Origin of the sequence: Paenibacillus graminis, from assembly GCF_000758705.1 — a bacterium.
Classification (GTDB): domain Bacteria; phylum Bacillota; class Bacilli; order Paenibacillales; family Paenibacillaceae; genus Paenibacillus_AQ; species Paenibacillus_AQ graminis.
The window spans coordinates 4,208,817-4,436,034 of record NZ_CP009287.1; the positions used below are offsets into that span (position 1 = coordinate 4,208,817).

At 47.9% G+C, this 227,218-nt stretch carries 246 protein-coding genes, 3 tRNA genes and 6 pseudogenes (1 of these 255 running past the window's edge); 46 read left to right on the plus strand and 209 right to left on the minus strand.

All coding sequences use genetic code 11. The features are described 5' to 3' along the window. Window positions 1–20 precede the first annotated feature (20 nt). The 10 genes from flgC to PGRAT_RS17825 form a co-directional block, all read right to left on the minus strand. Window positions 21–470: a flagellar basal body rod protein FlgC gene (flgC, locus tag PGRAT_RS17780; protein ID WP_025706267.1), complete on the minus strand. Its 450-nt coding sequence runs from the start codon at window positions 468–470 to the stop codon at window positions 21–23. A gap of 6 nt (window positions 471–476) precedes the next feature. Further along, window positions 477–884 (minus strand): flagellar basal body rod protein FlgB, encoded by a 408-nt coding sequence (gene flgB, locus PGRAT_RS17785; protein WP_025706266.1) that lies wholly within the window; start codon window positions 882–884, stop codon window positions 477–479. 378 nt (window positions 885–1,262) lie between these two features. Further along, window positions 1,263–2,663: an ATP-dependent protease ATPase subunit HslU gene (gene hslU / locus PGRAT_RS17790; protein WP_025706265.1), complete on the minus strand. Its 1,401-nt coding sequence runs from the start codon at window positions 2,661–2,663 to the stop codon at window positions 1,263–1,265. A gap of 33 nt (window positions 2,664–2,696) precedes the next feature. Continuing rightward, window positions 2,697–3,239, minus strand: a complete 543-nt coding sequence (gene hslV / locus PGRAT_RS17795) for an ATP-dependent protease subunit HslV (RefSeq protein WP_025706264.1) — start codon at window positions 3,237–3,239, stop codon at window positions 2,697–2,699. Window positions 3,240–3,434: 195 nt separating this feature from the next. Further along, the gene (trmFO, locus tag PGRAT_RS17800) at window positions 3,435–4,793 is read right to left on the minus strand and encodes an FADH(2)-oxidizing methylenetetrahydrofolate--tRNA-(uracil(54)-C(5))-methyltransferase TrmFO (protein ID WP_025706263.1); all 1,359 of its coding nucleotides are present in this window, start codon (window positions 4,791–4,793) and stop codon (window positions 3,435–3,437) included. Between the two features lie 24 nt (window positions 4,794–4,817). Beyond that, the gene (gene topA, locus PGRAT_RS17805) at window positions 4,818–6,914 is read right to left on the minus strand and encodes a type I DNA topoisomerase (RefSeq protein ID WP_025706262.1); all 2,097 of its coding nucleotides are present in this window, start codon (window positions 6,912–6,914) and stop codon (window positions 4,818–4,820) included. Window positions 6,915–6,946: 32 nt separating this feature from the next. Further along, window positions 6,947–8,065 (minus strand): DNA-processing protein DprA, encoded by a 1,119-nt coding sequence (gene dprA / locus PGRAT_RS17810; protein WP_042266964.1) that lies wholly within the window; start codon window positions 8,063–8,065, stop codon window positions 6,947–6,949. A 132-nt stretch (window positions 8,066–8,197) separates the two neighbouring features. Then, window positions 8,198–9,127, minus strand: a complete 930-nt coding sequence (gene sucD / locus PGRAT_RS17815; RefSeq protein WP_025703068.1) for a succinate--CoA ligase subunit alpha — start codon at window positions 9,125–9,127, stop codon at window positions 8,198–8,200. A gap of 31 nt (window positions 9,128–9,158) precedes the next feature. Beyond that, entirely contained in the window at window positions 9,159–10,316 is a 1,158-nt protein-coding gene (gene sucC / locus PGRAT_RS17820) for an ADP-forming succinate--CoA ligase subunit beta (RefSeq protein ID WP_025703066.1), read from the minus strand. A gap of 351 nt (window positions 10,317–10,667) precedes the next feature. Further along, the gene (locus tag PGRAT_RS17825; RefSeq protein WP_025703065.1) at window positions 10,668–11,132 is read right to left on the minus strand and encodes a MarR family winged helix-turn-helix transcriptional regulator; all 465 of its coding nucleotides are present in this window, start codon (window positions 11,130–11,132) and stop codon (window positions 10,668–10,670) included. A gap of 147 nt (window positions 11,133–11,279) precedes the next feature. Between PGRAT_RS17825 and PGRAT_RS17830 the strand changes: the two genes are divergently transcribed. Then, window positions 11,280–11,708, plus strand: coding sequence for an organic hydroperoxide resistance protein (locus PGRAT_RS17830; RefSeq protein ID WP_025703064.1), 429 nt, complete (start codon window positions 11,280–11,282; stop codon window positions 11,706–11,708). 249 nt (window positions 11,709–11,957) lie between these two features. Here PGRAT_RS17830 and PGRAT_RS17835 read toward each other — a convergent pair whose 3' ends face one another. The 11 genes from PGRAT_RS17835 to PGRAT_RS17885 form a co-directional block, all read right to left on the minus strand. Then, a complete protein-coding gene (locus PGRAT_RS17835; RefSeq protein ID WP_042266967.1) occupies window positions 11,958–13,727 on the minus strand; it encodes a YifB family Mg chelatase-like AAA ATPase in 1,770 nt (589 codons plus the stop codon). Window positions 13,728–13,930: 203 nt separating this feature from the next. Further along, entirely contained in the window at window positions 13,931–14,440 is a 510-nt protein-coding gene (locus tag PGRAT_RS17840) for a phosphoesterase (RefSeq protein ID WP_025705502.1), read from the minus strand. 16 nt (window positions 14,441–14,456) lie between these two features. Continuing rightward, window positions 14,457–14,873, minus strand: a complete 417-nt coding sequence (locus PGRAT_RS17845; RefSeq protein WP_025705501.1) for a hypothetical protein — start codon at window positions 14,871–14,873, stop codon at window positions 14,457–14,459. A 134-nt stretch (window positions 14,874–15,007) separates the two neighbouring features. Continuing rightward, a complete protein-coding gene (locus tag PGRAT_RS17850) occupies window positions 15,008–15,394 on the minus strand; it encodes a YraN family protein (RefSeq protein WP_025705500.1) in 387 nt (128 codons plus the stop codon). Next, the gene (locus tag PGRAT_RS17855; RefSeq protein WP_020434147.1) at window positions 15,391–15,693 is read right to left on the minus strand and encodes an EscU/YscU/HrcU family type III secretion system export apparatus switch protein; all 303 of its coding nucleotides are present in this window, start codon (window positions 15,691–15,693) and stop codon (window positions 15,391–15,393) included. Before PGRAT_RS17855 ends, PGRAT_RS17850 begins: the two co-directional genes overlap by 4 nt. Continuing rightward, a complete protein-coding gene (locus PGRAT_RS17860) occupies window positions 15,690–17,840 on the minus strand; it encodes a hypothetical protein (RefSeq protein WP_042266972.1) in 2,151 nt (716 codons plus the stop codon). The genes PGRAT_RS17855 and PGRAT_RS17860 overlap by 4 nt, the downstream gene beginning before the upstream one ends. A gap of 192 nt (window positions 17,841–18,032) precedes the next feature. After that, window positions 18,033–18,650 (minus strand): ribonuclease HII, encoded by a 618-nt coding sequence (locus tag PGRAT_RS17865; RefSeq protein ID WP_025705423.1) that lies wholly within the window; start codon window positions 18,648–18,650, stop codon window positions 18,033–18,035. A gap of 196 nt (window positions 18,651–18,846) precedes the next feature. Then, the gene (ylqF, locus tag PGRAT_RS17870; protein ID WP_025705424.1) at window positions 18,847–19,707 is read right to left on the minus strand and encodes a ribosome biogenesis GTPase YlqF; all 861 of its coding nucleotides are present in this window, start codon (window positions 19,705–19,707) and stop codon (window positions 18,847–18,849) included. Between the two features lie 29 nt (window positions 19,708–19,736). Beyond that, window positions 19,737–20,357 (minus strand): signal peptidase I, encoded by a 621-nt coding sequence (gene lepB / locus PGRAT_RS17875; RefSeq protein ID WP_025705425.1) that lies wholly within the window; start codon window positions 20,355–20,357, stop codon window positions 19,737–19,739. 194 nt (window positions 20,358–20,551) lie between these two features. Continuing rightward, entirely contained in the window at window positions 20,552–20,896 is a 345-nt protein-coding gene (rplS, locus tag PGRAT_RS17880; RefSeq protein ID WP_019910375.1) for a 50S ribosomal protein L19, read from the minus strand. Window positions 20,897–21,044: 148 nt separating this feature from the next. Beyond that, complete coding sequence (locus PGRAT_RS17885) at window positions 21,045–21,344, minus strand: hypothetical protein (RefSeq protein WP_154966527.1); 300 nt, start codon at window positions 21,342–21,344, stop codon at window positions 21,045–21,047. A 284-nt stretch (window positions 21,345–21,628) separates the two neighbouring features. Here PGRAT_RS17885 and PGRAT_RS17895 point away from each other — a divergent pair, with 284 nt between their 5' ends. Next, a complete protein-coding gene (locus tag PGRAT_RS17895; RefSeq protein ID WP_025705428.1) occupies window positions 21,629–22,576 on the plus strand; it encodes a hypothetical protein in 948 nt (315 codons plus the stop codon). A 91-nt stretch (window positions 22,577–22,667) separates the two neighbouring features. Here PGRAT_RS17895 and PGRAT_RS17900 read toward each other — a convergent pair whose 3' ends face one another. Continuing rightward, window positions 22,668–22,919: an LSm family protein gene (locus PGRAT_RS17900; RefSeq protein ID WP_025705429.1), complete on the minus strand. Its 252-nt coding sequence runs from the start codon at window positions 22,917–22,919 to the stop codon at window positions 22,668–22,670. Between the two features lie 229 nt (window positions 22,920–23,148). On the opposite strand from PGRAT_RS17900, the gene PGRAT_RS17905 reads away from it, so the two are divergent. After that, window positions 23,149–23,346 carry a hypothetical protein gene (locus tag PGRAT_RS17905; RefSeq protein ID WP_025705430.1) on the plus strand — a complete coding sequence of 66 codons (198 nt, stop codon included), beginning with the start codon at window positions 23,149–23,151 and terminating at the stop codon, window positions 23,344–23,346. 167 nt (window positions 23,347–23,513) lie between these two features. On the opposite strand, the gene PGRAT_RS17910 is transcribed toward PGRAT_RS17905, so the two are convergent. Continuing rightward, window positions 23,514–23,587 (minus strand) — tRNA-Pro (locus PGRAT_RS17910). 215 nt (window positions 23,588–23,802) lie between these two features. Between PGRAT_RS17910 and PGRAT_RS17915 the strand changes: the two genes are divergently transcribed. Continuing rightward, complete coding sequence (locus PGRAT_RS17915; protein WP_025705431.1) at window positions 23,803–24,690, plus strand: helix-turn-helix domain-containing protein; 888 nt, start codon at window positions 23,803–23,805, stop codon at window positions 24,688–24,690. Window positions 24,691–24,726: 36 nt separating this feature from the next. Then, window positions 24,727–25,302: a DUF5823 family protein gene (locus PGRAT_RS17920; protein ID WP_025705432.1), complete on the plus strand. Its 576-nt coding sequence runs from the start codon at window positions 24,727–24,729 to the stop codon at window positions 25,300–25,302. A 701-nt stretch (window positions 25,303–26,003) separates the two neighbouring features. Here PGRAT_RS17920 and trmD read toward each other — a convergent pair. From trmD to PGRAT_RS17960, 8 genes are all read right to left on the minus strand, one after another. Then, the gene (trmD, locus tag PGRAT_RS17925) at window positions 26,004–26,861 is read right to left on the minus strand and encodes a tRNA (guanosine(37)-N1)-methyltransferase TrmD (RefSeq protein WP_025705433.1); all 858 of its coding nucleotides are present in this window, start codon (window positions 26,859–26,861) and stop codon (window positions 26,004–26,006) included. After that, on the minus strand, window positions 26,861–27,385 hold the full coding sequence (rimM, locus tag PGRAT_RS17930) for a ribosome maturation factor RimM (protein WP_025705434.1): 525 nt from the start codon (window positions 27,383–27,385) through the stop codon (window positions 26,861–26,863). The genes trmD and rimM overlap by 1 nt, the downstream gene beginning before the upstream one ends. 110 nt (window positions 27,386–27,495) lie before the next feature. Then, window positions 27,496–27,726, minus strand: coding sequence for a KH domain-containing protein (locus PGRAT_RS17935; RefSeq protein WP_025705435.1), 231 nt, complete (start codon window positions 27,724–27,726; stop codon window positions 27,496–27,498). A 22-nt stretch (window positions 27,727–27,748) separates the two neighbouring features. Continuing rightward, a complete protein-coding gene (gene rpsP / locus PGRAT_RS17940; protein WP_019910363.1) occupies window positions 27,749–28,021 on the minus strand; it encodes a 30S ribosomal protein S16 in 273 nt (90 codons plus the stop codon). 441 nt (window positions 28,022–28,462) lie between these two features. Further along, complete coding sequence (ffh, locus tag PGRAT_RS17945; RefSeq protein WP_025705436.1) at window positions 28,463–29,848, minus strand: signal recognition particle protein; 1,386 nt, start codon at window positions 29,846–29,848, stop codon at window positions 28,463–28,465. A 21-nt stretch (window positions 29,849–29,869) separates the two neighbouring features. Continuing rightward, window positions 29,870–30,226 carry a putative DNA-binding protein gene (locus PGRAT_RS17950; protein ID WP_025705437.1) on the minus strand — a complete coding sequence of 119 codons (357 nt, stop codon included), beginning with the start codon at window positions 30,224–30,226 and terminating at the stop codon, window positions 29,870–29,872. A 161-nt stretch (window positions 30,227–30,387) separates the two neighbouring features. Next, window positions 30,388–31,035, minus strand: coding sequence for a PAQR family membrane homeostasis protein TrhA (gene trhA, locus PGRAT_RS17955; RefSeq protein ID WP_025705438.1), 648 nt, complete (start codon window positions 31,033–31,035; stop codon window positions 30,388–30,390). A gap of 92 nt (window positions 31,036–31,127) precedes the next feature. Continuing rightward, window positions 31,128–32,645, minus strand: a complete 1,518-nt coding sequence (locus PGRAT_RS17960) for a carboxypeptidase M32 (RefSeq protein ID WP_025705439.1) — start codon at window positions 32,643–32,645, stop codon at window positions 31,128–31,130. Window positions 32,646–32,970: 325 nt separating this feature from the next. Here PGRAT_RS17960 and PGRAT_RS17965 point away from each other — a divergent pair, with 325 nt between their 5' ends. The 4 genes from PGRAT_RS17965 (at window position 32,971) to PGRAT_RS17980 (ending at window position 35,851) form a co-directional block, all read left to right on the plus strand. Then, window positions 32,971–33,417 (plus strand): hypothetical protein, encoded by a 447-nt coding sequence (locus PGRAT_RS17965; RefSeq protein ID WP_155990381.1) that lies wholly within the window; start codon window positions 32,971–32,973, stop codon window positions 33,415–33,417. A gap of 957 nt (window positions 33,418–34,374) precedes the next feature. After that, on the plus strand, window positions 34,375–34,953 hold the full coding sequence (locus PGRAT_RS17970; RefSeq protein ID WP_025705441.1) for a beta-class carbonic anhydrase: 579 nt from the start codon (window positions 34,375–34,377) through the stop codon (window positions 34,951–34,953). A gap of 171 nt (window positions 34,954–35,124) precedes the next feature. Then, window positions 35,125–35,562 carry a hypothetical protein gene (locus PGRAT_RS17975; protein WP_174469030.1) on the plus strand — a complete coding sequence of 146 codons (438 nt, stop codon included), beginning with the start codon at window positions 35,125–35,127 and terminating at the stop codon, window positions 35,560–35,562. A 1-nt stretch (window position 35,563) separates the two neighbouring features. Further along, the gene (locus PGRAT_RS17980; protein WP_025705443.1) at window positions 35,564–35,851 is read left to right on the plus strand and encodes a YxcD family protein; all 288 of its coding nucleotides are present in this window, start codon (window positions 35,564–35,566) and stop codon (window positions 35,849–35,851) included. A 242-nt stretch (window positions 35,852–36,093) separates the two neighbouring features. Here the strand turns inward: PGRAT_RS17980 and PGRAT_RS17985 are convergent, their stop codons facing one another. The 7 genes from PGRAT_RS17985 to PGRAT_RS18015 form a co-directional block, all read right to left on the minus strand. Next, the gene (locus PGRAT_RS17985) at window positions 36,094–37,047 is read right to left on the minus strand and encodes a S66 family peptidase (protein ID WP_025705444.1); all 954 of its coding nucleotides are present in this window, start codon (window positions 37,045–37,047) and stop codon (window positions 36,094–36,096) included. Between the two features lie 148 nt (window positions 37,048–37,195). Next, window positions 37,196–37,555 carry an LSm family protein gene (locus PGRAT_RS17990; RefSeq protein WP_025705445.1) on the minus strand — a complete coding sequence of 120 codons (360 nt, stop codon included), beginning with the start codon at window positions 37,553–37,555 and terminating at the stop codon, window positions 37,196–37,198. Between the two features lie 80 nt (window positions 37,556–37,635). After that, the gene (locus tag PGRAT_RS17995) at window positions 37,636–37,983 is read right to left on the minus strand and encodes an Asp23/Gls24 family envelope stress response protein (protein WP_025705446.1); all 348 of its coding nucleotides are present in this window, start codon (window positions 37,981–37,983) and stop codon (window positions 37,636–37,638) included. A 45-nt stretch (window positions 37,984–38,028) separates the two neighbouring features. Next, a complete protein-coding gene (locus PGRAT_RS18000; protein ID WP_025705447.1) occupies window positions 38,029–39,135 on the minus strand; it encodes an AI-2E family transporter in 1,107 nt (368 codons plus the stop codon). A gap of 34 nt (window positions 39,136–39,169) precedes the next feature. Further along, window positions 39,170–40,591 (minus strand): sensor histidine kinase, encoded by a 1,422-nt coding sequence (locus PGRAT_RS18005; RefSeq protein ID WP_025705448.1) that lies wholly within the window; start codon window positions 40,589–40,591, stop codon window positions 39,170–39,172. Next, window positions 40,569–41,273, minus strand: a complete 705-nt coding sequence (locus tag PGRAT_RS18010) for a response regulator transcription factor (RefSeq protein ID WP_036704794.1) — start codon at window positions 41,271–41,273, stop codon at window positions 40,569–40,571. Before PGRAT_RS18010 ends, PGRAT_RS18005 begins: the two co-directional genes overlap by 23 nt. A 173-nt stretch (window positions 41,274–41,446) precedes the next feature. Next, window positions 41,447–42,286, minus strand: coding sequence for a DegV family protein (locus tag PGRAT_RS18015; RefSeq protein WP_025705451.1), 840 nt, complete (start codon window positions 42,284–42,286; stop codon window positions 41,447–41,449). Between the two features lie 165 nt (window positions 42,287–42,451). Between PGRAT_RS18015 and PGRAT_RS33310 the strand changes: the two genes are divergently transcribed. Then, window positions 42,452–42,667 (plus strand): hypothetical protein, encoded by a 216-nt coding sequence (locus tag PGRAT_RS33310; RefSeq protein WP_025705452.1) that lies wholly within the window; start codon window positions 42,452–42,454, stop codon window positions 42,665–42,667. 320 nt (window positions 42,668–42,987) lie between these two features. Here the strand turns inward: PGRAT_RS33310 and PGRAT_RS18025 are convergent, their stop codons facing one another. The 16 genes from PGRAT_RS18025 to PGRAT_RS34670 all read right to left on the minus strand — a co-directional run bounded on the left by PGRAT_RS18025 (window position 42,988) and on the right by PGRAT_RS34670 (window position 52,001). After that, window positions 42,988–43,677 (minus strand): metal-dependent hydrolase, encoded by a 690-nt coding sequence (locus tag PGRAT_RS18025; RefSeq protein ID WP_025705453.1) that lies wholly within the window; start codon window positions 43,675–43,677, stop codon window positions 42,988–42,990. Between the two features lie 140 nt (window positions 43,678–43,817). Next, window positions 43,818–44,993 (minus strand): MFS transporter, encoded by a 1,176-nt coding sequence (locus tag PGRAT_RS18030; RefSeq protein ID WP_025705454.1) that lies wholly within the window; start codon window positions 44,991–44,993, stop codon window positions 43,818–43,820. 148 nt (window positions 44,994–45,141) lie between these two features. After that, window positions 45,142–45,444: an ArsR/SmtB family transcription factor gene (locus PGRAT_RS18035; RefSeq protein WP_025705455.1), complete on the minus strand. Its 303-nt coding sequence runs from the start codon at window positions 45,442–45,444 to the stop codon at window positions 45,142–45,144. Window positions 45,445–45,596: 152 nt separating this feature from the next. Continuing rightward, a complete protein-coding gene (locus tag PGRAT_RS18040; RefSeq protein WP_036704797.1) occupies window positions 45,597–47,525 on the minus strand; it encodes a thioredoxin domain-containing protein in 1,929 nt (642 codons plus the stop codon). 37 nt (window positions 47,526–47,562) lie between these two features. Next, entirely contained in the window at window positions 47,563–47,730 is a 168-nt protein-coding gene (locus tag PGRAT_RS34065) for a DUF255 domain-containing protein (protein WP_155990383.1), read from the minus strand. A 71-nt stretch (window positions 47,731–47,801) separates the two neighbouring features. Then, window positions 47,802–48,008 carry a hypothetical protein gene (locus PGRAT_RS18045; RefSeq protein WP_025705456.1) on the minus strand — a complete coding sequence of 69 codons (207 nt, stop codon included), beginning with the start codon at window positions 48,006–48,008 and terminating at the stop codon, window positions 47,802–47,804. Continuing rightward, the gene (locus tag PGRAT_RS18050) at window positions 47,989–48,465 is read right to left on the minus strand and encodes an ArpU family phage packaging/lysis transcriptional regulator (RefSeq protein WP_025705457.1); all 477 of its coding nucleotides are present in this window, start codon (window positions 48,463–48,465) and stop codon (window positions 47,989–47,991) included. The genes PGRAT_RS18045 and PGRAT_RS18050 overlap by 20 nt, the downstream gene beginning before the upstream one ends. A gap of 58 nt (window positions 48,466–48,523) precedes the next feature. After that, window positions 48,524–49,063, minus strand: a complete 540-nt coding sequence (locus PGRAT_RS18055; protein WP_025705458.1) for a hypothetical protein — start codon at window positions 49,061–49,063, stop codon at window positions 48,524–48,526. Between the two features lie 150 nt (window positions 49,064–49,213). Further along, on the minus strand, window positions 49,214–49,528 hold the full coding sequence (locus PGRAT_RS18060) for a hypothetical protein (RefSeq protein WP_025708724.1): 315 nt from the start codon (window positions 49,526–49,528) through the stop codon (window positions 49,214–49,216). Beyond that, window positions 49,525–49,896, minus strand: a complete 372-nt coding sequence (locus tag PGRAT_RS18065; protein WP_042266981.1) for a hypothetical protein — start codon at window positions 49,894–49,896, stop codon at window positions 49,525–49,527. Before PGRAT_RS18065 ends, PGRAT_RS18060 begins: the two co-directional genes overlap by 4 nt. Continuing rightward, window positions 49,893–50,270 carry a hypothetical protein gene (locus PGRAT_RS18070; protein ID WP_042266983.1) on the minus strand — a complete coding sequence of 126 codons (378 nt, stop codon included), beginning with the start codon at window positions 50,268–50,270 and terminating at the stop codon, window positions 49,893–49,895. The genes PGRAT_RS18065 and PGRAT_RS18070 overlap by 4 nt, the downstream gene beginning before the upstream one ends. Then, window positions 50,267–50,722, minus strand: coding sequence for an ASCH domain-containing protein (locus PGRAT_RS18075; protein ID WP_042266985.1), 456 nt, complete (start codon window positions 50,720–50,722; stop codon window positions 50,267–50,269). The genes PGRAT_RS18070 and PGRAT_RS18075 overlap by 4 nt, the downstream gene beginning before the upstream one ends. Then, entirely contained in the window at window positions 50,704–51,015 is a 312-nt protein-coding gene (locus tag PGRAT_RS18080; protein ID WP_025706248.1) for a hypothetical protein, read from the minus strand. Before PGRAT_RS18080 ends, PGRAT_RS18075 begins: the two co-directional genes overlap by 19 nt. After that, on the minus strand, window positions 51,012–51,485 hold the full coding sequence (locus tag PGRAT_RS18085; RefSeq protein WP_025706247.1) for a YopX family protein: 474 nt from the start codon (window positions 51,483–51,485) through the stop codon (window positions 51,012–51,014). Before PGRAT_RS18085 ends, PGRAT_RS18080 begins: the two co-directional genes overlap by 4 nt. 5 nt (window positions 51,486–51,490) lie before the next feature. Beyond that, window positions 51,491–51,838: an alpha/beta fold hydrolase gene (locus PGRAT_RS18090; protein ID WP_025706246.1), complete on the minus strand. Its 348-nt coding sequence runs from the start codon at window positions 51,836–51,838 to the stop codon at window positions 51,491–51,493. Between the two features lie 34 nt (window positions 51,839–51,872). Next, complete coding sequence (locus PGRAT_RS34670) at window positions 51,873–52,001, minus strand: hypothetical protein (protein WP_272945713.1); 129 nt, start codon at window positions 51,999–52,001, stop codon at window positions 51,873–51,875. Between the two features lie 114 nt (window positions 52,002–52,115). Here PGRAT_RS34670 and PGRAT_RS18095 point away from each other — a divergent pair, with 114 nt between their 5' ends. After that, the gene (locus tag PGRAT_RS18095; protein WP_155990422.1) at window positions 52,116–52,373 is read left to right on the plus strand and encodes a hypothetical protein; all 258 of its coding nucleotides are present in this window, start codon (window positions 52,116–52,118) and stop codon (window positions 52,371–52,373) included. Here PGRAT_RS18095 and PGRAT_RS18100 read toward each other — a convergent pair. From PGRAT_RS18100 to PGRAT_RS18200, 23 genes are all read right to left on the minus strand, one after another. Continuing rightward, window positions 52,366–53,190 (minus strand): hypothetical protein, encoded by an 825-nt coding sequence (locus tag PGRAT_RS18100; RefSeq protein ID WP_025706244.1) that lies wholly within the window; start codon window positions 53,188–53,190, stop codon window positions 52,366–52,368. The two genes, PGRAT_RS18095 and PGRAT_RS18100, sit on opposite strands and share 8 nt — an antisense overlap. A gap of 50 nt (window positions 53,191–53,240) precedes the next feature. Beyond that, a complete protein-coding gene (locus PGRAT_RS18105) occupies window positions 53,241–54,743 on the minus strand; it encodes a DNA cytosine methyltransferase (protein WP_025706243.1) in 1,503 nt (500 codons plus the stop codon). Next, window positions 54,740–54,880, minus strand: coding sequence for a hypothetical protein (locus PGRAT_RS33320; protein ID WP_155990421.1), 141 nt, complete (start codon window positions 54,878–54,880; stop codon window positions 54,740–54,742). The genes PGRAT_RS18105 and PGRAT_RS33320 overlap by 4 nt, the downstream gene beginning before the upstream one ends. Further along, the gene (locus PGRAT_RS33325; protein ID WP_155990420.1) at window positions 54,877–55,041 is read right to left on the minus strand and encodes a hypothetical protein; all 165 of its coding nucleotides are present in this window, start codon (window positions 55,039–55,041) and stop codon (window positions 54,877–54,879) included. The genes PGRAT_RS33320 and PGRAT_RS33325 overlap by 4 nt, the downstream gene beginning before the upstream one ends. Before the next feature lie 14 nt (window positions 55,042–55,055). Continuing rightward, window positions 55,056–55,685, minus strand: a complete 630-nt coding sequence (locus PGRAT_RS18110; protein WP_025706242.1) for a hypothetical protein — start codon at window positions 55,683–55,685, stop codon at window positions 55,056–55,058. A 4-nt stretch (window positions 55,686–55,689) separates the two neighbouring features. Next, window positions 55,690–55,881 (minus strand): hypothetical protein, encoded by a 192-nt coding sequence (locus PGRAT_RS18115; RefSeq protein WP_025706241.1) that lies wholly within the window; start codon window positions 55,879–55,881, stop codon window positions 55,690–55,692. Then, window positions 55,882–56,142: a hypothetical protein gene (locus tag PGRAT_RS18120; protein WP_025706240.1), complete on the minus strand. Its 261-nt coding sequence runs from the start codon at window positions 56,140–56,142 to the stop codon at window positions 55,882–55,884. It lies immediately after the preceding gene. Next, entirely contained in the window at window positions 56,114–57,463 is a 1,350-nt protein-coding gene (locus PGRAT_RS18125; RefSeq protein WP_025706239.1) for a replicative DNA helicase, read from the minus strand. The genes PGRAT_RS18120 and PGRAT_RS18125 overlap by 29 nt, the downstream gene beginning before the upstream one ends. Further along, on the minus strand, window positions 57,453–57,842 hold the full coding sequence (locus PGRAT_RS18130; RefSeq protein WP_162165085.1) for a replicative helicase loader/inhibitor: 390 nt from the start codon (window positions 57,840–57,842) through the stop codon (window positions 57,453–57,455). The genes PGRAT_RS18125 and PGRAT_RS18130 overlap by 11 nt, the downstream gene beginning before the upstream one ends. After that, window positions 57,775–58,698 (minus strand): replication protein, encoded by a 924-nt coding sequence (locus PGRAT_RS31720; RefSeq protein WP_025706237.1) that lies wholly within the window; start codon window positions 58,696–58,698, stop codon window positions 57,775–57,777. The genes PGRAT_RS18130 and PGRAT_RS31720 overlap by 68 nt, the downstream gene beginning before the upstream one ends. Window positions 58,699–58,716: 18 nt before the next feature. Next, complete coding sequence (locus tag PGRAT_RS18140) at window positions 58,717–58,923, minus strand: hypothetical protein (protein WP_025706236.1); 207 nt, start codon at window positions 58,921–58,923, stop codon at window positions 58,717–58,719. 116 nt (window positions 58,924–59,039) lie between these two features. After that, entirely contained in the window at window positions 59,040–59,168 is a 129-nt protein-coding gene (locus tag PGRAT_RS34675) for a hypothetical protein (RefSeq protein WP_272945712.1), read from the minus strand. A 200-nt stretch (window positions 59,169–59,368) separates the two neighbouring features. Next, window positions 59,369–60,196, minus strand: a complete 828-nt coding sequence (locus PGRAT_RS18150; RefSeq protein ID WP_081758860.1) for a PD-(D/E)XK nuclease-like domain-containing protein — start codon at window positions 60,194–60,196, stop codon at window positions 59,369–59,371. Continuing rightward, window positions 60,165–60,926, minus strand: a complete 762-nt coding sequence (locus PGRAT_RS18155) for a RecT family recombinase (protein WP_025706233.1) — start codon at window positions 60,924–60,926, stop codon at window positions 60,165–60,167. The genes PGRAT_RS18150 and PGRAT_RS18155 overlap by 32 nt, the downstream gene beginning before the upstream one ends. A 3-nt stretch (window positions 60,927–60,929) precedes the next feature. Beyond that, window positions 60,930–62,561 carry an ATP-binding protein gene (locus PGRAT_RS18160; protein ID WP_025706231.1) on the minus strand — a complete coding sequence of 544 codons (1,632 nt, stop codon included), beginning with the start codon at window positions 62,559–62,561 and terminating at the stop codon, window positions 60,930–60,932. Between the two features lie 87 nt (window positions 62,562–62,648). Further along, window positions 62,649–62,831: a hypothetical protein gene (locus PGRAT_RS18165; RefSeq protein ID WP_025706230.1), complete on the minus strand. Its 183-nt coding sequence runs from the start codon at window positions 62,829–62,831 to the stop codon at window positions 62,649–62,651. Window positions 62,832–62,911: 80 nt separating this feature from the next. After that, on the minus strand, window positions 62,912–63,076 hold the full coding sequence (locus PGRAT_RS33330; RefSeq protein ID WP_155990419.1) for a hypothetical protein: 165 nt from the start codon (window positions 63,074–63,076) through the stop codon (window positions 62,912–62,914). Between the two features lie 380 nt (window positions 63,077–63,456). Beyond that, window positions 63,457–63,654, minus strand: coding sequence for a helix-turn-helix domain-containing protein (locus tag PGRAT_RS34925; protein WP_025706227.1), 198 nt, complete (start codon window positions 63,652–63,654; stop codon window positions 63,457–63,459). Further along, window positions 63,651–63,842 carry a hypothetical protein gene (locus PGRAT_RS18180; protein ID WP_025706226.1) on the minus strand — a complete coding sequence of 64 codons (192 nt, stop codon included), beginning with the start codon at window positions 63,840–63,842 and terminating at the stop codon, window positions 63,651–63,653. Before PGRAT_RS18180 ends, PGRAT_RS34925 begins: the two co-directional genes overlap by 4 nt. Beyond that, complete coding sequence (locus PGRAT_RS18185; RefSeq protein WP_025706225.1) at window positions 63,839–64,018, minus strand: hypothetical protein; 180 nt, start codon at window positions 64,016–64,018, stop codon at window positions 63,839–63,841. The genes PGRAT_RS18180 and PGRAT_RS18185 overlap by 4 nt, the downstream gene beginning before the upstream one ends. After that, a complete protein-coding gene (locus PGRAT_RS18190; protein ID WP_025706224.1) occupies window positions 64,015–64,452 on the minus strand; it encodes a hypothetical protein in 438 nt (145 codons plus the stop codon). The genes PGRAT_RS18185 and PGRAT_RS18190 overlap by 4 nt, the downstream gene beginning before the upstream one ends. Window position 64,453: 1 nt before the next feature. Continuing rightward, window positions 64,454–65,404 (minus strand): ParB N-terminal domain-containing protein, encoded by a 951-nt coding sequence (locus PGRAT_RS31725; RefSeq protein WP_025706223.1) that lies wholly within the window; start codon window positions 65,402–65,404, stop codon window positions 64,454–64,456. Between the two features lie 57 nt (window positions 65,405–65,461). Beyond that, the gene (locus PGRAT_RS18200; RefSeq protein WP_025706222.1) at window positions 65,462–65,707 is read right to left on the minus strand and encodes a helix-turn-helix domain-containing protein; all 246 of its coding nucleotides are present in this window, start codon (window positions 65,705–65,707) and stop codon (window positions 65,462–65,464) included. A 160-nt stretch (window positions 65,708–65,867) separates the two neighbouring features. Here PGRAT_RS18200 and PGRAT_RS18205 point away from each other — a divergent pair, with 160 nt between their 5' ends. Beyond that, window positions 65,868–66,287, plus strand: coding sequence for a helix-turn-helix domain-containing protein (locus PGRAT_RS18205; protein WP_025706221.1), 420 nt, complete (start codon window positions 65,868–65,870; stop codon window positions 66,285–66,287). A 197-nt stretch (window positions 66,288–66,484) separates the two neighbouring features. Next, window positions 66,485–66,712, plus strand: coding sequence for a helix-turn-helix domain-containing protein (locus tag PGRAT_RS34930; protein WP_025706220.1), 228 nt, complete (start codon window positions 66,485–66,487; stop codon window positions 66,710–66,712). A 270-nt stretch (window positions 66,713–66,982) separates the two neighbouring features. Here PGRAT_RS34930 and PGRAT_RS18210 read toward each other — a convergent pair whose 3' ends face one another. From PGRAT_RS18210 to PGRAT_RS18220, 4 genes are read right to left on the minus strand one after another with little or no spacing between them, the layout of a single operon-like run. Next, complete coding sequence (locus PGRAT_RS18210) at window positions 66,983–67,348, minus strand: LytTR family DNA-binding domain-containing protein (protein WP_025706219.1); 366 nt, start codon at window positions 67,346–67,348, stop codon at window positions 66,983–66,985. A gap of 17 nt (window positions 67,349–67,365) precedes the next feature. Continuing rightward, a complete protein-coding gene (locus PGRAT_RS32465) occupies window positions 67,366–67,491 on the minus strand; it encodes a cyclic lactone autoinducer peptide (RefSeq protein ID WP_081758858.1) in 126 nt (41 codons plus the stop codon). Next, a complete protein-coding gene (locus PGRAT_RS18215; protein ID WP_025706218.1) occupies window positions 67,484–68,014 on the minus strand; it encodes an accessory gene regulator ArgB-like protein in 531 nt (176 codons plus the stop codon). The genes PGRAT_RS32465 and PGRAT_RS18215 overlap by 8 nt, the downstream gene beginning before the upstream one ends. Continuing rightward, complete coding sequence (locus PGRAT_RS18220) at window positions 68,007–68,663, minus strand: hypothetical protein (protein ID WP_025706217.1); 657 nt, start codon at window positions 68,661–68,663, stop codon at window positions 68,007–68,009. The genes PGRAT_RS18215 and PGRAT_RS18220 overlap by 8 nt, the downstream gene beginning before the upstream one ends. A gap of 98 nt (window positions 68,664–68,761) precedes the next feature. On the opposite strand from PGRAT_RS18220, the gene PGRAT_RS18225 reads away from it, so the two are divergent. Continuing rightward, window positions 68,762–69,037, plus strand: coding sequence for a hypothetical protein (locus PGRAT_RS18225; RefSeq protein ID WP_025706216.1), 276 nt, complete (start codon window positions 68,762–68,764; stop codon window positions 69,035–69,037). Between the two features lie 91 nt (window positions 69,038–69,128). Here PGRAT_RS18225 and PGRAT_RS18230 read toward each other — a convergent pair whose 3' ends face one another. Continuing rightward, the gene (locus PGRAT_RS18230; protein WP_042266990.1) at window positions 69,129–69,602 is read right to left on the minus strand and encodes a YhjD family protein; all 474 of its coding nucleotides are present in this window, start codon (window positions 69,600–69,602) and stop codon (window positions 69,129–69,131) included. A gap of 304 nt (window positions 69,603–69,906) precedes the next feature. After that, window positions 69,907–70,098: a hypothetical protein gene (locus PGRAT_RS18240; protein WP_244884027.1), complete on the minus strand. Its 192-nt coding sequence runs from the start codon at window positions 70,096–70,098 to the stop codon at window positions 69,907–69,909. Window positions 70,099–70,309: 211 nt separating this feature from the next. Between PGRAT_RS18240 and PGRAT_RS32470 the strand changes: the two genes are divergently transcribed. After that, entirely contained in the window at window positions 70,310–71,593 is a 1,284-nt protein-coding gene (locus PGRAT_RS32470; RefSeq protein WP_081954754.1) for a cohesin domain-containing protein, read from the plus strand. A 43-nt stretch (window positions 71,594–71,636) separates the two neighbouring features. Here PGRAT_RS32470 and PGRAT_RS18250 read toward each other — a convergent pair whose 3' ends face one another. The 4 genes from PGRAT_RS18250 to PGRAT_RS34405 form a co-directional block, all read right to left on the minus strand. Beyond that, window positions 71,637–71,855 carry a hypothetical protein gene (locus tag PGRAT_RS18250; protein ID WP_025704596.1) on the minus strand — a complete coding sequence of 73 codons (219 nt, stop codon included), beginning with the start codon at window positions 71,853–71,855 and terminating at the stop codon, window positions 71,637–71,639. Window positions 71,856–71,953: 98 nt separating this feature from the next. Continuing rightward, on the minus strand, window positions 71,954–72,814 hold the full coding sequence (locus tag PGRAT_RS34390; RefSeq protein ID WP_244884028.1) for a hypothetical protein: 861 nt from the start codon (window positions 72,812–72,814) through the stop codon (window positions 71,954–71,956). Window positions 72,815–73,550: 736 nt separating this feature from the next. Beyond that, window positions 73,551–74,393, minus strand: coding sequence for a hypothetical protein (locus PGRAT_RS34395; RefSeq protein ID WP_025706468.1), 843 nt, complete (start codon window positions 74,391–74,393; stop codon window positions 73,551–73,553). A gap of 487 nt (window positions 74,394–74,880) precedes the next feature. Further along, entirely contained in the window at window positions 74,881–75,879 is a 999-nt protein-coding gene (locus PGRAT_RS34405; RefSeq protein WP_244884029.1) for a PT domain-containing protein, read from the minus strand. A gap of 249 nt (window positions 75,880–76,128) precedes the next feature. Between PGRAT_RS34405 and PGRAT_RS18280 the strand changes: the two genes are divergently transcribed. The 3 genes from PGRAT_RS18280 (at window position 76,129) to PGRAT_RS18290 (ending at window position 77,244) form a co-directional block, all read left to right on the plus strand. After that, window positions 76,129–76,317 (plus strand): type II toxin-antitoxin system HicA family toxin, encoded by a 189-nt coding sequence (locus PGRAT_RS18280; protein ID WP_025708625.1) that lies wholly within the window; start codon window positions 76,129–76,131, stop codon window positions 76,315–76,317. Between the two features lie 39 nt (window positions 76,318–76,356). Further along, window positions 76,357–76,779 (plus strand): type II toxin-antitoxin system HicB family antitoxin, encoded by a 423-nt coding sequence (locus PGRAT_RS18285; RefSeq protein ID WP_025708627.1) that lies wholly within the window; start codon window positions 76,357–76,359, stop codon window positions 76,777–76,779. A gap of 219 nt (window positions 76,780–76,998) precedes the next feature. Further along, a complete protein-coding gene (locus tag PGRAT_RS18290; protein WP_025708629.1) occupies window positions 76,999–77,244 on the plus strand; it encodes a hypothetical protein in 246 nt (81 codons plus the stop codon). Here the strand turns inward: PGRAT_RS18290 and PGRAT_RS18295 are convergent. Next, a complete protein-coding gene (locus PGRAT_RS18295; protein WP_025708631.1) occupies window positions 77,241–77,723 on the minus strand; it encodes a hypothetical protein in 483 nt (160 codons plus the stop codon). The genes PGRAT_RS18290 and PGRAT_RS18295 overlap by 4 nt on opposite strands. A gap of 74 nt (window positions 77,724–77,797) precedes the next feature. Here PGRAT_RS18295 and PGRAT_RS18300 point away from each other — a divergent pair, with 74 nt between their 5' ends. Then, entirely contained in the window at window positions 77,798–78,343 is a 546-nt protein-coding gene (locus PGRAT_RS18300) for a stalk domain-containing protein (protein WP_025708634.1), read from the plus strand. On the opposite strand, the gene PGRAT_RS18305 is transcribed toward PGRAT_RS18300, so the two are convergent. The 34 genes from PGRAT_RS18305 to PGRAT_RS18480 all read right to left on the minus strand — a co-directional run bounded on the left by PGRAT_RS18305 (window position 78,340) and on the right by PGRAT_RS18480 (window position 104,973). Continuing rightward, window positions 78,340–80,337, minus strand: a complete 1,998-nt coding sequence (locus PGRAT_RS18305; protein ID WP_244884030.1) for a phage tail spike protein — start codon at window positions 80,335–80,337, stop codon at window positions 78,340–78,342. The two genes, PGRAT_RS18300 and PGRAT_RS18305, sit on opposite strands and share 4 nt — an antisense overlap. A gap of 28 nt (window positions 80,338–80,365) precedes the next feature. After that, complete coding sequence (locus PGRAT_RS18310) at window positions 80,366–80,977, minus strand: macro domain-containing protein (RefSeq protein ID WP_025708638.1); 612 nt, start codon at window positions 80,975–80,977, stop codon at window positions 80,366–80,368. An 11-nt stretch (window positions 80,978–80,988) separates the two neighbouring features. Further along, window positions 80,989–81,507 (minus strand): phage distal tail protein, encoded by a 519-nt coding sequence (locus tag PGRAT_RS18315; RefSeq protein WP_025708639.1) that lies wholly within the window; start codon window positions 81,505–81,507, stop codon window positions 80,989–80,991. 75 nt (window positions 81,508–81,582) lie between these two features. Next, on the minus strand, window positions 81,583–81,798 hold the full coding sequence (locus PGRAT_RS18320) for a phage holin (RefSeq protein ID WP_025708641.1): 216 nt from the start codon (window positions 81,796–81,798) through the stop codon (window positions 81,583–81,585). A 2-nt stretch (window positions 81,799–81,800) separates the two neighbouring features. Further along, window positions 81,801–82,568, minus strand: coding sequence for a M15 family metallopeptidase (locus tag PGRAT_RS18325; RefSeq protein ID WP_025708643.1), 768 nt, complete (start codon window positions 82,566–82,568; stop codon window positions 81,801–81,803). Then, window positions 82,555–82,917: a hypothetical protein gene (locus tag PGRAT_RS18330; protein ID WP_156124072.1), complete on the minus strand. Its 363-nt coding sequence runs from the start codon at window positions 82,915–82,917 to the stop codon at window positions 82,555–82,557. Before PGRAT_RS18330 ends, PGRAT_RS18325 begins: the two co-directional genes overlap by 14 nt. A 204-nt stretch (window positions 82,918–83,121) precedes the next feature. Beyond that, on the minus strand, window positions 83,122–83,421 hold the full coding sequence (locus PGRAT_RS18340; RefSeq protein ID WP_025708649.1) for a hypothetical protein: 300 nt from the start codon (window positions 83,419–83,421) through the stop codon (window positions 83,122–83,124). Window positions 83,422–83,514: 93 nt separating this feature from the next. Further along, entirely contained in the window at window positions 83,515–87,069 is a 3,555-nt protein-coding gene (locus PGRAT_RS18345) for a hypothetical protein (protein WP_155990542.1), read from the minus strand. Window positions 87,070–87,175: 106 nt separating this feature from the next. Then, window positions 87,176–87,571 (minus strand): phage tail fiber protein, encoded by a 396-nt coding sequence (locus PGRAT_RS18350; protein WP_025708653.1) that lies wholly within the window; start codon window positions 87,569–87,571, stop codon window positions 87,176–87,178. A 12-nt stretch (window positions 87,572–87,583) separates the two neighbouring features. Next, window positions 87,584–88,177: a phage tail domain-containing protein gene (locus PGRAT_RS18355; protein ID WP_025708655.1), complete on the minus strand. Its 594-nt coding sequence runs from the start codon at window positions 88,175–88,177 to the stop codon at window positions 87,584–87,586. Then, entirely contained in the window at window positions 88,174–92,631 is a 4,458-nt protein-coding gene (locus PGRAT_RS31730) for a phage tail tape measure protein (protein ID WP_025708657.1), read from the minus strand. Before PGRAT_RS31730 ends, PGRAT_RS18355 begins: the two co-directional genes overlap by 4 nt. Beyond that, window positions 92,628–92,900, minus strand: coding sequence for a hypothetical protein (locus tag PGRAT_RS18365; protein WP_155990543.1), 273 nt, complete (start codon window positions 92,898–92,900; stop codon window positions 92,628–92,630). Before PGRAT_RS18365 ends, PGRAT_RS31730 begins: the two co-directional genes overlap by 4 nt. A gap of 23 nt (window positions 92,901–92,923) precedes the next feature. Further along, window positions 92,924–93,271 (minus strand): hypothetical protein, encoded by a 348-nt coding sequence (locus PGRAT_RS18370; protein WP_025708661.1) that lies wholly within the window; start codon window positions 93,269–93,271, stop codon window positions 92,924–92,926. Window positions 93,272–93,276: 5 nt separating this feature from the next. Further along, window positions 93,277–94,071, minus strand: a complete 795-nt coding sequence (locus tag PGRAT_RS18375) for a hypothetical protein (protein WP_025708662.1) — start codon at window positions 94,069–94,071, stop codon at window positions 93,277–93,279. 5 nt (window positions 94,072–94,076) lie between these two features. Beyond that, a complete protein-coding gene (locus tag PGRAT_RS18380) occupies window positions 94,077–94,457 on the minus strand; it encodes a DUF3168 domain-containing protein (protein WP_025708664.1) in 381 nt (126 codons plus the stop codon). Then, complete coding sequence (locus tag PGRAT_RS18385; RefSeq protein WP_025708665.1) at window positions 94,457–94,882, minus strand: HK97-gp10 family putative phage morphogenesis protein; 426 nt, start codon at window positions 94,880–94,882, stop codon at window positions 94,457–94,459. Before PGRAT_RS18385 ends, PGRAT_RS18380 begins: the two co-directional genes overlap by 1 nt. Next, entirely contained in the window at window positions 94,882–95,205 is a 324-nt protein-coding gene (locus PGRAT_RS18390) for a phage head closure protein (RefSeq protein WP_425311799.1), read from the minus strand. Before PGRAT_RS18390 ends, PGRAT_RS18385 begins: the two co-directional genes overlap by 1 nt. 2 nt (window positions 95,206–95,207) lie before the next feature. Beyond that, a complete protein-coding gene (locus tag PGRAT_RS18395; RefSeq protein ID WP_025708668.1) occupies window positions 95,208–95,417 on the minus strand; it encodes a hypothetical protein in 210 nt (69 codons plus the stop codon). 6 nt (window positions 95,418–95,423) lie between these two features. Next, a complete protein-coding gene (locus PGRAT_RS18400; RefSeq protein ID WP_025708669.1) occupies window positions 95,424–95,690 on the minus strand; it encodes a head-tail connector protein in 267 nt (88 codons plus the stop codon). 18 nt (window positions 95,691–95,708) lie between these two features. After that, on the minus strand, window positions 95,709–95,933 hold the full coding sequence (locus PGRAT_RS18405) for a hypothetical protein (protein WP_025708671.1): 225 nt from the start codon (window positions 95,931–95,933) through the stop codon (window positions 95,709–95,711). A gap of 53 nt (window positions 95,934–95,986) precedes the next feature. After that, complete coding sequence (locus tag PGRAT_RS18410) at window positions 95,987–97,132, minus strand: phage major capsid protein (protein ID WP_025708673.1); 1,146 nt, start codon at window positions 97,130–97,132, stop codon at window positions 95,987–95,989. Next, a complete protein-coding gene (locus tag PGRAT_RS18415) occupies window positions 97,125–97,871 on the minus strand; it encodes a head maturation protease, ClpP-related (RefSeq protein WP_025708675.1) in 747 nt (248 codons plus the stop codon). The genes PGRAT_RS18410 and PGRAT_RS18415 overlap by 8 nt, the downstream gene beginning before the upstream one ends. After that, the gene (locus PGRAT_RS18420; RefSeq protein WP_025708677.1) at window positions 97,864–99,081 is read right to left on the minus strand and encodes a phage portal protein; all 1,218 of its coding nucleotides are present in this window, start codon (window positions 99,079–99,081) and stop codon (window positions 97,864–97,866) included. The genes PGRAT_RS18415 and PGRAT_RS18420 overlap by 8 nt, the downstream gene beginning before the upstream one ends. A gap of 9 nt (window positions 99,082–99,090) precedes the next feature. After that, a complete protein-coding gene (locus PGRAT_RS18425) occupies window positions 99,091–100,797 on the minus strand; it encodes a terminase large subunit (protein WP_036706964.1) in 1,707 nt (568 codons plus the stop codon). Beyond that, a complete protein-coding gene (locus PGRAT_RS18430; RefSeq protein WP_025708679.1) occupies window positions 100,775–101,155 on the minus strand; it encodes a P27 family phage terminase small subunit in 381 nt (126 codons plus the stop codon). Before PGRAT_RS18430 ends, PGRAT_RS18425 begins: the two co-directional genes overlap by 23 nt. Window positions 101,156–101,434: 279 nt before the next feature. Further along, the gene (locus PGRAT_RS34935; RefSeq protein ID WP_425311854.1) at window positions 101,435–101,650 is read right to left on the minus strand and encodes an HNH endonuclease; all 216 of its coding nucleotides are present in this window, start codon (window positions 101,648–101,650) and stop codon (window positions 101,435–101,437) included. Window positions 101,651–101,774: 124 nt separating this feature from the next. Continuing rightward, window positions 101,775–102,128 (minus strand): hypothetical protein, encoded by a 354-nt coding sequence (locus tag PGRAT_RS18440; protein WP_025708682.1) that lies wholly within the window; start codon window positions 102,126–102,128, stop codon window positions 101,775–101,777. Between the two features lie 5 nt (window positions 102,129–102,133). Further along, window positions 102,134–102,463 (minus strand): hypothetical protein, encoded by a 330-nt coding sequence (locus tag PGRAT_RS31735; RefSeq protein WP_025708683.1) that lies wholly within the window; start codon window positions 102,461–102,463, stop codon window positions 102,134–102,136. Between the two features lie 210 nt (window positions 102,464–102,673). Further along, complete coding sequence (locus PGRAT_RS18450) at window positions 102,674–103,255, minus strand: hypothetical protein (protein ID WP_025708685.1); 582 nt, start codon at window positions 103,253–103,255, stop codon at window positions 102,674–102,676. 90 nt (window positions 103,256–103,345) lie between these two features. After that, the gene (locus PGRAT_RS18455) at window positions 103,346–103,690 is read right to left on the minus strand and encodes a hypothetical protein (RefSeq protein ID WP_025708687.1); all 345 of its coding nucleotides are present in this window, start codon (window positions 103,688–103,690) and stop codon (window positions 103,346–103,348) included. Window positions 103,691–103,696: 6 nt separating this feature from the next. After that, window positions 103,697–103,951 carry a hypothetical protein gene (locus PGRAT_RS18460; RefSeq protein ID WP_025708689.1) on the minus strand — a complete coding sequence of 85 codons (255 nt, stop codon included), beginning with the start codon at window positions 103,949–103,951 and terminating at the stop codon, window positions 103,697–103,699. A 70-nt stretch (window positions 103,952–104,021) separates the two neighbouring features. Further along, window positions 104,022–104,267 carry a sporulation protein Cse60 gene (locus tag PGRAT_RS18465; protein ID WP_081759020.1) on the minus strand — a complete coding sequence of 82 codons (246 nt, stop codon included), beginning with the start codon at window positions 104,265–104,267 and terminating at the stop codon, window positions 104,022–104,024. 253 nt (window positions 104,268–104,520) lie between these two features. Then, window positions 104,521–104,591 (minus strand) — tRNA-Gly (locus PGRAT_RS18475). Between the two features lie 311 nt (window positions 104,592–104,902). Further along, window positions 104,903–104,973: transfer RNA gene (locus PGRAT_RS18480), tRNA-Trp, on the minus strand. Window positions 104,974–105,389: 416 nt separating this feature from the next. Between PGRAT_RS18480 and PGRAT_RS18485 the strand changes: the two genes are divergently transcribed. After that, window positions 105,390–106,898: a recombinase family protein gene (locus PGRAT_RS18485; protein ID WP_025708694.1), complete on the plus strand. Its 1,509-nt coding sequence runs from the start codon at window positions 105,390–105,392 to the stop codon at window positions 106,896–106,898. Between the two features lie 80 nt (window positions 106,899–106,978). Here the strand turns inward: PGRAT_RS18485 and PGRAT_RS31230 are convergent. The 7 genes and pseudogenes from PGRAT_RS31230 to PGRAT_RS18515 form a co-directional block, all read right to left on the minus strand. After that, a pseudogene (locus PGRAT_RS31230) lies at window positions 106,979–107,137 on the minus strand (DUF255 domain-containing protein); the annotation flags it as partial. 257 nt (window positions 107,138–107,394) lie between these two features. Beyond that, window positions 107,395–108,309 (minus strand): restriction endonuclease, encoded by a 915-nt coding sequence (locus tag PGRAT_RS18495; protein ID WP_025708695.1) that lies wholly within the window; start codon window positions 108,307–108,309, stop codon window positions 107,395–107,397. A 1,156-nt stretch (window positions 108,310–109,465) separates the two neighbouring features. Then, window positions 109,466–109,623: pseudogene (locus tag PGRAT_RS34795) on the minus strand (DUF255 domain-containing protein); the annotation flags it as partial. Between the two features lie 136 nt (window positions 109,624–109,759). Beyond that, window positions 109,760–110,065 (minus strand): helix-turn-helix domain-containing protein, encoded by a 306-nt coding sequence (locus PGRAT_RS34940; protein WP_420329541.1) that lies wholly within the window; start codon window positions 110,063–110,065, stop codon window positions 109,760–109,762. Between the two features lie 229 nt (window positions 110,066–110,294). Further along, window positions 110,295–110,861 carry an IS630 family transposase gene (locus PGRAT_RS18505; protein ID WP_272945724.1) on the minus strand — a complete coding sequence of 189 codons (567 nt, stop codon included), beginning with the start codon at window positions 110,859–110,861 and terminating at the stop codon, window positions 110,295–110,297. Window positions 110,862–110,876: 15 nt separating this feature from the next. Beyond that, on the minus strand, window positions 110,877–111,140 hold the full coding sequence (locus tag PGRAT_RS18510) for a helix-turn-helix domain-containing protein (protein WP_051424789.1): 264 nt from the start codon (window positions 111,138–111,140) through the stop codon (window positions 110,877–110,879). Beyond that, complete coding sequence (locus PGRAT_RS18515; RefSeq protein ID WP_036706167.1) at window positions 111,137–111,355, minus strand: hypothetical protein; 219 nt, start codon at window positions 111,353–111,355, stop codon at window positions 111,137–111,139. Before PGRAT_RS18515 ends, PGRAT_RS18510 begins: the two co-directional genes overlap by 4 nt. 446 nt (window positions 111,356–111,801) lie before the next feature. Between PGRAT_RS18515 and PGRAT_RS18520 the strand changes: the two genes are divergently transcribed. The 3 genes from PGRAT_RS18520 to PGRAT_RS18530 all read left to right on the plus strand — a co-directional run bounded on the left by PGRAT_RS18520 (window position 111,802) and on the right by PGRAT_RS18530 (window position 113,959). After that, window positions 111,802–112,560, plus strand: coding sequence for a hypothetical protein (locus PGRAT_RS18520; protein ID WP_025707841.1), 759 nt, complete (start codon window positions 111,802–111,804; stop codon window positions 112,558–112,560). Between the two features lie 76 nt (window positions 112,561–112,636). Next, window positions 112,637–113,008 carry a hypothetical protein gene (locus PGRAT_RS18525; protein ID WP_025707842.1) on the plus strand — a complete coding sequence of 124 codons (372 nt, stop codon included), beginning with the start codon at window positions 112,637–112,639 and terminating at the stop codon, window positions 113,006–113,008. A gap of 492 nt (window positions 113,009–113,500) precedes the next feature. Continuing rightward, complete coding sequence (locus tag PGRAT_RS18530) at window positions 113,501–113,959, plus strand: hypothetical protein (protein ID WP_025707843.1); 459 nt, start codon at window positions 113,501–113,503, stop codon at window positions 113,957–113,959. 75 nt (window positions 113,960–114,034) lie between these two features. Here PGRAT_RS18530 and PGRAT_RS18535 read toward each other — a convergent pair whose 3' ends face one another. From PGRAT_RS18535 to PGRAT_RS18550, 4 genes are all read right to left on the minus strand, one after another. Continuing rightward, window positions 114,035–114,940, minus strand: coding sequence for a hypothetical protein (locus PGRAT_RS18535; RefSeq protein ID WP_025707844.1), 906 nt, complete (start codon window positions 114,938–114,940; stop codon window positions 114,035–114,037). A gap of 262 nt (window positions 114,941–115,202) precedes the next feature. Beyond that, window positions 115,203–116,021, minus strand: coding sequence for a hypothetical protein (locus PGRAT_RS18540; protein WP_036706169.1), 819 nt, complete (start codon window positions 116,019–116,021; stop codon window positions 115,203–115,205). A gap of 162 nt (window positions 116,022–116,183) precedes the next feature. After that, window positions 116,184–116,588, minus strand: a complete 405-nt coding sequence (locus PGRAT_RS18545) for a DUF2500 domain-containing protein (protein ID WP_025707846.1) — start codon at window positions 116,586–116,588, stop codon at window positions 116,184–116,186. Window positions 116,589–116,651: 63 nt separating this feature from the next. Beyond that, entirely contained in the window at window positions 116,652–117,230 is a 579-nt protein-coding gene (locus PGRAT_RS18550) for a GNAT family N-acetyltransferase (RefSeq protein ID WP_042267005.1), read from the minus strand. Between the two features lie 243 nt (window positions 117,231–117,473). Here PGRAT_RS18550 and PGRAT_RS18555 point away from each other — a divergent pair, with 243 nt between their 5' ends. Continuing rightward, window positions 117,474–118,562, plus strand: a complete 1,089-nt coding sequence (locus PGRAT_RS18555) for a nucleotidyltransferase domain-containing protein (protein WP_025707848.1) — start codon at window positions 117,474–117,476, stop codon at window positions 118,560–118,562. Between the two features lie 38 nt (window positions 118,563–118,600). Here PGRAT_RS18555 and PGRAT_RS18560 read toward each other — a convergent pair whose 3' ends face one another. The 11 genes and pseudogenes from PGRAT_RS18560 to PGRAT_RS18615 all read right to left on the minus strand — a co-directional run bounded on the left by PGRAT_RS18560 (window position 118,601) and on the right by PGRAT_RS18615 (window position 131,534). Then, window positions 118,601–118,981, minus strand: coding sequence for a VOC family protein (locus PGRAT_RS18560; RefSeq protein ID WP_025707849.1), 381 nt, complete (start codon window positions 118,979–118,981; stop codon window positions 118,601–118,603). A 30-nt stretch (window positions 118,982–119,011) separates the two neighbouring features. Further along, complete coding sequence (locus tag PGRAT_RS18565; protein ID WP_025707850.1) at window positions 119,012–119,629, minus strand: HAD family hydrolase; 618 nt, start codon at window positions 119,627–119,629, stop codon at window positions 119,012–119,014. A gap of 17 nt (window positions 119,630–119,646) precedes the next feature. Beyond that, a complete protein-coding gene (locus PGRAT_RS18570) occupies window positions 119,647–120,258 on the minus strand; it encodes a class I SAM-dependent methyltransferase (RefSeq protein ID WP_025707851.1) in 612 nt (203 codons plus the stop codon). 195 nt (window positions 120,259–120,453) lie between these two features. Then, complete coding sequence (locus PGRAT_RS34800) at window positions 120,454–120,666, minus strand: DUF6809 family protein (RefSeq protein ID WP_025707852.1); 213 nt, start codon at window positions 120,664–120,666, stop codon at window positions 120,454–120,456. Window positions 120,667–120,876: 210 nt separating this feature from the next. After that, complete coding sequence (locus tag PGRAT_RS34410; protein WP_025707853.1) at window positions 120,877–125,631, minus strand: carbohydrate binding domain-containing protein; 4,755 nt, start codon at window positions 125,629–125,631, stop codon at window positions 120,877–120,879. 207 nt (window positions 125,632–125,838) lie between these two features. Beyond that, the gene (locus PGRAT_RS18585) at window positions 125,839–126,549 is read right to left on the minus strand and encodes a response regulator transcription factor (RefSeq protein WP_025707854.1); all 711 of its coding nucleotides are present in this window, start codon (window positions 126,547–126,549) and stop codon (window positions 125,839–125,841) included. A gap of 516 nt (window positions 126,550–127,065) precedes the next feature. Next, window positions 127,066–127,194, minus strand: a pseudogene (locus PGRAT_RS35060) (helix-hairpin-helix domain-containing protein); the annotation flags it as partial. Between the two features lie 96 nt (window positions 127,195–127,290). Continuing rightward, on the minus strand, window positions 127,291–129,336 hold the full coding sequence (locus PGRAT_RS18600) for a serine hydrolase domain-containing protein (RefSeq protein ID WP_025707857.1): 2,046 nt from the start codon (window positions 129,334–129,336) through the stop codon (window positions 127,291–127,293). A gap of 266 nt (window positions 129,337–129,602) precedes the next feature. Beyond that, a complete protein-coding gene (locus PGRAT_RS18605) occupies window positions 129,603–130,289 on the minus strand; it encodes a hypothetical protein (RefSeq protein WP_025707858.1) in 687 nt (228 codons plus the stop codon). Continuing rightward, window positions 130,282–131,160, minus strand: coding sequence for an ABC transporter ATP-binding protein (locus PGRAT_RS18610; protein WP_025707859.1), 879 nt, complete (start codon window positions 131,158–131,160; stop codon window positions 130,282–130,284). The genes PGRAT_RS18605 and PGRAT_RS18610 overlap by 8 nt, the downstream gene beginning before the upstream one ends. Further along, window positions 131,157–131,534 carry a GntR family transcriptional regulator gene (locus PGRAT_RS18615; RefSeq protein ID WP_025707860.1) on the minus strand — a complete coding sequence of 126 codons (378 nt, stop codon included), beginning with the start codon at window positions 131,532–131,534 and terminating at the stop codon, window positions 131,157–131,159. The genes PGRAT_RS18610 and PGRAT_RS18615 overlap by 4 nt, the downstream gene beginning before the upstream one ends. Before the next feature lie 402 nt (window positions 131,535–131,936). Here PGRAT_RS18615 and PGRAT_RS18620 point away from each other — a divergent pair, with 402 nt between their 5' ends. Next, window positions 131,937–132,941: a hypothetical protein gene (locus tag PGRAT_RS18620; protein WP_025707861.1), complete on the plus strand. Its 1,005-nt coding sequence runs from the start codon at window positions 131,937–131,939 to the stop codon at window positions 132,939–132,941. A 90-nt stretch (window positions 132,942–133,031) separates the two neighbouring features. On the opposite strand, the gene PGRAT_RS18625 is transcribed toward PGRAT_RS18620, so the two are convergent. The 8 genes from PGRAT_RS18625 to PGRAT_RS18665 all read right to left on the minus strand — a co-directional run bounded on the left by PGRAT_RS18625 (window position 133,032) and on the right by PGRAT_RS18665 (window position 145,174). Further along, window positions 133,032–133,610: a hypothetical protein gene (locus PGRAT_RS18625; RefSeq protein ID WP_025707862.1), complete on the minus strand. Its 579-nt coding sequence runs from the start codon at window positions 133,608–133,610 to the stop codon at window positions 133,032–133,034. Window positions 133,611–134,228: 618 nt separating this feature from the next. Continuing rightward, window positions 134,229–135,218, minus strand: coding sequence for an aldo/keto reductase (locus PGRAT_RS18630; protein WP_025707863.1), 990 nt, complete (start codon window positions 135,216–135,218; stop codon window positions 134,229–134,231). A 524-nt stretch (window positions 135,219–135,742) separates the two neighbouring features. Next, entirely contained in the window at window positions 135,743–136,867 is a 1,125-nt protein-coding gene (locus PGRAT_RS18640) for a PTS transporter subunit EIIC (protein WP_025707865.1), read from the minus strand. Between the two features lie 251 nt (window positions 136,868–137,118). Further along, complete coding sequence (locus tag PGRAT_RS18645) at window positions 137,119–138,675, minus strand: ABC-F family ATP-binding cassette domain-containing protein (RefSeq protein WP_025707866.1); 1,557 nt, start codon at window positions 138,673–138,675, stop codon at window positions 137,119–137,121. 312 nt (window positions 138,676–138,987) lie between these two features. After that, window positions 138,988–140,448: a protein adenylyltransferase SelO gene (locus tag PGRAT_RS18650; RefSeq protein ID WP_025707867.1), complete on the minus strand. Its 1,461-nt coding sequence runs from the start codon at window positions 140,446–140,448 to the stop codon at window positions 138,988–138,990. Window positions 140,449–140,650: 202 nt separating this feature from the next. Continuing rightward, entirely contained in the window at window positions 140,651–141,535 is an 885-nt protein-coding gene (locus PGRAT_RS18655) for an amidohydrolase family protein (RefSeq protein WP_025707868.1), read from the minus strand. Further along, window positions 141,522–144,692: a GNAT family N-acetyltransferase gene (locus PGRAT_RS18660; RefSeq protein ID WP_025707869.1), complete on the minus strand. Its 3,171-nt coding sequence runs from the start codon at window positions 144,690–144,692 to the stop codon at window positions 141,522–141,524. The genes PGRAT_RS18655 and PGRAT_RS18660 overlap by 14 nt, the downstream gene beginning before the upstream one ends. Window positions 144,693–144,829: 137 nt before the next feature. Further along, window positions 144,830–145,174 carry a winged helix-turn-helix transcriptional regulator gene (locus PGRAT_RS18665; protein ID WP_025707870.1) on the minus strand — a complete coding sequence of 115 codons (345 nt, stop codon included), beginning with the start codon at window positions 145,172–145,174 and terminating at the stop codon, window positions 144,830–144,832. 105 nt (window positions 145,175–145,279) lie between these two features. Between PGRAT_RS18665 and PGRAT_RS18670 the strand changes: the two genes are divergently transcribed. Then, on the plus strand, window positions 145,280–146,194 hold the full coding sequence (locus PGRAT_RS18670) for an arginase family protein (protein ID WP_025707871.1): 915 nt from the start codon (window positions 145,280–145,282) through the stop codon (window positions 146,192–146,194). Window positions 146,195–146,304: 110 nt separating this feature from the next. Here the strand turns inward: PGRAT_RS18670 and PGRAT_RS18675 are convergent, their stop codons facing one another. The 16 genes and pseudogenes from PGRAT_RS18675 to PGRAT_RS18745 form a co-directional block, all read right to left on the minus strand. Continuing rightward, window positions 146,305–147,078, minus strand: a complete 774-nt coding sequence (locus tag PGRAT_RS18675; RefSeq protein ID WP_025707872.1) for a VOC family protein — start codon at window positions 147,076–147,078, stop codon at window positions 146,305–146,307. A 3-nt stretch (window positions 147,079–147,081) separates the two neighbouring features. Continuing rightward, window positions 147,082–147,888 carry a pyrroline-5-carboxylate reductase gene (proC, locus tag PGRAT_RS18680; RefSeq protein WP_337588176.1) on the minus strand — a complete coding sequence of 269 codons (807 nt, stop codon included), beginning with the start codon at window positions 147,886–147,888 and terminating at the stop codon, window positions 147,082–147,084. A gap of 17 nt (window positions 147,889–147,905) precedes the next feature. Further along, window positions 147,906–148,754: a MetQ/NlpA family ABC transporter substrate-binding protein gene (locus tag PGRAT_RS18685; protein WP_025707874.1), complete on the minus strand. Its 849-nt coding sequence runs from the start codon at window positions 148,752–148,754 to the stop codon at window positions 147,906–147,908. Further along, window positions 148,751–149,785, minus strand: a complete 1,035-nt coding sequence (locus PGRAT_RS18690) for a uroporphyrinogen decarboxylase family protein (protein WP_025707875.1) — start codon at window positions 149,783–149,785, stop codon at window positions 148,751–148,753. The genes PGRAT_RS18685 and PGRAT_RS18690 overlap by 4 nt, the downstream gene beginning before the upstream one ends. Window positions 149,786–149,814: 29 nt before the next feature. After that, window positions 149,815–150,474, minus strand: coding sequence for a methionine ABC transporter permease (locus PGRAT_RS18695; protein ID WP_025707876.1), 660 nt, complete (start codon window positions 150,472–150,474; stop codon window positions 149,815–149,817). Then, a complete protein-coding gene (locus PGRAT_RS18700) occupies window positions 150,449–151,492 on the minus strand; it encodes a methionine ABC transporter ATP-binding protein (protein ID WP_025707877.1) in 1,044 nt (347 codons plus the stop codon). Before PGRAT_RS18700 ends, PGRAT_RS18695 begins: the two co-directional genes overlap by 26 nt. A gap of 34 nt (window positions 151,493–151,526) precedes the next feature. Further along, entirely contained in the window at window positions 151,527–152,669 is a 1,143-nt protein-coding gene (locus PGRAT_RS18705; protein WP_025707878.1) for an amidohydrolase, read from the minus strand. Window positions 152,670–152,720: 51 nt separating this feature from the next. After that, window positions 152,721–153,935 carry a trans-sulfuration enzyme family protein gene (locus tag PGRAT_RS18710; protein WP_025707879.1) on the minus strand — a complete coding sequence of 405 codons (1,215 nt, stop codon included), beginning with the start codon at window positions 153,933–153,935 and terminating at the stop codon, window positions 152,721–152,723. A 5-nt stretch (window positions 153,936–153,940) separates the two neighbouring features. Further along, on the minus strand, window positions 153,941–154,621 hold the full coding sequence (locus PGRAT_RS18715) for a GntR family transcriptional regulator (RefSeq protein ID WP_025707880.1): 681 nt from the start codon (window positions 154,619–154,621) through the stop codon (window positions 153,941–153,943). Window positions 154,622–155,036: 415 nt separating this feature from the next. After that, window positions 155,037–155,198 (minus strand): annotated as a pseudogene (locus PGRAT_RS32505) (DUF2975 domain-containing protein); the annotation flags it as partial. 164 nt (window positions 155,199–155,362) lie between these two features. Next, entirely contained in the window at window positions 155,363–156,289 is a 927-nt protein-coding gene (locus PGRAT_RS18725; RefSeq protein ID WP_025707882.1) for an NAD(P)-dependent alcohol dehydrogenase, read from the minus strand. Between the two features lie 111 nt (window positions 156,290–156,400). Continuing rightward, window positions 156,401–159,124, minus strand: coding sequence for a winged helix-turn-helix domain-containing protein (locus PGRAT_RS18730; protein ID WP_483310415.1), 2,724 nt, complete (start codon window positions 159,122–159,124; stop codon window positions 156,401–156,403). Between the two features lie 117 nt (window positions 159,125–159,241). Beyond that, complete coding sequence (locus PGRAT_RS18735) at window positions 159,242–161,290, minus strand: methyl-accepting chemotaxis protein (protein WP_025704391.1); 2,049 nt, start codon at window positions 161,288–161,290, stop codon at window positions 159,242–159,244. 37 nt (window positions 161,291–161,327) lie between these two features. Next, window positions 161,328–162,245 carry a M56 family metallopeptidase gene (locus tag PGRAT_RS31745; protein WP_081758651.1) on the minus strand — a complete coding sequence of 306 codons (918 nt, stop codon included), beginning with the start codon at window positions 162,243–162,245 and terminating at the stop codon, window positions 161,328–161,330. Continuing rightward, window positions 162,163–162,594 carry a hypothetical protein gene (locus PGRAT_RS33765; RefSeq protein WP_025704393.1) on the minus strand — a complete coding sequence of 144 codons (432 nt, stop codon included), beginning with the start codon at window positions 162,592–162,594 and terminating at the stop codon, window positions 162,163–162,165. Before PGRAT_RS33765 ends, PGRAT_RS31745 begins: the two co-directional genes overlap by 83 nt. Before the next feature lie 153 nt (window positions 162,595–162,747). Beyond that, window positions 162,748–163,305, minus strand: a complete 558-nt coding sequence (locus tag PGRAT_RS18745; RefSeq protein ID WP_025704394.1) for a cysteine hydrolase family protein — start codon at window positions 163,303–163,305, stop codon at window positions 162,748–162,750. A gap of 171 nt (window positions 163,306–163,476) precedes the next feature. Here PGRAT_RS18745 and PGRAT_RS18750 point away from each other — a divergent pair, with 171 nt between their 5' ends. Next, a complete protein-coding gene (locus PGRAT_RS18750) occupies window positions 163,477–163,917 on the plus strand; it encodes a DUF6376 family protein (protein WP_042267014.1) in 441 nt (146 codons plus the stop codon). 66 nt (window positions 163,918–163,983) lie between these two features. Here the strand turns inward: PGRAT_RS18750 and PGRAT_RS18755 are convergent, their stop codons facing one another. Both PGRAT_RS18755 and PGRAT_RS18760 read right to left on the minus strand, forming a co-directional pair. Beyond that, on the minus strand, window positions 163,984–165,102 hold the full coding sequence (locus tag PGRAT_RS18755) for a copper amine oxidase N-terminal domain-containing protein (RefSeq protein ID WP_025708769.1): 1,119 nt from the start codon (window positions 165,100–165,102) through the stop codon (window positions 163,984–163,986). Between the two features lie 114 nt (window positions 165,103–165,216). After that, window positions 165,217–165,750, minus strand: a complete 534-nt coding sequence (locus PGRAT_RS18760) for a DinB family protein (RefSeq protein WP_025708770.1) — start codon at window positions 165,748–165,750, stop codon at window positions 165,217–165,219. Between the two features lie 204 nt (window positions 165,751–165,954). Here PGRAT_RS18760 and PGRAT_RS18765 point away from each other — a divergent pair, with 204 nt between their 5' ends. The 7 genes and pseudogenes from PGRAT_RS18765 (at window position 165,955) to PGRAT_RS18790 (ending at window position 175,052) form a co-directional block, all read left to right on the plus strand. Continuing rightward, window positions 165,955–166,776: a lipase family protein gene (locus tag PGRAT_RS18765; RefSeq protein ID WP_036707024.1), complete on the plus strand. Its 822-nt coding sequence runs from the start codon at window positions 165,955–165,957 to the stop codon at window positions 166,774–166,776. An 80-nt stretch (window positions 166,777–166,856) separates the two neighbouring features. Continuing rightward, window positions 166,857–167,093: pseudogene (locus tag PGRAT_RS34415) on the plus strand (glutamine amidotransferase); the annotation flags it as partial. A gap of 168 nt (window positions 167,094–167,261) precedes the next feature. Then, window positions 167,262–169,223 carry a serine hydrolase domain-containing protein gene (locus tag PGRAT_RS18770; RefSeq protein ID WP_025708773.1) on the plus strand — a complete coding sequence of 654 codons (1,962 nt, stop codon included), beginning with the start codon at window positions 167,262–167,264 and terminating at the stop codon, window positions 169,221–169,223. 105 nt (window positions 169,224–169,328) lie between these two features. Then, window positions 169,329–171,647: an ATP-binding protein gene (locus PGRAT_RS18775; protein WP_025708775.1), complete on the plus strand. Its 2,319-nt coding sequence runs from the start codon at window positions 169,329–169,331 to the stop codon at window positions 171,645–171,647. Continuing rightward, window positions 171,640–172,269, plus strand: a complete 630-nt coding sequence (locus PGRAT_RS18780) for a response regulator transcription factor (RefSeq protein WP_025708777.1) — start codon at window positions 171,640–171,642, stop codon at window positions 172,267–172,269. The genes PGRAT_RS18775 and PGRAT_RS18780 overlap by 8 nt, the downstream gene beginning before the upstream one ends. A gap of 92 nt (window positions 172,270–172,361) precedes the next feature. Beyond that, window positions 172,362–173,981, plus strand: coding sequence for an AraC family transcriptional regulator (locus PGRAT_RS18785; protein WP_042267017.1), 1,620 nt, complete (start codon window positions 172,362–172,364; stop codon window positions 173,979–173,981). Between the two features lie 78 nt (window positions 173,982–174,059). Next, window positions 174,060–175,052, plus strand: a complete 993-nt coding sequence (locus tag PGRAT_RS18790; RefSeq protein ID WP_036707037.1) for an ABC transporter substrate-binding protein — start codon at window positions 174,060–174,062, stop codon at window positions 175,050–175,052. Window positions 175,053–175,130: 78 nt separating this feature from the next. On the opposite strand, the gene PGRAT_RS18795 is transcribed toward PGRAT_RS18790, so the two are convergent. From PGRAT_RS18795 to PGRAT_RS18805, 4 genes are all read right to left on the minus strand, one after another. Further along, window positions 175,131–175,898: a carbohydrate-binding protein gene (locus PGRAT_RS18795; RefSeq protein WP_025708782.1), complete on the minus strand. Its 768-nt coding sequence runs from the start codon at window positions 175,896–175,898 to the stop codon at window positions 175,131–175,133. Between the two features lie 341 nt (window positions 175,899–176,239). After that, the gene (locus PGRAT_RS34805; protein ID WP_337588181.1) at window positions 176,240–176,407 is read right to left on the minus strand and encodes a DUF6809 family protein; all 168 of its coding nucleotides are present in this window, start codon (window positions 176,405–176,407) and stop codon (window positions 176,240–176,242) included. A gap of 167 nt (window positions 176,408–176,574) precedes the next feature. After that, window positions 176,575–177,387 carry an ABC transporter permease gene (locus PGRAT_RS18800; protein ID WP_025708784.1) on the minus strand — a complete coding sequence of 271 codons (813 nt, stop codon included), beginning with the start codon at window positions 177,385–177,387 and terminating at the stop codon, window positions 176,575–176,577. Further along, a complete protein-coding gene (locus PGRAT_RS18805; RefSeq protein WP_025708785.1) occupies window positions 177,384–178,409 on the minus strand; it encodes a daunorubicin resistance protein DrrA family ABC transporter ATP-binding protein in 1,026 nt (341 codons plus the stop codon). The genes PGRAT_RS18800 and PGRAT_RS18805 overlap by 4 nt, the downstream gene beginning before the upstream one ends. 334 nt (window positions 178,410–178,743) lie before the next feature. Here PGRAT_RS18805 and PGRAT_RS18810 point away from each other — a divergent pair, with 334 nt between their 5' ends. Next, a complete protein-coding gene (locus PGRAT_RS18810; RefSeq protein ID WP_025708787.1) occupies window positions 178,744–179,208 on the plus strand; it encodes a helix-turn-helix domain-containing protein in 465 nt (154 codons plus the stop codon). A 7-nt stretch (window positions 179,209–179,215) separates the two neighbouring features. Then, window positions 179,216–180,067, plus strand: a complete 852-nt coding sequence (locus tag PGRAT_RS18815; RefSeq protein WP_025708788.1) for a DUF6544 family protein — start codon at window positions 179,216–179,218, stop codon at window positions 180,065–180,067. Here the strand turns inward: PGRAT_RS18815 and PGRAT_RS18820 are convergent. The 12 genes from PGRAT_RS18820 to PGRAT_RS18875 form a co-directional block, all read right to left on the minus strand. Next, the gene (locus tag PGRAT_RS18820) at window positions 180,046–180,849 is read right to left on the minus strand and encodes an undecaprenyl-diphosphate phosphatase (RefSeq protein WP_025708790.1); all 804 of its coding nucleotides are present in this window, start codon (window positions 180,847–180,849) and stop codon (window positions 180,046–180,048) included. The two genes, PGRAT_RS18815 and PGRAT_RS18820, sit on opposite strands and share 22 nt — an antisense overlap. A 448-nt stretch (window positions 180,850–181,297) precedes the next feature. After that, window positions 181,298–184,552 (minus strand): PQQ-binding-like beta-propeller repeat protein, encoded by a 3,255-nt coding sequence (locus PGRAT_RS34420; protein WP_025707666.1) that lies wholly within the window; start codon window positions 184,550–184,552, stop codon window positions 181,298–181,300. 25 nt (window positions 184,553–184,577) lie between these two features. Continuing rightward, window positions 184,578–185,585 carry a zinc-dependent alcohol dehydrogenase gene (locus PGRAT_RS18830; RefSeq protein WP_025707667.1) on the minus strand — a complete coding sequence of 336 codons (1,008 nt, stop codon included), beginning with the start codon at window positions 185,583–185,585 and terminating at the stop codon, window positions 184,578–184,580. A 26-nt stretch (window positions 185,586–185,611) separates the two neighbouring features. Beyond that, complete coding sequence (locus PGRAT_RS18835; RefSeq protein ID WP_025707668.1) at window positions 185,612–186,475, minus strand: carbohydrate ABC transporter permease; 864 nt, start codon at window positions 186,473–186,475, stop codon at window positions 185,612–185,614. Next, a complete protein-coding gene (locus tag PGRAT_RS18840) occupies window positions 186,469–187,431 on the minus strand; it encodes an ABC transporter permease (protein ID WP_025707669.1) in 963 nt (320 codons plus the stop codon). Before PGRAT_RS18840 ends, PGRAT_RS18835 begins: the two co-directional genes overlap by 7 nt. Window positions 187,432–187,460: 29 nt before the next feature. Further along, complete coding sequence (locus PGRAT_RS18845; protein WP_238326880.1) at window positions 187,461–189,059, minus strand: extracellular solute-binding protein; 1,599 nt, start codon at window positions 189,057–189,059, stop codon at window positions 187,461–187,463. A 267-nt stretch (window positions 189,060–189,326) separates the two neighbouring features. Next, on the minus strand, window positions 189,327–190,700 hold the full coding sequence (locus PGRAT_RS18850) for an extracellular solute-binding protein (RefSeq protein ID WP_025707671.1): 1,374 nt from the start codon (window positions 190,698–190,700) through the stop codon (window positions 189,327–189,329). A 213-nt stretch (window positions 190,701–190,913) separates the two neighbouring features. Next, window positions 190,914–192,848, minus strand: coding sequence for an FtsX-like permease family protein (locus PGRAT_RS18855; protein WP_025707672.1), 1,935 nt, complete (start codon window positions 192,846–192,848; stop codon window positions 190,914–190,916). Next, complete coding sequence (locus tag PGRAT_RS18860; protein WP_025707673.1) at window positions 192,845–193,597, minus strand: ABC transporter ATP-binding protein; 753 nt, start codon at window positions 193,595–193,597, stop codon at window positions 192,845–192,847. Before PGRAT_RS18860 ends, PGRAT_RS18855 begins: the two co-directional genes overlap by 4 nt. A gap of 466 nt (window positions 193,598–194,063) precedes the next feature. Next, window positions 194,064–195,068, minus strand: coding sequence for a sensor histidine kinase (locus tag PGRAT_RS18865; protein WP_025707674.1), 1,005 nt, complete (start codon window positions 195,066–195,068; stop codon window positions 194,064–194,066). Continuing rightward, window positions 195,065–195,754 carry a response regulator transcription factor gene (locus PGRAT_RS18870; protein WP_025707675.1) on the minus strand — a complete coding sequence of 230 codons (690 nt, stop codon included), beginning with the start codon at window positions 195,752–195,754 and terminating at the stop codon, window positions 195,065–195,067. Before PGRAT_RS18870 ends, PGRAT_RS18865 begins: the two co-directional genes overlap by 4 nt. Before the next feature lie 160 nt (window positions 195,755–195,914). Then, entirely contained in the window at window positions 195,915–196,253 is a 339-nt protein-coding gene (locus tag PGRAT_RS18875) for a hypothetical protein (protein WP_025707676.1), read from the minus strand. A gap of 190 nt (window positions 196,254–196,443) precedes the next feature. Between PGRAT_RS18875 and PGRAT_RS18880 the strand changes: the two genes are divergently transcribed. The 3 genes from PGRAT_RS18880 (at window position 196,444) to PGRAT_RS18890 (ending at window position 200,881) form a co-directional block, all read left to right on the plus strand. After that, on the plus strand, window positions 196,444–198,318 hold the full coding sequence (locus PGRAT_RS18880; RefSeq protein ID WP_025707677.1) for an LTA synthase family protein: 1,875 nt from the start codon (window positions 196,444–196,446) through the stop codon (window positions 198,316–198,318). 210 nt (window positions 198,319–198,528) lie between these two features. Next, window positions 198,529–199,860, plus strand: coding sequence for a hypothetical protein (locus tag PGRAT_RS18885; protein WP_025707678.1), 1,332 nt, complete (start codon window positions 198,529–198,531; stop codon window positions 199,858–199,860). Window positions 199,861–200,071: 211 nt separating this feature from the next. Continuing rightward, window positions 200,072–200,881 (plus strand): alpha/beta fold hydrolase, encoded by an 810-nt coding sequence (locus tag PGRAT_RS18890; protein WP_042267024.1) that lies wholly within the window; start codon window positions 200,072–200,074, stop codon window positions 200,879–200,881. A 1-nt stretch (window position 200,882) separates the two neighbouring features. Here the strand turns inward: PGRAT_RS18890 and PGRAT_RS18895 are convergent, their stop codons facing one another. Further along, window positions 200,883–201,623 (minus strand): SDR family oxidoreductase, encoded by a 741-nt coding sequence (locus PGRAT_RS18895; protein WP_025704130.1) that lies wholly within the window; start codon window positions 201,621–201,623, stop codon window positions 200,883–200,885. Between the two features lie 183 nt (window positions 201,624–201,806). On the opposite strand from PGRAT_RS18895, the gene PGRAT_RS18900 reads away from it, so the two are divergent. Next, on the plus strand, window positions 201,807–202,382 hold the full coding sequence (locus PGRAT_RS18900; protein WP_081758623.1) for a TetR/AcrR family transcriptional regulator: 576 nt from the start codon (window positions 201,807–201,809) through the stop codon (window positions 202,380–202,382). 3 nt (window positions 202,383–202,385) lie between these two features. On the opposite strand, the gene PGRAT_RS18905 is transcribed toward PGRAT_RS18900, so the two are convergent. The 11 genes and pseudogenes from PGRAT_RS18905 to PGRAT_RS18950 form a co-directional block, all read right to left on the minus strand. Then, the gene (locus PGRAT_RS18905) at window positions 202,386–203,279 is read right to left on the minus strand and encodes a WD40/YVTN/BNR-like repeat-containing protein (RefSeq protein WP_025704132.1); all 894 of its coding nucleotides are present in this window, start codon (window positions 203,277–203,279) and stop codon (window positions 202,386–202,388) included. 21 nt (window positions 203,280–203,300) lie between these two features. Beyond that, window positions 203,301–203,753 (minus strand): hypothetical protein, encoded by a 453-nt coding sequence (locus PGRAT_RS18910; protein WP_025704133.1) that lies wholly within the window; start codon window positions 203,751–203,753, stop codon window positions 203,301–203,303. 32 nt (window positions 203,754–203,785) lie between these two features. Next, window positions 203,786–204,340, minus strand: a complete 555-nt coding sequence (locus tag PGRAT_RS18915; RefSeq protein WP_155990319.1) for a hypothetical protein — start codon at window positions 204,338–204,340, stop codon at window positions 203,786–203,788. A gap of 429 nt (window positions 204,341–204,769) precedes the next feature. After that, complete coding sequence (locus PGRAT_RS18920) at window positions 204,770–205,534, minus strand: SDR family NAD(P)-dependent oxidoreductase (protein ID WP_025704135.1); 765 nt, start codon at window positions 205,532–205,534, stop codon at window positions 204,770–204,772. A 234-nt stretch (window positions 205,535–205,768) separates the two neighbouring features. Beyond that, a pseudogene (locus tag PGRAT_RS34085) lies at window positions 205,769–206,095 on the minus strand (isochorismatase family protein); the annotation flags it as partial. A 121-nt stretch (window positions 206,096–206,216) separates the two neighbouring features. Next, complete coding sequence (locus PGRAT_RS34090) at window positions 206,217–206,543, minus strand: MFS transporter (RefSeq protein ID WP_025704136.1); 327 nt, start codon at window positions 206,541–206,543, stop codon at window positions 206,217–206,219. 134 nt (window positions 206,544–206,677) lie between these two features. After that, complete coding sequence (locus PGRAT_RS34945; RefSeq protein ID WP_420329491.1) at window positions 206,678–206,782, minus strand: helix-turn-helix transcriptional regulator; 105 nt, start codon at window positions 206,780–206,782, stop codon at window positions 206,678–206,680. Continuing rightward, window positions 206,769–207,452, minus strand: a complete 684-nt coding sequence (locus tag PGRAT_RS31235) for an AraC family ligand binding domain-containing protein (protein WP_238326753.1) — start codon at window positions 207,450–207,452, stop codon at window positions 206,769–206,771. The genes PGRAT_RS34945 and PGRAT_RS31235 overlap by 14 nt, the downstream gene beginning before the upstream one ends. 193 nt (window positions 207,453–207,645) lie before the next feature. Continuing rightward, window positions 207,646–208,317 (minus strand): stalk domain-containing protein, encoded by a 672-nt coding sequence (locus tag PGRAT_RS18940; RefSeq protein WP_025704137.1) that lies wholly within the window; start codon window positions 208,315–208,317, stop codon window positions 207,646–207,648. A gap of 290 nt (window positions 208,318–208,607) precedes the next feature. Continuing rightward, the gene (locus PGRAT_RS18945; RefSeq protein ID WP_025704138.1) at window positions 208,608–209,087 is read right to left on the minus strand and encodes a DinB family protein; all 480 of its coding nucleotides are present in this window, start codon (window positions 209,085–209,087) and stop codon (window positions 208,608–208,610) included. A gap of 169 nt (window positions 209,088–209,256) precedes the next feature. Further along, window positions 209,257–210,132 carry an AraC family transcriptional regulator gene (locus PGRAT_RS18950; protein ID WP_025704139.1) on the minus strand — a complete coding sequence of 292 codons (876 nt, stop codon included), beginning with the start codon at window positions 210,130–210,132 and terminating at the stop codon, window positions 209,257–209,259. Between the two features lie 169 nt (window positions 210,133–210,301). On the opposite strand from PGRAT_RS18950, the gene PGRAT_RS18955 reads away from it, so the two are divergent. Then, window positions 210,302–210,883, plus strand: coding sequence for a LysE family translocator (locus tag PGRAT_RS18955; protein ID WP_025704140.1), 582 nt, complete (start codon window positions 210,302–210,304; stop codon window positions 210,881–210,883). 19 nt (window positions 210,884–210,902) lie between these two features. Further along, window positions 210,903–211,676 (plus strand): AraC family transcriptional regulator, encoded by a 774-nt coding sequence (locus PGRAT_RS18960; RefSeq protein WP_025704141.1) that lies wholly within the window; start codon window positions 210,903–210,905, stop codon window positions 211,674–211,676. A 505-nt stretch (window positions 211,677–212,181) separates the two neighbouring features. Here PGRAT_RS18960 and PGRAT_RS18965 read toward each other — a convergent pair. From PGRAT_RS18965 to PGRAT_RS18990, 6 genes are all read right to left on the minus strand, one after another. Further along, window positions 212,182–212,742, minus strand: coding sequence for a polymer-forming cytoskeletal protein (locus PGRAT_RS18965; RefSeq protein ID WP_025704142.1), 561 nt, complete (start codon window positions 212,740–212,742; stop codon window positions 212,182–212,184). A gap of 207 nt (window positions 212,743–212,949) precedes the next feature. Beyond that, window positions 212,950–213,648, minus strand: coding sequence for a polysaccharide deacetylase family protein (locus PGRAT_RS18970; protein ID WP_025704143.1), 699 nt, complete (start codon window positions 213,646–213,648; stop codon window positions 212,950–212,952). 10 nt (window positions 213,649–213,658) lie between these two features. Beyond that, the gene (locus PGRAT_RS18975) at window positions 213,659–214,276 is read right to left on the minus strand and encodes a YkoP family protein (RefSeq protein WP_411830779.1); all 618 of its coding nucleotides are present in this window, start codon (window positions 214,274–214,276) and stop codon (window positions 213,659–213,661) included. Between the two features lie 199 nt (window positions 214,277–214,475). Beyond that, a complete protein-coding gene (locus PGRAT_RS18980; RefSeq protein ID WP_042267028.1) occupies window positions 214,476–215,390 on the minus strand; it encodes an ABC transporter ATP-binding protein in 915 nt (304 codons plus the stop codon). Between the two features lie 294 nt (window positions 215,391–215,684). Continuing rightward, complete coding sequence (locus PGRAT_RS18985; protein ID WP_025703552.1) at window positions 215,685–217,151, minus strand: DHA2 family efflux MFS transporter permease subunit; 1,467 nt, start codon at window positions 217,149–217,151, stop codon at window positions 215,685–215,687. Between the two features lie 166 nt (window positions 217,152–217,317). Then, window positions 217,318–217,926 carry a TetR/AcrR family transcriptional regulator gene (locus tag PGRAT_RS18990; protein WP_025703553.1) on the minus strand — a complete coding sequence of 203 codons (609 nt, stop codon included), beginning with the start codon at window positions 217,924–217,926 and terminating at the stop codon, window positions 217,318–217,320. Window positions 217,927–218,067: 141 nt separating this feature from the next. On the opposite strand from PGRAT_RS18990, the gene PGRAT_RS18995 reads away from it, so the two are divergent. Beyond that, entirely contained in the window at window positions 218,068–218,895 is an 828-nt protein-coding gene (locus tag PGRAT_RS18995) for an SDR family oxidoreductase (RefSeq protein WP_025703554.1), read from the plus strand. A 74-nt stretch (window positions 218,896–218,969) separates the two neighbouring features. Here the strand turns inward: PGRAT_RS18995 and PGRAT_RS19000 are convergent, their stop codons facing one another. Next, window positions 218,970–219,215, minus strand: coding sequence for a hypothetical protein (locus PGRAT_RS19000; protein WP_025703555.1), 246 nt, complete (start codon window positions 219,213–219,215; stop codon window positions 218,970–218,972). 404 nt (window positions 219,216–219,619) lie between these two features. On the opposite strand from PGRAT_RS19000, the gene PGRAT_RS19005 reads away from it, so the two are divergent. Further along, a complete protein-coding gene (locus tag PGRAT_RS19005) occupies window positions 219,620–220,579 on the plus strand; it encodes a serine hydrolase domain-containing protein (protein WP_025703556.1) in 960 nt (319 codons plus the stop codon). A gap of 889 nt (window positions 220,580–221,468) precedes the next feature. On the opposite strand, the gene PGRAT_RS19010 is transcribed toward PGRAT_RS19005, so the two are convergent. Then, the gene (locus tag PGRAT_RS19010; RefSeq protein ID WP_025703557.1) at window positions 221,469–222,230 is read right to left on the minus strand and encodes a CPBP family intramembrane glutamic endopeptidase; all 762 of its coding nucleotides are present in this window, start codon (window positions 222,228–222,230) and stop codon (window positions 221,469–221,471) included. Window positions 222,231–222,623: 393 nt separating this feature from the next. Between PGRAT_RS19010 and PGRAT_RS19015 the strand changes: the two genes are divergently transcribed. Next, window positions 222,624–223,229 (plus strand): hypothetical protein, encoded by a 606-nt coding sequence (locus PGRAT_RS19015; RefSeq protein WP_025703558.1) that lies wholly within the window; start codon window positions 222,624–222,626, stop codon window positions 223,227–223,229. A 129-nt stretch (window positions 223,230–223,358) separates the two neighbouring features. Further along, a complete protein-coding gene (locus PGRAT_RS19020) occupies window positions 223,359–224,282 on the plus strand; it encodes a copper amine oxidase N-terminal domain-containing protein (protein WP_025703559.1) in 924 nt (307 codons plus the stop codon). Between the two features lie 249 nt (window positions 224,283–224,531). On the opposite strand, the gene PGRAT_RS19025 is transcribed toward PGRAT_RS19020, so the two are convergent. The 3 genes in view from PGRAT_RS19025 to PGRAT_RS19035 are tightly spaced (at most 19 nt apart) and all read right to left on the minus strand, a layout consistent with a single transcriptional unit that may run on beyond the window. Then, window positions 224,532–226,523, minus strand: a complete 1,992-nt coding sequence (locus tag PGRAT_RS19025) for a chemotaxis protein CheA (protein ID WP_238326734.1) — start codon at window positions 226,521–226,523, stop codon at window positions 224,532–224,534. Window positions 226,524–226,538: 15 nt separating this feature from the next. Continuing rightward, window positions 226,539–226,967: a chemotaxis protein CheW gene (locus tag PGRAT_RS19030; RefSeq protein ID WP_238326735.1), complete on the minus strand. Its 429-nt coding sequence runs from the start codon at window positions 226,965–226,967 to the stop codon at window positions 226,539–226,541. Between the two features lie 19 nt (window positions 226,968–226,986). Continuing rightward, a protein-coding gene (locus tag PGRAT_RS19035; protein ID WP_025703562.1) for a methyl-accepting chemotaxis protein crosses the window boundary here: on the minus strand, window positions 226,987–227,218 show its final stretch. Its footprint extends 1,355 nt past the window's final position; only the last 232 of its 1,587 coding nucleotides appear in the window; its start codon lies beyond the right edge, outside the window; it ends in the stop codon at window positions 226,987–226,989.

Here is a 227,218-nt window from a genome sequence, read left to right on the forward strand (position 1 = left end):
CTCCCGGTTTGCACTAGATTTTACCGCCCGATTTCGAGCGCTTTGGTTACCATACCCTTTGATGCATTAAGCATCGTGACATTGGCGTCATAAGATCGGGACGAAGACAGCATGTCCACCATTTCTTTGGTTATGTCCACATTCGGCATATATACATAACCATCAGCATCCGCATCCGGATGGCTTGGGTTGTATACAGGTTTCAGAGGAGAAGAATCTTCGATGATCGACTGCACCTTCACACCCTGACTGCCGCCGCTGTTCATCTTGGAATTCAGGATGTTGGAAAAGCTGTCGTTCTGGGCTGTTCCCAGTACAACCAGTTTCCGCTTGTAAGGTACTGCCTTGCCATCAACCACTGAAGCTCTTGTAGTCTCTGCATTGGCAATATTGGAGGAAATCACATCCATTCTCAGCCGCTGGGCGGTTAATGCTGAAGCACTGATCCCAAAACTGCTGCCAAAATTCATTTTTTGCTACCTCCCTTCAACTACAGTTCGCATCATTCTAATCTGGCTGTTCAATTGCTCTACATATGAATTGTACCGGAGCTGATTCTCTGCGCTTAACGCCTGCTCCCGGTCCATATCCACATTATTGTCGTTATTGTTCATAGAAGTTGTTTCATCGGTACTGACTGTTGCTGTTGGTACAATAGTACCTGTACCGAACTGGAAGTGCCGGGAATCTGTCACCTTCGCATTTAGTGTGGACTTAAGACCGTTCTCCTGCTGCTGTAAATAACTCTCAAAGTTAACATCAGAGCGTTTGAAATTCGGAGTGTCGGCGTTGGCTACGTTATTTGCCAGCACACTTTGTCGTTTGGTGGCGGCATCAAGGCCTCCCTGTAATCTTTGAAAACTCACGCTGTTCAATAAACCCAATGGAAATCCCCCTTCCAAAGCTTTTGTTCTGAAATGAATTCCACAAACCTCTTAAGAATTCCTGCTTGATTCGACAAAAAAGGATAAAATTCTTCCTAACTTACCGAATTAAGGTCGAAAGATGTCGATGGACGAAATAAATGTCAATCTCACATACATTGATTCTCTTAGAATTTGTATATTATTACAATAAGAAATAAGCCCTATCTTTTCTGAAAAGAGAGGGCTTAAAGCATGTTTTTTCAATTATTTGACATTTTGGTCCCAAATTCTTCTGAAAAATAACATTTTATAACACGAAATCCCCCGGAATGGGGGATTTTTTGTATAGGACTAATTCCAAATGCCTAAATTTTAATTATTCAGAAACTTGTCGCATCAGAGAATATATTGACTTAAATCGCGATCCTGTGCGATTCCTGCCAATTTTTCACGCACATACTCCGGAGTGATGACCATCGTATCTAAAGTCAGCTCTGGTGCTTCGAAAGATAGGTCTTCTAGCAGTTTCTCTAGAATAGTATGCAGTCTACGCGCACCGATGTTCTCCATATTTTGGTTCACTGAGGCTGCTATCCGTGCAATTTCGTATATCGCTTCTTTTTGGAATTGAACTTCAATATTTTCGGTTTGCAGCAAATTGACATATTGCTTCGTTAGTGCGTTTTCCGGCTCCGTCAGAATAGACACGAAATCCTCGAGGGTGAGGCTGCTCAGTTCTACGCGGATCGGAAAGCGGCCTTGGAGCTCAGGGATCAGATCGGATGGCTTTGCCACATGAAATGCCCCAGCGGCCATAAACAGCACGTAGTCCGTCTTTACAGGGCCGTATTTGGTCATTACCGTAGAACCTTCGACAATTGGCAGAATATCACGCTGTACCCCTTCCCGGGATACATCCGGTCCGGAGCCCTTGCCTTGACTGGCTACCTTGTCGATCTCATCGATAAAAATAATCCCAGACTGCTCAGCACGTGCCACCGACTCCTGAATGACATCATCCATATCGATCAGCTTCGCCGCTTCATCCTGAATCAGCACTTTCCGGGCTTCTCTGATCGGAAGCTTGCGTTTCTTGGTCCGTTTGGGCAGCAGGCTGCCAAACATCTCCTGCATATTCATCCCCATCTGATCATTGCCTTGCCCTGCGAACATATCCAGCATAGTAGGCGCAGTGTCTTCTACGTCAACCTCGATGATGTCATCCTCCAGCTGGCCAGCCAGCAGCTTGAACTTGACTCCGCGGCGTCGTTCGCTGAGGCTTCCATCTTCGGCATCTTCCTTGGTATCCTCAGCAGCATTGTTGTTTCCGCCGAAAATCATTTCAAAAGGATTCCGCTGCGACTTATTTTTCGATCCTCCAGGAACCAAAATAGAGACGATACGTTCATTTGCCAGTTCCTCTGCACGATCTTTAACCCTTTCGGTCCGTTCCAGCTTCACCATACGAATGGAGGTTTCAACCAGATCGCGGACCATGGACTCCACATCCCGGCCCACATAGCCAACCTCAGTAAACTTGGTCGCCTCCACCTTAATGAACGGAGCATTCACCAGCTTGGCCAGACGGCGGGCAATCTCGGTTTTGCCGACACCGGTCGGTCCGATCATCAGAATGTTCTTCGGAACAACCTCATCCCGCAGCTCCTCAGACAGCAGACTGCGGCGGTACCGGTTGCGGAGTGCGACAGCGACCGATTTCTTGGCCTGCTTCTGTCCTACAATATACTTGTCGAGCTCTGCTACGATTTGCCGGGGTGTAAGCGATTGATTGACCATTGTGACTTCCTCCCTTTTTCTTGGGCACCGTGCCTATAGTTGTTCAACAATAATATTGGAATTGGTGTATACGCATATTTCGGAGGCAATCTGCAGCGCTTCTTTGGCAATCTCCGGTGCGCTCAGATTAGGCGCATGGCGCTTCAGCGCCCGTCCCGAGGCAAGCGCAAAATTACCGCCGGAACCGATGGCAAGCACATCATCATCCGGCTCAATAATTTCCCCGTTGCCGGATATCAGCAGCATGCCCTCTTTATCCATCACAATCATCAAGGCTTCCAGCTTGCGCAGGATGCGGTCCTGGCGCCAATCCTTGGCCAGCTCAACTGCTGCTCGCTGCAAGTTGCCATGATGCTCTTCCAGCTTGCCCTCAAACTTTTCGAACAACGTAATCGCGTCAGCTACCGAGCCCGCAAAACCGGCGATAACCTGTCCCCTATACAGCCGGCGGACTTTTCTTGCTGTCGTCTTCATGATGACACTCTCACCGAATGTCACCTGCCCATCCCCGGCTATTGCCGCTTGGCCATTATGTCTCACCGCACAAATCGTAGTCGCATGAAAACTAGGTAACATAATTTACGCAACCTCCTAAAAGTTTGTAGCGCAACTCCTTGTAATATCTTCTTACAAAACCCTACCCGAAAGCAAATTCTTAAGTTTTGCGAGCGCTGCTACCTTGAAATATCTACGTACTAAGCTCCGTTTGGAAGCCTATTTCCAGTTTCTGTGAGGGTTGCACACCATTATGGCGGTTTGCACTAGACCCGCTTATCCTGTCGTCTGTCCAGCATCCTCCGGTTCTTTATACGCAAGGCCGGTGCGCGCAGCAAAACCGGCGAGACTGTCCAGAGCACGGTGGGCGAGCAGCTCATTTTTTTCTTTTTTACTGCGGATTCTTTGCTCCGGCTTCGGCAGCAGGCCAAAATTGGCATTCATCGGCTGGAAATGTTCCGGGTCAGCAGATGTGATGTAAGCAGGCATGCTGCCCAGCACCGTATCCTGCGGAAAGATAAGCCCCTCTTCTCCTAGTGCTGCTCTCGCGGCGTTCATGCCCGCAATCAGTCCGGATGCTGCGGACTCGACGTAACCTTCAACCCCGGTCATCTGACCGGCAAAAAACAGTCTTTCCCGGCCCTTCATTTGGTAGGTGGGATGCAGAAGCTTCGGAGAATTAATAAATGTATTGCGGTGCATTACCCCATAGCGGACATACTCGGCATTCTCCAGTCCTGGAATCAGTGAAAATACCCGTTTCTGTTCGCCCCATTTCAGATGTGTCTGAAAGCCTACCAGATTATACAGCGTTCCCGCGGCATTATCCTGCCGCAACTGCACAACCGCGTAGGGCAGCTTGCCGGTATGAGGATTCATCAGCCCCACGGGTTTCATCGGTCCGAACAAAGCGGTCTGCTTGCCCCGCTTCATCATAATTTCAATGGGCATGCAGCCCTCAAAGTAAATCTCTTTCTCAAAATCTTTGAGTGCAGCCGTCTCGGCCGAGATCAGCGCGTCATAAAAACGGTCAAACTCCTCTTCTGTCATCGGACAGTTCAGGTAGGCGGCTTCGCCCTTATCATACCGGGAGGCCAGATATACTTTGTTCATGTCAATGCTGTCCTTCTCCACGATGGGAGCGGCAGCATCGTAGAAGTAAAAGTACTCCTCACCAAGCAGCCCCTTGATCTCAGCGGATAACGAGGGGGATGTCAGCGGACCGGTGGCAATGACAACGATCCCTTCCTCCGGTATATGCGTGAGTTCTTCATTTATGACTTCCACCAGCGGATGATTATGCAGGGTAGAGGTAATTTCACCGGAGAACCCGTCACGGTCTACGGCAAGCGCACCACCTGCGGGAACCGCATGGCGGTCAGCTGCACCGAGCACCAGTGAATTCAAACGCCGCATCTCTTCCTTTAGCACACCTACCGCATTGCCCAGACCGTTGGCGCGCAGCGAATTGCTGCACACCAGCTCGGCAAATTGATCGGTATGGTGCGCCGGTGTCTTCACGACCGGTCTCATTTCATAGAGTCTGACCGGGACTCCGCGCGAAGCAATCTGCCAGGCCGCTTCACTGCCTGCGAGCCCGGCCCCAATTACTGTAACCTTAGCTGTATCAGTCAATTTCCTTTCCTCCTGTAGCGACATTTATTCTGCCAGTTCTTCGCCCTCTAGCACAGCCTCTGTGTGATCGCAAGAGGTGCACTGCAGCTTGGTTCCCTGCTTGCTGCGCTTCTCTATCATCCAGGAGCCGCAGACCGGACATGGTTTAATGGATGGTCTGTCCCATGATACAAAATCACAGCCAGGATACTGGTCACATCCGTAAAAAACACGGCCTTTCTTGCTGCGGCGCTCCACAACTTTGCCTTCATGGCATTTCGGACAGCTTACGCCAATATCCTTGACAATCGGCTTGGTATTCCGGCAATCGGGAAATCCGGAGCATGCCAGGAATTTACCGAACCTTCCCAGCTTATATACCATAGGCTTGCCGCATTTCTCGCACATTTCATCCGAAACTTCATCTTCAATTTCGATTTCTTTCATTTCTTCTTCAGCAAAGACCAGCCGTTTCTCAAAGGATGTATAAAATTCGGCTAATACTTTCACCCAATCTTCTTCGCCATCCTCCACATGGTCCAGATCGCCTTCCATATGCGCAGTAAACTCTACATCCAGAATCTCCGGGAAAAACTGCTCCATCTGCTCAATGATCAGTTCTCCAAGCTCAGTCGGCATAAATTTCTTTTCTTCAATAGCGACATACCCGCGTTTCTGGATGGTTTCGAGTGTCGGGGCATACGTACTTGGACGTCCTATGCCGAGCTCCTCCAGCGTCTTCACCAGACGCGCTTCTGTATAACGCGGAGGCGGCTGTGTGAAGTGCTGCTTCGGCTCAATTTCCTGCTTGGTCAGATCATCGCCCGCTTTGAGCGGCGGCAGGAACTTTTCTTCATCCGTTGTACCGTCATCATTGCCTTCAACATACACCTTCATAAAGCCCGGAAAAGAGACTTTGGAGCCCACGGCTCTGAAGACAGCTGTGCCTGCGGTAATATCTACCGAGAGCGTATCAAGAACTGCTGAGGACATCTGGCTGGATACGAACCGTTCCCAGATCAGTTTATACAGCCTGAATTGGTCACGGCTCATGTATTCTTTGACCATGTCGGGTTCACGAAGTGCGGAAGTAGGACGGATGGCTTCATGCGCATCCTGCGCGCCGGCGGCCTTCTTGGAATACTGACGCGGCGTCTCGGGGACAAACTTCTCACCGTATTTAGCCAGAATCAATTCCTTGGCTTCTTCCTGCGCAGTTGCGGACAGCCGGGTTGAGTCTGTACGCATATAAGTGATCAAACCTACGGTTCCCTCTTTGCCCAGTTCAACGCCCTCATAGAGCTGCTGTGCGACAGACATGGTTTTGGCGGCACGGAAGCCCAGCTTGCGCGCAGCCTCCTGCTGCAGGGAGCTGGTTGTGAAGGGAGCCGAAGGATGGCGCTGTCTTTCTTTCTCTTTAACTTCACTTACCTTGAAAGCAGCATCTTTAATAGCCTCCAGCACTTCTTTAACGTCATTTTCGTTTCCGAGTTCTTTCTTCTCACCATTCAGTTTGTGGAACTTAGCTTCGAACAGTGCATCCCGGATACCCAGCTTTGCAGTAATGCTCCAATATTCCGTTGGAACAAAAGCAGAAATTTCATTCTCACGGTCCATTATAATCTTCACGGCAACAGACTGCACACGCCCGGCTGACAATCCTTTTTTGACTTTCTTCCATAATAGCGGGCTGATCTTGTAGCCGACCAGACGATCCAGAATCCGCCGCGCCTGCTGCGCGTTCACCAGATCCATATTAATCTTCCGCGGGGTCTTGAAGGCATCCTTCACAGCCTGCTTCGTGATCTCATTAAAAACGACCCGGCATTCCTCTGAGTTGTCCAGATCCAGCGCATGCGCCAGATGCCAGGCAATGGCTTCACCTTCGCGGTCCGGGTCAGCCGCCAGATAGACTTTTTTCACTTTTTTGCTGGCGTCTTTGAGTTCTTTCAGAATAGAGCCCTTGCCGCGGATCGTGATATACTTGGGATTGAAATCATTCTCTACTTCTACCCCGATCTGACTTTTCGGCAAATCTCTGATATGCCCCATTGAAGCCTTTACGATATATTTACTGCCTAAATATTTGCCAATTGTCTTCGCTTTTGCCGGCGATTCGACAATAACCAACGCATCCGCCATAGGTTGTTCCTCCTAAAAGTGATCCTTCTATATTAAATTACCTTATAAATTGCCCCTGGTAATTGTGATACCGCTTTTTTTATGATTAAAGATAACAGAACTGAATGCAAATGTCCAAAATCCCATCCCGTCCTGAGCAGCAGCTCATCCAGTGTAAAAGGGCCTTGATGCAGTATATGGTATAGGTGAGACTCCTCACTTGTCAATTTCTTTTCCCTAAACCTGTCCTCTTTCCGGGTGACTTCAGAGGCATTTTGCCCTTGGATTGCAGCCTTTGCAGGCAGATATGACTGATATTCTTCAATAATATCCGCAGCTCCGGTTACAAGCTTTGCTCCTTGTTTTATCAGGTCGAGCGCTCCCCGGCTTTTGGGCGAAGTAATCGGTCCCGGTATGGCGAACACATCCCTTCCTGCCTCTAATGCGGCATCGGCGGTGATGAGAGACCCGCTACGGGTATCCGCCTCAACAACAAGCGTGCCCAAGGTGAGGCCAGCAATGATCCGGTTGCGCCGGGGGAACAGCCCCGGATGGCTTGTAGTGCCCAGAGGGTACTCGCTAATGACCAGCCCTTGACGTGAAATCTGCTGCTCCAGCTCCCTGTTCTCAGGCGGGTATACCCTGTCGAGACCTGTCGCAACGACGGCAATGGTGCTGCCGGCATTTCCGAGAGCAGCTTCATGGCAGACACTGTCAATTCCCCTGGCCAGCCCGCTCACTACCGTGAGACCCGCCGTACTCAGCTCCAAGGCCAGCATTCCCCCTACCTTGCGTCCATAAGCTGTCGGCACCCGGGTGCCAACCATAGCGATGGCTGGGCGGCTCGCCCGCTCCAGACGGCCCCTGTAATACAATACCCACGGGGGCTCTGGTGATTCTTTTAATAATTCAGGATAATCTTCATCGAGCAAAGTTACCGCCGCTACACCGCTTTCCTTCATTAAATTGCTGCGTGCATAAATCCACGCCTGGTTAAAATCAGAAGCGAGCCAATGAGCAGTTTTCGCATTTATTCCCAATCTTCCCCAATCCTCAGCACTACAGAAAAATGCATTTTCCGTCAAAAGTCCCTCCCGGCATATTCTGTCGATAGTTTTCCAGCCAATGCCCTCTACTTCATTGAATCCGATCAACAGTTCCCGTGTTTCCATATGTACTCTCTCTCCCTTCTAAAAATGGCTGAACGCCAAAAAAGCAACCTATTATTCCCATAAAGAGAACAAAAGGTTGCTTACCTTATAAGCTGATTATACCTAATCTGGACGCAATTGTATTGTGAATGTTCAGTGAGTCGTAAAAGCGTTCAGAATACCGCGTTCTTCGAGCACCTTGACAAGGGTTGAGCCCATTTCGGCAGGAGTAGGCGCCACTTTGATTCCGCAGGATTCCAGCACCGCGATCTTCTCACTCGCTGTCCCTTTTCCTCCGGATATGATGGCCCCGGCATGACCCATCCGCTTGCCCGGAGGTGCGGTTACTCCGCCGATAAAGCCCACAACCGGCTTTGTCATATTTTCCTTGATCCATTCAGCCGCTTCTTCTTCCGCAGTACCGCCAATTTCCCCGATCATAATCACGGCTTTGGTTCCCGGATCTTCATTAAACAGCTTCAGGATATCGATAAACTCCGAGCCTTTTACCGGGTCACCGCCGATACCGACTGCTGAAGACTGCCCGATTCCTCGCTCAGTGAGCTGATGAACCGCCTCATAGGTCAGCGTTCCGCTGCGGGATACGACGCCCACATAACCAGGCATATGAATGTATCCCGGCATGATGCCTATTTTGCACTCGCCAGGGGTAATGACACCAGGACAGTTAGGACCGATCAGTACGGTAGAACGCCCTTCCATAAAGCGGGAAACCTTCACCATATCCAATACAGGGATTCCTTCAGTGATACATATAACCAGTTCAAGACCGGCATCCACTGCCTCCATGATGGAGTCTGCGGCAAAAGCCGGCGGGACATAAATTACGCTTGCTGTCGCGCCCGTAGCCGCTTTGGCCGCAACCACAGTATCAAATACAGGCAGACTGACCTCACTGCCATTCTCCAAAGTGATGTTTACAGCAGTTCCGCCTTTGCCGGGGGTAACCCCGCCTACCATCTGCGTACCGTAATCCAAGGCTCCTTTGGTATGGAACAAGCCGGTAGAGCCCGTGATTCCTTGCGTGATTACCTTCGTATTTTTATCTACAAGAATGCTCATGCTATAGTCACATCCCTACTTAATTTGGTAGTTACACAAGAGCTACAATCTTACGGGCCCCGTCCGCCATTGAGTCTGCTGCCACAATATTCAGCCCCGAACCGGCAAGAATCTCTTTGCCCAGCGCAACATTGGTGCCTTCAAGGCGCACAACAAGCGGTTTGGTCAGGCCGAGCTGTCTGGCAGCCTCCACTACGCCGCTCGCAATGACATCACAGCGCATGATCCCGCCGAAAATATTGACGAATATTCCATTCACCTTGTCATCGGACAAAATAATTTTGAAAGCCTCGGTAACCTTCTCAGTAGTGGCACCGCCCCCTACATCCAGGAAGTTGGCCGGCTCGCCTCCATAATATTTGATAATATCCATTGTAGCCATGGCCAGACCGGCACCGTTCACCATGCAGCCGATATTCCCGTCAAGTGCGATGTAGCTGAGATCGAATTTGGATGCTTCAATCTCCTTTGCATCCTCTTCATCAAGGTCGCGCAGCTCAAGAATATCCTTGTGCCGGAACAATGCATTGGAGTCAAAGTTCAGCTTGGCATCCAGTGCCATGACATTTCCATCCCCGGTCACAACCAGAGGGTTAATTTCGGCAATGGAGCAATCCTTATCCACAAAAGCTAAATAGAGCGCTTGCATGAACTTAACCGCTTTATTGACCAGCTCCGTGGGAATCGCAATGCTGTACGCCAGTTTACGGGCTTGAAAAGTCTGCAGCCCTACTGCAGGATCAATAATTTCCTTAAAAATCTTCTCCGGATGCGTTGCCGCAACCTCTTCAATCTCTGTTCCGCCTTCCTCCGAAGCCATCATCACCACACGCCCGGAGCCACGGTCGACTACAAGTCCGATGTAGTATTCCTTAACAATCTGGCAGCCTTCTTCAATGAGAAGCCGTTTGACTACCTTCCCTTCCGGACCGGTCTGATGGGTAATCAGCGTCTTTCCGAGAATCTCTTCAGCATACGCCCGTACCTCTTCGCTTGATTTGGCGACCTTCACGCCTCCGGCCTTACCGCGCCCGCCAGCATGAATCTGCGCTTTTACCACTACCACCGGGGTCCCCAGCGATGCTGCGGCTTCCACCGCTTCCTCCACTGTATAAGCTACTTTTCCGTTCGGTACGGCGACGCCGTACTTCTTAAGTACTTCTTTTCCCTGATACTCGTGGATATTCATACCGGAAGCCTCCTAAAGTATTGCGGTGGCTATGCAGGCAGCCTGCTGCCATTCCGCTTTCCGTTTTGATTGTCCAAAGCCGGGTCCAGACCGGTGAAAACTTACAATATCCCGGTACATACAGAATACCCATGCCGCATCATCCTGACAACGGCACAGGTTTCTGTCCATGGCTTCCGGGGACGAATAACCAGTGTGATCCGATTTTCACCCAGAGCCATAATATGAAACCCAGAATATTGTAACATGTTTTAAAAACGCTTTCCTTAAAAACTTTCACGATTTATACATACATTTTCGCTCGATTTCATGCCGAAATGCGAACGATTGCATTGACTTTAGTCAAACAAGCTATTTTACAGCGTGGGTATTGGCTTCATGAACACGGGCAAGCAGGTCCTTAAATTGGCCCAGCAGACCCGCAAATTCATCTGCCGTCAGCATGGTTCCTTCCGCCATTTTGCCTGGGATGCACGCCGCTTCACTGCGGAGAGCCCTTCCCTGTTCGGTTAGTGAGATCAATACCTTACGCTCATCCTGAAGCGACCGTTCACGAAGAATCAGACCGGCAGCCTGCAGCCTCTTCAGCAGCGGTGTTAATGTACCCGAGTCTAAAAAAAGCGCTTCGCCCAGCTCTTTTACCGTACATTGGTTTCTTTCCCAAAGCACAAGCATCACTAGGTATTGGGAATACGTGAGGCCAATCTTGTCCAGATGCGGCTGGTACAGCTTCGTAAATTCACGGGAACAGGCATAAATCGTAAAACACAATTGATTTTCAAGCAGCAGTTCAGGGGTTGTATTTGTCTCTTGCATATCATATTCACCTGCCTTTATGACATTATTTTATCACAATTCCTGTTTAATATCATGTTAATAGCGGAAAATATATTGACAATTATTTTAATTGTGTTAAATTAAATTGTGTAAAATACATTAACGAATGAACGGGAGCGATTAATTATGATGACTATTCAACAGAAAATGTACGAAACCACAGTAAAAGCAGTAGGCGGCAGAAGCGGCTATATCGAATCCGAGAGCCCTAAACTGAATCTTACCATCAGTACTCCACGGGAAATGGGCGGTGCTGGCGGAGAAGGCACTAACCCTGAACAGCTGTTTGCAGCCGGTTATTCCGCTTGCTTCGACAGCGCGCTGAACATGGTTGCCCGTATGGGTAAAGTAAAAATTGAAGGCAGTGAAGTAACGGCTACTGTAAGCTTCGGTAAAGTTGAGGATGGCGGATTCGGCATCGCCGTGAAGCTTGATGTCCTGGTCAAAGGCGTTGATAAGGAAACCGCGGCCCAGTTGGTGGAAGCTGCTCACGGGGCATGTCCTTACTCCCGCGCAACCCGCGGAAATATCGTGGTCGAGTTGAATGTGCTGTAAGAAAGCCTGCTGCACATCTCGTTAATATAGCGCAAGCCATCCAGTTTTGAAGGGTGGCTTGTTTGGCTATATAAATATGTGTTATGGAATATAAAAAAATGAAGAAGGAGACTGAATTCCATGGAATAGGTAATTTTGAGCCGAAACCCAGAAATCTATCCTCTAAATTCATCCTCACCTTATAGCATCTTAAAGGGAGCAGCTCTCAATGCGGACATGCGAGCTGAAATCCTGTTTACACAGAGTTGGTCACTCATCCATTACGACCTGCCGGTCCAGATTACGGTATTGGACAGCCTCGGCAAGATGCGCAGAGCTAATATCCGCAGCACCTTCAAGATCGGCAATCGTACGGGCCAGCTTAATGATCCGGTCATGAGCACGCATGCTTAAACCCAGATTGTCCAGAATATCATTGAGCAGCTCTCTGCCGTCCTTCTGCAGCCTTGCATAATGGCGCAAAGCCGCCCCTGAAAGCTCACTGTTCCAGGAGATTGGAAGATTTCTGTAACGCTCCGCCTGAATAGCTTGCACTTTAAGCACTTCAGAACGCATCTCTGCCGAAGACAATGAAGGTCCCCGCCCCTCCCAGTCCGTTGGACGGGGAACATCTACCTGCATATCCATCCGGTCCAGCAGCGGACCGGAAATTTTGCCGCGGTATTGTGCGATCTTCGCCGGACTGCAGGTGCATCTCAGATGTGTTCCTCCGCTTCCCAAATACCCGCAGCTGCATGGATTCATCGAACAAGCAAGTAAAAGCTGCGCGGGAAATGTAAACGACGCCCGGGCGCGGCTGATCGTGACTACCCCATCCTCCAGAGGCTGGCGCAGCACTTCAAGCACATTGCGGGAGAACTCAGGCAGCTCATCCAAAAAGAGGACACCGCGGTGCGCCAGGCTAACTTCCCCCGGTTTCGGGACCCCGCCGCCCCCAATCAAACCTGCCGCCGAGATCGTATGGTGCGGGGACCGGAACGGGCGGCTGCGCATGAGTCCGCTGTGGGCATCCTTCAGCTTGCCTGCGGCACTGAAGATTTTGGTCACCTCCAGCGACTCCCTCTCGCTAAGTTCCGGAAGTATGCCTGGCAAGCGTTTGATCAGCATTGTTTTGCCCGTTCCGGGCGGACCGATCAGGATAATATTATGCATCCCGGCAGCTGCTATAATCAGTGCCCGCTTCACATGATTTTGTCCAAGCACATCCCTGTAGTCTTCCATCATTATGTTCACCCCGGTGCTGCCTGGATCTGTCCGCTTATATTCAACGGTATACTTCAAATGCTCTAAGGTTAGCACATTAACCAAAGACTGCTCCGGCACAGCTGGGCCTGAACTAACCGTAACAGGAAAAGGGAGTTCGCTTAACAGCACAGGAGGAGATGGCATCGCCGAAGACTCCGATTCTGCTGGTGATAGTATTTCCGGTAAGCCGTCAAAACCTGCAGCGGATGCATCCTTAGACTCCGGCTTATGCTGTTTTGTTTTGCGGGGCACACCCAAGGGTTCACCCTCTGCCTGCGGCTGCGGCAGCTGCCGCAAATGTTCTGCAGCATATATGGTCATTCCGCTGATCAGCGCCGCTTCAGCGGCATTGCCTGCAGGTACAAGCACAGCCGTAAGGCCAGCGCGCCTGGCGGCTTCGACCATGGGCAGCACTCCGGTAACCGGCCGCAGACTGCCATCCAGCGCCAGCTCGCCGATGAGCAGCAAATTTTCCGCTTCGGGCATAACCAGCTGGCCGCTTGTGGTCAGGATGCCGAGCGCAATGGCCAGATCAAAGGCGGACCCCTCTTTGCGGAGGTCAGCCGGAGCCAGATTGATTGTGACGCGCTGCTGAGGGTAACGGTAGCCGCAATTTTTGACGGCGGCGCGCACTCTTTCTACGGCTTCTCTAATGGCTGAATCCGGCAATCCGATAATACTCGTCTGCGGCAGACCATTCGCCAGGTCAATTTCCACACCAATCATCACTCCTTCAATGCCGTACAGGCATGCGCTGTGCATTTTTCCATACATAACAAAAAACACCTCTTCCCCTGAAATACGCCCACATGCAGGCGGACTAGATTCAAGAAAAAGGGTGCTTCCTCTATTTTCCGGCGATTCTATTATCCTCAGTATACTTAGCTTTCCATGCTATAATCAATAGCCTGGGTTCAAGCGAAGGGGAATTTCAAACATTTACATAAATATGCAAGCTATTTGAGATGAAAAATCCATCACCCTTCCTCTTTCACTACAACTCTATCTGTGATTTGGGAAAAAGACAAAGGTGTATAGTCCCAGTGTTCTACGCAAATGTTAAAATGATTGTTTCCCTCATATCTCTGGCCATGGATATGCCCATGCACATTCACGTAAGGCATATGCTTGTTCATGTACATCGGTTCATGCGAGAGAAAGAAGAAATCCTTATACACTAGAGGGTATTCACTCACCTCATTAAACCCGGCGTTCAGCCACCAGTTCCGGCCACGGCTGCGGTCGTGATTGCCAAGAATCAGAATTTTATAACCATTCAGGTCAGAGACGATATCCCGCGTGCGTTCCAGGTTCAAGAAAGAGAAATCCCCTAAATGAAATACCGTGTCTTCTGCACCGACAACAGCATTCCACTTCCCGATCATTACCTGATCCATTTCTTCGACACTGCCGAAGGGCCGGGACTCAAAATCAATAATCAGTTTGTGCCCAAAATGCTGGTCTGAAGTAAAAAATACATCCGGCAATCTGCTCCCCTACCTTTCAATCGCTCCAGTTCCGTTTGGCAGAGCGCTGGCTGTTCGTATCCAGCTTAATCAGCTCGGCTAATGGAGGTACTTCCTCATGTTCAATCAGCCACTGGCGCATCTCCTTGATCGCTTCCACTTGTCCATTGCCTTTGTCGCGCCAGGTCAACAGCTCTATTACCCGAATCACAAGCGACAGCAGGCTGCTATTGCTGCTCTGGGTCTTTTCGGCACGGATTTTTTGAAATAATGCTTCATTTTCCCAATCAATCAATATCTCCTCCGCTATGGCGGGCCGCATAACGGTAAAAGTCTTATTACATTTGCTGCAGCATACAACGGATACAGGCTCTCCGTCCAGCTCTACTGCGATTTTGTTGTCACAATATTGGCAAGTAAAACTTACCTGTATATTAAATGGTTGATTTTTCACTCGGACAGCCCTCCTCATGGTGGCATTAAAAAGTTACAATAATGTTTACCCATTTCCTCGAAGAAATGACCCATAGTGCGGAGGTTAAGTCAAGACTGAATGCTTGGAAAGACAAAACAAATGAATATTATAGCTTAAAAAGCCTCCCGGATGTGGTGAAGGGACGTGATTCCCAAGTCCTCGTTCAGCATCACCGTGATGACGTCAAAAGAAACCCGGCGCTCCTCCTGGCCCTTCATATGCAGATATACCCGGGCGGTGGCCCGAACCTGGCGGATTTTCCGTTCATCCACAGATTCCTCCGGTGTCCCCTGAAGCGGACTCCCGCCACGGCTGCGTACTTCAACAAAAATAAGCACCTCACCGTATTCAGCAATAATGTCCAGTTCCCCGCTGCGGCAGCGCCAATTGCTGTCAATAATGTTGTAGCCTTGGGCAGACAAATATCGGACAGCGGCTTTTTCGCCGGCTGCCCCTTTTTGCTTGCGGGAATAAAACTCTTCAGGCGGCCCCCCGCTCACTTCTGCCTCCGCTCTCCGGCAGAGCGGTCGCTCTGGTACACATAACTCAGGATTTCTGCCACCAGCTGATACAGCTGCGGAGGAATCTGCTGGTCAAGATCAAGCTTGGACAACACTTCTACCAGGGCGGCATCCTCTTGAACGGCCACCCCGCTGTCTTTGGCCATCTGCAGGATCTTGTCCGCTACTGCACCTTGTCCTTTGGCTACAACGACTGGAGCTTCACTCTGGCCAGGCGAATATTTCAGGGCTACCGCTTTTTTGAGGTTTGGAGAAATTTCATCAGCAGGCTCACTCATATGCGGTAATCCACTCCTTTATAAGAATCCGGCACATAATCTGCCAGTTTGCCAACGCTGCCCGCAACTGAAGCAGACACTGCGCTTGGCTGGGGCAGAGGCTCCGTCCGCAGACTCAACAGCTGATAGCCTATCGATTCCACAGCTGCTTCAATCTCATCCTTGCGTTCTTCCAGCAGCTCCAGTACCCAGGGCGTATCATTATGCAGCTTCAGACTGACGATCCTGTCGACCACCTGCACATCTACCAGCGTCTGTCCCAGCTGCTTCATATCCAGGTCAAACCACAGGCGGCAGTTCGCTGCATCAAGCTCGCCTTTGCGGCCCCGTCTCGACTGGATATGGACGGAAGCCGTTTCCTGGCCGTCCGGCCCCCGCAGCGGCAGGAACATCGTTACTTGCGCGAACGGAGCCGTACGGTCGGTATTCAGGAGCAGCTGCTGCCCTGTAAGCTGCTGCACCAGCTGGCCCGCGGCTTCCTTGACCGCGGGCGGCACCTCGCTGCTGCCCAGCACCTGCAGCAGCACGCCCTTCAGCGTATCGGCGGCTGCATCCCCGCCGTCAGCCGCACTGGCCAGCGCAGCCTGCGGCAGCGCCGCCCCAGGGGCATGCCCCGCTCCCGCCGCGCCGGCGGGCGGGGCCACGGCGAGCTGCTGCTGCGCACCGCCGCGAACAGCGTGCTGCTCGTGCTCCGCACCGAGCAGCTTCAGCACCCGCCCCACCCACGACTCCGTGTCGCGGGTGGCGGCGGTGCCCGTCGGCTGCGCCCCGGCCGCAGCCGCAGACGGGCCGTCCCCGCGCTGCCCGGCAGGCGCGGGGGCCGGCTCTTGCCCCGCTGCCGCTGGCGGGGCTGTGGTGCCCTGCTGCGGCTGTGCGGCCGCAGGGGCAGGGGTTTGCCCCGCAGCGTCAGCGGGCGGGGCTGCGGCGAGCTGCGGCAGCGTGCCGCGCAGCTCGGTGAGCACGCCCTGCAGCTTCGCGAGCAGGGCGGGACCCTTGCCGGCAGCAGAAGCTTCTGCTGCCGGCACTGCACTTCGTTCCGGCTGCGGAACGGAACGCGGTTCCAGGCCTTCTGCCGGTTCCGCAGAAGGCATACCACCGTTCGCTGCAGCAGCTAATCCTGCAGCGGACGGCTGGGCATTGCCCGCCTTCGGAGCCGCCGCTGCTTCCGCAGCATCTCCATCCACAGGCGGCTGGGCCGGAGCTATTCCCGTCCGGTTAGCTGAAGCGGTAACCGGCGGCTCTGCATCGGCAGTTGGATTGCCGGCCGGAGCTGAAGCAGCGCTCCCGGCAGGCGGCTCCGTTTTTAGAGCGCCTGCCGGTGTCTTTCCCGGAATTTGAGCCGCCTCATCAGCAGACCCGGACTCAGCTGGAGCTACTGGTGCACGTAACGCATCCATACCCTCTGCTTGACTAGCTGACGGAGGAACTGGTGACGCAGGCATTCCGCCTACAGACACCGCTTCGGCAGGAGCAGCCGTTCCAGCAGTAATCGATGATACAGGCTGGTTAAAACCGCTCGGCGCAGGACTTCCGCCTGCCGTATCGTTCTCCTGCTGTGCCCACAGGCCAATCGCCGTTTCAAGCTGAGCCACAAGCTGATGCAGCTTGGGTCCAAACACCGCTTGCTGCAGCCCTCTCACACTTTCTGCTGTGACCGGAAGTCCGCGTTTTACCGAAATTACTGCCGCCTCCAGCCATTCCGATACCGGAACATTCGGCGGTTTGGCCTGCATTACAGCCTCCAGATTGGCTGCAGTTTCCTTGGTCAGCGCAATGCCGCCAGAGACCATAGCCTGTATAATTTCCTTGCCTGCCTTGGAATCCGTAAGCCCCAGCGATTCCAGCGCTTCCCCCATACTTTGTGGAGATGCCAATATCGCCTCACCCGGCGAAGCAGGCTTTAAAACAGGCAGCCCTCCGTCTCCCGGGGGAGCAACTTGCAGATTCAGTGTTTGTCCAGGCTGCAGCGGAGTCTCCAGCTCCGCACGGACAGGTGTGCCCTGAATCTGAACGACCGCTTCTCTGCCGGATTCCGACACACTGAGCACCACACCCCGGACTACCTGGCCTTCTTTGAGCTCTACCGACTTGGGCTCGCCCGTTTTATTGTCTCCGAGCAATCCGCGAATCAGAGATCCGATGTTCATGCCGTTCCCCCTCCCTACGATGCATCTTTCTATTTTATATCGGCAATTTCAAGGGATTCTTAAGAACCTCCCTTACTAGCGCTCCAGCACACCCAAGCTTTTAATTGAACTCATATAGAACAACTTCCAATAGGCCAAAGTCCGGTCTTTTACATTCACATCGCTTTATTCGGCTCCGCCAATCCGCCCAACCTAAAACAAAACCGGTTCATCCGAGAGTATTTTCCCCAGGAAGCTGCGGCGGTGCATGGGAGTTGGCCCCAGCGCCAGGAGCTGCTCCCTGTGCAGTTTAGTTGCATAACCTTTATGTATTTTAATTCCGTAGTCCGGGTATAATTCCTCCCAGAGGCCTTCACACAGACGGTCGCGTGTAACTTTGGCCACGATAGAAGCAGCGGCAATGGACTGGCTGTTGGCATCCCCTTTAATAATCGCCTGCTGCGGCAGCGGAAGATCTACCTTTTCTGCATCAATCAGCATATAGTCAGGATGGCATTCCAAGCCTTCTACCGCTTTTTTCATCGCCAGTCTGGAGGCCTGCTTGATGTTGATCTCATCAATTACGGCCGAGTCAACATGACCCACACTCACAGCCAGCGCCTGGTCCATAATCAGCTCGAACAGCATCTCCCGCTTCTTCGCGGTCAGCTTCTTGGAATCATCCACACCCTCTATGATCAGACCCTCCGGCAAAATAACCGCAGCGGCCACCACGTCGCCGAACAGACAGCCTCTTCCTACTTCGTCAACACCGGCAATACGGCGGTAATCCTGTTCCCAGCATCCTTTTTCATAGATTAACATATCCATTGAACTCACCGTTCATCCACCACCAATTCTAATCTCCCAGTTCCCTGTACCAGCCAGCTTATCATAAGAACACTCCGCGGTCATCCCACTTTATGCTCAAAATCCCCCTTCCAAATTCAGGCACCCCCTTCAGCCAGCACAACAAAAAACCACCCCAGATGCCCGGATGGTTTTTCCACTCCATATCAATCTCTGATTAAGGTGTCTCCAGCGTAAAACGTCCCAGTTTGCCTGCCCGCAGGTCATGCAGCAGGATCCGCGAAGCCTTTTCCAGATCCACCCGTCCGCCGCTGATCAGGCAACCGCGTTTACGCCCTACAGCTTCCATAACCGCTACAATTTCATCCGGATTTTTCAAATCTTCAGGAAGCTTCTCGATTCCAAACCGTTCCTGGAAACTTGCGCCATAATCCTTAACCAAGTACTTCACCGCAAAAAAAGCGATATCCTCAATGTTCAGGATTTCCTCTTTGATTGCACCGGTTACCGCCAGACGGTAGCCGACTTCCTGGTCCTCGAATTTGGGCCACAGAATCCCGGGAGTATCGAGAAGCTCCAGATTTCCGCCGGTCTTAATCCATTGCTGTCCTTTGGTCACACCCGGACGGTCACCGGTTGCAGCGATATTTTTGCCCGCCATGCGGTTGATGAGCGTAGATTTGCCCACATTGGGAATTCCAACGATCAGCGCCCGGCTGGGCCGCGGGTTCATCCCTTTAGCAATCTGCCGGTCGATTTTGTCCTTAAGCAGCAGCTTCACCTGTTCGGGAATGTCTTTGATGCCTGTGCCTGTAGCCGCATCCACCGGATGGGCAACATGGCCTTCCGCTTTGAAAAAGGCCAGCCATTTCCGTGTAGCCTCAGGGTCTGCCAAGTCCGCCTTATTCAGAATAATCAGCCTTGGCTTGTCCCGCAAAATATCGTCAATCATCGGATTGCGGCTGGAAAGCGGCAGACGGGAATCGAGCAGTTCTATACACACATCAATCAGCTTCAGCTTATCCTCGATTTGCCGCCTAGCCTTCGTCATATGACCAGGAAACCATTGAATGGCCATTGCCGTCACCTCCTTTGACTTCCGTCAACTTAATGGTTAATCACTGAAATATCCTTTACCGGCCAAAAGATCAGGTCCGCACGGCCGACAATATCACCCAGCGGCACATAACCGATCATGCGGCTGTCGGTACTGTCCGAACGGTTGTCTCCCATTACAAAGACATGCCCTTCCGGAACGGTTCCATCCGTAAATTCTTCATTGGGGAAATTCTTGTTGTTATACAGTGCGTTGTTATTGTGCGCCTCGTCAATCGCGCCTTGAATATAACTTTCATTCACCGGCTTGCCGTTCACAGTAACGACATCGCCTTCAACCTTCACCGTATCCCCGGCTACACCGATTACACGCTTAATGAAATCTCTTCCTTCAGAAGGCACATGGAACACAATGACCTCACCCCGCTGAGGCGAACGGATGTCGTATAAGATTTCATTGACGATCACACGCTCACCGGTATGAAAATTCGGCTGCATGGAAGGCCCATCCACAATAAACGGCTTGAACAAAAGCCAACGAATCAGAATCACCAGAACCAAAGCAATGGCAATGGCCTTCACCCATTCCAATACTTCATTTTTGGGCTTGCGGGGATTCTTGCCGTCAGGCTCAACAACCTCACCTTGTCCCTGCTGCAAATCCTGCTGCATAGTTCACCGTCCTCTCTATATGCTACCCTCACTATACAACAAAAAAACTCCTGCCAAAAACTCCTCCACGATTACTCCGTCAGGAGGCCTTTTCGGAGAAGCTGATCCTAAGGCATATATTATAATGAATCTTAGCTCTCTTCAAGAATAAACGAAAGGGGCTTGAAATCAAGCCCCTTTCACTTGCCGCAATACTAGCGACGGATTTCTTTGATTCTTGCAGCTTTACCGCGCAGGTCACGAAGGTAATAGAGCTTCGCACGACGCACTTTACCACGGCGAGCCACTTCAATTTTCTCGATCTTAGGCGAGTTGATTGGGAAAGTTCTTTCCACACCAACACCGTAAGAGATTTTACGAACCGTAAAAGTCTCACTGATTCCACCGCCGCGGCGCTTGATTACAACGCCTTCGAACAACTGGATCCGTTCACGAGTTCCTTCAATAACTTTTACATGCACTTTCAAAGTGTCACCCGGGCGAAAACTCGGGATATCTTTGCGAAGCTGCTCTTGCGTAATTGCTTGTAGGATATTCATTTAGGACTTCCTCCTTCCGTACAGGTGTTCATGCCTCTTCCGGAGAGATCATCGCTCTCCCTCATTATCCGCAGAGGACCACCGTATTCCACACAACAGAAATAATATTACCATAAACGCCCTGTAAAGACAACCTATTTTTTTAGATTCACAGGGGCAGCATATCGCGTTTTTTGGCCTTCGCTTTGCAGTCTTTGCATAAGCCTACTACCGTTCCATTATCCTGGGCATAGAAGATCAGCTTGCCGTTTTTCTTCTTGCACGATGAGCAAGGCTGTTCGACCGCACTCTGCTTAGCCTTCCGGTGCCGGTCCATAGAAATCACATTACTGGCAGTGGTGCGCTTCGGTTCTGCGGGCTGCCCTTTCCGGCTCCGGTAACCAAAATATACAATCACACCAACTAACAAGACCACTGCAATCGTCGCCGCATACTGCATCTGCATCATCCGCTCCCCTGACTGGTATCAGTCTAATAGTAAACAGACTTTCCTTCATTCAAAGTATATATTAGCCGCTGCTCCTGCTGTGCCGCAAACCATAACTTCTTCTTCAAAACATCGGTTTCACCGTTTATTCTAGCATACCTCTTCATTGAAATGTAGCTGATTGCACCATCCTGGACTTTAGTCCAGTACAGCAACCCGCCTCCAGCCTGTTTGTCAATTTTTTTCCATAATATATAGTATGGATAATACATAAGACTAATCAAACTCTTAGGAGGATCTGAACATTGAGCAAAAATCATAATATAGCAAAGCTTGCGGCCGTCGCCGTACTCTCTATTGCAATGCTGTCCGGGTGCCGTGAACTGCCGGGGAAGGAAGCTGCAGACAATCAGCTTGAACAGCGCTTAACCGGAAATACTCAGCAGGAAACTGCAGAGACTTTCAAACAAGGATTAAGTGAGATTACTTCTAACGTAGAGCAGGCTGTTCAGAATACTGCGGCGAAGGTGTCTGAAGAAATAAACTCTGACAGTATGAGCAAAGAGCTCGTAATTTCCCGCAAAGCTGATTCTTCCTCGGCAATCATTCTGGAGAACAGCGTCGGAGAAGTGAAAGTCACCTCTGGCGGCAGTGATTCCATCACAGTAAAAGCAACGGTCATCACACACCTCGGCCTCAATAAAGAGACTGAACGCAAAATCCTCGACAACGCAGAGGTTACGGTCCAAGCGGACGGCGATGAGCTTAAGGTGTCCACCCATGCCAAGAATGAACCTAAAAAAGATCTATGGGCCTGGGCACAGAAAAAGTACGGGGTCTCCAATTTTACGATCGATTATGAGATAGTGGTACCCGCTACTATTGGTGAATATAATATCAGCAACAATGTTGGAGCGATTCAGCTTCATGGCCTGCAAGGCACCTTCCATATTGCCAGCGATGTTGGCACCATTGTTATGGACAATACCCGGTTCAGCGGAGAATCAACAGTGGAATCGAATACGGGAAGCATCAAACTGGACATCCGCGGCATGAAAACCGGCAGCACCCTTAAAGCACGCAGCGATATTGGCAAAGTTACGGCCGAACTTCAGGACAGCCTTAAGTGCACCGTATCCGCAAAAACCGAGCTCGGCCATATCACCGGAACTGAATCCGGCAATACAGATATTAATGGCGGCGGGCCTCTGGTGTCATTGTCCACACAAATCGGTTCGATTACAGTACGGTAGGAACCGGAATCTGAAAGATGCACCCGCTTATTGCAAACGCACAAAAGCAGCCAGTCTCGGGTTGAGATTGGCTGCTTTTGTGCGTCTGAATTTAGATCAGCGCGATGGCGAGCAGTGTGAACAAGCTTAATGTCAGGATCTCGCTTCCGTACCCGTAAAATCCGCCGTAATAATTTCCGTAAGGATTAAATGCTGAAGTCTTCATTTTTCCGTTGCCCTTTGTTTTCAAATACACGTTGTTTCTGTCCACATCCACAATGATTCCTTCATGCCGTTTACCGTCGTTAGTTAAGATCCGGACTTTTTTATTCATACAATGCAGACAATTATAATAGGCTTCCACCTGAGAACCCCTCCCCCATTCGTGATGGTGTATGGTATGCGGAGGGGGATAAGCCGGACACGGCGGTTGCCGTACCACAGATAGCAATAAATAAAATAGCTGTGAAACAAAGAACTTGTGAACATTGTGTATCAATTTAGATCAAAAAGGGTTATTATTAATATAATATTCATAATTAGAACGCTTACGTACTATAGACAATTTCAATTCCGTAAAGGAGGCAGCTCTCATGAGTGCAGCTGGTAAAAGATTTATCAATGAAGGAATTCTCCGTATCGCCTGGTTTATTATTTTCGCATCACTTACCTATACTGTGCGCAACTACACATGGGTAGTGGTATTATTCTCGGCTGTGGCCCTTTATGCGCTTGGCTCAGGTATTGTAATGCTGGCCCGTGATCACCGCGAACAACGGGGCAGGGCTTAACAACCTCAACTCCTGTACTCTCATAACACTTCCTCTGAACCTTTGGTTCTGAGGGAGTGTTTTTTATTGTAATCACGGGCAGCTGTACGCCCACAACAAAAAGAACCCCTTCGCTTCCGGACACTTGCCGGGCCGAACGTGGTTCTCTTTGACTTGATTACGTATAATCGGAGTAACAGGATTTGAACCTGCGACCTCACCCACCCCAAGGGTGCGCGCTACCAGGCTGCGCTATACCCCGACACTTATGTACGACTGCTCATTTTTCAATATACGCCCTGTACTCAGAAATAGAACCGCCGCACAGGTGATGTTTTTACCTTCATTTAATATATACCGCAGATTAGTATTAGATTCAAGTAAAAATTATGCGAAGCAGATCGTTCGAAACAGAATAGCAAGAAAAATCAAACCTGCGATGAATAGGTACAGTATATTTATGCCAGAGAAAAGGAGGTGCCCAGGCTGTATTACGAAGTAATTCACAAAAGTATTGATTTTATTGAGCAGCATTTGGATGAGGAATTAAACTTGGACCGAATCGCGAGAGAAGCTGGCTTCTCTAAATTCCACTTCCACCGGATCTTTCAGAAATATGTGGGGAAAAGTCCGGCGGAATATATCCGCACCCGGAAGTTAAGCTCTGCCGCCCGTCTTCTGCTCTATTCCGAGGAACGGATTTTGGATATAGCAGTACATTACGGCTTTGAAAGCCAGGAGGCTTTTACAAGAGCGTTTAAAAGGCTTTATGCCCTCCCCCCTGCTGAGTATAGGGCACAAATGAAACTATTCATTCAAGAAAGAGAGGAATTCACTATGTCCGAAATTAAAGGTTGGCTCATCACCGGAACAGCCCCCGGCAATTACAAAGCATCGTTAGATATGCAAATTTATCACGGAGGCAGAAACTCCGTATCTTTGGAGCGAACAGCCGCTGATTCGCCGGACGGGGCTGAATTCGGCACCTTAATGCAGCAGTTTGACGCTAAAAATTATTTGGGAAAACGGATGCGGTTTGCAGGTTTTATACGTACTTGCGAGGTCAGCGGCTGGTGCGGTTTATGGATGCGCATTGATGATAAGCTGCAAAATTTGCTCGGCTTTGACAATATGCAATACAGAAACATTAAAGGAACAAATGACTGGAATTATTACGCTTGTGTCCTGGATATCCCGGAGGAGGCGGCTTGCATCAATATCGGCATTCTCCTTACGGGAAGCGGTAAAGTGTGGCTTGATGATTGTACCTTTGAAGAGGTAGGGACGGACATTGCGGTTACCGACATCCGCACACGGACAGAAAACTTCCCACTGGAGCCCCAGAATCTCAAGTTTGAAGCTTAATTTCAAGCACTGAACGAAGCTTTGGAGAGTGATCTATTGTTTGTATTCATCGTAGAAATCATTAAAATATCCATTCAATTTATCGCCGATTTAATATCCGGGGAGCTGCCTGGATATTTCTACATCTGGTGCGGTGTGTTTCTGGTCTATTCGTTCATCTATGCCTGCCTGGAGATGCGGACAAGGCTGACTGCTGCAGAATTGGCAGAAAGCTTCTTCCTTGAGTGTGCTTCACATCTTGCTGGCTGGATCATCGGTATCCTGGCGGCACGAGCATCCGTATACCTCATTGAGGATGGAATTTCTCAACACCACAAGCTTGCTCTCTATAAAATAGGCTTGCTGCTGCTGATTTCGTATGACTTTTCTGCGATCTTTTCGAGCGTTACTAACAAAGCTTTTGCCCAGCGAAATATTGCTGAAATATGCGCCTTTATTGTAGGTATGACTGCGACATATTTATTATTTATATTGTGCAGAGATTCCATTCTGCAAGGGCTCATCCTATCACAGACTTATGTCGTTACATTGTCCATCCTCAGCGGTGTTTTTGCACTTTTATACAAAATTTCATTGAGAACAGCTGGGGCACCAAAAAATTCCCAACTCTAAAAAACTATTTTCTCTTAAAAATTATGGTTTTTTCGCTGAAGCTATGCTATACTCTTGGCACAAGGAAAGGAGGTGCGTTCACATCAATCATGACATGTTGAACGTATCCCTTACCCGGACCAACGGCTGATTTATTGGCCCTGGTGGCGCGGGATACGGATCAAATTTTTAATTAGCGCCTCGGGTAGAGAGACCGTCTTCGGACGGTCTTTTTTCATTTTCCATTTATACAGGACTGCCTAACAAAAAACCACTACGCCAGCTTCCGGGTCAGCTGAGGCAGTGGTTTTTCGTTCATACTATATCGGTCTTATGATTTACGATTGGTATAAAAATCAATAATATCATTTACAGTGCGGAGCGGCTCCGCTTCCTTGTGGACAGTGTCCACGTCTGGCTTGAGTTCTTCACGCGTATTCGTAGTCACTATTGTTCATTCCTTTCGATAGTTGAAATAGCTGTATCTGGGCTGCAAGTATTTTTCGGCACCTCTAATATATACCCCAAAATCAGGATAGTAACGCACATCTGCTCGCATTTTTCAAAGTATTCTGTTTTTCTCATGTTCCTTTCAGCATTCGCTTAGATTTTTTGTTCACTTTCTTTTCCCGTAAAAAGGATATATTCACAAGAAAAAGCGCCCCATCAACATAGTATACGTTAACAGGACGCCAAATATTCCATTTTATAGTAAATTTCCACTAATTCTTATTGCTGCCTTGTTCTTTCAGGCGTTTGAGCGTCGCCTTGTCCTTTGCCGTTAGTTCAACTGTCTCCAGCAGATCCGGCCGGCGCTCCAACGTCCGCTGCAGGGCCTGCTCCCGCCGCCACACTTCAATGTTGGCATGATGCCCGCTGAGCAGAATATCCGGCACCTTCCAGCCGCGGAACTCCGCCGGACGGGTATAATGCGGATACTCCAGCAGACCTGTGCTGAACGAATCTGTCACCGCTGAAGTCTCATTTCCCAGCGCCCCGGGCTGCAGCCGCACAATCGAGTCAATTACCGTCAGCGCAGGCAGCTCGCCCCCGGTCAGGACATAGTCCCCAATAGAGAGCTCATCGGTCACCAAATGTTCCCGGATCCGCTCATCATAACCTTCATAATGGCCACAGATAAAAATCAGATGCTCTTCCCGTGCCAATTCCTCGGCAATCTGCTGATTATAGGTCCGGCCTTGCGGACACATCAGAATGATGCGCGGCTGCGCCCGGGTGGTACTTCCCCCGTTAACAACAGCAGATTCTCCATTACCATGCGGGAGATGCACATTATTCGCTTCACCAACTTGTTCGCCTTCCCATCCAGACAGCTCCAGATTGCCGGAAGCGGCTAGCACATGCTCCACTGCGGCAAATATAGGGTCAGGCTTCAGCACCATTCCCCCGCCGCCGCCATAAGGCGTATCATCAACACTGTTGTGTTTGTTCCCCGAGTAGTCACGGAAATTGACCGCATTCAGCGAGACGATGCCTTTTTCACGGGCCTTGCCAAGAATACTAGTGCTGAATACGCCCTCACACATTTCCGGAAAAAGCGTCAGCACATCGATCCGCATCATGGCAGCAGCCCTTCCATCAGATGCACCGTGATTTTTTTGGCCTGAATATCTACGTCGAGCACAACGTCGTTAATGACCGGAATCAGAATATCCTGACCTTTAGCCGGCTTCACCACCCATACATCATTGGCCCCGGGCTGCAGAATTTCTTTTATGGTGCCCAGCGGCTGACTGTCATCCTCATCAGTATACACCTCACAGCCAACGATCTGGTGGAAATAATATTCATTTTCCGGCAGCTCCACCAAATCCCCGCTGGGGACCTTCAGGAGACTTCCTTTATATTTCTCGATCTGATTGATGTTGGTATATCCCATTAATCTGACAATATACATCCCTTTATGCTCGCGGGAGGATTCCACCGTCACCTCGAATTTCGGGCTTCCATCGGCGGGAACCACGAGCAGCTTTTTGCCCGGTGCAAAACGGACCTCCGGAAAATCGGTGGAGGACAATATTTTGATCTCCCCGCGGATTCCATGTGTATTGACCAGCCTGCCTACGTTCAGCTCTTCCGTCATCTGATCCTCTCCTTCGTCTGTTCCTGTACAGCGTAAACTTAGCTCTTCTATATATTTCAACAAAAAGGAGCCGGGATATACTATCCCTAGCCCCTCATTGAACGCATTCTTTAAGATAAGATATCCACGGTAACGCGTTTATCGCTCTTGACTGCTGCAGATGTGACCACGGTACGAAGCGCTTTGGCGATTCTACCCTGTTTGCCAATGACCTTGCCGACATCCTCTGGATGTACCGACAGTTCATATACAATCAGGTGATCCTTCTCCACGGTCCGTACAGCCACATCTTCTGGATGATCCACTAAAGCCTTAGCAATAACTCCAACTAATTCTTCCATAGAGGACCCTCGCAATCAGTCATTATTTCTGTTGCTTCAGCTCATGGAACTTCTTCATCACGCCTGCTTTGGAAAGCAGATTGCGGACGGTGTCAGATGCCTGCGCACCTGTTTGAAGCCATTTAAGAGCTTTTTCCTCATCGATCTTAACTACTGCCGGTACTTCAATCGGATTATAATAACCGATTTCCTCGATAAAACGGCCGTCACGAGGGGACCGGGAATCGGAAACCACTACACGATAGAAAGGCGCTTTATGTGCACCCATTCTTTTCAGACGAATACGTACTGCCACGAAATTCACCTCCTTAAAATAGTTTCGATCCCTCCCAAACCCTCCCTTAGCCAAGGGAGGGCCCCAAGGGCTCTGCCCTCTGGACACCCGATTAAGTGCAACTGGCGTGGGCGTTCAGGCTGGCGGGACTTGGGTTATTGGGAGTAAGGACCGCTTGACGTCCCTGCGGGACACGCTTAACTGCGGCGGCACCTTGGGACGGGTAAAGATTTAAAAATTGAGATCAAAAGACTAAAGATCAAAACCCTCTTGATCATCTGATGTTGTACTATGTCTGATCTTTATAAAGACTAAGATCAAAAGACTAAGATCAAAAGACTAAGATCAAAAGACTAAGATCAAAAGACTAAGATCAAAAGACTAAGATCAAGAGACTAAAATCAAAACCGTCTGATCATCTGATGTTGTACTATGTCTGATCTATGGTAAAGCTTATTAAGATCAGCGGAAAGGAAACTTCATGCCTTTGCCGCCAAGACCCTTGAGCTGCTTCATGGCGTTTTTCTTGCCGCCCTTCCCTCCGCCGCCCATCATGCCGGAGAACTGCTTCATCATCTTACGCATTTCATCGAACTGTTTGATGAGTCGGTTGACCTCCGCCACGTTGGTACCGCTGCCGGCAGCGATGCGCTTACGGCGGTTGTGGTTGATGATCTCAGGCTGGGCTTTTTCAGCCTTGGTCATGGAATGAACAATGGCTTCGACGCGGCCCATCTGCTTGTCATCGACCTTGAGATCCTTCATGCCCTTGGCTTTGTTCATGCCAGGCAGCATGTCGAGAATCTGGTCGATCGGACCAAGTTTCTTGACCTGATCCATCTGTTCCAGGAAGTCGTCGAACGTAAATTCCGCATTGCGCATCTTACGTTCCATTTCCTTCGCTTTTTCGGTATCGATATTGGCCTGGGCCTTCTCGATCAGCGACAGCATATCGCCCATTCCGAGAATCCGCGATGCCATACGCTCCGGATGGAAAGGCTCCAGTGCATCAATCTTTTCGCCTAGTGCAGCGAATTTGATTGGGCAGCCCGTGACGGCCTTGACAGACAGCGCAGCACCGCCGCGGGTGTCGCCATCAAGCTTCGTCAGCACTACGCCGGTAAGCTCCAGCTGCTTGTTGAAGCTGTCCGCAACGTTGACGGCATCCTGACCGGTCATAGCATCTACGACCAACAGCACTTCGTCAGGATTGGTAACAGTGTGGATCTGCTTCAGTTCGTCCATCAGCTCTTCATCAATATGCAGGCGGCCTGCCGTATCGATAATTACGTAGTCCAGGTTGTTGTCCTTGGCATGCTGAACAGCTTGTCTGGCGATTTCCACCGGACTGGTCTGATCACCCAGCGTAAATACAGGAACCTTGATCTGTTCTCCCAGTATCTGCAGCTGCTTAATCGCAGCCGGGCGGTAAATATCCCCCGCTACGAGCAGCGGGCGGTGGTTGCCCTTCTGCAGCAGCTTAGCCAGCTTGCCTGAAGTGGTCGTCTTTCCGGCCCCTTGCAGACCAGCCATCATAATTACTGTTGGCGGCTTGTTCGACTTGGCCAGCTTGGCCTGGCTTCCGCCCATCAGCTCGGTCAGTTCCTTGTTAACGATATCAATGATCACCATGCCGGGAGTAAAGCTGTCCATTACTTCCTTGCCGATGGACTTCTCCTTCACCTTGGACACGAAGTCCTTGACTACTTTGAAGTTAACATCGGCTTCCAGAAGCGCCAGCCGTACTTCACGCATGGCCTCGTTCACGTCATCTTCGGATACTTTACCTTTGCCGCGCAGCTTGCTGAACACATTCTGCAATCTTCCGGTTAATCCTTCAAACGCCATATGCAGCTTTCTCCCTTCATGCTACTCTAACCTCTGCAAACGGTCCACGAGCTCCGCGAACCGCAGTGTATATTGCTCAGGCAGCATCCCATTCTCCGGCAGTCTGCGCAGTTCTTCTAAGTATTTGTTGCGGCTCTCATGCTTCTTAAGCAATCCCAGCTTCTCTTCATAATTCTCCAGCACCTGTTCGGCACGCTTGATGTGCTCATATACGGCCTGGCGGCTGATCTCAAATTCAGCGGCGATTTCTCCCAGGGAGAAGTCATCGTGAAAATAATATTTAAGAAACGTTTGCTGCTTATCCGTAAGCAGCCGTTCATAAAAAGCAAATAACAAGTTAATCCGGTTGGTTTTCTCGAGCCTATTCTCCTGACTCATTAAGGGCACTCCCTTCGTCAAGGAAAAACACTTTACAGCTTCACAACGTCCCTTATGATACCTAAAACAAAGAAAGATGTCAAGCCTTTTTGCTTGTCATCTTTTCCTTTGTCAAACAGCAGCGGTTTTATCGTCCAAATCCCTTGAGACAAAGCGCTATTTCAGTGAATAGGCAGCACGTAAAGAAGGACTACAAAAAAGTGGACGACCGTCCCTCCGAGCACAAACAAATGCCAGATGGCATGATGATAAGGAAATCCCCGCCACACATAAAAAACCGTTCCCAGGGTATACAGCAGACCGCCAACCAGCAGCAGGGTCATGCCCCCATCCGCCATCACCGCAGACAGCGGGTTCCAGGCGATCACAATCATCCAGCCCATGGCGATATAGAAAATAGTGGACATGAACAGGAATTTCTTGACGAAAAAGGCTTTGAAGAACACCCCGAACACTGCTACGCCCCAGGCAATGCCGAACAGGGTCCAGCCGAGTGTCCCCCGGATTGCCACCAGCATAAAGGGGGTGTAAGTACCGGCTATGAACAAGTAGATGGAGGAATGGTCCAGAAATTCAAAAAAATCCTTTGCTTTTCCTTCCCTAAGACTATGCACCATTGTTGAATTAATATACAGCAACAGCATCGTGGCACCGTAAATGGAGAAGCTGACTACATGCCAGGCTGTACCGTTCTGTACAGCGAAGACAACCAACAGCACTAGCGCAGCTATGCTTAAGAGTACTCCAATCCCATGTGTTACCGCATTTGCAACCTCTTCCTTGCGGCTGTATGTGTGTGTATTAGCCATCTCACTAATCCTTCCATTGTACGCTTTCCTTCTATTATATTCCTTTTGGCGAATACCTTCCACCTTGCTCTGGTTAGCGTGTCTTTAGCCGGCTATAGTTGATAAAGCTCTGTATATTTGGTTTCCAGATAATCGGCCAGATAATCGGGATTCAGCGGCTCACCTGTTACCTGTTCAATAATTTGCGATGGGGTCAGGCTTTGACCATAACGGTAGATTTTCTCTGTAAGCCATTCCTTGACCGGCAGCAGATTCCCGGCGGCAATCAAATTTTCGAACTCCGGCAGCTCTTGGCGCAGCGTATTCAAAATTTGCGCGGCATACATATTGCCCAGGGAGTAGGAGGCAAAGTAACCGAAGTCCCCGCCGGACCAGTGAACATCCTGCAGCACGCCCAGCGCATTGCTTGGAGGTGTAATCCCAAGGTACTCCTGATACTTGGCATTCCATACCCCAGGCAGATCTTTAACCTCCAGTCCTTCATTAAAAATCAGCTTCTCAATCTCATAACGGATAATGATATGCAGATTATAGGTCAGCTCGTCGGCTTCAATGCGGATGAAGGAATTCGCCACACTGTTGATCGCACGGTAGAAGTCCTCCATGTCCACACCGGCAAGCTGCTCGGGAAAATGCTGCTGCAGATCGCCATAGTAGCGGTGCCAGAAGGCGCGGCTGCGGCCGATCATATTTTCCCATAGTCTGGACTGGGATTCGTGGATGCCCATAGAAGCGCCCTGAGCCAGCGGTGTGCCGACAAGCTCCTTGCTGATGTTCTGTTCATAGAGTGCATGTCCGCCTTCGTGCAGCGAGCTGAATACAGCACTTGTAACATTGTCCGGCAAGTAGTTCGTCGTGATGCGGACATCCCCCGGATTGAGTCCGGTAGCGAACGGATGAACACTCTCGTCCAGGCGTCCGGCTTCAAAATCAAAACCCATTTGCTCAAGAATGAACAAACCGAACTTCTCCTGCTGCTCCTTCGGAAAAATCTGGGCAAGAAACTCCGTATCGGGCTTGTTCGGCGCAGCCGAAATAGCCTCCACAAGCGGAACGAGGCGGCTGCGCAGTCGGCCGAATATGTCGTCCAGCTTCTCTACCGTCAGGTCAGGCTCGTACATGTCAAGCAGGGTGTCATAACGGGAGTCTTTTACCCCCCAATGATCGATGAACTCCTGTGTAAAGGCTACGATTTTGCTCAAATAAGGCTCAAAGGAATTAAAATCGCCGCTCTCCTTGGCTTCCTCCCAAATGGTCTGCGCATGAGCGGTGAGTACGGAATACTCCTCATAGCTTTTGGCAGGAATGCTCTGGCTGCGCTCATACTCCTTGCGGCAATCCTTGACGATTTTATTCTGGACGTCGCTCAACTGACTCATGACCTCCGGGCGGCTGAAAAATTGTGTGAACTCGCCCATTTCAGTTGAAGTCTGCAGTCTGAAGATTTCCCCGCTGATGAGCCCAATAGAATTGGAACGGGTCTCTACACCTTTGCGCGGCGCACCCGTCCGCAAATCCCAATGCATCAGGCTTATTGCCTCTGTGTACCCGCTAAGCTTAGATAACAGCCCGCTGAATTTCTCCCACTCTTCCTTGACCAGTTGTTCCATGGCCTAACACCCGCTTTCTCTATTTTTACCAGCTCCTCTTGATGATACTTTTTTAAATCTATATAATCAACAACACCTGCAAGAAATAGCTAACACGAGTCCAGGCCGTCAATTGCGGGTAGCACGATTCATCAAAAGCCCCCGAGGTCATCCCTGACTAGGCTCTTCTGCATACTCAATCAATTCAGAAATGCCTTTCAATTCTAAAGCAAACATAATATTTTCGGAGGACCCAGCTTTCGATCTATTATCAGCCATATGCACAATCATTCAATCCTTCCCTCTCATAAAGTATAGCATCTACTAAGAGTGAGGCTAGGTGAATATGATGAGTATTCAGTTTTTGGATATGCGCATCTCACAGGATAGTGCAGTGGATATACCAGGTATTAATTTGGTCCGTTCGGGTGCGATTTTCGGTGACATTGGACTACAAACCTCAAATGTCACACCTGCAAATGCAAGCCTGGTAAGAGTCACATTAAATGCTTATGTAAGGCTTAGTGTTGATGTTAGTGTTATAGTACAGAATGATGTTACTTTTAGCATTTACCGCAATAATACATTAATCTTTAGTACAACGTACCCGGGAAACATCAATAATACAGTGACCCAATACGAAATGGTAGGAATAACCGCTGTTGACTTCCCCCCGGCTAGTGATGTGCTCACAGGCCAAATTCAATATACCATTTTAGCATCGGCCATTAGGACTGCAACTCTAGGAGCAAGAAGTTTCAGCGGAATTGCAGTAGCAGGTAATGGACAATGATCGTACAGAGTGTATTTCCCCGGAGGTTTCGGGATAAAACGGAAAAGTTTTAAATTAGTTGCAGCAAAAGCACGTATTACACAGAACCTTGGGAATGGCTTTCGACGTTTCGTATTTACTAGAAAGGTGATCGCACCAGGAGGTTCTGTAGAAATTAGTATGTTAGCTGGAGGAAATAGGAAGGTAATCTCTGGCGGTTGGTCAATTAGACCTGGTGATCCAAAAACTAAAGACGTGTTCTCAACAGAATCTTATCCTAGAACTGATAACGAATGGGTGATAACTGTCTGGAATAATAGTACTGATTTTCAAATAGTCATCCCTTACTTAATTGATAAGAGAGGGTAAGGAGTTTGTTCCCTGGAGCCGCCCCGGATCATTTCTGTGGCGGCTTTGCTACGTGCTCAAATATCCCCTTCCAGAATCCACACTTTGACCCGTCAGGGCCGGAGGCCGCTGAACAAAATGGCCTTTAAATCGAAACATTGTGGGTAAAGTGCGGGAAACGTTTTCGAAAAAACTAAGAATACCGCGGGTCCTTGACGCCTGTTCATTATAATCCGTATAATCAACTTCAGAAGAATTTATTTTCAATTTGAAATACTGAAAGTTATACTATATAGAAGGAGTGTGAGCAGCCCATGACCATTCAGATAACACCTCCTGCCGAGAGCACGCTAAGGGCAAATTCTGAAGGAGCAACCGGCGATATTCAAGCTTTTTAATTATGGAACGTGTCCCAGCATGCTGCCGGAACGCTGTCTAGCGTGTCCACCAGCAACTTGTAAACATCTTGTTTCGTGACTAAATGTTTCGAAATGAGTCTTAAGGGAGTATATTAAGAGTTAGCAATTACGGAGCAGGATGCTCCCACAACTAGGCGTATACGTTTGAAGCAAGTTTTCCGAAGTAAATCCGGGAATCTATGCTATCAAAACTTTAAGGAGGCCGCAGGTCATGAGTCAAATCACAGATATTATGGAGTTTAACAAGAAATTCGTCGAACAAAAAGAATACGAAGCCTATCTGACCAGCCGCTTTCCTGACAAAAAGATGCTGATCATCACCTGCATGGACACACGGCTCGTTGAGCTTTTGCCCAAGGCTATGAATTTCAAGAACGGGGACGTCAAAATCATCAAAAATGCCGGTGCGATCATTTCCCAGCCTTTTGGAAGCGTAATGCGCAGCGTTATGGTAGCCCTGTATGAGCTGGATGCGGATGAGGTCATTGTCGTCGGCCACTATGAATGCGGGATGGCATCGCTGAATGCTGACAGAATGATCAACTCGATTAAAGAACGCGGGGTTTCCGAGGAGGTTCTCTCCACTTTGGAGAATTCGGGCATTAAGCTGACCAAGTGGCTGCGCGGGTTTGACAATGTGGAAGAAGGGGTAATTCAGACTGTGGAGCTGATTAAGCGCCATCCTTTACTCCCCCCAAACGTACCTGTTCACGGCATGATCATCGATCCGGCCACCGGAGCGCTTGAGCTGGTGTCTGACGGGTATGTGGAGAACAAGGCAACTCTCTGAAAAACTGCTGTGGCGCGGATCTTGGATCCGCGTATTTTTTTTGCCCTCATCCTCATCCTCTTCCACTTCCTGTATACCAGCAATTGTGATATTTCAAATTGAAACTTTCTACCGTGTGCTGCGTATTACCGGGCAGATACACAAATACTTATAGGAGGGTACTTGTACTCAATGAAACCAATGAAACGTGTAATGATGATTCTCATGGCCTTTACCCTATTCTTCGCTGTCACTGCTCCTGACTTTGCGGATGCGAGACGTGGAGGGGGCGGCTTCAAATCCGGTACCCGCGGATACACCACTACGCCGAAGAAATCAACCACAGATAACGTGAAACAAAGCGATAGCAGCACAGGAACAAAAGCCGGCACCGCGTCCAAAGCAAACCGTGGATTTTTCAGCGGCGGCAGCTTAATGAAAGGCCTGATGATCGGCGGGATTGCCGGCTTCCTCTTCGGCGGCATGTTCGCCGGGATGGGCGCCTTCGGGAATCTGCTTGGCTTCGCCGTCAACATGCTGGCCATCTACCTCGTCGTAATGCTGATAATGTCCTTCTTCCGCCGCAGAAAGGAACGCCGCAGACTTCAGGAACGGGATGGTCGATACTAATATGGCATTGACTGTTCTAAGCATGGATGAAATCATTAACGCTATCTGCCTGCATATGGCTGAACGCAAGGGCGTCCGGGTGCAGGAGGTACAGGTGGAGCTTAGCTGGGAGGAAGACACAGGCTATTCCGCAGAGGTGTGGGTCCAGGGCCGGAGCCAGTATCTGGTCGAGTCCAATATGATCGAAGCCGTCCTCCGCTATTTGCACAGTGAGTATGGCATCCGTGCTTACCGTGAGGATGTGCGGCTGGAACTGGACGAGGAGATTACGGCGGTTGTGGATACGTAAATAGTTCTGTAGACTGCTCATGAAAAAACAAAGGGTGTTCCAAGCCATTTCCGGCTTGAAACGCCCTTTTATTTTGGAAACTAATGATTTCCCCTTCATAAGGCAGAAAAAATCGGCATAGCTTCCGGCAAATTTTCCTACGTTATGGGCGCAATCCCAATAAAATTACCGGTGAAGCCTCCAGAGTATATCCTAGCTTCTGCAGTGCATACAGCCCCGGTTATACCTTTAAATATAACCTCCTATTCATTAAAATACTGTGTTATTGTTCCTTCGCCGCCGGCCACATGCACTTCAGCGTATGCTCCATTGATCAATGTCATTTGCGGAGGAACATGGCCGTAGTCCAAATCATATACAACCGGCACTTGGAGTTCTTCGGACAGCTCTCTGTATACATCCTCCGCCGTATAATTTTCCATGGGCGTATTGGACCCGCTTCTGCCGAACATGACACCGGAGCAGTTCTCGAACCAGCCCGCCAGCTTCATCTGCACCAGGGACCGCCGCAAGTCTGCTGTGTTCAGTTCACAATTCTCTAAATACCACAGGATGGGTTCCTGATGAATGAAGTTTTCTTGAAAATGCCGCACATCGCCGTAGGGTGTACCTATAATATGCCGGATGATATCAATGCAGCCGCCAAGCAGCCGGCCTTTAAGCGTGACCGAATTGCCGGATACCGTCTTCCAGTCTGTGGGTGAGGAGCGCTGGATGACGGAATCTCCGCTTACTGTGGATAAAACCCTCTCCCACATCGCCGTAGTCTCATCTGCAACTTCCGCACGCAAATCCCCCAGACTGGGTCCATGCGCTGTCGCGTTTCCCGTCCGGAGTGTGATCACCAGCAGCAGCAGGCTGATATCGGAAAAGCCCATAATCCACTTGCTCTTCACCTGGCTGAAATCGATATGCTCCAGCATCTCGATCAGCAGCTCCCCGCCCCAGGGCGGAATGATCAGATCAACCTTATCATTGCTCATCATCTGATTAAATTCTTTGCCGCGCACTAGACCGGAGGCTGATTTCGCCTTGTCATGCCGGAAGACGGTATCTCCACAAAGAATATGATAACCTTTTTCCTCCAAGCGGGTGCAGGCTTGTCCGAATACCCCCACAGATTGGGGGCCAACCCCTGCAGAGGCAGCAGTTACGCCTATGGTCGCCTCTTTTTTAGTAACCGGGTATGTAATCATCTTAAGCCTCCTGTAACTTACTAATCTTTCTTCATAGTTTATCATTCTTCCCTGGCCCGGGAAAAGAAAAACCGTTTCCACCAAGCGCTCTGCCTGAATGGAGACGGTCTATTGCGGTTACAGCACCGGCCAGTACCATAACACATGATCAGATCAAGGAAATGGCCAGCAGCTCGAACAAGACCAGAGGCAGGATCGCATTGCCCGGGTATGGATACGGATAGGGATAAGGATAACCCGGGCCTGGATAAGGCTTGTAATAGGGATTGTAGTAACCCCGCACCATATCCGTGGAACCTGCAACCATAAGATACATATGCTTGTTGTCCATTCCGGCAATGGTTCCTTCATGCACCTGACCGTCAATCGTCTGAACGCTGACTTTGTGGTTTAAGTATGGCTTACACGAGTGATGCAGCGATTCGCGGACTCCGTGCAGATGCTGTACAACGGCCGGATCGGCCTGATAGATAACCGTCGCAGGCTGGCCTGACTGATAGAATGACATCGCTTGATGACCTCCGTAATTGGATTTGCTCCATTCTATGCGGATGCCCAGAGCACGGTGCCTGATTCAGGGCAGCAGATTTACGGAAGAACCAGCTTCTCGACCCGGATGTTCACTACGCCAAGCGTCAGGCCGAGCATATTCTCTACTGCACTGCGGACGTTCTGCTGCACGCTTTTGCATACCTCTTGGATCGCGTATCCGTAGTTGACAATGATTTGCAGATGAATGGCAACATCCTCTTCCGTAACTTCCACAGACAATCCTTTTTTGCTGATTTTTCCGCCCAGGCGTTTGGCCAGATTTCCGGTAACCGTACTGCCGGACATGCCTGCAATTCCCGGAGTATCCATCACCGCATAGCCAATAATAGCCGATATCACCCGATCGGAAATATTCACCAGGCCTTTGTGAGAACCTTGTTCCATTCCTATTCCTCCTTAAGTAGGGTTAGGCATTGCCCCTGCCCCGTTTTAATCCCCTGAATCCGCAGACAGCTGCGGTTCCTCCGGCCAGCGCTGGCGCATATACAGCTGATGCAGCTTGACCGTTATAATCTTGAGCATCATATAGACCGGAATAATCAGCAGTATCCCGATAATACCGCCAAAATCTCCTCCGGCCAGCACCAGAATGATCGTAGTCAGCGGATGGATATCCAGGCTTTTCCCAAAAATATAGGGTGCCACCAGATTATCCTGAATCTGCTGTGCGACAAGCACAACCACGATGGACCAGACCGCAGTCGAAGGCGACTCGATTAGTCCGATAATGAAGATGGGCACGGCGGACAGAATAGCTCCGATAAAAGGGATAAAGTTCATCAGTACAGCCACCACTGTCAACAGCAGGGCATATGGAAGACCAATGAGCAGAAAACCGAGATACATCAAAACACCGAGCGCCAGATTCACCAGTACTCTGCCTACGATGAAATTGCTCATCGCCTCATCAATGTCAGCAACGACTCCCTCACCTTCCTTATGGAAGCGTTTGGGGAAGAAGCTCACCACCTTTACGCCGAACTTTCCGCCTTCCTTAAGCATATAGAATAACAGAATCGGGAAGGTAAAGAGCACTACTGCGAAACTGGATACAAAAGAGAACAGCTCAGACATAGAATTCGACAATAGCGAAAACCCTTTATTTAAGTAGTTCATCAGTTGTCCTGCCGGATTCATATCCGCCGGAATCAGTGAAGACAGCATCTTGCTGTCCTCCAGCTTCGTGAGCTGTTCACCCAGCGCATTGAACACACTTGGCATATTGTTGCCGAGATTCACCAATTGGCTTTTTAATGAAGGCCAGACCCCTACACTGAAAGCCAGGAGCAGAACTGCAATGCTCAGATAGACCAGCAGGATGGCTACCGTCCGGTTCAGCTTGCGTGACTCCAGCCAGTTGATCAGCGGCCGCAGCAGATAAAAAAAGAACACCGCCAGCATCAGCGGCACGATGACCACACGGAACAAAGACAGAATGGGTGTAAAAATGAATTTTACCTGAGTGCCTAAGTAGACAATGCCCAGCACCAGCAGAACGGCAATACAAATGCGGATAAACAAATTTAATTTGGCCATGATCCTCTCCCGTTTCTAAATTCATCCGTCCGCACTACTTCGGAACCCGGATGGTAAATACCGTCGGTTCTCCCTCCCTGCTCGCAAGCTCCAGTGAACCGCCCATCTTCTCGGCGTTTTTCTTCGCGATGGATAACCCCAGCCCGGTTCCGCCGCTTGCTGTACTGCGGGCTTCGTCTCCCCGGACGAACGGGTCAAAAATCGTCGACCAGAGCTCCTTCGGAATGCCCACGCCATTGTCGGCAATCTCAATACGAATCTCTGTGTCCTCCGGGAAGACGCTTACCCGCAGGTGTGTGCCATTGGGATTGTAAGCCAGCGCATTTGAGATCAGATTATTGACAACACTTGCGAACAGCTCCGGATCATAATGGGCATACATTTCCTCATCTGGAACCTGAAGCTGAAGCTGGAAGTCTTTTTGCTCGATTTCGCCGTAGGTGTCGGCAACAATCTCCCGCAGGTGATCCCCGAGCTCAAGCCGTTCCGTGCGGAGAATGAAATCCGGTGAGTCCAGCTTCAGCAGCTCCAGCATATGCTGGATCAGCTTCGTCACCTGCACGGATTTGTTGTAAATATAATTCAGGTATTTTGTCTGCCGTTCAGGGTCGGTCCCCCGCCCCTCCATTAAGGCCTGTGCATAACCCTGGATACTCGTAATCGGTGTTTTCAGATCATGGGACAGGTCTACCATCAGCCGCTGTTTGCTTTTCTCGGCCCGCCGCTTCTCTTCTGTAGTCTTCTCAATCACATCCGCCATGTAATTGAAGCTTTCCCCGATCCTCAGGAATTCCGTCTCCGCGTACAAGGCAATCCGCGTGCTGTAATGCCCCTCCATCATCTGCTTCAGTCCGAGATTCAGAACCCGCAGCGGCTTCTTGATACGTCTGGTGACCCAATAGCTATATACAAAGATCAGCATCAGTATGAGCCCGCTGACCAAAAATACGTAGAAAAATACAGAATGGTTCAAATAGGAGACCAGCATTGCATTATCAATGGACACTTTGACCACATCGCGGGGGATTTTGAGCAGCAGCCAGGCCGCCTGCCCGTCTCCGTCTATTTTGGCAATCGAATAATAGTAAGGCTGATCCGTGCGGTTCTCCAGCTCCAGAAATAAACGGTCTTCATCATAGGACTGGATCTGGTCCTCCTTGTTTCCAATGACCCGAATCACTTGCTTATTGGAATCAAGCAGCTCCAGCCAGCCTCCGCTGTGCAGCAGCTGGGTGCTTCGCGGGCCGTCGCCCAGCTCTTCGAGATAATGACCAGCTTCGACCGAAAGATTGGGGTCCGTAAGCCGCTTGTCAAGGATCATGTGGGTAATATCCTTCTGGATAAAAAGATAGACTCCAAGCACGAGCAGCAGCAGCATGCAGTTGAACAGCAAAAAATCCAGGGTGAGTGATGTCTGCAGCGGGCGGTTGTCTCTACTTTTCCACGGGTGCTTCAATTTTGTACCCCAATCCCCTGATCGTCTTCAGGTATTCCGGCTTCTTGGAATCGCGCTCGATCTTGTCGCGGATATTGCTGATATGCACCATAATACTGTTGTCTTCATAGACATAGAAGTCTTCCCAGACGGCTTCATAAATTTTTTTGCGGGTGAACACCCGGCCCGGCTGCTCCATTAGAAGCTCCAGAATTTTGTACTCCGTAGAGGTCAGTGCAACCGGTTCTCCGGCCACTTCAACCTGACAGCTGCTCCGGTCAAGCAGCAACCGTCCGAGCACAATCTGCTCCTTCTTCTTCTCTTGGACTGCCGGAGCATCGAACTCATGAACCCGCCGCAGCATGGAACCTACACGGGCAACGATTTCCAGCGGATTGAACGGTTTGGAGATATAATCATCCGCTCCCAGCTCAAGGCCCAGAATTTTATCATGGTATTGGCTTTTGGCCGATAGAAACAGCACTGGAAAATGATCGTTTTCACGGATTCGCTTGAGCAGCTGCAGCCCGTCCATACCCGGCATCATAATATCAAGAATCGCCAGGTCCACGGTGTGGCTCTGCATCAGCTTTAAGGCCTCGTTCCCGTTCTGCGCTTGCAAAATGTTGTATTCCTTCTCCAGATACAGCTGCAGAAGTTCAACAATTTCCAATTCATCGTCGGCAATCAGAATGGTATACATTATGAATCCCCCTCTATCTTCTCCCGCAAGGCGCGTTAATTGTAACTATAGCCTGCCATTCTTAATCCAGTCTAAACCAAATCTAAAGAATAGATAAAGTTTTGTGATGCAAAAAAACCGCACACCGGGCGGGTCTCCGGGTACGGCCTTCCTGACAGCGTTGAAAGCGGATGTTAAAAAGCCACGCCGATTCCGCCTTCGCCCGCATAGGTGCCCATAACAGGTCCCATACTGGAAAATAGGATCTCTTTGAAGGGATGCTTTTCCAGAATCCGCTCCTTGATTTCCAGCGCAAGCTTCTCGCAATTGCTGTGCACAATGGCAATCACCGCTTTTTCGTAATCATGCTGCTTACTCTCCAGCTTCGCCAGCAGGTGACTCAACGCTTTGGGAAGCCCGCGTGTTTTTTCTACTACCTCTACAGTCCCTTCGTCGCTGATTTTCAGCAGCAGCTTGATGTTCAGCACGGAAGCCACTGCGCCGGACAGCCGGTTCAGCCGCCCGCCCTTGATCACATTCTCCAGCGTATCCAGCGTAAAGTATGCGTTCACTTCCCCGATCTTATCCAGAACCATCTGCTTGAGCTCCGCCAGACTGGAGCAGGTCAGCGACCATTTGGCCGTTAGAGCAACAATGAGGGACAGGCCCCCGGAAAAGTTCTTCGAATCTATAATCTCAATTGCACCCGGATGGCCTTCTTCTTCGTACATTTCCTTGGCAATCACTGCAGTCTGATATGTGCTGCTTATATTGGAGGACATACAGACGACCATAATATCGGTGCCTGGTTCCACTTGTTTGAATTTGTTCAGGAACACCTGCGGACTGGGGCTGGCTGTCTTGGGCAGCTCCTTGGATTCACGCATTTTGGCATAAAAAGCCCGGGTATCCATACCTTCCGGCATCAGCTCATGCTCAAAGTGAACCGGCAAATGAACGATGTCAACGTTATATTTATCTGCATACTCCTGGGGTAAATCCGAACCGCTATCGGTAATAATCTTGATGGGCATCAGAGTGCTCTCCTTTCAATTCTATTTCATTATAGTTACCCTAAAGGGCGATCAATAGTACATTTTATAACTTGTCAAACTGTCTGTTTTATGCTACCAGATCTTTCTTAACGTATCCTGATGTGATAAGGTGGAAGCATAAGCCTACAGAAATGGAGTGTAATCATGAGCAAGGGAAGAGTATGGAACAAAGGCAAGCATAACGGGCGGGGGCTGTTGAAGAAAAATACAGAGGTGCCGGAAAGCGGGGATCAGCACCAGCCGGATCAGGCCGCCGAGGAAAGCTTCATTCCGCGCATCGATACGGTTAAGCCGATGAACCGCAGCAACTGGGTAACCCGGCCGTCACGGGTGGTGCCGAAGGAACCGGAGAAGAAATAAGGGTCCTATGCGGACTAACATTTACAAATGAAGAACAAAGCGGCTATATAGATTGAACCTGAAGTCGGCAGTCTGCAGATTGGTTAACAATTGTGGATTTTTCACCTGACTGTACTTAGTGCAGTAGAATATGGTAAGACCTGATGTGAAAGTATTCGTCCCCCCATATCCGTTCGGTCAGTTTTTTCGCAAAATAGGATATTCTCTGTCCGTTTCACACTGAACTCAGCCAATATAACCCCAAAAAAAGAACACCACCGAAGTGATGTTCTTTTTCCTTAATCATTCACTTGTGCCGTCACAGATCAATCGACTATCGTCTACAGCTCCAGTGACTCTCCATAGGCAAGCACCGTGCCTTGAATTCCTTCTTCCCCAAGCGCCCGCACAAATGCATCCGCATCCTGCACGATAGGCGGGAAGGTGTTGTAGTGAATCGGAAGCACCTGCTTGGCTCCCAGCCATTTGGCGGCGATCAGCGCATGCTCCGGTCCCATGGTGTAATGCCCCCCGATAGGCAGAATCGCCAGATCGATGTCATACAGCTCGCCGAACATTTTCAGATCCCCGAACAGTCCGGTGTCTCCCGTATGCACAACGGTGCGTCCCTCCGCCTGAATAATGAACCCCGCAGGCATGCCTCCATAAATCGCTTTCTGCCCATCCTCCAGCGTAATGCCGGAGCTGTGAAACGCATGAATCATCGTCGCCTTGGCAAAACCAAGATCAACCGTCCCCCCGATGTTCATCCCGATGGTCTGGACGCCTTGTCCCTCCATATAGCCAGCCAATTCCACGTTCGCCACAACTGGTACATTATTCTGCAGCGCAATCGGAGCGGCATCCAGAATATGATCCACGTGGGCATGCGTCAGCAGCACCATATCTGTCTTGACATCCTCCGGTTTGGTGACTGCTGCGGGGTTGCCTCTAAGGAACGGATCGATAATCAGCGACTTGCCGTTCACCTCAATCTGAATGCAGGAATGGCCGTGGTAAATGATTTTCATAGGTTATCTCTCCTTTTCCTGTATACTCATTTCACTTACGAACGTATGAATTAATAATATATTTCAACTTCATCACCTGTCAAAAAACGTAAGGCAAGCGGCGCCGGAACCCGTGCTCACATATGGAATTTCTCAGCGCATTACAGCTTGTGTTCGACCGCAGTTTTTCTTACGGCTCCAAGACGATATAAAATCAGCGTTATACTAATCGCCAAAAACACACCAGCCGCACCGATCCACGTAACCGAAGACAGCGCAATCTGTTGGACCGCAAGTCCTCCAATCCCAGCTCCAGCGGCCATTGCCAGCTGCATCACCGACTGGTTCAGGCCGAGCATCACCCCCGACGCTTCCGGTTTCAAGGTAGTGATATGGTACTGTTGGGTCGGTCCGGTTGACCAGGCAGCAAAAGACCAGAGCAGCAGCACTGCCAGTACACCGACAACAGTATGGGTGACAAGAGATAGGAGGATAAGCATCACTATATGCAGCAGCATTCCGCCAAATAACGTAGGATACACTCCCCAGCGATCCGCACTGAAGCCGCCAATTTTCGAACCAACCATGCTGGCGATACCGAAGATCAACAGCGCACCGCTGATGTAGCTGTCGTTAATTCCCGAAATCGAAATCAGGTAAGGAGATAAATAGGTGTACGCGATAGAATATCCTCCGAGCCAGAAGAACGAAATAGCTAATCCCAATGCCACTTTCGGTTCCTTCAGCAAAGCAAGCTGCTGCGGCAACGGAATGGGCTCATCTCCCTTGATACGTGGAATCGTAAGGAAAATGATCAGCATGGCAATCAGCCCCAGCAACGCAATTCCGATGAAAATAAACTTCCATCCGACGGCATCCGCTGTCATTCTTCCCAGAGGAACGCCAATAATCAAAGAAGCTGTGAATCCCATGACCACCGTTGCGATAGAGCTCGCCTGCCGGCCTTCCCGGGCGATTTTGGCTGCAATATTCAGTGCCGTAACAACGACTATTCCCGCTCCAAGCGCCATAATAATACGTGCGGCCACGAATAACCCATACCCGGGCAGAACAAAGGATAGAAGGTTGGCAGCAACAAACAGGCCCAGACCATATAAAATCAAGCTGCGTCTGTCCATGCTTGCCGTCAATGCCATAAGAATGGGTGTACAGATGGCATATACGAGCGAGAAGATCGTGATTAATTGCCCGGCAGAAGCCAGTGAAACGCCGAATGAAAAGGAAATGCGATCTAAAATTCCGGACACAATATACTCAGACGTCCCCACCAAAAAACTAATAATAGCCAAAATATAAACTTTCCAGCTAACCGGCATGAATCGTTCAACCCCTTATTTTACTTTTATATAAAGATATATCGCGAATTGTTAATGTGTTAGAGTATAACATAAACAAATCGCGAATTATCGAATTGTTGTGGCGAAAAAGAAACTGAATCCTCCGAACAAGAATTCAGTTTATAGGCTATACCTCATCCTTCATAAAAGCAGCCAATTGACGAATTGCTTCCTCGTCTCTTTGGTAATACGTAAATTTGCCAATCCGTTTCGTTGTAATCAGCCCGGCCCGCTGCAGCATCGCAAGATACTGGGAAGCCGTCGACTGCGTCATGTTCAGCTTGTTCGTAATCTGGCTTACACATACCCCAACTTCAGTCATATCAATCCCTTCATGGGGTGTAAAATGGAGGTTCGGTTCTTTGAGCCACTGCAGGATCTGATAACGGGATTCATTCGACAAAGCCTTAAATACTTCGATAGGGTTCATAACCATCATTATATCGATAATTCCCGATATGTCAAACTCAAAGTTAGAGATCCTTCGCAAGACTGGATATTCCGGTGAAGATGCATGAAGCCTGCCCGATTGGTAAAAGCAAAAAGCAGCCCTGGTGACAGGCTGCTTTTTGACGTTCCTTTCTAAGCCTCACGCGAACTGGAGGCTAAAAGCTCCCTGACCGCCTCCATGCTCGTGACCGGCGCGCGGCAGGCGAAGTTCCGGCAGACATAAGCTGTAGCTCCACCGTTAATCGCCGGTTTGTCCGCGAGGTGGGGAAGCAGACGGAGAATCCCTTCTGCATCTCCTTCCCAGTGGACAATCAGCGCAGCGTCCGGCAGATACGCCTGCTGCACCTGGGCCAGCATACCATGCAGCGCGGAATCGTCCCGCTTCCCGGACAGCACCCATTCCCGGCCGCCTGAAGCCATCGCCAGATGGGCCTGCAAATACATCGCATATCCCGGAGGGTACTCCGATGCTGCTGTAGCCATTACCGCTGCCGTACGCTCAGCGGCCGTCTTCAGCTCCACATCCTGAGTCATCACCGACAGCTTCCACAGCAGCTTCGCTGCCACCGAGTTCCCCGAAGGAAGCGCACCGTCATACAGCTCCTTGGAACGGATCGGCAGCTCTTCCCCGTCATGACCGGTGAAAAAGAACCCGCCGCCTTCCCGATCGGCGAACAGCTCCAGCAGTCCATCCTTAAGCGTCAACGCCCGCTCCAAATGAACGGCTTGGCCTGTAGCTTCGTACAGCTCGGTCAGTCCCCAGAGCAGGAACGTGTAGTCGTCCAGATAAGCAGGAATCGCGGCATCGCCATCCCGGTAGCGGGCCAGCAGCCTGCCGTCCTCACGGCGGCGCAGCTTATGCCAGATAAAGTCCGCCGCCGCGGCTGCGGCTCCAGCGTACTCCGGCTTTTGCAGCGCTTTGGCTCCCTTTGCCAGCGCGGCGATCATCAGCCCGTTCCAGGCCGTAAGCACCTTATCATCCTTCGACGGATGAATGCGCTGCTCCCGGTAGGCGAACAGCTTCTCGCGCCATTCCTCCATCCGGGTCCGCAGTCCCAGCGGATTCATGCCCATCCGTTCCGCCATGTCGTCCGGCAATCCTTGCAGCAGATTCGGGATATTGGCACCTTCAAAATTCCCCTCAGGTGTAATTCCGTACACATGGCAATAGGAGTGCATATCCTCCAGGCCAAGCGCCTCCTCGATCTCCTCACGGGAGAAGACGTAGAACTTCCCTTCCACCCCTTCGGAATCGGCATCCTCCGCAGAGTAAAAGGCCCCTTCCGGCGAAGTCATATCCCGTTGCACATACGTGAAGATTTGCTCCGCGATCTCCGCATAGAGTAGTTTCCCCGTGATCTGGTACGCCTCTAAATAAGCAATAGCCAGCAGCGCATTGTCGTAGAGCATTTTCTCAAAATGCGGCACCAGCCACTCCCGGTCCGTGGAATAACGCGAGAACCCGTAGCCCACATGGTCGTACATGCCGCCCCGGTACATCGACTCCAGCGTCTTCTCTACCATACGCAGCGCTTCCGGCTGGTTATACATCTGGCTGTACGCCAGCAGAAAAGACAGATTATGCGGCGAAGGAAACTTCGGCGCATTGCCGAACCCGCCGTATTCTTCATCGAACTGGCGGCGGTACAGCGCATACGCTTCATGCAGCAGCTCCTCTCCGGGAACTCCTGCCCCGCCTTCTCCGGCACGTCCGGAATTCTTACGGTCCAGCGATTGAAGATCCGCCAGCAGTTCGTCCCCGAGCTGGTCCAGCGCTTCGCAGTCCTGCTCCCATTTACGGTGAATCTGCTCCAGTACATCCATCAGCCCAATCCGCCCGAACATCTGCCGCTTGGGAAAATACGTCCCCGCATAAAACGGCTTCTTCTCCGGCGTCAGCAGCACCGTTAACGGCCACCCCCCGCTCCACGTCAGCGCCTGACACACCGACATATACAGCGCATCAATATCCGGCCGCTCTTCACGGTCTACCTTGATCGCGACATAGTTATCGTTAAGGAGCTGTGCTACTTCTTGGTCTTCGAAGCTTTCGCGCTCCATTACATGACACCAATGACAAGTTGACTTAAGCCTCAGACTAGGAATAACCTACTGACAGGAACACAGGCTTGCTTTCTCTCTTTGCTTTTGCAAAGGCTTCTTCTCCCCAAGTCATCCAATTCACAGGATTGTGGGCATGCTGAAGTAAATAAGGTGATTTTTCATGAATTAGACTGTTTGTATGCTTTACTGTTTTATCTCGCATAAGAACAACTCCTTTTGGTTTGATACAGTTAATATACCCCAATCCAAACATAATAAAAAAAAGGACCTCATTTAGAGATCCTCTTGTGGATTGAATTTATAGAACATTTCGTTATAAAGTTTATTCGCTGCTTCGATTGCTTCATCAGAGGGTTGATTAATGATTACACCTGTTATCTTTAATCCCCAGCGTTGGTATTTTACGACCTTTTGCCCCTTATCATTAAAGCTGATGATCGGAGGGGTATCATTTAAATTTTCAATCTTTTTCTCTCCCATCCCCTCCATCTCCTTTCGTTACAATAAGCCTTAAATCAGAGGCTAGTTTATAAAAAGCTCGCCATCTAATTTTACTGTACGTTGGCTCACTGATTGGTGGGTCAAAGATAAAACTGTAAACCCTTTGATCAGTAATATAGTCGTATTCAATGGTCATGTATCTCTCTTTAATCAATAGAGCTTCTTTTTTCGGCATGCGTCCGACTACTCTTTCAATACGTTCACAATACTCCTTACGTGCTGCCTGGCTATCCACATTATAAATCGCTATATTTGCGGTTTGATCCGATATTACTCCCGTGAATCCTTTTGGAGTGTTGGACCATGCTGTCGTTGTCGTCGCCTCACGATCCTCATAGGTCAAAAACTTATTAATCCTATATTTCTCAAGGGCTGCCTCAACCGCTGCCTGCGTCTTTTTTCGGTCTATCTCTGGCAGAAAGCTTTGTTGACCCACCTGATAATCACCTCATTTTGCAAAAGGTTCCCCGACCGAAGCCGGGGAGTGTGCTTATTTAGAACGGCAGATCGTCCGCATCATCTGGCATTGGCGGGCCGTTCTTATCGTCCGGATATTCCTTGGCTGGGTCTTCCTGTTCATCTTCTTCAGATTCATTGTCTGCTGCTGCTTCTTCCATGGTGACCTGATTCGGATCGTCCACATCAACTGTGCCGTCCCCATTGATCTTCCCGCGAACGCCTTCCCGGGGCTCGTTAAACTCCTCAATGCTCATTTGGCTGGGGGCGACGCCGAGCGTTACATTTCGGCCTGCGAATTTATAGAGCTGCTGCGCTTTGTCGTCTCTGTCGCCTTTGATGCCGAATTTCATAACTGTTTTCTTGCTGTCGCGTTGCATGGAGACGAATTCTGCTGACAAATCGCCGCACACATCATTGCCGCCGGATTCCAGGGAAAGAACAACAATGCTGCCGGACAATTCAAACAAATCAATTTCATCGCCTGCATCTTCCGTTCCCTTGATCTCAAATTTCAAAATCTCCTTTTTGTCGTCCTTCTGCATCGACTTAAACAGCACGTTCATTGTGGTTTTCATTTATAATTGCTCCTCTCGGAATATAATTTGGAATAATTCCTGCTCGTTTTCCTGTATATCCTCCCTTAGTGGGAGAGTAGGGTTACTCCTACTCCCTTAATGATCTGGTTCGGCCCCCGCGTTGCTGGGTTATTTAGTCGAATTGGTGGCCTATCGGCCTGTACCAAGCACTCCAGCAATCGCCTCAAGCGCCCTCTTTTCAGCATGGTTGCGTTCCTCATTCGCCAGATGTTCAAAATTTGGATGGAAATATACCTCCGGCTTATGTCCTTCTCTTTTTTTGTGACCAAGTTCGCCAGCCTTAACAGCTGCATTAAGCACGGTTCGAACATTGGCGTCTAACTTAGTCACCACCGCAAATCGAGCCATCCTTACCTTCAGCACATTCGCTTCGTCGGCTGTTATCTCTCTACGCTGGACTAAATCTATTAAGTGTTCCATATCGTTCTGCGATAGCTTATTCATGTCCGTTCCCCCTGCATCGTGATATATGCCGCCTCTGCCCTCTCTCGGGGTGTGGCGGTGGCTATCCGTACGCCTTCTTTTCGACTAATAATTTTGCCGCCTACCCAGCCCTGAATAATTGCTAATTCCCAAATGTAGCGCTCTCCGTCCACTTTGCATGCTGCTGTCTGTACCTCTAGAGAGGCAGCAGGGTCGTTGCAGTAGTCTGGAGCGTCTGCCCACGCGTACGACTCATCAGCCTGCCATTGTCCATATGAGGGACCTTTTATGATCTGATAGCAATTCGCCGATTTTCTTACGCTGTACCCCATCAACTCCGCAAGCTTACGGTTAAGCTCCTGGTTGCTCCATTCCTTTACCTGTGTCATGGCTGTGTCTCCCCTTCCCCACTTCCAATTGCATTGACGGCCCATTCAGGCAATCCAGTAGCAATCAGTGCCTCCCTTTGTCGGGCTATGGTCTGTTGTGCCTCCTGGTGTGCTCTGGCTAGTACGCTGTGTTTATTAAGAAGGAAATCATACTCTCTACGGCTTACACAGTAACCCTGAAGATCCTCATACGCCGCATACGCTAACTGCGCTTGTTGTTGTGCCTCTTCTAGAGCAGCCAGCAACCCGCCTATCACTTTCTGGGGAGCAAACCTTCCGATCTCCGTGCTAAATGTGTAACCCTCTTCCCAAAGCAAACGTATCTCTTCAATTTGGCCTGGAGTAGGTAAGGAAACTTTTCCTGCTTCACTCATAACTGTTCCCCTTCCCAGTTCCATAAACCTTGCTGTCCCTTCGCGGGTACCGGCTCCGGCAGCCGCTTAACGTCTCCCAACTCCCAGGCGTAACGGCCGTCATCATACCAGCCGAAAGCTTCTTCCTTTTTACTGATGGGGTCCTCTCGCATCGTATTGCCGCCGTCCTTTTCAAGCACTACATCCCCGCGTAAGCAGCGGCTGACCTCCCAGCATTCCTCAAGCTTTGTGACGGCCACAACCGCCCCGGTCGGCAGGTTATCTGCTGTGTACCCGTGCCGAGCCAGCGCTGCTTTTATATCCGGCTGCTGGCAGGCTTTTCGGTTCACATTCTTCCCAGCATGGATCGCCAATTCGCCCCGGTGCTTGGTTGCCCAACCTCTGGTTTCAAAATGTTTCTCTCCGATGGCTATCAGTTGGGCCCAAGGTTGAATCACTGTAATGGCTCGCATTTCGCATCATCCCATCCGAGCTTAAAGCTCTTTAATGTGTATCCGATTTTGACCCAGCCTGCATGCCGCTTTCGCTTCTGCCGGACCAGGACCTCCCAGCATTCAATGTTTTTATATCTTGGGAGATTGACGGGGTACAGCCCCCATCCTCCCAGCTCTTCGTAATATCCATGGTGCCGGGTCTCGCCCATCGTGGTAGCCTGGACCTGCAAGGGCTGTCCGAAATATCCCTCGACTGTCATGGTGATTCGGGTCCCAGCAGGTAATTCCTTAATTGCCTCGGCGGGCTTCATGCCTTCGCCGCCTCTCCCCCGAGCAGTGCCGGGTTCTCGTAGATGTTGTCGATTACCTCAGCTCTCTTGCCAGAAACCTTTTTGTACATTTTGGTAGGCTCCGTTTCATCTGTTTCAAGCGAGTATCTTATAGGGTGCTTCATAACTATTCCGGCGCCGGGCGTGAGCATCACCGGGCCAATATGCCATCCATCGAAGGATACCAACTCATGGTTTTCGTCTCTTCCCTCTGCATGGTATGTCTGCTTGGTGATATCACCCTCGAAAATTTCCCGGCCGTGAAGATCGCAACGGCCAGTATATTGCATCAATTCAAAATCGGACATCCGGAGCTCATGGTAACCCTTGCCGTCCATTTCCAAGTACACGCCCAGTACCTTAGTGTCAAAGTTGATCATGACCAGATTTTCCGGCTCAATCATCACGCCCAGCGGCTTATACCAGGCGCGGTATTTCGGTATTCTGCTCATACTGGTTATGCCTCCCTTGCAGTGGATTTCCTAAAGCGATCCACTCCGGCCAAATTCCCAAAAATCAACTCTTGGTCGAGTGGGGGCGTATATGGATTATTTCCATCCTGTGAGTGATGCAGATAGGCCGCAACACTGGATGCCTTGTATCTCTCCATAGCCAGTTTGTAATCAAGGATCATGTTGGCAATCTCTTGTGGACTCTCCTTAACCAACGCATGCCCGGCTCCGGGAATCGTAACATCGGTAAATACTTTGTATGTTCTGAACACTACATCTACCGGAATGAATACGGAATTTTCACTTGCAATTTCTCCATTTCCATTCAGAAGAATCTCTGTTAGTTTCAGCATGCTTATCAGCTCCTCTTTATAGGGGAGAGGGTGGTTAACCCTCTGGATACATTTCGTTTGCTTCCAGGTGCTCTGTGCACTCATTGTCAGTCAAACCGGCAAGAACCTGTTCCTCGTAGCCATAAACTTCCCGCAGTATCTCGCGGCTGCTTTTTTCGCTCATCGCTCGTTCTCTCCTTATAGGGGCTATGCCCCGATTAATTAATGAAGGTGATTTGGAATATAATGTCGAACCCTTATTATGGAACTACTCATAATTAGAAAGGGAATGATTTATATGACAAGCGCTGATCTCGTATATCAGATTCTTAAAGTTATTGAGCAAGGAAAGGAACCTAAGTTTCAAGAAATGGGCATTAACAAAAATGATTTTCACGCTGTTATTGAACAAATTGACGAAGCAGGATTGGCCTCTAATCTCGTCATCCGCAGAGGTGGACAGGGAAATCCAATATTAATGGTTCAAGCAAATGGGAGTAGATTAACCCCTGCTGGTCGTAACTTCATTGCTGAGTATGAAAGTAGAGTTAAATAGCAGAACATCCGCTAATATCTTCTAATGGACGAGTACCAAGTAATTTCTTAGCCTGCGCCCAAAAGGTCGCGGGCTTTGTTTTTTCATCAGCCTGGATGCCGAGCTTCTGCATGGCTGCAAATTTCGGCTCCAGCTCCCGCAGAAACATCGGCTTGTTATTGACCCGCAGGATGCTGTACCCGATTACATCCTCAGCATGTTTTGCCTTGACCCAGACATCCGGCCTCCGGCAGTACACTACATACCAGTGCTGCTGCCCCGCCCGCAGGCATCCGGCGCAGTTCGCATGTTTCCAAATCTCATAAGTCACCGGCGGCTCTATGCCGACATCCATGGTGCTGCTGATCAGGTCCGGCCACTCCGCCAGAGGGAAGCAGGTCTGATATCCCTTTGCCCGCAGAATGATACGGCGCCGCTCTACGCGGGCAGTCTCTCCAGCTTCAAAACCGTAATAGATCGTCACATCGTCTCGGCAGCTCCCTGGCTCCACAGGATAAGTCTCAGCCAGCCACTTGTGAAACGGCGCTGTCTTGAGCCGGTTGGTACAAAGGGGATGCACGCCCACTTTGAAGGCCTTGGCCTCCATGCAAACGTCAAATTGATCCTTTTGATCCCATCCGGCCATATTTGCATATGTGATGGGTATGCCCAGATAATCCGCAACCTCGGCCTTGAATCGCTTGATATCCCAATGCTCGACCCAGGGGTTTATATCATGGTTAATTAGGATTACATTCTCCGGTCCGTATCTGGCAGCGACCTCGACTGCCACGATGCCCGATGTTTCCCCGCCGCTGTAGCAGACGATATGCTGCATGTCTGTTCCCTCCCTGGGGCTATGACAGCCCCTTTATTTATAGTTACATCCTATAGGCTGAATTCCATCTGCCCCGCAGCAGGCTTGTATCTCTCCAGGGACAGCGCCCGACCAGAGCCAACACACAATTCCGGCACGCTTGCCTGAACCATAGCTCTCGCCATTTGAGGCGAAACAGAATTGCCGCATTTGGCTACTTGCTGATGTTTCTGAACAGGGCGACCATTTGCCCGGTAGCCATCAATGATATAGGTACTGGGGAATCCTTGAGCCGCATAAAGCTCCCCAGGAGTCAACATTCGGAACCCGATATCTACCACCACATACGGTTGACCATGTAAATGCACAATTACCAATCCAAAACGGTCATGTGTCGGTATTGTATGCAGTGGGCTATTTAAGCTCTGACCGATACTCGCCCCGTAATACTCCACCAGAAACGCATATACCAGGCCGTGGTGATTGCCACCGGCTGTTATGGTATGGAGGGGTTCGTTTACAGACTGACCAATGTTTGTGCCTCGGAACTTGATGATATTCGCAGTGACCAGCCCGAACCGATTGGAGGTATCCAGCGTAAGCAGAGGACTATCAAGTGTCTGTCCGCGAGCCTCTTGTCCTTTAATCTCCCCGTGATATTTCGTAAGGAAGGGGAGCACTAGGCCATACCCGTTTTTCGATGTCACTGTTCCGAGCGGTTGGTCAATACCCTGGCCTCTAAATCCATCACCGGAATGATTAACTGTTACGATAAATGGATTAGGGTTATCGAAACCGAACTTCACAAGACCATGAGCGATACGCCGTTGCGTGCTATCTGCCAATGGGCGCTTCACTTTCAATCCGTAATTCCGTTCGATCTCTTTGTCTGAATCAAAGATGCTAGGGCATGGAAGGGACCAGTCAATAATTTCAGCAGCGGTCCGCCATGGCTTCCGTTTACCAGCCTGCACCTCCAGGCTGTCAGGCGCTCCGTGTGTGGGTTCCGGCCAGACAATGGGTTTGCCATCACGCCGCATTTCCATGCATAGCCGCTTGCGGGAAGTAGGGGCGCCATAATCACACGCCACCAGTTCGCGCCATTCAACCACATAACCAAGCTGCCGCAGGCACTCAACAAACGATTCAAAGGTACGCCCTTTCTCTCCTGGGATCGGCTGCCCCTCCTCATCCAACGGGCCCCAGTCTTGAAATTCCTCTACGTTTTCAAGAATGATAACCCTCGGCTGCACTGCAATAGCCCATCGGATTACTACCCAGGCAAGGCCACGTATTTTCTTCTCACGTGGCTTCCCGCCTCGTGCTTTACTGTGATGTGTGCAGTCTGGAGAGAACCAGGCCAGACCAACCGGACGCCCGCGCGTTGCCTTTACGGGGTCAACATCCCAAACATCCTCACAGTAATGTTCAGTTTCTGGGTGATTTGCCTTGTGCATAGCAATAGCTTCCGGGTCATGGTTGATTGCGATGTCTGGGCTGTAGCCTAACGCAAGTTCCATCCCAGTACTTGCCCCGCCGCCCCCGGCGAAGGAATCGACTATGATCTCTCTCATATCCATAAGAGCACCAACCCGAGCAGCAGCGCCAGGCTAAAATCCCAGAGTACTTCGATGGCCTCCGGCTGCCGTTCCGCCCGCGCCGTGCCGATAATGCGCCCATTGTCGTCCCGTAGGCGAATGACTGTTTTCATTTGGGGTACACCGCCTTAATTTTGTGATTCACCCTGCCCCAGCGTCTCTGCCGTCTCCGCTCAATTTCCGCCTGGGCATTACGCTTGTAGATCGCTGCTGCTCCTTCGTCGTTATAGGCAATCTCATAGAGCTGACCTAGAGTCGCTTTTTTCCAGTGCAATGCGTCCACCTCGCTTAAAATAAGAGCGTCTGTTCTGTATTTTGGGTGTGACTTCCCGCCGCCGCAGGCTTCCCGGGGCGTTTGCTTGGTTTAGATTTCGTTTTAGGTTCGGGTTCAAGAATGGCCTTGATTACTTCGTACTGGAACAAAGGCGTTTTCTTGATGTATCCTGTCCTTCGCGCTTCCTCCAACTCCATAGCGATCCGAGCGAGGATATAAGCATCAGTCACGTTGTCGCTGCTGTGCTGGTATCCGTAGTGCTCCAGGACGCCTGCGGCAATGTGCTTCTTTTTCTCCGATGTCGGTACCCGCTGATTCCGATTGACAAACTTCTTTGTCCGCTGCGGGTTGACGTCTATATATTCAAGCCCCTTTCGGTAAATCATTGACCTCAGCCCGCCGTGAATCATACCAGTCGTCACTGCCATCTGGGTGCCAACTGCTGGCTGCTCTATTGTGATAATGTCACCTGGCTTGAGTAGTGAGTAAACCTTGTTCTCCAGCGATACCAGCATGCTTGTGCTGATCCCTCCGGGCACTCGCTTCCCTTCGCCTCTGACATCAGTAGCCACAAGGACGTTTCCATCCTCGTCCAGTGCGACAAAGCCGGTGGTCGTGGCGGGATCAATACCCACAAATCTCATGCCCTCACTCCTTCCGGCTCCAAGGGATCAGCGGCATGATGCCCATGTAAAAATGACGCATATGATAAGTGATTTTCCGGTTGTAGTATTGTGCAGTTTCGGCTCGTACCGCTTCCCTGTGGTGTTCACACAACGGTACTAGAGCCCATGTCTCCGTAGCTGCTGCTTTGCAATCGGGATATTGGCAGTCTCCCATCTATAGCCCCTCCCTTTTGAATTCCTGATACTCAACCCCTGCTGCCTTATACACCTTTTTGAGGCTTGGATACAGCAGCACCATCTGGCCGCGCTTGTATTCATGGATACGTTGCTCTGTGACCGCGTATATTCTCTTGATTTTTTCTATGTCATGCTTCGGATCTGGCAATGGATCATCAAGGATAGGTCCATGTTCAGTCAAATAATCAATCGCAGTCTTATAACCATCCTCATCTTCGATGCGTTTTTTGCTGCTCATGTTCTCTCACCTTCTCGGCAAGCTTGTATTTCTCGTCTTTGGTCAAATTGATGAACCTACTGATACCCGGCGTGAATCCCATATCAAACGTGCCTGTTCCGATCTTCCTCCCTTTGGCGACAATGATTTCAGCGAATCCCTTTTTGGGGCTATCCGGGTAGTAGTAATCATCTCGGTAGATAAAGGTCACGATATCCGCATCTGATTCGATATCCCCGGAATCACGCAAATCAGACATCAGCGGACGTTTATCCGGGCGCTGCTCGCAGTTCCGGCCCACCGCCGATAAGCAGACGACACACACTTGCAATTCCTTTGCCATGCGTTTGAGGTACTTTGTGATGTAGCCGATCCGCTCTTTGGTGGTGCTGAAATTTTTCTCCGTTTGGATGAATTGCAAGAAGTCGATATGGATAACCCAGCGCTTTCCAGGGTGCTTCTTCTTCAACTTTTTCACTTGCCGTCGGATGTACTCCACCGTCGCGCCAGCTTTATCATCGATGTATAAGGTTCGGCCAGCTATGATTTCCAAAGCATCTCCGTATCGTATCCAGTCGTTATCCGACATCTGACCAGAAGCTATGCGGTCCCTCTTAATGCCTCCGATGCAAGAAGCCATCTGTTCGACGATTTCCAACGCACCCATCTCCAAGGAGAATATTGCATCTCCCCAGCCGCACGCAGTCACAGCGTCCACATCATTAGACATGTAGAGTGTTTTCCCCATGGAAGGTCTGCCAGCCAGGATCTCCAAATCGCCTTCCTGATGACCTTTACTCAACTGAGTGAATTCTTCACTTGCTGCCCTTGCCCCGGTGATTCCCCCGCTGTTGGCCCGTTTTGCAATGACTCTCTCATGCCCTTCAAGCAGCTGGGCCATGTGGATGGGGCCTCCGCTCTCTCCTTGCAGCAGTTCTTCCAATTGCTCCATCTTAGCTTTTAGCTCAGCGATGTCTCCGCCGCCATTCGTGGCGATCTGACGGCCCAACTGAACCAGGTCATTCTGTATTCGATCTGTCCGAACTGCTCGCTGGTAGTAAAGGAAGCTGTCGGAGCTAGGGACGGCGTCCCGCAAGGCCATGAGCCTTGTTAAACCACCAATCCGTTGCAGCCTGGCTCCCCATCTTGATACCAGCACAATTGGGTCGAAAGGATCGGCTGCGCCTTCAGCATTTTCTTTCGCGTACTGCAGCACCTTGTAAATCAGCCGATTGTCTTCTTCGTTTTCTGTAAAGTCATCTGGGCTGAGGAAGCAGTCATCCATCAGCGAGTGATCTTTAAGCAGTGACCCGAGCACCGCCCTTTCAGCATCAAGATTCATCCTCAGTCACCCGCACTTTCTGGAAGATGGCATCGAGTTTCTGTCGTACATGTTCCGGCGGTGGTCCGACCTGCTCATTCTCGTGATATTCCTTCAGCTCTAGCATGCGCTGCTCATGCTCCTGCTGCTGGATCTGGTAGACGGTCAGTTCCGTCTCACGCTCAATGCATGCTAGATATATATCTGCTGGGTCTGGAGCAAACTTTGGTCTTACCCTGCAAAGTTCTCTCACGGCTTTATAAGCCACCTCATTTGGAATATCCTGAAGGATGTCCTGCCAAGTGGTTATGACCGCATCTATCTCATTGCCATCAATCACAAAGCTGCGGTATGCCGAGCGGAGATACTTCAGAATAGCCGTCACGCCGATCCGATCCACTATTGTTCAACTCCCTCTGCATAGCGCGGTCAATCACATCGCCTGTGTTTTTGGTTTCCAGTATAGCGGGCTTCAGCAAGCCTTCCGGGTCCACCACTGTATAATCCTCATAACGCTTCTGGTTTAAAAAGGTGGAAGGGTGTGGGATGTACTTCTTTTCCGTTTGAAGCAGCTTGCAGGTCTCCGTGAAATTGGCGGTATTCTGTATGACCATATCCGTATCAAGACCTTCGATTTTGCACAGCTTCTCCCATGCCTTTTTTGCAGCATCCTTTGATACCTTGCGAGGGTAGTTTTGATAGAAATCATCAAACCTCGCTATTTTTTCTTTAAAGCTTTTCTTTAAGATCTTTATTTCTTTTAATGGGGGTCGGATCTGATACCTCGAAACGTCTACTTGGGGGCTCAAATCTGATACCTCGGGGGTATCAAATCTGATACCTCGGATTTCAGAATCTTCGGATTCTGGAGGGTTCAAATCTGATACCTCGGATGACGTAAACAAGTCATGTTCCTGTTCCATCTCATCACCGCTTTTCTGTATAATCCATTGCTCATAATGTTTATTGAATGATAGCCTTCGGGGCAGCACGCTCGTTTCTTTCTGGGTGACTATGAGAACTGCCGATTTAATCAGCAGCCCCACCTCCCTCTTAACAGTACTGGCAGGGAGGCTGGTGAGCTGCTGCAGGAACGTTAGAGCAAAGTCGTGATCTTTCCGGCGGTAACCATAGGTGTACCGCCAGATAATCATGATGATTCGTAACTGAGTGGCGTTGAACTTCCTTCTTGCCACCTGCTCCAAAATTTCATTAGCTACCCTGGTGTAACCATCCTCTAGTTGTGGCCCTTCCATAACCTCACCTGCTTTGCATTAAGAAGACTGAACCAAATCCCCATTAATCAATGTTGCTACAGCTTGGCGCAACTTTTCGTTGTATTCTTTCAGCCGTGCAATTTCTTTGTCTTTTTCCACTATGACGCGACCAGATTCGGCCAATGCTTCGATCAACTTCCCATTTAAGTCCAATCCAATCCCCTCACTTCCGGCGTTTTCTCTTGGTCTTATTAAGTTGTTCATAGCAGCGAGGACATACCCGCGTCCGGCCTATATACTCCTCCCGGTCTGGATTGATCTCGCTACCGCATACCTGGCAGTCCAGCAGCCGGAGGTGGATTTCTACGGACAGTGCCTTGTTATCGTCCATACAGGCGCTCCCGGAAGTCGTAGCCCCATTGCTTCCCTTCCTTTGTGTAATCCACGTAATGGTGACAGGTGCCGCTGTTAACGCTGGGACCGCATAGCATCGCCACATCATTCACCATGGTTTCTCCCTCGATCTGCCAGCGCCGGAGAAGGTGAGCACACTGTAACTCCCCTGCCTTTCCGCAACGTTCACAGCGACCGCCTGAACGTTCCATAGCCGCAGCATATACATCTTTTGATATCAGGCCCCGCTGCTTGGCTGTGGGCTTGTTGCGCTTGTGCTTTGGCTTCTGCACTGGATGAAAGCCGAAGGCGCTCATTAGTAAAGACTCAATTCAGAGAAGTGTTTAATCCGGGTGATCTTCTTTGTCTGCCTGCAGTACTCACACGTACCGCACGGTACCGGTTCGACCTCCCCAGCCTTGACCTGCTTCACCCGTTCGATATGATTGCCCACAACGCGAAGGCTTGCTGCAATGGCGTCAAAATCGAAGAATAGGATTTCATGGTCCGGCGGGTCTTGCTTTGTAACAACAACCATATGCGGGAGCAGCCATTCCTCCGGTTTACGCCCCTTCGCCTTCCGTTCAACTTCGGCATAGACTGCCATCTGTAAGCCATACCCATAGTGCTCTATAAAATTTTCATAGGCCTGAGCCTCTTTATTCCAGTGCTTGCTGTCCATGTCTTTCATAGCCTTCAGGTCAGCAAATACTATCCCTGGCTGATAACTGTCCAGCATCACTTTCCACTGGATACCGAATAACTCTGCCGTCAGGATGACCTCTTTCTGCCCGGCAAGCACCTTGAGGACCATTGGATCGGATTCAAGCACCTCGATCATAGTAAGGCATCTCTTGAAATTGGATTTGAGTTCCCCTTTAGTAGCACCACGGCTGCTGTACATCTGCGGGTTATTCGCTTTGAATTCCTCAAGAGCGCCTTCGTTCCATGCGTGAATGAATTTACCTTCTTCCAGCGCATCCTTATCGGGTTCTTCCCACTCTCCGGCCAGCTTCGCCATAGCAGCAGCCTCGCAGCCGCCGTAGGCTGGGACGAATCCTTTGAACTGGCTGACGCTCATATATGCCCTACTGGCTTCCAGCGAAAAGTAATTATCCTTGGTCAGTTTCAGCAGCTCGGTCATTCTGGATCACCTCGCTTTCCTCTGGAGGATTGAACGGGCTCTGCTGCCGGGATCGTGTCGGCTGCTTGGTGAATTCAAATGCCCCGCCCATTTCATAGATAAGGCGCTGCTCTGCATCAAAGTCCGTTTCAATCGTCTTGCACAACCGGCGGAGCACCGTCCGTTTGTACATTTCACCTTGGCTCTTTTCCCAGGCGTCCCCGAGGGATTTGCCGTAGTTCTTGCGAATCTCCTCAATTTCCCCTGCCGGAATTGATTCATAGACCATGCCGCCGTCCTGGAAGAGGGCAATTGCAAAACTACCAATGATCTTGCTGGCGTTGAACGGCAGTGGATCGAAATGAATTGCCGGGCGACCTTCAATGATCTGTTCCCGAAATATGTCGCCTTCCCGTACGTTTTTGGCGTATACGTCCAGCATTGGGCGGACACTGTATTTCTTGGTGAGCTTCATTTCGCCTTTGTAGTCCGTCTGAAATTTGAGGTCGACGCCTCCCGTAATCAGGTGGCACTCTTTAGCCAGGAAGTCCAGCCCCAATACCGCGCCTTTGAACAGATTAGCTACAATATCATCGATGGTGTATTTATGAAGGTCCTTTTCCTCGGCCACATACACCTTGCAGTTTTCCGAAAACCGTTTCTTTTTGAAGTCACTCGGAAGCGCGTCGTGCTTGGAATCAAGTATTCTATCCAAGGTCTCTTGGACTTGGGTTTCAATAGCTACGGTCACGGTTTATCCCTCCAAGGTTTCAATTTCCAGGTCTTTGCCCTTTACAGTAGAGAGCAAGAAATACTGATAATCATCGTGCTGTGCAGACTCCAGGATCTCCTGCTGCTTGCTGCCGAGGTTCTGGTATCCATCAATGCAGATCACCTTCAATGGTCCTGACTGAGCCTTGGCAAGCTTGAACGCGAAGTCCAGCGCCTCACCTTCAGACAAACCGTCTATAAGCGTGTCATTAATTCGGATACGGCCTTTGTCATCTACCGTCAGCCCATCTACCGGCAGTGCGGCGGTCTTAAGCAGTTCCTTTGGCAGCTCGCGCGCCTTTTCAATCTTCGCGGTCAGGTCCGCAGCCCGCGCTTCCTTCGGAGCCAACTTCTCCCGGATGATGTCGTTCATCCGTTCCCACTCTCTCAGAAACTCTTTCATCTGTGTGGCTTCATCCGCTGCCGCCTTCAGAGGAGCCGGATCAGACCATTCTGTTTCAGCTACTACCTGCTGAGCATTACCAGTCTTCGTCTGCTCCAGTTCGATCTGCTGCTGCTCGTATTCGTCGATACGCTCAATATCCTTGCGTTCCAGAGCTTCTACATTGCCCAGCTTGGTGCCGGCCTCTGAAAGCTGGCTTTGATATTCAGAAATGAAGGCTCGGGACTGGTCGGCTTCCTGCTGGATGGTATCCTTCGCCACTTGCTTTTTCGCGGTAAACTGAGCTTTAAGACGCTCAATCTCCTGTTGCAGCTGATTATCTAGCCGGATATGCTCGTCACTGATCCGGCGGTCTACAGCGTCAATTTTGGCCTGCTCATCCTCAATGGTGCGGATGATTACAGAGATTGATGTGTGCAAGCTATCCCGCTGCCGTTTGTACTCCAAGCGCTTGCCTTCCCGCACTGTAGCCGCCCGCTGCCGGATGTCGTCCATACGCAGAGCCAGGCTATCCACAAGACGCTGAGCTTCTTCCAGCCGCTTATTGGCATCCTCTGCATTAGACAGCTTCCGATAGAGCTCCTGCAGGTTAACCCCACGCCATATTTCACCGTCATAGTTCGGGGGAAGGTCGCGCTTAATCCCTTCGATATTCGCCCGCAGCAGGTTGATTTCGCGGTTGATGCTGGACCGCTCTTCGAAATATGCTGATTCGATCTGCTGCAAAATCTGAAGGATATGCAATTGGTAGTCAGCCTCCGGCATCTCCCCAAACCATGACTTGATATCCTCAACCGTCCAGTCAATCTGCAGCATGTTCAGGATGATTTTCGTTTGCTCCTTTACATCCTTCTGCACAAACTCAATCGGCCGGAAAATTTCGCCGTTAATCAGTTTCCGCAAGAAGCCCTCCGTGCTGTTCACAGCTTTGCTATCGTGCTTAACCTTGAGATAGTCAGCCTTTTCAGCCCGGACCTTCCGGGTAATCTGCAAGCCGTCTGTCAGTTCAACGAACAGTTCAGCCTCTTCCTGCCCGTGGCTGATGACCTCCGTGCGCCGGCTGTTATTCGTCAGGGCCTTCTCCAGTCCCTCAATGAGGCTGGTCTTGCCTGCGCCGGAATCACCATCCACTTTATTGATCTTGCCTGGGGATACGTTCAGCTCTTTGATCCCCAGCCAATCCTTGATTTCAATGCGCTTAATATGGAGCATCTTTACAGCCTCCTAATATTTGTGTTATATTGACCGTGAATTTTTGAATAAGGGTTTGCTTAACGCTCCTGGTTGCAGCCAGGGGCGTTATTCGTCTATTACATCTACTAAGTCAGGCTTTACAGGTTCGGCCTCCCAGGGGTCCAGCGTGCGGACCAGAACCGGGATTGGAACGTCCACCGCCTCCAACATGCAAAGCAGGCACTTGGGCTGGGCATCATCGTGAACTGCGTAATCTGCTTTGTTGCCGCAGCTGCATTTTTTACTCATTGGATCAACTTCTCCCTACGTTTTTGGGCTCAAAACCCCGATTTTGGCAAAAAAATAATAGCGGTTATGAAATCCGCGTTTTAAAACAGTGATACATTGCCATCCTTTTCGACCCAAAACTCATTCCCATGGTCATCCTTTACCAGGACATCAATTGTGCCGTCTTCCGCTTCCACGGCTCCCATTACTGTGATGGACTGTATGAGTGTTCCTGTTTTACCGATCAGTTCAGTGACTTCCTTCATCGTGTTCACCCCCTTTCAAGTAGGAAATTCATTTCCGCTTACTCCTGGATGACCTCATATCCTTCGCCTGACTTGAATCGCTAGGGTATCCAGTATTCAGAGGCGGGGCTGCCACATGGCCCTCAAGGTTCTTCTTAGCGGCTGTGGTATCGAATCCGACTCCTTGCGGCTTGCCGTACCGCCCAAACAGTTCCTTACGCTCCATAGCGTGAGCTCTGCGGCAATGCAAATTTGTGATTACATCGCCTGTGTGACCGCAATTAGGATAAGGACATTTGACTGTGCTGCGGATTATGATTGTCATGGCTTTCCTCCGTCATTGATGCCATGTTCGCGCCGGAAGGTGAGGACTTCTTGTTCTGTGATGTATCCAGCTTTGATCATGAGGCCGGGTGAGTAACGCCTAATGATTCGGATAACTTTCTAATCATCTGGGGACTTGTTCCAATTTCGCCGGATTCGATCCTGCTAATGGTCGCATTTGATATGCCTACTTTTCTGGCGAACATTCTGGCAGTTTTGAATCCTTTGGCCTTCCTGAGTTGCTTAAGATATTCACCGAATGACAGAGCACTCATACACACACCGCCAGTTGTTCAGCAGGCGAGGCCCATAGTGCGAGAACAGCATCTGTGTGTTTCCGGCGCTCTCTGATAGCTTGCTGTTCCATGTTCTGGTCACCAGCTTCCTTGGCTGCATGTAATACTTTCAACCAGTTAGCCATCTGCTCACGGTGGTAACGGATTTCCGCTTGCTCTACGTTCACGCCATTCCCTCCAGTTCCAGTTGCAGCGACTCTACCACTACAAGCATTCCTGTGTTACCAGACCAGTACGCCCGAGCCCGATCTATAAATTCTTGAATTTGGTCTTTGCTGCATTTGCGCCTTTTGCAATCCTGCATAATGTTTGATAAATCCGATGAAGCATTCATTGTACTCATTGGGATTCTCCTTTCTCCAGATCTTCAAAGTCGAAGAAATTGAACAGGTTAGGATCATTAATAAGCTTCTCTTTTCTGGCCTTTGCCTTTTGGATCAGCTTATCTGCACCATCACGATTTCTTACCATGTTAAAAATCTGCCTATCAAGAATCTTAGTGTCGTTACAACTGTCAATTACCTGGTAGACCATCCGCCGCGGTTCATTATCTGCGGCCTCATCATATGCAGCAATTAATCGAACACCATCACCGTCTTTGAAGCTACCGATCAACTGCCGCGCCTTCGCCCTGATTGCATCCCTACGCATCTTTTCCTCGTCAAGTGTTATTCTCTCTTCGAGAAAAGAGACAACCTCGTCTATGGTGAACTTCCTGCTCATGAATCCGAGAATGAATTCCGTCCGGTCCTCCCGATCAAGATTATGTTTTTCCATGTTATTTCCCCACCCTTCGAGGGCCTTTTAGTGCCGCCTTCATTTGATCTTTCAATCTTTGAAATTCGTCGATTCCACCTTGAACCTGGCTCATGCTAAGCTCAATTTCACTACGATCACGCCTAGTCTCCATCCAATTCATCATTCGTTCTTCTGTCACCGTTCCGCGAATTCTCACGGCAGCGTCAATTAAGTTGTTTATGATCTTAGCGTCCCTGTATTGCTCATCAATCAACTGCTTGCGAAGCTCAAACTTCTTCTCGTCGGCGGTCAATTTATCCAGTCTTTCCTTTGCCATCTCCGGCGGTGCCTGGCGAAGCTTTTCAGCTCCACTGATAGCTAAGTCAACTGGAACCTTCGCTTCTGCAAGCTGCGGGAAGTCTTCAATTGCCTTCTGATACTGCTCTGCCTTTTCAGGATCACGCGCTGTAATGATGGCTTCGATCTTGTTTAGGTTCTCAAGCGCTGGGTATTTTTCGACTGCATTTACATGCTGTTTTGCATCATTGATAGTTTGGCGGGGCACGCCCAGCCTTTCAGCAACCTTCGCTTCAGAATCAGGTTTTGCTGGCCTACCTCCCTCTGGGGGGTTATTGCCGATCTTCGGCAAAAACTCTTCTCTCAGTACATCCTTTGCCGCTTCAGCTAATTCTGTAAGATTCTTTGATGCCTCAAACTCTGTCAACGCCTTGCGCTTCGTGTTCTCCTCCAGTTCGATCAGACGCTTTTCCCTCTCTGTTAAATCAGCCAGAGTGCGGGTCTCAACTTCCTCCCGGCCCAGCAGCTTGTGAGCTTCCAGTCTGCGGTGTCCGGCGATTAGATTCCCAGCCTCATCAATGATGATGGGGTGCAGCAGCCCACGGGCTTGAATGCTCTCTGCCAATCCGGCGATGTCGCCCATATCTTCCCGGATGCGAGTACCGATATTGATGCTCTTTATTGGTGTGAGCAAGGTTGTTCACCATCCTTTCTGATAATTTGAATTCAGTTTTCAAGGAACGGTATGGCACTACACAGTCTTTCTTTGATAAAGACGTTTTCTAAATCCGGTTTTTACGGATTCTTTACCCAAAAAAATATGCTCATCCGGCACATCATAAAGATCCAGTAATTCAAGGAGGAATGCGTGTGGTATGTTAGTAGAGTCTTCTTCGTATTTTTGAACAGTATCAACGCTCTTGTTAACTTCCACCGCCACTTCACCTTGACTCATCCCCTTATTGACTCTTGCCGCTCGAAGTGTAATCTTGAACATTTCGTCCCTCCTTCCTCTTGGTGTAACCCTATATTATTCCCCTAAAACCGGATTGTCAACCGGATAAACCGGATTTTTTTAGTTGTTTTTTTGGAAAATTGCGCTATAATGAAGTAGAAAATCCTGTTAAAGCGGACGAGGAAAGGAATGGATAAATAAAGTGCGTAGAAAACTCACGGATGTAGATAAAAAACTTATGGAGAAAATGGCTAGTAACTTAAAGGCGGTTCTCGAGAAACAGGGAATAACTCAAAAAGAGCTATCTGAAAAGTCTGGAATTTCAACAAGTGCGATATCTGAATATGCAAACGGGAAAACACTAATGACTCCCAGTACAGTTTTTCTCTTCGCCGAGAAACTCGGAGTAGCCAATGGGGATATTGACCCAAGATTTAGAGACACGGAGAAAATAAAAAAAGACCTCCCCATTAACTTAACTGGGGCGGCCTTAGACGAACTACCAATCGAAACTTTAGACATACATAATCTGACAAAAAACGGAATTCCGCTTACTGAGAAACAGAAGAAGAACCTTGTGAAAATTTTGAATTCTGCTCTTGATCTGATGGACCTGGAATAGAATTTAAGTATTTTTCCGCTTCGGTTATGTCGATACCACGGGCACTAAGGCGTTGTAAAAGTTCTTCGGTACTGATGGTGTAGATTATTGTGATAAGTCATCACTCCCTGTTATGGAAATTTCCGCCGCGATAATATAAGACGAGCATACCATAAATGCGAACAGAATACGAACGATTTTCAAGAAAGGAGAACAGCATGGCATACCTGCTCGGGGAATGCCTGCTACCAGACCGTTTAAAAGAAAAAGGTATTAAACCAGTCGATTTTGCTCGGCACATGAAATGTTCCCGCTCCTTTGTGAGCCAATTGATTTCTGGAGAATCCAAAATGTCACTAGAATTTGCGATCAATGCGGCCCATTATCTTAATTGCCGGGTAACTGACTTATATGTATTGAATTGGTCTGGTAACAGGTCAGAGTAGTTTTTCTACTCTCCCTTGAACAGGACGTTAAGTAACACTTAACATTCTGTCTTATAAATTAAGGCAACTTCCTGTATTACCACAGGTCTTATTATTAGTCAATACTTTTTCACCGTGTGAACTCCTTTACAATTACTATTAAATCCCATTACAAGATTTATGTAAATGTTTAGTCGTCATATGAATTCTATGACAGTCCTTTCAAATTTCGACAGACTTTGCGTCATCCACATGTTATAATCCTCAAAAAAATAAACCGCCTTTGGCGGTCTAGGAAAATATACAGTTTAACTGTAATGCCAATATTTCCTTCATCAGAGTCTTATACCCCTTCTCCGATAACATGCATTTTTCATCTCCATCAAAAAAAGCCGTTTTGGAAAAACGATCCACTTGAACGACTTTCATCAAGTTAATAGATGCTGTCCGGTCCGCAAGAGAAAATCTAAAACCACTATTGTTGATGACCTCAGTCCAATAATTCAATGTACCTGTTGTATAATACTCCCGTACCGCTGTAGTGACAACCACACACCTGTATTTGCTACTAAATCTCAAATAAAGAATGTCCTCGACAGGCAAAGGATATAATCCACGTTTTCCGGCATGGTCTTTAGTAACACTTAAAATGACCATTGATACCAACTCCCGATTTATTTCAATAACTCTTCTGGCACTTCAGGTTGATGGATATACAATATACTTGCAGTATTCACAAATGCAAATGCAACCAGGGAAAGAACAGTTGCCAGACTATGGGCAATTCGTTTTTTAATCATGAATGTCACCTCCTTTCAAGCGAATAAGCGTCAATGACTGAACAAAAAAACTTAATGATAATGCGGAATAGTCAACAAAAAAAGCCACACTCACCACCAAAACACCGGCTAATTTTAGTATCGGATAATACCTTTTTGGAATCCTGCTTTGTCGCTCAATTCTAGATGGAGCAAAAATAACTACGCAAAATATGCTTATAATCGACATGTAAAAATTCATTTTCCGACTCATTTCGACAAAAGAAAACAATGTGAACATTGTTGTCGTTGTTAATACACAGAGAACTCCGGATCTTAAATGAACTCCTCCAGTAATTTGACGAAGAACAGCGAATGATAAGAGCATTACAGAAACTTCTGAAATCTTTCTTGTTAGAAGTGATATAGTCAAGGTTAAAACTAGAATAAAGACTACGTTATATACACCTTCTAAGGCAAACTTCAAAACTGCCTCACTTGCTCGATGATCGGGTGCGGCTCTCTTAATGGCTCTGGCCGTTACAATGGATAACCTTTCAATCATTCTCTCGATCCTTCCGTGTTGCATAATAGAGCAAATAAGCCGATATAGCGGTGAAGAATAAAATATTTATGTATATCTCGTTGTAAAACATAAGCAACGAAATTCCTATGAAAAAGAGTATGATAAGCAGTACAACCATAATATCTTCAAATTTAAATCGAAGTCTATGGAGTTCAAATGTGAATCCATGGCCTGTACGATAAAATAACCATGACAGAATCATAATCACTGAACCACTTGCCAACTGCAATACATATCCATTCGAATCAGTAGCCTGAGCCTCACCAATTGATCCAAAAAATAAAATGGCTAATCCAGTTTGAACAACACCAAAAATCACGTAACCACTAATGGTTAAAATAATCGAAAACCCCAAAGGAATCCTTACAAAAATTGCGAAAAACAGTATAAAGTAAAATATTGTTACTATAGGCATTATGCCTCCAAGCTGAAATTCATTTCTTAAAATAAAGCTCTGAAGATTGATAAGAAGAACCAGAACCAACGCTTGCCAGGCATGTTCTTCCCATCTGAACCTGAAAAGACACATAATCAAAAAGTAAAGCGAAAAAGCTTCAACCGTGGAAAAAAACAAAAACAAGATTGAATCCCACATTACAACACCGCCCACTTCATAATCTTTCGACATAATTATATATCCGAAGACCTATTAGCGTATAGTAATATTTCCCTGCATCTGATAGACTGATTTTGTTAATTATTATCAGATTTAGGGGATGAGATGTCATGGTTAAAGCTTTAAAGTGGGTGGGCTATATCGTGCTAGGATTAGCTATTATCGGTGGAATTGTTGCGGGAAAAACTTATGGACCTGAACCGGAGTATTCATTCGAGGATAAAAAATTCGCTTGGAGCTATATGCTAATGTTTTGGGCTGCTGGAGGGGTTTCGGCAATCTTCACTCTTGCCTTTGCTGCTTTACTTGATCATGTAAAAGAAATTTCAGACAGAATGGAAAAAGTTGAACGAACAACAGAGAGATTATATAATAAAACTTCCTAAGCAAATATTACGAACAACCTAGGAATCAGATGAAGAAGCATCAACAAAAAAAGCCCTGCAGACCACTTCACTACGTCCAGCAGGGCATTATTTATGTTGTAGGCTCTTTTAATATGGCACCGATCTCCGCTGTGTACTTGGTCAGCCGCAGGCTAATCTCGGTACGCATAACATCCCTCGTCAATCCAAACCGTTCCTGATATCCTCTGCAAAAGATTTTGTGATATAGGATAAATTCGTCCTGCTCATCCGCCAGCACCTTGATATTCCGCTGCTTCAGCTCTTTTTGCAACCGATAAGTATCTTGCATAATCCGGCGCTGGATAGCTTGGCCGGCCATTGAATAAGCGCGTTTCAGAATGTTGCCGGAGTGTTCAAGCTCCTTCAGGCTCTTGCCAACCATCGTATCTATGTAAGGGAGCAAGATGAAGTCTCGGACCATCGTCCTCTCGTCAATCGTTATCATATTACTTCCGGCATTACGCTGCTGCTCCTCGAACTGCTCCACATGCTCAGTCATGATCATTTTTGTTTTCCACCGCTCGTTGCCCTCCAATTTGGACACGGTGACCCCTCCTTAATGATACAGCCAGTAATCTATGTTAGTGCCACCTCTAGCGTTCTGAGCGCCTCCCTGCGGCGCTGTATCGCATGGAATGTTGCGTTCCCACGCTTCTAGTATAACCGCCTTCTGGATAGGTTCAGACACGCTCCATTGTATGTAATTTTCGGCGGCCAACACTTTTAATCCCTTGAATATCTCCGCTGGTCGCCGCCCGCTTAACCGCCTCAACTCTGGAAGAGTCGGCATCCGTTTGAAGTGATAACGAAACTGTACGATGATCCGCAGCAGCTTACGCGGGGTATCGTCAAGCATATCTACGCTCCTGCACTGACTGCCAAGCGAGGATGTTGGCGACCAGAAATACCCGGGGCGCACCGGTGGAAAGGCAGGTCGCGCGTATACGGCCATTACGGATGCCGTGTACTTCAATCTTCCTCTGCGTGATCTTCCCCGCTTTGTCCATATATACGATTTCAACGGTTTGACCAATGTGCATTTGATCGCCTCCCATTAAATAAGAACATTTGTTTGTATTATAACCAAACGTACGTTCTATATACAATATGTAAGATACTCTTTTACTAGGATAAAAAAGATTTTCATCATATTTACTCACTTTATTACATATATAGGCATATTTGTTTAGACAATCTTTCTTTGTTTTTGTAAAGTCAGGTAGCATTAATACATAATAAGGAGTGTACCGAATGAAGAAAATCAAAATAATATTAATGTTTTTGCTTATTTTCGCAGCTTTTCCTATTTCCAACATCTTAGCCGCAAATGAAGATTTATTGTCGGGCAAGTTATTTGTTTCACCTAATAATAAAGTTAGCAATCTAGCTTATATCACTGACAATAAAGACAGTACAACATCATGGTGGACTGGAATTGAAACTATTTATTATGAATTCTCTGAGCCAGTTAACATTTCTAGTGGTAGATTTATACTTAATACTTCAAACTCTAAAGCTGGAGTTAAATTATATGATGATACGGGAGCACAAATATATTATTCAAACTCTTCGGCTGGTACATATACCATTGGGGCGCTATCTAATGTAAAACGTATTGAGGTTATAGGTACATATTCCAACGACTTCGGTGGATCAAGCATTGCGGATTTTAAACTTTATGGATCTGTGACTGTTCCAACACCGACGCCAACAGTAACGCCTACACCTACAGCAACACCTACTGCAACACCAACACCAACACCAACACCAACACCGACAGCAACACCAACAGCAACACCAACACCTACTGCAACACCAACACCGACAGCAACACCGACAGCAACACCAACACCTACTGCAACACCAACACCGACAGCAACACCGACAGCAACACCAACACCGACAGCAACGGCAACAGCAACACCTACACCAGCGCTTGATCCTACTCTTGATGTAGCCATCGCTCCCGAAAAAATCGGTGTAGGCAAAGAGTTTACTGCTGATATTTCACTTAAGAACGTGAAGGATATTTATGCTGAAGACTTCGAAATCAGATATGACAATAAGCTTCTCCAATACCTAGGCTTTGAAGAAGTAACTGGCTATAAGGTATATAACAATCCAACCGATCAAAACGGTTCCGTTCGCTTTGTAGTAGCCAGCCAAGGCGAAGAATATGGTATTAACAAAGACACTGTAGTTATAAAACTTAAGTTTAAGGCTAAGGCTATAGGCACGGCGGTGATCGATTCTACGAAGGCAAGGATCGCAGACACAAAGGAAGAATATGATCTAAAAAAAGACAACTGCTTAGAGGACAGCATTATTATTGAGGCGGCTGACGTCAACAAATCAGGACAGTACACCCTACTCGATCTCTCAATTGATGCTAGATATTTCAAGTATTTCGCGGCTGATGTTGACCCTGTGAAGTACAACGCACAGCAAGCCGGTGATGAATACGTTAATGATGACGATCTACTCTTCATTGTGGATCAAATGTTAAACAATCCAGACTACCAGCCTAATACTTAAATACAACGTTAGCAAGAAACCCGTCAAGCTCAGGCTTGACGGGTTATTTTATATATACTCTAAATTCAAAGCGTTCCCGGATAAACCGGCCACTAGCAATCTTCACACTTTCTGGAGAGTATCCCTCTACTATGCCGCCGTAATCCATGATATGCCCTTCAGGATCATCTTCTGGGCGGAACCATACAGATACCTTAGATTGCGCCAGCGCTGCCGCCAGGAAGTCTGTATCACTCTCTAGAACCTTATAAGTATTATTCAAAGCGCTCACTCCTATGTAACAAAATACCCCACCAATAATGGCAGGGTACGGTGCTTCCGTTACATTTATTTTATCTTGGCAGGAACAATGTGTAAATGCTATTTTGCAGAATATTCATCTACGCTGAACGTAAGAATCTTATCGAAGATCACATAGTCCTTCCGGCTGGTGAATGGGCCTTTGTTATTATCGTGCTTATTGATTGCAAACGATGCAGTTCCTGTACCGCCCTGCTTATTCTCATACCAGGTGATAAAGGAATTCACTTCCTCCATGCTTAAATCAAATTCTTTTTCAAGGCCGGTGTTCATCGTTACTACCAGGATAGCACGGTTACCGGTAGATTGATCCGGAGTAGGACTAGGTGTCGCAGTTGGTTCCGGAGTTGCTGTTGGTTCGGTAGTCGGTGTAACTGTCGGTTCTGGTGTAGCCGTAGGCTCAACGGTTGGTGTAGGTGTTGGAACAGTATCCTCATAAAGTTCCCATTCAAGCACCTTTATATCGTATTTATTATTATTCCAAATGAAAACCTTACTTACGTTGTTTACTCTAGCAGGCAACTCATATATTCCATCGTCACCGGGAACACTACTTATAACCGTTAACGATGTTACCTTTGAATCGTAAAAAGCAAAGTAAAGAGGCTGATCATCCGCATTTTCAATATGCAGCTTATACCTGTCGATAGTCTGAGGCGTAGAAAAATCATAAATCAGGAAGTCGTTGATCGTGGTTGATTTCGTATCTGCTTTTACAACGAAACCAGTATTAGTGTTATTATCGGTAACCGAAGTCGTTGTTCCGATCGGATTGTTTTGATTAGTTCCTGTTTTAACCACTTTCCCAGATAATAATGCTACAGATTCCGCATTTACATTTGACGGTAATGCAACTAAATTCAAAATAAGGGTTACAGCTATTAAAACGATCGCTACTCCTGCTTTGTGTTTCCACTTCATCTTCATCTACTCCTTTAATATGTATGCATCAAGCCTACACTAAATAAAGGCGAACAAACAGTCTGTTATTCGACAGAAATTTACAATACACTTAAGGGTTGTTGAGGGAATATGTGGATTAAAGTCAATGAACAGAAATAAAGCCTATCGACCATTTTAGGTTGACGGGCTTACTTTATGTATACTCTAAATTCAAATCGTTCGCGGATAAATCGGCCACCGGCAATCTTAACGGACTCTGGCGAGTATCCCTCTACTATACCCCCGTAATCCATAATATGCCCTTCTGGATCATCTTCTGGCCGGAACCATACTGATACCTTAGTCTGTGATAAAGCAGCCGTCAGAAAGTCTGTATCGCTCTCAAGGACTTTGTATGTAGTGCTCAAATTAACCACTCTATAAACCATATGTAAATAAAGCTAATCCTAAAACAACAACCCCTACTGCCATCATCACATTTACCTTTTTGTTTTTTAAATAGAGATACCCCCAACAGATACGAGCGCTCCACACATCGTTACCATAATTAATGATCGTTGTCCCCGATCTACACCGTCATAATGGATGAATAAGGACATGCCTAGAAGAATAGTTGCCGTAATAAAGTGAACACCAAGCGCTCTTAAGGTCTTTTTCATTCAAACACTCCCTATATAAAATACCCCACCAATACTGGCAGGGTACGGTACTTCCGTTACATTTATTTTATCTTGGCAGGAACAATGTGTAAATGCTATTTCGCAGAATATTCGTCTACGCTGAAGGTAAGGATTTTATCGAAGATCACATAGTCCTTCCGGCTGGTGAATGGGCCTTTGTTATTATCGTGCTTATTGATTGCAAACGATGCAGTTCCTGTACCGCCCTGCTTATTCTCATACCAGGTGATAAAGGAATTCACTTCCTCCATGCTTAAATCAAATTCTTTTTCAAGGCCGGTGTTCATTGTCACAACCAGGATTGCCCGATCGCCTGTCGGCTGCTCTGGTGTTGGAGACGGGGTTACAGTTGGTGTTGGCTCAATGGTTGGTTCTGGTGTAGCAGTAGGTTCAACCGTGGCAGTGGGTGTTGGTTCTGGAGTTGCTGATGGGGCTGAGTACAAATTGAACTCTGCAATATTCAAAGATATCGTTCCACGTTGGCAAACGTATACTTTCTTTACATTAGGAACAGGAATAGATAGGTTATATATTCCATTATCGGCGGGTATAATCCCACCAATGCTTCCACTTAATTCATTTCCGTTAGCATCCATAAATACAATGGACACTGGAGCATTATTATAGTTAGGTATAAGCATTTTGTATGCACTTATAGTAAGTGGACTATTGAAAGTATAGACTAAAGTATCAACTACAGTACTATCGCTTCTTTCAGTTATTAAAGTAAAATATGTAGACTCATTGTTATCGGTTACTGCTGCAGTTGATCCCTTAATATTTGTAATACTTGTTGAAGTGCTTATTGCAACTCCATCCAGCAATCCCACTGGACTCTCTGCAGCTTTAGTTAAATTAGGCGTAACGATCAGGATAAGTAAACATAGAACGATAAAACCAATTACTTTCTTCTTCAAAACATCCATCTCCTTTAATATGTATGCATCAAGCCTACACTAAATAAAGGCGAACAAACAGTCTGTTTCTCGACAGAAATTTACAATACACTTAAGGGTTATTGAGGGAATATGTGGATTAAAGTCAATGAACAGAAATAAAGCCCATCGACCATTTTAGGTTGACGGGCTTACTTTATGTATACTCTAAATTCAAATTGTTCCCGGATAAAACGCCCACCGGCAATCTTAACGGACTCTGGCGAGTATCCCTCAACTATACCACCGTAATCCATCATGTGGCCTATTGGGTCCGGTTCTAACCGAAACCACACTGACACCTTAGACTGAGCCAGCGCCGCAGCCAGGAATTCCGTATCACTCTCCAGAACCTTATAAGTATTATTCAAAGCGTTCACTCCTATGTAACAAAATACCCCACCATTACTGGCAGGGTACGGTACTTCCGTTACATTTATTTTATTGTGCCTGGCACAAGTTGTAAATGCTATTTCGCAGAATATTCATCTACGCTGAACGTAAGAATCTTATCGAAGATCACATAGTCCTTCCGGCTGGTGAATGGGCCTTTGTTATTATCGTGCTTATTGATTGCAAACGATGCAGTTCCTGTACCGGACTGTTTGTTTTCATACCAAGCAATGAAGGAATTGACTTCATCCATGCTGAGGTCAAACTCTTTTTCAAGGCCGGTGTTCATCGTCACAACCAGGATTGCCCGGTCACCTGTAGGTTGCTCTGGAGTTGGAGACGGGGTTACAGTTGGTGTCGGTGTAACCGTTGGTGTCGGTGTAACCGTTGGTGTCGGTGTAACCGTTGGTGTCGGTGTTGGCTCTACCGTTGGTGTCACTGTTGGAGTTGGTATTGCTGTTGCTGTTGGTACTGGTGTTGGAGTTGCTGTTGGCTCAATGGTTGGTTCAGAAGTAGCTGTAGGTACTACGGTTGGGGTAGCTACCGGCTCTGCAGTTGGTGTTATAGTCGGTGTCGGTTCTATATTATACAGATTAAACTCAGCAACATTTAGTGTTCCACTACCTTTTTGTATTACCCATATTTTCTTCACATTAGTCAAAGGCTTAGCAAAGGAATGTATTCCATTATCACCTGGAATCACTTCATTAACGATACTACCTTCAATCGCTACACCTTTACTATCTTCGAAAACTATATACATTTTTTCCCTATTATAATTTGTTATGAACATTTTGTATGAATTAATGGTAACAGGACTGTCGAATATAATGAGAAAGGAATCTTGCTTTGATTTTGAACTATCACTTCTTTCGTATATCAAAGGGTAACTAGTTAATTCATTATTATCGGTTACTTGTAACGTTGATCCCATTACAGTCGTATTATTTGTACTTGTTCCAATTGCTTTACCATCCATTAAACCTACAGGACTTTCAGCAGCTTTAGTTAAATTAGGTGCGGCGATCAAGATAAGTAAACATAGAATCATAAAACTAATTACTTTCTTCTTCAAAACATCCATCTCCTTTAATATGTATGCATCAAGCCTACACTAAATAAAGGCGAACAAACAGTCTGTTATTCGACAGAAATTTACAATACACTTATGGGTTATTGAGGAGGGAATATGCAGGTTGAATCGAGGATACGAACTCTAAATCACTGGTATGGGGAACTTTCCTGGGCAGTATCTATACGTATAATTCATACGTTGACACGTATTATTAATACGTATATAATAGGAGTGTGAGGAGGGCTGAGATTGAAGGCTTACAGTTCAAGAGAAATCATAAAAATTCTTGAAGAGGACGGATGGTACATAATCGGAGCAAATGGGAGCCACCATTACTTCAAACATTCGACAAAGCTCGGTAAAGTTACCGTGCCACATCCTAGAAAAAGCTTTCCTCCCAAGACACAAGCAAATATCCTTAAATCAGCAGGGTTGTAGGGGCGCAAGCTCCTCTCCCTCAAGGAGGCTAAACTATATATGAGTAAAAAAGATGTATACCGCTTTTGGGCGCTGCTCGATACGGCAGACGAAGGAATCTCTGTTCGCTTTCCCGATCTTCCCGGATGCCTGACTTCCGGAGACAGCGCGGAAGAAGCCTATGCTGCAGCCCGTGAAGCGCTGGAGGGATTTCTGTACGTCATGGAGCAAGATGGTGACTCTATTCCCGCACCTTCCCCATTGGATGTGATACTGGCACAAGCAGATGTCGGAGAAGCCGCATGTGACGTTCAGGTGTATATGCCTGTTGTTCGGGAGGCTATGGAGAACAAGGCTGTAAAGAAGACGCTGAGCGTACCCAAGTGGTTAAATGATGCAGCGGAGAGTCAGCACCTTAATTTTAGCCAGGTCCTTCAGGAAGGATTGAAACGGAATTTAGGTATTGATAATCAGCGCGTTTAAGTGGCAATTGCTTGGCCTATTCACCCGCCTGACGATGGCCGGAAGGGAAACGGCCGAAACTCACTCCCCAATCTTGGAGGGTGAGTCGCGGGAACCCGCAACTGTTCTTCATAAAATAAAAAAGCCCCCGCGCTGGGCAGAGGCATACATAAAGGAAAATACTCCCTTATTGGCGAATGACTAATAGTTTGTCATCTGACCAAGAAGGGAGGTATTACAGTGGATGAATTGGCGAAGAGTATTTTATCTTTCCTGATAAAAGAAAACGAAAAGGGAGAGTCGTGGTCTCCCTTGAATGACGAAGCTTCAGAGAAAAGATTTGAAGCTCCATGGACAAGAATAATGGTGCGGCTCCGCATGATGCAAGCCGGTGGTTTGATCACTATTCAAGCTTTAAACTCGGACGACGAACCGTCCGATGTTGGGATCAAATTAACCGAAAAAGGCAAGAACTTTTCAATTTAAACTTTGATGTCATGGAAGGTCTGGATAGATTCGCGAATAATCTCCCGGACCTTTCCTAAATTATCTTCGTTCAGCAAAGAGATTTTTATGAGAACACTAAACGCGCTGCAGAAACCCGTGATGCTTGTTGCCTCTTCCGGATTTTCTTCATAGAATTTCTTCACAAATTTCATGGCACTTTTAATGGATGCCAGGTTCCATTCTTCATTAGTCATATATTTTTCTCCTTCCTTATTTGATCCTATGTAGGAACTCTTGATAAAACCTCCGTCTATAAGCTCAGTTTGTCCGTGATTATGATCCGTTTTAATCGGAGGAACGAGAGAAAAGTCATAACCATTCTTGTTAACCTTAAAGTAGTCGCTATCTTTCGGAATCCCAAAATTATGAGCTCCTGTAGATACCGGATTTGCTTCCTTTTCTGCTTCTCGCTTATCAAGTTCTTCACGTACAATTCTCCGGATCATTTCCTCATTCATTTACATTTCCTCCCTAAAACTTCTGGCAAATTATACCGTATAATATGGTAATATGAAACCAAGGAGTGATTCTCTTGAAAAAAGCAATTATAGGACTTGTAGCCGGTATGTTAATCGGATCGGCAGGAATGGCCGCAGCTGCGACCACCCCAACCGTCCAGGCTGTACTTGCAAAATTCACAATTTCCATCGACGGACAAAAGCAGACGCTTAAGAATGATCCGCTTGTTTATAAAGGCACTACATACCTGCCAGTCCGCGAAGTGGCCGAAATGACAGGGTACGCATTGGAGTTTGATAATTCGAAAAAATTCATTGATTTCAAATCGAAGGGAGGAACTAACGTGACCACATCACAAGTTGAAAACGAAATTAATTTAAGTGAATGGATTTCTGCTAAAAAATTAGTTGAGGATTACGCCGTGGACATATCAGCAGCTTCTGGAAAAATTAGAGATATCAGTTTTGAGCTGGGCGATAAAAAGATAGTTTTCTCAATGCCTGGGCAATTGGTAAATGACGAATATACAAGCGTTGATGGTATGCATACCGCCATTGTTAAGGATGGGACTATCTATCTCTCGAAAGAAGCAGCTTCTTATTTAGGAGTTAATTTCTAATAGTTCCCACCCCCTCTGCTTTGAACGAACAATTGAGAAACAACTGTGGCCGCTATACGCCCGAGTTTATCGGGCGTTATGCGGATCTCGTGAAAAACCCCCCTATTAACCTTTCCACTTTCATCCTTGCTCAAATAAGGAATGATGTCTATATCCGTCCCACTTGTCTCGTTAAACGGGACCACATTACCATCCACTGTTATGTTTAAAGCCGTTGGTGATGGCCCTGAATAAATTCCGTACTCGATCCCGTGTGTATGAGCTGGGATCTGATGTGTATGTTCCATGTTGTGTGTATGCTCCATGTCGTGCGTATGATCCATGTCATGTGTGTGCTCCATATTGTGCGTATGTGAATCAATGTTGTGAGTATGATCCATATCATGTATATGATCAGGCAAATCTATTAAATGTGAGTGCATAGCCGGGTTGTGAGTGTGCCCCGCATGGGTAACCCAAGTCACAAACCCCCCGCCTGGTGTCGCTAATTGAGTTCCATTAGCCACACCATGATTATGGGCACCTTCATATGTTGTGGGATCTGGTGCAAAACCCGGATCTAGTTTATAAGCTCCGGTTCTGGTATTGACCACTCCTCCACCAGCTGCTGTTGTTGATCTGCTGCTTGGACCTGATGTTGTTTGCCCCCCTGCCGCCGTGGTTTCTGTACTACTAGGCCCTGCTGTCTGCCTTGTGCTAGGCCCTGCTGTGTCTCTTGTGCTCGGTCCAGCCGTTTGTGTGCTGCTCGGACCGGATGAAACTGCTGGAGCCGAAGCAATCGCCTTACTATAAGCCCGGAACGCCTCTACCTGGAACGACAGCATGACTTTATTGATCCGCGCCGTCTCCTCCGGTACGTAGAACTTGAGGATGGCTGGATGTGTTGGGTCTGCATTGTCTGCAAAATCCCTGGTATCTAAGTTGGTTGCCCCCTGCGCATATGAATCGTTAATGTGCTGCCGGTTCTGCAGGTCCGCTATGCTTCCCGCGATATCCTCTGTCCGGTTTGCGATTTCAATCTGTACGTCTCCAGGTGCGCCGAGCATGTCATCCTTGCCCACGTTGACCACCCGCACAATAACATCCTCGCCCATCTCATCATCTTGTACCCTTACACGCGCTCCGGTCTTGAACTTATATATCTGCTGTCCAGTCAGGCGGTGAATTTCAGAGCCTCCGACGCGGTAGGATATGCGAGGCACCTTTAGCTCATTAAACAGTGTCTGGCAGCGAGCCAGCAGTGTCTCAGGGTATTCGAAACGTCGGTCCACAAAGATAGATGAAAGTATACCGTACTTAGCCTGCGCTGCTGCATCCTCGATGTATGGCAGGCCGCCGTTAATTCCCGCGAATGTCAGTTGATTAACCCCTTCTCCAAATCCAAGACCATACAGCCGCGTGCATAGGTTTGTCGGGTCCACTACCTTCTCAATCTCCGTCATGTTCACGCCATACCGGATATAAGCCGTAACCGCTTCATCGGGTGGCACAAGGTTCAGCGTCCAAGGATAGGATGTGGTGTCCCATGTCCACTGATATTCGGAGTCAAAAGGCTTTGGCACCGAAAAAAGCGCCCCGAGCAGCGTCTCATTTTCCCAGTTGTATTCGAATTGTCGCGTGAAGCCCACTGTTCCCAGCTTCCAACGAGGCATAACTTGCTTGGATAGGATATACTGAATCACTTGAGCGGTGTACACACCCAAATTACCAACCGTATGAGATTGGAACAGTACGTCATTCAGCAGCGTAGCCAGGACATGCTCACATTCATATTTGATAATCGGCCCGCTCTGGCTCCGGTTCATGGTGTTCGGTACAATTCGAAAGAGTTCCACCCGTTCGTCATCATCGTACAGCTCTACAAAATAGAACGGCCGGCACTCTACATTCTTGGGATCATCCCCCGGCAGGCTGAAGCCCGCGGTCCATAATGAATTGAGTGGCATACTATATTCGATGTCAAACGCATTCTCCAACAGCGCCACACGCCGCATCTGAGCATCATAAATTGTGACTGGTGCTTTAGGCATAATAACCACCTCTGAGCCTTCCCTCAATCTCCCTGACGACTTCCCAATTCATTCGTCGCGGGGAATCAAATACTATATCGTAGGCGGCTCTCATTTGATCAGCAGCCACGTTGAAGGTTACACCGCCCGTTGCCGTTCCGAGACCCGGACAGATGACCCGCTCAATGTACTTCCGGTGTTCTCCGCCGCCGTTGTCATTATGATTAAGAATGGCTTGAAGCGCCGCTTTCATCGCTAGGAAAACATTGATTGTCCCTGCAATGATCATGGGAAACCTCATTGTCGGTGTATGCGCGACAAATGGATGCTTTGTGTTTTCCGTCTCAATAATCAGCGATGTGCCAACAGCCTGCATTCTGGCATGATACACGAAAATACTCGCTTGGACAGATCGCTGCAGCTCTGGTCCGAAGAACTCCGCCACTCTGAGATCAAAACCGCCGTCCATGATGCCGTAACTATTCGCAGGAGTGATTATGCAATCCCACTCCTCTATTTCTTGGAATGGACTATTCATGACCTTGACGTCCTCCAGCCCTGCAAAGGCTTGTTCAAATTCACAACAAAGATCAGGATTTATATCCGCTAATATCAGTTCAATCATGGTGGCCCTCCTTATATGAATTTATCCCGGTACGTGATCCGGAGTAAAACACTGCGTCCTGTTGCAGGGTCTGTGTAAACGATGTTGTTATCTCCGAGATTCAAATCAAAAAAATCGCCCTGCATCATGTGAAGAGCATTTTGGCTGTTCTTGGTGAAGGTCAGGTTCTTGCTGTCGATTATGATCCGGTCACCTGGAGCAAAGGTTCCTGAAAAATTGATTTCATCGATGTGGAATCTGCTGCCATTACCTAGCAGCTTTCCAATCCCATGCAAAACGGCCTGCTGTGATAGCTCTCGGATAAATGATCCTTTTAAATCGCCTGCTCCGCTAAGAGCAGCAGCGAACATAATCTCACGTATAAATGTTGCCTTGAGTCCGCCTTGGCCTTGTATACCTGCCGATCCGGTAGCAATGACGTTAGCTCCTGCCTTTAGTACCCCTTCTCCTTGCAGAACCGCGCTGCCAAATACAAAAACCGAAAACTCCCGATTAAACGCTATTCGGTTAAACGATCCTCTATTAAACATGGACAGGTCTCCTATCCTAAAAATGAAATAAGCCCCGCCTTGAAGGGCAGGGCATAATCCCAAGCGCTTGGGAATTTACTTTATATCAGTGTATCCTTTGCCTGCTTCCGGGTTGCTTACAATCCCTAGTACCACCAGGATACCCAAGACAGCATTTACCGCCGCTGTAACCTCTTCGTATTTCTCCGGGGCCAACTGAAACCCGAAGATTGCCCCAATGGTCTGTACACCCAGTAGCACAGCCGCTGTCAAGGATACCCATAAGCCATAATTACGCCATTTGCTATTCATGATTATTTAGCCCCCTTTGTAAAAAGACCAAGATTAAAGAGTATTTGAATCATATTAAGTTCCAGCTTTGACTTGTCCGCCGATGTGGTTACCGCTCCCGCTGCCTTAGCAGCTTCTAGTGCGTCTTTGTAACCAGTGGCATATGTTTCCTTGCCTGAGATATTCAAACGTTTCTCCAAGGCCGCTATGCGTCCCTCTTGTTCCTCAACTACTTGCTCCAACTCCGCGATTTTACTCATATCCTCACTTGCCTCCTCTTGTAATTTATCAATGACGGCAAATGCCGCTTTTACCTGTGCTGCTGTTGGCTGATAACCTTGTCGCAACGCGGACAGTGCCAGACCAAAGCTCATTTGAAAATGCGGATAATCCTTTATACTGGTCCAGTCCCCGCCCCACTCAAAGCCCAGCGCCTTAGCCTCCTGTACAACCTCCTGCCAGTCAGCCACCCTATCACTGTCACCGTCCCGCGTCGTGTCCCAGGAGACGTTACGACCATCCAGCTGCAGCAGCCCAAAGTCTATAGCCAGACCGTAATTGTGATAACTGTGTCCACCTTTGGCGTTGGTTACGATCTGGCCGGGCTTCGTGCGACCCTTCGCGTAGAGAGAATCTTGCTCTGCGATTGTCCGCAGTCCCTGGGTAATAACGATTGGCACACCCCGCGCATAGCAGCGCTCAATGAGCGCCACCGTAGCCGCCACCAGGACCGGGTGTAGCCCAACAAGGCGAGCCTGAGATTTAAGCTTTACTTGGTCAAGCGTCAGCATCTTCCTTCTCCTCCTCTCTCTTAACAGCCGGGAAGGACAGAAACAGATCCTGCCTCCGGGTATACATGAGCACGGTCAGGATCACCAGTCCCAATGTCGTGCCGGTCTGTGCTACGGTCCAGGCTTGAGACTTAAGCGCTGCATAGACTGCATCCCCGCCGGTAGCAGTGCTGAAGCGAATCCAGAAGGCCACAGCCATTTTGACCGTGTATGCCCCGAGGAAGAAGAACGCCGCCAGCATAAATAGGCTAACCACCCTGGCCCGGAATCTCTTCCGAAAGTACAAAAAAAGCGCGGCTATCAGCAGCAACGCACAGACAAACGAAATACCGTATGCAATCAATAACAAAATATCAATGCCCCCCATGATTAACACCCCGATCATATATTAAAAATTCAGCAAAGCCGTTATTCCTGATTTCCTCCTGAATCTCCTTGGAGGCATCTTTGTAACGGCGAATGGAGACAGTCACCCGCCCGGACGCTTGGTGTAGCTCTCTCTCTTTATCGCGGTACCGGGGGAATACTCGTCTTAACCACTTCATAAGCACGGTTATCCTCCCCTATCCTCATCATTGCCGTTAACAGCAGCATGATCTATTTTGAGTCTCTGCAGCACTTCAAGTGTTGGAGCCATAAAGTCGGCCCGCTCTTTATCCAATATCGCCTGTAGCCGGTCCCGGTCTTCCTCCGCGCGGTCCAGCAGTTCACGCGGTACCAGGTTACCCTTAACGATGGACCTGACCAGCGTGATAACGATGATCAGCAATATCAGCGCGACGATGTAGGCCAGGCCATATTTATCTGCGAGCGGCAGCAGCTTTTCAAGATTTGATACGTCATTGCTATCCATTCCCCCCGCTCCCTTCTCTCTCTAATGTAAAAAAGACAGCCCCCGGGACAACCGAGAGCAAAATAAAAACGCCTGCTATGGCGTTAACGTAAATTAGTTATATGCTAGTTTCCCCGAAGCTGCACAAGAGGTATAGCCTCCGCCCATAGAAGCCTCCACTTTAAAATAAAGAATAACCCGATTGTCAAGATTGAAGGGTTTTGTGAATGTGCCATTGGCTCCTATGTCAGTGTTACCATACCATCCACCCTGATTATTAGATCCACCTTGCGTATTGGTTGAAGTTATCTGCCTATTAACCCTGTCAATAAACAGACCGCTTTGCTGAGAATACCAGCTTCCGCCATTGCTCTCATATCCGGCTAACAATAATTCGTTTCCATGGATATCTTGCAGAATAATGCCTTGCTTTTGAAAGATATTAGTGGAAGATTGGTCCTGATTAATGTATCCAGCATATGATATGTTTGTCCAACCGGCTGGCACTCTAAAGATTTCGTGATAACCTGTCGGGGGTGGTGAACCCGGTCCTGGGCTACCGAAGTTTACACCAAAAGCCCCACCGTAGTATTCACGCATTGTTCCAACTACCCCAAGAGCAGACTTGCCCAAACGCAAATCCCCTGCGGCAATACCGATCGCATTTGCAACTCTTGCTTGGGGGATTAAGATTTCAGGGTAGCCTGAACCTCCGTTTGTCTGATACGCTCCCTGTGGAATGCCTACATATAACTTTCCGTCGCTGTTTGTCACATACAGGTCCGCATCAGTGTAAGCACCCTTTACAGGCACACCCCCCTGCACCCCTGCAATGATTGTGTCTGACAATATCTTATTAGCCGGTGCGTTTACCGCAGATACGGTAATGGGCGTATCATAAATCCCCGCCGCCTTGGTCTGTACCGATGTTGTGGGCGTGACTGTGCCGCCAGTTTGCACCGGTAGGCTACCTGTCACCGTCCCGGCGATAGTCTCTGCCGTTTTGCCTGCTCGGATGTCTCCGGCTACTGCTGTTCCCTCACCTCCTTCACCCTGTAAGATAAAAGCCGTTCCGTTATACCGGACCGTGTAAATGATTCCGGCCTTCAGACTGCCTGCTGCTGGGGCACTACCATTTGCCTTAAGGATGGGTTTTGCCCCAAGTCCGTTGACGTTTATCGTCACAGCCCCGGTGTTCGTCTCCAAATTTTTGAAGACTACTCCGACACCGTCCAGGTATTCCCTGAAGGCTGGCGACAATGTGATTGTCTTGGCATTGACTCCGGTTGCCAAACCATATCCTGGATGCCGTACGAAATCGGACTCATGTGCTGTAAAGTCCAGCCGTAGGTTATCGGCCTTGGCCTCGATATAGTCATCCGCAAAGTCCTGTCGGTCATCCGCCTGTCGCAGCTCCGCGACACTCTGGACCACATCGGACACCACACCGCTAAGTCCTGTCCGCCATGTGGCCGCTGTCTCCGTGACATTGGCTGTTAGTCCGTATTTGTCCAGAGCAATATAGGTGACGTAATAATCCTTGGTTGAATCAAAGTTCGCGACACTTATACCCAGCGCTACAGAACCAAAAACCACCTCACCAACAGCGTTATGGGGGGTAATTCCCCAGGCACTATCAACCTCCGCTCCTTTATATATAGATAAAAATCGCTGCACTCTATACTTAGGTTTGCTGCTCGTACTAACGGCGTTGATATAGTATTTATTGTCAGGGGCATAGAGTACCGGAGTTACCTTTTCCCGCTGAATCAATCCTGTATCCACGCTAATTTGATTGCCTCCCGGATGTAGCGTTATGCTACCCTCTGCGTTGGTTACTGCCACCGGCACGGCTGCGGAGGCCAGCGCGTAATCCAGTGTAGCCCAGCCCGTCCAGCCTGAAGCTTTATTGGCGGATACCCACGCCTCTGTATTCGTTGCTGGGGCCGATCCGTCTAGGATTGACACCCAAGATGTATAGACGGTGCCGTTGTTGGCTGCGGCTTTCCACCCGTTGAACAATGCCTTAATCGCGTTGATATTAGGATTGATTGTCTCAGCCCATCCAGCATCAATGTCAGCGATGGATAGTTGGATAAACGTACCCGCTCCACCACCGTCAAACCCATCAGCGGTTGATGTATCAAAGCTCTTCATTAACTTTCCATCGTATCTAAGCATTGCACCAACAAACGGACCTGAAGCAATCATGCTCGATGGTCTTGTAGTATAGACTTTTTTCAGCCCAGTACCGTCAGAGCCAAAAGACCAGGATAACGATCCATCAAGCACATATCCCTTTTTGACTCTCTCCATATACATCCACTCGCTGCCCTTCGAGTACACGCTATCCCTTATACCACCTACCTCTCCAAGAGTGACCGGGAGGATAACGGATTGCGGTTCGGCTGGGGTAAATGGCGTGGCAGCGCTGCCTAGTTCAAGCTGCGGATTGGAAAAGGTGAAAGTTCCGGCAGCACTGTTCGTGCATCTAACTATGATAGAGGCTACCGCCGCATTGGTTGTAATGGTAGCCGTTTGTGCAGTGAATGCTTGGTTTAGAATTGACGTACCATTGGCATCGTACTGCTGTATCTCCAATCTACCGTTATGTGTCGCTGACAGCGTATAAGCCTGATTGGGCAAGGCGTTTAGCTTATACATTGGGCCTTGGTATTGTCCTGCCGCAGTCAAGGTCAAACTGTAAGGCCCACTGAGTGCCGAGTTTGTGAGCTGCGTCCACTCGGCAAACGGCCCCAGCAGGTTGCGCCCCTGTTTGGTAATAGCTACACCCTGTACGTGCTGCTTGCCGTCTACATGGGGCAGGTAATCCCGGATGTTAGACTCCGTGATATCTACGCCAATACGAGCATACAGAGCATCGTCCACCGCATATACTCCAGCGCCGTCATACTGTGCCCAGCCTACGGTCCCTGCGGGAGCTTGGTTGTATAGGTGTATCGCTAGACTGGTTGTGTCAGTGGCAAGCGTAAACCTAACAAAAATGGTTTTCCACGTTGTGGATGCCGATGTACCTGATCCAGTGACATACCCATTGTTATTGTATACAGACATACCCATTAATCCGTTTGTGCCGTCCGTCATAGCATCGGCTATAAACACGTACTTCCCGGCACTTGCGGATAGAGAGGTCTTGGATACTCGCCGGTCTACGCTGGTGTCCGTTGTTCCACTGGTAATCCTCTGCGCGTTTGTACCATATCTGCCCGGCACAAGGGAATATGTCGCTGGAGAACCACCAGTCAACCCATCTGCTAATCCATTAGAATTACTATCCACTTCAAAATTTCCGTCCTTGCCAAGCAGATTTACCAGCGTCCGCCCGTTAACCACCAGATCCAGCTCCGAGCCGTTTTGGTCTGCCGTGACCAACGACAAGCCGGGTCCCAGGGTTTGGGTAAGGTCTACACGGCCAGTACGTGCGTCCAGGTCTTCAATGTTCGCTTTAAATGCGTTATGGTCGGCGGCTGTGTAGTACCTAGCCACCTTGGACCCAATAACCCACGCCTTTGCTGTCGTACCATCAAAGCCACGTGTGCAGCCCGTGAGGTTGTTCCCTGTTTTCCCAGTATAAAGAATGGTTTCGCAGCCTTCGTCTGTTCCGATCGTGAAGAGGTTCGGAGCCGGAGGAAGCTTAGATGCATCCAATACCGATACTGTTGTTGCTGCTGCGGTAAGGGCTGCTGACAATTCTGTGGTTGGGCTATTTGTGATTGCTTGATACATTGTCTGTTGTGCCAATATTTACGCCCCCTTAGCTGAGTGTTGCCTGCAATTGACTAGCAAGGAATTTAAACACATCACTGGTCAGGATTGTTCGGGCATTATCTAATTCACCGAAATATAGTAAATTGCCACCCGTTGCAGCATCCCTAATCCCTACATGGGTCACAAGCCCCCAGTTTGCAGTCGCAATAGGGAAAACAATATCAGCGCTGTTTTTCACCGTCTGCACGCCACCCACTGCCGCAGGTGCTGCAAAAGCCACGCTTTGCCGAACATAAGCCCCTCCTGTAACTTCTTGGCCTGTGTCTGCTGCTGTTGGATTACTGGTATAGAGTGCCACGTAAACGGTTGTTGGCCGTGTGTAAGCCGTGTTTCTAAAAACCATGTTCAGCAGTGCGGTTGATAAATAGTTTGATACTCCCAAATGTGCCGCCTCCTATTCAATCTGATATTCGTTCGTTATCTTAAAACTGTTGAGTGTTGTAGAGCCGATATTGGTCAAGGTGATAAGCGCATCTGACCGGATAGTTCCCTCCGACTCAATCACGAGCTTTGTTGGTGAGGATGTAATCGTCTGCTCAGTGATATGCTCTTGAACCGAATAAGCGAACGGGTCAAAAGCAACTAACTCCAACTCAAACAACCCTATGCTGTTATAGATCAATCGCTCTAGTGATGCCGATCCGGCATACCGGACAAGGTAGAACTTATCCGGTTCAAAAGCGCGAATTAATTGCACAATTCGCGGCCTACCATAGGAGTCCGTCAGGTGTCTAGCCAAAGTGCGTACCCGCTGCTGCAACCCTGCTGGACTGGGAACATCGTAATTCGTTCCATCTGAGACAAAGGCGCAAGAATAAGAAAAAGCGCGTTCCGTAAGGTCCGCGCCAAAGTCATATTGTCCATGTTTTCCGGGGATGGTTACCCCAATATCCCGGGTACTGGGAAGCAGGGGCTCCTTGCTCTCTTCGAGGACACGGAACCCCAGATCAACATCCCGGATTCCTCCAAGAGTTATACTACTTGTCATACTAGACCCATCCCCCTTGTTGCCTTAGTCAGCGAACTCCACTGCCGGCGGGAGACATTAGTCTCAATCTGCTTGCCGTCCAGGTAGATGTTCTGATTGAGGACCAATTCTCCATCCCCCATCAGCCCCGTTGCTGTCCCAGCAGAACTTCCACTAGCGACGGGCAATTGTACTCGGCTGTCAATGGCGTTCATCCCTGGTGTGTTCAACTCCACAGCCGCAGCGTCAGCCATATCTTGCGCGGCACCCTCCACCGCTGATAGTTGTCGCTCCATACCCAGGGCCAATCCTTTACCAATAAACTCACCGATGGCAATCATAACCCGGCTGGGTGACTTGATTTTGAGTGTATCCTTGATGCTGTCAGTCGCCGCCTGCGCTGTCGCTGCAGCTGCATTTGTGATTGCAGTTGTACCTGACGTCATTCCCTTAATTACTCCGTTGACGATTTGCAGACCATATTCCTTGGCTTGTGCTTCAGCCCACTTCTTCTGTGCCGCAGTCCCATTTGCCAGAAGATTATTGAGATAGGCAATCTCATTTGCCATATTTCCCGCATTTGCTGCTGAAGCTGTTTTACCGATCATCCCAAGAATCTCGTTAACTGCCGCCTGTATGCTGGTTTTGGTGCTGTTCAGACCCTTGAGCAACGATTCTCCGAAGGTCTGCCCGGCGTCCTGCCACTGCGGGTTATACTGCGTCAGTAGGTCTATGAGTTCTTTGTTGTTGCTATCCAACGCCAGACGCCGTACCTCTGCTTGTAAGGCCTCTTCGGTGTTGAGGTTAGCATAATGCGTCTTGGTTGCTTCCATCTGCGCCGTAAGGCTGTCAGTTGTCGCTTGAGCGTTCTTTTCCTCAGTAGCCTTTTTGTTTTCATATTCCAGCCGCAGGGCTTCAGCTTTTTGATCGGATTGGCTTTTGATTTGAGTCATTTCAGCTTTCAAAGCGTCGATCTGTACCTGTCGCTGTTCAAGCAAGTATTTCCGCTGCCGTTCGGCAAGCATGTCATCAAGCTCTTGCTGTATCTTTGCTCGGGATTCGGCAGTGTCAGCATCGGTCAGTTCTTTCTGCTTGTCGGCCAGTTTCTTCTGATAGGCGGCTTCCTCAGCGGCAATGTCCTCTGCCTTGGTCAGGCCTTCAATGCCGTCGATCTGATCTTGCAGCCCCAGCAGTTTAGCCTGTGTTTCAGCATCTAGCGTTTTGAGTGACGCCTGATACTCCGCATCATACCCAGCGATAATAGCGTCAGACGCTGCCTTGTGCTCATCAATGCGTTTCTGCAATGCTTCAGTTGCCGCCTTCTCCTCGGCGGCATATCGTGCTTTCAACGCCGTGGTGACTGCGGTATTGAGCTTATCCAAGGAGGCTATTTGTGCATCCAAAGCTTTTTTAGCAGCATCCGCAGCTTCTTTAGCTAGGTCCGCACGGATCTTATTCACCTGTTTATCGATGGCGATACGTTCTGTAGAGCCGACTTTATAACGAGTCTGCAGTTTTTCCCAGGCTGTCAATTCCTGTTGCAAAGATATTTCATTCGCTTGTTTCTTAGCCTCAATATAAGTTTTGGAAGCTTCGAACTGCTCTTTGGCCTTAGCTGCTGCTTCCTTCGCAGCGTCGTCATTTGCCTTCTTTATTGCTAGATTAATTTTTTGGACTTGCTCAGTTGTTTTAGCGTAAGCTTGCTTCACTTTTTCTAGCGAAGCAATGTAGGCAGCCTCGTCAATGGTACCCATCTTGTATTTGTACTGGGCAGTGCCGAGCGCATCATTGAAAGCTTTATTCGCTGCTGTCGCGGCTTTTTTAGCTGCAGCAGCAGCTTCCCTGTGCGCCTTTTCCGCTGCTTTCTCCGCTGCCTTCTGGGCCTTATCTGCAGCCTGTGCTGCTGCCTTAGCCGCCTTTTCAGCAGCCTCACCTGTTAGACTCTCGATAGCTGCCTTTGCTTTATCCTTGGAGTTATTAATACCTACAGCCAAACCTTCAGAGATATTTTCACCATATCCGGTTGTTAACTTGGATGGCGAATGAATACCAAAGAAATTCTTGATGGTATCTCTAATCTTTGTTGATACTTCTTTGGTCTTTTCTGTAACCGCACTTGCCATGCTCCCGATGCCGTTAATCAGACCTTGAATGATGTTCTTTCCTATTCCAACCAGGTCAATCTTTTTAAAGAAATTAACAACACTAGTCCATATTTTCTCAATCACACCTTGAATCGTGCTAAAGATGTTCTTAATGGCTGTCAGCATGGTCTTGAAGTTTTCAACGGATTGAGTATATATTGACCGTGCAGCGCCGGTCACTGCTTGTGTCAAGGCATTCCATATCGAAGCTCCCAAGGTCCGTAACCGGGTGAATATGCCGATTCCTTCTGTGAACATATTTTTGAAGAAATTGATGACTCCATACACCATCTTTGATATTAGGCTTGTCGCCGAACCATGCAATCCTTTGAAAGCATTAACAATCCCTTCACCCATGCTCTTCATCAACCCAACACCGGATTTCAGTAAGTTGGTGAATAATGTTTTGAGCCCTCCCAGAAAGTTCAAGGTCATTAAACCCATAACAAAGTCAAGAGCTCCACTCAGCACTTGCTTGATACCTTCCCACATCTTTCCCCAGTCCCCTGTAAAGAGTCCCGAGAACACTTTGATCAAGCCCATTATGATATCTAAGGCGCCGCTGATCACATTTTTTATGGCCGTCCAAGCCATGTCGATTATGAACTTAACAGCAGGCATAATGAACTCAATGACCTTCTTGATCCCGTTAAACACATTGGTCACTGCCTGCAAAATTTGACTTCCGTTCTCGTCCCAGAACTTTTTGATCTTGTCGATCTGCCCCATGATAAAGGACCCAATGACTCCCCACGCAGCGAGTGCAACAGCTTTGATAGACTCCCAAGCGCTATTGAGGGCGTCGCGCACCGTATCGTTCGTTTTATATAAATAAACAAGCCCTGCAGTAAGCCCGGCTACCGCAGCAACTATTAAACCTACTGGACCTGTTAAGGCGGCGAATACTGGCATAAGCGAGGATATGGCGCTAACAATTTGACCCGCTATAACAAGCACAGGACCTAATGCGGCTGCTATTGCCGCGCCTACAATGATCATCTGTTGCTTCGCTGGCTCCAAGGTGCTAAATGTCGCGGCAAGAGATGTGATTTTATCAATGAGTGGCTGTAGAGCATCTACCGCCTGGAGCACCACCGGCATAATGGCATCACCAATAGTTATCCCAATGTCAGTTAGCTTGTTCTTAAATATCTGCATTTGGCTGGCGAATGTTTTGTAACGTTCCTCTGCCTCATGAGTCAACGCTGCGTTCTCATCCCAAGCCTCATTTGACAACTTAGTTGCATTGGTAACCAAATCGCCTGCATTACCGAGCCGCAGCAAGCTGTCCCTGAGTCTGATTTCTGTGATACCCATTTCCTCCAGCATATTGATGGCGGATGTTCCGGCCTGATCTGCATTGCCGAGACCATTAATAAAGGCAGTAAGAGCTCCTACGGCATCCGTTTCAAATGATTTCTTGAACTGATCCGATGTTACCCCTGCAATCTTGGAGAAATTCTGTAGGTCCACGCCGCCTTCTACGATGTTTCCCATCTGCGTCTGTGTCATGCCCAGAGCATCGGCAAGAGCTTTGAAGTCTTTGCTGTTATTGTCAGCGAGTAGTTGTAGCTCGCGGAGTGACATCCCTGTGGCTTTGGTTAAAGCATCGACTTTACCCATACTTGATGCCGCAACTTGCATTCGGACCATGACTCTGGAGATTGCCGAACCACCCATTTCCGCCTCAACCCCTACGGATGAGAGTGCTGCGGAAAGACCGAGTATGTCCGCCTCAGACATGCCCACCTGGTGCCCTGCTCCGGCAAGTCGAAGGGCCATATCCGTGATTTCTGATTCAGTCGTTGCAAAGTTATTACCAAGGGCAACAATGGAGGAACCAAGCCTGCCGAATTGATCTTGTGGCATTTGAGTGATGTTCGCGAGTCGGGCCAACGCGCTCGCTGCCTCGTCGCTTGTCATGTTGGTTGCAACGCCTAAATTGACCATCGTCTTCGTAAATCCCAAGATCGCCTCTGTCTTGATACCTAATTGCCCTGCTGCTTCCCCGACCTTGGCAATATCGGATGCTGATTGCGGCATTTCTTTCGCCATATCCCGGATACCTTGCCGCAGCTCTCCGAATTGTTCCTCAGTGGCATCTACGGTCTTCCGGACGCCAGCAAATGCAGATTCGAAATCAGAAGCCACTTTAAGCGATGCACCGCCGACCGCAACGAGGGGAACCGTCACCAGTGAAGTCAGAGACTTGCCTACGTCCGCCATGCCTTTGCCGAATTTATCAACCGACTTTTGTGCTTGCTTCATGGCGTCATCTAAGCCGGTATTGTTGCCTAGAATGTTTATGACAAGGTTACCAAGTAAACTCATGATCCCCCTCCTTCCGGTCGCTTGATGCGCTCACCATATTGCTTGTGGAATGCAGCCCGATCCGGCGTCTGATTACCATCTCCACGGACCCGTCGCTCTTTCTTCGGCTGTTCTTTCGCACCAAAAAGGCCGACCGCTAAGCGACCGACCAGAATGTTTGACTTATTCTCTTCATGTTCCAGACCGTAATCGTAGTACATCATGATCTGTGGAAAGGACATATGGTCCAGCATGTAGCTGGGTGTTGCCCAGGAGTACATCGCGCCCATTCGCGCAAAAATACGCCCCAACTCTATTGGCTGGGGCTCTCCTCGTTTTTTCCTGATTCCGTGCCTGCCCTTTCCTTGAGAGGAGCCAAGACAAATTCAATTAGTTGCATCAACTGTTCAAAATCTGCGTTGTCAGCTATCCAGTCTTCAGTAATTTCAGGAAAAGATGGCTTGCAGATGCTAATGATTTGCTTAAGCACGGCAGAAAAACTATCATCCCCACCATTCTTCAATTTGTCCTGATTCTTGGCAATATCCAACGTCACCCGGGAAGGGATGCGCGACACATCGATCCTTTTTCCGCTCAGAATAACAATACGCTCAGCAGGGACGACTTTATCCAGGTCAAGAATTGCTGGTTGTTTTGACATATTAATTAAACCCCCTGTTCATCATAAATCTCGAACAACTGTTCACCGACAACCCGGCTGGAATCTAGGGTACCGTTCATCCGAATCGGAGTAATTGCCGGATCTTCGGCGTCCGCTTCCGGGAATGTGATATTCAGCCCGTTTTCAGGCGTCGCCTTGTAAATCGTGATTCGGAATTCTTTTCCTGCATCATCATAGTTTGTGATTCGAGCTACACGGGGTTGAAAGGTTCCCAGACCACCGGAGAGGAACCGTTTTGCCGATAGTGGGGTGTATGTGTAGTTGACCGTAAGAGCATCCCCAGAAGTAATCCCTCCACCCTCTACTCTTGAGATGACGGTGAATCCGGCACTGTCTACAGCCAGGGTGAAATCTGTACCGGCTACCAATGTAGTTGCGCCTTTTTTTACTGTGACGGCTGTAACGACTGTCCCTGCACCATTCTTGTTTAAAAGACGTTTCTGCGTTTGTCCGGTTAGAGTCACGGACTCATTGGTCACAGTTTTTGGTGTGCCTGTGATGTTATCAATTTTATCGATCCCACCCCGAATCGTCGCCAAGGTCGCGAGGTTGATTTCCATCAGATCCCCCTCAATACCCGCAGCGTGGTTATTTATTCCGGTCTTGATGACACCGGCATTATCGCTGGTTACAGTCATTTCGTCCCAGGTTTCTTCAAACACAATACTTTTCATTGCCCCAAGGTCAATGAGACTGTTCACGTCCTCGCCAACCTCAAATTTCGCAGAACCAAACCGGATAGAGCTTGCCTTTTGGACAGTCGTCATATTACGTGCCATATGGGTTATTCCTCCCTGTAGATGATTTTAAAGTCTGTTGCAATGTGATAGAGCTTCGTGTCACTCTCGTACATGTCCCTGCTGCCCTCCCAGACGCCTTGAAGCACCTGAACCCCGCCCATACTGCCCTTGTACCTCTGAAGAGCATCACGAAGGGCCTCAGCTACTGCCTTGGCCTCCCCGTAGCGAGTTGAAAATACCGAGAACTGAAACCTTGGGTAGGCCACGGGAATGTTATGGTGGGCAACTCCTGATATCTCCAGATAGGCAATCGCTGGGTATGTTGGCTTTTCCGGCAACCACCCGGGGTAAATCCGACTGCCCACAACTCCCTGAATCTCTGGTATGGCTAGTAGGAATTCCCGTAGTTTTGTTTCAATCGCCATTAGACACCTACTCTCTCAACCACAGCCTTAACACCCTCTATAAGCAGCTTGCGGACTTTTGCCCGTGACTTATCCATAGAGGGCCGCATGAACGGCCGCGGCGGCTGGTGGCTACTCCCGTATTCGTAGAAAGTAACGTAAAAAGGAGCTGACGCTGAAACATCTCCACGCCGAGCCCCTACTGTTACATTCGCGTAAAAATTTCCTTTCTTTGATGTGCCGATGTTGATTTCCAGTGAGAACCGTGTCTTCCCTGTTTCACCAATAGGCACACGTGAATCGGCCTCACGGAAGACTATTTCAGCAGCTTGGGAGATAAGGTCCCGTATCTCTTTGGTAATCTCAGCATTTGCCCGTTTGATCTGCCTGATAATCTCCTCAGCCCCATCAACCCTAATGTTTGACCTTGTGGTGCGCCGGGCCATTATTGTTTCTCCTTACACATCAGCTGTAGTTCACTACGGTTGTACTCTGGATGAATGATGTACAGGATTTCAAACTCAATTCCCTTGAAGCGTACAACCATAGTCCGATCTATCCCTTCGCGGTACCTAATTCGGATACGGGTGGTCACATCAGCTGTAACCTGGGCAGCTGCGGCTCTGTCTTGGCCCCGGAGTGGTTCTATTGCAGCCCAAAGCTTCACCACTTCGATCCACTCGTCCGTTGGTTGTCCCCATTCATCCTGATCATCGGTACCAGGCGGGCGGAAGACTGCGGCACGTTTATCCAGACGATTGACGAGCACCGTCATGATTCATCTTCTGCCTTTGATATTACGGTTTTACTGGTGTTACCCCGGGGAGTGCGCTTGGTGGTTTGTTTGTCGTCAATCTGGCCTAGAAACCCAAGAGCCTGCAATCCGGCTGCCCTCTCTGTATCCGCAGGGTATTCAGAGCCGATCTCATAAATTTCTCCAGAACCTCTATCCCTGAATTTCTTCAATACGGGATATTTCATGTCAAATCACCCCGTTTTCATTTGTAAAATCAAGCTTTCCAGTGAGAAATTGAACTTCTCAATTTTTTCAGAAGGGTCTCTATGTTCATAGTGGATTGCACAGTAGAGCAGTACGGCCAGTTTATATCTGGCCGTACCCTGCTTTTCCACTGGAACACCTGCTTCAGCAAGATATTCCTCAGCTGCGGAAACAAAAAGAGCGAGTGTGACATCCTCCTCGCTCCCATCTATTCGTAAATACTCTTTCAGTTCATCAAGCGGTAATTTGAGCATATGAGGCTCCTTTCCGCCCTACACCGTAGGTACCCAATCCAGCACGGCAGTATACACCTTTCCAGCAATGGTTTTTACTTCGAAGTCGTACTTTCCGGCCACATTGCTGTCGCCAAACCATAACGTTTCTTGGTCATCCGGGATTAAGTCCACACCGTTTTTCTTGATGTACGTCACTGCCCCGGATGCGAGGGATACTCTCACTCCTGCACCATCCAACAGTTCAAACTCGGTATGATTCACACCGTTGTGTTCGCCCTCTCGACCTGTTGGATTAAATGTCGCTGGCGAAGGAGCTAGGACTTTTTTGCGATACGGAATGCGGACTTCAGTTTAATTTGATGATCAATCCATGCCGTCAGCACAAAATCCCAGATCCCTGTGCGGACGTTTTTATCCCGGTCATATAGAATTTGCGGGTCATAGTTGAAATGCGAATACCGGAAGTCGCCCACAATTGGGAATACTGCCAAGTCACTGAATTCAACAGGCTTTCCAAGAACTTGTTCAGGCTGAGCATTGTACAACGTTGTGCTGCCGTTAGCCAGCGCCTCGATGATATCCAAGTAGTCAGTGTATCGCATAACGATTGAGGCAGTTTCGCGGTAATCTTCATGGAGGTCTGCAATTGCCGCCTTAATTGCCTTATAGAAATCTGTACCCGCCGAAGTAACAACCTTGAGTGCATTTTGTGTGGAATAGAACGACATGTGTTCTTCCCCAACCTTTGGAGTTGTAGCGAATGCGACCTTCTTCTCCTTCGCAGCCAGACCACTCTCTAAAGCCTGCTCAACGGTTTGGACAAGGTTTGTATCAGTAGCCGCGAGAATGGTTTCAGAGATTGGCGCAAATACCTTGAATTTATGACGTCCGAACGTTACCACATCGCCATCAACCTTTAGTTCATTAGCCGTTTCTGTATCCGCAATAAAATCATCATCATCAAGGGTGAACGTTACTTTAGGAATCTCAAGGTTGGTCACACTGGTAACCGTGGACAATTCCCGGAGTGGATTTTTAACAAACGGTTCATGAAGCAACTCATTGGTCATCGTGGACGGTAGGATCTTCTCACCGCCAGTTGAGTTCCCATCACCGAGAGCAGCTTTGATTTCAGGAGAAACATTCTCTCCGCTGATAACAGCCCGAACCAAACCAGCTTTAGCAGCAGTAATCTTGGCTTTAGGATCAGAGAGGTTTGCCCCTGGTGCCGGTGTCTTGGCGGCAAGGGCAGCTGCTTGAGCCGCCTCCATCTCATCATGTTCTTTCTGGAGGATGTCAAAACGAGCTTTCAAGTTCGCTTCTTTCGTCTCTAGTGCTTTGATATTTTCAATGCTCGCTTCAGGCTTAGAAGCCTCCACGATCTTTTCTTGTTTCGCTGCAGCGTAAGCTGCGCCGATAGTTACCAAATCATTTTTTACATCAAACAGTGTTTTAGCCATTAATGATTCCTCCCAGGTATGATTGCAGATTTTGTAATTCAAGACTTGCATTTCTTGCGATTTCAGATCTTTTTTCCTCTGTTAGCCCATTTTCAGGCGTATGAGGTTGTAATGCACTTAGGGCAGCAGGGACATTCCGGTATTTTGCAAGCAACTCCTTGCCTGCCAGTGCAGCTATTTGTTTTGCCTGTCCAACAACATCACAAAGGCCATAATCAAATGCCTCTTGCGCAGTCAACCAAGTCTCTGCCTCCATGAGGGCAATCAAGTCAGCTTCAGCCAGTTTGTCGCCTGCCTTAGCAAGGTACGCCTGCCGGATCGGCCCATCATCAACCTTATCCAACATGTCAGCAGTCTCTCTAAGGTCCTTTGCGTTGCCTGCTGTATAAACCCACGCATTGTGGATCATCAGCATTGCGTTGCTTGGGATAGTAATTGTGTCCCCGGCCATAGCAATTACTGATGCAATGGAGGCGGCGAGGCCATCCACATGCACGTTTACTGTGGCCTTATGACGCTTCAGCATGTTGTAGATAGCCACGCCCTCGAAGACATCACCGCCAGGGGAGTTGATATATACATTGAGCGTATTGATATCGCCTAGGGCATCAAGTTCCGCCTTAAAGCTTTTTGCTGAGTGAGCGTAGTAACCACCGCCCCACGATGCGATTTCAAGGTAAAGATACAGGTCGGCCTCATCAGCAGCTTGGTTTTTGAATTCCCAAAACTTCTTACTCATTCTTTGTACTCACCCCCTTCCGGTGCTCAACTGGTGTATCGATTGGGTACAGATCACCGCTGATGTGCAGCTTTTCCCCGCCAGATTCGGGCGGCAACTCTTCCCAGGCTCGAACCTCATTGGGTTTAAACACACCGGACCGGATCATTTTGAAGTAGAAATCACCCCGGGTTTGCATATCCCCACGCAAAAGAGCGCCAACAGTGAACTTAAAGTACAGTCCCTGTTTGCGCTGCTGTGCTGTAAGCAGCTTCCGGTTAAATTCCTGTTCATACTGTCGGATAATCGGCAACAACGTGTATGTCACAAACTCAAGGCTCATCTGCTCCATACTGCTGTAACTCGCACCGTCCGTTTCACCCACCATAGTTACCGGCATATTGAATACAGTTGCGACCCGGGAACGGGTTATCTTCTCAACCTCGAACACTTTGGAGTCGATGAAATTACGGTTGATTTCCTTAACTTCTACCCCGGACTCCTGGATAATCACTCCGCCGTTTTCTTGGTAGAATTCCTTGAAGTTACTAAGGATTTCTTTTTTCTTTTCGGTTCCGATATGTGTGGCCATCTTAAGGATGAAAGATGCTTTAATCGAAGAATCCAATTGATCCAAAGTGAACTTCCGAACGGCAGCATCGAAATCAATCGTTCCCTTCAAAACATCTATCGGACTGATACCCTTATAGCCATTTTGGACGGTGTGAATATGGCTGATATGGATCATGTCCATGTTGTGGACATAGTAGGTACCTTTATCCCCTCTGACCATATACCAGAGCTCTTCAGTATCCAGCTCAAGAACAGGATCAACGCGGGTTGGGTCAAGGATTAAAAGCGACTCAACATTGTAGAATCGGTCATACATCTTCAATGCATATCCATTGCCGTGAGCGTTCCTCAATGTTTCTAACAGCCGAATGAAGCCGAAAGAGGTCATATTCCGGTTTGGAGCGTTGGCTACCAGATCATTTAGCTCTGAATTAACAGGGCTATAATCCTTGTATAATTTGATAGGTAGCACCGCCAATGAGTTCGAGAGGCGGGAGACAGCCGCAAATATCGTTTCGTTCGACGCAAGCTCGCCGCCGGCTTTACCTCTAAAGATGGATAAGCCATTCCTGAACCAATTAGTGAAATTTTCTGCACCCACAGGAGCTTTGTTTCGCACAACATTCCAGGCCAATTTTGTTCTTTGCCATAAATTCATTTCTTGTCATCACCCCCTTAGCAGCTCACTGATTGATACGAACGATACTTCCCCTGAAGGTTGAGCTACAGCAAGCCGCTTCATTACCTCTACATGAGCATTCAAAAAGGCCGCAAACCCGTCAATTTTACGGTAGCGACCTTGTTTTGTTGGTATTTTGTTTCGGTTCCGGTCTTCAACCAGCTTCACGTTGTTGATATACCACCGGAATAACCGATTGTTGTTGTATATGACCTTGCCATCAAGGAAGAGTTCCTTCAGATCGTCCATTGCTGGCCCCAGTGTGAGGTGACCCTGTCGTACTACTTCACATTCGAATCCATAAGCCTTCAAAGATTCAATAAGACCGAAAGCTTTGGCAGGGTCGTACATGATTTTCTCAATCCCGTATTTCTCGGATTGTTCCACAAACCAGTCGAAAATGTACTCTTTTTTAACATATTCGCCCGGTACTATCGTTAAAAGGCCCATTTCTTCGTACTCTTTGTATGGGATTTTTTCGTTGTCCTGCTCGACCTTAGCAGATGGAATCCATGAATGGCTGATGGTAAACACCTCGCCACTCTCTGGTATGGGAAATTCCAAGCAGCCGCTAGTAAAGTCCTCACTGTCCGAAAGGTCGAAAGCTCCAATACAGCCCTTGCCTTCAAACTGCTTGGCGTCCAGTTCCTTCTTGTTGCGTTTCAGTACCTCGAATGAAAGGAATGATTCCTCGTCAGATTTCACAAAAATGTTCAATCGTTTAGTGATGAAATCATTTCGTTCAGCCGGGATATGCTTCCGGTCTTCCCATTCCTTAAGCATATCTTCCATTTTGATTGTCACGCCAAGGTTCGGATTTGCTTTCACCCAGTTGTTTGGGTTCTCGATGTCATCTCCAGGGTCTAACTCGGCCATGAAATAAAAGGCATGATCAGCCGGAATGACTCCATCCAGAACATCAGCAGCTTTGTCATAATAGTCCATCAATGGACCATCCAACTGATAGCCAGCTGTTGTGATGTATAGAATCATTGGCTGCGAACGAGCACCAGTAGAGTTCTTTATGACGTTGATCAGCTTGTATGTCTTGTACTCATGGATCTCATCGAAAGCCCCCATGCTGCAATTCTTACCATCCAGCTTTTTGCTGTCCGTTGCCAAGGGAAGAATCTTGGACATCGTCCGGCGAAAACGAATTTCATGAAGGGTTTCATCAAAGTGCTTCCGAAGCAACGGGGATGCCTTGATCATTGCTTTACATTCATCGAACATGTCTCGGGCTTGCTCTTTGGAGTTAGCAAGTTGATAGACTCTCGCCCCGTTCTCCCCGTCTTTTGAGGCTCCGTAGAGTGACAGGCCGGACACCAAAGCCGTCTTACCGTTCTTTCTGCCCATAAAAATAAGCCCCTCGCGAAAGCGACGAAGCCCGGTATCCTTATGAACCCAACCATATAACGAACCAACTATAAAATGCTGCCATGGCTGCAGTTCTAGCCGATCAAAGTCACCCATCGACGGCTTGCAGAATTTTTCAATGTATCCGACTGGCCGGTAACCTTTATCCTCGTCGAATACAAAGGGGAATCCTTTCGTGCCCTGCCGCTTGAGGTCATTCAGGTGACGCTGGCAGGCTTGATAAACCTTTTTTGATGTGACGATAAGATGCGCAACAACAGCTTCTGCATATTGAGTGGTTTTTAGCTTTGATGGATTAATACTTTGTAAAGTCGTCACCACTATCGCCACCCTCACCTTCCGGATTAACTACTCCGGAGACCTTCCTGTCTGAGGCAGGGGTAAGCTTCAACTCGGCCTGCAATTTTCTCTGGGACTCAATAATCTTCAGCACTGCATCCACTGATTTGTTTTGCCGATACATCTCTTGCGTCCCGTTTTTAAACAGCTCAACCGCTCCGCGCGACTTGATGTCCTTAATATGCTGCTGCTTCAGTTGTTCCAGCAGGGCCATATTGTCCGCCAGCATGATTGTCCGATCAGACAGGTTATCATCTATCTCAAGTTCTCGAATTATGATGTCAAATAATCGCCTTGCAGCTTGCAGTGTTATCTCCGGTTTTGGCTTGTGCTCCATAGCACCCCCCCCCCTCATATATGAAAGTGTCATGCGTTGTAAACGAATGTGGCGGACCGGTCCCCTGCGACTTGAATCCAAACCTCGAAGGGAGGGGGGCTGGTCGCTTTTCGCCCCATGTCTTCAGACGTTCAAGGAGGCCTCCTACGATTCGGTCCGTTTTCCCATAATAGGTGTGGAAGATTGAATTCAGGATGTCAGGATAGGCCTCTGGTTGGTTACTGACGTACGCTAGCTTTCAACAATGCCTCTCATCATCTTCTCCTCACCACTCCCCTATCAGATCACCTCACCATTAGCCTTGGACACTATGAATCTCGCCTTGCGGCTCGTTGGTGTTGGCTCTCTCTCCCCTTCACCCACACCATGCACTTTATTGTGGCAGCTGTTACAGAGACATAATAGATTCTCTAATACTAAAGCAAGGTCAGGGTACTCGCTGATAGGCTTGATATGATGCACCATGTCTGCCAGTGTCAGGCGATGGCGCATCATACAGTGCTGGCATAGATGGTTGTCCCTGATGAGCGCCTGCTCTCTTGCTCGCTCCCATGCTGTAGACTTATAGAATGATCGAGAGGTCTTGTCTCTCTTGTAACGATCATAGTAACGGTCCTGATCAAGCCTGTTTGTCACTGTCCTCACCGACCTGAACAGATATAAAATCAGATAGCGGTCGTTTAAGTAGTTCACGCACTCCTTCAAGGGCTGCGTCTATACCGGATGTATCCATACCTAACTTGACCTTAATATCGCCTACAGCACTTGACGTGTCGCCCTGTGGCTCTGCCTTTTCCCAGTCATGCAAGCAGACGTCAGATCCAGTATCTACTTGGTCATATGATACTGGGGAAATTGCTCCATCTATAATGGCGGCTCTTTCTTCCTCGGATAGTGTACTGATGTCGTCTACCTCCAGCACACGCTCAATGTAGTGCTCTCCCATACTTACTGTGGTCTGTACTCTTAACATTGTTCTCACCCTTTCTCTGCTATGGCAGCCCGTACCCGGTCCATGCCCGCCTTGATATCGGCCTGCGTCTTCTTGATATTCTTCAGAATGACAGACTGATTAGCCCGCGGATTCTGGAGTTGGCTCTGTATGCGCCGGATCTTATCCTGCAGCTGCCGCACTTCTGAATCAGTGTAGTAGGCCACATATTCACGCTGGCAATGTGGGCAGTTAAAATAAGTCTTCTCAACGGCTCCTGGTAGCCTTGCTGTTTGGAAACCCTTGACCTCAAACTGTTCGCCACAGCCTTCATTGCATATGGCTGGTATGGCCTTACTGGCCTGTGCTGTGCTCATTGCGTTTCATCCTTTCGTGTATCAAGGTCGCTATTGAAGAAACAACCACATCTTTCATCACCATCTGCGTTATGAACAATCGGAGTTCCGCATACACCGCAGGCTTGTTCATTCTTATGCGTAATTGGTGGGACCTCGATAAAGTGAGCCCCACACTCTCTGCTCCACACTGGAAGCTTAAAACCCGGTCTTGGGTGGTCGTGATACTCGTCAATGATCCGCAGTGGTTTGTCCATGGATCTCATCCTTTCCAGTGTTCACTAAAACAAATGGGCCTCTCACACCAGCGCTGAAGTTTTCTGCGGCTTTCAGGGCATCTCGTATTCTTTCATCAGGAGAAGCGTCAGCCAATCTTCCGGTGCTGAATAAGCTGCCCTTCGCGATGTCGTCACCGCAACCCACAGCATCATAACCATCTGCCGGCTTGCCTACTTGAAAATCCCCATCGATAACGAATAACTGCCCTCTGTATCCTACTAAGAACCTTCCGCCTGTTTCCTCGCCATTCTCAGTGCGAGTGAATCCGCCTGTCTTCAGGCAGGTTCGAACGGCTTCCACAAACTCAGTGACCATGTATTCGTATATATCCATCTCCGGTTTATGGTAAGGAATCTCAAGCTTGAAGCGCAGCAGCTGCCCCATCCGGAATGACGATGTGAAGCCCATAATGAATTCGCCTTTTTTAAAGACTTTCTCGTCTGCTCTGATACTTAGGCTGAGCCCGCCAACTCCGGCGCTGTCACCGCCCATATATACCTTTCCGTTATCCACCAACCCAACAATGCAAGTCATACGACACCTCCGTCATATCAATTTCCCATGTACCTTAGTTCGCTCTCACCTCTGAGCTTTTTGGGTTTAGATTATGGGATTGTTACTTATTTACGATATAGACTTCGTATTTCTTCTGACTAGACTTTCTAATATCATCGCAAATGCGCTCTTTCTTGTGATAATTAAATCACTGTTATAAGCAGACACCCTTTTTGACCAATCATTAGGAAGCTTGGATTTGTCCAGTGTGTACGGCCCTTGGTCACTCCTGGGGTATTTCCCGGCATCTACACCTGTTGTGCTGATGGTTGTGCTCGGTATGGTGTACGGCTCTCCCGTCCTAGGTGCAGTTGGACCAACAAACTTGGAAGGCTGCTGTCCTGCCTGAAGCTTCAAATATACCGCCAGTTCTTCAGGTGTGCCTTCGAGCATTCCGTCCTCATGGATTTTCATATTCACTCACCCCTCATCTACTTCACTTGCAAACGGAACCGAAGCATCAGACAAGAAAATCACTTCAAGGTTTGTCCAGTATTCTTCTGGATACCGGTATTGCCCACGATAGGACGAGAATGCGTGTTTCTTGAACATCTCTGATGCGGCTGTTTTGGCTGCTGCTTCATTTTTAGCAATAACCGTTACGAAGTGTGGACCGTTACCCATATAGCCATTGACAACATAATAAAGATTCACCGAACCATCCTTTCTAGGCATAGAAAAAGCCACCCGGGTTAGTGGATGGCTTTATGTACTAATTATGAGATTTTCATTTCATCCCTATCATTTAACCTCTACCGAATGCAGGATGACTGCCGTCAATAGGTTTATTGGCTTTCTGTTGGTAGTAAACTAACGCACTGTACAGAGGCAACGGATCAACAATTCCGCGATCATCCGGCATTGCTATAGCAGCTGTACTGAACTTAATGTCCAATACAGTTTCTACCTCGTCGCCATTAATAAACTCATTAATTTCGCTTTCTAGTGGCTCTGCATAAATGTTATGGTAAATCTTCACCTTATTCATCATTTTCACCTCCCACCACCATAATTCGGTGTATAGAAGATAAGTCCTGCTAATCCCAAACTGTGCGCTTGCTCATTTCCTCTTCATTGCCAGCGAGCATCAGGTCCCAGCATGTCTGACAAAATGAAGCTTTGAGGATTGTATGCTTTATAGGCTTCGGGTCATTGCAGATCACGCATTGACCTTTGACCGGCTCCTTCCTTTTTTCTCCTTCATGCTTAACCCACATGGACAACACTCCTTTATATTTCGTTGAAGCGGACAGCCGGACTCGAACCGGCATCATCAGTTTGGAAGACTGAGGCCCAACCTTTAGACCATGCCCGCAAATTTGATCCTGCTGCGTTCTCTGGGCCTGTGCTTAACGCCGCACTTTTGGTAATAAGCTGGAGCTTTCGCAGGATCATTGATATGGGCAAGGATTTGCACCTTGCATGGTAAATTTCGTGGTATCTCGTTTATGCCCGATATTGCCTGGAGCTTCAGCGTTCTTTTACCGAGAGCCATTAGCTACACCACTACATTGCGTCTACCTTTTCCGCCACCACATCATATTTTAGTCGGTTCCACCTTCCGACCCCGGACGGACGACTTCCCTACCTCCTAAGAGGCTCCGGCCCAACACTACACACCATAAACACCGAGGGAAGGAATCGAACCTCCAGTCGCGGGTTTGGAATCCGCAGGTTTGCCATTAACCGACCTCGATAGATTGCCCCTGCCAGACCGCACGAACGCGTTTCGTACAGCCTGGACTCATAGGGCGTGTAATTTGCCCCTCCTTATCCGAAGACGCGGCTGCGCGCCCCAGGAGGCCATGACAAGCAGTGCGGTTTGCTGACTCACACAGGTAGCAAAAAGAACAGCCTGCCCGCGTGTGCTACCCTTGCGGCTCTGTGTAGGTCTGATTGCGAGGGCCAACTGATGCCGCCGTCTGATTGCCTACCACCGTCAAACAGGTAATTGGTTGTGTCGGGTGCTGTTCTCTTTGTTTTCCATGCTATAAGAATAACCTATATAACACCTAATGATTTATAGGTATTTCAAATAAACAACAAATAATATTTGATTTTATTCCAAATCGATGTATATTTGTGTCATTACATATGGAAGAGGTGACACGTAATGTCCAGAGAGGAATTCATAATCAAATACGTAGCGCTCTACCTCCGAAAGAGTCGGGGTGAAGAGGATTCCGATTTAGAAAAACACCGCTACATTTTAAGAGAGATGTGTCTTAAGCATGGATGGAAATACGTAGAGTATGTTGAAATAGCCAGTTCTGAAACCATTGAGTACCGTCCCAAGTTCAAAAGCCTGCTTTCAGACGTTGGGGAAGGAATATATGATGCTGTGTTGGTTGTCGATTACCAAAGGCTGGGCCGGGGTGAACTCGAAGACCAAGGCAAGATAAAAAGGATATTCCGGGACAGCGAAACATACATAGTTACACCTGACAAAATATACAACCTCGTAGACGATACGGACGACTTGCTGGTCGATGTTCGGGGCCTACTTGCCCGTCAAGAGTACAAGACTATTACGAAAAACTTGCAGCGCGGTAAGAAGATCGGTGCCCGTCTTGGTAACTGGGTGAATGGCCCTGCACCGTTTCCTTACAAATACGTGGCTGCTATCAAGGGACTTGAAGTGGTCGCTGAGAAAAATGTTCTTTATCAGGAGATGAAAGAACGGATATTTAAAGGGGATTCCTTAGAGAGTATGAGCTGGGATTTTAATAAAAGAGGCATTCCAGGTCCAAAAGGTGGATTGTGGCATGCGAATTCAATACGTAGAATTATTACGAATGAAGCTCATTTAGGGAAAATAATTACGAATAAAACAAAAGGGTCAGGACATAAAAAAAAGAAGTCTCAACCCTTAGTAATCAATCCAAAAGATGAGTGGGTAATTGTTGAAAATTGTCATGTGGCTGTAAAAACCGAAGAAGAGCACATGAGATTGTTATCCATTTTAGATAAAAATCAAATAATTCCTGACCGTGTTAAAGCTGGTACATACGCCTTGTCGGGTTTGGTTTTTTGTGGAAAATGTAAAAAGATGATGCGTTATAACGTCCGGACCGATACTTATCCTACGAACTCCATAAAGGCTTGTAATAAATACGATCATTTTGGTAACTATTGTTCAAATCGTGGGATAAAAATCAGTGTTCTCACTGACTTCATAAATGGAGAAATAGCGGAATATGAACAAAGGATCCTTGATACCGAAAATTATATTAATAACAACTTGATTGAACAATTAGAAAGAACTATAAATGAAAAAGAACTTCAGTTGAAAAAACTGAATAGGGCTCTAACCAAAATAAAGGAAATGTATGAAATGGACGAATATACGCGGGAGGAATATGAGGAGCGTAAAGAAAAAAGGCAGCAAGAGATAGCCGCGCTTGAATCCGAATTGTCTGTCCACCGTTACGAAATAAACTACGATAGCCGCAAGAAAAATAAAGAACGGATCAAATTAATAAATTCATTTAAAGACATTTGGTCATCTGAATCCACGACTGAAAATGATAAAAATATGATTGCGAAAAAGATTATTTCCAGAATAGAATATGTATTTGAGAAAGGATCGGATGAACTTAATATTTCGATACAATTCAACTAAACCCTTATAGAATAAGGGTTTTTATTTTGAGGCTTAAGCGGACGTGACACCAATGACAGGTACGTGTGAATCAACAACTAGCTATACCCAATAGAAAGGAAGATGGGCTTGTTGTCTCGCTTGGCGATTTCAAAAGCCTCCTCCGACCAAGGGAACCAGTTCACCGGGTTGTGTGCGTGTTGCAGCAAATACGGTGATTTTTCCTTGGCTAATCTATTGGGTACTTTTTGAGTTGTCATGGGGCATCACCTCGTTTCGTGTTGGATTTGGGTAAAGTATTGCTTAGGGTTAGTTTACCCAAAAAGGTGGGGGAAGGCTCATGAATTAAAAACCAGCTCATTTTGAATGCTAATTACAACGCCCCAGTTATTCTGATTTGTTTGTTATCTGAGCTTGCTTATTTGATTTCACTTCTAATAATAAGGTAGAGCCGATGAATGAATATGCTCTTAACTAAAAACATAGCAAACTATAGTAACTTCTTATAAATTCCATCTTAGAATAATAAAATATTTCTTAATCTCTCATCCCAGTCACTCCCCAAATGAGAGTTCAACAAAATAATTATATTTTCGTAATTTAAAATAGTTATTCTTTCATCAATTTTGCCTAATGAACCACTAGCATATCCGGTACAAAAAATTACACCTCTATTAATTTTGTCGTTATTAACTGTGTATGCAAAAGACTTAACATGAGTATTGGTTAGTTCTGAAGTATTATATAATTTACATTCAATATAAACTCTTTCTTCACCGTCAGGTCGATTAATAGAAGCAATAACATCTTTTCCCCCATCACGTGTTGCAGAAGTCAACTGAGTTTTATATCCCATTGACGAGTATAATCTCTCAATTAATCTTTCAAATTCCGAGGGCTTTAACTGTAATAAATTCTGTCTTGGTTTATTAACATATATAAATTTTGCGTAGATAATTTTAACACATTGATCAATTCCTATAATTCTGTCATCTGGAAGCCCCATCTGTGAATATGCATATCCTTCTAGTGCAGTAACAGCCTGATATGGTGAATAAGGTAATAATTCCAAAACCCACGTTAATCCGTCCCAAGCATCATTACCGTTCTCTATTCTTTTATATTTTTCACTGGAATTCATAGCATCTCTCATCTTTAATGACACATCATTTAGAAGGTTTTGTTGAAATAGTTCCTTAACGATATTATATTCACTAACATCTAATAATCTATTAATAGGAAATAACAAATGTCGTAACAACATCTTTACTTTTGGAATACTTATCTCTTCAATATTATCAATATATTCTTGCAACCATTCATCATATGGGATTCTCAGTTGTGGATACACATTTTCGTGGTTAATGATAAGTTGAAACCATTCATCAAAATTTTGATAATTATCTGAATATAAATGTTGGTTAATTTCCACGAGCTTCTTCTCCTCTTAAATTATGTTTTTAGGTATTTAAGTTTACGTTCTTGCATTACGAACCTGCAATACCTTTATATCCAAAGAACAAGCAGCAACGCGGTTAGATAGTGCATCGTAGTCACCAACCTTATTACCTAGCCTCTTGTTAGCATTTAACATTACAAAAATAAAAACTTTTCCGCAACAGATAGCACTTCTCTAACATTTTTAGTTTTGTGAACGAATATGGATATTTTAAAGTAGCTACAATTTGATACTCGTCCATGATATAACCGTTGTAATAGACCACTCCATCTTTTTGGACTATGCGATCCACCTTAAAGATAAAGAATCTATGTTCATAGTTTGGTACAGCCTTCAAATTATTTCCTAACAGTACTAATTCATGAATACTTAGATGTTTGTTGCTGTCCAATTTAAAGAAGAATTGAATTTTATCGAGAGACTTAAACTTATTGTTTTCTATAAGTCTCTTCATTTGATAAATACTACGAATTACGTCTCTAAACACTTTTTTCTTTGACTCGTAAATTGAATATTTAGAGTAAGAATCCTCTGGTTTCACCAACTGCTGCTTAGTTCTCTGTACTGGTGGGGACAATTTCGTCAAAGACTCCATATCTATAATAACTTGCAGAGAATTTTTTTCAGATTTCATGAGTTCAACATACTCTTTCCCTTCCCAATCCACATCAAAATATTGCGCCTCTATCTTCCGACAATTATGCCCACCTTCGTCTGGCCAAGCCTTGAAATAACCATTTACATTGTAATTCACTCTTAGGGGTGGGTCGCAGAAAGGGCAATATATTTCTCCCCAATGCACCGATCTTTGATAATTTGAGATATGTATAATTTCTTCCCCGTATTTTGCGATCACTTGCTTATTAGACAGGATGCTCCCCTTCCTTTCAAAAGAATCTTACGTTTCTTGTACATGACTTTGTTAAAATCAATTTCAACTCATTCTTGAAAACCCGAGAATATAGATCATATGAACTGTTGTCTTATCATACAATAAAATGGAAGAATATGATGAACGTTATTAATATCCAAATAAAAAACTCCCACTAATTTTCTCAGCAGAAGTTCCAAAAATCATTTATTAACGCGAACATCCCTTTATTAACAGGTACGTGTGAATCAACAACTAGCTATACCCAATAGATAAGAAGACAGGTTTGTAGCACGCTTGGCGACTTCAAAAGCTTCTTCTGACCAAGGGAACCAGTTCACCGGGTTATGTGCGTGTTGCAGCAAATATGGTGACTTTTCCTTGGCTAATCTATTGGGTACTTTGTGAGTTGTCATGGGGCATCACCTCGTTTCGTGTTGGATTTGGGTAGAGTATTGCTTAGGGTTAGTTTACCCAAAAAGTTGGGGAAGGGCGCAAAAATAGAAAAAAGGCACCGCGAATACGATACCTAATCACATCCTTAGATATTAATCACAGAAGAAAAAAGAGGGGTTTCCCCCTCAAAGTTAAACAATCAATTGCAAAATAATACCTGCAATAATGCTTACAACAATACCGGAATTGATAGGAGCAATTCATGGACTCGTTTTCAAAAAGCAGATGATCGATCTTTTCAGCCTCCACGTCGGTATTGGCGAGTGTATAGGTGGCTTTGGTAAAGCTGAAGTTCATCCGTTTTAGCATCGCACCGATGCCGCGTACACTCATGGTAACGCCGTATTCCCGTTTTATTCCACTGCTCCACCAGTGGAAGAGTCTAGGTGTACAGAGCTTCAAACCCTACATCGGCTGGCTGTTGCTGTTCGAGCATCGATGCTAACTGATGTCGCTACTCCTCCGTGAATTTCGTCGGTTGTCCAGGAGAATGATCCATGTTCAGACCGGACTACTTTAAGTTTGACAGATTTGCCAATAAATACTGATGGTTTGACGCGCACTGCTTAGTACATCATCGATCTCATCAAACGTATGTCCTTCAAGACGAAGGCGAACCGCTAGTGCCCCTTCAGACAACCTTGATCTTATTTTGCTCACGTAGAATAATGGCCTTACGTTTGTTCTTGTTTCGCCAGCGAAGATACGCTTGAATCGCCAACCCTAAATCTTGGTGTTTAGCAAAATCACTACCTTCGAGGACAAATTTTCGTAGGGGTCCAAAATGACATTCGATTCGGTTAAGCCACGATGCGTAGGTTGGCGTGTAGACTAACTCTACATTATTCACTGCGGCCCATTCTTTCACTTTGTGGTGCACATGTGGAGAAAAATTGTCCAGAATGATGTACAAGCGTTCCGACCAGTGAAACCGGCGCCGGAGCACATGGAAGAAACGAAGAATATCCTGATGCTTCTTCGTTTTTGTAGCATGGCCATACAACTGATCTGTTTTCAAATCCAGAGCAGCCAGCAAATGTTTCACGCCATGGGGCCGGTTATAGGTCGCGCGAAGTCGAATCGGTCTGCGTTTTTGAAACCAGCCTTTCCCGCGGTAAGGTTGAAGTGAGAGTGGGCCAAACTCATCCATACAAATTACACGCCCGTCCGCTGGAGGGTTGTAGTAGAGGTCTTCGATTCGTTTTTTTTAGACTCAAATTCCGGATCGTTTGATTCCTTCCACGTTTTTTGTGTTTTGATACGTGATTTTGGCTTCCCCCAGGATTACCCGTAAGGTTTCGATGGAAATGGACGACACAATCTTCCGTTCCTCCACGGCTTGTTTCAATTTCGAGAGCGACCAATTCGTAAACGGATAACCCGCCACTTTAGGAGGAATTTGGGCAAGTTCAATGATCTCACTACGCTCTTCTGGAGTGAAAGTGTGCGGGCGTCCTCCGCCGTATTTCGGTTTCAATGAAGGTAATCCTTCTTGATTAAATCGATGAATCGTATGCCGGATATGTTCACCTGAGATATATAAAGCCTGCTGATTTCAGGGACTTTCATTTTTTGAGCAGAGGCCAGAATGAGTAAAGCTCGACGGACCTGAACCGGATCGGCACCCTTACGGGCAATCCGCAGGAGGCGGTTGCCTTCTTCCTGAGTTAAGTCACGAACAAAAATAGTCATGTCGCTCACCTCGAGAGAGTTGGATTTACGTATAATTACCCGTTTTCCCAACTATGATCTCGGATGGGGCACTAGATACCTTTCGTAGAGCCGTTTACCATATGTCTCTTTCATGGATGTATAATTTCTTCACTACTTATTTTCATCGTTACCTTGAACTCATTTACAATGTATTACCCGGTTTTGCGATTTGAGAGACTTCGTTAGTTTCTTATTTACGTTCTAAAAGTTATACATAGGGATTGATTAAGGTTTTGAGCTACGGAAGTTGAATATATTAAAAGATGATTCTAAAGACGTATTTCATTGTAATAGAAATATATGTAAAATAAATTTGTTGGGATTAATTACATGTATATACAGAAGTTGGTGCGTATACATTGAGGTTTTTCAATCGAAACCGGCAAGTTAAGGAAAATAATAAATATTAATTGGAGGCTATTAAAATGAAAAAATTCTTCAAGAAACCATTTATGGTCCTAGCAACCGTATTTCTTGCCTTAAGTATACTTCCTGGAACTGGCTTCGCTGCGTCTAATGAGGTGGTTGCGGAACCACATATTGATCCAACTGCAGCACAAGACCTCACCATTCAAACTCAAAGTCCTATTGTAACAGATGAGAGCGGTAATGCGGTACAAGCACTAGCGACAGACGTTGCAATTTTAACTTTATGGTCAGTTCCGAGTGGTAGTAGTACCGGAAGCTCTGGTGGTGATGGATCTTCAAGTTTTGGGACTCATTCATTTATTACTGTAAAAAATATTAGTGCTTCAAGTATTACAATTGGTAAATTATCTGGTATTGCAGCAAATAAACTAGTTTCAGTTGGAACTTGGGGGAATAAAACAGAACATACTGGTATATGGTATAATTTAGAGGCAATGTTCATTAATAACTACAGTGCGTACAGTGGTAGGGTTTCTCATTCCATGTATATTAGTTCTACCCAGTTAAGTAGCGTAAATAGTTATATTATTAATCATGATTCATGGAGTTTAACAAACAATTGTTCCTCCTTTGCTGTTGGTCTATGGAACTCGATATCCTCTGACGACTATTCTGCTGGAACAATTAATACGCCTCAAAATTTATATTACTCAATTAAAGATGGTGCTTATAACACCAATGCTTACGTTCCATATGATTATGCAGTTTATTACGCTCAAGGTACTGGTACTCCTATAAGAAGTACACAATTTTAAAAATTATTTAAATATTTTAATCAATGCACTCATTTAATTGGGTGCATTGATTTGAATTAATTAATGAGGTGATGAAATGACCACAAAAAAACGTAACTTTGTAATCGCAGTGGTTGCTATACCAATAATTTTTATACTGGGGTTTCTTTTTATGTTTACCAATATAATAAATCCTAGCACAATTTTTGTGTCACAATGCAACGTAACAAATAATTCAATATCAATAAAAGGTGCTTTTACAGATAGTGCAAATAAGTATAGAGGATATAAACTTACTTATAAAGATAATACGCTCTATATAAAAATAAAAGGAAGTCTATTATCATTTAATGGATCAGCTGGGGATTTTAATATTTCAATTAATAATGATTTTGGTAACATTCAAAAAATTTATCTACAGGGCTCTAATTCCTCACAAAGAACTCTCATTTGGTCTAAACAGAAATAAAACTCCCGCCAAAATATAGCAGAAGTTTTTTATATCACGGGGTTATAGGTGTGCTGTAATAAATACGGGGATTTTCATTTATTAGTTGATTAGGCTGTTTGCCATCTTTACTCTCCATTGGTGTAACCTCCTTGTGCAGTATAAGTCATGTTAGTATTACCCGTTAGAAGCAAAGAAGACACTAACGAGAGGGTTAGTGTCTCATAGTTTCGCATACCTACAAAATTATCAATCGTTTTACATTCACCCACAAGTACAATGTCACTTTCCCAAAAATACTTAGCATGTCAACACTCGCCAGTTAGTTGATTCTTTTCAACGAGTGTCTGATTCCATTCCCCATTAACCCACTGTTCAGCTTCAATCCAAATCTGTTATGTCACATCTTCTGTCAAATAAAGTTGTTTTCCCAAATTCTCCTGTTATATACTGGATATGATTCCATGTGAGGTTTGTCACAACGTTAGATCATTACAGAAACGGAGGGAACACATGATTCATAATCATTGGAAAATTGGTAAACTGATTCTTATGACGACTGCGCTGGCCTGGGTCCTGGGGGCGTGTTCTGCCAAGGATTCCGCCGCATCTGAAGAACCGGAAAATATCGCAGCGGCCGTTCAGGTTGAGGAAACAGAGAGACCGGAATATTTGCCAAAGGACTTTCCACTCCCAGATGATGCTGAAATAACCACTTCCCACTCCGAGCAAAACGACGGCAAAAAATCGGCTCTTTTAATTTTTAAATCCCAAGAAAAACTCGACAAACTGGCAGAAACTTATAAACAGTACTTTCAGGATCAAGGGGTCACGGACACATCGGAGACCATTGACGAGAAAAACCTCATCATCCAAGGAGATACAGATGCTGAAAGCTGGTCACTGATCGGTGGTCCGTTATCCACGCAGGAAGACACTGTGGAGCTGACATTAACCTGGTCTGAGTTGTAATTTTTTAGAAAATCCTGAAAGCGATCTTGACAAAAGTCCGTTAAACAGCTGTTTCAAGATCGCTTTTCTTTTCATTTATGATGCTTTTTCTGCTTTTAGTACACTAGTTACAATCTCTTGGCTGATAGAAATTACTGCCTTTTTATCTTCCTGCTCATCAAAGTTCCCATGTTTATCTAGCGTATAACAACTTTTTATCAGATAGCCCTGTTGACAATTGGGACAATGACCAAACTTAAATCCGTATTTAACATTCGTATCGGAAGCTACATCCTCACAAAGCTCCTTTTGTTCAGTGATATACTTTGTTAATCCTTCGCCGTTGTTATTATGTATGTACTGATTGATTTCACTTACTACCGGCTCTATCATCTCATCATTTACGTCCAAAAGTTTATGTTCCTGTAAATACGCTTTTTTACACGAAGAACAATGTGTCTTACCACTTGTCACCACTAATCCGGCACATAGACCACCAATTAATAAACCAACACATTGTATGAGGAATTTGCTGATATTTACCCACTTATTTGGTTCAATATCTATTGCATTGCTAACATGTCCTCTTGAAAATATGCTTAAACTGCTATTATTAAATTTATAATCATAATAGTTCAATAGTGTTATAGGTTCATCTGATTCTCCAAACACAAAATTGCTTATATGCTCCCCCTCAAACTTATAATTAATCTCATTCGATGGTGAGACGTATGCCATCTGATATTCTCCATACATAAACCCGCTAAATGAAAGTAATATGAAGATAATCGATATTAAGTAGTTGTTTGTATTCGGCTTTAATCCCTGTCTCACAATGTTATAAAAATACCCGAAGGTGGCTATACCTCCGAGAATAATCCCCCCTGCCGGAATAACGAAAAACATAGAAAAGCTAAAAAAGTTAAAACCCAGGATACTCAAGATAAGCAATTGAACAATTACTGATACTACCGCTGTTATTACTCCCCAAACCCATTTCATAAATATGACTTCCTCCTCTTTCTGAGTGGTATATATTTTAACATCTGATGAAAAATACACCAATAATAAAAATTACAGCATTTTTCGACAGGGGCCAAGGGAACCAGTTCAACGGATGATATCATGCTGCAACAGGTACAGCGATTTTTCCTTGGCTATAACAAGAGGGTAGTAATAAAAATAGAATTCATCGAGCACAAAAAAAACCGCCTAGTAGGCGGCTTTTCAAATATACTGCTAATTTTATTATTGGTCACACCAATTACTGGTTTATAACAAATACACCCACCTGCTCTCCAACCTGTCCCATCCACAGTTCTCCGTTACCAACCATAACACCTTTCCAATTGACAAATACTTTATCGACTTTTTGCGCCAATAATGCCTGCTTAACTTTAGCAGTTATGATTTTGTCGTATTTCGCAATAAAATCTTTTTTGGTTTTGATTTGCATGGTTTTTCCGTTATGGTTCACTTTCAACGGGTACACCATCAAATTGGCTACTTCGGTTTTTTTTCCTTCTTTAACGTTTTTCTGGAGCAAACTGAAGTTATGCTCAAATACGATTGGATTTTTGATGCCTGCAACTTCATAAGGATTGTTAGTGACATTAACCGCAATAACTCCAAGTTTATTGTTTTGTTTACCTATCCACAAATCTCCATCTCCAACCATGATTCCTTGATAGTTCACAAACAGCTTATCGACTTTTTGAGCCAGCAGATTTTCACGTACACTAGAAGTGAAGATACGATCGTATTTCTTAATAAATTCATTCTTGCTATAGATCATATATTTTTTATTGTCTTTGTTTAAATTCATTGGATAAGAGATCAGATCTGCCACTTCTGCTGGTTTGTTTCCCTTAACTGCTTTTTGTAATTTTGCAAAATAAGTAGTAAATTCTGCAGGATCGTTTATGCCCGCAACCTCATAAGGATTACTGCTATCTGAACTCGTTACGGAAGCTGGTGTTGAAGTATTGCTAGCTTGCTCAGCCCAAACTGGACCGGAAAATACTGTGGTGACAATTGAGAAACTCAAAATAATTGCGGCTTTTTTCATGCTAGAGTTTGTCATAATGGGTTTCCTCCAAAATTTATTTCTACTTCATTTCCCGATATTTGAGTAAACACATACTTATGGTTAATTTACCCAAAAAGGCGGAGGAAGGCTCAAAGGAGAACAAGCTATTTCTTCACTCGTGTAATCCTGTCATAACAGCTCACCTGTTGCTTCCCCTCAGTTCATTCCCCGTCCAGCTATCGACCGGTTAAAAGCTTTGAATCTCGTCCCTTGAAAGCGAAGCTCTCCGCGGTCTCCTTCCGCAATCATGCCGTATGTCTGTCCGCTGACCTGCAATTCCTTGCGGTTGAAATCTTCAAATTCAAAGGTCACAAAATAATCAGTGTTAGCCCGGGACTCCCCCGATCCTCCCCATACCTCCGTTCGTTTGACAACGGCCGTGCCCATGCGGATTTCCAGCTCAGAAGCGTTATTGGACAGCCAGATGCGCAGACCTTTGATAATGACATAGGCAAAAACACTGATCACGACCAGAAAAATAAAGCCGATGAACAACCTGATAAACACCGGTATTTCACTGAAAAAGTCAAAAAATCCGCCCGGTTCCCTGAAACCGCCCACCTATTCTCCCCCTTTCGTACTATCGAGCTCCTTTTGGGAGCGCCCTTTTTTCGTCCGCTCCACTTAACCCAACTTCATTCTGAATTCCTTATTCCGGCCAATCACATACTCCATCTGTATATCATACGGCTCCAGCGCCACATGATGCGCGTTAATCTCCACCGCATCAACACAGCCCATCGCCCGGTAAAAGGCCTGTGTTTCTTCCGCGGAATGCGCAGAGATATACAGCTTCTGCGCACCCCACGCTTCAGCCTGCTGTGCCGCCATCATAAACAAGCGTCTTCCAAGCCCGGCATGGCGGAAATCCGTGGAGACATGCAGCTGCATTAAGTCCGCATACTGCTGCGCACTGCCGAACAGCTCGCGCAGCAATGCGGCAAACGCGGCGATTTGCCCGTTATGTACAGCACATATGACCTTCCCCCCATGATGAATACATCTATGAAAATCCTCGGCAATGATTTCGTTTTTGGTTGCGGCGTCCCAGTTGTCAATGAACGGTGCATCGACCAGCTTCCGTTCCCCCTCAACTGTGCGCCAGGCACGGGTCACCCGTTGAAATCTGTTGAAGGAATCCAGCAGGCCCGGCTGCAAATCATCCAGGCTCAAGCTTTTAAATTCTATATTTTGCATTCTCATCGTTCCCATCATCCTGCTTTCCAATAATTCCTCTCTGCTCCTTACCAAGGAACCCCAGCCGCATCAATGCGCCTATGGTATACTCTGGAAAAGAACTTGAACAGTAATTTATTTCCACATCCGGAAAGTAGACATGCCTTTTGACCAAGAATAACTATAACCATTTAGTAACTATATGATGCATCCCTCTCATGGTATGTTGGAATGACAAATACTGGTGAACATGCTAAGGAGCTATATACTATGGATGAACATACGAAACACAAATTGCTAGAAAAAAACAAACGCCTCATCAACATGGTCATTGAGCGCGTAAAACGTGATTTTCCGGAAGACATCGCTATTATAGGGCTCTCGGGCTCGTTTGTAACGGGTGATTTTCATGAAAAAAGCGACCTGGATCTGATCATCATTAACAATACGGACAGAGGTTGGGAGATATCGTCTTGCTTTATATTGGATGACGTTGGTTATGATATCTACTGCACTCCGTGGAATCCGCGCATTGAACAGCAAGCGAATCTGAAAAGTCCCACTATTTCTTCGCTTATCAATATGAAGGTGCTTTACTGTGCCAAACCGGAAGATTTGGAGAGATTGAAGGGTTATCAGCAAAAGGCGCTTGATGAACTGGCTAAGCCTATTGGCGAAGCATCCCTTGCCAGGGCACAGGTGTATATCAGTATGGCAAAGCAATACTATGCAGAAGCTTTGTTGGCAGAGGAGATCGGCGCTGTACGTTATGCGTCAGGCAATCTGGCTCTTGAACTCTTCAACGCGATTAACTGTCTCAATAATACTTTCTTTCAGCAAGGGACCAAGCGATACCTGGAGGAGCTGCGCCCATTAAAATATCTGCCCCATAATTTCGAGCGAACTTATCTGGACCTGGTGAATGCCCGGTCGGCGGATGAACTCAGAAGTGAGGCCTTCCGTTTATTGAAAAATACAACTGTGCTTTACGATGAAATGCAAGCCGAACTGGTTGAACCTCCGGTTGCAACCTATGATAATCTTAAAGGTACATATGAAGAAATGTGGTCCAATCAGAGAAATAAGGTCATTGCCAGCACACAGGCCAAGGATAAGTCATATGCCTTTCTTACCGCGCTAAGCGCTCAGGATTTCCTGGATGAGATGCTGGCAAGCCGGGGAACCGCGAAGTTCGATGTCATGAAGCATTTCTCGCCGGATGCGCTGGAAACTTTTCAGGAACGTTTTATGGAAATGATGGATGAATACCTTGATGAATATAAAAAAGCCGGCAGGGAAGTAGCCCGTTATGAATCTATTGAAGAGTTAACCAAACGTTTTATGGGCGGCAGCGTATAACATAGAATCGGGAAGTCGGCTATCCGGCTTCCCTTTTGTTAAATAGCTATCCACCAAAACACTCCATATTTATCAATCAGATTTGCACAATACCGGTTCCAGTCGCATGGCCCCAAAAAATCAATAACGTTACCGCCATTGCTCAATACATCAAATGCTCTTCGAACAGCTTCTTCACTGCCCATGTCAGAGACATTAAATGCCATCGTCTGCCAGGACTTTTTTTCACTTGTGTCACAGTTCTTTGGTGCTTCACTCACAGCCATAAATAACTTTCCATCTAAAGTTAATTCGCAATGCATGTATTCGTTCTTCGCTTCGTTTTTTATTTCCAGACTTTTCTCCAAACCAAAGGCTTTACAGTAGAAATCAGCAGCTTCTATACTTCCTTTGACATATACCTGTGTGCTAATTTTCATAGTTATCCCCCTTTCGTACAGAAACGCTAGCTAAAACAGCTCCAAAAGCCCCTCGAAACTATGAATGATATAATCATAATCACTAACTTCTCCAAATCCGTAACTCGCAAATACGAAAGGAATTCCGGCATCTCTTGCAGCCTTCAGATCCTTTTCCGTATCGCCTACGTAAACAGGGTTCTTTAAGTTATTTCTTTCCATGACCAGTTTGATATTCTCACCCTTGGACAACCCGGTTCTCCCCGGATTCTCAAAGTCTACGAAATACTTTTGTAATTGATGATATTCATAAAAAGCTTCTATATATCCGTCTTGGCAATTACTTACTATGAACAGCTTATATTTTGCAGATAAAACTTTAAGGACCTCTTCCAACTGTTCAAATAACCTTCCGCCTTGTTCAACCAAGGACACACACTCCGCTTCATAACACTGTCCTAAAAACTTTTGCTGTGCCTCTTCATCTAAGCCGGGAAACATTTTTCGGCCGGCCTCATCCGCTTGCAGACCCATAATTCCTCTTAAATCTTCCTTAGTTACTTCCCCTATGCTCCCTTTATATTCGCTCAATACTTTGTTCCATACATCTACAATAACATCCAAGGAATCCCATAACGTTCCATCCAGATCAAAGATCATGCTATCCATTTAAATTCTCCTAACTATTAGTTATTTATTGTCGGTTTCGCCCAAATCAGATGAACCATATTCAGCCAGTGGCTTTCCACTTTATCGATTTGCACATGTGACTCTTGCATCAGTCCCATTATATCTCTTGTATGATGGCATCCATAAACACGATATAACAGCGGATTAAGCGCTTTTTGCAAAACAGATACCATAAAGTTAGAACTGATCCCATGCTCCATGAACAGGATTCTCCCGTCCGGTTTACACCAGCAGTTGATTTTGTCCAACATCCTTAGCGGATTCTTATAGCTGCAAAAGGATAATGTAGAAACAATAGTATCAAACGACTGATCGGAAAAGCTGATCTCCTCAATATCAGAACACATAAATTCGGCATTCAGATGATGGTACTTTGCTGCCTGCCGTGCCTTGTCTATCATTGCCTTACTAAAGTCCGCTGCAGTAATCTTGACTTCCGGAGGATAAAACGGAAAATTAGCACCTGTGCCTACTGCAAGTTCAAGCACATTGCCCTTAGCATGACCTATAAGGTTCTGCCGCCAGCGCTGTTGTTTGGGATCTTCTCTTTTATTCTCATATTGGGTGGCTTGCCTATCAAAAATATTTATCAACCGCTGTTTATCCATCTTTCGCTGATCAGCTCATTCCTTAATAGATCGTGTTTAGCTTAATAGGCCCGTTTTCTCTGTTTTTTGAGTATTTCAACTATCGAATCAATAACCACCTGCGGGTTCTCAATATGTATGTTATGTCCGCTAACTGTTACTTCAATCTTGTGGCCTTGGGAAAACCAGGAAATATCTTTAAAGCTGTTAATATCATTAGTATACCAATTTTAGATAATACTTGAAACCAAAAGGATTCAACTTCAAATGGGGCTTTTCTAACTCACCGTAATCTTCCGGGGACAGCTTCTTGTGAGAGGCATTGATTAACAAAGAAATCTTTAGGTTAAGCTCGTGGTATTCGGAATCCTTAGGGTGTATGCTTTCGTCAGGCCTGATGTTGCCATAGAACAAGCTTTCCAATATCACACTTCCATTGTCACTTCCGACTTTGATACCTTGCGGAACAGTTTTTTTTCTGCCTAAAACTTATACATATTGAAATATCAATGTGCAAAAAATTATGTATATTTTTGTTGTTCAACGACGGTTTTTCATTGAAAAGAGGTCAGCCAAAATACTGGCAGACCTCTTTGTGTTGTTGCGGGGAATGTGTAATTCAATAATAGCCGTCCGCGATTATTTGCCGATACGTGCGAACGGAGCAGTCAATAAATCAATGTCGCCCCACTCTTTAGGAGAGTTCGAATCCGATACCCCTGGCGAATCGGAAGTCGCTGGATCATTAGGAAGGGTATCCATCGGCGAGTACTCGCCTTGGTGCAGCATTACACCGATACCTGCGTTCTCTATATCCGGATTTCCGAGTGCGCTGAGTAGAATTTTTGCTTCATAGAAAGTGTCACGATTGGGATCGTGGCTAAGCGTCATGAAGTTTACAAGCTTGCTTGAATCATTAACATCATCAGCATCTTTTACGCCCCACAGGGATGTATAACCTTTGCCTTTAGCAAATTTAACCGTAATACCTGCTGCTGCCCCTGTCTTATAGTTTACTCCACCATCGTCGACAGGGAAAACACCGTTTACGGCTCTGGAAATATAACCGGAGTGGAACATGTTCGAAGCGATGTTGAATTGATAATCAGGAAGATCCAGCCCGCCCCAGAGCGGCTGTTTGCCATTCTTCTTCCACATATCATGTGTTGCGCCAGCACCACGAATCGTATCCATGGCAATTGTCTGCGGCATATCCATGGAGCGGATTGGCGTACCGCCAGCAGAACCAGCATTAGCAGGATCAACGATGTCTGTAACATCTACATACTGCCAAGCCAGATACAGGAACTCGTTGTCCCAAGCTGCCCACAGATGGCTAAGATCCATTGGCGATTCATGAAGCGACCAGTTGCTGCCAAGCGTACGCGGATCATCACCGGCCATGTCAATAGCAATCAGCATGTCATCTGTCCATTCTCCACTGTTCGTTCCATCAATTGTAATTGGAGTCGATACGCGTTTACCAAATGAAGGGTTAGTGGAATATGGCTTGTCTCCACCAGGAATTACGATCGTTCCTTTCAATGTCACCACTGTAAGCTCAGTGCTTGCTGCTGAGAAGTTATTTGCAGTATCGAAAGCTTTTACCGTGTAGGTATACGAAGTTTCTTCAGCCAAACCGGTGTCCGTGAACGCAGGAGTTGCGGATGTTCCTACTTTTACTGCATCACGATAGATGTCGTAACCTGCTACAGCCACATTATCCGTTGAAGCTGTCCACTGAAGGGCAACACTGGCAGCAGTTGCTGTACCTTTTACATTTGTCGGCGCCGAAGGTGCGATGGTATCACCAGCGCCCGGTACTTCAATGGTTACTTCATTGCTGTTAGCGGAGAAATTACTTGCAGCATCACGGGCGCGAACCTGGTACTTGTAAATCGTACCTTCCTTCACCGTGCTGTCGATGAAAGTTGTTGCATTCACCGTAAATGTCTCCGTGCCTGTACCAGCCTTACGGGTAATTTGATAATCTGCTACGCCAACATTGTCAGTAGAAGCACTCCAAGTCAAAGTGACCGTCTTAGGAGTTCCGCTGCTGAGATTGCCAGCCAGGTTAGCTGGAATTGAAGGAGCCTTCGTATCGGAACCGGCAGGCTTCTCCCCAAGCTTCACTTGTCCGGGAGCATTGTTGTTGCCAGGAATGTAAATATTGTCGCCTGTGTTGAAGAAGTAGTTCTTCTGACCGTTGCTGTCCCAAATATTGCTTCCGTTATTAAAGCAAGCTTCCAGACGGCTGGCGGTTCCAATATCAACCGTTATTTTTTTGTAGCCAGGGTTCAACGAGTCATTCTCCATCTTCACGCCTGGAGCGGATGTCCATGTACCCCCCTCGGCGCGGTAATGAATGTTAACATTTGTCCAGCCCTCTTTGTAATAAACGGTAACTTTATTGCCCTGATTTGGAGTTCCCGGTTTACCGGCAGTCACTTTACCTGCGTCATAGGTATTGTCGCCTTTGTTGAAGAAATAGTTCTTCTGATTGTTGCTGTCCCATTGACCGCTGCCATTGTTGAAAGCTGCCTCTGCGCGTGTAGCCGAGGTTCCCAGGTCAATCGTGTACACAGCATATCCAGAAATTTCAGAATCCGCCATTTTCACGCCAGGAGCGGCTGTCCAGTTGCCGCCTTCAGCGCGGTAGTGAATGTAAGGAGTTGCATATCCTTTTTTGTAGTAAATCGTAGCGGTGTTGTCATTGCCTTGTCCAGACGGCAAAGTCTTAACGCTGATCTCGTTACTTGGATCGGATGTGCCGCCCGATTGGCTTCTGGCAATCACTTTATAGGTATACGTTGTTTCTGCAGTCAAGCCTGTATCCTTATAAGTTGTTGTTGTTGACGAACCAGCCTTCGCATTGTTGCGGTATACGTCGTATCCGGCAATTCCGGAGCTGTCAGTGGATGCATTCCAAGTCAATGTTACTGTCTTGTCTGTCTTTACAGAACTAGCCAGGTTCGATGGAGCCGTCGGTTTAGTCACGACACGCGGATCTGTACCGGTCCAAGTACTTCCGTCATACCAGCCTGTTGCTGTTCTGGTGAACCCAGCCTGGTTCTGAGCAGGCAATTGTTTGCCAGTAGTATCTTTAAATATAATCTTAGCTTGTTCAGCCTTGTCGAAGCTGTAGACATACCAGTCTCCGCCAGCGCTTGTCATAGCTGGAGCTGTAGCCCAGGTTGGGTCATTATCCTTTGGTGCTGTGTCATAAAAGTAGATGGATGGTGTTCCCCATCCGGACGGTTTCTTGAAGTAGACTTCCAGCTTAGCGTTAGGATCGCCCTTCGTGAACTCGTACGAGGCAGTACCTTCGCCATTTTCATTCGCAGCATACATCTTCAGCGTTTTCGTGTCATTAATGGCCATGTCTGCACCAATCTTGATTGTTGTTCCATTGGTAAACGCAGTTCCGTTAATGGGATCACTGCCATCCAGCGTGTACTTGCCGCTGTCCGCATTCTTGATCGACAGCTTTACAGTGGTAGTTTCGGTTTTGAATTTACCGCCTGCTGGTGAAGCAGTCAGAACCGGGAACTTCTTGTTTACGCCAACATTTTCAATCAGAATAACGCCGTTGGTTCCTGCGGTAAACTTGGCCTTGCCTCCGCTTACAACCCCTTCGTTCTTCGTGTAAGCATCGCGTACAGTAGTGCCATCCGGGAAGATGCCGGATACATTTACATCTACAGTTCCCGAGGCACCTGTAGCCACAACTACTTTATCCAGAACATCCCCCTTCTCATAGGTGCGTGAGAACGTATACGGACTGTCTGCAATTTTCATATGAGTTCCTGCACCTACGGCAATGTGGTTGTTTCTGAATTGTCCAATCTTCTGCCAGTGTGACAGAACACCTTGGTTAAGGCTGCTCCAGTTCATGAATGAACGCGAACCCTGATTCGGGTCAGAGCCGGTAGCCCCAAACGGTCTTGCCGTTTCATCTCCATAGTAAGTCTGCACTCCGCCCGGAAGTAGCAGAAGCGCGGTACCTGCTTGAACCAAGTTTCCACGGTTGTACAACCCTTTATCGTGAGAAGAAAGATAGCTGATCATATTATAGTTAGGCAGATCCCCGTTTAATTCACTTGCATATCGGGAGAAGAGGCCTTCCAGATCGCTCATATTTGCGCTTTGGAAGGAGAAGTTGATTAGGGAATCAAATCCGTTATCGAAATAAGTGCCGGTTCTTCCGAGGCCATGACCCCAAACTTCCCCGGTCATCCAGAAGTTATCAGTCCAATCTGCTCCAGGTTTCGTTGGGTTGTTCTGTCTCCATTTCGCAAGCGCGCTACTTGCGCTTGTCTTGAGTTCTTTCCATTTGTCTGCTTGAACATGCTTTGCAGTATCAATACGGAAACCATCAATTCCGAACTCTTCGACCCATGAGGACAGCCATTTGATCATATAATCCTTAGGGGCAACGTTCAGATCTTTGCGGTATTGCTTGGCAGCCGGAACGATCCAGTTGTCGTAACCGCTCGTTTCTTTGTTGAACTTCGTTTTCAGTACCGGCGGCAAACCGGTGACGCTAGTAGATTCGGTCTTGATATCTGGCAGGAACCCTACACACAGCGTCTGATCGTTGCCGCCGCATTGATCGTAACCTGCAATATTGTTGGCACGAATCCAGCTGCTGCCCCACCAGGAAGCCCATGCACTGGAATTATTCGTATTCATAATGTTATTGTGCGTGTGCCAGTTTTGGCCTTGGCCTTTGTCCGGAATCCAGTTGCCGGCGAGTCCGCCGCGGTCACCGTATCCGTATTCCGCCATATCCACAAGTGTCGGATAAGCGACATGGTTCATAACTACGTCCAGGACCACACGGATTCCTTGGGCGTGAGCGAGGTCAACGAACTCGCGCATTTCATCAATGGTACCTATGCTCTTGTCCATTTCAGTAAAGTCAAGTCCATAGTAGCCATGGTAGCCATAGTGGGCAAAGTCACCGTCCTTACCGCCTACCCAGCCGTGCATTTGTTCCCAAGGAGCTGTAATCCAAATTGCATTCGTACCCAGATCCGTGAAGTAGCCTTCTTCCAGCTTCTTGGTCAGACCTTTAATATCTCCGCCGTGGAATGTACCCACATCCGAGCCCCAGGCATCTGTCTTAGGTCTGCCATAAGCGCCGTCATTGCTGGTATTACCGTTATTGAAACGGTCTGTCATCACGAAGTAAACGTTTGCATTATCCCAGCTGAATGGGCTTGCTTCCTGCTGCTGGCCGTCATTAACCGGCGCGCTGCTGCTTGCTGCAGGCGCTGCGGCCGGGGTCACTGTGGCCGCTGTTGCTTGGCCCGCTGGCAATACCACAACACTCCATAGCATTGAGCAGAGCAGCATCATGCTTAGTAAAACTTTGCAACCCTTTTCTACCATTAGCTTATTCTCCTCCTGTACCTTTTGGTATGAAACGAGTGACGGGATCCGTAAACCAGCAAGCGATATACGACTAAAAAAGCTGGTCTTTGCGGATTGCAATCGTTTGCATTTAAATCCATCTTACCAACTTGTGTTAAAATCTAGTTAAAGTAATGAAATAAGATTTTATGAAAAGTCATATTATTCGATCAGCGATGTTTAATATTACGCATCCATGGATTCCATCATTAGTGAAACCGATCCGTTAAATTTATAACCAGCACCTCTGACAGTATGGATAAATAGCGGTTCACTCGGGTTTTTCTCGATTTTTTGCCGCAAGTTATAAATATGAACCATGACGGTTCGTATGTCCCCTTGCTTCATGTCTTTCCAAATAAGATCATATAAGGTTTCGGTGTGGAATACGCGGTTCGGGTTCTTTGCCAGAACAACAAGGAGTCGGAATTCTTTAGAAGATAAAGAGACTTCCTTGCCATAGGCCATTACTGAGTGGGTAGTTGGATCAATCTGCAGATTTGGATAAAGTATCAAATGACGTTGATTAACTGGAAAAGCCTGTTTATACCTACGGAGGTGTGCTCTGATTCGGGCGAGTAATCCTTCAAAGCTGGAGGGTTTGGCAATAAACTCATCTGCCCCCCGGTTCAAGGCTTCAATCCTGAGATAATCTTCGGAATGGTGACTTGTAAAAAGCACTGGTTTATCGCTGAATTTGCGTAATTCCGTGCATATGTTCAAGCCGCCCGCCCCGTCAAGAATTATTAAATCAGGATCGTGAGAATGAATGTAGCTGACCGCTGCTTGTCCGCTGTGAGTATATCCAACAGCTTCATATCCATGCTCTATTAAGGATTGAACCAAGAACCTGCGAGTTTCAGTATCATCATCAATGATTATGATTTTTTCCCGCATTCATTTTTCTCCTTTCATAGTATTTGTAAGCGCTTTCTGAATTTAAAGAGATTGCAGACGAACTTTAACATAGTATGTTATTTTTACACAAAATATCATATGTTGTAGAATAATGCAACTAGTAAACCAATTAAGATAATAACCTGACAAGCAGGCGATCAAACGCTAAAGGAGAGATTACTAATAAAGATACCGCAATGCGTCACTGTAAAATTTATGAAAAAATAATCGAGACCTCACTAGATGAGAATTTGGATCTATATCGGCAAGAAACATACAGCAAAGAGAATAAAGAAATATATGAGGTAGATTAGAAAATCTGCATTCAGATTTAAGACCTTCACCCCCAGATCATTGAAGAACCCTCCTGTCCCTCCCCCATATGGACCCGAAGCCAGTAACAGAAGATTATTAAATATAAGAATCAAATTCAATACTGCGTATTTTATGGCACTGATTCCAATGCCCTCATATTTATTCATACACGTGTCCTTTTGTCTACCAGATTATTAAATATCAAGAATCAGCTTTTTTAATAGCCAGGCCCTCTTCCGCCAATGCTTGTCTGAGCTTCGGCATGGATGATGGGCCAATTCCGTGCAGCTTCAAAATAGCCTTCTCAGTGTACACCGAAAGCTGCTCCAGCCATATAAACAAAAAACTCCCGCCAAAAATCAGCAGAAGCTTCTTGGAATAATTATTCACACTGGCGGGGTTTAGTTAAAATCCTAATTAACACTATTACTTCAATGTAATCAAAAATACGTCAGATGCCTTGCCAAAAAATCCTATATATCCGTTCACCGGAAGTTTAGAGGTGTTCTGCCCGTTAACGGTTGAAAAACTTACACATGTATTGTTTTCGTCATAAACTGCAAAGCTGGCGTTTGGAGGCAATTTAACGGTTATGGTTTTGTTGGCCGCTTCCCCGCTAATTTGATACCAACGGGCAAAACCATTGGCCTGTATGACCGTCGAGGATGCCTCCCCGCTGTAGATTGACGGGGTATCGGCTTTTTTAATAAAACTCATATTATACATTTGGAGGTATTCCGCATTGTTTTCCTTATAAAACTTCAAATTCGTCGTATCTCTGCCCGAGGATACCGGAATTTGTACAGCGTTTATAGCATGGTTTTGATCGATTATTTTACTTCCGGCAACGTACCCGTTGTTCACATCAATCCATAATTTGCTGGGTATCAAAGGAACAAACAGGACTTCTGAGCTTGGTCTCTCCGTAAGGGGCAAATAGTCTTGGCCCACTCTCTCTGACCATGCATCTGACACCGCTTTGTCCAGGTGGACCGGTTCTACCTTTTGCGAATCATAGAATGTAAAGAGGCTTTGACCCAGTCCTGGAAAGTTCAGATAAGCGCTGGCCTTGATATAAGTGATGCCGTTGATCTGCTTGTCAAAACTTAAGGTAACGGTTCCGTCTGCACTTTTAAAATAGCCGTCCCCCACATACACATATTTCTGTGCCGGAATGAACCCGCCAAAGATCAAAGGCATATCGATTTCTCCATCTTTGATCTCAATTTCCTTAGGGCTATCCGATGCAGCCGCATAGACACCGTTGTATTGGTTCATGCTGTCCGGCATTTGCACTTTTACAGGAGGAGTGAAGATCTTATCCGGTTTAATTTCTTTGATTATGCCTTTTTCTTTGAGGTATTCCTGCAAAATCCCGGTTCCCAGCATACTGTTAACAATAGACGAGCCGCCAGAAGAGGCCACTGCTACAGAAATATTATACTGTGGAAGTACGATCATAGCAGCTTTAAATAAAACTGAGTCGCCGCCTTTAAATGCTGCCTGGATATTGTATTCTCCAAACGGGGACAATTTCACGCTATCCCAGCCAAGTCCATAGGCAAAAAAGTTCTCCTCGCCGTCTGACGGCCAAATTCCATTTTTATATTCTGGATTTAACATGGCCTTGGCCGATTTCTCAGACAGCAAATCTGTTGTACCCATTAATACTTCTTCTACTTTGAGCATATCTTCGGCGGTTGAATAAATGCCGCCCGTTCCAACTGCACTTATAGTGTCCGTGGGCAACGCCCCCTCATAGTTCGGCAGGTAGGCTCTGGCAAGGTCTGTCCGGTCGAACTCATCCATAGGCGTCTTCGTATGTTGAAGACCTAAAGGTTCACTAAGGTTTTTTGCGATAAATTCGGAATAACTCATGCCGCTTAATCGCGCCACCAGAATTTCCAGCAGCGTGAAGCCATCGTTGGTGTATACCGAAAATTCACCGGGATTGGCTTTCAGGGTCTGGGTTCGCAGACTGGCAAGTACATCTTCCTGTAAGTCCGGGTTGATATCATCAAATAAAAAGGTGTTCCCGTAGCTTGTGCCATTGATCCCTGATGAATGGTTTAACAACATCCGGGGCGTGATCTGCTTGTACCGCTCATCTGCCATTTTAAAATCCGCCACATACTTTACATAAGGCTCATCTAAATTCAGTTTGCCACGGTCAACCAGCATCATCACGGCTGCGGCGGCATACATTTTGCTAACTGAACCGACCCCGTACATGGTATCTTTGGTGACCGGCCGGCTGCTATCTTTAGCGTAGACGCCCTTATTTCCTGATAAAATGATTTTTCCATTATCCATAAGTGCATATTGTACGCTCGTCTCACCATATTGAGTGACCAAAGTATTGGCAATTTCATCTGCCTTCTTGTGCAACGGGCTGTTCAGCTCCTGCGCAAAGGCGGTTGAAGAGGTTAGCATTATGCTGCTGGCCAATAAGACCGAAAATATTATCTTCATGAAATTCCCTCCTCTTGACTATTCAGAATAATCCGATTCATGTTGCTTAACAAAAACCAGCTCCCACGCCCCCTTCCTTGGGTGAAATCCCCCGTTGTACAAACAGGACGGCAGTTGAACCATATCGGTATGTTAGTCTTGTAGCATACTATAATACCACGCCAAAAAAATGTCAACACACATCCAACCACCCCATATTGTGAAACCAAATAAAAAATGTCCTGAGCGTAAATTCGCCCAAGACATGAAAAAGCTGGCAAGGCCTCTTAAAATATCGGCCGTTTTGCCGTAAACCACCATCCGCCAGCCAGAAGTACACACGCTATCAGGAAGGTCAGCCCAAAACCAGCCAGCAGCGAATCATTGGAGAGCAGCACCATTAATCCGTTGGCTAATTTATGCCGGAGTGGCGCAATCGATGTAAAGACCGGAATGGCAGCTAGGATAACCACCCAGATCACCCACCCCAACACATGGCGTATACCCGAGAATAAAAGGCTTAACAGTGACAAGAGCAGCATGTATGCTCCGAATTGGTAAATCAGCATGCCGGTTATACCGAATTGACTCCAGCCAAAAATCTCAAGAATATTATATGTAGTCTCGTAGCTGCGGATAAAGGAATTTTCCATCTGAAACCATACCGTATTAAGCACCGCAAAAAAAGCGGCAGACAAAACATACACCACCAATATTCCATAGTAATAATCCTTGCGGGTTGCTCCTAAATTAACCATCCTTTTGAAAAGCTGTAGCGGCAAAATACTGCCGACGAAAATCAGAAACACAGTAAGAACATTGGCGGCGGAGACTTGCCGGTTCTCACCGGGACCTATTGACAGGCTTACGATTATGTTTGACAGAACACTTACAGCAACAACACCCAGAATGACATAGAGATACAGCTTAAGCTGCAGAAAGGATGCTTTCAGCATGACTATTAACTTATTCAATGCGGCGACCTCCTTCGACCAGATACGAAAAAAACTTCTGAAGTGTAAGCCCTTCGATCGTGAGGCCCAGCTTATTCGCCTGAGTTCTGTCTTTATCCCCGAGTGCGCCATAAATGGCGGAAAGAGTACCTTTCCCGTAGGTTTCGTTATAAATTACTTGTTTGTCGCTAGTGAATTGTTGTACGGCTTCAGAACTGCCCGTTAGAACATGGGAATAGCTGCGGATATGGTCCACATCGTCATGCAGCAAGATTGTTCCGGCGTCCATAATGTAGACACGTTCAACAACCTTCGCGATCTCGTCAATTAAATGGGTCGACAGCACAATCGTTCTTGGATAATTTGCATAATCCTCCACCAGAATTCTATAAAACTTCTCCCGGATCAGCACGTCAAGTCCAAGCATGGGCTCATCATAAATAGTTAACCGGGCCCGGCTTGCGAGGCCAATAATATTACCGACAAGGGACTCCATCCCTCTGGAGAGCTGTCGGATTTTTGTGCTGGGATCAAGCTTGAAGGTGTTGAGCAGCTCTTCCGTAAACGACCAATCCCAATGGGGATGAAATGCGGAAGCAAACTGCAGAATCTCTTTAACTCTGGCCCCTCTCCAGTACAGATTTTTCTCCCTGATATAACAAGTCTCCGGCGGCATTCCGCCCTGATCCAATCGTGAACCCGAAGCTTCAATCCGGCCGGAGTCAGGAAAAATGCCTCCAGTTAACATGTTAAGCAGCGTTGTTTTTCCGGCTCCATTAGGGCCGAGCAGGCCGTAAATCGTATTCTCTTCCAGCGTCATATTCAAATGGCGGACAGCCTCTTTTTTACCATAGCTTTTGTTCAGGCCCGAGCATTCAAGAATCACACTCACTTTCGATCAGCCCCTGTCCGTTCTTTAATCATTTCAATAACATCCTCATTGGTCATTCCCAGCTTCTCCGCCTCTTCGAGCAATTTCAGGACCATTTCATCATAAAACCGGCTTCGCCGTTTGCCCATTATCGTTTGCTTTGCCCCTTTGGCAACATACATACCCAGCCCTCTTTTCTTGTATAGAATTCCCTCGTTCACGAGTAACCCGATGCCTTTCACAGCCGTAGCCGGATTAATTTGAAAGGTGCTTGCGAATTGCGCCATTGAGATAATCTGATCATCTTCCTGGTAGGTTCCGTTCAGAATGTCATCCTCAATCATTTCGGCGATTTGTTGAAATATGGGCTGACTTGAGTCGAAATTTGTTTTCATTCACTCACCCTATCGGTATGTTGGTATTGCAACACACTATAATGCTGCTCTGCGGAAGTGTCAAGCCTTGATGGACAACAAAAAAGACACTCCTGGTAAAGGATGTGCCTTGTTGTTAAGGTAAAGGGAGCGGGCGCTTTCGGCTGGTTGTAGGTCTGGCTATAGGCCAGCAAGAAAAACATATTATGCAGCGAAGGAAGCTTCGGCGCATTGCCAAACCGGCTTCGCGCAGCAGTTCTGCACTCTTTTTACCAATCCATACATCACTACCCTGCTCATATGTAATTCATTTACTTTTATTAAAGTATTAATAATTTGTATAAAACTTCCGTTATTTTATACTAGAGCAGGCGCTCACGATCATACATGCTCGGATCAAATATGAAAAGAAGGTGTACTGCTATGAAGCATCCCGTAAAAACAATATTTGCTCTATTACTAATGTATGTTTATCTTCCAATAGCATTTTTACTGTATATGTGTAGTTTTCAAGTGATAAGTTGGCTGGAGCCAAATGCATATTATAGATATGCCACCGATGGTAAATACACAGAGGATATCTTTTTCAAGGGAGCTATGGGTCAAGAAATCGAAGTAAGCTCTATGTTAGAAAGTATTGTAGGGAGTCAAGTCTTCAAAAGACCGCAGGATCTTTTCTCTGCTGTACTAAAAAAGGAGGATTCCTTAAGACATACATTAGAGTCAAATAATGAATATATGCTTTATTTAAAAAAAAATAATCTCACCGTAGACCATGTTATAGCTTATATGAAAAAGATAAGCGATTTGGACGACAATTTGATGAATGCCAATCTGTACCTTACAGCCTTGGGAATCATTATGGTTTACTATCTATTGTTTAAATACAGAAATAGGATTTATTTAGGAGCTGGATTACTGTATATCTTTCTGGTTATAGATGCATTTACATATAATCTTGTTTCAGATGCCTTTTATCCTCAAATGAAAAGACTGGTGTCCGATTTATCATATGAAGATTATTTGGTGACAGTGAAGGGATTACTCCCTGCACTTAGAGAGGCAACTTTGACCTTTATCATTTTTGATACAGTCATCCAAAGCTATAAAGATCGTAAAAACAAAAGATTAGAGACTGACCTCAAAATCTCCTATTATTCTCTTGAAAAAGTCCTTAATATTCTAAAAAATATCATAAACGAAAACCCGAAAATTAAACTGGTCGAAGTAAAAATCAACAAAAATGTTATTCTGGAATTCTGTAAAAAAAATAAACAGGATCAATATCTACAGGATATTAAAAAAATTATTGAACATAATCTGCAGCAAGAAATTAGGAACATCAGTAATTTGGAACTGTATGAGATCTACTCAACCATCTATAAAAATTTAAATAAATCAACTACTTTTAAAGCGAAAGTATTCTAGCGAACACAACTTTTCTTACCAGGGTAGCTGCGACTAATAAAACATGATTATTATCCCTAAAATTTTGTCGGCTTCTGCTAATTGTTAAATCTACTGTGCCCCTAACATCACGTTTATACTATGCCATTCAATCCTGTCTTTCTCAGCCCGGTTATCCGTATATTCATGTTCGTCATCTATAAGGATCTCTTTACTTCTCAAGAACCCGAGCAATCTGGCTGCCTCTTTCCTTATGCTGTCCATGTAACTTTGAAATTTCGAATGGTCTTTTTTGAGAATCTCCTTGTATTCGTCAGAAGTTGTAATATAGGTTAAAGCAATATACCTCAGAAAGTTGTAGCCGTCGCAATATTCATCGTACAATGTTTCCAACGTTTCCAATTGCTCTATTGCATCTTCATTCGTTAAGAGATCATCTAAAATTAAGATGATTCGTTCATGCTCAAACAGACCGAAATGGATCAATCTTCTGATTTGCTTGTCTATTTCGTGAAATGCCAATTTATCCTTATAGTCTCTTGAGATGAGTTCGAAGTATTCCTTCTCACCAAAAATCACTTCCATTTCATCATGATCGTACACCCATTGCTCAAATGCTAGGATAGAGTGCTCGTCCTTCTTATTCTTAATAAAATAATACAAGTAACGTTGTGCCGTGATTTGATCCATTAAAACACACCTCCGCTAAATCCAGACTTATCTAACATGAGGAAATTATATTTGTTTTATCCTTCAAATATCTACTACAATCTTTTCTATGATGATATCATATTTCCTTCAAGATCTAGTCACAGCATGAGCTTTCAAGTCCCTTCCCCCTAAACTCCAACATCCCCGTCCTTCCACCCTCATCACCTCAATCATCATCAGCGCCACCAGCCGGAACCCTTCCGTATATACGGCAGCAGAATACATGTACTTTGCCCCAACAGATCAATTAACTCTTCCAACTCATCGTACTTTTCCGGTGAATAGCTTCTTGTGATAAGCTTCAATTAATGAAGAAATCCTTTGGTAAGGTCGTAGTATTCGGAATGTTTAGGGTGTAGACCTTCGTCTGGTTTGATGTTTCCACAGAACAAGCTTTCCAATATACTTGCCATGCTTCTCCTCCTTTGTATAGCTAATGAAAGCTCTCGGACGCAGTGTACGTCTGCTGTAGCATTCTTGATCAAAATGCAGTGCTATTGCATTTTAGCGATATAATCACTAACATTTTTTATTATCACATAGAAAAAGCAGCCTATCAGGCTGCTCATCTGAAATCTTATTTCGGAACTCTCTTCCTCACTTCACAACCTCAGCACCCACCACCGGATGAGGGACATACGGCTCTTCCAGTGAAGCAATTTCTTCAGGTGTTAGTGTAATGGACAGGGCGGCGGCTGCATCTTCGAGATGGGAGCTTTTGGTCGCACCGATGATGGGAGCGGTCACGGGTTCTTTTTGCAATAACCAGGCTAGGGCAATTTGAGCGCGGGGAACGCCGCGTTGTTCGGCGATTGCTGCAACCTGTTCTGCGATCAGGCGGTCAGTATGGGCCGTTGCATCGTATTTGGATTTCTGAACCTGGTCCGTCTCGGAGCGGTGTGTGGTTTCGGACCAGTCACGCGTCAATCTGCCTGAGGCCAGCGGACTATAGGGAATCACAGCGATTTTTTCTTCCTTGCACAGCGGGAGCATCTCCCTCTCCTCTTCACGGTATAAGAGGTTTAAATGATTCTGCATCGATACGAACCGGGTCCATCCATGGTTCTCAGCGACATGCAGTGCCTTCAGGAACTGCCATGCGAACATGGCTGAAGCCCCAATGTATCTGGCCTTCCCGGCCTTCACCACATCATGCAAAGCTTCCATCGTCTCTTCGATCGGCGTATGGTAATCCCAGCGGTGAATTTGGTACAGATCCACATAATCGGTTCCCAGCCGCTTTAAGCTTTTATCGATTTCACTCATGATTGCCTTCCGGGACAGCCCGGCGCCATTGGGGCCTTGGTGCATACGGAAATGTACTTTCGTCGCCAGGACAATTTCATCCCGATGGGCATAATCCTTCAAAGCCCGCCCCACAATTTCCTCGCTCGTTCCATCTGAATATACATTCGCCGTATCAAAGAAATTGATACCCAGTTCAAGGGCTTGCTTGATAATAATACGGCTGCGCTCTTCATCCAGTACCCAGGGATGGACCCATCGGTCTGCTTCACCAAAGCTCATACAGCCCAGGCACAGCCGGGAGACATCCAACCCCGTATTTCCAAGCTTCACAATTTTCATTAGACTGTTCCTCACTTTCCCGTTGTGATGTTTTCCTTCCTAAAGCAGTTTATTCCTTAGAGTAAACTCTAAGGCAAGCCTTTTGCCGCACACTGCGCTTTTTACCATGCTGCCCGTTATCCACTTGTTCCACCCGATCAAAGCCATTCGAGAAGGGCTGCAGAGTCATACCCTCATGGTAGATGCTGAGAGCAAGCTTGTAAATGTTATCTCATAATATCTTTTACAGGAAATGATCGAACATTTTGCGTGTCCTCGCAAAAAAAAGGCGTGTCCTCCCTCGAATGCGCCATAGGATACGGATACCATAATTTCAGTCGTATGCTATTCTCCTTGTGAGCACATTATCCAACACAAGGAGTGTTGATCATGGCAAAGGTTTTGACGCAAACTTTTTTTCGGAACCGATCAGCTTTATGAATGGCAGTCATCTCTGACTCATATCCGTCAACAGCCAGATCGAGCATTTGGGCAGCGGGCTGGACATCCTTGCTATCTGAATCCAGAGCTATATGAGTCTTCATTCATTTACTTGGTGTTTGCATCCGTCCAAGTTCAGGCTCCAGCTTCACGAACAGCGTCGCAATCAGCGCGATTAGGAATCCTGCCGTGCAGGCGATCAGGAAGCCGCCGAACCCGTCTCCCAGGTAAGCGGGCAAGGTTGCCAGTCCCGGAAAAGCGAAAGAGATCGCAGACGAGCCAAACATCCCGGCCATTCCGCCGCCGATAGCTCCGGCACAGCAGACGGCAATCATCGGCTTGCGCATTGGCAGGTTCACACCGAACATCGCAGGCTCGGTGACTCCGAACAAAGCGGAGATGGAGGCGGATAAGCTTAGGGTTTTGAACTTCTTGTCTTTGGCTCTGAAGAAAACCGCGAGCGCAGCCCCCGCCTGCGCGAAGGCAGCCGGGCCCATCAGGGCCAGAATGGTATCCGAACCGCTTAAGTTGATATTGTTGATCGCCAACGGCACCAGACTCCAGTGCAAGCCAAAGATAACCATCGGCTGAATAATTGCACCCAGAACGATTCCCGCTCCTACCGGACTGAAATGGTACACCAGACTGTAACCTTGGGCGAGTACGTTCCCGGCAAGTGAGCCCACCGGCCCGAACACCAGCAGCGTCGCAGATGACACCACAACTATCGAGATCAAGGGAGTGAAGAATTCCCGAATGACCTCGGGCAACACTTTGACGCAGATTCGTTCGACATACACCAGCAAGCCTACTGCGAGAATGATGGGGATGGCACTCGCCGGATAATTGACGGATGTCACGTCCATGCCGAGAAACCTTATCGACTCATGGTCTGCAAACCGGGTGGTCAGACCCGGGTACAGCAGCACCCCGGCGATCACAACGGCGGTAAAAGGATTGGCCTTGAATTTACGGGCTGCTGTATACGCCAGAAGAATAGGAAGATAGTAGAACAGACTATCCGCCATCGCATTCAGCACAATATATGTATCCTCTGTTGTACTGAGCAGCTTCAACGCCGCTGCACCGGCCAAAAGCCCTTTCATAATACCCGCCGCACTCAGAATATTGACAATTGGAAGAAAGATTCCGGAGATACCGTCAATAATGATATTGACCGCACTCCTTTTAGAATGATTTACAGACGTTTCCTGATTATGTACTTCCATAAAAGTTCCCCCTGCACTCTTTGCTTTATATCCGGCCAGATATTTTTGGCCTATCTTTTAACATCTACTATAGCATAGCGGCAAGAGGGTGAGGCACCCCAACAATTAGTGCAATTCATTCAAAGCGGAGGGCACATTTTGGGCATGTGCTGCACCCATACTCCAACTCAACACAAATAACCCGTAAGAGGGCCACTTGTTTAAGCTTTCCTCTTACGGGCCACTGTTCAGACCAGCCTTGTTGCCAGCCGTTAAAACACTTTCGTAGTCCACGATTCGCAGTTCCACGTTTCGGTCACGATATCGCGGTAGAATTCGGGTTCATGGGAGATCAGCAGAATGCTGCCCTTATACGCTTGGAGCGCACGCTGCAGCTCATCCTTCGCATCCACATCAAGATGGTTGGTCGGTTCGTCCAGCACCAGCAGATTTGTCTCGCGGTTGATGAGTTTGCACAGACGGACTTTGGCTTTCTCGCCGCCGCTCAAGACCGCAATCTTGCTCTCAATATGCTGGGTCGTCAGACCGCATTTGGCCAGTGCTGCCCGGATTTCAAACTGGGTATAGGAAGGGAACTCCGTCCAGATCTCTTCAATACAGGTATTGTAGTTCGTTCCCTTGATTTCCTGCTCGAAATAGCCGATTTCCAGCAGGTCGCCAAGTCTGGCTGAACCTGAAACCGCCGGAATTTGGCCGAGAATACTGCGCAGCAGCGTGGTCTTACCGATCCCGTTGGCACCGACAAGCGCAATTTTTTGTCCCCGCTCCATTTGCAGGTTCAGAGGCCTGGACAGCGGAGAATCGTAGCCGATGACGAGATCTTTGGTTTCAAAGATCAGCTTGCCGGAAGTGCGCGCGGCCTTGAAGTTGAATTGCGGCTTCGGTTTTTCCCTGGCGAGCTCGATGACCTCCATCTTGTCCAGCTTTTTCTGCCGGGACATCGCCATGTTCCGCGTAGCCACGCTGGCTTTGTTCCGCGCAACGAAGTCCTTCAGATCGGCAATTTCCTGCTGCTGACGTTTAAAGGCTGATTCGAGCTGCGACTTTTTCGCCTCGTACACTTGCTGGAAATACTCATAATCCCCCACATAACGCGTCAGCGATTGATTTTCCATATGGTAGATCAGGTTGATCACGCTGTTCAGGAAAGGAATGTCATGAGAAATCAAAATGAAGGCATTCTCGTATTCCTGTAAATAGCGCTTCAGCCATACGATATGCTGTTCATCGAGATAGTTCGTAGGTTCGTCAAGCAGCAGGATGTCGGGTTTCTCCAGCAGCAGTTTGGCCAGCAGCACCTTGGTCCGTTGCCCGCCGCTGAGATCATGCACATCCTTATCCAAACCGATATCCGTAAGGCCCAGCCCGCGGGCAGTTTCGTCGATTTTGGCGTCGATCATATAGAAATCCTGGCTTGTCAGTGTGTCCTGAATCGTTCCGACATCCTCCAGCAGCTGTTCCAGTTCCTCTGGGGACACATCTCCCATTCTGCCGTACATGTCGTTCATTTCTTGCTCCATATCGAAGAGATATTGAAACGCCCCGCGCAGAACATCGCGAATCGATTGTCCCTTCGTCAGCACCGCATGCTGGTCCAAGTAGCCCGCCCGCATACGTTTTGCCCATTCGACTTTGCCTTCGTCCGGCTGGAGCTTGCCCGTAATGATGTTCATGAAGGTGGATTTCCCTTCACCGTTCGCGCCGATCAGGCCGATATGTTCACCCTTTAGCAGGCGAAAGGATACATCGCTGAATATCGCCCGGTCTCCAAAACCGTGACTCAGCCGTTCTACATTTAGTATACTCATGAGTTAAACACCTTTTCCTTTATACAGTATCTCGTCATATTATAAAGGCTAAAGCGCCACAACTCCAGACAGGTTTTAAAAATAAAAACAAAGCACCGCACTTATACTAATCCTGCCCTCAGCTTAGTAACGCCAAATTCCTGGTAACCCTTTAGGCACGTCAACATGTAGACCCAGCCTTCTTTGTTGCCTAATAAATGATGTATCAGATTTATACTGCTCTCCCCTCGATACTTTCCAAATAGAGAATCCGCCCCAAACGGCCATTAAAATAACCCGAGGAACGGCTTGCTGTTCAAGGTTTCCAAAAAATCAGGTACCGCAGAAGGTACGGTAAGGACTGGAGCAACTCTCAGGCAGTGTTGAGTACTCCTCCTGTTCTGGGGAGTAGGCATAGGGGTTCGAAAGCACCTCAAGAAACCGCTCCATCACACTGTAGTCGTCACGTTTTATCGCTGCTTCCAGGGCCTCCTCTACCCGGTGGTTACGGGGGATCAGGGCCGGATTGCTGCTGCGCATCAGCTGCCTGGAGGCGTCTTGCGATTGTTCCTGTCTGCCCAATCTAGCCTCCCACTGCTTCTGCCAGCCGGCAAATTCCTCAGTGCCAAACAGCACCATTTCTTCAGTTTTGCCCAAAGTTAGAGCTCTGAAGGTATTGGTATAATCCGCGCGATGCTTCTGCATCATGCCAAGAAGTTCCTCAATCAAAGATTCATCCTGCTGTTCTTCGTTAAAAATTCCCAGTTTCGCCCTCATTCCCGCTAGCCAGTTCTCGTGATACAGCTCTGTATAATCGGAGATTGCCTCCTCTGCCAGTTGGACCGCCTGCGACTCGTCGTCATGAAGCAGCGGCAGAAGAGTTTCAGCAAACCTGGCCAGATTCCAGGCAGCAATATTAGGCTGATTGCCATAGGCATACCGCCCCTCTCGGTCAATAGAGCTGAATACAGTATCAAGATTATAGGTGTCCAAAAAGGCGCATGGACCATAATCGATGGTTTCTCCGCTTAGGGCCATGTTGTCGGTGTTCATTACCCCGTGAACAAAGCCGGCGAGCTGCCATTTGGCAATCAGAGCTGCCTGACGTTTAATCACTTCGTGCAGCAGGGAAAGATAACGGTTAGCTGTACCTTCAGCTTCCGGATAATGTCTTTGCAAAGTGTAATCTGCCAGGGCCTTGAGCTCCCCTGTAACGCCTCTTGCGGCAGCGTATTGAAAGGTCCCGACCCGCAGATGGCTGGCAGCCACCCGGGTGAGGACAGCCCCCGGCTGCTCGGTTTCCCGGATTACCAACTCACCGGTGGCGGCTACGGCCAGACTGCGGGTCGTTGGAATGCCAAGCCCATGCATGGCTTCACTAATCAAGTATTCGCGGAGCATTGGCCCTAGAGCAGCCCGGCCATCCCCCCGCCGGGAGTATGGCGTCCTGCCTGCCCCTTTGAGCTGAATGTCAACCCGCATCCCCTGTGGAGTGATTTGCTCGCCAATCAGCACTGCTCTGCCGTCACCCAGCATCGTAAAATGCCCGAACTGGTGGCCTGCATAAGCTTGAGCAAGCGGCTCTGCCCCTTCGGGAACTTCATTGCCTGCAAAAACTGCAGTGCCATTATCGCCGCGCAGCCCTGGACTGTTCAGCCCCAGGGCTACCGCCAGCGGATTATTAACAATGATCAGCTTCGGTAAACGGACTGGCGTTGGCTTGATTCGTGTAAACAATGCTTCCGGCAGTCTCGCATAGCTGTTGTCAAAGTTCCATCCTGTATCCACCGTCATAATGTCTCCTTTTTTCTGTTGGGCTTCAATTTCTTAGTAGTGTACACTGGTGTTCATTTATTATGCCCTGCCCACTCAGAAACCGCTGCTCTTCAATTTAAGGGGTTCCCGGCACCCCTATGGGTCTGCAGAACTGCACATATTCGCTTTATATTTAGAATTTTATGCATATCTTGTCTTGAGATTCAGGAGATGGAACTTGTCAATCCGCTTTATGCTCCGCGATCCGCTGACGAATCCGCGGAAATAGCCCGAAGGCATTCTGGTAGAATACCTTTTCATGATGCTGCTCCGGGACGAGCCTGCGGATAAATTCTGCGTACAGATCGATTGGCGCCAGCGGCCAGTCGGTTCCGAACAGCATTTTCTCATAATGATCACAATAGACCAGCGCCCGGCGGAAATGGTCCATGAACAGCGGTTCATTCATGAACCGCTCAAAATGAGGCCGGTCACCGACGACGAGGCCGGACAAATCGGCGTATACATTCGGATTCTTGGCTGCCACTTCAGCAGCATCCATCACCCAGGGATCTCCCAGATGACAGATCATAAAGTTAACTCCACGCTGCTGATAGGCCAATTCATCTACAGTGAGCGGATGCGAATACTTCAGCAATCCGTTCATCGAGTAGGTATCGCCGGTATGGATCACCACGGGCAAGCTATACTTAGCTGCCAGCTCATAGACCGGACCATAGATCTTGTCATAGACATAATGGTGGTAATATCCGGCGTACAGCTTAACTCCCGCTACCTCCGGTGCTTGCATCCGCGCTTCGATCCGGTCAAGCTCCTCCTGGGCCTGCCCCGCGTTCAGCCGGTTTGGATTGATGCCTACACATTCCATCAGGAATGGAGGAACATCTTCCTCCAGATCAAGACCCATTGGATTGGGTGAACTGGAATCGGGAAAAGCTCCCTTCGTCTGCTCCGTAACCCCCATTCCGATGCCGAGAATGACGTTGTTCTTCTCAAACTCTGCTTTGAGGCCAGCAGCAGTGTAATCGACTTTGGATAGATCACTTGCTGTCCGGTGGAAGCTGTCGATGTCTGACAGATGGATATGAATATCAATGATCGGCATGTGAATTCTCCTTCCCGTCGGCTGTACCTGCAAAGCTCAGATGAAGTAAACCCCGGACATCTTCCGGGTCCAGTGCGATAGGTCCCAAGATCAGAAAGGTAGGCTGTGTCCAGAGCGTTTCCCCGTTCAGAAGAGAAAGCTGATAATTCACACCCTGACAGATCCCCTTGTTGTTCACATAAACTGCTGAGCTTTGATTAGGATAACTGCTCACCACCTGCAGCATATCCTGACGTGAAGCCGCGCCGATACGCAATAGTCCCTTGGATTGAAGCTGTGCCTCCAGCTTGCCGAGCGAGAATTGCCCTTGCCCCGGGACTTCTACCCATCCTTCTGTAAAGACTTCAGGCGAAGGTCTGAAGAAGTTATCATCGGCGAACGAATAATGCGGCAGCGCTTCGCCGCTTCCGTTGGTCACGGAATGCTGCACACAGAGAACAGGAACACCCGGCAGCATAAGGTAATGCTGATGGATGACTATTCCCCGGTTCACTTCGTGCTTCGTGATGCTGGTAGTAATACGGAGTCCCTTCCAGACATTGCCGTACACATCCTTCCGCTCTGCCCAATCTGTACTTCTCGGCTCCTGCTCCCGGCTGAATCCGCCTAAACGGGGGATATCCACACCGAGCCCGCCATGCCAAGGGTTCCACCAGGAATGCGGGACCGGTTCCGGGTACGAAGTATCCAGCCATTCTGCGCCGTTGTGCTTCAAGGAATGCACCACACTGCCAAAGCCGGGCGCAGCCGCTATGGAAAGAACCCCGTTGTTCACCGTATACACAGGACCTGCTGCACTCTCATCTATTTCACAGGTGACGCTGCCGTCAGTCTGAGGGAACCACAGAGCCGACCGCTCCTGAATCCAATCCTCGCCGCGGTACACGGCCCGGAGTTTCCGGCCCGGTTCGCCTTGTCCCTGGCCATTCTTGTTCTCGGAGGAAATCTCTATATGGGCTGAATGGAGGTGCTGTTCCGGGTCCAGTTCAACCACAGCCATTTGCCGTTCAGGTTCCCCACCTTCTTGCATATGCAGCTCGAGTCTCCCGGCAAGCGGTGCCATCTTTCGTTCGATCAGCTCCGCGCTCAGCAGCCCTGCTGCAAACGGATTGCCGCCGCCGACTACCAGTTCCAGGTGATTGTCCAGCAGCGGAACAACCGGGGCGGTCAATTTCAAGGCAAAGGAGCGGAAATCAGACCACTTGAGGAAGGTATTCAGCGCAAATATAACCGGGTTCGTTTTCACTACGGCTCCGGCAGCAATCCGGCCAAGCTCATGCTCCAAGCCGAGTGGATAATCCGAGCGGAGCAGCTTCAAGGAAGGGTCCCAACAGATCCCGCATGTGACGCTCTCTTCTTTGGAGAACAGCCAGTTTTCTGTAATTTTAGCGCTATCCCAATTCGCAGGATCGCTGGAGTAGGAGTTGCCCATATCGACATAACGGCCCTGGTACGGCAGGATGAGCCGGCTGCCGAAGAAACCAAAGTTCGTCAGCAAGTGCAAGTTTTCTTCCAGCGCTCTGCTGCTGGTATTGCATATTTCGTAATGAAATTCGGCAATGCCGTTCGCGGACAGCTTGGACACCGACTTGATCTGCAGGCCGGAGAAATCCTCCGACTCATATAGGGCTTCGAGAACCTGGTCCTCCCCTTCGGCATAGATTTTCACTTCTGCAGCCTGCTTTTTGGAGAATTCCTGTGAAAACGGCTTGCCCAGCTTCGGATAGTTCCACCAGAAATTGTGGCGGGAGCCGGGATACTCGATCCACATATTGTTATCCAGCTTGTTCATATGTAACGAGCATGCCCCGTTCACGGCGACCCACTGATCACCGTTTTGCCCTCCGTACCGGCCCTGCGTGCCTTTGAGCAAAGCGGAGAGCTTGCTTGTGAAGGTGAACTCTTTTTGTCCAGCGGGGACAGCCGTTACCTCTACCTCATGTGATAAAAGCCCGTAGGACCGCAGTCGGAATGGTGCGGGTATGGCTGCTTTGCCTTTCGCCGGTACCGTGAAGCGCACCTTACGGTCCGCCCATTCCACGATATCCGTCTCCGGCCATTCGAAGGAGAACTCTGCTTCCGTGGCAAAATGATTTTCTGCATTCAGGTAGAGCATGGCCGGAATACCCGGATACAGCCCGCCCGCTTGCAATGCAACCTTCATCTTGACCGGGAATTCCGGTGCGATGCCAATCCTGAATTCGGCCCGTTTGCCATTGATGACCCATATGCTCATAACCACAGGATGGGTCTTCTTGTTGTTCTGCTCTTCCAGGATCGGGTCCAGTTCAAATTCTCCTTCTATCATTACCGTTTCACCTGGAGCAATCGTTTGCGAGACATCCAGGGCATAACGGATACACTTATTATTCTGTCCCTTGATCTCAATCGTCATGGCAGCGGCTGAGCGGTTTTCAATACGATACTGAACCTTATAGGCGGAACCGAATACGAGATCATGATCATCGATAAATGTAGAGATTGCATAATCCGGTGTATCCAGCGCGGTCAGTCCGCGTCCGCTTTTCTCAAATTCCGCCCGTAAGGCAAGCGCTCCCTTGCGCCAAGTGTAATCGAAGAAATCGAAACCGCGCTCTGTGCGGCCATCCGGCTCAATCACCAGTTCACGCGTACTGTCAGCGTACCAGTCCAGCTCATCGAAGTAAGGAGCCAAGGCCTCAGTCTGTAAAAGAGTCGGAATAAAGTTCATGAGGTGAACGTAATCGTCATTTTTTTCCCAGAAGAACCCGCATTTCTTGTACATCGGTACAGCCTTGGTATTGCCTGCCCAGGTAAATAAATCGAGCCGCGGCCAGCCCGCTTCTACCGTCTGGCGGACAGCTTTCAGAATCAGATTGCGGCCAACCTTACAGCCGTGATAATCAGGGCGGACATTCAGCAGCGGGACATACATCGCGCCTTCATCCTGATGGTAGTGCGAGAAGCTGCAAAAGCCGACAACCTCCCCGCCGTCCACAGCAAGAAACGCATGAAGATGAGACGACACTTCCATCATCCGGCGGATACTGTCCTTTGTTTTCTGGCTGGTTCCGCCGCCCCAGCTGTCATTGCTGCGGTTCCACATTTCTGCAAGCGCTCCCGCGTAAGAAGGGTCATATTCGATAATCCGGACTTGCTCCGCAACGGTATTTGCCATGCATTCATCTCCTTATTTTCAATTACTCAAGGTCAAAAATAATAGATTGGTTACGGTGTACTAGATCATATTATACTATGGGATGGAAGAATATTACTAACGCCGGTTTCAAGCTCATATTAACTCTACTTTTCCCGCTATCTTCTATTCTGGTTTTTTGTTCCCCACTCACACAGCCCTTCCAAAACAGGCAACAGCGATTCCGCTTTATCTGTGAGGCTGTATTCAACTTTAGGCGGAACTTGAGGGTACTCCTTCCTTGTTACCATACCATCCGCTTCCAATTCTTTAAGCTGTGAACTCAAAGTTTTAAAAGTAATCGCACCTATCTGTCTTTTCAGATCATTAAAGCGGACCGGTTGATTTTCTGCCAGAAGGTAAATAATTACCATTTTCCATTTGCCGCCGATCACTGACAATGTATAACCAAAAGGTGTATCTTGAACATTTTTAACTTTTCCTTTAAATTCGGCCATACTCATATTCACACTATCCTTTCGGGTAGTACCTATCCTATTAGTGCGTACTACTTTTTTATTTGTGCCCAGTTTATACTAACCGTACTTTGATGTAAAGGAGAGCAAGAAATGACCCAAAAAACAATTCGTCTGTTAATGCCGCAATGGCAAGGCGGTAACAACCCAAACTACTCTTTTGGTGCCGAACTGCTTGCATGGCTGGCTCCGGACAATGATCAACCCCTTATTCACGTACCCGTTCAAGCCTATGATGGAACCCCGCTGCACAACGAGAAAGGCATGTATGGAAGGACACAGCTGCTTGAGCAATTAGAGGCTGCCCGGCATCTCATCGATGCTTATAAGCCGGACCGTATTGTAATGTTTGGCGGCGACTGCTTAGTCGAACAAGCCCCATTTGCCTATTTAAACGAACGTTATGACGGGGAATTAGGTTTAATCTGGATCGATGCCCACAGTGATTTAGTCAGATATATTGGCTATGACAACGGACATACTTTACCTCTTGGGAATCTTTTGGGAGAAGGAGATAAGGAGTTTGCAAGACATGTGAAAACCCCGCTCAAACCTGAAAATGTCTTTATTGCGGGATTAGCTGCTCCTACAGAGCAAGAAATGGAGGTGATTTCAGGAGCGTTTCATAGTCTTGGCATAACTCCTGAAGAACAAGATACAGAGATGATTCAGAGACTGGGTATAAGAACTGCCGGAACCCAAGAGTTAATGAACAGTACTGAATCTATAAAAGAGTGGATTAAGGAAAGTGGCATTAAACACCTGGCTATTCACCTGGATTTAGATGTGCTTGATCCAAAGGCATTCCGTTCCTTATTATTTGCCAACCCTGAAGCCCCTTATAATTATTCTCCTGCGGGAACCATGCCAATGCCTCTGCTATTGCATCTGATGAAAGAACTATCGGAAGCAACCGAGGTGGTCGGATTAGGTATAACGGAGCATATGCCATGGGATTCGATTAATTTAAAGAATCTTCTTGGAGAAATACCTATTCTAAATACGTAAAGTCATAAACCGAAATCGTATAGAATAATTATCTGCTTAATTATGAAAATGCAACAAAAACGCGCTCCCTTGCCGAGGCATCGGAGCGCGCTTCTTTTGCATCCCGTCTGTTAATTCGAAGCCTGGAACACATACTCCCCTTCGCCAATCCGGATGGTTTGTCCCGCCAGCAGTTCGGAGTCCGTGTCCAGGATTACCTGCATGAACCGGTTCTCCTCCCCTTTGACGAAATCGTAGAACTTATCTCCGATCCGCAAGACAGCGGATGTATCCGTTGACTCCACAAACTCCAGGCCAAACAAATTCGCCCATTGCCTGGCGGCAGCGGCAGGGTCCGACACGTGAAAGACCGCCCGTCTGATCTCGGCATGGCCCGCAGGATGAGGCCGGACGAGGCCGGAAGCCGTCAGCCTGGCCAACCGCTCTTCATCCGTTCCCTTCCACTGAATAATAAACGGATAGACCAGCCCCCCGAAATCTCCGGCGATGGTCATCATACGCCATTCGATCAAGCTGCCGGACATATCGAGGCGTTTGCCGTCCATAATGGGTGACAAGGTTAAGCCCGCTGCGGTTAACGAAGCTGCCATTGCCTCAATATCATCGGTACGGATCACTACCCGGCTCAGCACTTCATGTTCAGGCAAAGCTGCAACGGCATCCTTGACTACCAGATTGTACCCGGTGGACCGGGCCAATTCGGGCGACTCAATCCCCAGAAACTCGATGTAGGTCAGACCGAAGTAGCTTAACGTATTGAAGGTGCCCCAGTCCTTATGAGACCCTCCTTTAAAGGCAATCAGACCGTTTTCTCCAAAGACCTCAACGACATTGTCCAAATCGTTAATGTAATGAACCAAGTGATCCCATTGTTTGCTCGCCATTGTCTATTTCGCTCCCAGTTCAGTCGTTCGCTTGACCGCTGCCATTACACTGCGCTGCAGTCCGGCCGCGAAATCGCTGTTGTTCAGTTCATACAGACCGTGCATCCCCACCCCGCCCGGCGAGTTATTGATGTCCAGCAGCTGTCTGGGATGCAGCCCCGTCTGCCGCAGCATAAGCACGGCTCCTGCCATATTCTCCAGCGCGACATTCCAGGCCTGCTCACGCGGCAATCCTGCCAGCACACCGGCATCCACAAGAGATTCAATGAAATAATAGATGTAGTTCGGCCCGGCTACACCGTATCCGGTGAAGACATCCAGGAGCGCTTCCTCCATATACTGGACTTTGCCGAACCCAAGCAGGAATTCGTCTACCTGCGCCCGCGAAGCGCTGGCGTTCAGCACGACCCCGCTGTAGCCGTATCCCGTATCCGTCAGCGTATTTGGAATGACCCTGACAATCGGCCGTCCGGCTCCGAAAACTCCGGCCAGCTTTTCCAGTGTCAAACCGGCCACGATTGAAACGACCACGGCGTCCGGCGAAGCGAGCCGGGTTACAGCTTGTCCCAGTTCGTCCAGTGCATCCTGCGGCCGGACGGCCAGCACAATCAGTCCGGCTTCAGTAAGATATGCTTCCTGGCTCCGGCCCGTATCCACACCATAGGCCTTGGTCAACACCTGAAGACGCGCCTCATTGATATCCGTAACACTGATCCGGCCGGCGGCAATGGTCTGATTGGCTATGACTACCCGGATAATGGCCTCAGCCATCTGCCCGCCCCCGATAAAATGAATCCGTTGCTCAATCAACGATCTTCCCCCTCTGATTAGTTGTTCTTCCACGCTTCCGGCAGAATGAATCCGTCGTATTTCTCCAACCCGGTAATGTATTCCTCGAACTCTTTGGACTCGTAGGCAGCCTTCAGATCCTTGGCCCACTGCGTATTCTCATCCTTCCGGTTCACGGATACGATGATGCGGTGCTGCATAGGCGTATTTTCTATTTTGAGTGCGTCGGTAATCTTCTTGCCGGCGCTGGCGATGTAATTTCCGTTAATTACGCCGTAATCCACATCCTGCAGGGATACCATAATTTGTGCCGGGTCGAGAATTTTGATATCGATCTTATATTTATCCGGCTCCATGTTGTTGATGTTGAAGTCCGCTAGATTTGAGCCTTCTTTAATTTTAACCCAGCCCAGCTCTTCCAAAATGCGGAGTGCCCGCTCCTGGTTCACCGGGTCATTGGGAACAGCTACCGTTGTACCGTCCTTCACATCGTCAAGCGTAGTGTGCTTGACAGAGTAGATTCCTTGCGGCGCGCCAGGCACATAGGCGATTCCTACCATATCCGCGCCAATTTCGCCGTTAATAGCTTCCATATACGCTGTGCTCTGGAAGATGCTCGCATCGATCGTACCTTCCTTCATCGCCGGGTTGACCTGCATGTTTTGCGAGAAGGTCTTAATATCAACCTTGTAGCCCTGCTTCTCCAGAATCGGCAGAATCGCTTGGCGGAACTGCTCCTCATAGGTGCCGACGCCAAATCCCACAACAATCTCCTTCTTTTCACTTTCTGCTGCACCGGCTTTCGAGTTATCCGCCGCATTGTTGGAGCCACAAGCCGTCAGAACCAGAACGAAACCAATCAGGAATAGGGTCATTGCTTTTTTCATACGCGAATCTCTCCTTCAAATACGGATTTTTTTAACTGTACCAATGCTTCGTCGGTAACATTAAGCGGAATGGCACAGTTGGGAGCGAGTATAAAAGGCTGATCCTTCATTTGACCCAGCGCTTCCGCAGCTTGCCGCTGAATTTGCGAAACGTCGTTGGCGGCAAACAGGGCGTGATCGACACCGCCAACCTTCGTCGCGGTCAATGCGGCTTCCAGCCCCGGGTTTCCTTCAGCCTTCGTATCCCAGCTGATCCCGTCCACCGGATAGTCGTTGAACCGTTCGGGATGGGCATGAGCTCCACAGGTATGGAGCACATTTTTCCCATAGCCCGCAGCGTCCAATACAATACTGTCATAAGGTCTCGAAAATTCGTTAAATAACGACTCATCAAACATCCCAGGGTGTGCAGTCCCCGTCACCGCATAGAACAGGCCGTCTGATCCCGCCCGCTTCAGCTCCTGCACATAATCGGCCATCGTCAGGGAGATCGCATGCAGGGCATGGTGCGCTGCCGCCCGGTGTTCTTTGAACAAGGAATCCAGGGTCACCGGCTGCTCGATGCCGAACACGGTCGGGTACACATAAGCGGAACGCCCGACAATAAACAGCAGCACCGTCAACGGGGAGAAGACTGTCTGGATTAAGGGTGTATCCGGCAGCCCCCGGCGGATTTTGGCTACAGCTTCAAGCTGCTCCAATAATGGGGCTGACTGTGTGGCCTTTTTCACTTCAAGCTGCCACAGCTGAGATGCTGCCGGAACCGCCGTTGTAAGCTGCCGGGGAAATACCGTCCTATACTGGCCGAAATCATATTCATTTCCCCAAGCTTCGGCCAAATAGGTGGCTCTGGGGTTGATCTTCACCCAGTCCCAATCATATTGCCTGGTAAAAGCGATGGTCGTCTCAGCCAGATCGTCCGCATTCTGCTCCCTGTCAATGAAATGGCGCCAGCCGCTGACGATGGGCCGGTCCGCCTGCTCCCCCGATAAAATCGCCTGAAACCGTTCCTGTCTGCTCCATTTACTCAATTCGTTTGCCTCCTATTGTAAGACAAGCTCTAATAGCGGCGGATCTTTCTCGCTAACGAGTTGCCCAAAGATTGAATTCCCTGTACGAAAATAACAAGTATAACCACCGTCGCAACTACAACTACAGTGTCAAACCGTTGGTACCCATACACAATCGCCAAGTCTCCGACACCGCCGCCGCCGACCGTTCCGGCCATCGCCGTTGCGCCAATCAACCCGATGGTTGCCGTGGTCAAAGACAGAATCAGCGAGCCGACAGCCTCCGGCAGCAAGAAATAGCGGATAACCTGAAACGGAGTGGCTCCCATCGATTCTGCCGCTTCCATAATGCCAGGATTCACCTCAAGCAGGGAATTTTCGACCAGACGACCGATATACGGAGCGATATACAGGATGAGCGGTACAATTGCGGCGTTTGTTCCGATGGAGGTATGGACAATCATCCGGGTGAACGGAATAATTGCGACAAGCAAAATGATAAAAGGCAGAGAACGAATAATGTTGATAACCGGATTAAGCAAGGTATAGAGCAGCTTGTTCTCCAGAACACCCCCGGGACGGGTAACGACGAGCAAGATGCCGATGGGTATCCCGATCAACGAGCCTACGAACAAGGACATCCCCACCATATAGACCGTATCGATGATTGCTTGTATAAACTGCTCACTGGTCACTGTTGTTGAGAACATGCTTATCCACCTCCTCCAAATCGATTTCTCTACGCTTCAGGAAGGCAAGCGCTTTGTCCATTTCTTCAGAACTTCCCTTAAGTTGAATGATCATCGTCCCCAGGGTGGTGTCCTGAATCTCCGTCATATTGGCAAACAGAATATTGACCTTGACATCGCTTGCGCGGATCAATTCGTACAATACCGGCTCCGAGGCGCGTTCCCCGAAGAATTCCAGCTTGTACAAACGGCCTCCCTCATCTGTCGTCAATGTTTTCCTCATGCTGCCAGTCATACTGGTCTGAATAACCGTACTCACAAAATTCTGTGTCGTCGGATGCTGCGGATGCCCGAATACCTCCAGCACGCTGCCCTGCTCGATGATCCGGCCGCCTTCCATCACCGCCACCTTATTGCAAATCTCCTGTATTACAGACATTTCATGGGTAATAATCATAATCGTAATATGATATTCCGCGTTAATCCTCTTGAGCAATTGTAAAATAGAGCGGGTCGTCTGCGGGTCCAGCGCCGAGGTTGCTTCATCGCATAGCAGCACTGAAGGATTCGAAGCCAGCGCACGGGCAATGCCCACCCGCTGCTTCTGTCCACCCGACAATTCGCTCGGGTAGCTCCCTGCTTTGTCGCTCAAGCCGACGAACTCGAGCAGTTCCATGACGCGCTGGTGAATCTCGTTTTTATTCTTTTTGAGCAGCACAAGGGGAATTGCCACATTGTCAAAGACCTTTTTGGATTCCAGCAGGTTGAAATGCTGAAAGATCATGCCGATATTTTTTTTGGCGGCACGCAGCTCTTTATCGGTGTACGCTCCCAAATCATGCCCGTCGACAAACACCTGCCCCTTCGTCGGCCTTTCCAAGTAATTGACCAGCCGGATCAGCGTGCTCTTGCCCGCGCCGCTATAGCCGATCACTCCGAAGATATCGCCTTTATCAACCTTCAGCTGAACTCCCTTAATGGCATCATTTGAGATTCCCTTGCGGAGATACGTCTTGTAAACGTCTCTTAATTCGATCATCACCCATCCGCTCCTTTCATTAAATGTTCTGGGGCTAAGCCTGCTCCTTCAGCTGCACCAGCGCCCGCTCGGCTAAGAGTGCAAAATAACGGGCGGCAGGAAGCAGAGCGGCTTCGTCCACGTCGAAGCGCGGATGATGCAGCGCATAAGCGGGACCCGTGCCGATATTTACAAAAGCGCCCGGTATTTGCTGCAAATACAGCGCAAAATCTTCCCCCCCCATTTGCGGCGGGATATCATGTACCTCATACCCGGCCTGCCCGGCGATCTCTTTGCTGAAGTCAGCCCAGACGCCGTCGTTGATCGTCGCCGGCGGTCCCGGAGCCCAATGCAGCCGTGCCTTCGCTCCGGCGGCTCCAGCGATGCCTTCAATGATTCGGGTCATTTTCTCCGGCATGCTTGCGCGAATTTCTTCATTATAAGTGCGGACGGTTCCCTCCAGTTCCACCCGTTCCGGCAATACGTTCCAGGTATGGCCTCCGTTGATCCGGGTGACACTCAGCACTACCGTTTCCCTTGCACCGCATTGACGGCTGACGATGGTTTGGAGCGTAGTAATAATCTGAGCTGCCGTTACGATCGCATCCACGCCATTCTCCGGTGTGGCGGCATGGGCGCCTATCCCTTCCACCGAAATTTCAAACCGGTCGACCCCTGCCGTGAATGGTCCTGTTCTCGTCCCGAAGGTTCCTGTCGGCAGTTCCGGCGAGTTATGCAGCCCGAATATGGCGGCCACATCGTCCAGTCCTCCCGAAGCCAGCACACTCTCGGCGCCATGACCGGTTTCCTCCGCTGGTTGAAACAGAATTTTCACACTGCCCGGCAGCCCGGCTTCACGGGCTTTCAGCAACATTGCGGCTCCCAGCATGACCGCTGTATGAAAATCATGGCCGCAGGCGTGCATTTTTCCCGGAATTCCCGACGCAAACGGCAACCCGGTCTGTTCCTCTATCGGAAGTGCATCGATATCGCAGCGGATAGCTACGACGGGTCCTTCACTCTGCCCGACTTGGGCAATAAGCCCGGTTGGCAAAGGAAGATCCAAGACGGAAATATGTGCCTTGGCCAGCCATGTCCGCAGCTTGTCCGTTGTCTTAAATTCTTCGTAAGATAATTCCGGCTCGCGATGCAGACTTCTGCGAACGTCAATCAAGTGTTGTTCCAGTGCTTGCATCATTTCATCCTGCGGTTTCACCGGGATCATTCCCCCTCTTGTTTATGTCATATTTTATTTAGAAATGGAGTTCCGCTCCGTATAAGGGAACAATGCTGCCAGCGCTTGATCGAAATCTGCGATAATATCGTGCACATCCTCCAGCCCGACCGAAACCCGGATCAAACCGTCCGTAATTCCGAATTGAACCCGTTCCTTCTGCGGAATGGAAGCGTGGGTCATAGAGGCCGGATGCTGCACCAGCGTCTCGGGATCACCCAGGCTGAAAGAAATCATCGCCAGCTTGAGCGAGTTGATCAGCTTTTTCCCTTCTGTTATCCCTCCTTTGACTTCGAATGAGACGATACCTCCCATGCCTTTCATCTGCGCAAGAGCCAGCTTGTGCTGGGGATGGGATTCAAGGCCCGGATAGAACACTCTTTCGATATAAGGATGAGCCTCGAGATATTCAGCGACAGTCTGGGCGTTGCGGCAATGTCTTTCCACCCGCAAAGCCATCGTCTTCATCCCTCTGAGGATCAGAAATGAATCCCAGGCGTTCAGATTCTGCCCCAAATCGCCCATCAGCCTTTTTCGCATAAAGCGGATCACCTCTTTGCTGCCCACGACGAATCCGGCAAGCACGTCCCCATGGCCGTTGATGTATTTCGTGGCACTGTGCACCACAACATCGGCTCCCAGCTCCAAAGGCTTTTGCAGACAAGGGCTCATGAAGGTGTTGTCAACAATGACAGGAAGCTTATGCAGCTTGCAGGCTTGGGTAATTTGCTTGATATCAAGGATCGTCAGCTTCGGGTTGGAGGGTGTTTCGATATAGACAGCTTTCGTATTGGGTTTAATCGCCTGAAGCATTCCGGCAGTATCCGTACAGTCGACAAAGTCGCATTCGATACCGAAACGAGGTGCGAGGGAAGTTAGGAAGTTATATGTTCCGCCGTACACATCCTTAGTTACCAGGACATGATCTCCATGCTTCAGGAAGCCAAGCAGGGCAATGGAGATGGCGGCCATTCCGCTGGAAACCCCCAAGGCGTCTTCAGCGCCTTCCAGTGCGGCGATTTTTTTCTCCAGTGTGCGGGAGGTCGGATTTCCGTATCTGCCGTAATACACGCCTTCCGCTTCACCTGCCACCACGGAGGCTGCCGTTTCCGCATCAGGAAACGCATAGGCAACCGCAGGGATAACGCTTTGGGAAATGGCGCCCGTCCGGGGATCGGGAGACTGGCTCTCATGGATAATCTTTGTGTCCATCTTCCATTCTGATTGCATGCGGCTCAGTCCTTTCTGGTTTCGTCAACCGCTTTTAGACGTTTTAGCGCTGTGGATAAGCTGTTGTAAATATGATCCTGCATTACTTTTTCCGCGCCTTCTTCATCCCGGTCAACGATCCTCTGCAAAATCAGGCTATGCTCTTCATAGGCCTGCGAGTTCCATTCTCCGTGCAGGGAGACATAGCGGCAATAGCGGAGCGTGTGATCCCGGAGCTGGCTCAAAATTCTTTCAAAAGTATGCAGGCCGCTTATTTCCGATAAATAATCATGAAATTCAAAACCAAACGGCAGAGCATCCTTATCGGAGCCTAAATGCAAGGATTGATTCGTTTTTTCAACCATCGCCGTCATATGTTGAATATCTTGCGGGGTGGCGTTTTTGGCGGCATTTTTAGCAATATGCCCTTCCAGCATGCCGCGAACAAGAAAAATCTCTTCCAGCTCTTCCAAAGTAACCGGCGCTACCTTCAGCCTTCCATTGGGCTGGCGGACAAGAAAATCCTCATTCTCCAATCGTTGAATCGCCTCTCTCAATGGAGTACGGCTGACGCCGAGCAGTGCAGCAAGGCTTTCTTCGTGTACGTTCTGGCCTGGTTTCAGTTCATTATCAATGATCTTCTGCTTCAGTTCCAAATAGGTGTTATCCTTGGACAGCCTGCGTGTCCGTAACATTGAGCTGCTCATGGGCGCTTCTCCTCTATATTGCGAATTCTTAACTCCAATCACTCCATTGTGCATTTGTGTAACTGTATAATTGTATACAATTAGCACAAAAGTCTCACCTCTCTCTTCCCTTTCTCTCTGCGGTTTGTAGATTTAGGCTTATAATACCGATTGAAAATCAATTTGTCTATACTTTCATGTCATTTTTCATCACATTTCGTCATATTTTTTTTAGAAAACGCTCTAAAAACACATAATATCGCAATTCGCGTCATATAAAGTATCACAAAAAAGCCGGAATGCATAGTGCCTCATGCTCCAGCTTGCTTATTAGGTAAAAAGCACCCGTTGAACCTTAGATGCGCTATTGTCGAAAAACAACGAACCGCTTTTGCTTTCCTATTTTTTTAGAATGAATTAACATCATACGCCCACTTCAGACCGTTAAATCATTTTCTGATTTTATATTAATAGCTTCTTGTAAAAGTCTTTGGAGAACAGCAGCAAAAACGGCAAGCACCATTGAGGCGAAAATAATGACCAATCCCATTGGTATGAAACTTGGCGGATCAACTCTCTTTCCCATAAGATAGTAAATATACACAAAGCGAGAATGGGGATTCCCATAAGAATAACAGCCATCTGGATTTGAATTTCGAGCAACAGGCATATGCCCCATTTGTCGCCACATTGTTCCATTTGATAATAAAAATTGTCCTCCAAGGCTATTCTTTGGAGGACAATTTTGTTCATTTAATAACCTTATTGATTCAAGCCCTGACTGACTCTGATGACTACATTGCCCTTTTTATGCCCTTGTTCCACATACCGGTGAGCCTCTGCCATTTGTTCTAACGGATAGTACCGGTCAATCACCGACTTAATGTTACCTGACTCCATCAGTTCTTTGAGGAGCTGCAGATCCTGGATGCGTACCTTGGCAATTCCCTGCCCATCTACTGTGACGAATGATCCGTGTGGCTTTAACGCTTTTTTGCGGCTGGATTTGGGGAGTTTGCCAACGGCATCGAAGATGATGTCATACTGTCCGCCTCTTTGGGTACAATCTTCAGCCGTGTAGTCAATGACCTGAGAGGCGCCCAGCGATTTCACCCATTCCAGATTTGCAGTGCTGCATACCCCGTCAACTTCTGCCCCAAAGTGCCTCGCAAGCTGCAGCGCGAAGGTCCCTACTGTGCCTGAAGCTCCATAGATTAGAACCTTTTGTCCCTTTTGTATGTTGGCTTTTCTGAGAAAATAAAGTGCAGTGGTCCCCCCATAAAGCGCAGCGGCAGCTTCTTCATAGGTCGTATTGGCCGGTTTGATGCTCACCATTCCGTCTTCAGACAGACAGGCATACTCAGCGTGTGCGCCAAAACGCATCCCCGTTAAGGCAAAAACCGGGTCGCCTTGCTTAAACCTTGCGACTTCACTGCCTACGGCTACAACTTCACCGGCTAATTCCACTCCCAAAACAGGTTTCCTGGGTTTGCTGAGACCTAAAACGAGACGCATTGGCAGCCATAACAGGGCAGGACTCTTAAAAGTCCGTACTCTAATGTCCCCTGCAGTTACAGTTGACGCATGAACCTTTACGAGCAGCTCTTTGCGTTTGGGGGCAGGTTTTTCCATATCTATAAGGTGCAAAGTTTCCGGTGAACCGTATTTTGTGCATACAATGGCTTTCATGAGTTTCCTCCCGGATGTCGATTTTCAACAAGTATAGCTTCAGCGGGGGAGGGTCATGTAGATACTTAAGTATGGTCTTAGGCAAAAAGCTGCTAATAGCTGTTGGAGACTTTACAATATACCCAGCGTACGTGCACGGGCTATCGCCTCCGTGCGCCGCGAAACCTGAAGTTTGTCAAAGATATTCCGGTTATAGCCCTTAACGGTACTGAGTGCAAGAAACAGCCGGTCTCCAATCTCGCGGTTTGAGAGGCCTTGGGCAATGAGCTGCAGTACTTCGAGCTCCCGCCCGCTCAGTTTTTCGAATAGGGGCTGATCAGACCGGACCTGATGCCCGGAAGACCTCATTGGGATAGATGATGGTTTCTCCGCTGCAAATGCAGCCAGCAGCTTCCTCCGATAGTCCTGCATTTCCTCACAAACCGCTGCTCCGCGCAGCAGCCTTTCAACTTCCGGCCCCTCATCGACAAAGATGCGGATAAAACCGCCCGGCTCAGCAATCCTCATAGCTTCGGCCAGTGTATGCGCCGCCCCGGATTGATCTCCACACCTATAAAGCGCAGCCGCATAGAGAATCATTCCCTTAAGCCGTTCGTCTTCGCAGCCGTTGGCCGCGGCTTGCTTAAGCACCGGCTCCAGCACCGCCAGCACGGCAGAAGTGTCTTCGCGAGCCAAGTTTACCTTGGCCTGGCTGAGGGGAAGCCCGTGCTTCTCCGCGAGGATAGCGGCTGCCTCCAGATTCCCTTGATGAAGCATTACCGGAACCTGCACGGCTGCAATATGGGGAATCTGTGTCCAGTAATGACGCTGGCGGGCGACATGGTCCGCTTGCTTCAGAATAGCAGCCGCTTCGCTCACCTCTCCCCGCGCAAGCTTCAGCCTTGCGAGCAACACTTTTCCTGCAACCCCCCGGTCACTGTCTTCAAATTGCTCGGCAAGCAGAATACTCTGTTGACCATGCAGCATAGCCGTGTCCCATTTGTTCCATTCGTAATAGATTCGCGCTAATCCCAGGTGTGCTTCGCATGCGGCAGGCAGCGGCGGATCGCCTGCCCATTCCAGCACCTGCAGATAGCTCCCGGCTGCAGCCGGTAATTGATTTTCGGCTTCCTGTATATTCCCCTGGCCAAGAGTCGCCATCATTGTAATCATGAGATGTCCGATCCTCTTGCTGACCGATAAGGCATCGTTGTAGGCTGCTCCGGCTAAGCCGCGCTCTCCTTGGAGCTGATAAGCATACCCCAGCGTCCATGCAGCCGCTGCGCGGACCGGCAGATTGTCAGGGTGCAGATATTCCAAGGCGCGGCGCGACTCGGCAATAATGGGATCGGCCTGGTGTTTGCTGACGGCGAGCGTAGCACGAATGGAAGCAATATGTCCTATAAGATCACGGGTTTTCTCGTCCTGTACGGCACCGTGCAGCGCTTGTTCGGCAGCCTGCAGCTTCTGTTCAACACTGGATAGCCGCCCCGTCATCAGGAGTGCGGAGGCATACATCACCCACAAGGAAGGAATTGCATCCAGTTCTTCCCCCGGCATGGCTTGCAGCCAGTTCAGTACAGGAGTTACTGCTCCGCGAAAAAGCAGTGGCATCCCCTCTCCTTCTATCAACCGGGCGGCGCGTTCGGTATCTCCGGCAGCGGCTGCATGATGAAACGCTTCAAGTTCAAAACCATTGTCCTCATACCACCTACTGGCCCGTATGTGTAATGCAGAAACGGTCCTTTCCGCCTCCCCTTTTGATGGGCAGATGCCTTGAGACAGCCGCTCCCGCAGCAAATCTGCAAAGAGATGGTGATAGCGGTACCAGCGTCTTTCGTTGTCTAAAGGGATGAGGAACAGATTCGCATGTTCAAGATATTCCAAGGTCCGTTGTCCGGAAGCAAGAGGTGATCCTTCCGGGTCTTCACCAAGAACAGCATCACACAGCGGGCCGCACATTCTGCCCAGGACCGATGTGAACTGCAAAAAAGCCTGAATGCTTGCGGACTGCTGCTGCAGCACTTCTTCAATCAGATAATCCACGACAAACTTATGGCTGCCGGTGAACGATTGGATGAAGCCGGTATTATCATTGCGCCCCTGCATGGAGAGAGCAGCCAATTGCAGGCCGGCAACCCAGCCTTCTGTGCGGGATTCAAGGAGCCTGACATCTTCAGCGGAAAGCGCCAGACCCATCACCCCGCCCAGAAATTCAGCAGCTTCGGAGGCATTGAACCGCAGGTCTGCAGCCCGAAGTTCAGTCAATTGATGCCGCACCCGGAGCCTTGGCAAAGGCAGCACCGGATCTTCGCGTGTGGCGATGATAAGATGCATCTGCGGCGGCAGGTGCTCTATCAGAAAAACAACTGCTTGGTTAACCGGTCCGGCATCTATCACATGGTAATCGTCAAGGATGAGCACAGAGGGTTCAGACTCAGCGCTAATTTCATTCAACAGTGCCGTTAGCAGCGATTCGATTGGCGGTGGCTGAGGAGATTGAAGCAACGCATACACACTCTCTCCGGTGTTCACCCCGATTGACCTGCAAGCGGCGAACAGATACGTGAGAAAACGTGCGGGATCATTATCTCCCGCATCCAGCGACAGCCATGCGGCTCTGCGTCCGCAGACGGAGAGCCACTCACTGGCGAGTGTTGTTTTACCATAACCCGCAGCGGCCGAGAGGATGGTCAGCTTGCCTTGCAAGCCCTCGTTAAGCCGCTCCAGCAGACGCGGGCGGGCAACGGCTTTTGACCTGGCCGGGGGGATATACAGTTTTGCATCTACAATGGTTATTGTCATAGCTAGATTATAATAATTGCCTTCCTGCAGCGTCAACAAAGCAGCATTCATTTTATGGCGTTATTCCTGCATGTTCTGCATCAGCGGATAATTGAAGGGGAGGCCGGTTTTCCCAAGGAGGAATATCCCTATTTTTTCCGGGTTTCCGGATTCTGCCGTGCTTCAAATTTATTTAATCTTGAATTGCTCAAGCAAGCTCTGCAGTTCCTGAACCATGGAACTTAATGATTTAGCGGAGAATGAAACCTCCTCCATGGAAGCCTGCTGTTGCTCGCTGGCTGCAGCAACATTTTGGGTGGCATCTGACGCTTCGCCGGAAATGCGGGCAAGCTGCTCCATAGTAGCGCTTATTTGCTGGGAGCCGGCAGACATTTGCTCGGAGACTGCAGATACCTCCTGAATTTGGTTAACAATTTGTTGAATTTCCAGTACAATTCCGTTGAATGCTTCTCCTGCGTGTTCCACGAGCACAGTGCCGGAATTAACCGCTTTTGTTCCGATTACAACCGATTGTACCGCAGCTTGCGTCTCTCCTTGCATTTCTTCAATAATCTCCCGAACCTTCCCGGCAGAATCTTTGGTTTGTTCGGATAGCTTACGAATTTCCGCAGCAACTACAGCAAATCCCTTGCCATGCTCGCCAGCGCGCGCTGCTTCAATCCCGGCATTCAAGGACAGCAGATGGGTTTGTGTACTTATCCCGCTTATCACATTGATTATATTGCCTATATCTATGGAACGCTCTCTGAGCTGCTCCATATGCGAAGCCGTGACCGAGACAGAACGATTGGCTTCGTTCATATCATGGACTGCCTGCTGAATGATCTTATTCCCCTGCTCCGCCTGCTGTGAGGTGTTTTGTGAAGCGTCATGCAAAACGGACGAAGACTCAGAAATCCGTTGGATGCCCATTGCCAGTTCCTCAAGCGACCTGGCGCTTTCTTGTGTTCCCGCAAGCTGTGTCTCCGCACCGGCAGCCACTGCTTGAATGGTATGGGCAATATCCTCAGCCACTATACTTGTCTGGTCTGCACTAGCCGTCAGCTCTTCCGCTGTAGAGGCAACGTGCAAGGAATGTTCGGTGACTTTAGCCATCATTTTATTCAGAAGATCGCTTGTATAATTTAAATTTTCTGCCATCTTACCAAATTCATCTTTCGTTTTTACCTCAATGGAATAGGTGAAATCCCCTTGAGCCAAATGCTCGGCCATAGAATTTACACGATTCGTATGAGCGGCCAGGTTACGAGTGTAGAGTAGAATAACCACTACAATCAGAACCATGCCAATGATTAGAAAGATCAAAGTTTGCAGCAGCAATGAATTCACTTTTTCTTTAAGCTCTCGATCCGGCAAAGCTAGAGCGACAATCCAGTCTGTCTGCTCCAGCTTTGTGAAATAGACATGAACAAGTCCTTCTGAAGAAGTATAGGTTGCAGCGCCCTTTCCATCTTGCAGAATCGTTTTCGCTAAAGTGGAAATGACTGGGTCCTGCTCTGCCTGAAGTTTTACCTTCATGATTTTATCCGTGTCAGGTCCGGCTAAATAAGTACCGTCTTTATCAAGCATAAATGCCCATCCGCTGTCTCCTACAAGTGTCTCTGTGATGATCTTTTGTACAGTATCCAAATTTATGTCTCCAGTTGCTACTGCAACGAACCGTTCTTGGTCATCATACACAGGAACTGACGCCGTCACCATGGTTGATTTCGTTTTTTCATCATAGAAAGGGGCAGTATATTGTATTTCTTTTTGATTGGTTGCAATTTTATACCATGTTTGTGCTGGATAATTGTAGCTGGGGTCGCTATAGTCATGTGTAACGGTTATTTGATTCTGATCGCGAAAGGCATAAGAAGAAAGAAACTTTGTATCCGCTTTATATAAATTAGGCTCAAAATAAATGCCTACACCGAAGGTATCTTTGTTGATTTCCAGCGAGTTTTTGAGAGTTGCATCATAATCCATCAGGCTCAGCTTGCTGTAATGGCCTTGAATGGATTTTGCTATCGTTTCCGGCACTCTACCGTGAGAGGTTATCCGATTCTGAATGCTTTGACTGGTATTTGCCAGTTGCTCCTCCATGCTTTTCTCCGTCTGATCAAGCAATAAACGATGGGATTTAAAGATTACTGCAGAAGATACTCCAATAACAATTACAAGTAAAAGCGGCAGAATGAGAAGTAGTGTTTTTGCTTTAATGCTTCTTAGTTGCATCGATTACAGCCTCATTTCCTGATGATAGTTAACAAACCTATGTAATATATCGACATTGTTCGACATGTTTTTTAGAGGGAATTTTTAACATTTCCTTCAACCTTCCCATTCCGCTTATGGCTAAAGTGACATGCTTGCCATTGTACAGAAATCTGTCTTTGGCTTTGTCATACGTCAGTCCATAGGCCATGTAATCCTTCAGTGCATCATAGTTGAAATCGGTCACTGTTCCGCCGTCTTCCGAGGAGGCTGACGCAGCAGCAGAACCACCCCCGGTGTTGTCTTCGCTTTCCACGGCTTTCATCTCAACAGAGTTTCCTGAAGTACCGCCGCTTTCTACTCCGCTCGTTTGCTCTGCAAACGCAGATACCGCTCCTACAATCAAAATGAGCGAAATGGCTGCCGTCACTACCGTCAATTTTTTCAATTTCATGATCGACACAATCCTTTCTTTAGTCGCATTCTTGCTAAAGCCACTGTACAGGGGAGCAAATCTCCCTTTTTGTTCTGCCACCGCCAAGAGACATAAAGCGTAGTCTGCCTTGTGTTCAGCACCAAGTTTGTGGATCACACTTGCATCGCACACCATTTCCAAATCCCGGTTCAGGTAGAGATACATCAGCCAGACCAGCGGATTGAACCAGTGCAGGCATAGGGCAGCAGCCGCAGCCAATTTCCACACCGCATCAAAGTGTCTGATGTGCATGTATTCATGAGTAAGAATATAATCCATTGCGGATTCGTTGCCGGTATCCAGTGATTTGGGCAAAATAATCTTCGGGTGCAATATTCCGAAGGTGATAGGCGTATCCATCCGGTCATTGGTCAATATCGTCAATCTCCGCCGCAATGGATGTTTGGTTAACCAAGCTTCAATAACGGGATGGCTCCCTTGAAGAGGCAGTGCTGTCCGCAGCTCCCTTTTGCTTCTGAAATTGATCACCACTAGCGCCATAAGCAGTACCCCCAAGCCACAAGGTTGTCAGAAGCTCTGGCTTCGACTCCAGCTTCGGCACCCCGCCTGAATCTGCCGGAACTTCAGTATCACGGGTCAGCATCCCGGTGTTCCCGGCAGTTTGATCGGGCAATGGATATACTGCTGCTCTATGTGCATTCATGTTGTTGGTTGAATCAGCGATTTCAGCTGGGGATAACTGCGGAAGAATGGGAAAAAAAACTGGAACCAGAAGTCTGGCAACCGCAATTCCCCACAGAACGAGAAATAACAACCTGGGTAATTTGTGGATGGCCACAGACCGCAGCAGGATAACAAGAACGATCCGCACACTCGCCGAAATACTCATCCGTAGAATATCCACCATCGCCGCCTCAGCTTAAGCTTTCCACAATTTTTTTCAATTTGTCGATGTCTTCTTTGGTCAGGTTCTTCTCATTGAGGAACGCCGAAAAAAACATCCCCGCCGAACCGTATTGGAGCCGTTTTGCATCCATTTATGTTATCGGTATGAGTCATGTGTTGGACGGAACAAGTCTTCTTCCGACCCTCTAACCATTGAAAAGTGTTCGACATTATCGTGCCCGTGCAGCGTACTGTTATGATGCCTGATGATTTGTTCTGCACTCAGAACATCGCTGTCTGTTGTAGAATGTCCATCGCCAACCAAGGTGACGTCCAATTGACTGACGGTAGCCGCCCGCACTGCAGTATCGATACAATGCTGTGTTTTACAGCCCATAATAACCAGATGCTCAATCTGTTGATCCTTTAAATATTGCAGAAGCCCGGTTCCGTGAAAAGCATTCGTTGCCTTTTTATCAAACACTTTGGCATCAGCAGGCATACGAATTTCATTGTGCACCTGAAATCCTGGACCTTTTCCCCCGGCAACATCAAGATCCCGTACAAATACAGTCTCAACACCGGATTGTTTGGCTTTTTCAATCACTTTATTGATCGATTGGATAAGCTGTTTTTTATGGAATACTGCACTTTCCTCTTGGTACCCATCTATTAATTCCTGCTGTGCATCGATGATTAATAATACCTGGTTCAAATGATAGTCTCCTTTTAAATGGCCTGTTTATTAGATGATTTGGCCCAGTTTTTGGTGGCCTGATTGTCCGGAATCAGAAGATCTTTCTAAATTTCACGCAACCTGGAGTGCCTCTGGCCGTATGAACTACAGTAAACTTGGCACATACGATAACTCAAAGGAGTGAGGCGAATGAAGAAATACAGGTTAAGTCTTTTACTATTCATCTTGCTGGTTGTACCGGGTTGCGGGTTTGCGGAAAAGGTGGAAAACAGCGTCAATTTTGCCACTGATACAGCTTCTTATATGCAAACATTAACAGAGTTCGGCCAAGAAATGGATACCCTGGCTGCCGATGCTGCCACGGATACGCAGGCCAGGGAGGCATTGACAGACAGACTTGCGGCACTCAAGGAACAGATCGTCCAATATGCTGATCTTCAGGTTCCTGAATATGCAGCAGACCTGCACCAATCGATCGTGGGGTACAATGAAACACTGCAGCAAGGAGTGGATCAGGCAATAACCAACCTGGAACAAGGAAAAGCCGCCTTTGAATCGACGGGCATTCCCGAGACGATCAACAAGGTGAGCGAGCTGTTGAACCAGATCACCCAGCTGACCCCGCAATAACAGCACATATAAGCGCTCAAGCATGGCAGCACATGTCTTGAGCGCTTTTTGTTGCCAGCGGCAGCTCTATTTCCCCGCCAGAAGGTATTTATAAATCTTGCCATCCCGCACATACTCATTGGTAAAAAGCAGCGCATTCCCTTCACGCTTGATGAATTTCAGATAATCTCCATAAAACGGAAGATCATTCGTTTCTGCATATTTCTGCTGCTCAGTGTCAAGCAGTTTTTGGTACAATAACGTTTGCTTCCCTGTCTTACGTTCGATCAGCAGGAGAAGCCCCTTCTGATTCGGACGAATCAGCAGAAAATCATCATCCATCCCCTCTACCAAATACGTATCAGCTTCACCCCCAAGCTTGACCAAATCTATTACAGCAGTCACCTTCCCTGTTCCATCTTCGATCAGCCGCAGCTTCTTTCCATCGGTAAGCACCAGGGTATTGCCGTACATTTTCACATTCTCCCCATAACGCATCCAGTATTTTACGCTGTCCTGACGGATGACCATTCCATCTTTGAGAATCAGCGTATACCATTTATTGTTGATATGCGGCTCCCCGTAGACATCCGTGATGGTCAGGTAGACCAGGCCCTTTGGGGTCTTTTTAAAATCAAATTGAACCATGTCGTAAAGCTCAGACCCGAGTTTTGCCAGCAATTTGGGCTCTCCCGTTGGAGCGGTTACATATAAGTTCCCGTTTTTCTTATCCACGGTATATGTAGCTCCGCCATAACTTACGCTTGCGCTGGAGAAATATTTCAGCCCTTGGGCAATATAAAGATTCTGGGCCGCATTCCAGCTCACCGTTGTTCCGTCCAGTGAACGGACCAGAAAGCGTGCCGGAACATACAACTGCTCTTCATACACAAATGGAATACCTCCAAGATCAACGATTGTACCGTCGAGAACCCCTTTTGCGCTGCCTATGCGAACTCCAACCTTTTTGTTCCATCCCAGAAATTGTGCCTTCTGATGTGCCTTATCCCAGGTGACCCGAAGGCCTGATGACTCCCAAAGACCTGCTGACACATAGGTAATCCCATTCTTGAGCAGCGCCGGACTGGTAACCTGCCCTCCGTTCTCCAGTGTGTGCTTGAAATATGCGGAGGAAGCAGCATCCGTCATTGGAGCCATAAGCAATGAAGCGGCAAGCATTGGAGCAACCAGCCATTTTTTAACCATAAATCTCCATCCTCTCCAACTCAATCAGATCCTTATTCCTGTCACCTTTATTCTACTAAAAAAGAAGCCACTACTGCTTCCTCATTACCGGTATACAACCTGAGCTTTCTCCCGTTACCCTGTAACCTCACATCTTTTACGGATCATTCGGATCTGCCCTCTGTGGTTAATCTCATCTTCAAAAACATGAAACCACATAAAATAGTAGTTTGCCGGTTGATCACCCCAGAATGGCTCCTCCTCGTATAACCACTCGTCATTCACAGTTTGGAACCATTCCAGCGTTGTCCGTCTTACTGCATCCAACTGCTCCATATAATAACTCAATTCATTGCCCTTAATTTGCACTCGTCCTTCTTCACCTAAATTTAACGCCGCTCCCCATCTGGCCAGTTCTTCTTCAGTTAAGTCTCTTCCTTCAAAGGTTGCAGCTTGATAGGCATATTCTACAGCGGCAAAATGTAATAATAACCCGCCGATTGAATTACTCTGAGAATCGATCAAAAAATCCAACTGGTCAACGCTCAGTCCTTTAACAGATTCAATAGTTGTAAATCTTGCGTAATTCATCATAGAGATCAAACGGCTGATTTGTGGTGAATATCCGGGAATATCTGTAATAAGATAGAGCTTATCATTGTGCATCATTTAATATCCTCCCTTGATAGCATTGTTCTCTCCCCACTTGATAATCAATTATCCTGCTCCTCACGTAACCTATTGGGTCATTGCAATCATTTTACCATATAGATTGATACAGAAAATGGTAGAAACATTTTTAGAAAATCTTTTCTTCCAGTCACAGGCACCCCTCCTGTGCTCTTGACATACATAGATTAGAGGGAAGGCGGGATGCATGTGAGCAATAATCAGGCTTTTGAAGAACGGGCCATCTTTCTGGCAGCGGTCTGCGGGCAAACCTACGCCCAGTTTAATCGTACAGACGGTTCGTTCACCGTTCCAACTGGCTATTCTGTCATTCACACCATTCAAGCAAAATCATTAGGAAATGTGTGGGAACGGTTCGGGTTCATTATCGAATCTCCAGAAGAGATTATCATCGCCTTCCGCGGGAGCAGTTCTACAGCCAATTGGATCTCCAACGCCAATGCCACGCAAAAAAAGTTCAAATATATCAAGGAAACCTGCCTGACCCACCGCGGCTTCACCGATATTTATACCTCAGCCCGAAGCGGGATTCATTCCGCACTCTCCCGGTTATCCTCAGGCAAAAGACTATATATTACAGGCCACAGCCTCGGCGGAGCACTGGCCACATTGTGCGCACCTGATGTTGCTGCCAACACTTTATTCAGCACACCGCATCTGTATACGTATGGTTCACCCCGTGCGGGTGATCCGGCCTTCGCCAAAGCTTGCACCCGCTATGTTCCTAACAGCAACCGCATTGCCAATCTTTTTGACGCTGCCGCTTATGTTCCGCCCTCGATCTTCAAGCTGCCCAAGCGGGACAAACGGTATTATTACAGCCATGTCAGAGAGTTCCATCCCCTTTCGTTCCAGAAAGGCTCCGTCAGTATGAATCATGCACTCAGCAGTTATTTCAAAGAGCTCTCCACGCTCCGGCCGGCGTTTACCCGCCAGCTGTGCTCCGCAAGTCCGGGTTTTTGTCCGGTCCTGGAAGAAATGCCAGAAGAAACGATTAGGGTTTAACCCCTGGAATATAAAATTCCATTAAATATTATCACTTCCCTGACGTTAGCTGTCAGGGAAGTTAGGCTGTATCAAAGATTGGAGGGAATACTTGGGGAGAACATATTCATCAACCTATCTTGACAAGAATTGGCGAAGCTTTAACGAAAGGAACTATTGTAGCTGCAATTTGCGGAGTAGCGCCTCTCGAATTTGCGTTGAAGTACTGAAGAAGTTGGATGTATTGGCTAACCGATACACTTCAATCATGGTATCAACTTCATAAGACTCATCAACCCGAATACTTCTTCCAGCTAATGGGTTCTTCATCTTTATGAGTGATCCCACCTTGCACTTTGTACAATAGACACCTTTTGCGCGGTCACGCAAAACGAATGCGCGGGTCTCCCGTCATTCGCCTCCTTCTACGGATTCCTTCCCGCCGCCCGGATGTTAATATGGAGTGCATCCCCATCTCAATCGTCACATCATAAAGGAGATCAACTATGAAAAAGCTCATTCTGCCCATCCTCGCTGCCGCCCTATTCCTTCCGACCGGGGGAATTGCGGCAGACCCGCAAGCATCCCCTTCCGCCGTGAAGCTGGATAAAGCTGAGGCCGCAGCCTTTGCAGCACAATTTTTTGAACAAAAGGAAGTCAAGGAACAATTGGCAGGCGCCCTGCTGGTCATCGTCAAGGACGGACAGGTGCTCTTGAACAAGGGCTACGGTTATGCTGACATGGCTACAAAAAGGCCGATTGACGCTGACAAAACACTGTTCCGTCTGGCTTCTGTATCCAAGCTGTTCACCTCTGCAGGCATTATGCAGCTGGCTGAAGCCGGAAAGGTTGATCTGGACAAGGATGTCCAAACCTACTTGCCGGATTTGCAAATCCCTAATACTACGGGAGCGCCGCTTACACTTAAGCATCTGATGACCCATACAACCGGATTCGATAATACCGACAGTTTGGATTCCGATAAAGCCTATACCCTAAAGGATTATCTGAAGAATATGATGCCTACTGTCGTACGCAAGCCGGGGGAAGCGTTCCGTTACGATAATTTTGCTTTTACTTTGCAGGGTTATATCATCGAGAAGATGTCCGGCCTGCCTTTTCAGGATTATGTCCGCAAAAATATGTTTAAGCCGCTAGGCATGGACAGGAGCAGCTTTATTTTCAACGATGAAGTAAGAAAAGCCATTGCTACCCCCCATAACAACAATCTGGAGCCAATTGCGCAAATCCCGAACGTGCCCGACAATTCGCCGCAAGGGGGGATGTTCTCTACAGGCGCAGATATGGCCAAGTTCATGCTCGCAATGTTGAACGGCGGACAAGCCGGAGGTGAGCGATTCCTTACGGAAGCTTCAATAAAAGCGATGGAGCATACAAGCGTCACAATCCATCCGGATATTCCAGGTGTCGGCTATGCCTTTGAGACGAACTACCCGAAAGACTACAACGGGTATACAGTCGTGGAAAAAGGCGGCGATTTAGCGGGCTTCCATTCCAATCTATGGCTGCTGCCCGGTCAGAACACCGGTATGTTCCTCGCCTTAAACAGCGACAAAGGCAACCTGCGGCTTCCTTTCTTTGAGCAGTTCATGAGCCGTTATTTTCCCAGAACGGATGCTGGACCAGCTTTTGTGAAACCGGCACCGGACAAGCAGCAGCTTCTACGGTTTGAGGGACTGTACCGCCATCTCCGTACACCTGTATTACGTTATGACATTACCGCTGCGGACGGGGCCTTGATTGTCCGGGATGCTTTGGGCACACATACCCTGCGCCAGGCGGGCGATCTGTTGTTCTATGACGAAGAGGGCACTCCTGCCGGCTTTAAGCTTGATGCGGACGGGAACATTGTCTACTTTTCCTACAACATGCCGGACAGTTGGGCGGAGAAGATTCCCGAACCGGCCAAATTCAGCGATGTACCCGAAGCGCATCCTTATGCCAAATCTATATATTATTTGGTTCAGCTGGGAGCCCTTCCGGGCGGTACTGCCGAATTCAAACCGGACATGCCAATTACGAGGGGCCAGTTCCTCGCGCAACTCATGCCGCTAGCGGGATTCCAGCTTTCTACCCAGCCATCTGTATTTTCTGACACGAAAGGCAGCCCCTATGAAGCTGCTATCCAGACGGCGGCAGATTATGGGATTGTTCAGGGACTCCCCGGCAGCATCTTTGGCCCTAACCAGGCATTGACACGTGAGCAAGCCGCCACCTTCATCTGGCGGATGGTCAAGATCTCGCTGAATGCTGCTCCGGTCAAGTCTGACTTGAGAACCCCCGCCTCCCCTTGGGCATCCGAAGGGGTACAGTACATTGTGGGACAACAGCTGTTCGGCCCTGACGTTCAGGCCGCAGGCGGAGCGCTGGAGTATAGGCCGAAGGATCAAATGCTGAACAAGGAAGCCGCGGAATTGATCTACAAGCTTATTCAGAAGCTCTTTTAGACATTAATTTTATGAAAGGCGAATAGACAAGCAAGCGGATCAAGACGATCTGCTTGCTTTTCATTATAATAGAAGGAAACTGATCTGAAGGATTGTGAACCTGCCATGTCCAGCCTGCTCCGGCACCGGCGCTTACAACATTGCTACATCTATGTCTGCCTGGCGCTTTTTATTGTTACATCTTTATATATTCAAATCAGGTCATTTGCTACTCCGTATTCGGGAATCCTGGTCGAACAGAACCGCTCATTGGAATGGACCATTGCTGGCATCCAGAACGATTCCATCGCCGCTAACTGGAATATCGCACCCGGAGACCGCATCGTATCGGTTGACGGACAGCCAACCCCAAAGATTTTCACCGCAGCCCAAGAGAAAATGCTCGTTGGGGCTACCAGAATTGAGGTTCTCGGCAGCACAGGTCTCCCCCGCTTGTTCATTGTGAAACCGACTATTGAGGATAAGCTGGAGAACGGGCTGGCGTTTCTATTGGAGCTGTTTCTCATCGGCGTTGGCGGATATGCCTTCCTTAAGAAACCGGGTTCCCATCTGATTCACAGGTTCTTTTTGCTGAACGTGCTGATTGCCTCTACCATTATCACTTTATTTTCGGATGAGATCGAAATATCCAGCTATTTATTTTCTTACTGTGCCGTTTGGCTGCCCTATGTAATGCTGTCCTTTTATCTGTTATTTGCTTTCAGGAGCATTTATGCCAAATTCCGCTTCCTGCTGATGGGCTATTTGGCTTATGCCTTCACCTGCTCCGCGTTCACGGCGTTCTTCCTGCTCCGGCGGGAAGTATATGACTGGGTGTCCCATTTACTGAACATCGTGTTTATCTTCACACTGCTGCTCATGGCCGGAATTACAGCTTTCTATTGGAATAAACTCGACCGGATCGAACAAAACCAGCTGTTCCTGCTGTTTGTCGGCATATTCACCAGCCTGATGCCTTATGTCCTGCTGTATGCCCTGCCAGAACTGCTTCGGGGCAGTGCTTTGATCCCCGCCGAGTATGTGCTGATCGGACTGGTGCCAGTATCCGGCACCCTGGCCTATCTGCTGGTCCAGCGGCAGATCGTGGATATGAAATTTTATATTACCCGGCTGTCCGTTCACAGTCTGTATTACTCCGCCATGCTGGTGTTGTTTCTGCTTGCGGCGGTGTGGGATTCGCTGCTTTATGCCGCTGGCCTTTTTATCCTTTTCGGCATGCTGACCTTCGGTTATCAGCGTCTTCTCCTTCGTTTGCAGCGGCAGGAGAACCGCAAGACAGAATGGCTGGAGCACCAGAAGCTCCGCCTGTCGCTGCAGCTCGCCGAGAAGAAAAATATCCGCGACATTCTAAAATTATCTGCAGACCTTCTCCATGATTTAATTGATGTGGAAGGCCTTACCCTTGTTTATATGGATGACAACGCCCTGCCGCTTGTGTACAGCACAGGCATTTACCTGAACACCTTGACTCCCGGAACCGCAAATATGCCGGATAATAACGATTGGAGCGGCAGCGAGAAATACGCCCAGGTGATCGAACTGTCGCACGGGACTGAAGAACCAAAGCTGGGTTACCTGTGCCTGGGACTGAAAACCAACCACACCCTTCTCTCGGCCGAGGAGCACCGCCTTGTAGAGAAGTTCCGCAGCGAAGCCATTCAGATGCTGCTGAACGCCAGACAGACGTTCCGTTTAAGACAGGAGTATGAGCAGTTGAACAAGGTGCAGGCTGCCCATCATGAGCGCCGGTTGCGTGATCTACAGACATACAGCCATATGGCGCTGGAAGCAAGAGAAGCCGAGAAGATCAGAATCTCCTATTTCCTGCATGACGACCTGCTGCAAAACCTGATTTTCCTGTCCCGCGATCTGGAGGAACTGTATGACACCGGCAAGTATGAACGCGAACGCAATGCCACATGGCTAAAGTGCCTGTATGATTCGCAGCGCAGTATACGTTCACTAAGCGATCAGCTCTATCCACACATTCTGGACAAGGGCGATCTTCAAGAAGCGCTGCACTGGCTGCTCCGTGATATGAACCGGCTGAATGAAGTTGCCGTGACGCTGCAATACGAAGCACCGGTACCGGAGCCGTTCCCCTCCTTCGTCAAAACCAATCTGTTCCGCGCGCTACGCGAGCTGATAGTCAACGTGTTCAAACATGCAGAGGCAACTGAAATCTATGTCCGCGTCTGGATGGGCAAGGGCAGCCTCTATTGCATTGTCAGCGATAATGGCAAAGGCTTCTCCGAAGCGACTGCCCGTCCGGCGGCTGAACGCGGCTCAGGCTTTGGCCTGATGTCTGTCTGTGATCAGATGGAGCACCTGGGCGGAAGCGCCGATATTGACTCCGTGCCCGGCCAGGGAACAACCGTTACGTTAAAACTACCTCTTGTGAAGGAGATCACTGCCAATGACTGAAAACATTCGCGTTTATTTACTGGATGACCACCCGCTCGTACTCGAAGGCCTTCAAAACCGCCTTAATGCAGAGCCCGGTATTGAAGTGCTGCATACGTTCACCGATCCGCGCGAATTTATCTCCCAGGCTGAACAGCTCTGCCCCGACGTGGCCGTTATAGACATCTCACTGCCGCACATGGACGGATTCCAGCTGGCCCGGAGGCTGAAGGAGCAATACGGGAATACTTTGAAGATTATTTTATTATCCGGTTACGCTTACGAGGAGTTCTACATTAAGGCTTACAAAATCGGAGTCCATGCCTATCTGTCTAAGCAAGCTTCCTACACTCAGATTATCAATGCAATTAAGCAAAGCATGCTTGGCCACATTCTGATTCCGGAGAGTATAGGCACTGCGCACAGCTCACAGGATGCGCTGACCCCTGCCGAGCGGAAAGTGCTCCAACTGCTGGCGAAGGAGAAGACGAACAAAGAAATTGCCCATGAATTGGCGCTCAGCCAACGAACTGTCGAATATCATCTGGCTTCGGTGAATCAGAAGCTGGGGGTGACGTCCCGAATCGGAGCCATCGTGAAGGGGTTTGAACTGGGGCTGCTGACTTTTTTAAAAGAGGACTAGCTGCCGGATGGTGTCTCTAAGTTGAGTTAAATCTAAAAACTGCTATACTTCAATTGAGAATGATTATCAAATACGAAAGTAGTGACAGTCCTATGCACACCTTGGGTTCCGGCAGCTCCCTTACTCCTCCCCACAGCTTTCATTTCCCCTTGCGGATTGCAAATCTTAACGGATTATCCGTCGGTGGAGAGCATAATATCCGGCCGCACTCCTCAATATTGATGATCGTTACCGGGGGACACGGCACCATTGAGCTTGAGAGGCAACAGTATAATTTGGCTTGCGGAATCATGCTCTGTTGCAGCAGCCCGTTAAGCATCTCCTTTGATCCTCAATATCAGTTCCATGGCGTGTGGATTGAATATAACACTCACCCCCCGCAGCATCCTGGTGCCAATCCCTTGAACAACGGCACACCAGTACGAGCAGTATCCGCAAAAGCATGTACACTTGCTTCAGAGCTGCTGAATACCTGGGAAAAACCGGCACAGGATCAACCGTTCGCTGCACAGCTGCTTTTCTCGGAGCTTCTGGCAGAGTGCTTCAGCAGACAAGCGGAAATCCAAGCTTCAGCCCATTGGCTTGACCTGGTGCTGCAGCATATAGAAACGCATTACAATGAAGATCTGACGAGAGCACAAATGGCCGAACGGGCTGGAGTCAGCCCGGAGCATTTCTCCCGCACCTTCCGGAAAGCCACCGGTCAAACCTTCAACGAATATCTTTCCTTACTGCGGATTCGCAGGGCACAGCAGCGCATACTGACCGATACGCCAAATTTGACTAAACTGGCCCTGGAGGTTGGCTATGGAGAGGGGACCTATTTAAGCCGGAAATTCAAGCAGGTGGTCGGTATATCTCCGGCAGCCTACCACCGCAAGAACAAAAGAATAGTCGCTTTGAATTTCAATCACACCGCCAGCCTAAGAGCGCTTGAGGTCATGCCTGAACTCGGTGTGTACTCCAGCTGGATGGAACGTCTTGAGCTGGCTCCTTCCCAGCAAAAATTAAGGTTTGAAGAACGCCGCAACACTTCACTCTATCGTTCAGTAGCCGCTGCACGGCCAGATGTTATCATCAGCTATTCACTTCCCGGTGAGAACAAGCTGCTGCTGCCGCTAGCACCGGTGGTTGAATTGCCTTACATGCAGATGGGCTGGCGGGAGCAGTTCCAGCAGATCGCTGTGATTGCAAACCGTGAGCAGCAGGCTGAGGCCTGGTTGAACCGTTATGACGCATTGTGTCATGCTGCCAACCTGGAGCTGGGCCGTCTGCTTGGGGCAAGGGGTACCGCCATCGTCTGGGAAATTGACGAAGAAGTAGCCTACTGCTACAGCAGCAGTTTTGGACATGGAAGCCAGATTTTATATGGTGAGCTGGGATTCCGGCCACCTTCCGCTTTATTGGAGCAAGGCCTGCTCCACAACGGTTATTTGGAAGTATCCATTGATCATATCCCTGCATATCCCGCTGAACATATTTTTATTACCAGCACCCCTTCAACGCGTGAAGGCCAGGCGCGGTTCAGAGCACTCCTTCAATCGCCAGGCTGGCAGAAGCTTGATGCAGTACAAGAGGGGCGTGTCTATCCACTGAACCAGCCGGATAAATTCTATGGCTTCGATCCCTTATCCTCACTGGCGCAATTGAAAACGTTCATGCAGGCGATAACATCACAAATTTACATGAGACAAGATCACATCAAGCCATAGCCTTCCTAAAGGGAAATCTGTAAAGTGTAATTGAGAATGATAATCATTTTACATAAGGAGGAACTCAAGTTGATTAACGTGCAACACCCCGGCCTCAAACGGAGACATTGGTTCATCTTCCCGCCGCTGCTCACCATACTCTTGTTAGTTTCTGCCTGCGGAAACAACACTTCCGAAGGGGGCAACGCAAATACAAGGAACGCCGCCGCAGCTCCAGCTGCCTCGGAGCAACCGGTTCAGAAGGGGGAACCCGCAGCATTCAAAACCGTTACTACAATAAACGGGGAAATAAAAATACCGGTTGAACCCAAACGGATCGTTGCCGAGGAATACCTGGGCAGCCTGATCGCCCTGGATACGATTCCTGTCGGCGCTCCGGGCCTGACCCTGGAGAATATGTATTTTAAAGAAGCGCTTGCCGGGGTCGCCGATACCGGAGCCTACGGGAAAATGTCGCCCGAAAAGATCCTCGAGCTTGAACCTGATCTAATCATTTCCGGCATGGCCGACAGCTATGAAACCTTAAGCCAAATCGCTCCTACCATCATCGTGCCTTACGGGGATTTAAAAAATGCTCATGAAGAGTTAACCTATTTGGGAGAGCTGCTGGGCAAGGAACAGAAAGCCAAAGCTTGGCTCGCTCAATATGACCAGCGTATTGCCGAGGCAAAGGCCAAAGTGAATGCAGCTATTCCTGCTGATGCTACTTTCAGCATCCTGGAGCATAGCGGCAAAAAGGTTTGGGCTTATGGAGACAACTTTGGACGCGGTGGACAGCCTGTCTATCAGGCTCTGGGACGCAAGCCTCCTGCAGAGGTTGGAGAGGAAATCATGGAGAAGCAGTGGGCGGAAATTTCTGCCGAGGTGCTGCACAAATATGCCGGAGATTACCTGATCGTAACCGACAACGACCAAACTGTGCAGGACTACAAGAATGATCCGATCTGGGGCAGCCTGCCCGCAGTCAAAAACAATCATATTTATGTCTGGAAAGAAGAAAAATCCTGGTATTATGATCCCATCGCTGTTCTTTCCCAAACGGAAGAGCTGGCGGCTTGGCTTACCGAGTAAGAAGGTCCCCACAGAGAACAGGATCACAAAGCGGAATTATCCGCCTGTGATCCTTTATCAACTGCATTTTATAATGATTTAGTTGGCCTCGTAATTATGGCCATAGTTATTATCCAAGTACGTTTGTCCGCCAGCTGTATACGAAATCTTATATTTAACATCTGTGGCACCCGGAACATTGATACTGTAGCTCCATCTTTCAACACTATTGAAATTATTCAAGGAGCCATTGTAAGTAGCGAAGCCCTCTTGAGTCGTTGCCCAGTTGTCCGTTGTGTACGTTACTTTTACTGTTTTTGTCGGATCCAGGTTTTTCACATAGATTACTCCGCTAAATTCACCATTGCTCAGAGTACCTTTGGCGTTCACCACATTTGGTGCTCCCAAAATCACGGAACTCAGGGGAACATTATGATTGACTTCATTGTAATAATTTGCTCCACCGTTGTTATCCCAATAGACCTGGCCATTCACTTCGTATTCAATTGCGAATTTAATGAAGCTCAGATTCTTCAACTCGTTATGATCTGTTGAAGCATCAGTTCTGGAAATGCCGAAATGCCATTTCTCACGGGTTCCATCCGACGGCCCTACATAATTCGCACTCGTATTATACCAAGTTGTGTTATCTGTCGTGTAATGGATAGTGACATTTTTCACGGGTCCCAGATTCGCAACATCAACATTTCCGCTAAATCCGACATATCCGGGTTTATAAATAATGCTGACATCCGAGTCAATAAGCTTGACCTCATCACCGCTGGCAAATGCCGATCCCACAAAGGATACACCAAAAATCAGAGTAAACATCATCAATCCAGCAAAAAGTTTTTTTATTGCTTTCACAGTTCTCGCTCCTCTAATTTCAAATTTTTACAGCAGAGTCTTGAGCCCACAAGGATGAGACACATACATTTTGTACACTTTTTTGTCTTTTTCATTCCTCCTTTGACACTTCGAAACCAAGCTGTAATTTGCGGAAATGTTAATCATTTCCTATTTATAGGATAACTTTAGTAAATATATATGTATATAGTAAATAAGTAACATTTTTAATATGTTATTATTTGGGTTATTTTGTCACAAAAGGTCAAAAGAACAGATATCCCACAAAAAATCTCTTGAAGGCTGTCGACATTCGGCTGGGGGATTCTATTAAACTATATTTTTTAGATAAGTTTTAATTCTTATCCGCAATATACCTCAGTTATCATTAATGCCCCCATCCGGTACCCTTGAACAAAAGCTGCCGCCGCATGCATGGAGTTAAGCTCACCAACGAGATCTAATAGTCTTTCGATTTCTTCGAATTCTGAACCTCCTGGCTTATAGCAGTTTACTCCAAGTGTACTCAATATGGATAAATGTATTGATATTTATGCGATTTTCGCATCAGCAAATTTGAACCCCTACTGAATACAGAACGAGCGCAACAAAAAAACGACTGAGCAATTAGGCTGCAGCCGTTTTCTTATTGTAACCAAACATGTAATCTCTATTTCTCCATAGATACTATAATCCCTTACGTACGGCGCATATATGCACGCACTGTGATCGGTGCAAAGACCGCCACAATCACAGCAGCGCCAACCAGGGAAAAGACCATATCCGAGCCCATAGTTCCCAAGTTGACCAAATTGCGGACCGCTGTGACCAGATGGGAGATCGGGTTCATTTTGACGAACCATTGCAGCCAGTCCGGCATCGTATCCACCGGTACAAAAGCATTTGACAAAAAGGTGAGCGGGAACAGCACGATCATGGAGATCCCTTGCACGCTGGAAGCTGTACGCGCAATAACCCCGAAGAAAGCAAAGATCCAGCTGATGGCCCAGGAGCAGATAATGACCAGTATACCGGCCATGGCTACATGCCCGAGTCCGCCTTCAGGACGCAATCCCATCACATACCCCATCGCAAAAGTAAGCACAGTTGCAATTGTATACCGGACAGTGTCCGCCAACAAGGCTCCGGCAAGCGGGGCTATCCGCGAGATCGGCAGTGACTTGAAGCGGTCAAAGACCCCTTTTTCCATATCCTCACGCAGTTGGACACCTGTCACAATCGAGGTCGTGATGACGGTCTGAACGAGAATACCGGGGATGATCATCGGCAAATAATTCTGGACATCTCCAGAGATGGCCCCCCCAAAAATATACGTAAACATCAGGGTGAAAATAATCGGCTGAAACGTGACGTCGAATAACTGCTCGGGTGTGCGTTTGATTTTGAGCAGCCCCCGATAGGCCATGGTCAGTGAATTGCGTACCGACTGTCCGAAGCTGGTGTGGTTTTTCAGTTGGCGCTGGGCGCCTGGTTTAATCATTGTACTCATACGGTTTGCCCCTCCACTTGCAATGATTTGGCCGACGCCGGAGCTGATTTTTCCTCTACCCCGTGGCCTGTGATGCTCAGAAAAACCTCGTCGAGCGTTGGCTTCTGCACACTCAGCTCCGCCAAAGAAATTCCTGCCTCACGCAGAGCAATCAGCAGATCAGTAACCCGGTCTGCACTGGCTAGGGGTGCCGTAATCTTCGCAGCTTCCGCTGAAATACTGGTCGGTACCCTCAGCACCCGCTCAACGGTCTGACGGGCAAGGCCAATGTCCCGCAGATTCTCAACTCTTAATTGCAGGGACGAGGTGCCAACCGATGACTTCAGCTCATCTACCGTCCCCTCCGCAACCACATGGCCATGATCGATAACCGCGATCCGGTCAGCCAGCTGATCTGCTTCTTCCAGATATTGCGTGGTTAATAAAACCGTTGAACCGGACTGAATCAACCGCCGGATCGTATCCCACATCTGGTTGCGGGTGCGCGGGTCGAGACCGGTCGTCGGTTCATCCAGGAAAATGAGCGGCGGCTGCGCAATCAGACTTGCGGCCAGATCCAGCCGCCGGCGCATCCCGCCGGAGAAATTTTTGAGCGGACGTTTGGCGGCTTCAGTCAATCCAAATTCCTCCAGCAGCTCCTCTGCCTTGCGGCGCGCTTCGGCACGTCCCAGACCCAGCAGCCGGGAGAAAATCACCAGATTCTCGGTCGCACTAAGCGACTCATCCACTGACGCATATTGTCCGGTCACCCCAATCAGCTGGCGCACAATCTGCGGCTCCTTCACCACATCATGCCCGAACACCTTCGCGGAACCGCCATCCGGTCTTAATAATGTCGCCAGCATCCGGATCGCTGTAGTTTTTCCCGCGCCATTCGGACCCAACACGCCGTAAATCGAACCGGTGGCCACTTGCAGGTCCACCCCGTCCACCGCCCGGTTGTCCCCAAAAACTTTGACAAGCCCATGCGCCTCAATGGCCCAATCTTTCGATTGCAGCGGTTGTTTCTTGATTTGACTCATTTTGCTACTCCTCCTAGAAAACTAATATAGATGGATCATAAACCGCTTTTTTAAACGGAATATAAACTTGGTATGTACTTCTTATAGTGCTGCTTCATTATAATCCTAACGGATATGCCCTTTAACGGTCTCCAAACGCATTTTTGCCTCGGTCCCTGGATGTAGACCCCAACAAAATCATTACACAAAAAGGCTTCAGATCAGGCGTTTGCCTTTGTCCCAAGCTTTTGCAAGGTAGAGGGAAACATGAATCATTGCTCATTGACAAAAAGGTAACCTATTACATATAATATACGTAACAGGTTACCCTATAGAATGTAAGGAGATGAACTGGATGGACGAAACAGAACAGCAGGCTTACATCCTTGGAGCTGTTCTCACACTCGCCAACCGCCTGCAGGTATTAGGCGATCAATTGGATGACCAAATGACCATGAAGCAGTGGCTGCTGATCGCAGTCATTCTGAAGAGCAGTTCACCCGCTCCCACCCTGAGTGAAGTATCTGAGATGATCGGAAGCTCCAGGCAGAATGTGAAGAAGATGGCTCTTCTGCTCGAACAGCAGGGATTTGTTGCGCTGACTAAGGATAGCCGGGATGCCCGCGTTCTCCGGGTTCAGCTTACCGATAAATGCAGGGTATATTTTGCGGGGAGAAGCGAGCGGGAAGGCCATTTTATGAAGGCGTTGTTCCAGTCCTTCGACGCGGAGCTAACCCGTGGACTGTTCCACGGTTTGACCCGGCTTACAGAGAACATCGCGCGAATGGAAACTGACACATCTGATCCAGAAAAGGAGTAGATACTTGATGGTTCTTCTACTGGTCATCCTGGCTGGTACCGCGATTGGCGTGACGGTATTTTTCAAAATCCCCTATTCCAAAACCGCAGCAGAATTTCAGCGGACTGCAGACCACTATCTCACTACGCCCGCCACCCTAAACGATGTGTTCACAAGCGAAGACTGGAAGCTTCTGCCTTACCCTGTCCGGAAATATTTTGAAACCAGCGGATGGGCCGGCGCACGCAAAATGTCCTCGATGAAAGCCGTATTCAAAGGCGTAAACTTCATCCTGTCCCCCAAGAAACCGGCGATTCAGATAGATTACACGCAGTATAATTTCAGTGAGCATCCAATCAGAATTGCCCTAATAAAAACTTCTATGTACGGCATTCCTTTTCAAGGCCTGGATACCTATGCCGAGGGAAAAGGCAGCATGAAGGGCGTTCTGGCGAAGATGTTCACTCTCTTCAACCAGCAGGGCGGGGAAATGGATCAGGCGTGTCTGGTCACCTTTTTGTCGGAAGCTCTTCTGCTGCCAAGCGCCGCTATACAGAGCTGCATTACTTGGGAACCCATTGACGATACTCATGCCGGGGCAACTATTTCCTGCTATGGGATTACGGCACGGGGAATCTTCAGCTTTAGCAGTAACGGAGAATGCCTGTCCTTCACAACGGACGACCGCACCGCCATCGGAATGGACGGCTCCAAACAGCGGGTGGGATGGTCGGCGCTCATGAAGGATTACCAGCGGATTGACGGCATTAGACAGCCTACCCACTTGCAGGCAGTATGGCATTATGACAGCGGAGATCTGGTCTATTTTGACAGCAGAAATTTTCGGATGGAGTATAGTTACAATATGACGATTAAATAGAAAAGCGCCGCTAGGACAAAACGGTATAGGGCAAACCATTCCAATCTAAGCCGCTTAATCAGCTTGATGAACGTCACTACTGCAATCATTGCCACAAGAAAGGATGTCGTAAAGCCAATTAGCATTAAAATTATATTGTCAGAATTCAGCAAATCGCGACTATCGTATAAATCCAACAAGCTTGCCCCAAACATAACAGGGACTGAAATAAGGAAAGTAAAATCTGCGGCGGCTTTTTGGCTGGTGCCAAGCAAAAGGCCCCCTGAAATCGTCGAACCCGATCTCGAAAATCCGGGCCACAAAGCCAAACATTGGAACAGGCCGATCCCGAAAGCTTGCTTATAATTTATCCCATCAATCGTATCAGCAGTTTCAGTTTTCCTGCTCCGTGCTGCGATGATCATCAGCAAACCGCCGGCAACAAGACCGATCAAAACAGGGGTTGGGCCGAATAATTGGCTTTTTATGATGTCTTTGAAGAGAAGATATAGGATTAATGCTGGTAACATGGCCAAAATCATATGAATGACATTTAACCCTTTACTTTGGGAAAAATCCATTCTAATCAAATTAGACCCAATCGCCAAATACCTTCGCCAATAAAGAATTAGAACTGCCATCACCGCACCCAATTGTATTACGATTTTAAAAGTTATGGCAGCGTCTCCCTCAAAGCTAAGCAAATTGCCTGCTAAAATAAGGTGTCCAGTAGACGAAACCGGTAAAAATTCAGTTAAGCCTTCTATTACGCCAAGAATTATTGCTTTAATTACATCAGTCATCAGTGGATATCCCCCTTTGGAAATTAACTCTATCAGACAAATCCCAGTATAAGGGGGACATCTATATATTCCCATCGATTTACATAACAATACTCAAGTCGGTATAACATAATTGTCACATTGCTCATTAATAGGGCTGGACTACCGATCTTGAGGCCACTTGCAAGAAAACTATAAATGTCCATCAGCAATTCCAAGTGGAAAAAGGATAACTAATTTGCCCCATTCTCCTGTTCTCCGCAGGTTAAGTGGAAAAAGGACAACTAATTCAGCATATCTCGCCCCTAACTGGGTAATATGACCCAATTAAGTTCCTTTTTTCCACTTCAATCTCACAATTGTTGATTTCTGAGAGAAATAAGCTCCCTTTTTCCAACTAGCACTGTTCACCTGCTTCTTGACCAGCGTTAATTGAAAAAAGCCGCCATTACGGCGGCTTCAAATGAACTTAAATCTGGGTTCCAAGCTGTACCAGCAGCTCGGCATGATCTTGAGCTAATCCCTTCCCGCTCTTGGCTTCCACTTGATAAATAAACCCGTTGATTGCGCCTTTTTTCTCTCCCATATTACCCGATTCATCCGCTCTTTGTGCTATCATCAGCTGATTCTTCAGCCGTTCAGCCAGCTCTGGATCATGAGCGAGGAACTGGTCAATCAGCCCTGCAATGCCCTCATAGGTCAGGATCACTTCATAAGTAAAAGAGGATTTTACAGAGTTCCCGGCTGCATCACTCACGGTTGCATCAACCATATGCTCCCCAATGCCCGTCAAATAGGCGGGGCTATCTGCAAGCACAGTATCGCAATCACTTGTAGCTACACCTGATAATGCATCTTCTGCAGCGCATTCAATCCGGATCACATCATCTACTTCGTAGACGGATTCTCCTGAAAATTCGATTAAGGGGGCCGTTTTGTCTATCTTGAGTCCGGTAGTAGAAGGCACCCCTGGCACACCGTAAGCAGATTTCGCCCAATAAGTTACTGCCGTTACGCCTTCTGCGCTTACTGTAAACTCCGTGCTACTGCCTGCAGCCTCACGCTGATCGATGTTCTCAGCCCCCTTAGCCTCGTAGAAAAGGGCGGCTGCTCCTTCCGAGTTCAGCATTATGGAAACATCTTCATTGTGCCAGCCCTGCTCATTGGGCTGTGGATTAAAGGTAACCTCAGTCAAGGGAGCCGTATTATCTTTTTCGTATACGGAAAAATCATCATAGTAAGCGGATGAGATGTTATAGCGGCTGGTAACCGCGATAATTCTGGCAGAAGCTGCCCCTTCCGGTGCTTTACCGCGGAGGGTTACCTTTTGCCATTGGTGGAGCCGCGATTCATCTAAATGCGTTTCCAAAGTGGACAACGTCTGCCCTTCCGCATTATAGAATCTGAACATCAATCCGGGCTGGCCGGATTCGATATAGATTTGAGCACTTGCGCTATACTCTTTTCCCGGAGACAAAGCGATTGGATCGCTTTGCACCGCCACCGAGGCGGTACGGACTAGATCCGTTGTGTGCAGGCTGGAAGCACCCGCAAAGCTTTTATCGCCGCTTCGTTCAAAATAAACATCCCCGCTGGTCGCAAACAAAGAAGTCCAGCCCGGCAGTTTGCCGCTCCCACCCGGCGCTTGTTCCACCCCCGCATTGTTTACCGGCAAAGGCAGGCCCGGCGGTTCGGGCACAATCTCTCCACCGATCTTGATTCTATAGAGAATAGTATTCGTTGCGAGATCGGTGAAATAAAGATTTCCGTCCCTTCCAAGATCAAATCTTGATGCATCCGTCAGTGTTCTGGATTCCAGCGTTTCCGGATCAATTACTGTCAGTTTGTTATTAAACAACACATACAAAAGTCCGTCTTCCGACCAGCGCATCGGATGATGATGCCACTGGGTGTAATACAGCTGCGGATAGATTTTTTTATATTTTACAAGCTTGTACGTGTCCGGATCGATCGCAAAAATATATTCATAGGATGCCCCCCAGATCAGCCCATCCGGTCCAAGAGACAGATCCCCTATGAAAATCGGATCGGTAAGTTCGGGAATATCCAGGGTAAACTCCGTGATTTTTTGCTCCTTCTGGACATCCCACACGAAAATTTTGGCCTCCTGCTCGCTTGGCATGGAGCCCAGTCCGCCCCTGATGGTCGTAGATCCGAAAATCTTACCGTCTACGTACGCGGTACTGAGCACACTCTGATTCTGGACCACGTTGCGGTGAACTTTGGTTTCCCCTGTCGCTGTATCATGGACCGTAAGCGACCCTCCCAGCGTACCATAACCGGAGATAGTGGAAATAAACAGTTTACCGTCTCCTTCAGACATATGCACAAGCCGTTCCTGATCGTTTCCGAGTACCGCGAGCCGCTGCGGATTCGTGCTCCCCGGCTCTTGATTCAGATCATAAACGTATAAGCCGCCTTCCGGGTAGACCCCCATATAGACTTTATTTCCAATCGGGTAGACACTGTCCGCCTGACCTATACTGAAAGGTTTGGCGGTCATGTTCTCTAAGTCAACCAACGAAGACCTGGCTTGAGATCCCGTTGTGATCAGCTGTGTATCCGATACGCTTTGAAGCCGGTTGACCACGCCCGGCAATCCCGGGATAATCGGCGGCTTTACAATTACTTTTTGGGTATCGATATTCAGCATGGCTACCCCGCCGTCATAACGGACCGTGACCAGCGTTTTTCCTGGAAGCTCGGGATGATTGAACTCGACCCAATCCGCCCCTCTCAATCCGCTCTCATAGGTCATGCCGGTTTCCTCTACCTGATGAGTCGCAAGGTCAAAGGTTTTCAGTTTTTTCTCTGCCATATAATACAGCTTTCCATCCACCGAGTCGGCCGCATGAAGGCCGGTGACCTGCTGAAGCTCTACATCAAGCCATGATCCTGTTGCCGTATCGTAGATGTAGCCTTCACCCGGAATCCCGCTTCCATCCGTATAGCGGGCGAACAAATAACGGTTATCAATCGTACTCAAATCGTATACCGTATCATTTTTAACGTTAAGCGAAGCTGCGATATCCGTTTTTTCTCCCGTGTTCAGGTCCACGCGGACGATCTGTTTATGGGCCGTTCCGGCATAAATATATCCGCCCTGGTAAGCAATGGAGCGGACGTATTCTTGATCAAGCGCACCAATAACACGGCCATAATCTCTTACTTGCCTGGTAGCCGGGTCATACTGCCACACTTTCCCCCCCGGGTACGTTCCGACGTAGACTCTTCCTTGTTCATCTGTCGTAATGCTGTTAGAGACAGACTGCCCCGCAAATTCAGCCACTTGAACGGCCTCATGCGTAACTGGAGAGTACTCCCATAATCTCGCACCTGCTCCTTCGGCCGCCACATAGAGCGTACCGTTTGGGGCAACGGTATGAGCCCAAGAGCTTTCGGAAGGTGCAAGCGAAACAGTCCGAAGCAGTTTGTACTCTTCGAGGTCTATCACATTCAGAACCCCCGGCTTCCCTTTGCTCGTCGCATACATTACAGGCTTGCCGTCCTCATAGCCGACGGCTCCATTAAATACAGCTACCGTGTAGTTGTTGGGTACAAGCAATTCCTCGGGTGCGCTGAAGTTTTTTTGAGAAAGTCTGGAATCCTCCGCTGCGGCAGGAGCAGGCTGTACAGGATACATCACTAATGCAAGTAAACAGCTCATGAACATGGTGATCAGGTTGGAAAAAGGCTGTTTCATCACTTATCTCCCCTTCTTCATGTCATTAAAAATACTTGATCAACGTGGCGAGGGCTCCTTGATCCGGGCCGGATTGGTAATTTCCATAGGCTGCAGACGCCTCTTCCAGCGCAAACTTATGCGTGATGGCAGGACTTACCGTAATTCGCTTATCAGCAAGCAGCCTTACGTACTCGTCCATATTTCTTCCTTCCGTCCACCGCACGAAACCGATGGGATAATCGAGATTGTCCTCCTCGTAATGCACATCGTATCTTCCCGGGCCGCCCGCTCTCGAGATGAGAATCTGCGCTTCCTTGCGAAACATCAGATCTCTTGAAAACTCCATGGACAAATCACCGACGATCACGATTTTCCCCAGGTCACGAAGCCATTCAAGCGACTTGTTAATCAGCGCTTCGCCGGGTCCGCCAGCACATAAGAGTATGGAATCGAAGCCGGCTCCACCCGTCTCGTTCAACACAAAACGTTCCACTTCCTCTTCACTTGTAAAGCCCCATCGAATTCCCGTTTGTCCCCGCAGCAGCTGCACACGTTCTTTGCTCAGATCATAGGCAGCAGTATGGCATGCAGCGGCAGAGGCAATTTGGGCCACAAGGTTACCGAGGATACCCAGTCCGACGACAAGCACCTTGTCACCGAACCTCACGTCAGCTGTACGCAGCGCATGTATGGCAATGGCCCCGAGCCCTGTAAATGCCGCCTCCTCAGGGTTGACATGAAGCGGCACTTTGGTTACCAGATTGGTCGGTACCGAAATCACTTCTGCATGTCTTACGTAAGGCACGCCGTAACAAGCCACCCGGTCTCCCGGATGAATATCCCTGACCTCACTTCCCGTCTTTTCCACAATCCCAACGGCACTATAACCAAGATATACGGGAGATAATCCGGATCTCTTAATCGCACTAAGTTCCGTACCCGGACTAATGCCCGAATATTCGGTTCTCACTTGGACATGCCGTTTGTTCAGTTCCGGTATATCCGCTTGAAGTATTGTGACTTTTCCTTCCTTCGCAGCAACGATTTTCATTAGAAATGGCTCCTCCTTATGTCTATTCAGCCTTTTTCCGAACCGAGCATCACCCCTTTAGCGAAATACTTCTGGGCAAAAGGATAGAGGAGCAGAACAGGGATCATGGACAGCACGATAGTTGCATTTTTGATCGATTGAGGGGCCAGAGCCGAACGATCCACGAGTCCCGCATCATTTTCTGCACTGTAGATCAGCATATCCCGCAGCACGACCTGCAAAGGATATTTATCCGGATCGTTTAAGTAAATCAGCGGCAGGAAAAAGCTGTTCCAGTGCCCCATGAAATAAAAAAGACCGATGGACGCAAGCGCAGGTTTGGATAAGGGAATGACAATATTGAACAGAATCCGGTATTCGGAGGCTCCATCAATCAGGGCGGCTTCCCGGATTTGGGAGGACATGTTTTCGTAAAAGCTTTTCAGAATGATCAGTTCCATCGTCCAGATGGCGTTGGGAAGCACAAGGGCCCAAACCGAATCCGTCAACCCCAGCTGCTGTACGACCACATAAGTGGGAATAATGCCGGGATTCAGGAACATCGTCAGAACAATCGCTGTCATAAAAAACTTTCTTCCAAAAAAACCTTTTTGGGACAGGGGATAAGCTGCCACCGCAGTAAAGAGCAAGTTCACGAACGTGCCAAGTGCTGTATAGAAAACAGAATTCAGATAGGCTCTTGGAATCGTGTCATTCTTAAGCACCTCGCCGTAGGCCTCAAAGTTGAGCCTTTTCGGGAACAGAAAAACCTTGCCTTGAACGACCGACACCGTATCGCTTAAAGAGATGGCCGTAATATACACGATGGGATAGAGTGTGGCTACAGCAACCAGAGTGAGTATCAGCGTATTGATGACACCAAACAAAGATATTTTGCGTTCTCCTACCATAATCCGTTCCCTCCCAGCCGTTTGCTGACCGCATTCGCGGACAGCAGCATCACCATTGCCACGAGTGCTTCAAACAGCCCTACCGCGGCTGCGTAACTGTAATTGGATTCCAGCAGTCCTTTGCGGTATACATAAGTTGAAAATACATCTGCTACGTCATACGTCATCGGGTTGTACAGCAGCAGTACTTTCTCATAGCCGACACGAATCATGGAGCCGGTTTTGAGGATGAACATGATGAGCATCGTGGGAAACAACCCTGGCAGCGTAATATGGCGGATCATATGGAAACGGCTGGCGCCGTCCACCTTAGCCGCTTCATAGAGCGTAGGACTGATTCCCGCAATCGCTGCCAGATAAATGATTGATTCGTACCCCATATTTGCCCAAATTTCCGAAATGACGTAAATCGGACGGAACCAGCCCGGATCAACCAGGAAGTACTTTGTCTCGAATCCGAACGCGGCCAGCATTTGGTTCAAAATGCCGTGATTGGGAGACAGGAAATCAATGATCATGCTGCTGATGATGACAACGGATAAAAATGCCGGAAAATAACTGAAGGTTTGCACGGATTTTTTTAACCATTTGTTTCTGACTTCGTTCAGCAGAAGGGCCAGCAGGATTGGAAAAGGAAAGCCAAAAATGAGCGTATACAACCCAAGGAGCAGCGTGTTGCGGAACAGCATCCAAAAGTCATGGTTCGTAAAAAACGTGATGAAATGCTCAAATCCCACCCATTCGCTGCCAAGCACTCCCGAAAATACGCTGTAGTCCTTGAAGGCTATAATCAGTCCATATAATGGCCCATAACGAAAGATGGCGTAAAATAGGATGCAAGGAAGAAACAGCAGAAGCAGCTGCCTGTCGCGCTTGATATGGTTCCATGTTGTTCCAAGACGGCTTCTGGAGCTCTTCTTTGGCACTGTTTTATAGTTAGCTGCCGGGTGTTCCATGCCTCGTCCCCTCCCGTTAATTCGCAGGCCTAAGGCCTTCTATTTGGACTCCTCGTATCTTTTTGGGCTGCATTGTAGATCGACATCAGTTCCTCCACACCGCTACGGCTCAATTCAGTTTGGAAATCCGCCCACTGGGCTTCACCATAACCTGCATCAAGGATATATTTCGCATTAAATTCCTCGGCGGATTTTTGCAGTGAGGTCTGCAGCTCGGCGAGCTTGGAGGTTTCTTCGTCCGTAAAATTAAGGATCGGATCCAGCGGTTCGAAACGATCCTCCTTCACAATTTTATCCTGGGCCTCCTGCTCTTTTTCCGAGAAACGATAGTAGATGCTCCGATGGTCCGGTCTCAGGTACGCTCCTTCCAGCCACATTGCATAACGGTCCTCCAGCACGGTGATATCCACAAGCGGAAGATCCTTCAGTTCAGGGTAGACCGGGAACCCGTCTCCGCCCCATTCGAAGTTAACCCCCTCCACACCGATGGTCATAAGTTCACTTCCGGATGGACTGGTCAGATAGTCGAGCAGTTTGAGCGAGACTTCTGTATTTTTGTTTTTTGCCACGGCGACGCTGAAATCCGAAACCTCAGGCAGCGTTCTGACATTACCGGTCGGTCCGACGGGATTGGCATACCTGAGGTCATAGTCCGGATTCTGCTCTTTGATCTGGTTGTAAAAGAGATCAAGGCGTCCGATCCAGTCAAACGTGACAAACGATTTGTCCGTCGTCATCTTGGTTGTCCAGGAGTCCTGGGTATCCGTCAAAAATTCCGGATCAAGGAGCTTTTCATTGTAAAGCTTTTTCATAAAATCGAGCATGTCCTTATGCGCCTGCTGCACTGCAGCGTACTTCCAGGTGCCGTCTTTTTCATCGTAATAGGCGGGGTACTGATCCGTGTTGCCCAGTCCCCAGCCGAAGGCCCAATCCCTGAAAATATTGGCCAGGCTTTTTGACGCGTACGGGTAAGAATCGGGGTAAGCTGCTTTTACTTTTTTCAAAGCTTCGTAAAACTCGTCCGTGTTCGTCCATTCTTTAATGCCAAGTTCATCAAAGATATCCTTTCTGAACATGAATCCGTGATTTACTTTGCGGTTCAGATTATAAATCGGCCAGGTATATAGATTGCCGGCTTCATCGCCGTAGGATTTGAGGACCCAGTCATTTTCTTCCATATACAGCTTTTTGAAGTTAGGGAGCTGATCGGCATATTTATTGATGGCAACCACGCCGTTTTGTTTGCCTATTTTTTTGAGTTCGGCCGGTTTCAGCCCTGTAAAAATGTCGGGAAGCTTACCGGAGGCGACAATGACTTTTAATTTATCCTGATAGGTTTGCGGGGAATAGGTCTGAAAATTCACTTTAATGCCAGTCCGCTTCTCAAGCTCCTGGACAACCAGCTTGCCCGGGCCGAGATCTTTGGCATTGCTGGGCAGCATGTAAGTGATCGTGGTCGGCTCATCTACCAGCGGCAGGGCCAAATTGCCCGTATCTCCGTATTGTCCGGGCTCCTGAGGAGGCAAGGCGGCAGAACCGCCTTTGTCCGTACCGCTGCTGCATGCAGCAAGGATCGAGGTTAAAAGCGTGGCCGTAAGCACAATGGAAATCCTCTTTTTCAGCATCATTAAACGTTCCTCCTTCATGTAAACTGCCAATGAAAACGGATACAATTTCCCTTAATAAAAGACGATATAAACTCTCCCCCCTCCACTGTATAGCTGTTGATTAGCTCCTTATTAACCCTCATCCTTTTAGATCATGTGTGGTTCTTATTTTTCAATAAGAAATTATCATATACCACGATATCTGTCAACTGGTTCTTTTGTGGTTCATATAAATTCAAAAAAAGCACTACCCATTGGGAAGTGTTTTTTTGAACCTGCTATGCTTTTTTATAAATGGAGACTTCTAGCCGGAAGCAATACTTCAGCCAGTCCCTCTTCATCCGTTAAATAAGACATGTACTGCTTCAGGCTTTCTTCGAACCGGATCAGCGTTTGAATGGAGATAGACAGGTCGCGGTACGTCGTGTATTTTGAACTGTAGTCACGGTGCAGCTCCAACCTGGACGGTTTGTTTTTAATATCAACGGAAACCGTTTCTGTAATATATCTGCTCGCAGGTAAACTGTAGGTGTTCTGCCTGATATAGCTCTGCGCCTCGTCTGAAGTGAGATAATTCACAAAGCAGGCTGCCGGTTCCTTATGGCCCGATTCCGCACTGAGGGCAATGCCTGTGGACAGAAGGAGTGTCTTATCATTCTTAAAATGCGGCAGCTGAGCAATATCAAAGGAAAAGTCCGCATTCTTCAGCTCATTCAGCATGTAATATGTGGTTAGCATGACCGAAACCTTCTGCTCCTTAAACAACTTCTCAGCTTCGAATTCACCTTGTGCCAAGGCAAGCGGAAATATTCCTTCCTCCGTCACAAGATCCCTGAGCCAGCGTAACCCTTCTATAGGCATACTGGCTCCGTACTGAGACGGATTGGAATCAGCCGGAGCTGGATCATCCTCATTTTGCATCCAGAAAATCGGCCACCGGTTCATGGAAAACAACTGAAAAGCGATACTGTAGCGATGCGGCGCCTTGAGTTCCCGAAGCAGCGTTGCCAGCTCATCCCAGCTCCAGCTGCTGTTCGGTTCTCCCAGTCTTTTCTCCTTCAGATGCTCCTTGTTGTAACACAAAATAACGGGTGAGTACACGAACGGCTGGGCTGCCAAAACACCTGGTTCCTTCTCAAAATAAGGTGTAAGAAAAGGGTATATATTGTCGCGGCGGTCCTGGCCGGCAAACAAATCGAGGGAATTTCTCTCCTTGAATTGGTACATATCCTGCAGGTTGACGGTTAACACATCCACAATCCCCAGCCTGATGAGATTGGCGATGCTGTCGGAGCTCACGTATGGAAGCTCAATCGTTTCCACATGAATATACGGATGCTTCTCGTGGAACCGCTTAATCAGCTCCTCCATCCCCGCTTCCTTATACAACGAGGGATAGACTCCAAAGCGGATGGTTTCCTTGGCAATAGACTTTGCCACCTGTGTGCCTACCCGGGGAATTTTAATGATCAATCCCTCCTGAACAAGCTCATCCAGAACATACCTCACGGAATTTTTGCTTAGTTTGTACAGCTCTGTCAGTGCCAGCTCAGAAGGCAGGTATTCTCCCGGACTGTAAGCCCCGGAGTTGATTTTTTGCTTCAAATCGGCAGACATATGTCTGGTTCTGGTCTGAAACGTATGACGATCTATTTTCGCCATGGGCCATTTCCACCTATCCTCTTCATCTTTTATGTTATAGCTATATTGCAATATATTTCCTGAGTATTATTTTTATTATACCAGATATGAACCAGATTTCCACTCTGTGAGCAAATTAGTCCGTTTTTAATAAAACTATTTATGTCAACAAACGAAAAAGGAGCTGCTGCCAAGCAGGCTCCTCTTACTCCCTATTCCCAATATGCTCTTGGGTCACAACGACTCGCTAATGACTCGCTTGTAATACAGTACCGACAGGAAGCCGAAAATAGAATACAGTGCGGTATACAGCAGCATGACCAAAATCATCGGAGTGAGCATTTCCGTGCCGAAGAAAAACCAGCCGGACTTAACGGCGAAATAGCTGTGGCTCAGTCCAACGACCAGCGGGATGCCAAAATTGAACAATTGCTTGAACTGGATGCCTCGCAAGAGGTCGCCTTGAGTAAAACCCAGTTTCCGGAGTATGGTATAGCCTGCCTTTTCTTCCTCCCCTTCATCCATCTGCTTAAAGTACAGAATGCAGCCGGAGGTGATGAGAAAGGTTAAGCCGAGGAACCCGACAATAAACATAATGAGCCCCATATTGTTCCGCTGGTTCATTTCGTATTCATACTGTGAGATGTTCTTCTTATCCGGCTTCAGATCCATAAAAATTTGATTTGCTTTTTTTAGCTGTGAACGGTCGGCAAGTTCTATCCCGAAGTAATCTGCTGGTGCCGCTTCCTTAGCACTTTGCAGCTTGGGGTTCTTCGCCTGGGCCAGCTCCTCAAAAACCGTCTCATCGACCACAAACACTCCGGAGTTTTTGCTGTAATAATAAGGCATAATCGCTTTCTTGGAGATACCTGCGAGCTGCTGCTTTACCGTGCCGTTTATGGTCTTAAATCCAATCTCGCCGGTTTCCTTCAGAGACAAAAGACTGCTCAAAGCATTGTTATATCCCATAAGCCGTGTTTCTCCAGGCTTTAGATCAACGCCCTTAACACTGCTATCACTGACTACAGATGTGGAAATAACGGTATCTTTAAAATCCTTTTGCATAATCTGCGAAGCATCGACTTCCATCATAAAGGGCTGCATATGGACTTCGCTGTATTTGATTTGCGCCTTATCCAGTGCCTGCACAAACTGCTCTTTGGTTTCCACCCGGGCAAACCCAAAATCGTGAGGAGAGCTTTCCTTGGCTGTCGCCTCTGCCGAATAATACGAGATATAACTAAGTGACAACAGACCGATAGCCAGCGCGGACACGGTTGTAATGATCGTCAGTAGCAGCGCATTTGACTTCATCCGGAACATAATGGATGAGAGCGAGAGTACCTCATTGATAGTGAGATAGCCCTGTTTACCCTTGCGGATGGCGTTGAATACGAAGCTGACCGAACCTTTGTAGAACAGGTACGTGCCGATAATAACCAGACCAAGGATAACAATCATCGAGATCATCAGCCCGGTCATGTTGTTTATTTTTCCATTGAAGAGCAGGGTCGATAAATAATATCCCGCCGCAATAAAGCCGATGCCTAGCAGTCCGAGGACAATCTCCCACAGCGGCATTTTTCGGATGCGCTCCTGTGTGGTGGAACTGACCTTGAACAGAGAGAGAATGCTCTGTGCTTTAATAAAGGTATAATTCATCAGCATGATCAGCAGGTATATCGCGGCAAAGACGATTACGGTCTGCTGCAGCGCCTCCAGTGAAAAGCGGAGCTTTGCTACAGATTCAATCGCCAGAATTTTGAACAAAATCATCAGAATCAGCCGCGACACCGCAAACCCGGCACCGATCCCCAGAATCATGGACCCGAAATACAGGATCAGATTCTCGGCACTTAACAGCTTGAAGATTTTCCCCTTCGTTAGTCCGATCAGTTGGAACAGCCCAATCTCGCGGCTGCGCCGCTTAATGAAGATCGTATTGGCATATAACAGGAAAATGGCGACAATGGCCACCAGCAGCACCGAGGATGAGCCGATGGCGGCTCCCCCTTTCACTGAACCGGCAACTTCATCCATGGACGGATCATACTGAAGCGTAACAAAGGAGAAATACAGTGCCACACCGAAGATCAGCGCGAAGACGTACAGATAATAGTTTTTGATGTTTTTCCGCAGATTACGCAGAATAATATAGTTCAGGCTCATTGCTGGACACCGCCCAATACACTCTGGGTCTTGATAATATCATTGAAAAAGGACTGGCGCGGTTCATCGCCTTTGTTCAGCTGAGTGTAAATTTGCCCATCCCGGATAAACACTACCCGGCTGCAATAGCTGGCGGCTACAGCATCATGGGTAACCATCACAATGGTGGCCTGGCGCTTCGTGTTCATATCGGCTAGCTTGTTCAGCAGATCGGAGGCTGATTTGGAATCAAGCGCACCGGTTGGCTCATCTGCAAAAATAATGCTCGGGTCATGGATAAACGCCCGTGCCGCAGAGGTCCGCTGCTTTTGTCCGCCGGAGATTTCCGCCGGGTATTTGTCTTTCAATTCGTTGATTCCCAGTTCTCCTGCCACCTGTTCAAACTTCTGATGGGCCTCTCTCTTGGAAATACCGGTAATCGAGAGCGGAAGCAGCACATTTTCTTTGACCGTTAGGGTGTCCAGCAGGTTATATTCCTGAAAAATAAAGCCCAGATGCTTTTTGCGGAACTCTGCGAGCTCCTTCTCTTTCATCCCTGTAAATTCCTTGCCTTCAATTTCAATCGTTCCCTGGCTTACCCGGTCAATGGAGGAAAGGACGTTCAGCAGGGTGGTTTTGCCCGAACCGGAAGCCCCCATGATGCCGACGAACTCGCCTTTGCTGACCTGAAGGTCGATTCCTTTCAGCACTTCCTGTCTATTGAATTTGTTGCCATACGTTTTATAAATTTTGTTCGCTTCCAGAATCATGTGGTATTCACTCCTAAAATAATTTCGATCCCTCCCAAACCCTCCCTTAGCCAAGGGAGGGCCCCAAGGGCTCTGCCCTCTGGACACCCGGTTAAGTGCAATTAGCGTAGGCATTCAGACTGGCTGGACTTGGGAATGTGGGGAGTAGGATCGCTTGCCGTCCCTGCGGGACACGCTTAACTGCAGCGGTACCTGGATACGGGGTAAAGAATAAGATCAAAAGAATAAGATCAAAAGAGTAAGATCAAAACCCCTTGATCATCTGATGTTGTACTATGTCTGATCTCTACAAACACTAAGATCAAAACATTGTGATCAAAACACTAAGATCAAAACACCAAGAGCAAAGACCCCTTGATCATCTGATGTTGCACTATGTCTGATCTCTATAGTTCTATCATAAGCGGGTTGTGATATATTATCCTGCGTTTCCCCGAACAAAATGAAAAGGCATGTGACATTGTTGTCACATGCCCGTAATGCGCAGGAAGTCATTTTTACGCGGAAAGGTCAAGGTAAATGTAGTGCCTTCTCCAGGTATGGAATCTGCATGAATGCTAATAAGCAGCGGCTCCGCCACCTGTTTCGTCAGGTAGAGCCCCATGCCTGTGGCAGCTCCCTCTTGGCGGCCGATGGTAGAAGTGAAGCCTTTATCATATATCCGCGGTAAATCTTTGGGGTCAATTCCTCTTCCATGATCTTCAATGACCAGTACGGTGTGGCCCGCCGTTTCCCTGCTCTGGATGAGAATATCGGAGTTTTCACTGTATTTTACGGCATTCGTCAGCAGCTGCCTAAGAATAAACCCAAGCCATTTGCCATCCGTGAGTACCTCTTCCGCAGTAAGGTCAACGTCAAAACCAATTCCTTTGGGGATACACCAGGATTTCAGCGCCTGAATCTCTCTGTTCAGTACGGGTTCAAGCCGGGTCATCTCGATATACAGATCGTTGCGCATGAACGGAATCCGTTTCTGATGAAGCTGCTGGTCCAGCAAATGATGAATCCGCAGCCATTCGTACATTAATTTCAGCTTCAGCGTTTCGTCCGTCAGCCGTTCGATCATCAGCTGCATGGCAGTAAGCGGAGTTTTGACCTCATGAATCCAGGACAACAGGTCGTCCTTCTCCTGTTCAAGCCGTTGGAAATTTACGGAGGATTCCCTTTTGTAACGTTCGGTTTGGGCATTCACCGCTTCCTGCACCATCTTCTCAAACGGACTGTCCGCTTCTTTGAAGGTGCTCGGATCATAAACCTCATCCCAGGCTTCCATCCGTTGATAGAAACGGGTCTCTTTATGGTATCTGAGAAACACAAAAGCTGTACATACCATCACATTCAGTCCGACAATGTACAATACGGGCAGAAACGGAATGGAAGAATCCACATAAGCCACGAACAAAAAAATGATCTGCAGCCCGCCAAGCAGGAGGAGCCAGCTCAACTTCTCCTCTATGTATTTCCTGATCATAACAGCGCCTCTTCGGTCGCCATATAGCCTTGCCCCACCCTGGTTTCAATATATGCATCCAGACCCAGCGGCTCCAGCTTTTTACGCAGCCGGTTCACATTTACGGTCAGCGTGTTGTCGCTCACAAAATGCTCATTGTCCCACAGTTTTCTAATAAGTTCTTCGCGCTCAACTATCCGGTCTTTACTCTCCACCAGTATTTTGAGGATTAACATTTCATTCTTCGTCAGCAGAGCAGATCCGCGTTCGCTTGTTATCGTGTTCTTCACATATTCAATCGTTGCTCCACGCCATGTCTTCAGCTCGATCCGCTCGGTGCTGTAGTTATACACCCGGCGGAGCGTGGCCTGGATTTTGGCGATAAGCACTTCGAAATGGAACGGCTTCTGGATAAAGTCATCTGCTCCGAACTGCATGGACATGACCATATCACTCGGGTGGTCACGGGAAGACAGGAAAATAATCGGCACATTGGAATGGGCGCGCAATATCCGGCACCAATGGAACCCGTCAAACTGCGGCAGCTGGATATCTATAATGACCAGTTCAGGATTGACAGCCGTAAACTCCTGAAGGACCTTCCCGAAATCGGAAATGCCGTATACCTCATACGACCATTGGGATAATCGCTCCTTAATCTCACCGAACAGGGTAACATCGTCCTCAATGAGCATAATTTTGAACAAAAAGCCCACCTCGTTTCAAATCTGTGTAACGCAGTATGTAATCCAGGGTTATTTTATCATAGAAGCTGCAGCTTGGGTTAGGCCTCCTTGCTTCAACATGGAGGAGTGTGTCCACGAGCACAAAAAAAAGGCCCTGTTGAGAGCCCTTGCTGATTCGCACTTATCCAATTTGCTGCTGCGGTCCCCGTTGTTCTGCCAGGGAGTTCAGTACCTCTACGGTCATATCACGGCCCCCCTTGAAATTGGTAATCAGCGCCCCAATAGTATATATTGGCCCCCACGGTATGCCCCACCAACCGAACAAAACGCTAATTAGAGTGAATCTCAATCCTGTGCCCACTGAACCCATTCCTGGCGCTATGTAATATATTGCCGAGCTTCTCCGGAAGGTCATAATAAGGATGGAGATACAGAAAGTATATACGACAAATTTGCCGCCTTGTCCTACTTCCTGCTCCAGCGTTTCCCATGTTAACCCTTCCAGACCCTTAATCTTCATCCTGTAATTCCCTCCGTATGTATATGTATTGTTGCCATATGCTTGTGCAAAGTGATTGTAACATATGTTCCACATTATGTAATCGAACAATAGCACCTATTTTGCAAAATCTGGTTCTCTATCTAGTTGATTTTGAGCGCTTTCATGTAATAGAATGAACTAATTATATAGAAAAGGATGCGCATAGGAAATGCGGTTGAAGGAACCACGCACACTCAGCAAAAGATCCATACTTTTTTTCTCATTAATCATGCTTGCGAAAAGCTATTTTGCCTGGTATTACTTGTTCGAAGATGGTCCTACCTGGACAACATGGCTGAAAGAAATCCCATTCGTGCTGCTGATATTCTGCCTGATTGAATGGTTTGCCACGAAACGGAAGATTGCCATCTACATGTTTGTCAATTTGTTGATTACGGTTTTGTTTTTCTCTTTGATTGTCTATCACAATCATTTTGGTATTATTGCCACTTCCCAGGTAATCGGTCAGGCCAAACAGGTTGGAGCCGTGAAGAAAAGCATTTTTTCGGTGCTCCACCCGCAGTATATGCTGATTTTTCTGGATATCATTATTATTAGCCTGGTGATGTTCAGCCGGAAGAAAGCCGTCGCCTGGAAAAAAGCCATGTCTCGCCGGAGCAACCGCAAAGCGGTCGCTGCCCTGTTCTGCATTTCCCTAATCATTTGTATGATGAATATTTTTCCGAATCAGGCTAGTATGAATGAAACGATTCAGGCCGAGCAAATGGGAATTCTTAATTATGAAGCCTACGCCCTGCTTGCAGAGCATAAGGAAGAGCAAATTGAACTCTCCCAAATCACACAATCCGCCATCGATCAAAAAAAGGGTATCCAGGCGCAATCCAACCCGGCCCTATTCGGTGCCGCCAAGGGAAAGAATCTGATCATCATTCAGATGGAGTCTTTTCAGAATTTCCTGATTAATCTGTCCATTGACGGGCAAGAGATTACACCTAATATGAACAAGCTGGCCGCAGGAAACTTTTACTTTCCGCGTTTTTACCAGCAGGTCGGGCAAGGCAATACCTCAGATGCGGAATTTATTGTGAACACTTCCTTCTATGTTCCGCCGGATGGACCGGCTACCGATATCTATGCTACCAAGGAGCTTCCCAGCTTGCCCAAGCTGCTCCAGGCGAATGGGTACGACACGGCAACGTTTCATACCAATGAGGTTGACTTCTGGAACCGTGGAGACCTGTACAAAGCCTTGGGTTTTGACCGCTACTATGACAAGGCCTTTTTTGGTGAAGACGACACGGTATTCTACGGGGCTTCTGATGAAATTCTGTATAAGAAGACCTCCGCAGAGCTGGCGAGAATGGACCTGAGCAGCCAGCCGTTCTATTCCCATGTGATTTCGATGTCATCGCATAATCCATTCACCATCCCTGAAAATAAATACAAAATGACTCTGCCGGAACGTTTCGAAGGAACGCTTGTCGGGAATTACATTCGCGCCCAGAATTACGCAGATTATGCGCTTGGCCAGTTTATCGATGAGCTCAAGCAGAATGGTGTATGGGATAACAGCTTAATCATGTTGTATGGCGATCACCGGGGGCTTCCTATCTTCTCGCTCAAGGAAGAGGATAAGGTCTTATTGGAGGAAATTCTGAATCATGAATATACGGAACGCGATTTGATTAATATCCCGCTGATCATCGCCTCTCCGGGAATAACGGCGTCAAGCGTGAAGGAACAACTAGGCGGACAGGTAGATATTTTACCAACAGTATCCAATCTATTAGGGGTATCCCTTGCCGGCCATATTCATTTCGGACAGGATCTCTTGAATCAATCTTCTTATAACCTGCTTCCACAGCGCTATTATTTGCCAACAGGCTCATTTGTAAATAACGAAGAGCTCTTTCTGTCTGGCAGCGGGTTCGAGGATGGCCAGCATTATACGTTATCCGGCGATGGCACTGGGCCCCTGCAGGCTACAGAAGATGAATTCAACCGTGCCCTGGAGCTGCTCCACCTGTCTGACAGCTATGTAACTCAATTGCCTGACAGAGAAGTTAAAGACGAAGAAAATTAACTCTCTTTTTCAGCAAGTACCAGCATACTTAGATTTCCGAATCCCACTTCGTAATCGAGGTGGGTTTTTTATGGCCAGAATAATACCTCTATATTTGTAAATATAACAAATAATTCAATAAATATATTCTAAGTGGTAGATTTGCCGCAAAAAAAGGAATAGAATAAGTTTGGGAATATTTTCCTAAATAAAACTTGGAGGTGTTTGGTTATGCGAAAGTCCATTTCCGTTATCTCTACACTGGCCGTCACTATGCTGTTTTCGTCGCAATTAGCATTTGCAGAGGAAGCCGAGCTTCCAGCCAACAACATTCTTCCGCCAACCGAAAGTCAAGAAATTGCACAGAAAGCTGATATTACAGTTATTGATTTGTTGGACAAGTCCATTCCAGGAGATGAGGGACAAAAGTCAACACTATCCCAGCAAGCGGCGGCACTCCTGCCTCCCCAGCTGCAAGCAGCCCACAATTACAATTTCTCGCCGCGTGATTTCGGTACTTCCGTCGTACAAACGAGCGATGGCGGTTACGTGTTTGTCGGCTCAACCACCGTTAATGGAAATGACGATATCCTGTTTGCCAAAACGGATGCCTCCCAAACGCTTCAATGGGCCTACACATACGGAGGTACGGGAGCCGAATCCGGTGTAGAGGTGCGGGTAGCCAGCGATGGCGGTTATATGATTGCCGGGACAAGCAATGCCAGCGGCTCTTCAGATGTCATTCTGATCAAGACAGATGCAAGCGGTACAGTTCAATGGTCGAAGACCTACGGAGGGCCAGCCAAGGAAGAGGCCCAGGCTATGGAGCTTGGCACTGACGGTGGATATATCGTTGCCGGTACCAAGGAAAGCAGCAGCAATTCCAACGACGCTTATATGCTGAAGGTAGATGCTAACGGCGGGATCCAGTGGACCCGGACTTTCGGCAAGGATAACCTTGAGGACCGTTTTTACGGGGTGGCAGTGACACCGGATGGCGGTTATGTAGCGGTCGGCTATAAAACGGTCTCCGAAATCATTAATCCAGGAACGGCTCAACGGATGTATGGCTTAATGGTAAAAGTAAATGGAAGCGGTAACACCGTATTTGAATCCACGTTGGACCGCTATTCCATGCTGAACGGCGTTGCTGCAACATCAAACGGTTATGTGGCAGCCGGGGCCATCAATAATATTGATCTACCCAATAATACTCAAGTTTACAATATCTTTGTAACCAAAGTTGGTACGTCCGGCAGTCAAAGCTGGAGCCGGCAGTTCCATGCGACCAATGGCGATTTTGGCAACGACATCAAGCTTGCGAAGGATGGTAACTTTATAGTGACAGGGTTTACTACTCCTGCAGTGTCCAAAGAAGATCTGTTGATGTTGAAAATTGACGGCTCTGGAAATGCGTTATGGTCCAATACCTACAGTTTTGGCGACACTGGTGAAATAGGCAGAAGCGTCGCAGCTACCAGTGATGGCGGCTATGTCGTTGCAGGTTCGTATCTATCGAACAGCGATTATGACGTCCTTCTGCTTAAGTTTGGCAGTGATTGACCTTATGAAGCTTAACTGAATAGGGCAAAAGATTTTGAGGGTCCCTCTCACAAAAATAATAGTGAGAGGGACTCTTACTGTTATCTGATATAACATGTGAACACGAAGAACCGGAAAAGCGATCCGATACACAGTTTCTAGGCACTTAACCCTGCCAGTTGAATAGAATATCCCGATTAGACCAAATCAAGGGATAAGTGGGGATAACCTTATGGAATATTGGATTAAAGCAGAGCCGGATGTAAACGTGTATGTCAATGATATCAATCCGCTGGGCAGGAAGACCATTTTGTTCATCCATGGCTGGCCCGCTAACCATAAGATGTTTGAATATCAGTACAATCATCTGGTGCCCCTCGGGTATCGCTGTATCGGAATGGACATGCGGGGATTCGGCAATTCGGATAAACCACTGGGCGGATACGACTACAACCGCCTAGCTGATGACATCCGGTGTGTAATTGAAGCTATGAGACTTAGGGATATCACATTGGGAGGGCATTCTACCGGCGGTGCTGTAACGATCCGGTATATGGCCCGCCACAACGGATATGGAGTTTCCAAGCTGGCGTTGTTTGCCTCGGCAGCTCCCAGTCTGATCCAGCGGCCGGGCTTCCCCTATGGCTCCACAAGAGAAACTGTAGAACAGATCATCCAGGCGACCTACCGGGATCGGCCCAAGATGCTCCGCGACTTCGGAGAACTGTTTTTCTATCAAAAGGTTTCGGAACCCTTCTCGGACTGGTTCTTCCAGCTGGGGCTGCAGGCGGCAAGCTGGTCCACAATAGCGGTCTCCAAAGCTTGGCTCGCCGAAGAATTATTTCATGATCTTGCCAAAGTGCAGGTTCCCACATTGATTCTTCATGGAATCCATGATCAGGTTTGTTTATACCCTTTGGCTGTGGCACAACATCAAGGCATACGGAATTCTGTGCTTGTGCCATTTGAGAACAGCGGGCACGGATTGTTCTATGACGAACGTGAGAAATTCAACAGGGAGCTGTCCAGGTTTGTCGGGTAGTTTACGGCTGAACCGTCGGTCTAATCACTATTTCATTGACTCCGGTATCCTCCGGCTGATTAACGGCGTAGAGAATCGCATCAGCGATCCGGGAGGACGAAATGCTCAGCGCGCTGAAATGGCCGGCCATTGCTTGTACTTCAGGGCTTTTCACCGTATTTACCAGCTCCGACTCCGTAATCCCCGGAGAAATGATAGTGCTGCGGATACGCGAAGTCGGAGATTCCTCCTGGCGCAGCCCTTCCGATATAGCTCTGACAGCGAACTTAGTAGCACTGTAGACAGACGATGCCGGACTGACCTCATGTCCGGCCACCGAAGCGATGTTGATAATATGCCCTCCCTGCTGCTCCCTCATGGTTGGCAGAACGGCAGCAATTCCATACAGGACGCCTTTTATGTTCACGTCAATCATTTGCTCCCATTCGGCTATTCTTAATTCACTAAGCCGGGATACCGGCATGACTCCAGCATTGTTAACCAGCACATCGATCCGGCCATACCGGGCCAGCGCATACTGGGCCAGCTTCTGTACCTCCACCGAAGAAGCCACATCCGCCTGAAAAGCTGCGGCTACGCCGCCTTCTTCCGTAATCTCCTGCACAATCGCCTGCAGCTTTTCTGCTCTTCGGGCAGCCAATACTACTTTGGCTCCTTTTTGGGCCAATAATCTGGCAGCAGCTTCTCCGATTCCACTGGACGCACCTGTAATAATCACTACTTTGGCATCGACGTTATTCACTGCGCTCCACTCCTCAATATATAATGATAACTACGCCTGTACTCAACAGTTGTTGATTCTTTGACGTTCGTTGATTATCATTATAAAGAGGCCGGGAGGCAATACAATCGCTAATCCGGCGGCTAATGTGGCATACACAACAACTGGCATGAAACTGTTCAGTAACTGAGGGGGCAAGGGAGCATGAACACCGAAATGAAATTAGACAGACGGGTAGCAAGAACCCGGGAAGCCATCAGCAAGGCCTTTCTGGAGCTCTTTTCCGAAAAGAAATTCAGTCAGATCACCATCCATGATATCTCCGAGCGGGCCAATGTGAACCGGGGGACCGTCTATCTGCATTACACCGATAAGTACGATCTGCTGGATCAATGCATTGAAGAGCATTTGAAGCAGCTCCTCACTTTTTGCAGCCACAATAAATCCCGCGAGGGTATTACAACGCTAGCCAGTGAGCTGAAGCCGGTTTTCGAATTCCTGGAAACGAATTTTCTGTTTTTCTCTGCCATGCTTCAGAATCAGCGGACAGAGGTTTTCCGGGAACGTCTGCTGGAGTTCGTCTCCGCGAACATCAAAGAAGAACTCGACAGCCAAAAGGCCGACACTCTCATTAATCATGAGCTAAATGCCCAGTTCATGGCCTCTGCCTTTGTTGGAATCGTGGAGTATTGGATCCGGAACAATATGCCTCACCCCCCTCAATATATGGCGGAGCAGGTGTGGAGATTGTTTGAGCGGAATGAGATTAGTCCGGGATGACACTTATTTTTTATCATACCTCCATGTTTTCCCATAATCATTGCTGGTCAAATAAATAGTACCCACAACGTTACTTGCGCCATCCTTGCTGAGTTGTATGGGGAACTTTCCCTTTGCCCCCTTGAATACCGGAGACAGCGGCGTCAAGCCATAATCTTCAAAGCCGGCTGGCAGTTTGATATGGAGCTTGGTCCAGCTTTTACCTCCGTCCTGCGTCCAACAAATGGCCGGCTGGAAGTCCGTCTCATATCTGAACCCCATAAAACCGATCTTGTCATTTGCGAATCCTGCTCCGGTTAATACTCTTGCATACACTTCATTGGCGTTTCCCTTCACTTCGCTCCACGTCTTTCCTCCATCCCTCGTTTTGTAGATATAATGGTCTTCACTGCCCATCCCCTTAAAGCTGTTAAGTACCATCCAACCGTCATTTTGGGTAATGAACCCGACATTTTTGGTAGTACCTGTGATCTCCCTGGTCACTGGGTAGGTATTCCAGGTCTTCCCCTGATCGTTGGTGATGAGCACCTGAACCGGAATTGCCCCGGAGCCTCCATACACAATGGCTGTTTTATCTGTGGAAATAAAGAAACCTGCTCCATCTGCGGTCATACCCGACTCCTCGGCATAACCTGAATTCAAAGCCAGTGGAGCTTTTACCTTGGATTTGCCGTTGTTGTATGAAATAATGACCCGGCCCTCTTTGTCCAGCGCATACGAATGACCCGCATCATAGGCAATCACCTGCTCTCCAGCCGAGTTGCGTGTATACACAGTGCCTGGTTTGATCGTTGAGCCGCTGCCTTCGCTTGTACCGCCGGTGATAAACATACCTGCAAAAGCTATCAATACAACAGCTGCCATCCAGTGTATTTTCAAAGATAAACCTTTCTGCATCTCTTTTCCTCCCGACCTGTTTTACGCATTTCGCTGATAGTCACTTAGACTGGCGGGAATATGCCCCGCTCCAAGAATAAAGCTGAAGAGAAGTAAATAGCCGGAGTGCAGAAGTACTGAAGCAGACAGAAAATAGAGAACAGGGCTTAACGCCAGAGGCACGGGAATTCCCATGAGCGGCGTGAACAACAGCCTATACGGTCTTCCATTCCTGAAATATCTGACCCAACCGTAATAGTAAATGCCCAGCGAAAACAGCATAACGGTCAGTGCAAGGACCTCAAAACCGTTCTGCAAATGCAGGGTATAAAAAAGCGGAACCATAATCACTCCCATTCGCCCGATGAATTCAGCCCCCGTAAAAAAGCGATTCCTTGTCGTCTTGTCCGGCATGTTCTGAGGTTCAAATCTAAAAAACAGCAGATTGGGCAGCAATATCAACAACGGTACCCAAAGACTCACAGGATGAAACAAGGTTATCCCCCTAATCCGCATTTGTTATTCTCTCATTCACTTATGGGAATATTAAAGAATTCACTATTTTCCCATACCAGTTCCCCTTCTTTTACTAGAGTCATTTTCTCAATATCTTTAGAAGTGGGGTATTTACGCAATACACCGAAGCTGTTGTTATTATCCATGCCTTTAATGCGATAAACAGCTATGTGCTTATTTTCGATTTTCAGGATAAGATCTTCCTGCCGGAATTCCATAGCCTCGGGTTTATTCGAGACGATATGCCCTGTGAAATTCTGCAAGTCCAGCCACGCAATAACCGAGCGATGAATACCTGAGCCAAAGGAATACGCATAGACGATATCCGTTGTCCCGTCCTTGTTCACGTCGTAAGGAACAGCGCTGGTTACACCATACCCGCCGAATCCAATACCGATCTGCACTGCCTTCCCGTCAGACACGGCATAGGTATCCCGGCTTGAAGCCTCTTCTGTATTTTTAAAAAGCTGATGTCCGGTTTGCTTCCAGATATCCGGGGGTGTGATGTCGATCAAATAAGCCGAACTCACACGGGAAACGGTTTCATTCATATTAGCAGCAATCAACTTGCCCGCCTGCTCAGAAGTCAGCTTGCGGGGCAACGCAACAGATACAGATTCAGGTGTCCCGCCTGAGCCACAAGACGCTGCAACCCAGCATATGGCCAGCAGCGATAATACCCTGGGTAACCCGGTCCTCATTCACCTTTCGCCTCCTGTACAGTGATTTACCTGATTATAACATTCCATTGTTCATGTTTAATTTTCTTATTTGGGATGCCACGCATCAGCCGGTGAAGCTTCAGATTATCCCGGGCCGTCAGATGTTGGACAAGACCGGGATGCTCAATCATGCAGCCTGATATGGATCTTGACCGTCCAGGGTTATTTTAACACATGAAAGTGCAAAAAGAGATGCCCTGTAAGAAGGCATCCCCGGCTTGAACGATTAGTATATTTGCAGCTCATGCGGATTCAAAACTCACTGGCTGTACTTTACTGGTAGATCGGCGCCCCAAATGGAGAAGAACCTGAACCGCCATCCACACCAATATCCACTCCGTTGACATAGGAAGCTGCGTCTGATGCCAGAAATACGGCTACCTCAGCAATTTCTTCCGGTTCACCTAAGCGCTTCAGCGGAACTGAACGTGTGAGTGCCGCTTCTTTGGCGGCCAAACCTTCAGAGTCTCCCCAGATTGGCGTCCGTGTGGCACCGGGAGAAATCGTATTCACACGAATTCCGCGCGGTGCCAGCTCTGACACCATTACTTTTGCCATACTGCTGACCGCTCCTTTGCTGGCTGCGTAGGCTGATGTGCCCGGACTGCCCCCATTCGCCAGGACAGAGCTGTTCAAGATCACGGAAGCTCCCTCCTTCAGGTGGGGAACTGCTGCCTGAATAGTGAAAAAGACCCCCGTAACATTCGTTCTCAGCACCTTCTCGAAAAGCGGGAGCTCTGTTCCCCCAACAGGAGTGTAGCCTGAAATACCGGCATTCGCAAATACTATATCAAGCGCACCGAATCTCTCTACCGCAGCCGCAACCGCCTGTTCCAGACTTACAGGATCAGTAGTTTCTGCTTGAATCCCCATTGCGTTCGCTGCACCAAGCTCCTCTGCTGCCGCATTTAGAGTGGACTGGTTCCGGCCGGTAATCACTACCTTGGCTCCTTCTTCCACAAATAATTTTGCAGTGGCCAGCCCGATGCCGCTGTTCCCTCCAGTAATAAAAGCTACTTTCCCGTCCAATTTACCCATTGCCCTTTTCTCCTTTTCCGATTCGTTCTCTTGGACCGATTGAGGCCTTTATGAGAACGATCATTCTATTATTATCAAAAAAATAATCTACTGCTTTCGAAATGATCTTAACATAATGAGAACGATCAGTAAATAAATATTTTACCGAACGTTCTCATTTGACTTTGTTTGTCAAGCTTCCTCGTCGGCCGAGGGACCGTATAAGCCTGGTCCCGGACGCCGGGACGCAGCGTGTTATTTTAATAAAGCAGCTGCTTCTGCGCTCGTACGAATCCGTCCAATGCGGGAAAAGATCGTTTTGCAGACAAACTCATGCTCCTCCCGGCTGGAAGCCCCCATGGCATCTTCTGCAAAAACCTGGTCATACCCCAGCTGATAAGCTTCTCTTGCGGTGGTATCCACCCCGATGGAGGTAGATATACCACAAAGAACGATCGTGCGAATCCCGCGCCGGCGGAGCTGAAGGTCGAGATCGGTCCCGAAAAATGCTCCCCATTGATGCTTGGTAAGTGTGTACGTCCCCTGATAAACACTCTGCCGGTGATAGAAGAAGGCGTAATTTTTTTGACCAAAATGTTCACGGAAGGAATAAGCCCCCCAGCTGCAAGGCCCAGCGCAAAACGGAGTCCCATCAGCTGCCAGGGATTCTGCACAAAGGCTTGCGGGATGAAGATTAACCCGGCTATGACAAGCGCAGCCCGATCAGCACATAGACATTGTGGGCAAATCCCATACTCCCCACGATTAACGCCATCCCCAGGCTTGCCCGCAGAAGCATCGGTTTCCGGCCGAACTTATCTGCTGCGAGGCCCAATACGGGTGAGAACAGCGCGGATATCACATAAGTGATTCCAAAAGCGATCCCGGAGATCTGGGCAATGGAAGCAGCGTCTTCCACACCAAGCCTTGTAATATAGAGCGGCAATACCGGTGCGATCTGGCTCATTCCCGCGCCTGTGACAAAAATTCCGAACCAGCAGACTAGCAAATTTCTTTTCCAACCCGGCATGACATGCGGCCTTCCTTCTGCTTCACGATTATATCCTTATCCTAGCAGCAGGAAGGTCTTCAAACCATGTATAATCTTAGACTCCATGGACATTTTTGCTGTGAAATTGTGAAGGGCTGATCTCCTCTGTTTTTTTAAAAAATCCTGCTGAAATAGAACTCATCCGCAAATCCTAGCGCTCCGGCCACCTCTTTGATTTTCAGTTCGCCTTCCAGAAGCATTTCTTTAGCGGCGTCCATTTTCAATTGATTGAAGAAACTCGATGATCGGGGTCCCTGTAATTTCTTTGAATACCCTGGATAGATAAGTGGAGGACAGCTGAACCTGCCCGGATAATTCAGTCAAGGTTATTTTGCGGTGGATATTCTCACGCATATACTGAATCAATTTTTCAACTTTTAAAGAGGTGGCGTAATTCTGATTGTGCTTCCTGGTGTTATGGTAGATGGCGATCAGAACCTGCTGAAAGGCTGTTTTGGTCACGAATTCATATCCCGGCAGTTTGGCACTCCAGCTGTCAATTACCTTCTGAAACTGCTCCTCCACCCGGTAATAATCCTTCAGTTCCTGTGCCGCCTGCAAGGGGAGATTCTCCGCTTCCGCTCTGACGAACCACTCCCCTTCCGCAAAGCCAACGTAAGAATAACTGAAATGAACGGTTTGAAAATTGCCCGGCTCCCGTTTATCTATCTCTATCACGTGGGGCAGACCGGGTGTGAGATAGAACAGCATCCCCGGTTTTAACAGGTACCTTTTGTTCTCAATGGTAATACTGCCCTTCCCAGCGCTGGCGAATATAAGCTCATGATGATCCAACGTCCGGCTGAGCCGGCTTGAAATGGGCCTTGTATCCTTCCTTGATCTGAAGTTACAGTAGTGAATATGAAAAAAAAGATGGCCCAGCTTCATCGTTATGCTTCCCTCCTGATTTGCCGCATGAACCGTGTGAAGCTTAATAAGATCTTATTTTTCCAAAAAATACGCTGTATTGCAAATCGGATTCCGAAGCCCGCCATAAAAAAAGTACCCCTCAGCATTCAATCGGAGAACCAGCGGTTTATCCAATGTGAATCTAACGGGTACACTTTATTATAGTAGGTTATTATTGGTAGTATGAAGTAGTCAAGGGAATGAACACGGATGAGCCGTCTTTCACTTCTCCTGTTACATAAAGTTTGCTTACTCCTGCAATGTTCGCTTCTATCGTTACAAGTCCTTCCTGAGCTGTAATGTTCTGTTTCTTAAGCACAGTGTCGGTATCACTGTCTATAATGGAGAAATCTTCAATATCGTCGCCGATAGCTGCAACCTGGAGATAAAGTTTCTGATATTTCTTATTAGGGTAGAGCATAAAAGAACTTCCTCGTGTTCCACTGCCGTTATCGAAATGGACATCTTTATAGTCCTTGTCTTTGTAGACTGTTTTATCCGGATCTTTGGTGTGATAGGAGGAATCGAATCCGGCAGCAATGGATACTCCCTTCGTTTGCTCACCCAACAAGATTGTGTTGGCAGCCGCATCAAAATTAACGGTAACCCCTAACACATCGGATACAGCTCTAACCGGTAAGTACGTTGTATTATTATAAGTAATCGGAGCGACAACTGCGCCGCTGCTGTTCTTAAGCTGAACGGGTTGTCCGTCCATTTTGAATTTGATACCAGGATTCAGGAAAGCCTTGATCTCCTGCAGATTGGAACCGGCATATACCCCAGTCCCCATGCCCCCAAGTACAGCAAAAACAGTTAACGCAGCTGTCATCTTCTTCTTCACTTCGTCAAACCCCTCTCCGCTATTTCAAATTTTAATTTCTTATATTGGAAGTATAATCAACTAGCCGCCCGTAAGCAATATTTTCCTGGGTTGCTTCATTTGAATCTGCACTCTCACGATTCTACTTCTATCAAAAATTATGACTTAGTTACATCTCCCCTACAGCATGGACAAACGCAAAAAAGGCGGACCATCACTGATAACCACCACCACATTTCCTGTGAGGATGATTTCAATGAGGTCCGCCCGATTGTAAGAAGTACTGATTTTACGGTTTTATAGAATATCTATTAACGATTCCGCTTCCAGCTCTTCTGCAGCTTGCGGATGAAGACGATCTGCCCGATATGATAGGCATTATGGGTAGTCACATTCCCGACGATTTCCCACCACTGGCTGCCGGGGAATTCCTGTACGTCTTCTGCCAGCTGCGCTTCGGTTAACAGGCTCTGCCAAGCCAAAAGCACCTCCAGCAATCTTGTATGGAGCTGCTCGAACGGGATCCCCTGAGGTAGCTCAAATGTATGGCTGTTGCTCTCCACAGAGGGTACCGCTTGAATACTGGCTTCCCGGTACCGGGTCTGCCAGGTCTGATTCCAGTACAGCAGATGCTGGACCAGCTCGGCAATACTGTTGCTGTCTTCGTCCGCCTTCCATGCAGCCTCTTCTTCGCTTAAGCCCTGCACGGATTCTGTGAAAGTCACATACCAGCTGGGGTCATTTGCATTCGCGAGCAACTGGTTGCTCAATACTTCCCGGGCTTGAACCAATAACCATAACACCTCACTCTTGCTGTTGATAAATACATAGTAACCATACCATATTGAACTTGGCTGCTGGGATCAGAGAACGTTTTTAGTTAAAAAATACAGCCGCCTGCGTTGAACCTTTCAAGGCTAACCCTGCAGGATTCTCGGTTGTCCGTTCTACTGAACGGAATTAATTCGACACTTGAACAGGTATCCATATTTCACTTCTGTACGTAGGCGAGGTGGTATCCTGGCTCTCATTCCATAACATTTCCGGCCCCTCCACTAACTCGTAGTTGGAAGAAGGAAACCATTCGGAATAAATTCTGCCCCAAATATTCTGGAGAGTATCCGGAAACGGCCCCACGGCTTCAAATACAGCCCATGTAGAAGCAGCAACCTCAAGCTGCGCAAAAGGCTCCGGACCTTCCAGTGTTGTAACAACCCCGATGTAATGATCCAGCTCCCCTTTTTCTTCCATGCGGTCCTCGGAGAAATTGACCGATGCGCTGATGATCCCCGCCGGATCGGTATTCGACAGCAGCTTCAGTTCGGTGATCATCTGCAGGTTCAGGCTTTGCGCCATGGCGGCAATCTCCGGGTTCACACCGCTGAATTGAATGGGAACCCTTTTCTTCAGCCCGACAATACGAAACGCCTCTTTTTCCTCGATACGGTAATTCATTTCACTGCCTCCTCTTATAGTCAACTGAAAGGTCATCCGGGGGAAGGACTTCAGAGAGGGACTACCCGCCCGCGCTTCAGATGGAGTCACTCCGTGAAAAAGCTGGAACGCCTTTGTGAACGCATCCGGTGAACTGTAACCGACCTGCATCGCCACGTCGATGATCCGCAGCTGGCTTTTTTGCAGCTCAAATGCGGCAATCGTAAGTCGTCTGCGGCGGATATACTCCGAGAGCGGCACCCCGGCAAGGAATGAAAACATCCGCTTGAAATGATATTCGGAGCATAATGCCCGTCTGGCAACCTCTTTAAAATCAATCTCATCTGTGAGATGATCTTCAATGTAGGATAATGCATCATTCATGTTCTCAAGAACGTTCATGCTTTTGAATCCTCCCCTCGAACCTAGAATAACAGCCTTTCAGGACCCGGTTCCGACAGTTCGTGCACAGATTTGACGGGTGCTTCTTTTATTGGACGCTGCAATAATATACTATAGCCATTTCGCAACAGGGTGTATATTCATGTGACTACTTGTATAGGAGGTCATTATGAACATCGCATCCTTCATTATTTACTGTATTGTGGTCACATTCACACCCGGGCCTACCAATATAGTTATTTTATCATCTGTGCAGCATCACGGTGCCAAAAAAACCATGGAATACGTCTGGGGAGCAACGATCGCCTTTGGTCTGCTGCTTGCCGCTTCTGCCTTGCTTAATCATGTGCTTGCCGGCATTATTCCAAATATACTGGTCATCATGCAGATTGTTGGCAGTCTTTATATGCTCTACCTGGCCTATCAAATCTATCGGATGGGGCGTGCAGAAGCCGCACCGGTGCAGACCGCCAATTTTGCCTCAGGCCTGCTTATGCAGCTAATCAACCCGAAGGTGCTGCTGTTCACCTTAACCGTTATTCCCAGCTATGTCCTGCCTTATTATAGTTCGGCTTCGGCTTCGTTTCTGTTTGTGCTGATGATTACGGTCATCGGATTTCTGGCGTTTGTAACCTGGGTGGTTTGCGGCGCTGTCTTCAAAAATTTGCTGCAGCAGCATCACCGGTTGTTCAATACCCTGATGGCACTGTTTCTCGTGTATTCCGCAGTGATGGTGTCAGGGATTCTATAAAGCCTTGGAGGTGAGTTCCGTGGAGAAATTCAACTATGCCAAATCGGCAGATATCCTGTCCCTGTCAGCAAGCTTTACCGATTTCACTTACAAAAAGCATTGCCATGAGGAGTATGCCGTCGGAGTAACCCTGCGCGGGATTCAGCAGTATAACCTGGAAGGCAGCTTGCAGGCTTCTCATAAAAATGGCGTCATGCTGTTCAACCGTGAACAGTATCATGACGGCAGCTCCTATGACAGGGAGGGCATTGATTATGTAATGCTGTACATCAAACCGGATTTGTTCTCTGAAATCCTCGGGGGCCAAGAATTGCGCTTCACCTCCCCTATTGTCTACGATGCAGATTTGGCTTCCTGCATCCTAAGCCTGGACCAATCGATCCGTAGCGGTGCAGATGATGCTTGGTCCAGTGAGCTGTTGTTCAAGCTGGGAGGCCTTGTGTCGAAGACGGAGATCGCCGCACCGAGGAGGAAGAACAATGCTTTTGTGCATAAAGCGAAAGAAATGATGAACTCCCACATAGATCAAGTGCTGAAGCTGGATGACCTGTGTCAAGAATTCGGCCTGTCCAAATATCAGTTTATCCGTGAGTTCAAAAGCCATGCCGGCATCTCACCCTATCAATTTTTTCTGAACTGCAAGGTGGAGCGTGCCAAACAGGCCATTGAACGTTCAAGGGATATTTATGCAGCTGTGGCGGATTACGGCTTTGCCAATCTGACCCATCTCAACCGGCATTTCAAAAGCATGTTCGGAATTACGGCTTATGAATATATGTCGCAGCTTAGTTAGCCCCCTGGGTATCCGGCTCTTAACGTACCCAATCCTAACTCGATTTCTTTAACCAACAGGAACGTCAATTCCTGCTTCATCTGGACTGGAGAATCCTTTAATGAACCCTTAGGCAATTCCAAGTGGAAAAAGGCACACTAATTTATCCGAGTACCCTGTTCTCCGAGTAGTGAAGTGGAAAAAGGTTAACTAATTCGGCTCATTTCGCTCCTGAAGAGGGAATATGGACTAATTAAGTTTACTTTTTCCACTTCTTTCGCACATTTATTGATTTTGGGGAGAAATAAGTTCCCTTTTTCCACCTTGGTTGCTCACCCAGTTTCTTCAGATGCTTTTCTTACAACAGTGGACTGCCGCGTGTGCAGGGAAGAATCTACTTAAGGAACGGCCTCCACTATCTACAATTATGCAAAAAAAAGCCTGTAGGTTTCGAACCCTGATCGGGTACGGTCTACAGGCTTTTTTTTAATGAAGATGAAATGATAGCTGTTTATTTGAAGCTGAATTATTTAACGGCTGTTTCGCCGGTTACTTTACCTTCGAGGACTGCACTTGTTTTCAGATCATCGCTTTTAAAGTACAGGTTGCCGTCGATTGTTGCTGTTTTGTCAAGTGTAAATCCTTTGGCTTCTACATAAACGTCACCTTTGATTGTTCCGCCCTGCACTTTGAAGTTTTCACTCTGAACAGTCACCTTAGGAGCAGTCAGTGTATAGCTGGCAGTGATCTTGTGGTCAGCGTCTTGAGCATACAGAGCCAGTTTGCGGTAAATTGCATTTTCTGCTTTGCCTTTGTCATGGAATTCACCGGCAACAACCACATCGGTGTCCACGGTCAGGTCATTCAGAATAGCTACGATCCAGTTGCCTTCTGCACTTACTGCTTTGGTGAAAGCATCCGCTTGGTTTACGATGGACGCTGTGCTTTGTGCATCTGTAGTTTCAGCCGCTGCACTTGCAGCCGGAGATGCGCTTGCCGCCTCTTTGGCTTTATCATTATTATTTCCACAACCCGACAGCAACGCTGCCGCCACACCTGCAACAATAAGTCCTTTTACTAGCTTCACAACAATTCCCCCTGTTTTTTGGTATATTCATAGTATATATTAAAATTTTAATAATAACAACGTGATGAATTTCACAAATTTGTGTCTATCATTTTTTGATTATACAAATTCGGACTATATGGCAGTGCAGTCGCTTTCATGCAAAAATTATGTAAGATTTACAGCAGCGACTGACAGTGTTAATCCAAACGGAGCACTTGTCTCAGGTTAAGCCATTTCGTCCAGCCGGACACATTTCAGGTTTCTGGTTTTCAACTGGTTCAGTACTTCCTCCAAAGCCAGCAGCATATAATGAGGGGCATTTCCGTCGGCCCCCAGCGTATCCCCGCTGTCATGCAGCACAATGATAGACCCGTCCCTAATACGGTTTAACAGGGTTGAACGCAGGGAAGTCTGACATTTCTCCCGGCTCCAGTCATGTGCCATCAGCGACCACAGCACGATCCGGTACTGCTTCAGGCGAAAGAAATCGAACATATTGATCAACCCCCAGGGCGGACGGTAATAATCAGGACGGGTTCCGACAATTGACTCCACAATATCTGCAGTCCGCTCCAGATGTCCGTTCCGGATGGTGCCGGGAAGCATAAGCCAGTTGGAGGTATGAATATAATTATGGATGCCAATCTGATGGCCTTCCCGGTCCATTCGCTTAATCAGCTCGGGATATCGTTCCGCTTGCGAACCAAGGACGAAAAAGGTGGCTTTGACATTATGCAGTGCCAGAAGATCCAGCAATCTGGGGGTATACTCCGGATGCGGCCCGTCATCAAAGGTGAAAGCCACCTCCTTGGGTGACGTCCCCCGGCGCATGACGCCATACCCGGCCAGCCGCGTAATCAGACTGGGAACTACCATATATAGAATAAAGATGCTGATGATTCCAATAGTCAAATGTAATAGCATAGCTTCTCCTTCAAATCGATATTTTTTCTCCTGACAGCTTCTGCCCGGGAGAAAAACGGTTTTTCAGTGAGGCGCGTGAATGAATCAGCAGCATCGGAACCAGCTTTTCGGTATGTTGACTGACTCTGTGCTTCCCTTCCGGGTGCAGTGCAGACAGCAGCAGGCGGAGATAAATCGTCGTCATCCGTCTGAAAAATCCCGGCTGCATGGCCTGCTGCTCAAAACCTAGCCCATGCGTGATCCCCCGGTGCAGCAGCGTGATCCCCAGCAGCGCCTTGACCTGCTTAAATTCTGACTGCGATTCGAAGGCTTCATTAATCTGGCGCATCGATTGACGCAGCATTCTTGCCGTGCGCAGTGCAGCCCGGTCTGAACCTTCCGACTGAATCAGCTTCAGGATGCTGCCATTATCAAGGTGCAGCTCTCCTACCCATTCCCCGTCATGAATGACGGTAGCATCCTGGCATACGATTGCCTGGCCTCTGTGTTTTTTGAGCATTACGCTGCAAATTCCAAAGTGTGAAGTCCCCGCTCCACGAAAATGTGAACCCAGTGCAAACACCTTTTCCCAGGCCATCCAGAGCGACTGTACGGTGTTTTTGAGTATTTTAGATTCCAAACCGTTCACCTTCCCCTAACAACGATTAATAGTTATAATCTCTTATCTTGTCTCCTTTGTTTGACGCTTCACGCTGATGATTCCCTGCCCGCTAATTAAAAAAATGAAAATGACCAGAATCATGAAGGCAAACATTGCAAGATTGGCAAGGGCTGCACCTCTTAGCATCCCTGCCAGCTTGTTCTTACGGATTTCCCATTGTATCAGCTTAAGATGCCCTTCCCCCCATCAGTTCCACAAAATAATCTTCCAGCGAATGATTCTTTTTACTCAAGCTTTCCAGCTCCACGCCCGCTTCTATCAGTGCTTTATTCAGCTCAAGCTGCTGTACGGCATCGTAAATGCGGATCTTCCGGGAACCCAGCACCTTGAAGTTGGTGAGGCCCAGCTTGTGCTCCAGCACATACACCGCTTTGCTGCTCTCTCCGGTAATCAGTTCGATGTATTGCGTGTTCTTGCTCCGGATCCTATCCATCGCCACTTCCTCCAGCAAAATTCCGTCACGGATCATGCCGATGGTATCGGCAACCTGTTCCATCTCCCCCAGAATGTGGCTGGAGATCAGCAGCGTCATTCCATATTCCCGGCTCAGCATGCGGAACACTTCACGCAGCTCCTTGATACCCATGGGGTCCAGTCCGTTGATCGGCTCATCCAGAATGAGCAGCTCCGGTTTAGTCATTACCGCCCGGGCAATGCCCAGCCGCTGCTTCATCCCCAGGGAGAACTGCTTGACCGGCTTTTTGTCCACACCCCTCAGCTTGACCAGCTCCAGCGCTTCTTCCATGGCCTTCGCATCGTAGTACCCCATATACTCCCCGTGCAGCTGGAGGTTTTCTCTCGCCGTCAGTTTGTCGTAGAACACCGGATATTCAATAATGCTGCCCATACGCTTCAGCATTTCATAGGAATGGTCTGTCATGCTCGCTCCAAAAAATTCGATATACCCCTCTGTCGGCTTTACCAGATTGGTGATCATTTTCAATACCGTAGTTTTGCCCGCTCCGTTTGGTCCCAGGAACCCGTAAATTTCGCCTTGCTTAATGTTCATGTTCACACCGCTAACAACCTCTTTGCCTTGATACTCCTTGGTTAACTCCCATGTCCGCAATATAGTGGTCATTCCGTTATCCCCTTTAGCTTCTTCGTTTTTTTCTAGTTCTTATTGTAAACAGCGGAATTTTCTTTTTTATTACCGGAATCTTACGAAATTCTTAAGCTGCAACAAACAACGGATTAGATAATTCTTCCTGAGTACACTCCGAGAAGCTGATATCCTAAATGCTGCCAAGCGGGACCTTTGCATGGAAGCTGCTTGGTTATTGCGGGAATCCCAACATTCAAATGTAAAAAAAGGCAACTCAGCGAGGTTCGCGGAGTTGCCTTTTTGTGGAAAAACTAGAGAGATGATATGTTGTTACCGGACAGGCGCCAGTTCCTGATCACCTGTCTCCACGTTCCCCGTCTTCTTAATAAAGAATGAAAGAACCAGCCCGATTCCTCCGAAAATAATAACAGCCAGATAAGCATCGTTCATTCCGGAAATGGAGGCTTCCAGCAGCAAATGCCGTGGATCGCCTGAGACTCCGGCAGCTGTTATATCTGCCAGATGTAACTGGGTACGATTCGTTAAAACCGTGACCAGAAGTGACGTTCCAATTGCACCCGCTACCTGCTTCACAGTGTTGGCGATTGCCGTCCCATGCGCATTCATAGCTTCCGGGAGCTGATTCAGTCCTGCGGTTGTAACCGGCATCAGAAAGAGAGCCATTCCGAGCCGTCTTCCGGTGGACATCAGCAGAAGATATTTGTAACTCGTAGAATCTGTAAGGCGGATGAAACCAAATGTGGTCAGAATCGTTATCAGAATGCCGATTATGGACAGCCACTTGGCCCCAAAGCGGTCGAACATTCTACCGGCGAGCGGCATCATCACGCCCATCAGCAGTGCACCCGGAAGCATCAGCAGCCCCGAATCGAGCGCGGAGTAGCCTCTCATATTCTGCAGGTACAGGGGAAGCAGCATCATATCTGCGTACATGACCACGGTTACCGCGATATTAATTAAGGTGGTCAGCGTGAACATGTTGTATTTGAAGGCTTTTAACTCCAGAAGCGGATTACTGCCGGTCAGCTGCCGCCAAGTGAACAGAATGAGCAGAACCACACCTGAAGCAAGGGTTGAAACCACTTCAGCGCTTGACCAGCCAATGCTTCCCGCCCGGCTGAAGCCGTACAGCAATGTCCCGAAGCCCAGGGTTGACAAAATGAGGCCCCAGACATCCAGTTTGGGATGGGTCCGTTCTGTCACGTTTTTTAAATAAAACCAGGCCAGAACCACCACTAATGCGGCAAAAGGAATGATGACATAGAAGAGTGACCGCCAGGAATAATGATCCAGTATATAGCCTGCATAGGTTGGCCCGATTGCCGGAGCGAAGATGATGGCAAAGCCGATCATTCCCATCGCTCCCCCACGCTTCTCTACAGGGTATATTGCCAGAACAACATTCATCAACAGCGGCATAATAATTCCTGCCCCGGCAGCCTGGATCAGACGTCCTGCCAGCAGCATTCCGAAATTTGGGGCCGCACCGGCGAGAACTGAACCGCCCAGGAAAATTAGCATTGCCGACAGGAACAGCTCACGGGTCGTGAAGCGCTGCATAAAATAAGCGGTCACAGGAATAAAGACCCCGTTAACCAGCATATACCCGGTGGTCAGCCACTGGGCTGTAGCCGCCGATATCTGAAAATCTCCCATCAGCTCAGGTGTAGCCACACTCATAAGGGTCTGATTCAGCACAGCGATAAACGCGCCGAGAATCATGACAAACAGCAGCGGGCCTTTTTGTATTGGGGTTGGTTTGTTGCTTGTACTCATCTCCACTCATCCTCTAAACAAAAAAGTAGCACGACGTCGTGGAATCAGTGTACTGCCATGTCCCCCAAATGACAAAACACAATATTCTGCAAACTGTCTGTTATCAGACACTCTGGGAAATAGTGCCGATTATTCTTCAATTTTTATCCCGCAAAGACTTAATTGGCTATTCAGGCCGGCGGTTCAGCGCGGTCAGCAGCGGGCCGTCGCGGACAAGGCGGGTTAAGATCAGCGCCACTTGCTCCGGGGGGAGTGTTCTCCCCGATTCAAACCAGTGCCGGATGACCCCAAAATGAGCTGAACTGAAATAAGCGACAATATAATCGTCCGGGACCGCCAAGGCGTCCGGGTTCATGGCCTGCCGGGGCAGCTTCTCATACATGCGGCTTTGAATCAGTGTTCGCAGTCTTTTTCCAAATGAGGTCCCTTCCTGGGCGAAAAAAATAGCAAAAAACCGGTGCCGCTCGTTCATAAAGCGGATAAATTCCACAATCGAGGGAAAAGGCTCTTCAACACTCCCGCTGCCGAGCAGCTGTTCAGGTATGCTCTGTGCCGGCAGAGCATCCATCTCTTCTATAATCTGATCCTCCATTTTCTCCATCAGATCATAAATATCCTGATAATGCAGATAGAAGGTGCCGCGGTTAATCCCTGCCTTGGAGGTCAGACTTCTGACATTCACACCTTCCAGCCCTTTCTCGTCAACAAGTGACAGAAAAGCTTCATCGATCAGTTTCTTAGTGCGGATCACCCGCAGATCAGCAGCTTTTTCCATAAAGCTCCTCCATTTCTTCCACTTTAACCTTAATGAACACTATTCAAAATAGTGATTATTGTAAGTGTATTTTACCCTGATTATAATAAACGCATGGTTCATAAATCAACACATTGTTCATTATACGAAGGAGGAAACAGCATGTTAAATCATAAAACAGCTGTCATTACCGGGGCATCCAGCGGCATTGGACGCGCCATCGCCACCCAGCTCGCAGCGCAAGGTGTACATGTATTCATCACTGGAAGAAGCCGGGAACAGCTTGAAGAGGTGAAATCACAAATCGGACAGGCAGGCGGACAAGCAACCTGCAGCGCATTTGATCTCCGGGATACCGGCAGGCTGCAGGATTTCATCCGCCAGGCCCAGACGCAGACCGGTCATCTGGATATTATGGTCAACAATGCCGGTCTGCATATCCACGGGAATATTGTCGATACGAAGGTGGAGGACTGGCGGGAAATGATCGATGTCAACATCGTGGCGCTCCTGGCCGGCTCGCAGGCAGCTGTCCAGGCCATGCGGCTGAATGAAGGCGGCGCCCCAGGCCATATTATTAATATTTCCTCAGGCAACGCCTACGAACCGGGACGGGATTTCTACAGCGCCACCAAACATATGGTGAATGCGATCGGACAGGCCTTGACACGGGAGCTGGCCCAAGAACCGATTCAGATAACAACGGTTCTACCCGGCGCTGTAGCCACCAACTTTGGACGAAACCTTGAACCGGAGGCGGTCGTTCAGCTTGCCCGCAAGCTGGGGATGGAGGTCGAATACAAGCAGGGGGACCATCTGCCGGAAGAGCTGATTGCACGGATTCGCGGGGCGATGGGGCAGACCTTTTTGAGTGGCGATGATATCGCCAGAGCCGTAGTCTACGCACTGCAGCAGCCGCAGAACGTAGTGGTCCGGGAGCTGTATCTGACTGCGCCGAATGTGTACCTCGGCAACGATTTTTCCATGTAGCCTGCAGCATAAATAAGCCGCCTATCCCACTAAATCGCGGGTTAGGCGGCTTTGTTTTTCCAGATGCTCAAGTCCTATTGATGTTTGCTCTTGATCTCAAAGCTGCGGACCTTCATCCATTTCCCGGCCACAAATTCATCGATGGTCCCGGTTTTGGTTCTGACGCAGAATTTATGCTGGGTCTTTCTGTCAAAGCCCGTAGCTTCATAGAGCAAATCATCGCCTGCCTGTCCCTTGTAATAGACCTGCTTCAGGCCAAGCCTGTTCAGCAGCTCCAGCTTTACACTCTCTATATACGTGCGCGAATACTCTTTTGACATCCCTGTTCCTCCTGCGGCATTCATCTACAGACCATTCTACACTTAAACTTTGCAAAATGGCAGTCCCACTATACCATATAGAATGAACTTGAGATCACGAGTCTTCCCATTAATAATAGTGAATTTTTCCATGGATGCACTTTGTGCAATAGAATACTTATTGTTCTGCGCTGAATCGCATTCTGCTGTATTTCGTGCAACAGATTTCCGGATTTTGTATCCGGAAACTACGCTAAATGCGCCGGACAATTCGGCGAACTCCGGATGGGTATAGCCCTTTGTACTCATACAAAGCTGCCCGGATTTGCTCCGGGCAGTTTTTACTATGATGCGGATTGTCCGCAAGCCTATTGGGGTATTATATGAACCAATGGTATGATACGTCTTATGAAAGGATGAGCCGGATGAATCAGATGACGTTACAACAAGCGATTGCCCCGCTGAATCTCAGAAGCTGCCTAATCAGTACCCGCGGCGAGCTTACGTTTGAGCATTATCGGGATGACCGCACCGCCTCCGAGATTGCCAAAATCAACTCCTGTACCAAAAGCGTGCTCTCCTCGCTGATCTGCATGGCAATGGATCAAGGGCTGCTGCCGGCCCCTTCGTCCAGTGTTGCCGAATTTTTCCCGCAGCTCCGCCGGGACCCGGACACACGCAAACAGGAGATGACCTTGGAACATCTGTTGACCCTGTCTGCCGGTTTTCGCTGGAGCGAATTCGGCGGGCTGAATTCCTTCCCCAAGATGACCCGCTCCCCCGATTGGGTGGAGTATGTGCTGGAACAACCGCTCGCGGATGCTCCGGGGATACGCATGGAGTACAACTCCGGGTTATCGCAGCTGTTATCAGCCATTCTGGTTCAAGCCTCGGGGATGACCACGGCACGGTTTGCCGAGCAATATCTGTTTGGACCGCTTGGAATTGAAGAATATCAATGGGAAGCTGATCCTCAAGGCATTCATACAGGCGGGTTCGGACTTAAGCTGCGGCCGGCAGATCTGTTGAAATTTGGACAGCTTTATTTGCAGCAAGGGCGCTGGGAAGGGGCGCAGCTGGTTTCGCGGGAAAGGCTTGCACGTTCAGTGACAACGGCAATGCATGCGGAAGCTCCCCGCCGCGGAGGGTATGGCTGGCATTGGTGGACAGATTCCTATCTTCTTGCTGCAAGTGACGGAAAGCCTCCAGCCGCCATTCCATTTTATTACGCCAGGGGATATGCCGGACAATTTATATATGTATTGCCAGAGCCTCAGACGGTCGTTGTGCTGACTCAGGATAACAAACGCGGTAAGAACAACCCGCCTGCGGATGTCTTCAGCGAACACATTGCGCCACTGTTTGTGAATCCAAACTGGCTGTAGATGTCTTGTTAAACGCTGCTTCCTTTGGTTACTGTCTCCTCTATGTACGCAAAAATCCCCGTTAACCTTATGTATTAAGGCAACGGGGATTATGTGCTAACTCCTGTATCCAATTCTATCATTTCCTCCAAGTAACAAGCCATATCCCTGACATGGTGATTGTTCTCATATTCAACTTACCGTTTTGCCCGTACTCTCCTGTCCGGAGTATTAATCCATGTCCTGCATATGGGGGTGAATTCCCGCGTACACGATTCCACGAAAAACGTTTTCACCGGCGTTTTTCCTGCTGTGAATATCGTATTCGTACGCTTCGCTAACCTTTTTCAACGGAATCACGCTCTTTCTTCCGCAAGATTGCTCTTGCTTGAATGAATAGCTTTTTCCTTTACTAAAGATTTGCTGCCCTGGTTACCCGCATCCCCACGGTCTGCCGAAGAATGTTGTCACGTCCACCCTTCTACCCGCAGCCGATTCCGGCATGCTTCGCTAACTCAGTACATTGGATTCTCTCCTTTCCTACATTCAATTGCTAAATTTAGGAATGAGACAGTCACCCGGGTAACCCCTGCTGTTTGCTTAAGTGGTTCCTGTGGTGATGTCTACATTCTAACGCATAGAGGATAAAATTTAAAACTTCAAAAGCCTTTATATTCCCTCCTATTCCCTGATAATTCGCCATTTCCTTGCCTGATCTTCCCAAGCCTAAGAATTGCTGAAGTTTATTCCGTTTTGGTTGCGTTTTCATTTCCAGCTTTTATGGCGGAAAGCAAACAAAGTGACAAGTCTTGGCTAGACCATAAGTCACCACCGATTGAAGAGACCGACCGTCGGCCTATAAAAAACGGCCAGCCCGCAGGAATACTCCCGCTTGCTGACCGCTTTATTTTTACATAGACAAGCTCTGAGCCTTATTTCTCCGCAACAGTACGGCAATTAGATAGATTCCATACAGCAGATAGAGGATATTCAATAGAGAAACTACCAGAATCTCTTGGTCCAAATTTTCATTGCAAACCATAGCGAGCGCATCATAAATAAAATGGAATGCAATCAAAGGAATAATGTTGTCCGTTGTTTCAATTAACAGCGCTAGAATACAGCCCAGCAGCAGCGCATTGATCACCTGAAGAACAATATGTATAAGATCGGTTCCGTTCAGCGCATTGGCCATATGCAGGATGCCAAAAAACACTGAAGAAAAAACAATATAAAACACAGGTCCCTTGAAACGAAGCTTCTCCCGGATGATCCCCCGGAAAATCGTTTCTTCTGTAAAACCGACACAGACGGTCAGCAGAAGAATACTCCCTACCTCTACCCAGGAAAGCTTGGTGTTAATCCCGGCCATGGCCGGCTGAAGCAGCGCGATGACCAGCAATGGAATGTAATAAAGCGCCCGCTTTTCCTTGGCCCCTTCGAACCTTTTGAATCCGTAGCTGCCACGCGGCCTGCTGCTCCTGCTCATATACACCGTAACTATCACGGCCATGAGGAAAAAGGCGCAAGCCTGGGCGAACCGGATTCCCGTGTCGTCAAGCTCCATGATGCTCGCTGCCGCTGAAGCTACCGATACCAGCAGAGTCAGTACGATGCCCAGCATGAGTGAAAATAAAACCGGATGTCCTTTTTTTGCCAAGTGCTCTTTCATAGCTCGTCTCCCTTATAATCATTTGCTGTTTTCATTGGCCCATGAGGCCAATAATGGATTAATTGTAATACTTCCCTTGGAATAATTCTATTAAAAAAGTCAAGAAACGGGGAGTCACCTCTACCTCAATTTCAATAGAGTTAGAGGGTTTGCTCTTTGTGTCTACTTCTCAACATTCCCTATCGCTTTATACCTCCGTTAGTGAAATGGATTTTCCCAATGCTTGTACCCATGTTTTTGAGTTGAATCCTGTAAAGTGCCAGTAAGTAGTAAGTTGTATTATTGCTACTAAAATTTCCTTAATAGCGAGAGGATGATTAGTGGTAACGAAAGTGAGGACACACTATCGTTGCTTTGTCCTTAATCCTCATTTCATATTATGGAGGGATTCATATGTCAACACCCAGACCCGAGACAACACTTCGTGTATTTGCTACAAACCCTAGCTTTATTGGCATAAAAGGCAGTATTAAGATTCCAACAACCTTGAATGTTTCAGGAGGCTATGTCGATTGGTATTTTGGACTTGGTAACGCGATCGTAGAAGCTGGCATTTCGTATACAGGTACCAAATTCCGCACTCCCATTAAGATTACTTCTGCTGGCGGGGAACCAATAATCGGCACAAGTCAAGATGATATCACGGGTATTACCCCAGGCGCTACCGTTCCTATTCAGTTATTGCATGACCGACCGAATCATACTATTTCTGTCTGGATTAATGGTGTAAAGATATGGAATTCCATTTCTATTCTTGACTCACATGGTAATGACGTACTGGGAAGTGCCAGTACTGCCAAAATGGTTTTTGGTCTAGATGATCAAGGAGCTTCCAGCTATAGCCAAGGAAGCTTCACCTTGCTTAAACTCCAGAAGACCGATGGTACCTGGATCGATTGGAATAGCAATGTTCCTTATACTCCTTTGCCCAGCGGTTCCGCATCTAGTTTTAATCTAAGCTCTTATGTCCCACTGAGTGCGTCATTAAATGCAAACTGAGTATGTATAATAACAATACCTGCACAGAAATGTGCAGGTATTGTTATTTAATGAAACTTTTTACCATAAATAAGCGTCTAATAAAGCGTCTAATAAAATGATACATTTAAAAATTAGGAGGTCCATTAAATGAAAAAAAGACAAATCCTATCAGGAACTCTTGCTGCACTCTTAAGTTTAATACCTTTGACTGATGTATTTGCTGTGAACACTCCTTCAATTATCGTTAATAGTAAAGCTATGAAAACAGAGATCATCCCAATACTTAAAAATGGGGTTACATTAGTGCCTGTAAAAACTATAGGCGTACTTCCCAATACAACAATATCCTGGAACAATGCATCAAAGACTGTTACTGTAGTCAATCAGATAACGCTTAAGACATCAACATTCAAATTAAATAGCAAATATGTCATGATTGGTAATGAGCGCAAAGAAATTCAGGTTCCTGTTTCTATTATTAACAGCAGAGTCCTTGTTCCGCTTCGGGTTATCAGTGAAGCATCTGGAGCTGTTGTCGTTTGGGAACAACAAAAACAGACTGTGTATATTGCCAAACCAACAAATCAAACCATTCAAGATCTGGAGTCGAACGACTTGTCAGTCAGAAGAAAAGCTGCAGTTTCGGAGACACCAAAAATTGATGTACTGGCCTCTCCTTCTGCTGATCGTAAGGTAAATAACAATGACGTTTTTTATTTTCCAAAAGGTGAATCTAATCAATACTTCTATTTATACGGTGATGTAATCGAATATCATCAAATCAAAAAAAACATCGATTACAAAACTTGGCAGGCAAAGATTGGTACCTCGAATGATTCTATTCAGCTTATAAATAACAAAGAAGGGTTAGCTTTTAAAGGTAATGTTGGTATTTTATTGGAAGAGGGAATACGGCCTAAAATTACAGGTGAGTACGTATATTATAACATGGCTATTATGGGCGGGATTGCAAGGTACGGACTAGTCAATTCGGAAGGCAAGGTTACTGAACTGGGGACTAATGATGATATCACTTCAATAGAGGACTTTTTTACAATACCTAATGAGTAACACTTTTAGAACTATATGACGTATGTAACAGTGATTTGCAGCAAACAACGCGCGGTGATACACCGAAGTCTGCTTTTTCACCTTAGCACTGACATCGGCGTATATTTTAGGAGGACACTCTCTTTGAGAGTGTCCTCCTATGGTTGACCAATGGGATAAATTGCATGAAGTGTAAGGTCTCATTTTCTGACTTGGTACAAGTAAAGAGTTTGAATATCATCTATAAAAAAGTAGAATTCCCCTATTGAATTAATGGCTTACCAGGTAAGCGGCATCCAGGATGAGTGCAACCCGGCCATTCCCAAGAATAGTCGCTCCCGAGAGATGGTTCAGGGTTCCCAGATAAGCTCCAAGAGACTTAATGACAACCTCCTGGTTCCCGATAATCTCATCCACGGCAAAAGCGGCGATCTTATCGACAGATCTGACGATGACCAGCGGAATGGTCTTGGTGCCCCGGTCCGCCCGGGGATAATGCAGCTTGTCCCTCAGCCAGGAGAGCGGCACAATCCGCCCGTGGTTGATTATCGCCTGCTCTCCCTGAACAACCTGAATCTCTTCCGGGGCGATGCGCACAATTTCGGCGACATTGTACATCGGAAGAATCAGTACCCGGCCGGAAACCTTCACTAGCAGGCCCTTAATGATAGCCAGCGTAAGCGGGAGCCGGATTGTGAAGACGGTCCCTCTGCCGGGCTCTGTCTCAATATCGATAATACCATTCAGCCGTCCGATCTGACTGCGCACAATATCCATGCCGACCCCCCGGCCGGAGACCTCGCTGACCTCTGAAGCTGTCGAAAATCCGGGCTCAAAAATCAGGTGGACCGCCTCCTGAGCGGTCAAGTACCCGGCCTGCTCTTCGGTAATGATTCCTTTACCGAGTGCCGAAGCTTTGATTCTCCCGGCGTCGATGCCTTGCCCATCGTCTTCCAGACGGATGACCACATGATTCTCTTCATGAAAAGAAGTCAGGGTTATCCTTCCCTTAGCCGGCTTCCCTCCAGAGACGCGGACCCCGGGGCTCTCAATCCCGTGGTCCGCGCTGTTGCGGATCAAATGGATCAGGGGATCACTCAGCTCTTCGATGATCATCCGGTCCAGTTCGGTTTCACCGCCCTGGATCAGAAGCTCAATGTCCTTGTCCAGCTTCTGGGCCAGATCCCGGACAAGCCGGGGAAAACGGCTGAACAGCTGATCAATAGGCAGCATTCGTGTCTTCATTACACCTTCCTGGAGCTCTTTGATAATACTGCCCATGTGATCCGATACGCTGCTAATGTCCGGAAGGACTCTGGCCGGATCTGAACGCTGGCCGGCAGCGCTCAGATCGGCCAGGGAGGTCTGCTCAATCAGCAGCTCGCCGACCAGATTCATCAGATGATCCAGCCGCTCCACGTTAACCCTCACCGTCGGATGGGTGCCTTTCCCCCGTTCCTCGGCCTTCGGGTTTGCCTGCTGGGCAGACGCCTCGGGAACATCCATCATCCTTTCCGCTTCTTTGGACAGCTTAATCTTGTATGGGGCTATGTGCAGACGCTGAATATCAGAATCGTCACCAAGCTGGTCCTGAATCGCCTGCAGTTCCTTCGTTGTGGCAGCCACTACGGTAAATTGGCCGTAACGTTCATCTTCATCTGTACCGGGAGTTACGGCCGGAAAAAGAAAGACGGAAATGACCGTTCCGCACACAGCCTCCAGCCGCTGCAGCAGGATAAAATGCCTCGCGGCCTTCATCAGACAGTCTTCTTTCAGCGTGATGCTTACAGCGATCAGCTGCTCTCCTGCGCCCACAGCCGCCTCCGCCTGAAGCGTCTCGGCTGCGTTCAGAGCCGGGAGCGTGTTCCGCTCCGGTTCGGCAGGTTTGCCGAGCAGTGCCTTGATTTCGGACACCACGCTGCTGCAGTTGGTATATTTACTGCCGCTGATGTACTCTGTCCGCAGCAGCTTCATCGCATCCAGCGCACGGAACAAGGTGTCAATCAGCATGGAGGTGATCTCCGGTTTCTTTTCCCGTACCCACTCCAGGATATATTCCACTTCGTGGGTCAAGTCACTCATTTCCTTGAAGCCCATGGTGGAGGAAGACCCTTTAATGGTATGTGCTGCACGGAAAATGGTCTGGATCAGCTCCGGGGACGGCGATTGCTCCAGGGCCAGCAGCGACTGGTCCATCCGTTCCAGCTGATCGTTCAACTCTTCGATAAAAATATCGCGGTAGGCAGACAGCTCCATCATCATCAATCGTTCTCCTTCCTAACCGCCCAATATTTCCTCAAGCTTCAGAATGCCGATCAGCTGGTCCTCGCGTTGGCCGATACCCATAAATACGCCTTCCCGGCCCCGGCCCTGTCCGCTGGAAGGAGGATGAATCTCTCCATAAGTGGTAACTTTATTCACCTTGTCTACAATGAGTCCCACAAATTCGTCCCGGTAACGGACCACCACAATCCGTGTGGCCCGGGTATGCGGCTCATCAGGCATGCCCAGCAAATTACGCAGGCTCATCACGCAGACTACCTTGCCGCGCAGATTGACGACTCCCTTCACTTCATTCCGGCTGAAGGGAATGTCCGTAATACTGAGCATTTTGATAATTTCATGCACTTCCTCGATGCGGATGGCGCAAGTTTCCTGGCCTACGGCAAGCTCTATATATTGTTCCTTCTGCAGTGTTGACATCATAACACCTTCAGTCTGTAGGTTAGTGGGTTTTGAACGCGGCTGCGGACTGGGCAAGCTCCTCGGCGAGTTGGGCCAGTGACTGGCAGGTTGCCGCAGTCTCTTCCGATGCGGCAGCTGATTCTTCACTGGAGGCGGCAATGGATTCAACCGAATTCATCACTTCGGCCGCTTGAGCGGATTCCTCTTCGCAGGCCGCAGCAATTTCATTGACTTTGAGTGAAGACGTGTTCACCATGCTGATTATTTGTTCA

Bases quoted from the DNA above. Each gene is read 5' to 3' on its own strand.
- flgC (WP_025706267.1), bottom strand. From the start codon at position 470: ATGAATTTTGGCAGCAGTTTTGGGATCAGTGCTTCAGCATTAACCGCC.
- hslU (WP_025706265.1), bottom strand. From the start codon at position 2,663: ATGGTCAATCAATCGCTTACACCCCGGCAAATCGTAGCAGAGCTCGAC.
- hslV (WP_025706264.1), bottom strand. From the start codon at position 3,239: ATGTTACCTAGTTTTCATGCGACTACGATTTGTGCGGTGAGACATAAT.
- topA (WP_025706262.1), bottom strand. From the start codon at position 6,914: ATGGCGGATGCGTTGGTTATTGTCGAATCGCCGGCAAAAGCGAAGACA.
- dprA (WP_042266964.1), bottom strand. From the start codon at position 8,065: ATGGAAACACGGGAACTGTTGATCGGATTCAATGAAGTAGAGGGCATT.
- sucD (WP_025703068.1), bottom strand. From the start codon at position 9,127: ATGAGCATTCTTGTAGATAAAAATACGAAGGTAATCACGCAAGGAATC.
- sucC (WP_025703066.1), bottom strand. From the start codon at position 10,316: ATGAATATCCACGAGTATCAGGGAAAAGAAGTACTTAAGAAGTACGGC.
- PGRAT_RS17825 (WP_025703065.1), bottom strand. From the start codon at position 11,132: ATGCAAGAGACAAATACAACCCCTGAACTGCTGCTTGAAAATCAATTG.
- PGRAT_RS17830 (WP_025703064.1), top strand. From the start codon at position 11,280: ATGATGACTATTCAACAGAAAATGTACGAAACCACAGTAAAAGCAGTA.
- PGRAT_RS17835 (WP_042266967.1), bottom strand. From the start codon at position 13,727: ATGTATGGAAAAATGCACAGCGCATGCCTGTACGGCATTGAAGGAGTG.
- PGRAT_RS17855 (WP_020434147.1), bottom strand. From the start codon at position 15,693: ATGAGTGAGCCTGCTGATGAAATTTCTCCAAACCTCAAAAAAGCGGTA.
- PGRAT_RS17860 (WP_042266972.1), bottom strand. From the start codon at position 17,840: ATGAACATCGGATCTCTGATTCGCGGATTGCTCGGAGACAATAAAACG.
- PGRAT_RS17865 (WP_025705423.1), bottom strand. From the start codon at position 18,650: ATGGATATGTTAATCTATGAAAAAGGATGCTGGGAACAGGATTACCGC.
- ylqF (WP_025705424.1), bottom strand. From the start codon at position 19,707: ATGGCCATTCAATGGTTTCCTGGTCATATGACGAAGGCTAGGCGGCAA.
- lepB (WP_025705425.1), bottom strand. From the start codon at position 20,357: ATGCAGCAGGATTTGCAGCAGGGACAAGGTGAGGTTGTTGAGCCTGAC.
- rplS (WP_019910375.1), bottom strand. From the start codon at position 20,896: ATGAATATCCTACAAGCAATTACGCAAGAGCAGCTTCGCAAAGATATC.
- PGRAT_RS17885 (WP_154966527.1), bottom strand. From the start codon at position 21,344: ATGATGCAGATGCAGTATGCGGCGACGATTGCAGTGGTCTTGTTAGTT.
- PGRAT_RS17905 (WP_025705430.1), top strand. From the start codon at position 23,149: ATGAGTGCAGCTGGTAAAAGATTTATCAATGAAGGAATTCTCCGTATC.
- trmD (WP_025705433.1), bottom strand. From the start codon at position 26,861: ATGCGGATCGATGTGCTGACGCTTTTTCCGGAAATGTGTGAGGGCGTA.
- rimM (WP_025705434.1), bottom strand. From the start codon at position 27,385: ATGACGGAAGAGCTGAACGTAGGCAGGCTGGTCAATACACATGGAATC.
- PGRAT_RS17935 (WP_025705435.1), bottom strand. From the start codon at position 27,726: ATGGAAGAATTAGTTGGAGTTATTGCTAAGGCTTTAGTGGATCATCCA.
- ffh (WP_025705436.1), bottom strand. From the start codon at position 29,848: ATGGCGTTTGAAGGATTAACCGGAAGATTGCAGAATGTGTTCAGCAAG.
- PGRAT_RS17950 (WP_025705437.1), bottom strand. From the start codon at position 30,226: ATGAGTCAGGAGAATAGGCTCGAGAAAACCAACCGGATTAACTTGTTA.
- trhA (WP_025705438.1), bottom strand. From the start codon at position 31,035: ATGGCTAATACACACACATACAGCCGCAAGGAAGAGGTTGCAAATGCG.
- PGRAT_RS17960 (WP_025705439.1), bottom strand. From the start codon at position 32,645: ATGGAACAACTGGTCAAGGAAGAGTGGGAGAAATTCAGCGGGCTGTTA.
- PGRAT_RS17965 (WP_155990381.1), top strand. From the start codon at position 32,971: ATGATGAGTATTCAGTTTTTGGATATGCGCATCTCACAGGATAGTGCA.
- PGRAT_RS17970 (WP_025705441.1), top strand. From the start codon at position 34,375: ATGAGTCAAATCACAGATATTATGGAGTTTAACAAGAAATTCGTCGAA.
- PGRAT_RS17975 (WP_174469030.1), top strand. From the start codon at position 35,125: ATGAAACCAATGAAACGTGTAATGATGATTCTCATGGCCTTTACCCTA.
- PGRAT_RS17980 (WP_025705443.1), top strand. From the start codon at position 35,564: ATGGCATTGACTGTTCTAAGCATGGATGAAATCATTAACGCTATCTGC.
- PGRAT_RS17985 (WP_025705444.1), bottom strand. From the start codon at position 37,047: ATGATTACATACCCGGTTACTAAAAAAGAGGCGACCATAGGCGTAACT.
- PGRAT_RS17990 (WP_025705445.1), bottom strand. From the start codon at position 37,555: ATGTCATTCTATCAGTCAGGCCAGCCTGCGACGGTTATCTATCAGGCC.
- PGRAT_RS17995 (WP_025705446.1), bottom strand. From the start codon at position 37,983: ATGGAACAAGGTTCTCACAAAGGCCTGGTGAATATTTCCGATCGGGTG.
- PGRAT_RS18000 (WP_025705447.1), bottom strand. From the start codon at position 39,135: ATGGCCAAATTAAATTTGTTTATCCGCATTTGTATTGCCGTTCTGCTG.
- PGRAT_RS18010 (WP_036704794.1), bottom strand. From the start codon at position 41,273: ATGTATACCATTCTGATTGCCGACGATGAATTGGAAATTGTTGAACTT.
- PGRAT_RS18015 (WP_025705451.1), bottom strand. From the start codon at position 42,286: ATGCCCATCAAGATTATTACCGATAGCGGTTCGGATTTACCCCAGGAG.
- PGRAT_RS33310 (WP_025705452.1), top strand. From the start codon at position 42,452: ATGAGCAAGGGAAGAGTATGGAACAAAGGCAAGCATAACGGGCGGGGG.
- PGRAT_RS18025 (WP_025705453.1), bottom strand. From the start codon at position 43,677: ATGAAAATCATTTACCACGGCCATTCCTGCATTCAGATTGAGGTGAAC.
- PGRAT_RS18030 (WP_025705454.1), bottom strand. From the start codon at position 44,993: ATGCCGGTTAGCTGGAAAGTTTATATTTTGGCTATTATTAGTTTTTTG.
- PGRAT_RS18035 (WP_025705455.1), bottom strand. From the start codon at position 45,444: ATGAACCCTATCGAAGTATTTAAGGCTTTGTCGAATGAATCCCGTTAT.
- PGRAT_RS18040 (WP_036704797.1), bottom strand. From the start codon at position 47,525: ATGGAGCGCGAAAGCTTCGAAGACCAAGAAGTAGCACAGCTCCTTAAC.
- PGRAT_RS34065 (WP_155990383.1), bottom strand. From the start codon at position 47,730: ATGCGAGATAAAACAGTAAAGCATACAAACAGTCTAATTCATGAAAAA.
- PGRAT_RS18045 (WP_025705456.1), bottom strand. From the start codon at position 48,008: ATGGGAGAGAAAAAGATTGAAAATTTAAATGATACCCCTCCGATCATC.
- PGRAT_RS18055 (WP_025705458.1), bottom strand. From the start codon at position 49,063: ATGAAAACCACAATGAACGTGCTGTTTAAGTCGATGCAGAAGGACGAC.
- PGRAT_RS18060 (WP_025708724.1), bottom strand. From the start codon at position 49,528: ATGAATAAGCTATCGCAGAACGATATGGAACACTTAATAGATTTAGTC.
- PGRAT_RS18065 (WP_042266981.1), bottom strand. From the start codon at position 49,896: ATGACACAGGTAAAGGAATGGAGCAACCAGGAGCTTAACCGTAAGCTT.
- PGRAT_RS18070 (WP_042266983.1), bottom strand. From the start codon at position 50,270: ATGAGTGAAGCAGGAAAAGTTTCCTTACCTACTCCAGGCCAAATTGAA.
- PGRAT_RS18075 (WP_042266985.1), bottom strand. From the start codon at position 50,722: ATGCGAGCCATTACAGTGATTCAACCTTGGGCCCAACTGATAGCCATC.
- PGRAT_RS18080 (WP_025706248.1), bottom strand. From the start codon at position 51,015: ATGAAGCCCGCCGAGGCAATTAAGGAATTACCTGCTGGGACCCGAATC.
- PGRAT_RS18085 (WP_025706247.1), bottom strand. From the start codon at position 51,485: ATGAGCAGAATACCGAAATACCGCGCCTGGTATAAGCCGCTGGGCGTG.
- PGRAT_RS18090 (WP_025706246.1), bottom strand. From the start codon at position 51,838: ATGCTGAAACTAACAGAGATTCTTCTGAATGGAAATGGAGAAATTGCA.
- PGRAT_RS34670 (WP_272945713.1), bottom strand. From the start codon at position 52,001: ATGAGCGAAAAAAGCAGCCGCGAGATACTGCGGGAAGTTTATGGCTAC.
- PGRAT_RS18095 (WP_155990422.1), top strand. From the start codon at position 52,116: ATGACAAGCGCTGATCTCGTATATCAGATTCTTAAAGTTATTGAGCAA.
- PGRAT_RS18100 (WP_025706244.1), bottom strand. From the start codon at position 53,190: ATGCAGCATATCGTCTGCTACAGCGGCGGGGAAACATCGGGCATCGTG.
- PGRAT_RS18105 (WP_025706243.1), bottom strand. From the start codon at position 54,743: ATGAGAGAGATCATAGTCGATTCCTTCGCCGGGGGCGGCGGGGCAAGT.
- PGRAT_RS33320 (WP_155990421.1), bottom strand. From the start codon at position 54,880: ATGAAAACAGTCATTCGCCTACGGGACGACAATGGGCGCATTATCGGC.
- PGRAT_RS18110 (WP_025706242.1), bottom strand. From the start codon at position 55,685: ATGAGATTTGTGGGTATTGATCCCGCCACGACCACCGGCTTTGTCGCA.
- PGRAT_RS18115 (WP_025706241.1), bottom strand. From the start codon at position 55,881: ATGGGAGACTGCCAATATCCCGATTGCAAAGCAGCAGCTACGGAGACA.
- PGRAT_RS18120 (WP_025706240.1), bottom strand. From the start codon at position 56,142: ATGAGCAGCAAAAAACGCATCGAAGATGAGGATGGTTATAAGACTGCG.
- PGRAT_RS18125 (WP_025706239.1), bottom strand. From the start codon at position 57,463: ATGAATCTTGATGCTGAAAGGGCGGTGCTCGGGTCACTGCTTAAAGAT.
- PGRAT_RS31720 (WP_025706237.1), bottom strand. From the start codon at position 58,698: ATGGAAGGGCCACAACTAGAGGATGGTTACACCAGGGTAGCTAATGAA.
- PGRAT_RS18140 (WP_025706236.1), bottom strand. From the start codon at position 58,923: ATGAACAACTTAATAAGACCAAGAGAAAACGCCGGAAGTGAGGGGATT.
- PGRAT_RS34675 (WP_272945712.1), bottom strand. From the start codon at position 59,168: ATGGTGAATGATGTGGCGATGCTATGCGGTCCCAGCGTTAACAGCGGC.
- PGRAT_RS18150 (WP_081758860.1), bottom strand. From the start codon at position 60,196: ATGACCGAGCTGCTGAAACTGACCAAGGATAATTACTTTTCGCTGGAA.
- PGRAT_RS18160 (WP_025706231.1), bottom strand. From the start codon at position 62,561: ATGCTCCATATTAAGCGCATTGAAATCAAGGATTGGCTGGGGATCAAA.
- PGRAT_RS18165 (WP_025706230.1), bottom strand. From the start codon at position 62,831: ATGAGTAAAAAATGCAGCTGCGGCAACAAAGCAGATTACGCAGTTCAC.
- PGRAT_RS33330 (WP_155990419.1), bottom strand. From the start codon at position 63,076: ATGAAGGAAGTCACTGAACTGATCGGTAAAACAGGAACACTCATACAG.
- PGRAT_RS34925 (WP_025706227.1), bottom strand. From the start codon at position 63,654: ATGAGTGCTCTGTCATTCGGTGAATATCTTAAGCAACTCAGGAAGGCC.
- PGRAT_RS18185 (WP_025706225.1), bottom strand. From the start codon at position 64,018: ATGAGTACAATGAATGCTTCATCGGATTTATCAAACATTATGCAGGAT.
- PGRAT_RS18190 (WP_025706224.1), bottom strand. From the start codon at position 64,452: ATGGAAAAACATAATCTTGATCGGGAGGACCGGACGGAATTCATTCTC.
- PGRAT_RS18200 (WP_025706222.1), bottom strand. From the start codon at position 65,707: ATGTTCAAGATTACACTTCGAGCGGCAAGAGTCAATAAGGGGATGAGT.
- PGRAT_RS34930 (WP_025706220.1), top strand. From the start codon at position 66,485: ATGGCATACCTGCTCGGGGAATGCCTGCTACCAGACCGTTTAAAAGAA.
- PGRAT_RS18210 (WP_025706219.1), bottom strand. From the start codon at position 67,348: ATGGTCATTTTAAGTGTTACTAAAGACCATGCCGGAAAACGTGGATTA.
- PGRAT_RS32465 (WP_081758858.1), bottom strand. From the start codon at position 67,491: ATGATTAAAAAACGAATTGCCCATAGTCTGGCAACTGTTCTTTCCCTG.
- PGRAT_RS18215 (WP_025706218.1), bottom strand. From the start codon at position 68,014: ATGATTGAAAGGTTATCCATTGTAACGGCCAGAGCCATTAAGAGAGCC.
- PGRAT_RS18220 (WP_025706217.1), bottom strand. From the start codon at position 68,663: ATGTCGAAAGATTATGAAGTGGGCGGTGTTGTAATGTGGGATTCAATC.
- PGRAT_RS18225 (WP_025706216.1), top strand. From the start codon at position 68,762: ATGGTTAAAGCTTTAAAGTGGGTGGGCTATATCGTGCTAGGATTAGCT.
- PGRAT_RS18240 (WP_244884027.1), bottom strand. From the start codon at position 70,098: ATGCACATTGGTCAAACCGTTGAAATCGTATATATGGACAAAGCGGGG.
- PGRAT_RS32470 (WP_081954754.1), top strand. From the start codon at position 70,310: ATGAAGAAAATCAAAATAATATTAATGTTTTTGCTTATTTTCGCAGCT.
- PGRAT_RS34390 (WP_244884028.1), bottom strand. From the start codon at position 72,814: ATGAAGTGGAAACACAAAGCAGGAGTAGCGATCGTTTTAATAGCTGTA.
- PGRAT_RS18285 (WP_025708627.1), top strand. From the start codon at position 76,357: ATGAGTAAAAAAGATGTATACCGCTTTTGGGCGCTGCTCGATACGGCA.
- PGRAT_RS18295 (WP_025708631.1), bottom strand. From the start codon at position 77,723: ATGAATGAGGAAATGATCCGGAGAATTGTACGTGAAGAACTTGATAAG.
- PGRAT_RS18305 (WP_244884030.1), bottom strand. From the start codon at position 80,337: ATGCGGCGTGTGGCGCTGTTGGAGAATGCGTTTGACATCGAATATAGT.
- PGRAT_RS18310 (WP_025708638.1), bottom strand. From the start codon at position 80,977: ATGATTGAACTGATATTAGCGGATATAAATCCTGATCTTTGTTGTGAA.
- PGRAT_RS18315 (WP_025708639.1), bottom strand. From the start codon at position 81,507: ATGTTTAATAGAGGATCGTTTAACCGAATAGCGTTTAATCGGGAGTTT.
- PGRAT_RS18320 (WP_025708641.1), bottom strand. From the start codon at position 81,798: ATGAATAGCAAATGGCGTAATTATGGCTTATGGGTATCCTTGACAGCG.
- PGRAT_RS18325 (WP_025708643.1), bottom strand. From the start codon at position 82,568: ATGCTGACGCTTGACCAAGTAAAGCTTAAATCTCAGGCTCGCCTTGTT.
- PGRAT_RS18340 (WP_025708649.1), bottom strand. From the start codon at position 83,421: ATGGATAGCAATGACGTATCAAATCTTGAAAAGCTGCTGCCGCTCGCA.
- PGRAT_RS18355 (WP_025708655.1), bottom strand. From the start codon at position 88,177: ATGACAAGTAGTATAACTCTTGGAGGAATCCGGGATGTTGATCTGGGG.
- PGRAT_RS31730 (WP_025708657.1), bottom strand. From the start codon at position 92,631: ATGAGTTTACTTGGTAACCTTGTCATAAACATTCTAGGCAACAATACC.
- PGRAT_RS18365 (WP_155990543.1), bottom strand. From the start codon at position 92,900: ATGGGCGCGATGTACTCCTGGGCAACACCCAGCTACATGCTGGACCAT.
- PGRAT_RS18370 (WP_025708661.1), bottom strand. From the start codon at position 93,271: ATGTCAAAACAACCAGCAATTCTTGACCTGGATAAAGTCGTCCCTGCT.
- PGRAT_RS18375 (WP_025708662.1), bottom strand. From the start codon at position 94,071: ATGGCACGTAATATGACGACTGTCCAAAAGGCAAGCTCTATCCGGTTT.
- PGRAT_RS18380 (WP_025708664.1), bottom strand. From the start codon at position 94,457: ATGGCGATTGAAACAAAACTACGGGAATTCCTACTAGCCATACCAGAG.
- PGRAT_RS18385 (WP_025708665.1), bottom strand. From the start codon at position 94,882: ATGGCCCGGCGCACCACAAGGTCAAACATTAGGGTTGATGGGGCTGAG.
- PGRAT_RS18395 (WP_025708668.1), bottom strand. From the start codon at position 95,417: ATGAAATATCCCGTATTGAAGAAATTCAGGGATAGAGGTTCTGGAGAA.
- PGRAT_RS18400 (WP_025708669.1), bottom strand. From the start codon at position 95,690: ATGCTCAAATTACCGCTTGATGAACTGAAAGAGTATTTACGAATAGAT.
- PGRAT_RS18410 (WP_025708673.1), bottom strand. From the start codon at position 97,132: ATGGCTAAAACACTGTTTGATGTAAAAAATGATTTGGTAACTATCGGC.
- PGRAT_RS18415 (WP_025708675.1), bottom strand. From the start codon at position 97,871: ATGAGTAAGAAGTTTTGGGAATTCAAAAACCAAGCTGCTGATGAGGCC.
- PGRAT_RS18420 (WP_025708677.1), bottom strand. From the start codon at position 99,081: ATGAATTTATGGCAAAGAACAAAATTGGCCTGGAATGTTGTGCGAAAC.
- PGRAT_RS18430 (WP_025708679.1), bottom strand. From the start codon at position 101,155: ATGGAGCACAAGCCAAAACCGGAGATAACACTGCAAGCTGCAAGGCGA.
- PGRAT_RS34935 (WP_425311854.1), bottom strand. From the start codon at position 101,650: ATGATGCGCCATCGCCTGACACTGGCAGACATGGTGCATCATATCAAG.
- PGRAT_RS18440 (WP_025708682.1), bottom strand. From the start codon at position 102,128: ATGTTAAGAGTACAGACCACAGTAAGTATGGGAGAGCACTACATTGAG.
- PGRAT_RS31735 (WP_025708683.1), bottom strand. From the start codon at position 102,463: ATGAGCACAGCACAGGCCAGTAAGGCCATACCAGCCATATGCAATGAA.
- PGRAT_RS18450 (WP_025708685.1), bottom strand. From the start codon at position 103,255: ATGACTTGCATTGTTGGGTTGGTGGATAACGGAAAGGTATATATGGGC.
- PGRAT_RS18455 (WP_025708687.1), bottom strand. From the start codon at position 103,690: ATGAAAATCCATGAGGACGGAATGCTCGAAGGCACACCTGAAGAACTG.
- PGRAT_RS18460 (WP_025708689.1), bottom strand. From the start codon at position 103,951: ATGCCTAGAAAGGATGGTTCGGTGAATCTTTATTATGTTGTCAATGGC.
- PGRAT_RS18465 (WP_081759020.1), bottom strand. From the start codon at position 104,267: ATGATGAATAAGGTGAAGATTTACCATAACATTTATGCAGAGCCACTA.
- PGRAT_RS18485 (WP_025708694.1), top strand. From the start codon at position 105,390: ATGTCCAGAGAGGAATTCATAATCAAATACGTAGCGCTCTACCTCCGA.
- PGRAT_RS18515 (WP_036706167.1), bottom strand. From the start codon at position 111,355: ATGACTATTTTTGTTCGTGACTTAACTCAGGAAGAAGGCAACCGCCTC.
- PGRAT_RS18520 (WP_025707841.1), top strand. From the start codon at position 111,802: ATGAAAAAATTCTTCAAGAAACCATTTATGGTCCTAGCAACCGTATTT.
- PGRAT_RS18525 (WP_025707842.1), top strand. From the start codon at position 112,637: ATGACCACAAAAAAACGTAACTTTGTAATCGCAGTGGTTGCTATACCA.
- PGRAT_RS18530 (WP_025707843.1), top strand. From the start codon at position 113,501: ATGATTCATAATCATTGGAAAATTGGTAAACTGATTCTTATGACGACT.
- PGRAT_RS18535 (WP_025707844.1), bottom strand. From the start codon at position 114,940: ATGAAATGGGTTTGGGGAGTAATAACAGCGGTAGTATCAGTAATTGTT.
- PGRAT_RS18540 (WP_036706169.1), bottom strand. From the start codon at position 116,021: ATGACAAACTCTAGCATGAAAAAAGCCGCAATTATTTTGAGTTTCTCA.
- PGRAT_RS18550 (WP_042267005.1), bottom strand. From the start codon at position 117,230: ATGAGAATGCAAAATATAGAATTTAAAAGCTTGAGCCTGGATGATTTG.
- PGRAT_RS18555 (WP_025707848.1), top strand. From the start codon at position 117,474: ATGGATGAACATACGAAACACAAATTGCTAGAAAAAAACAAACGCCTC.
- PGRAT_RS18560 (WP_025707849.1), bottom strand. From the start codon at position 118,981: ATGAAAATTAGCACACAGGTATATGTCAAAGGAAGTATAGAAGCTGCT.
- PGRAT_RS18565 (WP_025707850.1), bottom strand. From the start codon at position 119,629: ATGGATAGCATGATCTTTGATCTGGATGGAACGTTATGGGATTCCTTG.
- PGRAT_RS18570 (WP_025707851.1), bottom strand. From the start codon at position 120,258: ATGGATAAACAGCGGTTGATAAATATTTTTGATAGGCAAGCCACCCAA.
- PGRAT_RS34410 (WP_025707853.1), bottom strand. From the start codon at position 125,631: ATGGTAGAAAAGGGTTGCAAAGTTTTACTAAGCATGATGCTGCTCTGC.
- PGRAT_RS18585 (WP_025707854.1), bottom strand. From the start codon at position 126,549: ATGCGGGAAAAAATCATAATCATTGATGATGATACTGAAACTCGCAGG.
- PGRAT_RS18600 (WP_025707857.1), bottom strand. From the start codon at position 129,336: ATGAAGATAATATTTTCGGTCTTATTGGCCAGCAGCATAATGCTAACC.
- PGRAT_RS18615 (WP_025707860.1), bottom strand. From the start codon at position 131,534: ATGAAAACAAATTTCGACTCAAGTCAGCCCATATTTCAACAAATCGCC.
- PGRAT_RS18620 (WP_025707861.1), top strand. From the start codon at position 131,937: ATGAAGCATCCCGTAAAAACAATATTTGCTCTATTACTAATGTATGTT.
- PGRAT_RS18625 (WP_025707862.1), bottom strand. From the start codon at position 133,610: ATGGATCAAATCACGGCACAACGTTACTTGTATTATTTTATTAAGAAT.
- PGRAT_RS18630 (WP_025707863.1), bottom strand. From the start codon at position 135,218: ATGAAAATTGTGAAGCTTGGAAATACGGGGTTGGATGTCTCCCGGCTG.
- PGRAT_RS18640 (WP_025707865.1), bottom strand. From the start codon at position 136,867: ATGGAAGTACATAATCAGGAAACGTCTGTAAATCATTCTAAAAGGAGT.
- PGRAT_RS18645 (WP_025707866.1), bottom strand. From the start codon at position 138,675: ATGAGTATACTAAATGTAGAACGGCTGAGTCACGGTTTTGGAGACCGG.
- PGRAT_RS18650 (WP_025707867.1), bottom strand. From the start codon at position 140,448: ATGACGGTGGATACAGGATGGAACTTTGACAACAGCTATGCGAGACTG.
- PGRAT_RS18655 (WP_025707868.1), bottom strand. From the start codon at position 141,535: ATGCCGATCATTGATATTCATATCCATCTGTCAGACATCGACAGCTTC.
- PGRAT_RS18660 (WP_025707869.1), bottom strand. From the start codon at position 144,692: ATGGCAAATACCGTTGCGGAGCAAGTCCGGATTATCGAATATGACCCT.
- PGRAT_RS18665 (WP_025707870.1), bottom strand. From the start codon at position 145,174: ATGAGTATGGCCGAATTTAAAGGAAAAGTTAAAAATGTTCAAGATACA.
- PGRAT_RS18670 (WP_025707871.1), top strand. From the start codon at position 145,280: ATGACCCAAAAAACAATTCGTCTGTTAATGCCGCAATGGCAAGGCGGT.
- PGRAT_RS18675 (WP_025707872.1), bottom strand. From the start codon at position 147,078: ATGGCGAGCAAACAATGGGATCACTTGGTTCATTACATTAACGATTTG.
- PGRAT_RS18685 (WP_025707874.1), bottom strand. From the start codon at position 148,754: ATGAAAAAAGCAATGACCCTATTCCTGATTGGTTTCGTTCTGGTTCTG.
- PGRAT_RS18695 (WP_025707876.1), bottom strand. From the start codon at position 150,474: ATGTTCTCAACAACAGTGACCAGTGAGCAGTTTATACAAGCAATCATC.
- PGRAT_RS18700 (WP_025707877.1), bottom strand. From the start codon at position 151,492: ATGATCGAATTAAGAGACGTTTACAAGACGTATCTCCGCAAGGGAATC.
- PGRAT_RS18705 (WP_025707878.1), bottom strand. From the start codon at position 152,669: ATGATGCAAGCACTGGAACAACACTTGATTGACGTTCGCAGAAGTCTG.
- PGRAT_RS18710 (WP_025707879.1), bottom strand. From the start codon at position 153,935: ATGCAATCAGAATGGAAGATGGACACAAAGATTATCCATGAGAGCCAG.
- PGRAT_RS18715 (WP_025707880.1), bottom strand. From the start codon at position 154,621: ATGAGCAGCTCAATGTTACGGACACGCAGGCTGTCCAAGGATAACACC.
- PGRAT_RS18725 (WP_025707882.1), bottom strand. From the start codon at position 156,289: ATGAAAGCCATTGTATGCACAAAATACGGTTCACCGGAAACTTTGCAC.
- PGRAT_RS18730 (WP_483310415.1), bottom strand. From the start codon at position 159,124: ATGAATGCTGCTTTGTTGACGCTGCAGGAAGGCAATTATTATAATCTA.
- PGRAT_RS18735 (WP_025704391.1), bottom strand. From the start codon at position 161,290: ATGCAACTAAGAAGCATTAAAGCAAAAACACTACTTCTCATTCTGCCG.
- PGRAT_RS31745 (WP_081758651.1), bottom strand. From the start codon at position 162,245: ATGGCGCTAGTGGTGATCAATTTCAGAAGCAAAAGGGAGCTGCGGACA.
- PGRAT_RS33765 (WP_025704393.1), bottom strand. From the start codon at position 162,594: ATGAGTATTTCGGCGAGTGTGCGGATCGTTCTTGTTATCCTGCTGCGG.
- PGRAT_RS18750 (WP_042267014.1), top strand. From the start codon at position 163,477: ATGAAGAAATACAGGTTAAGTCTTTTACTATTCATCTTGCTGGTTGTA.
- PGRAT_RS18755 (WP_025708769.1), bottom strand. From the start codon at position 165,102: ATGGTTAAAAAATGGCTGGTTGCTCCAATGCTTGCCGCTTCATTGCTT.
- PGRAT_RS18760 (WP_025708770.1), bottom strand. From the start codon at position 165,750: ATGATGCACAATGATAAGCTCTATCTTATTACAGATATTCCCGGATAT.
- PGRAT_RS18765 (WP_036707024.1), top strand. From the start codon at position 165,955: ATGCATGTGAGCAATAATCAGGCTTTTGAAGAACGGGCCATCTTTCTG.
- PGRAT_RS18770 (WP_025708773.1), top strand. From the start codon at position 167,262: ATGAAAAAGCTCATTCTGCCCATCCTCGCTGCCGCCCTATTCCTTCCG.
- PGRAT_RS18775 (WP_025708775.1), top strand. From the start codon at position 169,329: ATGTCCAGCCTGCTCCGGCACCGGCGCTTACAACATTGCTACATCTAT.
- PGRAT_RS18780 (WP_025708777.1), top strand. From the start codon at position 171,640: ATGACTGAAAACATTCGCGTTTATTTACTGGATGACCACCCGCTCGTA.
- PGRAT_RS18785 (WP_042267017.1), top strand. From the start codon at position 172,362: ATGCACACCTTGGGTTCCGGCAGCTCCCTTACTCCTCCCCACAGCTTT.
- PGRAT_RS18800 (WP_025708784.1), bottom strand. From the start codon at position 177,387: ATGAGTACAATGATTAAACCAGGCGCCCAGCGCCAACTGAAAAACCAC.
- PGRAT_RS18805 (WP_025708785.1), bottom strand. From the start codon at position 178,409: ATGAGTCAAATCAAGAAACAACCGCTGCAATCGAAAGATTGGGCCATT.
- PGRAT_RS18810 (WP_025708787.1), top strand. From the start codon at position 178,744: ATGGACGAAACAGAACAGCAGGCTTACATCCTTGGAGCTGTTCTCACA.
- PGRAT_RS18815 (WP_025708788.1), top strand. From the start codon at position 179,216: ATGGTTCTTCTACTGGTCATCCTGGCTGGTACCGCGATTGGCGTGACG.
- PGRAT_RS18820 (WP_025708790.1), bottom strand. From the start codon at position 180,849: ATGACTGATGTAATTAAAGCAATAATTCTTGGCGTAATAGAAGGCTTA.
- PGRAT_RS34420 (WP_025707666.1), bottom strand. From the start codon at position 184,552: ATGAAACAGCCTTTTTCCAACCTGATCACCATGTTCATGAGCTGTTTA.
- PGRAT_RS18830 (WP_025707667.1), bottom strand. From the start codon at position 185,585: ATGAAAATCGTTGCTGCGAAGGAAGGAAAAGTCACAATACTTCAAGCG.
- PGRAT_RS18835 (WP_025707668.1), bottom strand. From the start codon at position 186,475: ATGGTAGGAGAACGCAAAATATCTTTGTTTGGTGTCATCAATACGCTG.
- PGRAT_RS18840 (WP_025707669.1), bottom strand. From the start codon at position 187,431: ATGGAACACCCGGCAGCTAACTATAAAACAGTGCCAAAGAAGAGCTCC.
- PGRAT_RS18845 (WP_238326880.1), bottom strand. From the start codon at position 189,059: ATGATGCTGAAAAAGAGGATTTCCATTGTGCTTACGGCCACGCTTTTA.
- PGRAT_RS18850 (WP_025707671.1), bottom strand. From the start codon at position 190,700: ATGGCGAAAATAGATCGTCATACGTTTCAGACCAGAACCAGACATATG.
- PGRAT_RS18855 (WP_025707672.1), bottom strand. From the start codon at position 192,848: ATGAGCCTGAACTATATTATTCTGCGTAATCTGCGGAAAAACATCAAA.
- PGRAT_RS18860 (WP_025707673.1), bottom strand. From the start codon at position 193,597: ATGATTCTGGAAGCGAACAAAATTTATAAAACGTATGGCAACAAATTC.
- PGRAT_RS18865 (WP_025707674.1), bottom strand. From the start codon at position 195,068: ATGATCAGGAAATACATAGAGGAGAAGTTGAGCTGGCTCCTCCTGCTT.
- PGRAT_RS18875 (WP_025707676.1), bottom strand. From the start codon at position 196,253: ATGAAGATTAAGGGTCTGGAAGGGTTAACATGGGAAACGCTGGAGCAG.
- PGRAT_RS18880 (WP_025707677.1), top strand. From the start codon at position 196,444: ATGCGGTTGAAGGAACCACGCACACTCAGCAAAAGATCCATACTTTTT.
- PGRAT_RS18885 (WP_025707678.1), top strand. From the start codon at position 198,529: ATGCGAAAGTCCATTTCCGTTATCTCTACACTGGCCGTCACTATGCTG.
- PGRAT_RS18890 (WP_042267024.1), top strand. From the start codon at position 200,072: ATGGAATATTGGATTAAAGCAGAGCCGGATGTAAACGTGTATGTCAAT.
- PGRAT_RS18900 (WP_081758623.1), top strand. From the start codon at position 201,807: ATGAACACCGAAATGAAATTAGACAGACGGGTAGCAAGAACCCGGGAA.
- PGRAT_RS18905 (WP_025704132.1), bottom strand. From the start codon at position 203,279: ATGCAGAAAGGTTTATCTTTGAAAATACACTGGATGGCAGCTGTTGTA.
- PGRAT_RS18920 (WP_025704135.1), bottom strand. From the start codon at position 205,534: ATGGGTAAATTGGACGGGAAAGTAGCTTTTATTACTGGAGGGAACAGC.
- PGRAT_RS34090 (WP_025704136.1), bottom strand. From the start codon at position 206,543: ATGCCGGGTTGGAAAAGAAATTTGCTAGTCTGCTGGTTCGGAATTTTT.
- PGRAT_RS34945 (WP_420329491.1), bottom strand. From the start codon at position 206,782: ATGGACGCCGCTAAAGAAATGCTTCTGGAAGGCGAACTGAAAATCAAA.
- PGRAT_RS31235 (WP_238326753.1), bottom strand. From the start codon at position 207,452: ATGAAGCTGGGCCATCTTTTTTTTCATATTCACTACTGTAACTTCAGA.
- PGRAT_RS18950 (WP_025704139.1), bottom strand. From the start codon at position 210,132: ATGAACGTTCTTGAGAACATGAATGATGCATTATCCTACATTGAAGAT.
- PGRAT_RS18955 (WP_025704140.1), top strand. From the start codon at position 210,302: ATGAACATCGCATCCTTCATTATTTACTGTATTGTGGTCACATTCACA.
- PGRAT_RS18970 (WP_025704143.1), bottom strand. From the start codon at position 213,648: ATGCTATTACATTTGACTATTGGAATCATCAGCATCTTTATTCTATAT.
- PGRAT_RS18980 (WP_042267028.1), bottom strand. From the start codon at position 215,390: ATGACCACTATATTGCGGACATGGGAGTTAACCAAGGAGTATCAAGGC.
- PGRAT_RS18985 (WP_025703552.1), bottom strand. From the start codon at position 217,151: ATGAGTACAAGCAACAAACCAACCCCAATACAAAAAGGCCCGCTGCTG.
- PGRAT_RS18990 (WP_025703553.1), bottom strand. From the start codon at position 217,926: ATGGAAAAAGCTGCTGATCTGCGGGTGATCCGCACTAAGAAACTGATC.
- PGRAT_RS18995 (WP_025703554.1), top strand. From the start codon at position 218,068: ATGTTAAATCATAAAACAGCTGTCATTACCGGGGCATCCAGCGGCATT.
- PGRAT_RS19000 (WP_025703555.1), bottom strand. From the start codon at position 219,215: ATGTCAAAAGAGTATTCGCGCACGTATATAGAGAGTGTAAAGCTGGAG.
- PGRAT_RS19005 (WP_025703556.1), top strand. From the start codon at position 219,620: ATGAATCAGATGACGTTACAACAAGCGATTGCCCCGCTGAATCTCAGA.
- PGRAT_RS19010 (WP_025703557.1), bottom strand. From the start codon at position 222,230: ATGAAAGAGCACTTGGCAAAAAAAGGACATCCGGTTTTATTTTCACTC.
- PGRAT_RS19015 (WP_025703558.1), top strand. From the start codon at position 222,624: ATGTCAACACCCAGACCCGAGACAACACTTCGTGTATTTGCTACAAAC.
- PGRAT_RS19020 (WP_025703559.1), top strand. From the start codon at position 223,359: ATGAAAAAAAGACAAATCCTATCAGGAACTCTTGCTGCACTCTTAAGT.
- PGRAT_RS19025 (WP_238326734.1), bottom strand. From the start codon at position 226,523: ATGATGATGGAGCTGTCTGCCTACCGCGATATTTTTATCGAAGAGTTG.
- PGRAT_RS19030 (WP_238326735.1), bottom strand. From the start codon at position 226,967: ATGATGTCAACACTGCAGAAGGAACAATATATAGAGCTTGCCGTAGGC.